197 protein-coding genes, 29 tRNA genes, 4 pseudogenes and 1 riboswitch are annotated in these 209,334 nt (G+C 36.6%); of the genes and pseudogenes, 194 read left to right on the forward strand and 36 right to left on the reverse strand.

Annotated features, from left to right (window positions below):
• Positions 1-4: 4 nt before the first annotated feature.
• From JF73_RS02160 to JF73_RS02335, 36 genes are all read left to right on the forward strand, one after another.
• Positions 5-77, forward strand: a tRNA-Val gene (locus JF73_RS02160).
• 4 nt (positions 78-81) lie between these two features.
• Positions 82-154: transfer RNA gene (locus JF73_RS02165), tRNA-Lys, on the forward strand.
• A gap of 12 nt (positions 155-166) precedes the next feature.
• Positions 167-248, forward strand: a tRNA-Leu gene (locus tag JF73_RS02170).
• A 32-nt stretch (positions 249-280) separates the two neighbouring features.
• Positions 281-353 (forward strand) — tRNA-Thr (locus JF73_RS02175).
• Between the two features lie 11 nt (positions 354-364).
• Positions 365-436, forward strand: a tRNA-Gly gene (locus JF73_RS02180).
• 10 nt (positions 437-446) lie between these two features.
• Positions 447-532: transfer RNA gene (locus tag JF73_RS02185), tRNA-Leu, on the forward strand.
• 9 nt (positions 533-541) lie between these two features.
• Positions 542-615: transfer RNA gene (locus tag JF73_RS02190), tRNA-Arg, on the forward strand.
• Positions 616-620: 5 nt separating this feature from the next.
• Positions 621-694: transfer RNA gene (locus JF73_RS02195), tRNA-Pro, on the forward strand.
• Between the two features lie 31 nt (positions 695-725).
• A tRNA-Met gene (locus JF73_RS02200) sits at positions 726-799 on the forward strand.
• Between the two features lie 13 nt (positions 800-812).
• Positions 813-886: transfer RNA gene (locus JF73_RS02205), tRNA-Ile, on the forward strand.
• Between the two features lie 40 nt (positions 887-926).
• Positions 927-1,000 (forward strand) — tRNA-Met (locus JF73_RS02210).
• Between the two features lie 3 nt (positions 1,001-1,003).
• Positions 1,004-1,077 (forward strand) — tRNA-Asp (locus JF73_RS02215).
• Positions 1,078-1,083: 6 nt separating this feature from the next.
• Positions 1,084-1,156 (forward strand) — tRNA-Phe (locus JF73_RS02220).
• Between the two features lie 11 nt (positions 1,157-1,167).
• Positions 1,168-1,238: transfer RNA gene (locus JF73_RS02225), tRNA-Gly, on the forward strand.
• Between the two features lie 5 nt (positions 1,239-1,243).
• Positions 1,244-1,317 (forward strand) — tRNA-Ile (locus tag JF73_RS02230).
• A gap of 4 nt (positions 1,318-1,321) precedes the next feature.
• Positions 1,322-1,411: transfer RNA gene (locus tag JF73_RS02235), tRNA-Ser, on the forward strand.
• Between the two features lie 439 nt (positions 1,412-1,850).
• Positions 1,851-1,922 (forward strand) — tRNA-Glu (locus JF73_RS02240).
• 27 nt (positions 1,923-1,949) lie between these two features.
• Positions 1,950-2,036 (forward strand) — tRNA-Ser (locus JF73_RS02245).
• 11 nt (positions 2,037-2,047) lie between these two features.
• Positions 2,048-2,121, forward strand: a tRNA-Met gene (locus tag JF73_RS02250).
• Between the two features lie 3 nt (positions 2,122-2,124).
• Positions 2,125-2,198, forward strand: a tRNA-Asp gene (locus JF73_RS02255).
• Between the two features lie 6 nt (positions 2,199-2,204).
• Positions 2,205-2,277 (forward strand) — tRNA-Phe (locus JF73_RS02260).
• 7 nt (positions 2,278-2,284) lie between these two features.
• A tRNA-Tyr gene (locus tag JF73_RS02265) sits at positions 2,285-2,366 on the forward strand.
• Between the two features lie 4 nt (positions 2,367-2,370).
• Positions 2,371-2,441: transfer RNA gene (locus JF73_RS02270), tRNA-Trp, on the forward strand.
• A gap of 12 nt (positions 2,442-2,453) precedes the next feature.
• Positions 2,454-2,526: transfer RNA gene (locus JF73_RS02275), tRNA-His, on the forward strand.
• 7 nt (positions 2,527-2,533) lie between these two features.
• Positions 2,534-2,605, forward strand: a tRNA-Gln gene (locus tag JF73_RS02280).
• Between the two features lie 22 nt (positions 2,606-2,627).
• Positions 2,628-2,698: transfer RNA gene (locus tag JF73_RS02285), tRNA-Cys, on the forward strand.
• Between the two features lie 44 nt (positions 2,699-2,742).
• Positions 2,743-2,827: transfer RNA gene (locus JF73_RS02290), tRNA-Leu, on the forward strand.
• 112 nt (positions 2,828-2,939) lie between these two features.
• Positions 2,940-4,112: a glycosyltransferase family 4 protein gene (locus JF73_RS02295; RefSeq protein WP_046326809.1), complete on the forward strand. Its 1,173-nt coding sequence runs from the start codon at positions 2,940-2,942 to the stop codon at positions 4,110-4,112.
• On the forward strand, positions 4,105-5,148 hold the full coding sequence (locus tag JF73_RS02300; RefSeq protein ID WP_046326810.1) for a glycosyltransferase family 4 protein: 1,044 nt from the start codon (positions 4,105-4,107) through the stop codon (positions 5,146-5,148). Before JF73_RS02295 ends, JF73_RS02300 begins: the two co-directional genes overlap by 8 nt.
• Complete coding sequence (locus JF73_RS02305; RefSeq protein ID WP_046326811.1) at positions 5,148-6,173, forward strand: lysylphosphatidylglycerol synthase transmembrane domain-containing protein; 1,026 nt, start codon at positions 5,148-5,150, stop codon at positions 6,171-6,173. Before JF73_RS02300 ends, JF73_RS02305 begins: the two co-directional genes overlap by 1 nt.
• Positions 6,174-6,242: 69 nt before the next feature.
• The gene (locus JF73_RS02310) at positions 6,243-8,303 is read left to right on the forward strand and encodes an LTA synthase family protein (protein WP_046326812.1); all 2,061 of its coding nucleotides are present in this window, start codon (positions 6,243-6,245) and stop codon (positions 8,301-8,303) included.
• A gap of 68 nt (positions 8,304-8,371) precedes the next feature.
• A complete protein-coding gene (gene secG, locus JF73_RS02315; protein ID WP_046326813.1) occupies positions 8,372-8,605 on the forward strand; it encodes a preprotein translocase subunit SecG in 234 nt (77 codons plus the stop codon).
• Positions 8,606-8,678: 73 nt separating this feature from the next.
• Positions 8,679-11,003 carry a ribonuclease R gene (gene rnr / locus JF73_RS02320; RefSeq protein WP_046326814.1) on the forward strand — a complete coding sequence of 775 codons (2,325 nt, stop codon included), beginning with the start codon at positions 8,679-8,681 and terminating at the stop codon, positions 11,001-11,003.
• A 9-nt stretch (positions 11,004-11,012) separates the two neighbouring features.
• Positions 11,013-11,471, forward strand: coding sequence for an SsrA-binding protein SmpB (gene smpB / locus JF73_RS02325; protein WP_046326815.1), 459 nt, complete (start codon positions 11,013-11,015; stop codon positions 11,469-11,471).
• Between the two features lie 459 nt (positions 11,472-11,930).
• Positions 11,931-12,587, forward strand: coding sequence for a nitroreductase (locus JF73_RS02330; RefSeq protein ID WP_046326816.1), 657 nt, complete (start codon positions 11,931-11,933; stop codon positions 12,585-12,587).
• A gap of 91 nt (positions 12,588-12,678) precedes the next feature.
• A complete protein-coding gene (locus JF73_RS02335) occupies positions 12,679-14,025 on the forward strand; it encodes a hemolysin family protein (protein WP_046326817.1) in 1,347 nt (448 codons plus the stop codon).
• Between the two features lie 40 nt (positions 14,026-14,065).
• Here JF73_RS02335 and hpt read toward each other — a convergent pair whose 3' ends face one another.
• Positions 14,066-14,635 carry a hypoxanthine phosphoribosyltransferase gene (gene hpt / locus JF73_RS02340; protein ID WP_046326818.1) on the reverse strand — a complete coding sequence of 190 codons (570 nt, stop codon included), beginning with the start codon at positions 14,633-14,635 and terminating at the stop codon, positions 14,066-14,068.
• A gap of 241 nt (positions 14,636-14,876) precedes the next feature.
• On the opposite strand from hpt, the gene JF73_RS02345 reads away from it, so the two are divergent.
• A complete protein-coding gene (locus JF73_RS02345; protein ID WP_038521577.1) occupies positions 14,877-15,959 on the forward strand; it encodes a M42 family metallopeptidase in 1,083 nt (360 codons plus the stop codon).
• A 72-nt stretch (positions 15,960-16,031) separates the two neighbouring features.
• Positions 16,032-16,121, forward strand: a riboswitch (TPP riboswitch).
• Positions 16,122-16,162: 41 nt separating this feature from the next.
• Entirely contained in the window at positions 16,163-16,741 is a 579-nt protein-coding gene (locus tag JF73_RS02350; RefSeq protein ID WP_046326819.1) for an ECF transporter S component, read from the forward strand.
• 93 nt (positions 16,742-16,834) lie between these two features.
• Here JF73_RS02350 and udk read toward each other — a convergent pair whose 3' ends face one another.
• Positions 16,835-17,476, reverse strand: coding sequence for a uridine kinase (gene udk / locus JF73_RS02355; RefSeq protein ID WP_046326820.1), 642 nt, complete (start codon positions 17,474-17,476; stop codon positions 16,835-16,837).
• 261 nt (positions 17,477-17,737) lie between these two features.
• Between udk and JF73_RS09690 the strand changes: the two genes are divergently transcribed.
• The 3 genes from JF73_RS09690 (at position 17,738) to JF73_RS02365 (ending at position 18,717) form a co-directional block, all read left to right on the forward strand.
• Positions 17,738-17,905 carry a hypothetical protein gene (locus JF73_RS09690; protein WP_179853370.1) on the forward strand — a complete coding sequence of 56 codons (168 nt, stop codon included), beginning with the start codon at positions 17,738-17,740 and terminating at the stop codon, positions 17,903-17,905.
• 93 nt (positions 17,906-17,998) lie between these two features.
• Positions 17,999-18,334 (forward strand): PTS sugar transporter subunit IIB, encoded by a 336-nt coding sequence (locus tag JF73_RS02360; RefSeq protein WP_046326821.1) that lies wholly within the window; start codon positions 17,999-18,001, stop codon positions 18,332-18,334.
• 11 nt (positions 18,335-18,345) lie between these two features.
• A complete protein-coding gene (locus JF73_RS02365) occupies positions 18,346-18,717 on the forward strand; it encodes a PTS sugar transporter subunit IIA (RefSeq protein ID WP_046326822.1) in 372 nt (123 codons plus the stop codon).
• A 51-nt stretch (positions 18,718-18,768) separates the two neighbouring features.
• On the opposite strand, the gene JF73_RS02370 is transcribed toward JF73_RS02365, so the two are convergent.
• Positions 18,769-20,214, reverse strand: coding sequence for a 6-phospho-beta-glucosidase (locus JF73_RS02370; RefSeq protein ID WP_046326823.1), 1,446 nt, complete (start codon positions 20,212-20,214; stop codon positions 18,769-18,771).
• 232 nt (positions 20,215-20,446) lie between these two features.
• Here JF73_RS02370 and JF73_RS02375 point away from each other — a divergent pair, with 232 nt between their 5' ends.
• The 5 genes from JF73_RS02375 to JF73_RS02395 all read left to right on the forward strand — a co-directional run bounded on the left by JF73_RS02375 (position 20,447) and on the right by JF73_RS02395 (position 24,185).
• Complete coding sequence (locus JF73_RS02375) at positions 20,447-21,028, forward strand: hypothetical protein (RefSeq protein WP_046326824.1); 582 nt, start codon at positions 20,447-20,449, stop codon at positions 21,026-21,028.
• A 110-nt stretch (positions 21,029-21,138) separates the two neighbouring features.
• A complete protein-coding gene (locus tag JF73_RS02380; protein WP_046326825.1) occupies positions 21,139-21,609 on the forward strand; it encodes a Dps family protein in 471 nt (156 codons plus the stop codon).
• 115 nt (positions 21,610-21,724) lie between these two features.
• Positions 21,725-22,417: a ribose-5-phosphate isomerase RpiA gene (rpiA, locus tag JF73_RS02385; protein WP_046326826.1), complete on the forward strand. Its 693-nt coding sequence runs from the start codon at positions 21,725-21,727 to the stop codon at positions 22,415-22,417.
• Positions 22,418-22,527: 110 nt separating this feature from the next.
• On the forward strand, positions 22,528-23,451 hold the full coding sequence (locus JF73_RS02390) for a nucleoside hydrolase (protein WP_046326827.1): 924 nt from the start codon (positions 22,528-22,530) through the stop codon (positions 23,449-23,451).
• Positions 23,452-23,459: 8 nt separating this feature from the next.
• Complete coding sequence (locus tag JF73_RS02395; protein ID WP_046326828.1) at positions 23,460-24,185, forward strand: GntR family transcriptional regulator; 726 nt, start codon at positions 23,460-23,462, stop codon at positions 24,183-24,185.
• A 52-nt stretch (positions 24,186-24,237) separates the two neighbouring features.
• Here JF73_RS02395 and JF73_RS02400 read toward each other — a convergent pair whose 3' ends face one another.
• The gene (locus JF73_RS02400; protein ID WP_046326829.1) at positions 24,238-24,606 is read right to left on the reverse strand and encodes a bacteriocin immunity protein; all 369 of its coding nucleotides are present in this window, start codon (positions 24,604-24,606) and stop codon (positions 24,238-24,240) included.
• 4 nt (positions 24,607-24,610) lie between these two features.
• Complete coding sequence (locus JF73_RS02405) at positions 24,611-25,375, reverse strand: DeoR/GlpR family DNA-binding transcription regulator (protein ID WP_046326830.1); 765 nt, start codon at positions 25,373-25,375, stop codon at positions 24,611-24,613.
• A 284-nt stretch (positions 25,376-25,659) separates the two neighbouring features.
• Between JF73_RS02405 and JF73_RS02410 the strand changes: the two genes are divergently transcribed.
• Both JF73_RS02410 and JF73_RS02415 read left to right on the forward strand, forming a co-directional pair.
• On the forward strand, positions 25,660-28,062 hold the full coding sequence (locus tag JF73_RS02410; protein ID WP_046326831.1) for a phosphoketolase family protein: 2,403 nt from the start codon (positions 25,660-25,662) through the stop codon (positions 28,060-28,062).
• A gap of 351 nt (positions 28,063-28,413) precedes the next feature.
• Positions 28,414-31,083, forward strand: coding sequence for a calcium-translocating P-type ATPase, PMCA-type (locus JF73_RS02415; protein WP_046326832.1), 2,670 nt, complete (start codon positions 28,414-28,416; stop codon positions 31,081-31,083).
• Positions 31,084-31,181: 98 nt separating this feature from the next.
• Here the strand turns inward: JF73_RS02415 and msrC are convergent, their stop codons facing one another.
• Positions 31,182-31,631 (reverse strand): free L-methionine (R)-S-oxide reductase MsrC, encoded by a 450-nt coding sequence (msrC, locus tag JF73_RS02420; RefSeq protein ID WP_046326833.1) that lies wholly within the window; start codon positions 31,629-31,631, stop codon positions 31,182-31,184.
• Between the two features lie 332 nt (positions 31,632-31,963).
• On the opposite strand from msrC, the gene JF73_RS02425 reads away from it, so the two are divergent.
• From JF73_RS02425 to JF73_RS02445, 5 genes are all read left to right on the forward strand, one after another.
• Positions 31,964-32,701, forward strand: a complete 738-nt coding sequence (locus tag JF73_RS02425) for an amino acid ABC transporter ATP-binding protein (protein ID WP_038521630.1) — start codon at positions 31,964-31,966, stop codon at positions 32,699-32,701.
• 11 nt (positions 32,702-32,712) lie between these two features.
• The gene (locus tag JF73_RS02430) at positions 32,713-33,528 is read left to right on the forward strand and encodes a glutamate ABC transporter substrate-binding protein (protein WP_046326834.1); all 816 of its coding nucleotides are present in this window, start codon (positions 32,713-32,715) and stop codon (positions 33,526-33,528) included.
• Positions 33,525-34,163, forward strand: coding sequence for an amino acid ABC transporter permease (locus JF73_RS02435; protein WP_046326835.1), 639 nt, complete (start codon positions 33,525-33,527; stop codon positions 34,161-34,163). Before JF73_RS02430 ends, JF73_RS02435 begins: the two co-directional genes overlap by 4 nt.
• A gap of 16 nt (positions 34,164-34,179) precedes the next feature.
• Positions 34,180-34,833, forward strand: a complete 654-nt coding sequence (locus tag JF73_RS02440; protein WP_046326836.1) for an amino acid ABC transporter permease — start codon at positions 34,180-34,182, stop codon at positions 34,831-34,833.
• Positions 34,834-35,002: 169 nt separating this feature from the next.
• Entirely contained in the window at positions 35,003-35,542 is a 540-nt protein-coding gene (locus JF73_RS02445) for a ClbS/DfsB family four-helix bundle protein (RefSeq protein WP_046327380.1), read from the forward strand.
• A 206-nt stretch (positions 35,543-35,748) separates the two neighbouring features.
• Here the strand turns inward: JF73_RS02445 and JF73_RS09300 are convergent, their stop codons facing one another.
• Positions 35,749-36,489, reverse strand: coding sequence for a CPBP family intramembrane glutamic endopeptidase (locus JF73_RS09300; RefSeq protein WP_052727762.1), 741 nt, complete (start codon positions 36,487-36,489; stop codon positions 35,749-35,751).
• Between the two features lie 293 nt (positions 36,490-36,782).
• On the opposite strand from JF73_RS09300, the gene JF73_RS02455 reads away from it, so the two are divergent.
• Positions 36,783-37,631 carry an aldo/keto reductase gene (locus tag JF73_RS02455; RefSeq protein WP_046326837.1) on the forward strand — a complete coding sequence of 283 codons (849 nt, stop codon included), beginning with the start codon at positions 36,783-36,785 and terminating at the stop codon, positions 37,629-37,631.
• Between the two features lie 36 nt (positions 37,632-37,667).
• On the opposite strand, the gene JF73_RS09305 is transcribed toward JF73_RS02455, so the two are convergent.
• The gene (locus tag JF73_RS09305) at positions 37,668-38,321 is read right to left on the reverse strand and encodes a CPBP family intramembrane glutamic endopeptidase (protein ID WP_052727763.1); all 654 of its coding nucleotides are present in this window, start codon (positions 38,319-38,321) and stop codon (positions 37,668-37,670) included.
• Between the two features lie 209 nt (positions 38,322-38,530).
• On the opposite strand from JF73_RS09305, the gene JF73_RS02465 reads away from it, so the two are divergent.
• The 21 genes from JF73_RS02465 to JF73_RS02565 all read left to right on the forward strand — a co-directional run bounded on the left by JF73_RS02465 (position 38,531) and on the right by JF73_RS02565 (position 60,879).
• Positions 38,531-39,673 (forward strand): CDP-glycerol--glycerophosphate glycerophosphotransferase, encoded by a 1,143-nt coding sequence (locus tag JF73_RS02465; RefSeq protein ID WP_046326838.1) that lies wholly within the window; start codon positions 38,531-38,533, stop codon positions 39,671-39,673.
• 10 nt (positions 39,674-39,683) lie between these two features.
• On the forward strand, positions 39,684-41,114 hold the full coding sequence (locus tag JF73_RS02470; RefSeq protein ID WP_046326839.1) for an oligosaccharide flippase family protein: 1,431 nt from the start codon (positions 39,684-39,686) through the stop codon (positions 41,112-41,114).
• Positions 41,115-41,116: 2 nt separating this feature from the next.
• The gene (locus tag JF73_RS02475; protein WP_046326840.1) at positions 41,117-41,815 is read left to right on the forward strand and encodes a glycosyltransferase family 32 protein; all 699 of its coding nucleotides are present in this window, start codon (positions 41,117-41,119) and stop codon (positions 41,813-41,815) included.
• 1 nt (position 41,816) lies between these two features.
• Entirely contained in the window at positions 41,817-42,290 is a 474-nt protein-coding gene (locus tag JF73_RS02480; RefSeq protein WP_046327383.1) for a SprT family protein, read from the forward strand.
• Positions 42,291-42,388: 98 nt separating this feature from the next.
• A complete protein-coding gene (locus JF73_RS02485; protein WP_046326841.1) occupies positions 42,389-43,072 on the forward strand; it encodes a MarR family winged helix-turn-helix transcriptional regulator in 684 nt (227 codons plus the stop codon).
• Positions 43,073-43,154: 82 nt separating this feature from the next.
• Positions 43,155-44,906 (forward strand): ABC transporter ATP-binding protein, encoded by a 1,752-nt coding sequence (locus tag JF73_RS02490; protein ID WP_046326842.1) that lies wholly within the window; start codon positions 43,155-43,157, stop codon positions 44,904-44,906.
• A gap of 73 nt (positions 44,907-44,979) precedes the next feature.
• A tRNA-Leu gene (locus JF73_RS02495) sits at positions 44,980-45,065 on the forward strand.
• Between the two features lie 165 nt (positions 45,066-45,230).
• Positions 45,231-45,878 (forward strand): glycoside hydrolase family 73 protein, encoded by a 648-nt coding sequence (locus tag JF73_RS02500; RefSeq protein ID WP_038521656.1) that lies wholly within the window; start codon positions 45,231-45,233, stop codon positions 45,876-45,878.
• 79 nt (positions 45,879-45,957) lie between these two features.
• On the forward strand, positions 45,958-48,201 hold the full coding sequence (gene pcrA / locus JF73_RS02505) for a DNA helicase PcrA (protein WP_046326843.1): 2,244 nt from the start codon (positions 45,958-45,960) through the stop codon (positions 48,199-48,201).
• Positions 48,202-48,245: 44 nt separating this feature from the next.
• Positions 48,246-50,261 (forward strand): NAD-dependent DNA ligase LigA, encoded by a 2,016-nt coding sequence (gene ligA / locus JF73_RS02510; protein ID WP_046326844.1) that lies wholly within the window; start codon positions 48,246-48,248, stop codon positions 50,259-50,261.
• A 13-nt stretch (positions 50,262-50,274) separates the two neighbouring features.
• A complete protein-coding gene (locus JF73_RS02515; protein ID WP_046327384.1) occupies positions 50,275-51,414 on the forward strand; it encodes a CamS family sex pheromone protein in 1,140 nt (379 codons plus the stop codon).
• A 14-nt stretch (positions 51,415-51,428) separates the two neighbouring features.
• Positions 51,429-51,731: an Asp-tRNA(Asn)/Glu-tRNA(Gln) amidotransferase subunit GatC gene (gene gatC / locus JF73_RS02520; protein ID WP_038521665.1), complete on the forward strand. Its 303-nt coding sequence runs from the start codon at positions 51,429-51,431 to the stop codon at positions 51,729-51,731.
• Entirely contained in the window at positions 51,731-53,170 is a 1,440-nt protein-coding gene (gene gatA, locus JF73_RS02525) for an Asp-tRNA(Asn)/Glu-tRNA(Gln) amidotransferase subunit GatA (protein WP_046326845.1), read from the forward strand. Before gatC ends, gatA begins: the two co-directional genes overlap by 1 nt.
• A gap of 3 nt (positions 53,171-53,173) precedes the next feature.
• Positions 53,174-54,604: an Asp-tRNA(Asn)/Glu-tRNA(Gln) amidotransferase subunit GatB gene (gatB, locus tag JF73_RS02530; RefSeq protein WP_046326846.1), complete on the forward strand. Its 1,431-nt coding sequence runs from the start codon at positions 53,174-53,176 to the stop codon at positions 54,602-54,604.
• Between the two features lie 32 nt (positions 54,605-54,636).
• Positions 54,637-55,557 carry a diacylglycerol kinase family lipid kinase gene (locus JF73_RS02535; protein ID WP_038521675.1) on the forward strand — a complete coding sequence of 307 codons (921 nt, stop codon included), beginning with the start codon at positions 54,637-54,639 and terminating at the stop codon, positions 55,555-55,557.
• A 216-nt stretch (positions 55,558-55,773) separates the two neighbouring features.
• Positions 55,774-56,574, forward strand: coding sequence for an SDR family oxidoreductase (locus tag JF73_RS02540; protein ID WP_046326847.1), 801 nt, complete (start codon positions 55,774-55,776; stop codon positions 56,572-56,574).
• 14 nt (positions 56,575-56,588) lie between these two features.
• Positions 56,589-58,424 carry a PTS sugar transporter subunit IIA gene (locus JF73_RS02545; RefSeq protein WP_046326848.1) on the forward strand — a complete coding sequence of 612 codons (1,836 nt, stop codon included), beginning with the start codon at positions 56,589-56,591 and terminating at the stop codon, positions 58,422-58,424.
• A gap of 1 nt (position 58,425) precedes the next feature.
• On the forward strand, positions 58,426-58,923 hold the full coding sequence (locus JF73_RS02550) for a transcriptional regulator GutM (protein WP_052059640.1): 498 nt from the start codon (positions 58,426-58,428) through the stop codon (positions 58,921-58,923).
• Positions 58,920-59,471: a PTS glucitol/sorbitol transporter subunit IIC gene (gene srlA, locus JF73_RS02555; protein ID WP_046326849.1), complete on the forward strand. Its 552-nt coding sequence runs from the start codon at positions 58,920-58,922 to the stop codon at positions 59,469-59,471. Before JF73_RS02550 ends, srlA begins: the two co-directional genes overlap by 4 nt.
• A 24-nt stretch (positions 59,472-59,495) precedes the next feature.
• The gene (gene srlE / locus JF73_RS02560) at positions 59,496-60,497 is read left to right on the forward strand and encodes a PTS glucitol/sorbitol transporter subunit IIB (RefSeq protein ID WP_046327385.1); all 1,002 of its coding nucleotides are present in this window, start codon (positions 59,496-59,498) and stop codon (positions 60,495-60,497) included.
• Positions 60,498-60,513: 16 nt separating this feature from the next.
• Complete coding sequence (locus tag JF73_RS02565) at positions 60,514-60,879, forward strand: PTS glucitol/sorbitol transporter subunit IIA (RefSeq protein ID WP_046326850.1); 366 nt, start codon at positions 60,514-60,516, stop codon at positions 60,877-60,879.
• A gap of 140 nt (positions 60,880-61,019) precedes the next feature.
• Here JF73_RS02565 and JF73_RS02570 read toward each other — a convergent pair whose 3' ends face one another.
• Complete coding sequence (locus tag JF73_RS02570; RefSeq protein WP_046326851.1) at positions 61,020-61,730, reverse strand: Bax inhibitor-1/YccA family protein; 711 nt, start codon at positions 61,728-61,730, stop codon at positions 61,020-61,022.
• A gap of 172 nt (positions 61,731-61,902) precedes the next feature.
• On the opposite strand from JF73_RS02570, the gene rlmD (JF73_RS02575) reads away from it, so the two are divergent.
• A complete protein-coding gene (gene rlmD / locus JF73_RS02575) occupies positions 61,903-63,255 on the forward strand; it encodes a 23S rRNA (uracil(1939)-C(5))-methyltransferase RlmD (protein WP_046326852.1) in 1,353 nt (450 codons plus the stop codon).
• Positions 63,256-64,096: 841 nt separating this feature from the next.
• On the opposite strand, the gene JF73_RS02580 is transcribed toward rlmD (JF73_RS02575), so the two are convergent.
• Positions 64,097-64,702 carry a hypothetical protein gene (locus tag JF73_RS02580; RefSeq protein ID WP_046326853.1) on the reverse strand — a complete coding sequence of 202 codons (606 nt, stop codon included), beginning with the start codon at positions 64,700-64,702 and terminating at the stop codon, positions 64,097-64,099.
• Positions 64,703-65,030: 328 nt separating this feature from the next.
• Positions 65,031-65,165 carry a hypothetical protein gene (locus tag JF73_RS09795; RefSeq protein WP_257011430.1) on the reverse strand — a complete coding sequence of 45 codons (135 nt, stop codon included), beginning with the start codon at positions 65,163-65,165 and terminating at the stop codon, positions 65,031-65,033.
• A gap of 626 nt (positions 65,166-65,791) precedes the next feature.
• Here JF73_RS09795 and JF73_RS02585 point away from each other — a divergent pair.
• Entirely contained in the window at positions 65,792-66,313 is a 522-nt protein-coding gene (locus tag JF73_RS02585; RefSeq protein ID WP_046326854.1) for a hypothetical protein, read from the forward strand.
• 400 nt (positions 66,314-66,713) lie between these two features.
• Positions 66,714-66,830, forward strand: a pseudogene (locus tag JF73_RS09950) (pyrimidine dimer DNA glycosylase/endonuclease V); the annotation flags it as partial.
• 222 nt (positions 66,831-67,052) lie between these two features.
• Here JF73_RS09950 and JF73_RS02595 read toward each other — a convergent pair.
• Positions 67,053-67,511, reverse strand: coding sequence for a DUF3021 domain-containing protein (locus JF73_RS02595; RefSeq protein WP_046326855.1), 459 nt, complete (start codon positions 67,509-67,511; stop codon positions 67,053-67,055).
• A complete protein-coding gene (locus JF73_RS02600) occupies positions 67,508-67,942 on the reverse strand; it encodes a LytTR family DNA-binding domain-containing protein (protein ID WP_046326856.1) in 435 nt (144 codons plus the stop codon). The genes JF73_RS02595 and JF73_RS02600 overlap by 4 nt, the downstream gene beginning before the upstream one ends.
• A 313-nt stretch (positions 67,943-68,255) precedes the next feature.
• On the opposite strand from JF73_RS02600, the gene JF73_RS09955 reads away from it, so the two are divergent.
• The 3 genes from JF73_RS09955 (at position 68,256) to JF73_RS09800 (ending at position 71,206) form a co-directional block, all read left to right on the forward strand.
• Positions 68,256-68,621: a DUF7010 family protein gene (locus JF73_RS09955; protein ID WP_371212567.1), complete on the forward strand. Its 366-nt coding sequence runs from the start codon at positions 68,256-68,258 to the stop codon at positions 68,619-68,621.
• 397 nt (positions 68,622-69,018) lie between these two features.
• Complete coding sequence (locus JF73_RS02610) at positions 69,019-70,551, forward strand: class I SAM-dependent DNA methyltransferase (protein WP_046326857.1); 1,533 nt, start codon at positions 69,019-69,021, stop codon at positions 70,549-70,551.
• Complete coding sequence (locus JF73_RS09800) at positions 70,541-71,206, forward strand: restriction endonuclease subunit S (protein ID WP_052727764.1); 666 nt, start codon at positions 70,541-70,543, stop codon at positions 71,204-71,206. The genes JF73_RS02610 and JF73_RS09800 overlap by 11 nt, the downstream gene beginning before the upstream one ends.
• Here the strand turns inward: JF73_RS09800 and JF73_RS09805 are convergent.
• A pseudogene (locus JF73_RS09805) lies at positions 71,149-71,559 on the reverse strand (restriction endonuclease subunit S); the annotation flags it as partial. The gene JF73_RS09800 and the pseudogene JF73_RS09805 sit on opposite strands and share 58 nt — an antisense overlap.
• Positions 71,560-71,738: 179 nt before the next feature.
• Between JF73_RS09805 and xerA the strand changes: the two are divergent.
• The 13 genes from xerA to JF73_RS02685 all read left to right on the forward strand — a co-directional run bounded on the left by xerA (position 71,739) and on the right by JF73_RS02685 (position 86,661).
• The gene (xerA, locus tag JF73_RS02625) at positions 71,739-72,710 is read left to right on the forward strand and encodes a site-specific tyrosine recombinase/integron integrase (RefSeq protein ID WP_046326858.1); all 972 of its coding nucleotides are present in this window, start codon (positions 71,739-71,741) and stop codon (positions 72,708-72,710) included.
• Positions 72,710-73,279: a restriction endonuclease subunit S gene (locus tag JF73_RS02630; protein WP_052727765.1), complete on the forward strand. Its 570-nt coding sequence runs from the start codon at positions 72,710-72,712 to the stop codon at positions 73,277-73,279. Before xerA ends, JF73_RS02630 begins: the two co-directional genes overlap by 1 nt.
• Before the next feature lie 20 nt (positions 73,280-73,299).
• Positions 73,300-74,382: a restriction endonuclease subunit S gene (locus JF73_RS09495; RefSeq protein WP_143435070.1), complete on the forward strand. Its 1,083-nt coding sequence runs from the start codon at positions 73,300-73,302 to the stop codon at positions 74,380-74,382.
• Positions 74,383-74,438: 56 nt separating this feature from the next.
• Entirely contained in the window at positions 74,439-77,555 is a 3,117-nt protein-coding gene (locus JF73_RS02640) for a type I restriction endonuclease subunit R (protein WP_046326859.1), read from the forward strand.
• Positions 77,556-77,680: 125 nt separating this feature from the next.
• Positions 77,681-78,565, forward strand: coding sequence for a restriction endonuclease (locus tag JF73_RS02645; protein WP_046326860.1), 885 nt, complete (start codon positions 77,681-77,683; stop codon positions 78,563-78,565).
• 29 nt (positions 78,566-78,594) lie between these two features.
• Positions 78,595-79,080 (forward strand): prolyl-tRNA synthetase associated domain-containing protein, encoded by a 486-nt coding sequence (locus tag JF73_RS02650; RefSeq protein ID WP_046326861.1) that lies wholly within the window; start codon positions 78,595-78,597, stop codon positions 79,078-79,080.
• Positions 79,081-80,337: 1,257 nt separating this feature from the next.
• Complete coding sequence (locus JF73_RS02655; protein WP_046326862.1) at positions 80,338-81,522, forward strand: metal-dependent hydrolase family protein; 1,185 nt, start codon at positions 80,338-80,340, stop codon at positions 81,520-81,522.
• Positions 81,523-81,615: 93 nt separating this feature from the next.
• Positions 81,616-81,987, forward strand: a complete 372-nt coding sequence (locus JF73_RS02660) for a hypothetical protein (protein WP_046326863.1) — start codon at positions 81,616-81,618, stop codon at positions 81,985-81,987.
• 153 nt (positions 81,988-82,140) lie between these two features.
• Entirely contained in the window at positions 82,141-83,142 is a 1,002-nt protein-coding gene (locus JF73_RS02665) for a D-2-hydroxyacid dehydrogenase (RefSeq protein ID WP_046326864.1), read from the forward strand.
• Between the two features lie 128 nt (positions 83,143-83,270).
• Positions 83,271-83,978, forward strand: a complete 708-nt coding sequence (locus tag JF73_RS02670; RefSeq protein ID WP_046326865.1) for a GH25 family lysozyme — start codon at positions 83,271-83,273, stop codon at positions 83,976-83,978.
• Positions 83,978-85,210, forward strand: a complete 1,233-nt coding sequence (locus JF73_RS02675; RefSeq protein ID WP_371212563.1) for a DEAD/DEAH box helicase — start codon at positions 83,978-83,980, stop codon at positions 85,208-85,210. Before JF73_RS02670 ends, JF73_RS02675 begins: the two co-directional genes overlap by 1 nt.
• Complete coding sequence (locus JF73_RS02680) at positions 85,207-86,535, forward strand: PTS sugar transporter subunit IIC (protein WP_046326867.1); 1,329 nt, start codon at positions 85,207-85,209, stop codon at positions 86,533-86,535. Before JF73_RS02675 ends, JF73_RS02680 begins: the two co-directional genes overlap by 4 nt.
• A 53-nt stretch (positions 86,536-86,588) precedes the next feature.
• Positions 86,589-86,661 (forward strand) — tRNA-Arg (locus JF73_RS02685).
• Positions 86,662-87,075: 414 nt separating this feature from the next.
• Here JF73_RS02685 and JF73_RS02690 read toward each other — a convergent pair.
• The gene (locus JF73_RS02690; protein ID WP_046326868.1) at positions 87,076-87,312 is read right to left on the reverse strand and encodes a DUF2188 domain-containing protein; all 237 of its coding nucleotides are present in this window, start codon (positions 87,310-87,312) and stop codon (positions 87,076-87,078) included.
• Between the two features lie 306 nt (positions 87,313-87,618).
• Here JF73_RS02690 and JF73_RS02695 point away from each other — a divergent pair, with 306 nt between their 5' ends.
• The 7 genes from JF73_RS02695 (at position 87,619) to wecB (ending at position 93,451) form a co-directional block, all read left to right on the forward strand.
• Positions 87,619-88,110, forward strand: a complete 492-nt coding sequence (locus JF73_RS02695) for a PTS sugar transporter subunit IIB (RefSeq protein WP_038521745.1) — start codon at positions 87,619-87,621, stop codon at positions 88,108-88,110.
• A gap of 1 nt (position 88,111) precedes the next feature.
• On the forward strand, positions 88,112-88,912 hold the full coding sequence (locus JF73_RS02700) for a PTS mannose/fructose/sorbose/N-acetylgalactosamine transporter subunit IIC (RefSeq protein WP_046326869.1): 801 nt from the start codon (positions 88,112-88,114) through the stop codon (positions 88,910-88,912).
• Positions 88,905-89,699 carry a PTS system mannose/fructose/sorbose family transporter subunit IID gene (locus JF73_RS02705; protein WP_046326870.1) on the forward strand — a complete coding sequence of 265 codons (795 nt, stop codon included), beginning with the start codon at positions 88,905-88,907 and terminating at the stop codon, positions 89,697-89,699. Before JF73_RS02700 ends, JF73_RS02705 begins: the two co-directional genes overlap by 8 nt.
• A gap of 28 nt (positions 89,700-89,727) precedes the next feature.
• Positions 89,728-90,144, forward strand: coding sequence for a PTS sugar transporter subunit IIA (locus JF73_RS02710; protein WP_046326871.1), 417 nt, complete (start codon positions 89,728-89,730; stop codon positions 90,142-90,144).
• Positions 90,145-90,172: 28 nt separating this feature from the next.
• Entirely contained in the window at positions 90,173-91,057 is an 885-nt protein-coding gene (locus tag JF73_RS02715; protein WP_046326872.1) for a PRD domain-containing protein, read from the forward strand.
• On the forward strand, positions 91,047-91,922 hold the full coding sequence (locus tag JF73_RS02720) for a Nif3-like dinuclear metal center hexameric protein (protein ID WP_046326873.1): 876 nt from the start codon (positions 91,047-91,049) through the stop codon (positions 91,920-91,922). Before JF73_RS02715 ends, JF73_RS02720 begins: the two co-directional genes overlap by 11 nt.
• A 386-nt stretch (positions 91,923-92,308) precedes the next feature.
• Positions 92,309-93,451, forward strand: a complete 1,143-nt coding sequence (wecB, locus tag JF73_RS02730; protein WP_046326875.1) for a non-hydrolyzing UDP-N-acetylglucosamine 2-epimerase — start codon at positions 92,309-92,311, stop codon at positions 93,449-93,451.
• A gap of 151 nt (positions 93,452-93,602) precedes the next feature.
• Here wecB and JF73_RS02735 read toward each other — a convergent pair whose 3' ends face one another.
• Together JF73_RS02735 and JF73_RS02740 are read right to left on the reverse strand one after the other, a co-directional pair.
• Positions 93,603-94,130, reverse strand: coding sequence for a GtrA family protein (locus tag JF73_RS02735; RefSeq protein WP_038521767.1), 528 nt, complete (start codon positions 94,128-94,130; stop codon positions 93,603-93,605).
• On the reverse strand, positions 94,123-94,569 hold the full coding sequence (locus JF73_RS02740; protein ID WP_046326876.1) for a flavodoxin: 447 nt from the start codon (positions 94,567-94,569) through the stop codon (positions 94,123-94,125). The genes JF73_RS02735 and JF73_RS02740 overlap by 8 nt, the downstream gene beginning before the upstream one ends.
• A gap of 136 nt (positions 94,570-94,705) precedes the next feature.
• Between JF73_RS02740 and map the strand changes: the two genes are divergently transcribed.
• The 6 genes from map (at position 94,706) to JF73_RS02770 (ending at position 101,088) form a co-directional block, all read left to right on the forward strand.
• Entirely contained in the window at positions 94,706-95,533 is an 828-nt protein-coding gene (gene map / locus JF73_RS02745; protein ID WP_046326877.1) for a type I methionyl aminopeptidase, read from the forward strand.
• A gap of 5 nt (positions 95,534-95,538) precedes the next feature.
• Entirely contained in the window at positions 95,539-96,456 is a 918-nt protein-coding gene (locus JF73_RS02750) for a YihY/virulence factor BrkB family protein (RefSeq protein ID WP_046326878.1), read from the forward strand.
• 64 nt (positions 96,457-96,520) lie between these two features.
• Complete coding sequence (gene galU / locus JF73_RS02755) at positions 96,521-97,414, forward strand: UTP--glucose-1-phosphate uridylyltransferase GalU (protein WP_038521775.1); 894 nt, start codon at positions 96,521-96,523, stop codon at positions 97,412-97,414.
• A 150-nt stretch (positions 97,415-97,564) separates the two neighbouring features.
• Entirely contained in the window at positions 97,565-98,713 is a 1,149-nt protein-coding gene (locus tag JF73_RS02760; RefSeq protein ID WP_046326879.1) for a thiolase family protein, read from the forward strand.
• Position 98,714: 1 nt separating this feature from the next.
• Complete coding sequence (locus tag JF73_RS02765; RefSeq protein WP_046326880.1) at positions 98,715-99,941, forward strand: hydroxymethylglutaryl-CoA reductase, degradative; 1,227 nt, start codon at positions 98,715-98,717, stop codon at positions 99,939-99,941.
• Positions 99,925-101,088, forward strand: a complete 1,164-nt coding sequence (locus JF73_RS02770) for a hydroxymethylglutaryl-CoA synthase (protein ID WP_046326881.1) — start codon at positions 99,925-99,927, stop codon at positions 101,086-101,088. The genes JF73_RS02765 and JF73_RS02770 overlap by 17 nt, the downstream gene beginning before the upstream one ends.
• A gap of 33 nt (positions 101,089-101,121) precedes the next feature.
• On the opposite strand, the gene JF73_RS02775 is transcribed toward JF73_RS02770, so the two are convergent.
• Positions 101,122-101,406, reverse strand: a complete 285-nt coding sequence (locus JF73_RS02775; RefSeq protein ID WP_046326882.1) for a hypothetical protein — start codon at positions 101,404-101,406, stop codon at positions 101,122-101,124.
• A 70-nt stretch (positions 101,407-101,476) separates the two neighbouring features.
• On the opposite strand from JF73_RS02775, the gene JF73_RS02780 reads away from it, so the two are divergent.
• On the forward strand, positions 101,477-102,433 hold the full coding sequence (locus JF73_RS02780; protein ID WP_046326883.1) for an alpha/beta hydrolase: 957 nt from the start codon (positions 101,477-101,479) through the stop codon (positions 102,431-102,433).
• A gap of 231 nt (positions 102,434-102,664) precedes the next feature.
• Here JF73_RS02780 and rlmD (JF73_RS02785) read toward each other — a convergent pair whose 3' ends face one another.
• The gene (gene rlmD / locus JF73_RS02785) at positions 102,665-104,041 is read right to left on the reverse strand and encodes a 23S rRNA (uracil(1939)-C(5))-methyltransferase RlmD (RefSeq protein ID WP_046326884.1); all 1,377 of its coding nucleotides are present in this window, start codon (positions 104,039-104,041) and stop codon (positions 102,665-102,667) included.
• Positions 104,042-104,180: 139 nt separating this feature from the next.
• On the opposite strand from rlmD (JF73_RS02785), the gene recX reads away from it, so the two are divergent.
• Together recX and JF73_RS02795 are read left to right on the forward strand one after the other, a co-directional pair.
• The gene (gene recX, locus JF73_RS02790; protein ID WP_046326885.1) at positions 104,181-104,996 is read left to right on the forward strand and encodes a recombination regulator RecX; all 816 of its coding nucleotides are present in this window, start codon (positions 104,181-104,183) and stop codon (positions 104,994-104,996) included.
• 8 nt (positions 104,997-105,004) lie between these two features.
• A complete protein-coding gene (locus JF73_RS02795; RefSeq protein WP_046326886.1) occupies positions 105,005-105,484 on the forward strand; it encodes a hypothetical protein in 480 nt (159 codons plus the stop codon).
• 3 nt (positions 105,485-105,487) lie between these two features.
• On the opposite strand, the gene JF73_RS02800 is transcribed toward JF73_RS02795, so the two are convergent.
• Positions 105,488-105,949, reverse strand: coding sequence for a hypothetical protein (locus JF73_RS02800; RefSeq protein ID WP_046326887.1), 462 nt, complete (start codon positions 105,947-105,949; stop codon positions 105,488-105,490).
• Positions 105,950-106,048: 99 nt separating this feature from the next.
• Between JF73_RS02800 and JF73_RS02805 the strand changes: the two genes are divergently transcribed.
• Together JF73_RS02805 and JF73_RS02810 are read left to right on the forward strand one after the other, a co-directional pair.
• Complete coding sequence (locus JF73_RS02805) at positions 106,049-106,921, forward strand: hemolysin family protein (protein ID WP_046326888.1); 873 nt, start codon at positions 106,049-106,051, stop codon at positions 106,919-106,921.
• Positions 106,921-108,492: a peptide chain release factor 3 gene (locus tag JF73_RS02810; RefSeq protein ID WP_046326889.1), complete on the forward strand. Its 1,572-nt coding sequence runs from the start codon at positions 106,921-106,923 to the stop codon at positions 108,490-108,492. The genes JF73_RS02805 and JF73_RS02810 overlap by 1 nt, the downstream gene beginning before the upstream one ends.
• Before the next feature lie 49 nt (positions 108,493-108,541).
• On the opposite strand, the pseudogene JF73_RS09310 reads toward JF73_RS02810, so the two are convergent.
• Positions 108,542-108,775: pseudogene (locus JF73_RS09310) on the reverse strand (IS3 family transposase); the annotation flags it as partial.
• A 379-nt stretch (positions 108,776-109,154) separates the two neighbouring features.
• On the opposite strand from JF73_RS09310, the gene JF73_RS02820 reads away from it, so the two are divergent.
• The 4 genes from JF73_RS02820 to JF73_RS09500 all read left to right on the forward strand — a co-directional run bounded on the left by JF73_RS02820 (position 109,155) and on the right by JF73_RS09500 (position 112,316).
• Positions 109,155-109,499, forward strand: coding sequence for a hypothetical protein (locus JF73_RS02820; RefSeq protein WP_046326891.1), 345 nt, complete (start codon positions 109,155-109,157; stop codon positions 109,497-109,499).
• Positions 109,500-109,621: 122 nt separating this feature from the next.
• A complete protein-coding gene (locus JF73_RS02825; RefSeq protein WP_143435072.1) occupies positions 109,622-109,972 on the forward strand; it encodes a hypothetical protein in 351 nt (116 codons plus the stop codon).
• A 168-nt stretch (positions 109,973-110,140) separates the two neighbouring features.
• Complete coding sequence (locus JF73_RS02830) at positions 110,141-110,986, forward strand: helix-turn-helix domain-containing protein (RefSeq protein WP_046326893.1); 846 nt, start codon at positions 110,141-110,143, stop codon at positions 110,984-110,986.
• A 103-nt stretch (positions 110,987-111,089) separates the two neighbouring features.
• Complete coding sequence (locus JF73_RS09500) at positions 111,090-112,316, forward strand: MFS transporter (protein ID WP_084608679.1); 1,227 nt, start codon at positions 111,090-111,092, stop codon at positions 112,314-112,316.
• A 213-nt stretch (positions 112,317-112,529) separates the two neighbouring features.
• Here the strand turns inward: JF73_RS09500 and JF73_RS02840 are convergent, their stop codons facing one another.
• The 3 genes from JF73_RS02840 to JF73_RS02850 all read right to left on the reverse strand — a co-directional run bounded on the left by JF73_RS02840 (position 112,530) and on the right by JF73_RS02850 (position 115,565).
• Entirely contained in the window at positions 112,530-112,889 is a 360-nt protein-coding gene (locus JF73_RS02840; RefSeq protein ID WP_052727767.1) for a transposase, read from the reverse strand.
• A 64-nt stretch (positions 112,890-112,953) separates the two neighbouring features.
• Entirely contained in the window at positions 112,954-113,235 is a 282-nt protein-coding gene (locus JF73_RS02845; protein ID WP_046326895.1) for a DUF1827 family protein, read from the reverse strand.
• 128 nt (positions 113,236-113,363) lie between these two features.
• Positions 113,364-115,565 carry an ATP-dependent Clp protease ATP-binding subunit gene (locus JF73_RS02850; protein ID WP_038521805.1) on the reverse strand — a complete coding sequence of 734 codons (2,202 nt, stop codon included), beginning with the start codon at positions 115,563-115,565 and terminating at the stop codon, positions 113,364-113,366.
• A gap of 174 nt (positions 115,566-115,739) precedes the next feature.
• Between JF73_RS02850 and ykzS the strand changes: the two genes are divergently transcribed.
• The 6 genes from ykzS (at position 115,740) to JF73_RS02880 (ending at position 120,367) form a co-directional block, all read left to right on the forward strand.
• Complete coding sequence (gene ykzS / locus JF73_RS02855; protein WP_038521808.1) at positions 115,740-115,922, forward strand: protein YkzS; 183 nt, start codon at positions 115,740-115,742, stop codon at positions 115,920-115,922.
• Between the two features lie 113 nt (positions 115,923-116,035).
• Entirely contained in the window at positions 116,036-116,302 is a 267-nt protein-coding gene (locus JF73_RS02860; protein ID WP_034977366.1) for a phosphocarrier protein HPr, read from the forward strand.
• The gene (gene ptsP / locus JF73_RS02865; protein ID WP_046326896.1) at positions 116,302-118,035 is read left to right on the forward strand and encodes a phosphoenolpyruvate--protein phosphotransferase; all 1,734 of its coding nucleotides are present in this window, start codon (positions 116,302-116,304) and stop codon (positions 118,033-118,035) included. The genes JF73_RS02860 and ptsP overlap by 1 nt, the downstream gene beginning before the upstream one ends.
• A gap of 204 nt (positions 118,036-118,239) precedes the next feature.
• Positions 118,240-118,638, forward strand: a complete 399-nt coding sequence (spxA, locus tag JF73_RS02870) for a transcriptional regulator SpxA (RefSeq protein ID WP_038521818.1) — start codon at positions 118,240-118,242, stop codon at positions 118,636-118,638.
• A 107-nt stretch (positions 118,639-118,745) separates the two neighbouring features.
• Positions 118,746-119,453: an adaptor protein MecA gene (locus tag JF73_RS02875; RefSeq protein ID WP_046326897.1), complete on the forward strand. Its 708-nt coding sequence runs from the start codon at positions 118,746-118,748 to the stop codon at positions 119,451-119,453.
• A gap of 74 nt (positions 119,454-119,527) precedes the next feature.
• Positions 119,528-120,367 (forward strand): competence protein CoiA, encoded by an 840-nt coding sequence (locus JF73_RS02880; protein WP_046326898.1) that lies wholly within the window; start codon positions 119,528-119,530, stop codon positions 120,365-120,367.
• On the opposite strand, the gene JF73_RS02885 is transcribed toward JF73_RS02880, so the two are convergent.
• Together JF73_RS02885 and JF73_RS02890 are read right to left on the reverse strand one after the other, a co-directional pair.
• On the reverse strand, positions 120,353-120,973 hold the full coding sequence (locus JF73_RS02885) for a DsbA family protein (RefSeq protein WP_046326899.1): 621 nt from the start codon (positions 120,971-120,973) through the stop codon (positions 120,353-120,355). The genes JF73_RS02880 and JF73_RS02885 overlap by 15 nt on opposite strands.
• 77 nt (positions 120,974-121,050) lie before the next feature.
• Positions 121,051-121,677, reverse strand: a complete 627-nt coding sequence (locus JF73_RS02890) for a CYTH domain-containing protein (RefSeq protein WP_046326900.1) — start codon at positions 121,675-121,677, stop codon at positions 121,051-121,053.
• A gap of 364 nt (positions 121,678-122,041) precedes the next feature.
• Between JF73_RS02890 and yjbM the strand changes: the two genes are divergently transcribed.
• Genes yjbM through JF73_RS02905 form a run of 3 tightly spaced genes read left to right on the forward strand, consistent with a single transcriptional unit; the run spans position 122,042 to position 124,357 of the window.
• Complete coding sequence (yjbM, locus tag JF73_RS02895) at positions 122,042-122,671, forward strand: GTP diphosphokinase (RefSeq protein ID WP_038521832.1); 630 nt, start codon at positions 122,042-122,044, stop codon at positions 122,669-122,671.
• The gene (locus tag JF73_RS02900; protein ID WP_046326901.1) at positions 122,671-123,477 is read left to right on the forward strand and encodes an NAD kinase; all 807 of its coding nucleotides are present in this window, start codon (positions 122,671-122,673) and stop codon (positions 123,475-123,477) included. The genes yjbM and JF73_RS02900 overlap by 1 nt, the downstream gene beginning before the upstream one ends.
• Positions 123,464-124,357: an RluA family pseudouridine synthase gene (locus JF73_RS02905; protein ID WP_046326902.1), complete on the forward strand. Its 894-nt coding sequence runs from the start codon at positions 123,464-123,466 to the stop codon at positions 124,355-124,357. The genes JF73_RS02900 and JF73_RS02905 overlap by 14 nt, the downstream gene beginning before the upstream one ends.
• A gap of 47 nt (positions 124,358-124,404) precedes the next feature.
• Here the strand turns inward: JF73_RS02905 and JF73_RS02910 are convergent, their stop codons facing one another.
• Positions 124,405-125,436, reverse strand: a complete 1,032-nt coding sequence (locus tag JF73_RS02910; protein ID WP_046326903.1) for a lactonase family protein — start codon at positions 125,434-125,436, stop codon at positions 124,405-124,407.
• Between the two features lie 170 nt (positions 125,437-125,606).
• Between JF73_RS02910 and JF73_RS02915 the strand changes: the two genes are divergently transcribed.
• The 16 genes from JF73_RS02915 (at position 125,607) to JF73_RS02990 (ending at position 144,072) form a co-directional block, all read left to right on the forward strand.
• Positions 125,607-128,363 carry a cation-translocating P-type ATPase gene (locus JF73_RS02915; protein WP_046326904.1) on the forward strand — a complete coding sequence of 919 codons (2,757 nt, stop codon included), beginning with the start codon at positions 125,607-125,609 and terminating at the stop codon, positions 128,361-128,363.
• Positions 128,364-128,443: 80 nt separating this feature from the next.
• Positions 128,444-128,824 (forward strand): PTS glucitol/sorbitol transporter subunit IIA, encoded by a 381-nt coding sequence (locus JF73_RS02920; protein WP_046326905.1) that lies wholly within the window; start codon positions 128,444-128,446, stop codon positions 128,822-128,824.
• Between the two features lie 13 nt (positions 128,825-128,837).
• On the forward strand, positions 128,838-130,064 hold the full coding sequence (locus tag JF73_RS02925; protein ID WP_046326906.1) for an AI-2E family transporter: 1,227 nt from the start codon (positions 128,838-128,840) through the stop codon (positions 130,062-130,064).
• 42 nt (positions 130,065-130,106) lie between these two features.
• Positions 130,107-130,664, forward strand: coding sequence for a tRNA (cytidine(34)-2'-O)-methyltransferase (locus tag JF73_RS02930; protein WP_038521850.1), 558 nt, complete (start codon positions 130,107-130,109; stop codon positions 130,662-130,664).
• A gap of 1 nt (position 130,665) precedes the next feature.
• Positions 130,666-131,058, forward strand: coding sequence for a DUF1149 family protein (locus JF73_RS02935; RefSeq protein WP_038521853.1), 393 nt, complete (start codon positions 130,666-130,668; stop codon positions 131,056-131,058).
• Positions 131,059-131,077: 19 nt separating this feature from the next.
• Entirely contained in the window at positions 131,078-133,537 is a 2,460-nt protein-coding gene (locus JF73_RS02940; RefSeq protein WP_046326907.1) for an FtsK/SpoIIIE family DNA translocase, read from the forward strand.
• A 177-nt stretch (positions 133,538-133,714) separates the two neighbouring features.
• Positions 133,715-134,443: an elongation factor P 5-aminopentanone reductase gene (gene ymfI, locus JF73_RS02945; RefSeq protein WP_046326908.1), complete on the forward strand. Its 729-nt coding sequence runs from the start codon at positions 133,715-133,717 to the stop codon at positions 134,441-134,443.
• A 65-nt stretch (positions 134,444-134,508) separates the two neighbouring features.
• Entirely contained in the window at positions 134,509-135,627 is a 1,119-nt protein-coding gene (locus JF73_RS02950) for a helix-turn-helix domain-containing protein (protein ID WP_046326909.1), read from the forward strand.
• 27 nt (positions 135,628-135,654) lie between these two features.
• A complete protein-coding gene (gene pgsA / locus JF73_RS02955) occupies positions 135,655-136,215 on the forward strand; it encodes a CDP-diacylglycerol--glycerol-3-phosphate 3-phosphatidyltransferase (RefSeq protein ID WP_038521864.1) in 561 nt (186 codons plus the stop codon).
• A 159-nt stretch (positions 136,216-136,374) separates the two neighbouring features.
• Positions 136,375-137,553 carry an ABC transporter ATP-binding protein gene (locus tag JF73_RS02960; protein WP_046326910.1) on the forward strand — a complete coding sequence of 393 codons (1,179 nt, stop codon included), beginning with the start codon at positions 136,375-136,377 and terminating at the stop codon, positions 137,551-137,553.
• A 1-nt stretch (position 137,554) separates the two neighbouring features.
• Positions 137,555-138,178 (forward strand): ABC transporter permease, encoded by a 624-nt coding sequence (locus tag JF73_RS02965; RefSeq protein WP_038521870.1) that lies wholly within the window; start codon positions 137,555-137,557, stop codon positions 138,176-138,178.
• A gap of 13 nt (positions 138,179-138,191) precedes the next feature.
• Positions 138,192-139,127, forward strand: coding sequence for an osmoprotectant ABC transporter substrate-binding protein (locus tag JF73_RS02970; RefSeq protein WP_038521872.1), 936 nt, complete (start codon positions 138,192-138,194; stop codon positions 139,125-139,127).
• Complete coding sequence (locus JF73_RS02975) at positions 139,127-139,792, forward strand: ABC transporter permease (RefSeq protein ID WP_038521875.1); 666 nt, start codon at positions 139,127-139,129, stop codon at positions 139,790-139,792. The genes JF73_RS02970 and JF73_RS02975 overlap by 1 nt, the downstream gene beginning before the upstream one ends.
• Before the next feature lie 143 nt (positions 139,793-139,935).
• On the forward strand, positions 139,936-141,048 hold the full coding sequence (gene recA, locus JF73_RS02980) for a recombinase RecA (protein ID WP_046326911.1): 1,113 nt from the start codon (positions 139,936-139,938) through the stop codon (positions 141,046-141,048).
• A 132-nt stretch (positions 141,049-141,180) separates the two neighbouring features.
• A complete protein-coding gene (gene rny / locus JF73_RS02985) occupies positions 141,181-142,812 on the forward strand; it encodes a ribonuclease Y (protein ID WP_038521880.1) in 1,632 nt (543 codons plus the stop codon).
• A gap of 105 nt (positions 142,813-142,917) precedes the next feature.
• Entirely contained in the window at positions 142,918-144,072 is a 1,155-nt protein-coding gene (locus JF73_RS02990) for a glycosyltransferase family 4 protein (protein ID WP_038521883.1), read from the forward strand.
• Positions 144,073-144,108: 36 nt separating this feature from the next.
• On the opposite strand, the gene JF73_RS02995 is transcribed toward JF73_RS02990, so the two are convergent.
• The gene (locus tag JF73_RS02995; RefSeq protein ID WP_046326912.1) at positions 144,109-144,771 is read right to left on the reverse strand and encodes a YigZ family protein; all 663 of its coding nucleotides are present in this window, start codon (positions 144,769-144,771) and stop codon (positions 144,109-144,111) included.
• 45 nt (positions 144,772-144,816) lie between these two features.
• Between JF73_RS02995 and JF73_RS03000 the strand changes: the two genes are divergently transcribed.
• From JF73_RS03000 to whiA, 17 genes are all read left to right on the forward strand, one after another.
• The gene (locus tag JF73_RS03000; RefSeq protein WP_046326913.1) at positions 144,817-146,100 is read left to right on the forward strand and encodes a helicase-related protein; all 1,284 of its coding nucleotides are present in this window, start codon (positions 144,817-144,819) and stop codon (positions 146,098-146,100) included.
• Positions 146,097-146,786, forward strand: coding sequence for a ComFC family protein (locus tag JF73_RS03005; RefSeq protein ID WP_046326914.1), 690 nt, complete (start codon positions 146,097-146,099; stop codon positions 146,784-146,786). Before JF73_RS03000 ends, JF73_RS03005 begins: the two co-directional genes overlap by 4 nt.
• A gap of 93 nt (positions 146,787-146,879) precedes the next feature.
• A complete protein-coding gene (gene hpf / locus JF73_RS03010; protein WP_038521893.1) occupies positions 146,880-147,428 on the forward strand; it encodes a ribosome hibernation-promoting factor, HPF/YfiA family in 549 nt (182 codons plus the stop codon).
• A 131-nt stretch (positions 147,429-147,559) separates the two neighbouring features.
• Positions 147,560-149,959 (forward strand): preprotein translocase subunit SecA, encoded by a 2,400-nt coding sequence (secA, locus tag JF73_RS03015; RefSeq protein WP_046326915.1) that lies wholly within the window; start codon positions 147,560-147,562, stop codon positions 149,957-149,959.
• Positions 149,960-150,036: 77 nt separating this feature from the next.
• Positions 150,037-151,153 (forward strand): peptide chain release factor 2 gene (prfB, locus tag JF73_RS03020; RefSeq protein ID WP_109918189.1). Its coding sequence is split into 2 segments (ribosomal slippage): positions 150,037-150,108 and positions 150,110-151,153, totalling 1,116 coding nucleotides; the frame shifts between segments, so codons are not numbered across the junction.
• Positions 151,154-151,161: 8 nt separating this feature from the next.
• Positions 151,162-151,434 (forward strand): hypothetical protein, encoded by a 273-nt coding sequence (locus JF73_RS03025; protein ID WP_038521901.1) that lies wholly within the window; start codon positions 151,162-151,164, stop codon positions 151,432-151,434.
• Between the two features lie 18 nt (positions 151,435-151,452).
• Positions 151,453-152,415 carry an HPr(Ser) kinase/phosphatase gene (gene hprK / locus JF73_RS03030; protein ID WP_046326916.1) on the forward strand — a complete coding sequence of 321 codons (963 nt, stop codon included), beginning with the start codon at positions 151,453-151,455 and terminating at the stop codon, positions 152,413-152,415.
• Positions 152,412-153,248: a prolipoprotein diacylglyceryl transferase gene (lgt, locus tag JF73_RS03035; RefSeq protein WP_046326917.1), complete on the forward strand. Its 837-nt coding sequence runs from the start codon at positions 152,412-152,414 to the stop codon at positions 153,246-153,248. Before hprK ends, lgt begins: the two co-directional genes overlap by 4 nt.
• A 31-nt stretch (positions 153,249-153,279) precedes the next feature.
• A complete protein-coding gene (locus JF73_RS03040; protein WP_046326918.1) occupies positions 153,280-154,299 on the forward strand; it encodes an NAD(P)H-dependent glycerol-3-phosphate dehydrogenase in 1,020 nt (339 codons plus the stop codon).
• 57 nt (positions 154,300-154,356) lie between these two features.
• On the forward strand, positions 154,357-155,292 hold the full coding sequence (trxB, locus tag JF73_RS03045) for a thioredoxin-disulfide reductase (RefSeq protein WP_046326919.1): 936 nt from the start codon (positions 154,357-154,359) through the stop codon (positions 155,290-155,292).
• A gap of 127 nt (positions 155,293-155,419) precedes the next feature.
• A complete protein-coding gene (locus tag JF73_RS03050) occupies positions 155,420-157,144 on the forward strand; it encodes a phospho-sugar mutase (protein WP_046326920.1) in 1,725 nt (574 codons plus the stop codon).
• Between the two features lie 100 nt (positions 157,145-157,244).
• On the forward strand, positions 157,245-159,287 hold the full coding sequence (gene uvrB, locus JF73_RS03055) for an excinuclease ABC subunit UvrB (protein WP_046326921.1): 2,043 nt from the start codon (positions 157,245-157,247) through the stop codon (positions 159,285-159,287).
• Complete coding sequence (gene uvrA / locus JF73_RS03060) at positions 159,277-162,129, forward strand: excinuclease ABC subunit UvrA (protein ID WP_046326922.1); 2,853 nt, start codon at positions 159,277-159,279, stop codon at positions 162,127-162,129. Before uvrB ends, uvrA begins: the two co-directional genes overlap by 11 nt.
• A gap of 50 nt (positions 162,130-162,179) precedes the next feature.
• Positions 162,180-162,722, forward strand: coding sequence for an HdeD family acid-resistance protein (locus JF73_RS03065; protein WP_038521922.1), 543 nt, complete (start codon positions 162,180-162,182; stop codon positions 162,720-162,722).
• A 91-nt stretch (positions 162,723-162,813) separates the two neighbouring features.
• The gene (rapZ, locus tag JF73_RS03070) at positions 162,814-163,692 is read left to right on the forward strand and encodes an RNase adapter RapZ (RefSeq protein WP_046326923.1); all 879 of its coding nucleotides are present in this window, start codon (positions 162,814-162,816) and stop codon (positions 163,690-163,692) included.
• 7 nt (positions 163,693-163,699) lie between these two features.
• Positions 163,700-164,725 (forward strand): gluconeogenesis factor YvcK family protein, encoded by a 1,026-nt coding sequence (locus tag JF73_RS03075; RefSeq protein ID WP_046326924.1) that lies wholly within the window; start codon positions 163,700-163,702, stop codon positions 164,723-164,725.
• Positions 164,726-164,730: 5 nt separating this feature from the next.
• Complete coding sequence (gene whiA / locus JF73_RS03080) at positions 164,731-165,666, forward strand: DNA-binding protein WhiA (RefSeq protein ID WP_038521929.1); 936 nt, start codon at positions 164,731-164,733, stop codon at positions 165,664-165,666.
• A 54-nt stretch (positions 165,667-165,720) separates the two neighbouring features.
• Here the strand turns inward: whiA and clpP are convergent, their stop codons facing one another.
• Positions 165,721-166,305, reverse strand: a complete 585-nt coding sequence (gene clpP, locus JF73_RS03085) for an ATP-dependent Clp endopeptidase proteolytic subunit ClpP (RefSeq protein ID WP_038521932.1) — start codon at positions 166,303-166,305, stop codon at positions 165,721-165,723.
• A gap of 160 nt (positions 166,306-166,465) precedes the next feature.
• Here clpP and JF73_RS03090 point away from each other — a divergent pair, with 160 nt between their 5' ends.
• Positions 166,466-168,181 (forward strand): SH3-like domain-containing protein, encoded by a 1,716-nt coding sequence (locus JF73_RS03090; RefSeq protein WP_071196426.1) that lies wholly within the window; start codon positions 166,466-166,468, stop codon positions 168,179-168,181.
• Positions 168,182-168,610: 429 nt separating this feature from the next.
• Positions 168,611-169,576 carry a hypothetical protein gene (locus JF73_RS03095; RefSeq protein ID WP_046326925.1) on the forward strand — a complete coding sequence of 322 codons (966 nt, stop codon included), beginning with the start codon at positions 168,611-168,613 and terminating at the stop codon, positions 169,574-169,576.
• A gap of 12 nt (positions 169,577-169,588) precedes the next feature.
• Here the strand turns inward: JF73_RS03095 and JF73_RS03100 are convergent, their stop codons facing one another.
• Positions 169,589-170,035, reverse strand: coding sequence for a Fur family transcriptional regulator (locus tag JF73_RS03100; RefSeq protein WP_223895503.1), 447 nt, complete (start codon positions 170,033-170,035; stop codon positions 169,589-169,591).
• Between the two features lie 98 nt (positions 170,036-170,133).
• The gene (locus JF73_RS03105; RefSeq protein ID WP_038521937.1) at positions 170,134-171,576 is read right to left on the reverse strand and encodes an APC family permease; all 1,443 of its coding nucleotides are present in this window, start codon (positions 171,574-171,576) and stop codon (positions 170,134-170,136) included.
• A gap of 170 nt (positions 171,577-171,746) precedes the next feature.
• Between JF73_RS03105 and JF73_RS03110 the strand changes: the two genes are divergently transcribed.
• From JF73_RS03110 to argF, 5 genes are all read left to right on the forward strand, one after another.
• On the forward strand, positions 171,747-173,273 hold the full coding sequence (locus JF73_RS03110; protein ID WP_046326927.1) for an LBA0864 family S-layer associated protein: 1,527 nt from the start codon (positions 171,747-171,749) through the stop codon (positions 173,271-173,273).
• A 169-nt stretch (positions 173,274-173,442) separates the two neighbouring features.
• A complete protein-coding gene (locus JF73_RS03115) occupies positions 173,443-174,147 on the forward strand; it encodes a lantibiotic protection ABC transporter ATP-binding subunit (RefSeq protein WP_046326928.1) in 705 nt (234 codons plus the stop codon).
• Positions 174,140-174,868 (forward strand): lantibiotic immunity ABC transporter MutE/EpiE family permease subunit, encoded by a 729-nt coding sequence (locus JF73_RS03120; RefSeq protein ID WP_046326929.1) that lies wholly within the window; start codon positions 174,140-174,142, stop codon positions 174,866-174,868. Before JF73_RS03115 ends, JF73_RS03120 begins: the two co-directional genes overlap by 8 nt.
• Positions 174,861-175,592, forward strand: coding sequence for an ABC transporter permease (locus JF73_RS03125; RefSeq protein WP_046326930.1), 732 nt, complete (start codon positions 174,861-174,863; stop codon positions 175,590-175,592). Before JF73_RS03120 ends, JF73_RS03125 begins: the two co-directional genes overlap by 8 nt.
• 191 nt (positions 175,593-175,783) lie before the next feature.
• Positions 175,784-176,818 (forward strand): ornithine carbamoyltransferase, encoded by a 1,035-nt coding sequence (argF, locus tag JF73_RS03130; protein ID WP_046326931.1) that lies wholly within the window; start codon positions 175,784-175,786, stop codon positions 176,816-176,818.
• A 48-nt stretch (positions 176,819-176,866) separates the two neighbouring features.
• Here the strand turns inward: argF and JF73_RS03135 are convergent, their stop codons facing one another.
• Positions 176,867-177,187 (reverse strand): helix-turn-helix domain-containing protein, encoded by a 321-nt coding sequence (locus JF73_RS03135; protein ID WP_052727768.1) that lies wholly within the window; start codon positions 177,185-177,187, stop codon positions 176,867-176,869.
• A gap of 475 nt (positions 177,188-177,662) precedes the next feature.
• Between JF73_RS03135 and JF73_RS03140 the strand changes: the two genes are divergently transcribed.
• The 6 genes and pseudogenes from JF73_RS03140 to dagF all read left to right on the forward strand — a co-directional run bounded on the left by JF73_RS03140 (position 177,663) and on the right by dagF (position 181,999).
• Positions 177,663-178,070 carry a PTS sugar transporter subunit IIA gene (locus JF73_RS03140; protein ID WP_046326932.1) on the forward strand — a complete coding sequence of 136 codons (408 nt, stop codon included), beginning with the start codon at positions 177,663-177,665 and terminating at the stop codon, positions 178,068-178,070.
• 4 nt (positions 178,071-178,074) lie between these two features.
• On the forward strand, positions 178,075-178,566 hold the full coding sequence (locus JF73_RS03145) for a PTS sugar transporter subunit IIB (RefSeq protein ID WP_046326933.1): 492 nt from the start codon (positions 178,075-178,077) through the stop codon (positions 178,564-178,566).
• A gap of 5 nt (positions 178,567-178,571) precedes the next feature.
• Complete coding sequence (locus tag JF73_RS03150) at positions 178,572-179,321, forward strand: PTS mannose/fructose/sorbose/N-acetylgalactosamine transporter subunit IIC (protein WP_046326934.1); 750 nt, start codon at positions 178,572-178,574, stop codon at positions 179,319-179,321.
• Entirely contained in the window at positions 179,321-180,142 is an 822-nt protein-coding gene (locus JF73_RS03155; protein WP_046326935.1) for a PTS system mannose/fructose/sorbose family transporter subunit IID, read from the forward strand. Before JF73_RS03150 ends, JF73_RS03155 begins: the two co-directional genes overlap by 1 nt.
• A 17-nt stretch (positions 180,143-180,159) precedes the next feature.
• A complete protein-coding gene (locus tag JF73_RS03160) occupies positions 180,160-181,257 on the forward strand; it encodes a DgaE family pyridoxal phosphate-dependent ammonia lyase (RefSeq protein ID WP_046326936.1) in 1,098 nt (365 codons plus the stop codon).
• A pseudogene (gene dagF, locus JF73_RS03165) lies at positions 181,257-181,999 on the forward strand (2-dehydro-3-deoxy-phosphogluconate aldolase). The gene JF73_RS03160 and the pseudogene dagF overlap by 1 nt, the downstream one beginning before the upstream one ends.
• Before the next feature lie 45 nt (positions 182,000-182,044).
• Here the strand turns inward: dagF and JF73_RS03170 are convergent.
• The gene (locus JF73_RS03170; RefSeq protein WP_046326937.1) at positions 182,045-182,800 is read right to left on the reverse strand and encodes an IclR family transcriptional regulator; all 756 of its coding nucleotides are present in this window, start codon (positions 182,798-182,800) and stop codon (positions 182,045-182,047) included.
• Between the two features lie 134 nt (positions 182,801-182,934).
• On the opposite strand from JF73_RS03170, the gene kduD reads away from it, so the two are divergent.
• The 11 genes from kduD (at position 182,935) to JF73_RS03225 (ending at position 194,859) form a co-directional block, all read left to right on the forward strand.
• Complete coding sequence (gene kduD, locus JF73_RS03175; RefSeq protein WP_038521956.1) at positions 182,935-183,762, forward strand: 2-dehydro-3-deoxy-D-gluconate 5-dehydrogenase KduD; 828 nt, start codon at positions 182,935-182,937, stop codon at positions 183,760-183,762.
• A 29-nt stretch (positions 183,763-183,791) separates the two neighbouring features.
• Positions 183,792-185,129: a PTS galactitol transporter subunit IIC gene (locus JF73_RS03180; RefSeq protein WP_046326938.1), complete on the forward strand. Its 1,338-nt coding sequence runs from the start codon at positions 183,792-183,794 to the stop codon at positions 185,127-185,129.
• A 503-nt stretch (positions 185,130-185,632) separates the two neighbouring features.
• The gene (locus JF73_RS03185; protein ID WP_038521962.1) at positions 185,633-186,664 is read left to right on the forward strand and encodes a sugar-binding domain-containing protein; all 1,032 of its coding nucleotides are present in this window, start codon (positions 185,633-185,635) and stop codon (positions 186,662-186,664) included.
• A 63-nt stretch (positions 186,665-186,727) separates the two neighbouring features.
• Positions 186,728-187,744: a type I glyceraldehyde-3-phosphate dehydrogenase gene (gap, locus tag JF73_RS03190; RefSeq protein WP_038521966.1), complete on the forward strand. Its 1,017-nt coding sequence runs from the start codon at positions 186,728-186,730 to the stop codon at positions 187,742-187,744.
• Positions 187,745-187,850: 106 nt separating this feature from the next.
• Entirely contained in the window at positions 187,851-189,062 is a 1,212-nt protein-coding gene (locus tag JF73_RS03195; RefSeq protein WP_038521970.1) for a phosphoglycerate kinase, read from the forward strand.
• A gap of 24 nt (positions 189,063-189,086) precedes the next feature.
• Complete coding sequence (tpiA, locus tag JF73_RS03200) at positions 189,087-189,842, forward strand: triose-phosphate isomerase (protein WP_046326939.1); 756 nt, start codon at positions 189,087-189,089, stop codon at positions 189,840-189,842.
• 606 nt (positions 189,843-190,448) lie between these two features.
• Positions 190,449-191,027: a hypothetical protein gene (locus JF73_RS03205; protein WP_046326940.1), complete on the forward strand. Its 579-nt coding sequence runs from the start codon at positions 190,449-190,451 to the stop codon at positions 191,025-191,027.
• 151 nt (positions 191,028-191,178) lie between these two features.
• On the forward strand, positions 191,179-191,817 hold the full coding sequence (locus tag JF73_RS03210; RefSeq protein WP_046326941.1) for a hypothetical protein: 639 nt from the start codon (positions 191,179-191,181) through the stop codon (positions 191,815-191,817).
• A gap of 137 nt (positions 191,818-191,954) precedes the next feature.
• A complete protein-coding gene (locus JF73_RS03215) occupies positions 191,955-192,560 on the forward strand; it encodes a hypothetical protein (protein ID WP_046326942.1) in 606 nt (201 codons plus the stop codon).
• 178 nt (positions 192,561-192,738) lie between these two features.
• Complete coding sequence (locus JF73_RS09810; protein ID WP_257011434.1) at positions 192,739-193,083, forward strand: SGNH/GDSL hydrolase family protein; 345 nt, start codon at positions 192,739-192,741, stop codon at positions 193,081-193,083.
• Between the two features lie 207 nt (positions 193,084-193,290).
• A complete protein-coding gene (locus JF73_RS03225; RefSeq protein ID WP_046326943.1) occupies positions 193,291-194,859 on the forward strand; it encodes an ATP-binding cassette domain-containing protein in 1,569 nt (522 codons plus the stop codon).
• 45 nt (positions 194,860-194,904) lie between these two features.
• Here JF73_RS03225 and JF73_RS09695 read toward each other — a convergent pair whose 3' ends face one another.
• Together JF73_RS09695 and JF73_RS03235 are read right to left on the reverse strand one after the other, a co-directional pair.
• Positions 194,905-195,426: an LURP-one-related/scramblase family protein gene (locus JF73_RS09695; RefSeq protein WP_046326944.1), complete on the reverse strand. Its 522-nt coding sequence runs from the start codon at positions 195,424-195,426 to the stop codon at positions 194,905-194,907.
• A gap of 10 nt (positions 195,427-195,436) precedes the next feature.
• Positions 195,437-196,312 (reverse strand): Cof-type HAD-IIB family hydrolase, encoded by an 876-nt coding sequence (locus JF73_RS03235; RefSeq protein WP_046326945.1) that lies wholly within the window; start codon positions 196,310-196,312, stop codon positions 195,437-195,439.
• A gap of 178 nt (positions 196,313-196,490) precedes the next feature.
• Between JF73_RS03235 and JF73_RS03240 the strand changes: the two genes are divergently transcribed.
• Genes JF73_RS03240 through tsaE form a run of 3 tightly spaced genes read left to right on the forward strand, consistent with a single transcriptional unit; the run spans position 196,491 to position 198,673 of the window.
• A complete protein-coding gene (locus JF73_RS03240) occupies positions 196,491-197,186 on the forward strand; it encodes a uracil-DNA glycosylase (RefSeq protein WP_046326946.1) in 696 nt (231 codons plus the stop codon).
• A gap of 16 nt (positions 197,187-197,202) precedes the next feature.
• The gene (pta, locus tag JF73_RS03245; protein WP_046326947.1) at positions 197,203-198,201 is read left to right on the forward strand and encodes a phosphate acetyltransferase; all 999 of its coding nucleotides are present in this window, start codon (positions 197,203-197,205) and stop codon (positions 198,199-198,201) included.
• Complete coding sequence (tsaE, locus tag JF73_RS03250; RefSeq protein WP_046326948.1) at positions 198,191-198,673, forward strand: tRNA (adenosine(37)-N6)-threonylcarbamoyltransferase complex ATPase subunit type 1 TsaE; 483 nt, start codon at positions 198,191-198,193, stop codon at positions 198,671-198,673. Before pta ends, tsaE begins: the two co-directional genes overlap by 11 nt.
• 25 nt (positions 198,674-198,698) lie before the next feature.
• Here the strand turns inward: tsaE and JF73_RS03255 are convergent, their stop codons facing one another.
• Complete coding sequence (locus tag JF73_RS03255) at positions 198,699-199,232, reverse strand: 3'-5' exonuclease (protein WP_046326949.1); 534 nt, start codon at positions 199,230-199,232, stop codon at positions 198,699-198,701.
• 98 nt (positions 199,233-199,330) lie between these two features.
• Here JF73_RS03255 and murB point away from each other — a divergent pair, with 98 nt between their 5' ends.
• From murB to JF73_RS03300, 9 genes are all read left to right on the forward strand, one after another.
• Entirely contained in the window at positions 199,331-200,230 is a 900-nt protein-coding gene (murB, locus tag JF73_RS03260) for a UDP-N-acetylmuramate dehydrogenase (RefSeq protein WP_046326950.1), read from the forward strand.
• 44 nt (positions 200,231-200,274) lie between these two features.
• Positions 200,275-201,120: a diadenylate cyclase CdaA gene (gene cdaA, locus JF73_RS03265; RefSeq protein WP_046326951.1), complete on the forward strand. Its 846-nt coding sequence runs from the start codon at positions 200,275-200,277 to the stop codon at positions 201,118-201,120.
• Positions 201,117-202,094, forward strand: coding sequence for a CdaR family protein (locus JF73_RS03270; RefSeq protein WP_038522007.1), 978 nt, complete (start codon positions 201,117-201,119; stop codon positions 202,092-202,094). Before cdaA ends, JF73_RS03270 begins: the two co-directional genes overlap by 4 nt.
• 19 nt (positions 202,095-202,113) lie before the next feature.
• Positions 202,114-203,466: a phosphoglucosamine mutase gene (gene glmM, locus JF73_RS03275; protein WP_046326952.1), complete on the forward strand. Its 1,353-nt coding sequence runs from the start codon at positions 202,114-202,116 to the stop codon at positions 203,464-203,466.
• Positions 203,467-203,671: 205 nt separating this feature from the next.
• On the forward strand, positions 203,672-205,483 hold the full coding sequence (gene glmS / locus JF73_RS03280) for a glutamine--fructose-6-phosphate transaminase (isomerizing) (protein ID WP_046326953.1): 1,812 nt from the start codon (positions 203,672-203,674) through the stop codon (positions 205,481-205,483).
• A 132-nt stretch (positions 205,484-205,615) separates the two neighbouring features.
• Complete coding sequence (locus tag JF73_RS03285) at positions 205,616-206,431, forward strand: Cof-type HAD-IIB family hydrolase (RefSeq protein ID WP_046327393.1); 816 nt, start codon at positions 205,616-205,618, stop codon at positions 206,429-206,431.
• Positions 206,432-206,455: 24 nt separating this feature from the next.
• Entirely contained in the window at positions 206,456-206,893 is a 438-nt protein-coding gene (locus JF73_RS03290) for a CopY/TcrY family copper transport repressor (protein WP_046326954.1), read from the forward strand.
• A gap of 33 nt (positions 206,894-206,926) precedes the next feature.
• A complete protein-coding gene (locus tag JF73_RS03295; RefSeq protein WP_046326955.1) occupies positions 206,927-207,637 on the forward strand; it encodes a hypothetical protein in 711 nt (236 codons plus the stop codon).
• Between the two features lie 155 nt (positions 207,638-207,792).
• Positions 207,793-209,316 carry a glycosyltransferase gene (locus tag JF73_RS03300; RefSeq protein ID WP_046326956.1) on the forward strand — a complete coding sequence of 508 codons (1,524 nt, stop codon included), beginning with the start codon at positions 207,793-207,795 and terminating at the stop codon, positions 209,314-209,316.
• The last annotated feature ends 18 nt before the right edge of the window (positions 209,317-209,334 follow it).

Here is a 209,334-nt window from a genome sequence, read left to right on the forward strand (position 1 = left end):
TTATGGAGGATTAGCTCAGCTGGGAGAGCATCTGCCTTACAAGCAGGAGGTCACAGGTTCGAGCCCTGTATCCTCCATTCCGAGTCGTTAGCTCAGTTGGTAGAGCATCTGACTTTTAATCAGAGGGTCGACGGTTCAAGCCCGTCACGACTCATGGCCCCATTTTGCGGGTGTGGCGGAATTGGCAGACGCGCTAGATTTAGGTTCTAGTGTTTTCGGACGTGTGGGTTCAAGTCCCACCACCCGTATTCGCCAATAATATATACCATATTTACATCTTGCCGATTTAGCTCAGTTGGTAGAGCATCTGTCTTGTAAACAGGGGGTCGTACGTTCAAATCGTATAATCGGCATTTCATATCTTGCGGAAGTAGTTCAGTGGTAGAACATCACCTTGCCATGGTGGGGGTCGCGGGTTCGAATCCCGTCTTCCGCTTTCATTACTTGCCGGGGTGGCGGAATTGGCAGACGCACGGGACTTAAAATCCCGCGGTTGGTTTCAACCGTACCGGTTCGACTCCGGTCCTCGGCATTTAGTGATGCGCCCTTAGCGCAACTGGATAGAGTGTCTGACTACGAATCAGAAGGTTGAAGGTTCAAATCCTTCAGGGCGCATATCCCGGGAAGTGGCTCAGTTTGGTAGAGCACCTGGTTTGGGACCAGGGGGTCGCAGGTTCGAATCCTGTCTTCCCGATTGTAATCATTACACAACGGTTACATTTGTTGGCGGTGTAGCTCAGCTGGCTAGAGCGTCCGGTTCATACCCGGGAGGTCGAGGGTTCGATCCCCCCCGCCGCTATTCGCTAGAGCTTGGACCTTTAGCTCAGTTGGTTAGAGCAGACGGCTCATAACCGTCCTGTCGTAGGTTCGAGTCCTACAAGGTCCATAAAGTATGGAACTAATTTGTACTTTTATTTATTAATAATCGCGGGATGGAGCAGTCTGGTAGCTCGTCGGGCTCATAACCCGAAGGCCGGTGGTTCAAATCCACCTCCCGCAATATGGTCCATTGGAGCAGTGGTTTATCTCGTCTCCCTGTCACGGAGAAGATCATCAGTTCAAATCTGATATGGACCGTAGGATGGCTCGGTAGCTCAGTCGGTAGAGCAAAGGATTGAAGCTCCTTGTGTCGGCGGTTCGATTCCGTCCCGCGCCATTTTTATTCGTGCGGGTATGGTTTAGTGGTAAAACGAAAGCCTTCCAAGCTTTAGTCGCGAGTCCGATTCTCGTTACCCGCTTTTTGGGGCCTATAGCTCAGCTGGTTAGAGCGCACGCCTGATAAGCGTGAGGTCGATGGTTCAAGTCCATTTAGGCCCATTGTGGAGACTTACTCAAGTGGCTGAAGAGGCGCCCTTGCTAAGGGTGTAGATCGGGTTATTCTGGTGCGAGAGTTCGAATCTCTCAGTCTCCGCTTAAAAAGACTCATAACAGTTGATGTTATGAGTTTTTTAATTGCTTTATGTTCGCTAAAAGTTCGAGAGCTGTTTTTTTGCAATTTTATGGGTATGGGGTGCATTTCACTTAACTAAATTCCACCTATGGCAGTTTAGTGGTATAACGCATTCTAAGGCCTATAAACTGGATTGCAGATACTTTTCTGAAACAGTCATGTGAGAGTTCTTATCTTGTATTTCTAGAGGCAATAAAAGGGATAAGCGGCTTAAAGCAAAAATATTCAACTTTTTGCACAAAAGTCTTGCATGATTAACCATAATCCTGTATTATAAATAACGTTGTGAATCAGGAACTTAAAAGGATTTGCAAAATCAACGAAGTAAAAAAATAGTTGACTTTTGCTAATAAGTTCGGTATTATAATTAAGCGTCTTATGACGTAAGAACGATAATGACGACCCGTTGGTCAAGTGGTTAAGACATCGCCCTTTCACGGCGGTAACATGGGTTCAAATCCCGTACGGGTCATTACCATTCTTTGGTATATTTACAATTGGAGGATTACCCAAGTGGCTTAAGGGGACGGTTTTGAAAACCGTTAGACGGTCTTGCCGTGCGTGGGTTCAAATCCCACATCCTCCTTTATTAATAATCGCGGGATGGAGCAGTCTGGTAGCTCGTCGGGCTCATAACCCGAAGGCCGGTGGTTCAAATCCACCTCCCGCAATATGGTCCATTGGAGCAGTGGTTTATCTCGTCTCCCTGTCACGGAGAAGATCATCAGTTCAAATCTGATATGGACCGTAGGATGGCTCGGTAGCTCAGTCGGTAGAGCAAAGGATTGAAGCTCCTTGTGTCGGCGGTTCGATTCCGTCCCGCGCCATCAGCCTGGAGGAGTAGCGAAGTGGCTAAACGCGGCGGTCTGTAAAACCGCTCTCTCTGAGTTCGGCGGTTCGAATCCACCCTCCTCCATAATAGGGATATAGTATAAAGGTAGTACATCGGTCTCCAAAACCGCTAGTGTGGGTTCAATTCCTACTATCCCTGTTTAACTTCATGGCGGAATTGGTGAAGGGGTTAACACACCGGTTTGTGGATCCGGCATACATGGGTTCGAATCCCATATTCCGCCCTAGCATTGGGATATAGCCAAGCGGTAAGGCACTAGACTTTGACTCTATTATGCGCTGGTTCGAATCCAGCTATCCCAATCTATTATTAATAAAATTCGATGGCGGTGTAGCCAAGTGGTAAGGCAGAGGTCTGCAAAACCTTAATCGTCGGTTCAAATCCGATCCCCGCCTTTATCGGTTCACTCATTGAACTGTTAATTTTAAAATATTGCCATGGCGGTGTGGCGGAATTGGCAGACGCGCCAGACTCAAAATCTGGTGTCCGTTGAGGACGTATCGGTTCGACCCCGATCACCGCTATTATCAAAGCAGCTCTTTTTAAGGGCTGCTTTTGTTTTGGCCGTTATTTTTATATATAAAAATTGCACAAGATTGGTGTAATCTTTATAATACCTTTTATGGAGGTATTCAGATGAATATAGGTATTTTTACCGATTCATATTTTCCACAAATTAGTGGTGTTGCAACTTCGATTAAGACGTTGAAGGATGCTTTAGAAAAGCAAGGACATAATGTGTTTATCTTTACTACTACCGACCCTCATGTCAAAAAGGGGACAGTAGAAGCCAATGTTTTTCGGTTTAGCAGTGTCCCTTTTATTTCATTTACAGATAGACGTGTGGCCTATAGGGGGTTCTTTGAAGCGACGAAAGTGGCGAAGGAAGTTAAACTGGATATTGTACACACACAAACTGAATTTGCTTTGGGAATGATTGGTAAATATGTGGCTCACCAACTAAAAATTCCAGCAGTTCATACATATCACACTATGTATGAAGATTATCTGCATTACGTCTTAAATGGGCATTTGCTTAGACCATATCATGTTAAGCAGTTTACTAATGTTTACTTAAAAAACATGGATGGCGTTATTGCCCCGAGTAAGCGCGTAGAAGCTCTTTTAAAGCGTTATAAGGTAAATATACCTATGAGGGTCATACCGACCGGTGTGGACGTAAATAGCATTAATAAACCAGCTACATTTGATGTAAGAGAAGAACTAGGAATACCAACTGATGTTCCAGTTTTATTAACATTAAGCAGAATAGCTGAAGAAAAGAAAATCGATCGTATTCTAAATGTGATGCCAGAAATTATAGACGAATTTCCTAAGGTACAGTTGGTGATATCTGGAGACGGTCCAGATCTTGAAGTATTGCAGGAGCAAGTAGAACGATTAACGCTCGAAGATAATGTCATATTTACCGGTGATATACCTCATGAAGATGTGGGTTCATACTACAAAATGGCAGATCTTTTTGTTTCCGCAAGCGATACCGAAACACAAGGATTAACTTATATTGAAGCCTTAGCTTCTGGTACCAGGTGTGTTGTTTATGATACTGATTACACTGAGCAGGTATTTGACAATGATGACTTTGGCAAAGTCTTTAATGGCTCCAGTGAAATGCGTGGAGAAATACTTTCATATCTGAGACAAGGACGCAAGCCAATACCGACGGATAAGCTAGCTGCTAAACTAGATCAAATATCTGCAAAAAGGTTTGCCAGTTCTGTTTACCAATTTTATCAAGATGCAATTGCAAATTACCAAAAGGATCTCAAAGAAAAAATAAATGATTAGAATAAATATGTTTTCACAAGCAGCTTCTGTTAAAGGTCAAGGTGTTGGTTCAGCATATACAGAACTTATTCGCCTGCTTAGGACGCACCTAGTGGACAAATTTTATGTGACTAATAATAAATATGGTAAAAGTGATTTAACGCACTACCATACTGTTAATCCAACTTATTTTGCTAACAGCTTTTCTCCAGCAAGAGGGCGAAAAATTGGCTATGTTCATTTTTTACCTGAGACACTTGAGGGTTCAGTAAAATTGCCCTCTCTAGCTAAAAATGTCTTTTACAAATATGTAATAGATTTTTACAAAAGAATGGATGAAATAGTCGTTGTTAACCCAATTTTTATTGATAAGTTAGTCAAATACGGTATCAAACGCGAAAACGTTAAGTATATTCCTAATTTTGTAGCTAAAAACGAATTTTATCCGGAAAGTCAGGAAAAAAAGAATTCGTTTCGCCATCAATTAGGTATTCCGCTTGATAAATTTGTTGTTTTTGGAGACGGTCAAGTACAGGCGCGTAAGGGTGTCGATGATTTTGCCAAAATGGCGAAAGCTAACCCTAATATTCAATTTATCTGGGCTGGCGGTTTTTCTTTTGGCAAAATAACTGACGGTTATGACCACTTTAAGAAGTTAGTGGCAGAACCTCCGCAAAACCTAAAATTTACAGGAATTATTGATCGGCAAAAGCTAGTAGATTATCTGAATATTGCAGATTTATTTCTCTTGCCTTCTTATGATGAATTATTCCCAATGTCCGTATTGGAAGCATTTAGCTGCAACACTCCCGTTTTATTGCGTGACCTTGATTTATATGAGGCAATAATTAGCGGCTACTACATGAAAGGCTCAGATTTTGCGGAAATGAATAGGCAGTTGCAATTAGCAGCACAGGATCATGCAATTTTAAATAAATACAGCAAGCTGTCTCAAGAGGCAAGTGCAAAATATTCTGAAGATAATCTCGCTCAAATATGGGATGATTTTTATCACGAACAATATGAAATTGGTAGAAAATTAGGACAAATTCACTGATGAATAAAAAACACTTATGGGGCGTAGCCATAGTACTCATAATTAGTGGGATTGTTTTATACGTTGACTTAAAGGGCACTCCGGTTGCGCAGCTAGAGCAGGCAGCTCGTAATATCAATGTTATCGCATTAATCGCCGTATTTGGGTTAATGCTGCTGTCTTATATTTTTGAAGCCAGCATTTTAGCTGTTCTCAGTAAACGTAAAAATGAGCCGCAGCGCTCAAAATGGTCTTTTTTCAGAATTCCGTTAATACAGGCTCTTTTTAATGCTATCACGCCAATGTCAACTGGTGGGCAGCCCTCACAACTAGCTGCTATGATCCAAATGGGTATTGAAGGCGGTCGAGCAACTTCACTGCTACTCATGAAATTTATTATTTACCAGATAGTAGTTTTTTTGGCTTATGTAACGACAATTATTACTGGCTTTCACATGGTGGCAACTAAATTTTCCGGGTTAGCTTTTTTTATTGCTATCGGGTTTTTAATTCATGTGACTTCTATTTTGTTTTTACTGGCAATTCTATTTGCTTACAATTGGACCAAAAATGCTGCTAACTGGCTAATGGACCTACTTGCTAAATTTCTAAATCCAGATCGGGTTAACGTTTGGCGTAAAAATACACTTGAAAAGATTGATACGTTTTATCATGAGAGTCAAAAGTTAAAAAAAGAGCAGGGAAAATTAATAGTTTGTGCTGTTCTCACTGTCTTGCAGCTTTTGTGCTTCTATTCTATTCCCTACATGATTCTAGTAACACTAAATGTTCCGGCAGACTGGGCAAGTGTGACCCAGATGAATATTATGATTATTATGTTCATGGCGATTATACCGATTCCAGGTGCTTCAGGTGGTGCCGAATATAGTTTTCAGACTCTTTTTGCCACCTTTATTTCTACAAACGGAACTTTAATTGTCGGGATGTTTTTGTGGCGTTTTGTGACCTACTTTTTTGGGATGATTTTAGGGATTTTCGGCTGGATATTTAAGCCCCAAAAAGTCGTGAGCCCAATAAATGATTAATTTTTATTAAAATATCTGCACTTATTCGCAGTTAAGGGTAAGATATAAGCTTAGTGAGAGGAGAATAGGATGACACGTATCAGGTCTTTTCTGCAATGGCTGACCGAAACCAAACTAGGCTTTTTTACTATCGTTTTAGGAACTTTTTGGTTAAAGACATACGTAATTTATCTAACAAAGTTTAACTTAGGTGCAGAGGGTGCAATGCAGAATTTTCTGCTGTTTTTAAATCCTTTGCCAAGCGGACTACTTTTGCTAGGAATCGGTCTTTTCTTTAAGGGTAGAAAGTCATATTGGATTATGATTATGATTGATTTCATACTCAGTTTGTGGTTATTTGCCAATATTCTTTATTACCGCGAATTTTCCAACTTTTTATCGTTATCAATTATAAAAACTTCCGGTTCAACTGCTGATAATCTTGGCAAAAGTATTGTTGGAATAACTCGAGTAACAGATTTTTTAACTTTTATTGACATTGCGGCGATCATTGCTCTGATGTGCTTTAAAGTAACTAAATACGATTTGCGTCCATTAAAGCTGAAGTTTAATCTTTTGCTTGAAGGAATTGCCATCCTTCTAATTGGGATTAACCTGCTGATGGCACAAAAAGACCGTTCAGGCTTGTTAACTAGAACATTTGATAATAGTTACATTGTTAAATACTTGGGTATGAATGAATACGCAGTATATGATGCGTTTAAAACTGCTCAAACTAGCGAACAAATGGCCAAAGCAAATGTTTCTGACTTACAATCTGTGAAAAAGTATCTGAAAGTCAATTATGTTAAGCCTAATAAAGCATATAGCGGTGTTGCCAAAGGCAAAAATGTGATGGTCATTCACCTTGAAAGCTTTCAACAGTTTTTAATAGACTATAAGTGGAAGGGCAAGGAAGTAACGCCTAATCTGAATAAGTTATATCATGCTAAAAACACGCTTAGTTTTGCTAATTTTTATAATCAAGTAGGACAAGGCAAGACTTCTGATGCTGAAATGATGCTTGAAAATTCCCTTTTTGGGTTGCAATCAGGTTCAGCGATGTCTAGTTATGGTACTTCTAATACCTTTGAAAGTGCCCCCGCTATCTTGAAGCAGCAACAAGGATATACAACTGCGGTTATGCACGGTGGGGCTGGCTCTTTTTGGAACCGCAACAATGCATACAAACAGTTTGGCTATGACTATTTCATGCCACTGTCATATTATGAAAACAAGCCCAAATATTATATAGGATACGGCTTAAAAGATAAGATTTTCTTTTCTCAATCCATTAAGTATATTGAGCGTTTGCCACAACCTTTTTATCTTAAGTTAATTACAGTGACCAATCACTATCCCTATGATTTGGATAAGAAGAACCAGTCAATTGCTAAAACCGAAACTGGTGATGAAACTGTAGATGGCTACGTACAGACAGCCCGCTACTTGGATCAGGCAATAGGTCAATTAATGCGGTGGCTGAAAAAAACGGGTCTAGATAAAAATACCATGCTCGTTTTGTATGGCGACCATTATGGCATTTCAGGCAATCACCATAAGGCGAGTGCAGAATTACTTAAGCAGGATGAATTTAATAATTTTGATAATTTAAAATTTCAGCGGGTGCCGTTAATGATACATCTGAAGGGTTTAAGAGGCGGGGTCAAGAAAACCTACGGGGGCGAAATTGACGTCTTGCCAACCCTGCTTAACTTGCTGGGGATAAGCAACAAGGGGACCATTCAATTTGGGCATGATTTGTTAAGTAAAGATGCACCACAAATAGTGGCACAACGTAACGGTGATTTTATAACGCCAAAATATGCTAAAGTGGGAAGCACTTATTATGATACTAAGACTGGGCAAGAAATAATTAAGCCTGACAAGAAACTAAAAACAGAGTTGATTGCGTTGTCAAATAAGGTTACTACTCAGCTTTCTTTGTCTGATCGTGTTATTGCCGGCAATCTTTTACGATTTTATAAGCCTAAATGGTTTAAAAAAGTTAAACCACAAGATTATGACTATAATGAACAGAAGGCATTAAAGCGGTTATATGCAAAAAATAAAACTTCTTTGTGGTATAAAAATCATCAAAAAACAACACAAAATAAATTTAAAACAGATGCTCCTGAGCTCAGAAAATAATACTCGAAATTAAATCTATTTTGTGCTAAAATTTATCAGTAACGTATCTGTATATTGGAGGCAGCGCATTGTACAATTTATTTATGACGCTACTAATTATTGTTTCAATCTTAATCGTTATTGCGACAATGATGCAGCCGCAAAAGCAGCAAGATGCATTGAATGCACTCTCTGCCGGTGCAGTTTTTAGTGGTCAAACGAAGAAACGTGGTTTTGAAGCATTTATGGAAAAGGTTACCGCGGTTTTACTGGTTCTCTTTTTCGCTTTTGCTATAGTATTAGCTTATTTGTCTTCAAAATAACTATTGATTCCTCCCGCTCTCAAACGATGGGAGGACTTTTTTTATCTTTTATTAAGGAAATGGAGTTAAGTGCATGGCACAAAACGAGAATATCTTAGCCAATGTTTTAGAGATTTTTCGTCATAATCCTAAAAAACAATATCAAGTAGAGCAAATTGACCGTATGTTGCGCCGAGACAGGCTTGGCAGTTTTTCAGATATGGTTAAAGCCTTATCCTACCTTGAGCAAAAAAAGAAAATAATTACTGATGGCAACGGTCATTACCAATTGGCTGAAGAAAATACTGAAGTTGAGGGTGACTTTAAAGCCAACAGTAAGGGTTTTGGCTTTGTCAAACTGGATGATGAAGAAGCAGACGATATCTTCATTGCCCGAGATTATACCGCATACGCTGTAGATGGTGACCGCGTTAAAGTTAAAATAACTGCTGGTGGCAATCCTTGGAATGGTAAAGGACCTGAAGGACAAATTATAGAAATTCTTGAGCGTGGCACTAAAACACTTGTAGGTGAATTCCATCCTTTAACAGATGCTCAAGTAAAAATCAGTCACTTTATCGGTTATGTCTTAAGTGCAAATAAAAAACTTGCCAATTACCGGGTTTATGTCAAACAGGATAGTTTACATCCGCAAAAAAGCGATATTGTCAAAGTTTCCATTTCAAGTTATCCCGATAAAGATAATCCGGACTCAATGACTGGTGTTGTTACTAATATCATTGGTAATAAAAACTTACCTGGTGTTGATATTATGGCAATTGTTTCAGAACATGATGTTCGTACGGAATGGTCTGAAGACGCACTTACACAATCTAATGCCATTCCAGATCGGGTTACTGAAGCCGAAATGGCAGACCGCGAAGACATTCGGGATCAGCCTGCAGTTACGATTGATGGTGATGATTCCAAAGACTTTGACGATGCAGTTGTTTTATGGAAATTGCCGAATGGTAATTTCCATTTGGGTGTTCATATCGCTGATGTTGCTCATTATGTTCAGGAAAATTCCCCATTGGATAAAGAAGCTTTTACCAGGGGTAACAGTACCTATTTAGTTGATCGGGTGATTCCCATGTTGCCATTCAGATTGTCTAATGGGATTTGTTCTTTAAACGAAGGTCAAGATCGACTGGTATTATCTTGTGAGATGGAAATTTCACCTGCAGGCGAAAGAGTTAATTACCGCATTCATCCTTCTGTTATGCGGTCACATGGTCGTATGACCTATAACAATGTTAATAAGGTTTTGGATCCTGAAAACCATGAGCAACTGGAGGGAAAATACGTTAAACTTGCTCCAATGCTGCAAGAAATGGCAGAATTGCATAACGTGTTATACCAAAAAAGACATCAGCGTGGTGCAATTGACTTTGAAGAACCTGAGGCAAAAATTATAGTTGATGACCAAGGCAAGCCAACTGATATTGTATTGCACGATCGCGGTATTGCCGAAAAAATGATTGAATCTTTCATGTTGCTGGCAAATGAAACTGTTGCTGAAGATTTTTATCGTAAACACGTACCATTTTTATATCGTGTACATGAAACACCTGATGGTGAACGCATCAAGAGCTTTTTTGAATTTTGCAGTGCTTTTGGTCTACATATTACAGCTGATCCTAATCATGTTAAGCCAATTGACTTGCAAAAAGTAGTAGCCAAAACCACGGATACACCTGAAGAAGCAGTTGTGCAGATGATGATGCTACGTAGCTTAAAGCAGGCGCATTATTCAGAAGAACCGTTAGGACACTTTGGCCTTGCCGCCAAGTACTACACTCACTTTACTTCACCGATTAGGCGGTATTCTGATTTAATGGTGCACAGAATGATTCATGCTTATAGTGAAAAAGGGACAAATCAGAAGGTGCAGGATCATTTTGCCAATTATTTACCAGAAGTGGCAGATCAAACTTCAACTCAAGAAAGAGTATCTGTTGATACTGAAAGAGAAGTAAATGATTTAAAGATGACTGAATTTATGGCAGATAAGGTGGGAGACCACTTTGATGCTGTTGTATCTTCGGTAACTAGTTTTGGAATGTTTATTCAATTACCAAATACAGTTGAAGGATTAATTCATATTTCAAATTTGACTGATGATTTTTACAGTTATAATGAAAAAAGTATGACTTTAACTGGTCGGGGTACTCATAAACAATATCATGTGGGGATGCCGCTAAAAGTGACCCTCACTAATGCTAATGTTGAACAGCACCAGCTTGATTTTGAAATTTATGATCCCAACGCACCTAAGAAGCGGCATAATAGTGGCGGTTTTAAAAATGAAAGACGTGGTAATCGCGGATTTCGCAACGATCATGCCCATAAGGGTCACTATCGCAACAATTTTCAAAAAAATGGCAATCATCCACACTTAAGTAGATATAAACATTAGGTTGAAAAATTGAAAAAAGAACAAAATGATAATTTAATTGCTCAAAACAAGAAAGCACACCATGATTATTTTATAAAAGATACCTATGAAGCGGGAATTGCTTTAACGGGAACTGAAATTAAATCTGTGCGAGCACGACGTATTAATTTACGCGACGGCTATGTGCAAGTTATTAATGGTTCAGCCTTCTTAGAGAATGTTCATATTAGTGAATATAAGCAAGGTAATCGTTATAATCATGAGCCTCTGCGCAGTAGAAGATTACTTTTGCATAAAAAAGAAATTGCCCGTCTAGCTAAAGATCAGTCTGCCCGCGGAATCGCGATTATACCTTTAAAAGTGTATTTAAAACATGGTTTTGCCAAGGTTCTGATTGGTGTTGGTCAGGGAAAGAAAAAATATGACAAACGAGAAACCATTAAGAGGCGAGATCAAGATCGTGAATTGCGACGACGTTATAAAATATAAATAAACGGTTTAATTAGATTCTAGTTGAACTGTTTTTTAATTTTCTAAATGATCAATACTTAACAACATGCTGAATTTTAAGGCCAAAATAGTAAATGCAGCTTGCTTAATAGCGGTTTCATCATGCGATATTAAAGGTAATTATTGTGATTTATTTATTAAAGTTGGCAGATAAAAAAGCAAAAAGTTAAAAAATTTATGTTATCTTTACTAAATACCTTTGCAATATTGCCTATAATTTATTAATATTATTAATGTGTATATGACTGATTTTATTAGATTGTAATGCTTAAATGTAATGCTTAAATTTGTAACTTTAGGTGAAGCGTAAACAAGTGAGTATTTGAAAATAGAGTTTTTTTTGATTATTTCTACCTGTATTTGAAATTCTAGAGAAATTTTGTTTGAAAAGTAGGGTATTTTGTAATGCTCTTTTTATATGTAAGGATTTGAATCGGAATGGAATTTAATAATGTATATAACCATGAAAGGGTTACTCGCAAGTTTACTAGTAGAAAAGTTAATGAAAAGTTACTTGCCAAAATTATCAAAAAAGCACAGCTTTCCCCGTCACTACTTAATTCACAGCCCTGGAAGGTCTATATGATAACGGGTGATGCCCTAGATGCTTTAAAAAAGGAAGTAAAGGCTCAGATTGATAATAATGTTGAGCCTCATGAAGATTTCGTTAAAATGTTATCGCTAGATTGGGATTCTTATCCTAGTCAAAATATGGCTGCAGTCGGTGCATCACAACCTTATTTTTTTAATAATAAGATGGAACTCTTTTCCGAAGCTAATGATAACATGTTTAACGCTCAGGACATTGCCTTTCTTACTATTCCCAGAACATCTCCGGTTTGGTCTGTTTATGATTTAGGTATTTTTTCTCAAAGTATAATGTTGCTGGCGCTTGATGAAGGTTTATCTATTATGCCGGCACACTCAATGGTTTCATATCCTGAATTAGTCCGCAAATACGGCAAAATTCCAGAAGATGAATTGGTAGGCATGGCAATTGGACTGGGCTATCAGGACAATGTCGCTGAAGTGAATGACCCCAAGTTTTATCCGGACCGTTTGCCTTTTGAAAAAATATACAAATTAGTTAAATAGAGAAGTAATTTATTAAAATAAAGCGCTATTAATGATAAAATGTTAAATAAGAAATTTAAAAGGTGATAATTAATTAAAGGTGATATAAATTTTGAGTACGTCCCAAATAGTTACTAATCTAATAGCAACTTTAGTGATCTTTGTTTTTGCGGCTTTCTTTGTAGCTGCAGAATTTGCTTTGGTTCAAACAAGACCAAGCCAACTTGAGGATATGTTGTCGAATAAGATCGGCAGCCAGCGCAAAGTAAAGCGCGCTTTGCATATGACCCATAATTTAAATGAATATCTCTCTACCACCCAAGTAGGTACAACCTTGGTCGGAGTTGTTTTAGGTTGGTTTTCAGCTGATACTTTGGCTGCTTTGTTTGAACGGGCGTTTAATATGATGGAGCTTAATCATTCAGTTATCCGTTCAATCAGTGCAATATTAGGGGTAATCTTACTGACTTATTTAGAAGTTGTAGTTACGGAAATTGTTCCCAAGAATATTGCAATTGATATGCCAGTGAAAATATTGCTTAAGATTGTTACTCCACTGCAATTGTTCCATACTTTAGTTTATCCTTTTGTTTGGTTGCTCAATACCAGCTCAAACGGCTTACTGAAAATGTTAGGTTTTGATCCAGCTGATGAGGAAAATCAAGTATATTCCCAGTCAGAAATAATTAAATTATCTCGTAAGGCTGTCCACGGCGGCTCTCTTGATAAAAACGATTTAACCTACATGAAGCGTGCCTTCGAGCTGAACGATAAGATTGCCAAAGACATCATGACTGATAGAACCCGTTTAGTTGTCATTAATTCAACGGATACTATTAAACAGGCGTTAAAGTTGTATCTTGATGAGGGACAAAGCAGGATTCCCGTTGTTCGAGATAACAATAAGGATGATATTGTAGGATACGTTTATGCGTTCGATGTTGTTCAGCAGAGTAAGATTGATGAGCAAGTCCCTGTCACTCGTATTATTCGCACGATGATCACGGTACCAGAGTCAATGCCTATTCAGGATATTCTGCAGTTAATGATTAAGAAACATACGCCCATTGTATTGGTTGTAGATGAATACGGTGGTACCAGCGGTATTGTCACAGATAAAGATATCTACGAAGAATTATTTGGAACTGTAAAAGACGAAATTGATGATGTTTCTGATGACTATATAATCAAGGACAAGCAAAATAATATCCATGTTTCTGGTAAAACTACTCTTTATGATTTTGCCCGTTATTTTAGAACGGACATCAAGAGTTTTCAGGATAGCGATATTATAACTATTGGTGGTTATATGATGGAGCATTATCCTAATCTCAAAAAAGGCGATAAAGTTGAGTTGGAGAACTTTGAGTTTAAACTTGACGATATTGAGCAGGGCTTTATGCGTTGGTTTATTGTTAAAGACTTAGGCAAAAAAGCAGATGTCCCTAAAGAAGAATAAAATATTAAAAAGGAGTTGACTTAACGACAACTCCTTTTATTTATTTATTATTAACTAATTTAATAATTTCAGGTTTCAGTACACCAATGTAACGCAAGTTACGGTAATAATTCATAAAGTCCAATCCATAACCTACAACAAACTCATTGCCAACTTTTGAACCATAATATTCGACTTCAACGTCACTTGTCCTATTGGCTTCTTTATTAAGCAAAACGCAACACTTGACACTTTTAGCTCCGCGTTTTTTGAGCAAATTCTTCATGTATTCCAATGTAAGACCGGTGTCAACAATATCTTCAACAATTAAAACGTCACGATCTTTAACATCAGTAGCCAAATCTGAAATAAGTTTAACTTCTCCAGATGATTCCATTTCATCACCATAGCTGGAAACATCAAGAAAATCAATTTCCGCTTTGACATCCATTTCCCTAACCAAATCGGTTAAAAAGAAAATAGCTCCTTTAAGTGCACCTACAATTAAAGGCTTCTTACCAGCATAGTCAGCAGTAAGCTGTTTGCCCAGCTTAACACACATATTATGGATGTCTTCTTCAGTAAACAATTTATGATCAATAATACTATTAATGTTGTCGGTTTTTGGCATTTATCTACCCTTCATTTAAAACAATCTAAATTCCTAATAAATTTGATTATATCATTTTTTGGTCAAAAAAACAGATTATTTTTGTCAATTTACGTAATTTATGGAGCTAATTACGTACAAAAAGTATATATATTGTTAAAAGCAGTTGGATTATTTGCAAATCAGTTTAAAGCACTAGTTTAATTGACTGTGACTTTGGTACAATGAAAGATAAGATATTTTAAGTGAAAGGCCGAATAAAATGGATAAAAAACAAGAAATAAAGATGCTTAAAGCTTTTTCAAACGCTAATTCAACATCGGGATTTGAAGAAGAATTTGTTAAGCTTTTTACTGAAACTGTACATGACTTCGCTAATGTCAAGGTTGACGGCATGCTCAATGTGTATGCCAGTAAAAAAGAGAATAAGCCGGATCGACCAGTTATCCAGCTTGATGCGCACTCTGACGCTGTCGGCTTTATTACGCAAGCAGTTCGTCCCAACGGAATGATTAAGTTTGTTCCACTTGGCGGCTGGGTAAAGTATAATATTCCAGCTTTACGCGTTAAGATTAAGAACCGTGCTGGTGAATATGTGCCGGGAGTTGTTGCTACTAAACCACCGCATTTTATGACAGAAGAAGAAAGAAATAATGTCCCTGATGTAGCTGATATGTCAATAGATGTTGGCTCTAGTTCTCGTGCTGAAACTATTAATGATTATCAAATTGATACTGGCTGTCCTATTTTTGTTGATGTGAAGTGCGAATACAATGAAAAAACCGGCTTATTTTTCGGAAAAGACTTTGACGATCGCTTTGGTGCTGCTGCCATGGCAGATGTCCTTGATAATTTAAACGGTGAAGAAACTGATTTTAATGTCGTAGCGGCACTTTCAAGTCAGGAAGAAGTTGGTTTGCGCGGAGCTTATGTGACTGCCAGAGCTATCAAGCCAGATTTAGCAATTGTCCTTGAATCATGCCCAGCAGATGATACATTTACACCAGATTGGCTGTCACAAACAGGATTAAAACGTGGTCCGATGCTGCGTGATATGGATACGTCGTTTTTACCAAACCCTAAGTTTCAACAGTATGCTTGTGCTATGGCTGATCAAAATCATATTCCGTATACTCGTTCTGTTAGAACTGGTGGCGGTCAAGATGGTGCTGCGATTTACTATGAAAATGGCGCCCCGACAATTGTTATCGGCATTCCAGTGCGTTATGAACATTCGCCATATTGCTTTAGCGCCTATAGCGATTTTAAAGCTGCTGTTGATCTGACAGTAGCCATTATCCGTGATTTGACTAAGGAAAAATTAGCTAGTTTTAGTCAATTTTAATCAGTCTAAAAAAACTATCTTCAAAATTGACCAGAAAAATTATTTAACTTGTGTTATACTAATAAAAATTAAATAAGTCACTAGGGGTGCCAAAAAGCTGAGAAATACCCTCTGAACCTGAACGGGATAATACCTGCGCTAGGGAAGTGTTCAATTAGTTAATGATGATACTCCTAATGACATGTTAAGTTAGGAGTATTTTTATGTTTACAAGATCATCAAAGTGGAATGTAAAGTCAATCATCTTAATTGCACTGATTGGAATTATTATGGGTGTCATTTATACCTATGGCTTTAATTGGGCATTTAATTTAGTTAAAATGTTACTGGTTCCAACTGGCTTTGCCCCGGTCACAGACACTGTCTTTTCAGGTTTATGGCTTATGGCAGGACCTTTAGCAATGTATTTTGTCCCTACAGTGGGTTCTGGTACAGTTGGCGAATTATTGGCTGCCGTTGTGGAAATGGCAATCGGGGGCCAATGGGGAGCCACAACCATTTTATCAGGAGTTATCCAAGGTGCTACCAATGAAATTGGCTTCTTTCCTAAAAAGGAACGTTACCAAAAATTCACTTGGAAAAGTGTTCTGACTGGTGCATTTTTTGCTTCATTTGGTTGTTTTATACCTTCATATATTTTATACGGCTGGAGCAAGTTCAGCATGCAAGTCCAAATTGTAATGTTTATTACCAATATCATTTCAGCCCTAGTTTTTGACGGTGTTTTGGTTAAATTGATTACTAATTTATTTGACAACGCTTTAAAACCAAAAATTGATTAATTAATTTGTTAATAAAAAAAGAGTATTGCGAGTAAAGTAACCCCCAAATTTAGGACAAATTTGGGATCACTTCAAAAAAGCAATTACTCTTTTTTATTTTTCCTTTTGACTTAAAATTGAATGCACCTTTGTAGTTAACATGTCAATTGCCACATCGTTTTTGCCACCTTCAGGGACAATGATATCAGCATAACGCTTAGTGGGTTCTATGAACTGATGATACATAGGCTTGACCGTATTTAAATATTGTTCAATCACTGAATCAATAGAACGACCACGTTCACTTAAGTCCCGCTCTAGTCTTCTAATAAAACGAATATCATCATCTGTATCGACATAGACTTTGATATCCATTAAATCACGTATTTCTTTATTAGCTAAGACTATAATTCCTTCAAGAATAATAATATCAGCAGGTTCGGTGTGGACAGTTTCTTTGCTGCGAGTATGTTCTTTAAAATCATAAACAGGCATTTCAATGGGTTGATAATTTAAGAGGTCACTTAGCTGTTTCCTAAGTAAAGGAACATCAAAGGCGTCAGGATGATCATAGTTAATATTCATCCTTTTACTCATGGGGATGCCGGTGTTATCCTTATAATAAGAATCCTGCGTCATAATTAAAACGTGTTCATCTTCCTGCATTTGAGCAACGATTTTTTGTGCAATGGTAGTTTTTCCGCTGCCTGAGCCACCAGTAATACCAATCACAACAGGCTTTTCAAGTCTAGACATTATGCCACTCCCTTTTTAATCCTTAAACATTTTACTTTACTTTGTCTTTAATTACCAACAGTTAACGTGAATTTACTTATTCTCGCCAATTTTTTAAAATATGGTTTAAAATGCGACTTAATTTTTATATTATAAAATGTGAAAAAGGTAATATGAGCTAATTAATAGTAGGTGCAAAATGAATGATTTGGCATCATCCGGCTCCTCATTTTAAAAAATTGTTGTGCATTCATTTTTGCAGGGTTTGAAAGAGACGCTGCCATGCTTACTGCTATTTGCCAGACTAATTTTGATGAGGAAAATTGTGATACATGTATTAAAAGGTTAATTGAAGGCAATGATGACTTATTAGTGGGATTTGACTTAGCCTTTGGCGGTAATAATAAAATGGACTCTTCACATCAATTAAAGCTATTATCTTTTTTATGAAAAAATAATATTCGTATTAGTAAGCGCTATTTTAATAGTGCTATAATGGAGAAGACCAATCATAAGATACATTTTAGGAGGAATAGGATTATTATGGCTGAACAAACAATTATGCTCAACTGCAGTGCAGGAATGAGTACTTCGTTATTAGTAACTAAAATGCAAAAAGCAGCTGAAGAAGAAGGCATTAATGCAAAGATTTTTGCCTGTCCAGCTGCAGAAGCTGATCAGCATATTGAACAAGACGAACTTGATTGTGTATTGCTTGGGCCACAAGTTCGTTATATGGAAGATGACTTTAAAAACAAAGTTAAAGGTAAGGGCAAAGATGGCAAAGATATTCCTCTGGGAGTAATCGAAATGCGTGCGTATGGCATGATGGACGGCAAAACAGTTTTGCAACAGGCTGAAGATTTAATTAATGGTTAAAGGTGATTGAAATGGCTGAACAAGAAACTTCTGCTCAAAAAGAACAAGAAACATTAGAAGCTGCTATGGGTCTGATTGCAAATGGCGGTAATGCTAAGAGTCTTGCTTTTGAAGCAATTCGGCTAGCTAAAAAAGGTGATATTACTGGAGCCCGTGCCAAGTTAAAGGAATCAGACGAATCTTTGAATGATGCGCATAACTCTCAAACCGGGATGCTTACTAAGGAAGCCCAAGGCGAACATACCAAAGTTACTCTTTTAGTTGTTCATTCACAGGATCACTTGATGAATGCTATCACTTTTAGAGACCTGGCAGGAGAGATAGTTGACCTTTATGAGAAACTTTATCAGGCAGATGCACTGCAAAAAGAATCTCAAAATTAACAAGAACTAATTAAAAAAGTGAAGCTGCATTTGCAGCTTCACTTTTTTTTGTTAATTTAAATCTAGACCATTAGTTTTGATTACCTTTTTATACCAGTAAAAAGAATCCTTGCGTGAGCGTTTTAAGGTACCTTGACCAGCATCATTTTTGTCAACATAAATAAAGCCATACCGTTTATCCATTTGTCCTGTTCCTGCAGACACTAAATCAATTGGTCCCCAAGGTAGATAACCCATTAAATCCACGCCGTCCATTGCAACTGCCTTTTCCATTTCTGAAATATGTTTTCTTAAATAATCAATTCGATAATCGTCGTGAATGGAACCATCTTTTTCTACTTTATCGTAAGCCCCCAAGCCGTTTTCAACAATAAATAAAGGTTTATGATACCGATCGGTTAAGTGATTTAAGGCGATTCTTAAGCCTGTAGGATCAATTTCCCAGCCCCAATCGCTTCTTACTAAGGTGGGATTCACGGCTATCGCTTGAGCTAAATCGTTTAATTTATCAGGTTTAACATTCTGGGCTGAAACAGTTGTTGTTTGGTAGTAACTAAATGCAACATAGTCAACCGTACCTTCTTTTAAAACAATTCTGTCTTCATCACTAATGTCAGGACGATAGCCCTTTCGTTCAATATAGGCTTCAACTTCTTGGGGATATTCACCAAAGACATGAACGTCAGAGAACCAGTCACGGCGCTGTTCGAACTTGTCGGCTAGCAGCATATCATCTGAAGAAGGTGTCAGTGGTCTAACTGGCGAATAATTAATCATACAACCGATTTGAAAATCAGGATTGATCTTATGACCAATTTTAACAGCTAAAGCCGAAGCAACTAACTCATAGTGAGCTGCTTGGTACATCGCCGCTTCTTTTTCCTTGTCGCTCATACCATCGAGAATAATTCCAGAATTGGTAGCCATCAAAAAATCTTCGTTATAAGCTGACTGGTTATCAATTTCGTTAAAAGTCATCCAGTACTTAACCTTATTCCGATAACGTTTAAAACAAACTGTCGCGAAGCGCACAAAGTAATCAATTAATTTACGATTAGTAAAGCCATTGTATTTTTTCACTAAATGAAAAGGAATTTCAAAGTGAGATAAGGTAATTACCGGCTCAATACCATAGTGGTGGCAAGTATCAAACAAGTCGTCATAAAACTTTAGACCTGCTTCATTGGGCTTTTCATCATCGCCATTAGGAAAAATCCTTGTCCACGCAATAGAAGTTCTGAAGGCTTTAAAACCCATTTCTGCCATCAATTTAATATCTTCTTGATAGTGATGATAAAAGTCTATGGCACTGTGATTAGGGTAATTTTTGCCGGGAATGACACCGTCTGTAATTTCACGTGGTTGAGTGGCAGAGCCAACTGTCATCACGTCAGCTATTGACATGCCCTTACCGTCTTCGTTCCATGCACCTTCTAACTGATGAGCAGCAACGGCACCACCCCATAAAAATCCATCTGGCATTTTGGCTGAAAACATTTTTATCTCCCCTTATCCAATGTGATAGCGTTAACAAAAATATTTTATAACAAATTTTCTTTTTGCACCAGTTATTCTGAGGGTACATAGCACCAGTTATTTTAAGTATGATAATTTTATTTATTAATTCTTGCAGAAAATGCAAAAAAGTAATGTTAAAGCTTTCAAAAAAATTAAAAAGGGATTAAAATAATAGTGAATTGAAATTTAGTTTTTAGGAGGGATGGTAATTATGTTTACTTTTGGTAAAAAGATGAACTTTTGGCCTTTATCTTTATCTTTAGGCTTATCTGTATTTATTGGTTTAGCCTTCTGCCTTCTTTTTAATTTTGTTGCACCTAATTTGATTTTATGGTCATTATTACCTGCAGTCCTATTTTTTATATTAATGGTGGCAGTATATTACCCGTTAATTTTACAGTACGGCTATAATTATTGTGAGATTTCACAAGACCAGATTAAATATTATGATTTTAGTAATTACTGGCAAAAGGTGATGATGGTCTTTAAAGGACCTGCTAGCCCTATGAAGGCTGTCCCAATGAGCAGTGTTAAGAGCGCTAAGCCGTATGGAAAAGAAGATCTCACACAACTTCCTGCTCTAGCAGCTGATTTTGTTTTTATTGGTCTTTTTGCCGGGAAAATGGCTACAATTAAAAATGCTTATGGCATTGAACTAGAACTTGATAATGGTGACAAACTGCATGTTTCTACAGCTAGAGAAAAAGCCGATCATCATGATCAGGGAATTGAAAAAACTCATGAGGCTTTACACCTAATTAAGCACAATATTGCTATGGGTCAGTTTGCCTAAATCAGAGTGATTGAATAATAAAAATTATAAAACAATATTTTAGTATTAATAGCGCTTACTCGCTATAATAAAAGTGTAACAATATTAAGTAATTTTGGAGGCACTTTTATATGAAATATCCAAAGACTAAAGAAGTTTTAAACCAACTGGTTGCTGATTTGACACAATTACATATGGTTGTGCATCAACATCACTGGTATATGCGTGGCAACCGCTTTTTGAAGTTGCACCCATATTTAGACAAAGTAATGGACGAATTAGCCGATCAGTTGGATGAAGTTTCTGAACGTTTGATTACTCTAGATGGCTCTCCAGTTTCAACATTAAGTGAAATCGCCGCAAAGACTAAAATTCCTGATGAAAAAGGGAATTGGAATGAAACCATTGATGAACGCTACCAAAAGATTATTGACGGCTATCATTATCTTGACCAGCTTTATGAAGAAGGCATAAAGGTTAGTGATGAAGAAGGAGATTACTCCACTAATGATTTGTTAACCGGCTTCCATTCAGACGTTGAAAAGCGGATCTGGATGATGTCAGGTGAAATTAATAAAGCTCCAGAACTTGATCCAGAATAATTTTGATGAGAAAGCAGTTATAATAACTGCTTTTTTTGTGTCTTCATTTAGTTGTCTTTTTGCTATAATGAATTTAATTTAACATTCGTTTAATTATTTAGAGAAAGCAAGGATCATGGATAAAGAAGAACAAGATAAATTAAAAAAGCAGGCAGCAGTTAGAGCAGCAGGTTTGGTTAAGTCTGGTATGAAGTTAGGCGTGGGAACCGGTTCAACTGTAGCCTTTCTAATTGATGAGTTGGGTAGGCGCAGAAAAGAAGAGGGACTTAAGTTAAAGGCGGTCGTCACCACTTCAAGTAGAAGCAAAAAGCAAATGGAAGAATGGGGTTTTAAGGTAGACGAATTATCATCTGTTACTCAACTTGACCTGACCATTGACGGTGCTGATAGGTTAGCTGCCAACTTTGATGGTATTAAAGGTGGTGGCGGAGCTTTGACTATGGAAAAGAATGTAGCTGTTAATTCGCAAAAAGTAGTCTGGATTGTTGACGAATCAAAAGTAGTAGACCGCCTCGGTGGTTTTCCGTTGCCAGTTGAAGTATTGCCAATTTCTTGTGAACAAAATTTTCAGCGTTTTAAAAACGCAGGCTTAAACCCGCAATGGCGTATGTCGGGGAAAGAACGCTTGGTAACGCATTATGGTAACTATATTGTAGATTTAAATGTTGATCCGGTGCCTGTTCCGGAAGGGTTAGCCGCTTATCTTGATCACACGGTAGGTGTTGTGGAACATGGACTTTTCTTAGACATGTGCGAGGAAGCAATTATTGCACATTCTGATGGCACAATAGAAGATCGTCAAAAATAAAATTTAGGGACTAACTTGAACTGCTTTAATGAGTTAGTCTTTTTTTTGCCAGCAAGTAATGCTTAAATTTGGTATCATTATTCTATAACTATTTTAAAAGAAGGATACTTATGTTAAAAAAACCATTGATAATTAGTACTGATCCGGGAATTGATGACGTAGTGGCAATAACTATTGCCTTATTTTCGCAAAAGCTTGACGTAAAATTAATAGCTGCTACTTGGGGCAATGTTCCTCTTGTAAAAACCTTGGCAAATTCATTAAAATTAGAAGCATTTTTAGGTACAAAAGTACCAGTGGTAAGTGGTGCGGTAAGACCGTTATTGCGTAACCAGATAGATGCTTCCGATGTTCATGGAAAAAGTGGTCTGGCTGGTTTTGATTTCCCTGAACCAGACAAGACCTTATTAAAACCGGGAATAGCTGCAGAAGCTATTCATGATGTAGTCAAAAAGAGCGCTGAAAAGGTAACCTTAATGCAGATAGGGCCAGCAACTGATTTTGCACTCTATTTCAGGCAGTTTCCAGAAGATCTGCCTAAAATTGAACAATTGGTGATAATGGGTGGTGCTATTGGCCGCGGTAATTGGGGTCCTTATGCAGAGTATAATGTTGCAGGCGACCCAGAAGCAGCTCAGATAGTTTTCTCAAGTGGTGTCAAAATTTTACTTGCACCTCTTGAATTAGGACATCAGGCATATATCACGCAGGCCACTCTGGAAAGAATTAAAAATACGGGTAAAATTGGTGATATGTTGTATCATATTATGACCAATTTACATGATCATACGGATAGTAATGGTCGTGAAGTGTATGATGCTCTGGCGGCAGGGATGTTAATCAAACCTGAAATGTATGCTTTTAAGCCAGCCTATGTTGTAGTAGATACGAAGAGCCCTAATGCTTATGGCGCATCGATGATTGATTTTGACGGCTTTTTTAATCAGCCTGCTAATGTCCAAGTGGGGGTTAAGGTCAATCAAGAAGAATTCGCTGAGTGGCTTGTTGCTGAAATTGAAAAAGCTGATAACTGAGGTAAAAAATGGCAGATTTTGTTTATCGCACAGTGATGCGTGATATTAAACAAAAAATTTTAGATAATAAATATGATGGCATGCGTCTTCCAGATGAACGGAGTCTTGCTGAGCATTATCAAGTTAGCCGCTCATCGATGAAAAGAGCAATGGAACTTTTGTCTCAACAGGGAATTGTTTTTAAAAAACGTGGTAGTGGCACTTTCATCAACCCTTTGTATTTAAAAAATCAATCTCTGTTTCGTTATGAAGGCTCAAACTTAGGTTTGACTGATAGTCTTAAGGTTCCGGGCAAAAAGCAGGGTATCAAGCTGCTTGATTTTAATGTCATTAAAGCGCCATCAAGTATCGCGCAAGATTTATTTCTTAAAGAAAATGATTTTGTTTATGAATTCAAAAGACTGCGTTTTTTAGATCAACAACCTTTTTTAATTGAAACAGGTTATTTGCCTATTAAAATTGTTCCCGAACTAAAACCGGAGCACTTGCAAAAGTCGCTCTTTAATTACTTAGAGGATTCGCAAAATAAGGTTGTAACCAAAGCTTTTCTCAATATTACGGTGGAACCGTCAAATGATGAAGACCAGAGTCGACTCAAATTAAGAGCAAACGAACCAGTGGGAGTAATGGAAGGCATTTTCTTTTTGGATGATGGTACGCCTTTTGAGGTATCGACAATGCGTATTCATTACCAATACATGCGTTTTAATACCTTTGTTAATTTAAATAAATAAAAAAGCAGGCTTTTGCCTGCTTTTTTGGATACATTCTATAAAAAGAAAAAATTTAATATGTGCGAAATTGCTGCATGTCTGTGATAGGTCCAGAATAGACGAAATTCAGATCGATGTGCTTAGTCTTGTCACTGATATTATTCAATAGTTTTTGTTGAAAGGAAGTTAGATGTAAATGCTGCAATACAACTCGTGACTGAATATACATGACTAATTTACCAGCATATGCCAGTGGATGATCGTGACTATCAAATTTACGCATCACGAGTCCTACGGCATCACGAATTTGCTTATATTTGGCAATATTTAATTCATTATAAATATTATCAAAGAAACTATTATAAAACAGATCTAAGTCCTGATACACATCTGCAATCAATTTGTCATTCTTATTTGAGCAATTGTTAAAAAATTTAAGCATAGCCTCACTTCCTTAAGACCGAAATAAACTGAGTATTCGGCGCAAAATGTTCTTTTATCTTCTGAGCCAAAGGTTCATCAGTAATAACTACATCAACCTGACTTAAAGGAATTGACATAAAAGGAGAAGTATTTTGACTATTGAATTTGTATTTTTCAGCTACAACCACAACTTGTTTTGCTCTAGATGCTGCAACCCTGATTAACTCTGAATCGCTCATTCTAGTGAGATAGATGCCATCACTTTTAACATTTGAAGTACCTATAAAAGCCGTGTTGAATGTCATACGTCTTAAAGTATCAAGCGAAGTGACAGAGTAGTTAAACCTATGTTCTTTATCAACTTTGCCCCCTAGAAGTCGAACGTTTGGTAATTTAGATTGCATTAATGCCAAAGAATTATCTATGGAATTAGTAACTATTTGTAAGTCCATGCCGTTAATTAACTCACATAGCTTTTTCAAAATGGTAGATGGGCCAATGAAATCGAACTGATTGGGGTGAACAAATTTTTGAGCCTTCTGAGCCATTTTGGTTTTAACTGGTGAATCAATAGAGCTTCTAGTTAAAAAATTGGGTACATCATCTTGGTCGACCGCTATTAAGCCACCATGAACGCGAATGGCTTGTCCAGTTGAAGTTAACCGCAAAACATCTCGTCGTGCCGTATCAAATGATACATTAAAATAATCCGCTAATTCTCGTGTAATCAAATGATGTTTTTTGTTAAGCAATCGTTTGATTTGTTGAATTCTAGCTTCTTGTGTCATCTTTCTTCTCCCGCTAACAATTTACCATTATTTTTTCTTTTATTTAACGATAATTCAGTATTTCAAATATAATTATCAGTATTTATCAGTATTTGAACATAAAAATGCTGAATAGTAAACCCAAAATGCCTTTTTATAGGGTATAAATTTTTACTTTGAATAAGCATTCACTGATTTTTAAAATTGGAACGAACCAATTTGTAAAATGGTTGAACTAAGATGAAAACTTGCTATAATATGTTTATCAAGTGAATTTTAGCAAACAGTAAAAAGGGAGAATTAAAATGGCAGTTGATTATGATTCAAAAGAATTTTTAAAAAGTGTTGATGCTCACTGGCGTGCCGCAAACTACTTATCTGTTGGTCAGCTCTTTTTGATGAGCAACCCATTATTAAAACATGATTTGCAGGCAAGTGAAGTTAAGCCTAAGCCAATTGGACACTGGGGCACCATCTCACCACAAAACTTTATTTATGCCCATTTAAACAGAGTTATCAAAAAATATGGTCTAAACATGTTCTATATTGAAGGTTCAGGTCACGGCGGCCAAGTGATGGTTTCTAATTCCTACCTTGACGGCTCATATAGTGAACTTTATCCTGAAATTCAACAAGATGAAAAGGGCATGGCTAAACTCTTTAAACGTTTTAGTTTTCCAGGTGGGTCAGCTTCACATGCTGCACCAGAAACTCCTGGTTCCATGCACGAAGGTGGAGAATTAGGCTACTCTCTTTCTCATGGTACAGGTGCAATTTTGGATAATCCTGATGTGATCGCCGCAGTTGAAATTGGTGATGGTGAGGCTGAAACTGGTCCACTTGCAGCCAGCTGGTTTAGTGACAAGTTTATTAATCCGATCAAAGATGGGGCAGTTTTGCCAATCTTGCAAATTAATGGTTTCAAGATTTCAAATCCGACAATTGTTTCCAGAATGTCAGATGAAGAATTGACCAAGTATTTTGAAGGCATGGGCTGGCATCCTTATATTATTTCCGCTTATAACGGTGGCGAGTTTGACGGCTATAAAGATCACATGCAAATTCATGAAGAAATGGCCAAACTAATGGACACCGTAATTGAAGAAATTAAGGCTATTCAAAAGAATGCTCGTGAAAATAATGATGAAACTTTGCTACACTGGCCGATGATCATTTTCCGTGTACCAAAGGGCTGGACAGGTCCAAAGAAGGATCTTGATGGTAACCCAATTGAAAACTCATTTAGAGCTCATCAAATTCCGATTCCAGTTGCTCAAGATGATATGGAACATAAAGACATGCTGATTGATTGGCTTAAGAGTTACAAGCCAGAAGAATTGTTTGATGAAAATGGTGTTCCGACTGAATTAGTAACAGCAGATAACGTTACTGGTGACAGTAGAATGGCTATGAATCCAATCACTAACGCAGGTGGAGAGAAAGCTAAGCGTCTTAGTTTGCCCGATTACCGTAAGTATGCCTTAAAATTTGATCAACCAGGTTCAATTGAGGCTGAAGACATGACGGAATGGGCTAAATATTTAAACGAAATTGCTGAACTTAATCCCAATACTTTCCGGGGTTTTGGACCAGATGAATCTAAGTCTAACCGCTTATTTAAGTTTATTGATGAACAAAAACGGCAATGGGAAAGCTCTGTTCATACACCTAATGATGAAAACTTGGCACCAAGCGGCCGTTTAATTGATTCTCAATTATCAGAACACCAAGCTGAAGGTTGGCTTGAGGGTTACGTTTTATCAGGTCGTCATGGTTTCTTTGCTACTTACGAATCATTTGGTCGGGTGGTCGACTCGATGCTAACTCAGCACATGAAGTGGTTAAGAAAAGCTAAGGAACAGTATTGGCGCAAAGATTACCCATCACTTAACTTTATTGCAACTTCAACTGTGTTCCAACAAGACCATAACGGTTACACTCACCAAGACCCAGGTGTATTGACTCACATGTATGAAAAGAACCGTCCTGATTTAGTTCATGAGTATTTGCCTGCTGATACCAACTCTTTACTGGCAGTTTCGCAAAAAGCTTTCACAGATCGCGAATGTATCAACATTCTGGTTACATCTAAACAAGAAAGACCTCAATGGTTCTCAATTGATGAAGCAACTCGTATTGCAAATCACGGCTTATCATATATTGATTGGGCATCAACTGATCAAAATGCCAAACCGGATGTAGTGTTTGCTTCAACTGAAACTGAACCAACAATGGAATCTCTTGCCGCAATTGACATTCTGCACAAGAGTTTCCCTGATCTCAAACTTCGTTACATCAATGTCATTGATGTGATGAAGTTGATGAATACCAAAGACAATCCGGAAGCAATTTCAGATGCTGAATTTGAGCAATTATTCCCAAGTGATGTGCCAGTGATTTTTGCATGGCATGGCTATAAAGCGATGATGCAGTCAATCTGGTTTGGCCGCAAACGCAGCAATGTTCATATTCATTGTTATGAAGAAGAAGGAGATATTACTACTCCGTTTGATATGCGGGTGGTTAACGAACTTGACAGATTCCACTTGGCAAAAGATGCTATTTTAAGCGTTTCTCGGTATGCAGATAAAAGTGCAGGCTTTGTAGCAGAAATGGATAGATTACTTGCAAAACACCACCAATACATCCGCGACAATGGTAAAGATATGCCTGAAGTTACTGAATGGAAATGGACAGGCTTAAAATAATAATAATTCAAACAAGTAAAACAGAGTCTGGAAAAAAGCTCTAACCTAACTAAAAAGGCTGATAAATCACGTCAATAAAATGTTGATTTGTCGGTCTTTTTAAATTGTGAAATTTTTTATTTAACTTCAAAGAGCACTTTTTCCCAGATTCTTTTTTGTTTAAATAATTTTAACGGTCTAATTCTTGTTAAAAATAAAAAAGTTATTTATAATAGATATGATCATAAGGGAGTAACAGCAATTACTTGCGATAAGCCCAACACCCGAAGAAATACTTCTGGACTTATCTTAAATAGTGAGACTTGTGTGTGTTGTACATATAAGTCTCTTTTTTGTTATTAGGAGGTAAAAATGCCCCAGAATTTTTATAATCAAAAAATTGATGATGTAGCTCAAGAGTTAGCTACATCAAAAAGTCAGGGTTTAAAAACAAGCCAAATTAGTGAATTGCGCGCAAAATACGGCGCTAATAGTTTGGCCAGTAAAAAGAAAACCAGTATTTGGCAACGATTTTTAGCGCAATTTAAAGATTTCATGATTATTGTCTTGATTGTGGCTGCACTGCTGTCAGGCTTTGTGGCACAAGAATGGACAGATGCTGCTATTATCATGATCGTGGTCATTTTAAATGCCGTTTTAGGTGTTTTTCAAGAAACCCGTTCAGAAGAAGCTATTAATGCTTTAAAGAAAATGGCAACACCTAATGCTCATGTCCGCCGTGACGGTCAAATTATGGAGATCCCAAGTACTGAATTACTGCCCGGCGACGTTGTTTTGCTTGAAGCAGGAGATGTAGTACCGGCTGATTTAAGGTTAACGGTAACTAAGAGCCTTAAAATCGAAGAATCAGCTTTAACTGGTGAATCTGTTCCAGTTGACAAAGTTTCAACCACTATTGACGAAGAAAAAGTAGCGTTAGCTGATCAAGATAATATGGCTTTTGCCAATACTAATGTCACTTATGGGCGCGGTGAAGGTATCGTTACTGAGATTGGGATGAACACCGAAGTCGGTAAAATTGCTACTATGCTTAATAACACTGACGAAACGGATACACCATTAAAGCGTAACCTCAACCAATTGGGTAAGACACTGACTATTATGATTTTACTCATTTGCGCTGTGGTGTTTGTGGTGGGCTTTTTTACTAAAAAGGGAACGGAGCCTACTAACAAGCTCGCAATTGATATGTTCTTAGTAGCAGTTTCGCTTGCTGTTGCGGCAATTCCTGAAGGCTTGCCTGCCATTGTAACCATTATTTTAGCTTTAGGTACGCAGGTAATGGCTAAGCACAATTCGATTGTACGTAAGCTGCCTGCCGTTGAAACCTTGGGAGCTACTGATATTATTTGTTCCGACAAAACCGGGACTTTAACTCAAAATAAAATGACAGTGGAGCAGGTATATTACGACAATGAAGTCCATAAATCAGCTGCTGGTATCAGTCAGGATAATCATGCGCTAATGGCGATGGTTTTGGCTAATGATTCCAAGTTGGATGATAATAATAAACTTTTGGGTGATCCAACTGAAACTGCTCTAGTTCAGTATGCACTTGATCAAAAAATTGATGTGCATAATTTAATTGCCAAGCATAAAAGGGTGCAAGAGGTACCGTTTGATTCTGGGCGCAAGTTGATGAGTACTGTGAACGAAAATAATGGTCAATATTTCGTAGCTGTCAAAGGTGCTCCTGATCAACTGCTTAAGCGGGTTACACGCATTGATCTTGACGGTAACGTCACTGCAATCACCGACAAACAAAAAGAAGAAATTATGCTTTCAAATCAAAACATGGCGCAAAATGCCTTACGTGTTCTAGGTTTGGCTTATAAACCTGTTAAGCAGTTATATGATGATCCTACAACTGATAACGTCGAGCAGGATTTAATTTTTGCTGGTTTGGTAGGGATGATTGATCCTGAACGTCCAGAAGCCAAAAAGGCAATTGTGGAAGCTCATAATGCCGGTATTAGAACTGTTATGATTACAGGTGACTTTCAGGTAACTGCACAGGCAATTGCGGAAAGACTGGGAATTTTAAAGCCGGGACAAGATGAACGAGTAGTCACGGGTGCTCAGCTTGATGAATTTAGCGATGAGTATTTAGAAAAACATGTGACTGACTTTGATGTTTACGCCAGAGTTTCACCCGAGCATAAAGTTCGCATTGTCAAGGCTTGGCAGTCTCAAGGCAAAATTGTAGCTATGACAGGCGACGGAGTTAATGACGCACCTAGTTTAAAGCAAGCTGATATTGGAATTGGCATGGGTATTACCGGTACTGAAGTATCAAAGGGCGCTAGTGACATGGTTTTAGCAGATGACAACTTTGCTACTATTGTTGAAGCCGTCAAGCAAGGACGTAAAGTCTTTAGCAATATTCAAAAAGCTATTCTTTACCTAATGAGCTGTAACGTCGGTGAAGTTTTAACAGTATTTATGATGACTATGTTAGGCTGGGATATTTTAGCTCCAGTACAGTTATTATGGATTAATTTAGTAACTGATACTTTGCCTGCTATTGCCTTAGGTCTTGAGCCTGTTGAAAAAGGCATCATGAAACGAGCACCGCGTGGTAAAAAATCCAACTTCTTTAGCGGTGGTGTTGCGAGTTCAATTATTTATCAAGGAATTTTAGAAGGGGTCATTGTTTTAACTACTTACCAGTTGGGCTTGAATTTTGGTCCTCACATGGGTAATGCCAATTTACAACATGCTGATGCTTTGACAATGGCCTTTCTCACCTTAGGGTTAATACAACTGTTTCACGCCTTTAATTCTAAATACATTCACCAATCAATCTTTTCCCAGAGAACTTTTGCTAATAAATGGTTTAACTGGGCAATACTGATTTCTGCTATTGTCATGGCAGCTGTTGAATTGCCTTTCATGACCAAGTTCTTTGATGTGACTGAATTAAATTCAACTCAATGGTTGATAGTTTTAGGGGCTGGAATTTGCATGATTTTGATTGTTGAAATCGTTAAGTTATGTCAGCGTTTAGCTGGTAAAAAATAGCACAACTAAAATTTAATATCTTATAAAAAAAGATGATAAATTTGGGTTTAATTAACCAAATTTGTCATCTTTTTGTGTATATTTTGAAAGTGAGTCGCTTAGTTTAAAATAAGAGCGGCAATTTGCGACAAGTAATCTGCATCCACCTGATCAAATCTGCTAAAGCTATTGCTGTCAAGATCAAGCACAGCAATAAGATTATTATTTTTTAAAATAGGAAGCACAATTTCAGAATTTGTATTGGCATCACATGCGATATGACCAGAGAATTGGTGGACATCAGGCACAATTTGAGTTTTGCGCGTTTTTGCTGCTACCCCGCAAACCCCTTTTCCAAGTGCAATATGCATGCAAGCGACAGGGCCTTGAAAAGGTCCTAAAATTAACTCTTGTTTTTGATAACGATAAAACCCGGCGTAGCTGACATCTTTTAAGCCGTTATAAAGCAAAGCACTGATGTTACTCATATTGGCAATTAAGTCGTGTTCATCTTGCAGCAGACTTTGAGCTTGTTTATAAAGTAGTTGATAATTTTCACTTTTTTTCATAAAAATCTCCTTTCTAAAAAGTGTAATCCAGCGCGTTTGAATTTAAAAGTGGTAATATGCAAATAGAACTAGTTTATTTACCAGATAATTTTAATTATTGCCGGTGATTTTTACCCGGTAAATATTATTATTGAACATAAAAAGTTTTACTAGTTCTTTAAATCCGTTGATATATCAGTAAAAAACACTTTTTGAGATAATGTGAATTAAACATGTGCTTCTATAAATTTTTATTAAAAAACGTGTATAACTTTTAAAATTCTTAACTGGTATAGTAAAATGGTTTCTATAACTTATTATTTCATGCATTGATTATGAAAGGGGCGATGACAATGTCGATGATTGAATTCCATAATGTGCAAAAATTTTATGGCCATTTTCATGCATTGCACGACATTAATTTAGAGATTGATCAAGGTGAGACGGTGGTTTTAATTGGACCATCTGGTTCCGGTAAGAGTACTCTGGTACGTACCGTAAACGGCCTTGAAACAATCCAGAAAGGTAAGTTAATAGTTAACGGTCACGATCTGTCAGATCCTAAGACCAATCTTAATATTTTACGTAGTGATGTTGGCATGGTTTTCCAGCACTTTAATTTATATAAAAATAAAGATGTGCTTGAAAATATCATGTTGGCGCCTAGAATAGTAAGTCATATTCCTGAAGATGAAAATAAAAAACAGGCTTTAGACTTGCTTGATATGGTTGGACTGCGGAAATGGGCACATAATATGCCGTCACAGATTTCCGGTGGTCAAAAGCAGCGTGTCGCGATAGCGCGGACCTTGGCAATGAAGCCAAAGCTTATTTTATATGATGAACCAACCTCTGCTCTTGACCCGGAAATGATTGATGACGTTTTACAAGTTATGAAACGAGTTACTAATGAAAGTGGAATGACTTCACTAATTGTTACTCACGAAATGGGCTTTGCCAAAGAGGTAGCTAACAGAGTTATCTTTATGGATCAAGGTCGGATTGTTGAGGATGACGATAGCGAGAGCTTCTTTAAACAGCCTAAGACGGAGCGGGCACAACAATTTTTGAGTAAAATCATTTCTCACTAAGGAGGCCAATCATGAAAAAGAAATTTTGGCTACTTCCTTTATTAGCATGTATTTTAATGTTAACCGGCTGTGGTAAAAGCCTTAATGATCAATCCGTTTTAAAAAACGCTAAGCAATCTAATACTATTGTTTGGGGTGTTAAAGGTGACGTTAAGCTTTTTGGCTTAATTGATGTTAAAGACGGACAGCAAAAGGGCTTTGATGTTGATATGGCTAAACATATTACCAAACATATTTTGGGACCTAGTGGCAAGGCAGAGTTTGTCACTACTACCTCTCAATCCAGAATCCCACTGTTAAAGAATGGTAATGTCGACGCCGTAATTGCCACTATGTCAATTACGCCAGAACGTAAAAAGATTATTTCTTTTTCAAAATCATACTTTGATGCCGGTCAATCTCTGTTAGTTCCTAAAAACTCTCCAATTAAGAGTACCAAGGATCTAAATGGTAAGACAGTTATCGGTGTTGTGGGTGCCAACTCGGTTGCAAACATTAAAAAGGTAGCTCCTAAAGCAAAAGTGATCGAATTGCAGGATTACGCTCAAGCAATGAATGCATTGAAGTCACATCAAGGAGATGCTCTAACTACTGATAACGGAATTTTATTTGGTTTAGCGGTGCAAAATCCGGGCTACGAAGTTCGTGGCGGTACCTTTACTGTTGAACCTTACGGTGTTGCGGTTAATAAGGGACAAACCTCATTTACTGAAGCTGTAGACAAGGCAGTTCTTGAAATGCAGCATAACGGTGAATACAATCGCTTAATTAAAAAGTGGTTTGGCGATGTTCCAGGATTTAAGTATAAGGAGCTGTATCGCCGATGATTAATATTTTTTCAAAATTCAGCACCCAGCTGTTTATCGGCTTGGGTTGGACAGTATTATCCAGTGTAATTGCTCTATTTTTCAGTTTAATAATTGGAACAATTTTTGCAATTATGGAAGTTGTTCCAAGTAAAGTAATGCGTGTAATTGGGCATGCTTATGTGGAAATTATGCGTAACATTCCTTTGCTTGTAATTACTATGTTTTTCTATTTAGTAATTCCTATGTATGTCGTCAAAATAAATGGTTTTACTGCGGGAACTATTGGCTTAACACTTTACACTTCCGCTTTTATTGCAGAAACAATTCGTTCAGGTATTCAATCTGTTTCTGGCGGACAAATGGAGGGTGCGCGGTCAACTGGCATGACTTATTGGCAGGCAATGCGTTACATTATTTTGCCTCAGGCATTTAAAATAGTCATTCCACCATTAGGTAACCAGTTTGTTAACTTGGTTAAAAATTCATCGGTTTTAGCTTTTGTGGCTGGATTCGATTTAATGTATCAGGCAAACTCAATTGCATCTACTACCTTTGATACTATTAACAGTTATTTGGTTGTAGGGGTTTTATACCTAATAGTGACATTGCCACTCAGCTATTATATGCGACACTTAGAAAAGAAATTAGGTTAAAAGGAGGTACTAGAAAATGCAAAATTGGATTAATGCCTTTTCATGGCTTAATGTGCGCTTTTTGTTAATGGGCCTCTGGGTAACTATTTACATATCTGTAATTTCAGTTGTTTTAAGTTTTATTATTGGTTCAATTTTAGGAATAATCAGATACTCTAAAATTAAGTATCTTTCGGCTTTTGTAGGTTTTATTATTGATATTATTCGAAATATTCCTTTGCTGTTGATTATCTTCTTTACTTATTTTGGCTTACCGAACTTTGGTTTAAGACCAGAGACAATCCCTGCGGCAATAATTGCGATGACGGTATTTGAATCTTGTATGATTGCTGAAATTGTGCGTTCAGGTATTCAATCAGTTTCTATCGGGCAAATGGAAGGTGCACGGTCAACTGGCATGTCTTTTGTTCAAGCGCTCTGGCATGTGGTTCTACCTCAAGCTTATAAAAACATGATTCCGACAATTATCAGTCAGTTTGTTTCTCTGATTAAGGATACTTCACTTGCGACGATCATTGTTGTGCCGGAAATGATGCAACATGCGCAGGTGATTTATGGGCAAAACGCAAATTACATCTTACCGATGTTTGCTGCTTTGGCAGTCCTGTATTTTGCTGTGTGCTTTACATTATCAATTATTGGTAGTGCGATTGGTAAGCATTTATCGTAAATTAATAAAAATAAAATGTGTAATACTATGATTTAGTATTATGCTTTTTTTATTACCAAGTTGTCTGCGCAAAATTAGTGTTAATTAATAAAATCTTTTCAAGAAACAAATACTCTATGCTAAAATGATAAAAGTTGAAAAAATTGGGATTTTAATAAAGGGTAAAAATATGCCACGACCAAAAACAAAAACAGAATTGATTGAAGCTAGTAATTCTTCATATCAAAAGATTGTTGATTTGATTGCTAATCTTCCTGAAGAAACAAGGTCTGAAGACTTTAACTTCGACACGAGCAAACTAAAAGAAGCTCACTGGAAGCGAGATCATAATGTGCGCGACGTATTGGTCCATTTATATGAATGGCAAAGGTTGCTGTTAGACTGGATTAAAAATAATCAATCTGGTAAAGAGCAGGATTTCTTGCCGGCAGGGTATAATTGGCGCAATTATGGTGAAATGAACCAGCAATTTTGGCAAAAACACCAAACTACTTCTTTGCCAGAGGCAGAAAAGTTATTAGCTCAAAGCCATAAAGAAACAATGAAATTGCTAGATACTTTTTCTGAAGAGCAGCTTTTTCAAAAGAAAGTTTTTCCGTGGACTGGAAATAATGCTTTAGCTACATACTTTATTGCGAACACTTCTAGTCATTATGACTGGGCGTTAAAGAAATTGCGTAAATTTCAGCGTTCATTAAAGAAAAAATAAGATCAAGCCGTTAGCACCACGTGCTAATGGCTTTTTTTGATATGGTGGAAAATTCATTAATAGTAAGACTTTGACACTTTATTTCTTAATGGAAAATGTTGCTTTTAAAATACCAAGTTTGCTATTTAAATTTCCGAATAAATAAAAAATCATAACTACCACGTTAAATAGCAGTTATGATATAAACTAAAAGCAAGTTTTAGTAATTATTTTGTTACCAGTAACAACATTAAAAAAGCTAAAGTGTCAAATAGAAAGTGAACTAAAAAGCTGACCCACATGTTGTCTGTTTTAATAAAAGCCCAATTTAACACTAAACGTGTGAATGCTAACCCCAAGATAACATAGCCTAAATTATAATCATAAGTAGATAAGTGTAATAATGAAAAAATTAAAGCTGAAGCGATATTGCCCCAGAATAACGGATGAGGCAAATGTATTGCACTAACTAATTGGGTGACTGCTAAAAGCGGCATGATTGCTAAGAATTCTTCACCCATAATTTGAATTGCGCTGCTAAAGCGCTGATAAATAAAGATTAGCCAAACATTGGGCGTGTTCATTGTCAGTCCGGCAGCAGCATTTCCTGACACCGAGCCGAATAGTTTTTGAGAAATCATTCCTGATAAAACAGAAACTATGTAAGCAAAAATAAAGAAAACTAATACCCACAGCCATTCTTTAGCGTGAGGAACATGGAAAAGTTCATGCCATTTTCGTCCAGTAGCAATTTGTACACCGATAATTTGAATTAGTAAAAAGACAGTTACTACCAAAATTTGAAAACCGGCGGCTACTAAAGTAGGATGATTTTCATCAAAAACTAAAAACTCCGGTACTTGTATACCAGGCATGATCAAGCAACAATAGGCTATTACATTTGTCAGTAGTATTATCAACCATTTTTGTCCAGATAATTTATCTGAATTTTTGAAATTATTTACCATTATAATTTACCTCTTTAAGTTTGATTTTATACTGATAATAAATAAAAAACAATTACTCCGCTTTCACATAAAAAGACATTATCAAGTAAGTAAAGTGGTGTCACATTAAAAGAGAGATGTATAGGCATTATACGGGACATATTCGCGCATAGCGCAGGCAAGTGGTGTTACAATTGGTTCTAGCAGGTATAAATGTTTAGAATATGTTTTATTATAATGTAAATCATGTACCTACATATCATCAGTTATATATACACAAATAAAGTTGGGTGTTGTTCATAAGGAGGTTTCTTATGAAAAGTGTCACAATTAACGACCAAGTTCTGCCAGCACTAGGTATTGGCACTTGGGAAATGGGAGATGATCCAGAAGTACAAGATGAGGAGATAAAAGCTATTCGTGCTGGTCTTGATGCTGGATTAAAGGTAATTGATACCGCCGAAATGTATGGCAATGGGCGTTCTGAATTACTGGTAGGCAAGGCTATAAAAAACTATCAGCGCTCTGATATCTTCTTAATTTCCAAAGTGCTGCCACAGAATGCTTCTGCAAAGAGAATGCGTCAAAGTTTGACTGCAAGTTTGCAGAGACTTCAAACCGATTATCTGGATTTATATCTTTATCATTGGCGGGGCATGGTCCCTTTAACAGAAACCGTGGCAGAACTGCAGTCTTTACAAGATGAAGGTCTTATTCGCTCTTGGGGCGTATCAAACTTTGATATTGCTGATATGCAAGAATTATGGCAACTGCCACATGGTAAAAACTGCGCGGTTAATGAGGATCTTTATAATTTAGAAACCAGAGGAATTGAGTTTAGTTTGCTTCCGTGGCAAAAAAAGCATCGTGTTCCTCTCATAGCTTATAGTCCGCTAGGTCGTGGACCCAAGATGGGTAGCACCATGATGCAAAATCAGGCTGTCTTAGAAGTAGCGGCTGAGCATCATGCCAGTGCATACCAGATTTTGTTAGCTTGGGTAATGCAACAGGACGAAACATTAGCCATTCCAAAAAGCAGTAGTTCAACTCACCTGTTATCAAATATGAAAGCTTTGGATATTGAATTGTCTGCTGCAGATTTACAGGAGTTAGAACATGCTTATCCTAAGCCGGATCATAAGGAACCATTAGCTATTTATTAAGAAAAAGACAGTGAATATTCACTGTCTTTTTTGTTTTTAAAAAATCGTCACGATTATGTCCCAAAGCATATGATAAACTATCGGAACCCAGATGTTTTTGCTTCTGATAAATAGCAGCTCGAATATCAAGCCCAAAATAAAAACACTGATAAAACCACCCGAGGTAAAATTAGCTACCAAAGTATGGGTCTGATACCAAATTGGCAAATGAATACACAAAAAGAGTAAATTGTTAACGATGAGAGCCAGCCAAGTTGACATTTTCTTAAGCAGAGCATTTAAAAGCCAACCGCGAAACACTAATTCTTCAGTAATTCCAACCACTAAAAATTTATCAATAAAATCACTGGCTCTAAAATTAGGATTAATTTTAAAACCGCCGTTTTCAAAGTAAAGTATAATAGCCAAATAGGTTACCATAATAAAGATACCAACTAAATATGGCCATAGCTTAAAACGATTTTTGAATAGTTGGGGATACCCGATTTTGAGTTGATGAGAATATTTTTTAATTAAAATAAATGCCGGGATACTCCAAGTAAGTAATTTGACTGATGAACTTAGTAAAACCTGTGCTAAAGTGTTGCTGGTATAACTCCAATATGCGAGTTCTTCAATCGTCCACCAAATGTAAAAGATGACGAGATATATTACTATAACTTTGTTAGAAACGGAATTTTTGGTGTTCATTTTTTTCCTTTGTTTAATCACTATTTAACATTTCATATTCTAATAGTAAATAATAGATTTGCAAACTGCTTTTTGTTACCAAAATGAACATTTTTGAAGTTTTACTGAGTGATAATCATTAAAAAACAGAAAAATAAAGCAAAAAAGCTTGAGTTCTCTCAGGCTTTTTCTGTACTCTTATAATGAATAAGAATTTGGGAAGTTAAATAATGAAAAATATTTTATTTCGGCTATATCTCAATTTAATGAGAAGCGGAGCTAAACTTACAAGGATCAAGGAAAATAAGGTAGTAATTTTGAATGGTGCCGGACGTTCCGGCTCTAACGGCTATCTGTTTGCCAAATATTTAAGACAGCACCATCCGGAATATGATGTTGCTTTGGTGGAACCTTGGCCATCCTCGCATTTACCGCTTAAAACTTGGAGACAAATTGGTGCAGCAAAATACATTTTTACGACACACCAACCGTTTAAAATTCACCGTAAGCAAATTAGCATCCAGTTTTGGCATGGTATTCCACTCAAGAGAATGGGCATCATGGCTAATAATACTGATTATAAAACTGATGCGCGCAATGCCAGATTATGGCGGCGAAATGCCGATATGGTTTGTTCCAGTTCGGATTTTTATGAAACTCTGATGAGTGCGTGCACTGGTATTGAGACCAGTAAGTATCGCCAAGTTGGCTTTCCCCGTCTTGACGCCTTAACCAGACCGGCAGTGACGAAAAAAGAACTTTTACAGCAATTATTTGGCCAAGATGATGTTCAGGCACAAATTGGAATTTTCATGCCCACATTTCGCTATGAAATGGCGGATGAAGAAATTATGAATCGCATTAAGGACGGTAATTTTTTGGCATTACCCGATTTTGATGTGGAAAAGCTGAATGCCAGTTTAAAGGCCAAAAACCAATTTTTAATTGTTAAATTGCATCCCTACGAAATGCGGTTATTCAAAAAGCAGCACAGTCATTTTTCAAATATCAGTTTTCTCAACAACGATTTTTTGTACGAACAGGACTTTGATTTGTACGAATTGCTGGGCAGCACTGATTTTCTGATCACTGACTTTTCTTCAATTTATTTTGACTATCTCAATTTGAATAAGCCTATTATTTTTATAACCGCGTATCTTGAGCAATATGAAAAAACTCGAGGGCTGCTATTTGGACCATTTAAAGAGGTAGTTCCCGGTAAATGTGTTAATACGCAAACGCAATTATTAGAAGCAGTTGCTGCTCCAGACCATTACCAAGCTAAAAGACAATATTGGCGCAATTTAACCAATGAGGTGCAGTCTGCTTCATATTGTGAGCAGGTTTTCACTTTAATGACAAAAAAATACTAGAGGGAGAATTGTGAAAAGAACTTTTTTAAATATTCTATATAATGCGGTTTACCAAATATTTCTAGTATTAGTACCTTTAATAACGGTTCCTTATCTTTCTAGAATTCTGGGTCCTAAAACTTACGGTATTTACAGCAATGTTAACAACATTGTGCAGTTTTTGATGATTTTTTGTACGCTTTCTGTTTCCTATATTGGTATGCGGACAATTTCTCAAATCAGAGCCTTTGGTAATCAGCAAGATTTGACTAAGGCATTCTGGGGCTTATGGTATTTTCAAGCAATTGCCGGAATTGTAACTATTGGTATTTTAATTGCTGTGACCAGCTTTTTTAAGATTAAGTACGGTCAATATTTATTGTTAATGGTGCCGTACCTGATTTCAGCTCAAGTAGATATTTCCTGGTTTTTTCAGGGATTGGCAGATTTTGGTCGGGTAGTTTTGAAAAATACTGCTGTTAAGTTGGTATCAGTGGTCCTAATCTTACTATTAGTAAAAAATCCGGGTGACTTGTGGAAGTACATGTTGATTATGTCAGTTTCTACAATGCTAGGATCGTTTGTTTTTTGGTTTGACATTCACCGCTATGTTGGTGGACCCGTCAAGCATTTTTATCAATACCGCGCAACTGTTAAAGCAATCATTACCCTTTTAATTCCGCAAATTGCCACCCAAATTTATACCTCGCTTGATAAACCGATATTAGGGCTGTTTCAAAATTCGACCCAAGTTGCTTATTACGATAATTCGCAACGAATTTCCAATATGGTTTTAGGAATTGTTACCAGTATCTCTTTAGTCATCATGCCTAAAATGGCGGGTGAAGGTAAAAAAGAACAAAGGGTCATTTTAAAAAAGTCTTTGGAAGCAACCGTGATGCTGGGGACATTATTTGCAGTCATCATAATGGCTAATACTAAAGAATTTGTGCCCTTCTTTTTTGGTCATAAATTTATTCCCATGACGCCGTTGATGTTTTTCTTTGCGTTGACAATCATTATGATTCCTACAGGCGGGGTATTTGCCAATCAATTTGCACTTGCTAATCACCGAGATCGTGACTATGCTATTCCAGTGATAGTCGGCGCTGTGTTAGAAGTGTTATTGAGCTACTTTCTAGATCAGCTTTACGGTGCCACGGGGGCAATGATCGCGATCTTAATCACCGAGTTCATTGTGTTAATCTTGCGTTTGTGGATAGTTCGCGACGGCTATGATTTTAAATACTCTTTTCGTGAAATTCCCAAATATTTTATAATTGCCATTATTGTTTTAGCAGTCGGGCTCTTTTTACCACAAATGTTTGCTTCTGCTTTTCTTAATATGTTATTCAAGTCAATTATTATGTTTGTTTTGTACATTGCCTTGATGTTTTTGTTTAAACTTGATTTTAACCAAGACATAATATTGTTATTGAAAAAATTTTTTACTCGAGGTTAGTTATGATTCCGAAAATAATTCATTATGTATGGGTAGGGGGCAATCCCAAACCCAAGAATATTCAGCGCTGTATGAAAACTTGGTCAAAACATTTGCAAGACTATCAGATTATTGAGTGGAATGAGCATAATTTTGACATTCACGAAAATAAATATGTTGAGCAGGCTTATCAAGCAAAAAAATGGGCGTTTGTTTCCGACTATATCAGGGCTAAGGCCGTTTACGAAATGGGCGGCATTTATATGGATACTGACGTCTTGGTGCTGGATGATTTGCATGATTTATTAAATAATAAGGCATTTGTTGGTTTTGAAAATAAAGATAATCCGTTTACGGCAGTCTTTGGAGCTGAAAAGGGACATCCTCTCATTCAGGACATGCTTTCTTATTATGATGACCGCAACTTTAACTTTGATAAGCAAGACCAACTGGCAGGCGTTAATACGGTTTCTGTGTCTGATATTTTAAAAAATAAGTATGGTGCCCAACCAAATAACCAAGAGCAGGAGTTGCAAGCAGGAATCCATGTTTATCCTGATGGCGTTTTGTGCAATCCATCAGACCAGTCAAAAACTATTCACGTATTCACCGGCACGTGGATGGAAGGTGCTAAGCCTTTAAAAAGAAAATTAGTTACGGCTTTAAAAGTAAGGATTAAGACTAAAAAAGAGGCAGCTCTTTATGCCAAACTTTTCAGATAATATGACTGCAGCAGAATTGCAAAATTTAGTGGAGCAAGTGTCTCTCAAGTATTTTGGCAGGCAATTTAACCACCAAGTAAAAATTAATTACCGGATGACCACAACCGGTGGCCGCTATCATTTAGACGATCATCATATTGAGATTAACGCCCATTTTTTAGCACCACAATATTTCCGGGAATTAATTGGCATTATTAAACACGAATTAACCCATTATCACTTGCATTTAAGTCATCAAGGCTACCGTCATCAAGATCAAGATTTTAAAACTTTGCTTAGTGCAGTAGGAGGCTCGCGCTATGCACCGGATATTGGCTTAAAAAGGACTAGGAAAGCAAAATATTTATATGTTTGCACCAAATGCGGCCAAGAGTTTTTACGTGTCCGGCGGCTCAACTTGCGGCGCTTTGCCTGTGGCAGATGTGGCGGAAAATTAAAATTGTTGAAGCAGAATTTAGCTATTAATTTACACTAAAAATCTTTTGCTATAATTTGACATTTTGTTAGGTACCAAACTATAATGAAATTATAACTATTAGGTACCTAACTTTTTTAATTTAAAGGAGATTAATTATGAGTGAATTAAGTGATGATTTAATGAGACAGCTTCATTACATAATGCGTGCCAGTCGTTATTATTTATATCAGAACAAGGTACCAATATCAGGGCAAAAACGGGTTTTAGCAGTCTTAAAACTTGAAGATGGCTTATCGCAAAATTACTTAGCGGAGATTCTGGCTCTTAAACCGGGTTCTCTTGCTGAATTATTGAAAAAAATGGAACTAAAAGGCGATATTACCCGTAAAACTGATGAGCAAGATAAACGGATAAAACGGGTTTATTTAACTGATTCTGGAAGAGAAAAGGCTAATAAATTAAAGCTGTGGGTAGATAAGCGGGATACTGAACCATTTTTTGCTGGTCTAACAGAGAAAGAACAGGAGCAACTAAGACAATTATTGGAAAAAATAAGCAATAATTGGGATGATGACTTCAAAGAAAAGATGGGGGAAATGATTGATCCGGCAGACCGCATGGCAAAGTTTAAGAAATGGTGTAAATATGCGGCAGATCATGATTGTTCTAAAGAGGAGCTACATAAAATGTGTAAACATATGCCAAAACACCATCATTGTCGCCCTGATTTTGATATGGATGATGAGTGTGTGCGGAATTATTGTAAATTTCGTAAAATGCACAAATACAACCGCGACTTTTACCCTAAATGCTGGCATAATGAAAATGAAGATTTATAATTAGGAAATAAAATAAAAAGTTTTTCAATAGATAATTGAAAGACTTTTTATTTAGTCTAAATTCAGAAAGCCGGTATCCTAGATGGCATTCAAGTCACGTCAAGATAAAACGCAAATGGTTAAACTTAGTGATTTTTTAGAACTCTTAAAAAGCTTAAACGTTAAGAAATCATTATTTGCACTCGGGTTAATACTTAGTTTAATTACCAGTGTTGCTAATTTGGCTTTGCCTTTGCTGACTAAGGTGTTGGTCGATACAAGCAAATGGAATAATTTTAATTATTCAAGTTTAGTAATTATTATTGTTGTTTTTGTTTTGCAGTTAATTCTGGGAACTTTGGGCGGCTATGTTTTGCGTTATTTTGGCGAGAGCGTAGTCAAGTGTTTGCGTGAACGCCTTTGGGAGCATTTGCTTAAACTGCCAGTGACTTATTTTGATGAAAACAAAGTCGGCGAAAGCAGCTCTCGGCTAGTGAATGATACGGGAATTATTAAAGACTTACTGGCCTCACAATTTCCCAATTTTATTACCGGTGCTATTCAGCTTTTATTTTCACTAATTATCTTGGTAGTCATGGATTGGCAAATGGCAACACTCATGTTTACGGTCGTGCCCGTTGTGGTAATTATTTTACTGCCAGTGGGGCGCATAATGGTGCGTTTAGGACGCAAGCTGCAATCAGCAACTGCCGAGTTTAATGGCGCTGTCAGTGAAAAACTATCCGAAGTCCGTTTGATAAAATCCAGTAATGGTGAAGCGTGCGAACAAAAAGCGGGCAATAAGATGATCCAAAGAATCTTTGGCATCGGGGTGCTCGACGCGCGGGTCGAAGCTGTATTGCAGCCAATTATCATGACCTTGATGATGGCTGCCTTCGCTGGTATTTTAGCTTTTGGCATTATCAGAGTGGGTCAAGGATCATTAACAAGTGGTTCATTAGTGGCTTTTCTGCTTTATTTATTTAATGTAATTGCACCGGTTGCCAATTTTGCGACTTTCTTTTCTCAAATTCAAAAAGCTTTGGGATCAACCGAACGTATTCAGGCAATTTTAAAGATTAAGCCTGAACAAAATTTGTCGCACCAAACTTGCGATTTAACTAATAAAACTCTCACCGCTCAAAAAGTTAGTTTTAGTTACAAAAAAGGCGAACCGGTTTTACAGTCAATTTCCTTTACTGCTAAACCTAACTCGGTAATCGCTTTTGTAGGACCAAGTGGCGGCGGCAAATCTACCATTTTTTCTTTATTAGAGCGTTTCTACCATCCGGATAGCGGTCAATTTACTATTGCAGGCCAAAATATTCAGGATATTGATTTGGTTAACTGGCGTAGCCAAATAGGGTATGTTTCACAAAACAGTGCAATATTTTCTGGAACAATCCGTGATAATTTGGTTTATGGGTTAAATCAAAAATTAACTGACAATGAGCTGTGGCATGGACTTGCTTTGGCCTATGCTGATCATTTTGTGCGAGCATTTCCTGACCAAATGGAAACTGAAATTGGCGAGAGAGGAATTAAACTATCAGGCGGACAAAAGCAGCGCTTAGCCATTGCCCGTGCCTTTTTAAGAAATCCTAAAATATTGATGCTGGATGAAGCTACTGCCAGCCTTGATTCAGAATCAGAGGGCAAAGTACAGCAGGCTCTTGACAAATTGATGGTCAACCGTACCACGTTGGTCATTGCTCACAGGCTCGCTACAATTGTTAATGCCGACCAAATTTATTTTGTTGAGCATGGTAGAATAACAGGTCACGGTACTCACCATGAATTGATGCAAAATCACAGCTTGTATGCCCGGTATGTCAATGAGCAAATGGTAAATTAAACCATTTTTAGCTAAAATGAGTAAGAAAAGTCTTGTGTTAAAGTTAATTTTGGGTTATAGTATTGAATGTGTTGCGGGCATGGCGGAATGGTAGACGCGCAAGACTAAGGATCTTGTGATCGTTTTTAGATCGTGGAAGTTCGAGTCTTCTTGCCCGCATAAAACTTATTGGAGCTGAAGCTCCTTTTTTTGTGCCCTAATTTAAAGAACCAAAGAAAGTATAATTTTTACTATTTTTATTTTAAAAATTAATTACATTGCATAATTTACAGCCAATAGAGGTTATACTTAATTAAGAGAATTTTTTAAAGCAAGGGAAAATCTATGGCGAGAAAACGAAAAAGCAGAAAATTATCTAACACAGCGATCATTATCCGCACGTTTATTATTTTATTTGCACTTATTGTTGCGTTTGCAGCTTTTCGCTATTATCGTCGTCAGGCAATTCAGTCAGAGCAAATTAGACAAGAGCAGCTTGCTCGCGAAGAAGCCAGACAAAAAATAATTAGACAGCATAAAGCTTTTATTAGGGAGATTGGACCAATAGCCAAGGAAGTTGATAAGTCCTTTGATTTATTACCCAGCATTACAATAGCTCAAGCCTGTCTTGAAAGCGATTATGGCAAGAGTGACCTTTCGCAAAAATATAATAATTTATTTGGTGTCAAGGGCAATAATCCCAATACTTCGGCTGTTTTAAAAACTAAAGAATTTGAAAAGGGTAAGTGGATTATCGTTAAAGCCCGCTTTCAAATTTATGACTCTTATGAGGCTTCTATCAGGGCCCATGCGCGGCTGTTTCAAAAAGGAACCAGCTGGGATGCTAACCAATACAGCCATGTTTTAGCTGCCAAAAATTATCGGGCACAGGCACGCGCCTTGGTTAAAGATGGCTATGCCACTGACCCTAATTATGCTGATAAATTAATCAAATTAATTGAAGAATACAATCTTGACCGTTTTGACAAATAGAGTGCAATCAACTCCAAATATGGTCATGATTTTTGGTACAATAGAATAGTTATAAATTTTCGGGGTGAAAGGATTCAGAATGAACGCAGAATCAATTTTGACAGGATTAAATCCACAACAAAAAAAGGCAGTTAAGATTACGGAAGGACCATTATTGGTTGTTGCGGGAGCCGGTTCTGGCAAAACATCTGTGTTAACTCGCCGAATTGCTTATTTGGTTGCTGAAAAAGAGGTTGCGCCCTGGAATATTTTAGCCATTACTTTCACTAATAAAGCAGCTAGTGAAATGAGACAAAGAGAACAAAAATTACTGGGTGCCCGTGCCGATAGCATTTGGATGTCTACTTTTCATGCTCTTTGTGTACGTATTTTAAGGCGAGATGCTGAAAAAATCGGCTATACTGGTAATTTTTCAATTGCTGATTCTGCAGAGCAGCTTACGTTGATTAAGCACATTGAAAAAGAGCAAAATATTAACCCGAAGATGTATGAACCTAGAAGAGTCTTAGCGGCAATTTCTAACGGTAAGAATGATTTGCTCACGCCAGATGCCTATGCAGCTAGTGCAGCTTCACCTTTTGAAAAGATAACTGCAAGGGTATATCAGGAATACCAGAGACGCTTAAAGCACGATCAAATTATGGATTTTGATGATTTGATTATGCAGACTTTGGTTTTATTCAAGAGCGATAGTACGGTTTTACATTATTATCAAAACAAGTTTCGCTATATCTTGGTAGATGAGTACCAGGATACTAATCAAGCCCAATACGAATTATGTCACGCACTGGCAGCCCAATACAAAAATATTTGTGTTGTGGGCGATGCCGATCAGTCAATCTATGGTTGGCGCGGCGCTAATATGGAAAATATTATGAATTTTGAGCAAGACTATCGTGATGCCGGTGTTCAAACAGTTAAGCTTGAACAAAATTATCGCTCAACAGGTCATATTTTAGCTGCTGCAAATGCGGTTATTAAGAATAATAGTCACCGTAAGGCTAAGAATTTGTGGACTGATCAGGGTGAGGGTGCCAAAGTAACATATTATCGTGCTCAAAGCGGCGATGATGAAGCCCATTTTATTATTGCTAAAATTCAGGAAGAAGTTAAAACTAAAAAGCGGTCTTACAATGATTTTGCGGTTTTATACCGTACAAATGCGCAATCCAGAACTGTAGAAGAGTCTTTTGTAAAGTCAAATGTGCCTTACCAAATAGTTGGTGGTCATAAATTCTATGATAGAAAAGAAATTATGGACATTATGGCTTATTTGAAGCTGGTAGCTAATCCGAGTGACACAATGAGTTTTAACCGGATTATTAATACACCCAAAAGAGGTATTGGACCAGTGAGCGTACGCCGCTTTTTAGATTTTGCCCAAGAAAATAATTTGATGCTTCTCGAAACGTTTAATCATCTAAATATGTCGGGCGTTTCACCTCGCGCCGCCGCCAAATTGAGCGACTTCGGAGCTAAATTGCGTGATGCAATTAGTTATGCTGCAGGTCATAGCGTTACCGGTCTAACTGAAAAAGTCCTGCAGGATTTTGGCTATACAGCTGCGCTTAAGTCTGAGCATACTATTGAGGCTGAAACCAGACTGGAAAACCTTGATGAATTTCTATCGGTAACAAAGCGTTTTGATGATGAATATGAGGATAGTGCTGCAGGTGACAACGCACTTAGCGATTTTTTAGCGGAAGTGTCCCTTTTAAGTGATCAAGATGATTTAGCCAATAATGATGATCAAGTAGCATTGATGACCTTGCATGCGGCAAAAGGCTTGGAATTTCCAGTGGTCTTTTTAGTCGGAATGGAAGACGGACTCTTTCCTTTGTCAAGGTCTTTAATGGAAGACGACCAGCTGGAAGAAGAAAGACGACTGGCCTATGTTGGCATTACCAGGGCTAAACAAGAGTTGTTTTTAACTAACGCATATTCTCGGATGATGTACGGGCGGATGCAAAATAACCTGCCTTCAAGATTTTTGGCAGAAATTGATCAAGAAGATTTGAACACCGAAAATTCTGTGCCAATTGACTTAACTAGTACCAATTTTCAAACTACAACAGCACCATTTGCTAATAGTGATGAGCGTGCTCGGGCACAGGTATATACACCCAAAGTCAAACCATCTGGAGCCGTTGGCGCCGAGAAGAAGGGCTGGAACATTGGAGACCAAGTTGAACATAAAGCTTGGGGTAAAGGCGTTGTCACCAAAGTTAACGGTAAAGGTGAAGATATGGAGCTCGATATTGCATTTAGTGGTAAAGGAATCAAACGGCTTCTTGCAGCATTTGCACCAATTAAAAAGGTATAATAAAAATAGAAGTTTAAATATATTTTTTAATCGGGAGGAAGAAAATGGCTGATTTAACTCTTGATGAAGCCAGAAAAGAAGTTGCTGCGCTGAGAGATAAGTTGGACGAATGGGCCAACGCATATTACACGAAGGATACCCCAGAGGTAGAAGATAATGTGTATGACAAAAATTATAATCGCTTAGTTCAATTAGAGCAGGAATTCCCTCAGCTGGTGTCTCAAGATTCCATAACGCAAAAAGTTGGTGGACAAATTGACAACCAGTTCACTAAAGTGACCCATGAGATTCCAATGCTTTCAATGGGCGACGTCTTTTCTAAAGAAGAACTCCAAGAATTTGATGATCGTGTTCGAAAACAAATTGGTCATGAAGTTGCTTATAATGTGGAATTAAAAATCGATGGCTTATCGATTGCGTTAGAATACACTGATGGCAAATTAACTAGGGCATCTACTAGAGGTAACGGTCAAGTCGGTGAAGATGTTACTCCCAATGCCAAATTTATTTCAGATATTCCGCAAACTCTACCAGAAAAATTGACCACAGAAGTTCGTGGTGAGTGCTACATGGGTAAAGAGCCTTTTGCCAAGCTTAATGCTGAACGCGACGAAAAAGGTGAGTCGGTTTTTGCCAACCCCCGTAACGCTGCTGCTGGTTCTTTACGGCAACTGGATGCAAGTATCACTAAGCACCGGCATTTAAGTACATTTATTTACACTTGGGTTAATCCACCGCAAGAAATCACAAGCCAGCATCAGGCAATTGAGAAAATGACCCAGCTGGGTTTTCATACTAATCAAACTGGTCGAAGAATTGCTAAAATGTCTGAAATCTTCGCTTTTATTGATGAATATACGGCAAAAAGAAATTCTCTGGATTATGGTATTGATGGGATCGTCTTAAAGGTTGATGATTTGAATTTACAACAAGATTTGGGTAATACGGTCAAAGTACCACGTTGGGAAATAGCTTATAAATTTCCGCCGGAGGAGCAGCAAACAGTGGTTTATGAAATTAAGTGGACAGTTGGTCGTACAGGTGTCGTAACGCCAACCGCAATCATGGATCCGGTGCAACTTGCTGGTACAACTGTTTCTCATGCTGTTTTGCATAACGCCGATTTATTACGGCAAAAAGATGTGCGCATTGGGGACACCGTTATGTTGCACAAAGCGGGCGATATTATTCCTGAAATTTCAGAAGTAGTTCTGGCTAAAAGACCTAAGGATGCACAACCATATCCTATTCCTACTTCTTGTCCATCATGTGGTGAAAAATTAATTCACTTAAAAGACGAAGTGGCGCTGCGGTGTGTTAATCCTTCTTGCCCAGCACAAATTGAGGAGGGTATTACTCACTTTGCCTCCAGACCCGCAATGAATATTGATGGTTTGGGACCAAAAATTGTCAGACAGTTAATTAAAAATGATCTGGTCCATAATGTAGCTGATTTGTACCATTTACAAGCTGCAGACTTGGAAAAATTAGATCATTTCAAAGACAAAGCGATTAGCAACTTATTGAATGCGATTAATAACTCAAAGAGTAATTCTGTTGAATTGCTGCTGACGGGATTAGGCATTGATCATGTTGGCGCCAAAGCTGCTCGTTTGATAGCACAAAAGTTTAAAAATATGGCAAAGATTATGTCAGCGGACGTGCAAGAAGTAGCTTCAATCGCTACAATAGGCATGACAATTGCAGAATCTTTGACTACTTATTTTGCCCAAAGTGAAGTGGTGGAATTAGTTAACGAACTTAAGACCAGTGGAGTTAATATGGATTATTTGGGTAAAAGCCCTGAAGCTGTAGCGGCAGATATTCCTGATAACGATTTTAAAGGTAAAACCGTTGTTTTGACAGGTACTCTGGCACACTATACCAGAAGTCAATTTACTCAGAAGTTACAATCCCTTGGCGCAAAAGTAACTGGTTCTGTTTCTGGTAAAACTGATTATGTTATCTATGGTCAAGATGCTGGTTCCAAGTTTACAAAAGCACAGAAGCTAGGCGTGCAATTATTGACTGAAGAAGAAGCGATTGCCAAAGTTAAATAAAGGAACGTTTAAAGTGAAAAAATACTTGCAAATATTAGCACTTCTGGGAACATCGCTCTGTTTGACGGCATGTGGAAATTTAAAAAATTCCGACTTGGCCAACAACGCGAAAACTTCTTCAAATTCTAATGCGAAAAGTTATCAAACTACTGACACAGGTAATAATGGTTATACTGTTTTACTCAAAAATGGGCATTATGTTACAAGTCCGATAGCTGGTCTGACTGCAACTAATAATAATAATTCAGTTGATTCACGCGAACTGGAGCGCGGTTTAGTAGATATTTCTAAAGGCGTCTATTCAACTAATTCTTATGTTTTCCAAGAAGGACAGTACATCACTGCCAATATGGCAAATGAGTGGCTTGGTCGAAAATCTAAAAACAATCCAAGTGGACTTAATCCTGAAGCAGGGACTAAGAAAAATTATCGGCCCTATTATCTAGAAGAAATTTTTGAACAGGATTATTTAACAGGTTCTGGTTCGAATTATCATATCGGTGGCATTAGTATTGGCTTGGCAATTAACTCAATTGACTACTACCAAAAGGTAAAGGATGGCCCCGAATATCAAGCTGAAATTTCCCGTTCTCAGCAAAAGCAATTTGGTCAACAAGCAGCCGAAAAAATTGTTTCCCGCCTGCGCAAGAAAAAGGCTTTAAAAAAAGTTCCAATTACTGTAGGTCTTTTTGCTAAAGAAAGTAAAGACTCATTAGTAGCAGGAACTTACTTTTTAAGCGGGACAGCGGCTGCCAATAGTAGTAAAATAACTAAATGGAAAACTATTGATACCCAAGCAGAAGTATTGCCTACAGTTGGCAATAAAAAAGCAATCAACAGCAGTGATGCCTCAAGCTTCAATAGTTTCAAGGAATCTATTCAAAATTATTTCCCTAACGTTAGCGGAGTAACGGCAACATTACGCTACGAGAATGGTAAATTAGCCCAGGAAAACATTTCAATTACTACTCAATTTTATGGGTATGAACAAATTCAAAGTTTTACTAGGTTAGTGTTATCAACTGCGAAAAAATATCTGGCAAATAATGTACCGATTGAAATCAAAATTGGCTCTGTTAATGATATTCAAGCACTAGTTGCCAAGGAAACGGGAGATAGTGGTTATCAAGTTCATATTTATGGTGGCGAATAAGGAGGTATATTTGCGTGAAAATCACAGAAGATACAATTAAGCACGTTGCGGTTTTGTCGCGACTTGAAATTGATGAAAAAGATATTGCGAAAGTAACTGAACAGATGAGTTCGATTATCAATATGGCTGATCAATTATCTGAAGTTAATACTGATGGAGTTAAAGAAACTGTTCAAGTTGTTGATCGCGATACTGTTTTCAGAGAAGACAAGCCGGAACACTGGCAAGACAGAGATGAATTAATGAAAAATGTTCCTGACCAAGCCAATGGCTTCATTAAGGTGCCTGTAATTATTAATAAGGATGAGGACGAGTAATGAATTATTTAAATGAAGATATAGACTCTTTGAATAAAAAACTTGCCCAAAACACTTTGTCAGCTGACAAATTAGCGCAAGATACAGTTGAAAATATTAAAAAAACTGATGACAAGTTAAATGCTTGGATCACAATCCAAGATGATGCTAAACCAGCAAGTGACTTGGATTTTGAGCATAATAAATTAGCAGGTATTCCAATCGCCATTAAAGATAATATTATTACTAAAGGCGTTAAGACTACTGCCGCTAGTCATATTTTGGATAATTACATTCCAGTTTATGACGCAACAGTAATTGAAAGATTGAAAAAAGCGCAAGTGACTTTTGTGGGTAAAACCAACATGGATGAATTTGCGATGGGTTCATCTACGGAACACTCTTATTTTGGTATAACTCACAATCCCTGGAATTTAGATAAAGTGCCAGGTGGTTCCTCTGGTGGTTCAGCAGTTGCAGTTGCTTCAGGTCAAGTAGTTGCCGCCTTAGGTTCTGACACTGGTGGTTCAATTAGACAACCTTCTGCATTTAATGGTATTTTCGGTATTAAGCCAACCTATGGTCGGGTTTCACGTTGGGGTCTAATAGCATTTGGCTCGTCTTTAGATGAGATTGGCGTCATGAGTAAGCGTGCTAAAACTTCTGCTCAAGTCTTAAATGTTATTGCCGGTAGTGATGGTCATGATTCGACCTTGTCAACTAGGGCAGTTCCTGACTTTACCAAATACATTGGTCAAGATGTCAAGGGATTACGCGTAGCAGTAGTAAAAGAATATATGGCTGCCGTTGATGGTGATATGCGTGCAGCTATCCAAGAACAAATCGATGCTTTGGAAAAAGCAGGCGCAACTATCAGTGAAGTATCTTTACCTTTAACTAAGTACGTTGTTCCAGATTATTACATCATTGCTTCAAGTGAGGCTTCATCGAATTTGCAAAGATTTGATGGTATTCGTTACGGTTATCGTGCTCAAGATACTAAGAATTTATTAGATGTTTACGTTAAGTCACGTTCAGAGGGCTTTGGTGAAGAAGTAAAAAGACGAATTATGCTCGGCTCTTTTGCGCTTTCAGCTGGTTCTTATGATCGTTTCTTTAGACAAGCTTCTAAGGTCAGAACGCTGATTTGTGAAGAATTCGATAAAATCTTTGCTGAAAATGACGTTATTGTAGGACCAACTACTACCACACCTGCTTTTGGTATTGGCAGCGAAATATCTGATCCAATTAAAATGTATAACAACGATATCTTGACAATTTCCGCAAACTTAGCTGGAATTCCTGCTGCTAGTGTTCCTGCTGGATTAGTAGACGGTATGCCTGTTGGTCTGCAAATTATGGCTAAAAGATTTGATGAAGGCAGTATCTTCCAAGTGGCTGACTTTATTGAACGTACTAACAAGTTTTATGAAAAAACACCAACTGGAATGGAGGATTAACTGATGAATTTTAAATCAACAATTGGGTTCGAGGTTCACTTTGAATTAAAAACTAAAAGTAAGATTTTTTCACCTTCGCCAGTAAGTTATGGTGCCAAGCCCAACACAGAAACTAACGTCATTGATTGGGCAATGCCGGGTGTTTTGCCATACGTTAACAAAGATGTTTATCGTTTAGGCATCATGGTTGCTTTGGCAACCCATTCACATATTTTACCGACTACACATTTTGATAGGAAAAATTATTACTATCCTGACAGCCCTAAGGCTTATCAAATTACCCAATTTTTCCAACCACTAGCTCGTGATGGCTATGTTGAAATAGAAGCTCACGGTAAGAAAAAGCGTATTGGTATTCATGAAATGCACATCGAGGAAGATGCCGGTAAAAATACTCACGGTACAAACGGCTTTTCCTACGTTGACTTAAACCGTCAGGGTGTGCCTCTGCTTGAAGTTGTTTCAGAACCGGAAATTGCCGATCCTGATGAAGGATACGCTTACCTCGAAAAATTACGTAAGATAGTTCAGTTTACCGGTGCTTCTGACGTTAAGATGGAAGAAGGATCAATGCGTGTTGATACCAATATTTCCATTAGACCTGCCGGCCAAAAAGAATTGGGTACTAAGGTCGAAATGAAAAACCTGAACTCATTTGAGCATGTGCGCAAATCACTAGCTTACGAGGAAAAACGGCAGGCGCAAGTTTTGCTTTCCGGTGGCCGCGTGCAACTTTCTACTCGTCGTTTCGATGAGGCAACTGGTAAAACTGTTTTGGAGCGGGTTAAGGAAGGCGATGCGGACTACCGTTACTTCCCGGAACCAGATATTGCTCCCGATCATATTAGCCAAGAGTGGATTGATGAAATTAAAGCCTCCTTGCCACGCTCTGCGGAAGAACGCTATAACCAGTATGTTAATGAGTTTGGCTTAAAAGAATACGATGCCAATATCCTTTTGCAAACTAAAGAAAGCTCAGACTTTTATGACCAAGCCGTTGCAGCTGGTGCTGATCCGCAACTTGCTGCCAACTGGATGAATACGCAAGTTAACGGTTACTTAAATGATAATCGTGTTTCTTTAGCTGATATTAAGTTGACCCCTGAACACTTGGCAGCTATGATTAAGTTAATCAAGGATGGCACAATTTCTTCTAAGATTGCGAAAAAAGTTTTTGCGGAAACTATTGCTAATGGTACTGACCCTAAGAAGTATGTGGAAGACAAAGGCATGGTGCAGTTGTCCGATACCAGTGTTTTAGCGCCAATGGTAAAGGAAGTTGTTGATAACAACCCGCAATCAGTTGAAGACTTTAAGAACGGTAAAGATCGTGCAATCGGCTACCTTGTTGGTCAATTGATGAAGCAAACTCGCGGAAAAGCCAATCCAAAAATAATTAATAAATTATTGAACGAAGAATTGCAAAAGCGCTAAGTAAGTTATTGTAGTGATAAAGGGTAGAAATTATGACTAAAAAAGCAAGACTGATTTATAACCCTGTTTCCGGCCACGAACAGATGCCAAAAAATGTCGCAGATATATTGGACGTTTTAGAACGTGCCGGTTATGAGGCGAGTGCTTTTCGAACCACCCCTGAAAAACAAAGCGCGCAAAAAGAAGCAACCCGTGCTGCCAATGAAGGTTTTGACTTAATTGTCGCTGCCGGTGGTGATGGCACAATTAATGAGGTTGTGAATGGCATTGCCTATCTGGAACAAAGACCGAAGATGGCAATAATTCCAGCAGGTACTACCAATGATTATGCCCGTGCTCTGCATATTCCTCGTAATGACGTTGCCGAAGCTACCAAAGTCATTCTTAAAAATAAAACGCGCAAAATGGATATAGGTCAAGCTACTTTTGCTAAAGATATCCAATATTTTGTTAATATCGCAGCTTGTGGCTCATTAACTGAACTGACTTATGGCGTTCCTTCAGAGGTTAAATCAGCCCTTGGCTACACAGCGTATCTGATCAAGGGTGCTGAGATGTTGCCACATTTAACTGAAAATGAAATGCGTTTAACTTATGATGAAGGTGTATATGAAGGTAAGCTATCAATGCTGCTCTTAGGCATGACCAATTCTATTGGTGGCTTTGAGCAAATAATGCCAGATGCGGAATTAAGCGATGGCTTATTTCAGTTAATTATTGTTAAGCCAGCTGATCCGGTGAAGCTGCTTAAATTAATGGCACTGGCACTGAATGGGCGTCATGTTGATGATCCTGATATTATTTATACCAAGACTACCAGTCTCAAAATTGAATTAACCGGTAAAAGTGCACACGCAAAATTGCCGGTTAACCTTGACGGTGAAATCGGTGATTATTGTCCTGTTACCTTTAAAAATTTGCAGCAGCGCATTGAATTCTTTATTGGGGAATAAAATAATCAGTGATTCTGACATAAAACAACAAAAAGGGAAATTAAGCATTAAGTTACTATTTTCTAGTAACTTAATGCTTTTTTATTGGCTTTTACTAACCCCAATCTTTAACTTAATACCCAAAATTTCTGCCAATGCTGAAAATAAGGTTATTAATATCTGCAAGCGATTTCATTAAACTGGATAATGTAATCGAATACAGAAAGGAATATTAACATGGAAGATTGGTTAAATATTGAAGATAGAGTTTACATTGTGACAGGAGGTTCATCTGGTATTGGAGCAGCTATTGTCAAGGAGCTGGCCGATAGGGGAGCAAAAGTTGTTGATGCAGACTTAAACGAATCTAAAAATGCTAATAAGAATGTGGAATTTTGCCACACAGATGTGACAAATAAAAAGGAAGTGGAGCAAACAGTCAAACATACAGTTGAAAAATATGGTCGAATTGATGGTGTTGTAAATAATGCTGGTATTAACTTGCCCCGGCTTTTAGTAGATGATAAAGAGCCTGAAAGTCAATATGAAATGACCGAAGATGACTGGGCAAAAATGTTTACGGTAAACGTTAAAAGTGTAATGCTTATGTCTCAAGCAGTCGGTCGCTTTTTAGTAAAACAAAAACACGGTGTAATTATTAACATGTCTTCTGAGGCTGGATTAGAAGGCTCGCAAGGTCAGAGCATTTATTCGGCTACTAAGGGTGCTATTAATGGCTTTACCAGATCTTGGGCTAAGGAACTGGGCAAATTTAATGTCAGAGTTGACGGTGTGGCGCCAGGAATCATGGAAGCAACAGGTTTAAGAACACCAACTTATGAAAATGCGCTGGCTTATACCAGAAACATTACCGTAGATGATTTGCGTGCGGGCTATAAGAGTACTTCAACCACTCCAATGGGTAGAAGCGGTCACTTATATGAAGTTGCAGATTTAGTAGCTTATCTTCTCTCCGATAGAGCAAGCTACATCACCGGTGTCACCATCAATGTAGCCGGAGGAAAATCGAGAGGCTAGATGAAAGGAAACTAATGGATAGCTATTTATTTGGACTCTTAAAACTCTTCATTGAAAATGGCTCAATGACGATGCAAGAAATTGAAGCTTACAGTAATATTTCTGCTAAAACAGCTAATAAACGTATTGCTGAAATAAATTCTATTTTAGGAAAATCAGCACATATTTCGGCTGGCATTGAAAGATTTCAGTTAATAATAAATGACTATTCAAAATTTCTGGATATTGAAACTCAATTTTTAAAAGGGGAGCTGGATTTAAATGATCCGGTTAAGAGAAAGGCATTAATTATTGATATTCTTATTAAAAATAAGAATTTTATTTCAATTGATGATATAGCAGATAAAGTAACTATTAGTAGAAAAGTAATTAATAAGGACTTAAAGCAGATTAGAGCTAGTCTTAGTTCTTATAAGGGTGAAATTGAGTCTAAAACGGGAAAGGGAATCAAAGTTAGCTTTGCCAGCAATTTTGATGAGATTTGTGCACTAAGAAATTTTGTCATTAATCACACTTCCAAATCAAGCTGGTTAAGTTTCACTACCACCTTTTCTGAGACTGTTAAAAGCTTAGAAGTTTCAAAAGAAGCTCACCACCAAATATTAAACAATATCTTAGCGGTCAAAGTATTCAAAAATTACGGCTATACTCTGCAGCAGTTGCCCGAACACTATTATCCTTTATGGGATGAAACTAGCGCTATCTGCAACTTAATTGCCGAGTTAAAAGAGACAATCAAGGATATTACTAAGGCAGAAATAAAATTTATTCTTTCGCCATTAGATTTGTCTAAAAATAATTATTTAAATTTAGCTAGTGTTGAACAGGCTTTTCACCAAAATTATGAGTTGTTATTTGTTCCGTTTAAAAGTACCTTGCTGCAATATGGATTAAATGCTCAAACAGTTTATGAAAGAATTAAGTGGCATTTATTATTTTCAATTAACCGGACACTTTTATATACGAAAATTATTGAGGTTTTACCCAGAAATATTTCTGACAACTATCCGATAGCCTTGGAATTTAGTTTAAAACTAGCTGATAGGATAAATACTCAATTTGCAGTTTGCCTTTCAAAAAACGAATTAAATTATTACGTGGTCTATTTTGAAATGTTTCTGGAAGAAATTTCTGAAGACACCAAAGAACAGGTAAGAGTGGCATTTGTCGGCTCAATTCGCAGTTCCGTTAAAGGGTTCATCGAAAATAAGTTGCTGAATGTTTTTGAGAATTTAAGAACTTATTCTTTCGCTAATGTGACAGAGTTCAAGAAAGCGAATGACAAATTCCTCTTAGTTTTTGTTGATAAGCCTTTAAAAATAAAAGATGTGCAAGTAGTAAATGTGGGCACGGCCTTCAGACCGGAAGCATTGTCGATAATTATGCAAATTTCTGTGATTGAGCAATTAATAAAGCAAGGGAAGATTATTTTATCCGTAGAACACCTTGAAGCCGAAGATTACTATGACGCCGTTGACAAGATGATTGACCATCAAGTACAAAAAGGGCAATTAACTCCTGATTTTAAGCGCACTTGGATTGAAAGAGAAAAAGATACTAATAACATTTTTACGAATGGAATTGCAATTCCTCATGCGATTGATTATTCAAATAAAGAACGAATACTGGTTAGTGTTGGCATTATTGACAATAAAATTTCATTCAAAAAGAATGAACTAAAATTGATTTTTTTAATTGGCATTCCGAACAGCTTAAATAAGGAACTTATCGATGCAACATCAAGACTTTACGATTTTATTGGCTTAATTTCTAGAAACGAAATTTTATACGACAACATTGCTCAATATGATGACTCAAAACAATTAATTCAAATAGCAGAAGGTGTGTAAATTGAATATTTTATTTATTTCACTGTTATTAGGGGCAGTTTTTCTACTTCAAAGTTTTTTCGGCTTTTTACAAGTTAAGAATTTTGTCAAAGTTTTTCGCAAGATGTGTAAAAACGGAAAAGTTTTAATCGGAAAGAATCCTAAAAAACTTAGGGCGGGAACACTGCTATTACTTAATATTGATAAGCAGGGCAACATTAGTCACGCTCAGATAATGAAGGGCGTAAGCATTTTTGCCAGATTTAAACAATTAAAATCATTAGAAGGTAACTGCTTACCTTTATTAGCTAGCAGTTATGAAGAATTAAATAATTACGATTCTCTCACACAAGAATGTATTTTGAATGCTTACCGCAATTTGATTAATTATCAAACCGGCAAGATGAGTCGAGAGGATATAGACACGAGTACTAATTTTCTTTCTCTGCCTGTATTTTCAATGTGGAAGAATGAGTTAGTTGGAAAATTTAAAGAAATAAGGAGAAGGCGAGAATTATGAAATATATTATTAATTTTGCCACTTGGTTTATGGGATTATTTCAAGCCGGTGGTAAGCAATTTGCAAATTGGGTAAGCACAATTATTCCGTTAGTTTTGATTATGCTCGTATTCATGAATGCCTTAATTGCAATGATTGGGCAAAAGAAAATGAACAAATTTGCTGAGGCATCTTCTAAGAATCCGTTCATGAGGTATATGATTTTACCTTTTATTGCGGCTTTTATGCTAGGTAACCCTTTAGCACATACTATGGGCAAGTTTCTACCGGAATATTACAAACCTAGTTACTATGCTTCATGTGCCCAATTTTGTCACACGAGTAATGGTGTGTTTCCGCATATCAACCCAGCAGAGTACTTCATCTGGATGGGAATTGCGGCTGGTGTCCAGAAGTTAGGCTTGAATACCATGGATTTAGCCGTGAGATACTTACTTGTCGGCTTAGTTATGAACTTTATTGGCGGTTGGATTACCGATTTTACTACTGAATATGTATGTAAGACAACGGGGATCAAATTGTCTAAAGAAGCTAATGTTGCGGAATAGCTTAAGATGGGAGATGACAAAATTATGACCAAATGGAAAAGCGTGAAAATAGTTCACGGTTCTGGTGGCTGGGGCGGGCCCCTAGTAATTACACCAACTGAACAAAAACACACAATTTTGTATGTCACTGGTGGCAACAAACCGGCAATAGTTGACAAGCTGGTTAAGTTAACGGGTATGAAAGCGGTAGATGGTTTTAAAACCTCTATTCCTGATGCAGAAATCGCTGTCGCAGTTGTGGACTGTGGGGGTACGTTAAGGTGTGGTATTTATCCTAAAAAGAAAATAAAAACAATTAATGTATTGTCGACAGGAAAATCAGGACCGCTAGCAGAATTCATTACACCAGAACTTTACGTATCTGCTGTTAATGTAGATGAAATTACCAGTACGGAAGAAAACGCTTCAGCAGATAGCACCCAGAACGCAGCGGAAACTGAGTCAACTGAAAGCAGTATTGATACTGATAAAACCTTAACGCAACAAAATGATGGTAGTTGGGTAGCTAAAATTGGTGTTGGTGTTGGTAAGGTCGTGGCGATTTTTAACCAAGCAGCTAAAAAATCTGTTGATACGGTGATTAAAACTATTTTGCCTTTCATGGCGTTTGTATCGCTGCTGATTGGTATTATCAATGCCTCTGGTATTGGTAAGTGGTTTGCCAAATTGATGACTCCGCTGGCAGGTAATGTATGGGGCTTAATGCTTCTAGGCTTTATTTGTTCCTTACCATTTTTATCACCATTATTAGGACCCGGCGGAGTTATTGGTCAAATTATTGGTACTTTGATCGGTGTAGAAATTGGCAAGGGTAATATTCCACCACAATACGCTCTGCCAGCATTATTTGCCATTAACACCCAAAATGGTTGTGATTTTATTCCAGTTGGCTTAGGTCTAATGGACGCAGATGCAAAAACCGTTGAAGTCGGAGTTACTTCAGTATTATATTCAAGATTTATAAATGGTGTGCCACGTGTATTTGTAGCATGGCTTGCAAGTTTCGGCCTTTACAGTGGAAAATAGAAAGGATTTCTAAAAATTGGGAAAAGAGCCTATATTTAAAACAGTAGTTAGAGAAATTGGCAAAGAAGCACAAGATTTCAAAGCCGTTGACATGTTGATTTTCTTCGGTGATGAAGCACCAAGTGCGTTACGTGACTCTTGCTTCATTATTGACGTTAACAAAGTAGATGCCCAAATAATAAAAGGCATGACACTTAAAATTGGTGAAACTGATTATCAAATTACCGCAGTGGGTAGTGAAGTTAATACCAACTTAAGTAATTTGGGTCATATTGCCGTTAAGTTCACGGGCGATGAAGAAGCCGATTTACCAGGTTCCTTATATGTTGAAAAGAAAGCTTTTCCAACAATTGAAGTAGGTACTGAAGTAGAAATCTTTTAAAGGCTTTAGTATATTAGTTAAATTTCGGGAATTTAAAAACACTCCTTTTTAACTTGATTAGTTATCAGGAGTGTTTTTTGATATAAAAAATAAGTAGTTCTATCTTAAGAACTACTTATTATTATTTTGATAGTTTGGCGCTAATTGCGACTATTGCTGCTGCCACCAAAGATTTCTAGTAAGAACATAAAAATATTAATGAAATCAAGGTAGAGTTGCAATGCACCAAGTACTGCCAAGCCATTAGTTGAAACTTGATTACCGTAATTAATGTATATTGCTTTCATCTTGTTAGCATCACTGGCGACTAAGCCTGTAAAAAGAATGACACCAATAAATGAGAAGACATAGTTAACGGCAGGGTTGCGTAAGAACATGTTAACTATCAGAGCAACTACAAAACCAAGTAAAGCAGCACTCAGGTAGGCATTCCAGTTGCTAAGATCCCTTTTAGTGAAAGTACCAAACAAAGCCATGGCAATGAACACCGCTGCCGCTGAAACGAAAGCAGAAGTGATTTGCGTACCGGTATAAAAGCCTGCAATCAAGGCAAACTCAAAGCCGTAAATTCCGGCTAAAATTGTTAACATTACTAGACTGGCTACCGGATTACGATCTGCTTTAAAGCTAATTCCTATTGATAAGCCAAAAGGGACAAATAAGATGAGCCACATCATTGCTACTGGCATGTTCATTACAGCGCTTCTGAATACGGTCATTGTTAAATAGGCAGCTAATGCAGAAACAAGCACTGCACCACCCATCAGCGCATACATTTTAGTTAAAAAAGTATTAGTTTCGGAGATGGTGTGGATTTGGCGCCTATCTGAATTAGTATCATAATTATTCATGAAAAACGTCCTTTCTTTAATTTATTAATAATAAAAGTAACACAGACTAAAGTAAGTGTGAAGGGAAAAAGCTGAAATTAATCCAATATTAAGAATACAGCATGTACATTACTTTTAACGGGATTTTTAGTAAAATAGAGATATTAATTATGTTTGTAAAAAAGGACAAGATATGGAAAAAAATCAAATTATTAAGTTAGAAATTACCGATTTATCTTATGAGGCAATGGGTGTAGCTCATTATGAAGGGATGACGGTATTTGTCAACAATGCTTTACCGGGAGAAACGGTGGAAGCCAAGATTTTAAAAGTAAAGAAACACTTTGCTTTTGCTAAAATTGAACAAATTATCAAGGAAAGCCCTGACCGGGTTAATATTAAGCTCAATCAGTGGGTTCAAACTGGCTTGGCATCTTTAGCACACGTTAAATACGATAAGCAGTTGGAATTTAAACGTAATCAAGTAGTAAATTTACTGCAAAAAGCACATTTAGATGATGTCAAAGTGGGCGAGACCTTGCCTAGTCCTGAAGAAACAGGTTACCGTAATAAGGCACAAGTGCCTGTTCGTGAAGTTAAAGGTCAGCTTGAAATTGGCTTTTTTAGAAAACATTCACACGACTTAGTGCCTCTGACCAATTTCTTTACTACTGATCCTGAAATTGACCGCGTTTTAGTTGCTGTGCGTGACATTTTAAGACAGTATCATGTTCCAGCATACGATGAAATTCATAATCAGGGTGAAGTCAGGTACTTGGACATTCGCCGGAGTAAAGCGACTGGTGAAATTATGGTCATCTTAGTTTGTCTGCACAAGGATTTTCCGCAACTACCTAAAGTAGCAGAGACAATTAAGCAAATTGCTGGTGTCACTAGCTTAGTATTGAATTATAACCCGAAGAAGACCAATGTTATTTTGGGCAAAGTTGATTATTTGATCTTTGGTAAACCACAAATTACGGATCAAATAGGTGATGTTAAGTTTAAGATTTCCCCTGAAAGTTTCTTTCAAATCAATTCACTGCAGACTCCTCGCTTATATGATTTAGCTATTAAAAAAGCTGATTTGCAACCTGATGATATTGTGATTGATGCCTATTCAGGTATTGGAACTATTGGTTTAAGTGTTGCCAAGCACGTTAAATCTGTCCGTGGAATTGAAAGCGTGTCTGACGCGGTGAAAGATGCCAATAATAATGCTAAGTTGAATAGTATCAGTAATGCTAAATATGTGACTGGTAAGGCAGAAGAAGTGATGCCAAGATGGGCAGCTAAGGGGATAAAAGCTGATGTCATCTTTGTCGACCCACCACGCAAAGGGTTAACACCAGAATTTATTGAAGCAGCAGTAAAAACTAGTCCGAAGAAGATTGTCTATATTTCATGTAATCCCGCAACCATGATTCGTGATTTGCAGGAATTTATGAATGAAGGCTACACCTTTAATCAAATCGATCCTGTTGACATGTTTCCACAAACACCGCATGTTGAGGCGGTAACGGTATTGGAACGGGCTAGGAAATGAATACTATACCTGTGTGGTGGGATTGATTAAATAAAATTGTTTAACTATTTAGATATGTCTCACACTATTTATACCAATAACTTTAATGAACTTACACTTAGGTAACTCATTGATAGGAATAAACCACCTTGCCAATTAGTATGTAATTTAAGCTCAAAAATTGATGATAGATTTTATAATTAATTACGATAAAATTATAAAATAATAATAATAACATTACTTTTAAAAGCAGACAGCTAATAAAGCAAGAAAATGAGTGTTTATTTTAGATGAATTTAAAGCTAATTATCAAAAACAAATTTGTTAAAGAAATAAGTGTCTTAGTTACTCAGCGGATCAAGAACTGCAAAAAAAAATAATCTGCTTTAGCTACATAGCTAAGACAAATCTTAGCAACTAATAATACTAGCCACACAATATCACATATTGATAGTTTACATTATATAGGCTAATTGAAGGCTTCTTTAACAAACACAGATGGAATTTTTATGGCTTTGAGAAAAGTTTAAATAAAGGAGTCGAAGAATGTAATCATAGCCTACATCAGAAAAGAATCAAGATTAAACTGAAAGGACTAGCTCCCAATGAATATTGTGAGTTAGTCCTCAGTTAGCAACTAAGAATTATTATAATTTTAGAGTTGATAGCAGATCGGAATTGATACTCCTTTGGCTTTTAGTCCTTACGGAGCATTGCTATAGTTTGAATGAGTTGTGAAAGTGCGACTCAGTTCCTGATATTAATTCAATCGGGATAAAATAAAAGATTGTAAATCTAATATCATAATTCATGAGATAAAAGTAAACAGAGCCAAGTATTGCATTTGGTATAGAATGTAATTTCAAATTGGATCAAGTGAAATACTTTTTTCTTTAGGTATTTTTATATCTAGTAATGAATTTAGTATAGTAATTGATTCGTTTACTTTTGAATCATCACTAAAAATTTGGTAGTCCATATCAGGGTTATTTTCTGTTACTGAAAGATGAATTTTGTTTCGATATTTTCTATTATTGTCAATTTTTTCAATTAGTGAACGTTTAAGTAATTTCTTTTCTTTTATTATTTTATCTCTCTCATTTGCTGACTTGTTATACATATCGGGAAACATTAAACATAGTAAAGCTTGTTCAATTTCAAAAGAAATGATTAATAATTGTTTGTTAATCATGCAATTCAAAGGAAATGAAAGATAAAGTTCTTTCTTTGCGTGTATGTAAAACTCAAGTAACTGATAAGAATATGAAATATTTCTTATTGTATTTAAATCTTTCTCGGGGATATCAGAAGTATCATTAGAACAAAAATAAGTTTTTAGAGTATCAGTTATTGTATCTATTGGCTTACCATAACTAGCATATTTAGATGGTGAATCCTCATTATTTTCACGAGCCGCCTGAGCCTCCAGCAGGTGATAAAAATATGAATCGCTATTAATTTCTGGCATTATTATATCTCCTATCCTAATTTAAAATGTTATATGTTTATATATTTTTATAATAACTAATAATCTTAAAAAGTCAAATTGATTAAAAAAGTGGTGATTATATCCATTATAAAAGTATTTTATATATGGTAATCATAAGAATATATATAGATATATAGGGCAATAAATTATATTTAATATTAAAAAAGGAGAAACATATGTAGGAACTTTGAAAAAGCTACCGCAATCTCCTTATATTTTATTAAAGAATATTTCTTATTAATGCTGCTGATAGAATTTTATTCTTAAACGGTTTGATTGAGCATCAGTATAAAAAATAGTTTAATTTTTATTGTTCAGTAACTTGGCTTCTTAACATGAATTGAGCTATTAAAATTGAGCTAAACATTTGTTCAATATAACTTAGTTTGTGGTGCTTTTGATCTCTTCGTGACATTTCATGATCATTAATAATATATTCCATATAGACTTTTAAATATTCTTGTACAAATGGCAAAATAATGTTATTATTCTAAACTTTAATTAAAAGTTAAGTTGAAAGGTGACATTATTTATCTGTGTTAATCACTTTTTTAATATCAATTTACTTAAATACGACATTGTTTAAATGATTGAAGAAGATCGAAATAATACTTTAAGAATATTGAGGTAAGTGATATCCAAGATTTCTGTTTCTTAAATTTAAGGTTGCAGACATCTGATGACCTTGACCTTATAAAGTCACTGAATATTATATTAAAGGAACTAGTCATGTTCGTTAAATCATGATAGTAATCTAAAAGCAAAAAAATATTTAACAAAATAACATTTTCAACAATTTAAATAATAGAATGATATTGCATAAGTAAATTTCTTAATTTTTTAAATAACTCTTTTTTTCTAAGTGTTTAAAAGCTGTGATGCGTTACAGAAATTGAAATTACTAAGAAATTTGCATTTGTTCACTTATATTTTTAACTACGTAATGATATGAGTTAATTGGTTATAGTGGATGCAAAAGTATAAGCCATTTATATCTTACTAAAAAAATAATTTGCTATGTTTGTTATTTGAACATATAATATAACTATATATATAAGGAGGATTAAAATGAGTATACCTGTTTTTTTAAGTCATCCAAGACCAATTAATAATATTCAATCAGATTTTATCGAAAAATTATCTAACAAGTTATCAGGTTCAGGGTTTGAACCTCTAACATTAGGGGTAAATAGGTATGATATGAAAGCACCCCTGGAAGGTATAATAACTCTTATGAATAACACATATGGTTTGATAACTGTAGCTTTAAAAAGGGCTCATATCAAAAAAGGAATGGACAGTCCACAAACCAAACATCCTAAAATTATTTCTGATAAGTGGCTAACTAGTCCATATTGTCAAATTGAAACGGCAATGGGTTATCAGTCGGGATTACCTGTTTTAATATTAAAGGAGAAAGGTGTTCTAGAAGAAGGTGTTTTAGAAAAAGGTGTCACAGGTGGATATATTTCAGAAATTGATTTGAGTGAATCTTGTGATAAATATCTTAATTCTAATGAGTTCAAAGGTTTACTAGCACAATGGAAAATTGCAGTTATGAAACAATACGGGAAGGATTTGAATAGTTAATTTTGACGCCTTATTTATAACCTATAAAATTAAAGAGATAATTAATAACTTTTTTGAGCATACAATTTTTTAAAGAGTAATAAATGAAATTACGGAAAAGGATAAAATATTTGATAAAGAAGCTGAATTTGTTAATTTTAACAAAAGTATAAATGACATAAGTGCAATGTTAGTGGATGTATCTGTTGAAGATAATTCTAGTATTTTCAAGTTACCGTGTTCTGAAATAAACAGATTTTTTAAAACATTTAATAAGTATTTAAGCCCATTGATAGTAAGAGTATTCAAAATTATCATCAAAAGATGATAATTTGGGTCCATTTTTAAGTCTTTGAGTTAAAAAGTATCAAATTACTTATTTATTGTATTCATGTTTAATTCAGGAGTGCAAAGAAAAGTTATGAGATTATGGTATCAAGACATAATTTTGCGACTGCCTAGGCAACAGTTATTAGGACAACACCGCGAAATTGCCGCTTTGCGCGGATGTGGCTTGGGCAAACAGCATGCTACCGTTATTATGTTTTTCAATATACCCAGAACATGATGATGCATATTTACAAAGTTGTTTGGATAATTTGCACCAAAAAGGAATTGATTTGTATTAAGTTCGGTTTGTTAAAAAGCAGAAGATTGACATTGAATGAAGACATTTTCCTAAATTTCTTTTTAAGAAACGTAAGAAAAAAAGTTGAGCACTTTGATATGAATGCTCAACTTTTTTGACATTGTAATTAGATTACTCTTTTTTGATTTTATGATTAATATTTGCAATTTCCTTTGCAATTTTATGGTAATTATAATACCAGCAAATCAAGTAGATGATGACAAAAATCACAGTAAATTTTGTGAAGTTAATCAAGTCTAACGAAACCCAACCAGCTAAAAGGGCCAAAAAAGCAAACCCAAAATAGTAGGTGAAGAAATTTATAACTGTTTTCTTTAATAATGACCAATGGTTAATAGTGAAGATAAAACTGCCAAAACCGAAAAATATTCCAGTGACCGCCCAAAGAATAATTGAAGCGGTAAAAGCATTAAGCAAATTGCTAAAGTTTGTCGTAAAAGATGGACTGGATGGAACATAAACTGCGCTATGTGATGCATAACTGCAAAAGATAGAAATCATTAAACCAATGAAGATGCCTTCAGTAGCAAAAGTAAACAAATAATTGATAAATCTCTTGGTGTTTTTCATATTCCTAACCTCTCTTTCAGGTTCTTAATATTTCTTCTTGATATTTGTACGCGATGCTTATTGGTCAGAACAACATCGATTAACCCATTATTAAGTAATTCAAGGTGATCGATGTGTTGATAATTAAATATAGCGCTGCGTGAAGCTTCAATAAAATAGTTCGGTAGATCTACTTTCAAATTTGATAAACGATCATTATATGTAAGTTGCTGCTTTTCTGTATAAACATTAATATCTCTATTAGCAACTTCAAGTGAATAAATGTCTTCAAATTGAATTGGATAAATTTGAGATTGATAATGGCACCATAATGAATTTTCGGACTGTGCTAATTTTTGCAAAAGTTCATTAATTGCTGGTGTCATTTTTTTGATCCATAATTCACCGTGCTCTTCACTAATATTAGGGTCGACGTGACAATTAATTTTCATTTTTGGTTTCTCCTTCCTGTTAATAAGTATAGTAGATGACTTTCATTTTTATCCCAGATTACTGCAAATGGTGAAATAAATGTCATCAATGGTTACTAAATTTGTGTTTCTGGTTGAAATTTAGCTTTTATAATTAAAAGAGGGTTTGAGTGCATGAATATACTAAAGTATAATTTAAAAGAAAAAGTTTTTTACTTAAAAGGATGAAGATGATGCAAGAAATTAATGAATTAAGGTTAGATTGTGCATTTAAACAAAAAGAGGACTACATATAATACTAGCTTCAATTTTTATTTGGCTAGTCATTGCAATTATTCACTTTTCATCTATGCCAATATTAACGAAAAATCTCTTTACTTTTGTTTGTGCTGCAGTTTTATTGCCTTTATCTTATTTTGTTTCTAAGCTAATTAATGTTGATTTTCAAAACAAAAGTAATCCATTAACTGAGTTGGGAATACTGTTTTCTGTTAACCAAGCACTGTATTTGCTAATTGCGATGTGGATTTATCCAACTATACCAGAAAAAATGCTTATGATTTTAGCAATTATTTTTGGCGCACATTTATTACCATATAGTTGGCTTTATAGGTCTCGGGTTTATTTTACTTTGTCGATTTCAATAACCTTTTTGGCTTTGATCATTGGACTAAACTTTGAGCCAGCAATTTTGGCTTGACAATGATGGGAATTGAAATAGTCTTTTCTTTAGCTTTAATATGGGAAAATAGGCAATTAAAGTCTTAGTTTGATAAAAACTATATTTAGAGCAGTGATATTAATCATCTGCTATTTTTTTATGACTTAATAAATACGAAATAATATTTAGTTGTATTTAGAAAAGCAAATTTGAATATTTTAAAACTAAAATGTTTAGTTTTAAAAAGCTTAATACTATAAATAATTAAGCGGATACAAATAATAAAAATATAAATTAGATCAATAAAACTATTATAGTATACCTACTAATTTATAAAATTAAAATAATCATCACACACATATATATTCAAAGTGTATAATTTAATTAAGGTTTTTAACATAATGATTAAAGTTGAAGACAAAAGGAAATTTATTATATGGCAACAAATACAAAAGAATTAAATATAGAAAACAAACTGTGGGAAACTGCAAACGCACTAAGAGGAAGTATGGATGCCTCTGAATATCGTAATGTAGTTTTAGGATTGATTTTTTTAAAATATGTTTCCGATGCTTTCGAAGCTAGACGAAATGAATTATTAAAAACAGAATTTCCAGAAGATGCAGAAGATCCTGATATGTATCTTTCTGAAAATATTTTTTGGGTACCGAAAAAAGCACGTTGGGAATTGATTAAAGATTCTGCTAAATCACCTAAAATAGGTGAAATTATTGATAATGCCATGGATGCTTTAGAAAAAAATAATGATTCTTTGCGCGGTGTATTGAGTAAGAATTACGCCTCGCCTGACTTAGATAAAACCCGGTTGGGCGAAGTCGTTGATTTAATCTCTGATATCAGTTTAGGAAACGAAAAAGCTAAGCAATCTGATGTGCTGGGACGTGTCTATGAGTATTTTTTAAATGAGTTTGCTTCGCAGGAAGGAAAAAAGGGAGGGGAGTTTTATACTCCTCGGTCTATTGTACGAATACTAGTAGAAATGATTGAACCTTATAAAGGCAGAATTTATGATCCTTGCTGCGGTTCTGGTGGGATGTTTGTTCAATCAGATAAATTTGTGCAGGAACATCAAGGAAAGATTAATGATCTTTCGGTATATGGAGAAGAATCAAACCCGACCACTTGGAAATTAGCTAAGATGAATTTAGCTATTCGTGGTATTGATAATAATCTTGGACCTCATCAGGGCGATACTTTTCTCAACGATTTACATAAAGGTGAAAGATTTGATTTTATCCTGGCTAATCCGCCATTCAATGTTAAAAACTGGAATGGAGAAAAGCTGAGAGAAGATGCACGTTGGAAATATGGAGTACCCCCAACCGGTAATGCTAATTATGCATGGATAGAGCACATAATTAGTAAATTAGCGCCTAATGGCAAGGCTGGCTTTGTTTTGGCAAACGGAGCGTTATCGACTTCTACAAAGGACGAATATGCTATTCGTAAAGCAATTTTAGAAGACGATAAAATTGATGCTATTGTAGCTTTGCCTGATAAGATGTTCTATTCTACAGGAATTCCAGTTTCATTATGGTTTATCGACATGGATAAAGCTTCTCAAGGAGAACGGGTTCGTAAAGGGGAAACTTTATTTATCGATGCACGTAATCTTGGTGAAATGGTGGACCGAACTCACCGAGAATTTTCTAAAGAGGATATTGCTAAGGTAGCTGACACTTATCATGCCTATCGTGGAACTAACAAGCAGAAGTATGAAGATGTTGCAGGCTTTTGCAAAATAGCTTCTTTAGATGAGATTGCAAAAAACGATTATGTTTTGACTCCGGGGCGTTATGTTGGTTTAGCCAAACAAGAAGATGATGGTGAACCTTATGAAGTTAAAATGGCACGCCTTACTGGCGAATTAAAAAAGGAATTTGCTGAAAGCGATAAACTTCAATCTCAAATAAAAGACGTTTTAAAGGAGCTTGGATATGAAATTTAGTGATTTTATTGATGTAAGAGATGGCACTCATGAATCTCCTAAAGCAACTGATAAAGGGAAAAAATTAATAACAACAAAAAATTTATCTACAAACCAAATTGACTTTTCAAATGCAAAAAATATTTCTGTTAATGATTTTAACCATATTAATGAAAGAAGCAATGTTGAAAAATATGATATTTTACTATCTATGATAGGAACTGTAGGAAATGTTTATCAAGAAAAAAATGACAATCCTGAATATGCAATAAAAAATTTGGCACTGTTAAAATTTCATGGTGATGAATTATTATCTAATTGGATGAACTATTATCTTCAGAGTGAAGATGGACAAAATAAAATAAAGCAAAAATTAAATGGAAGTACCCAACAGTTTATTTCATTAAAAGAATTAAGAAACCTAGAAATTGAATTACCTACTAAAAAAGAAATGGAAACAAAAAGTCGACCATTAAATCTTATAGATGGATTAATTCAAAAAAATAACCAGCTAAATGATAATTTAATGTTTCAAAATATTTTATTAAGTAATTCTTTTTTTAGATTCTTAAGTATTTTGTTCTCATTTTCGTTCTTACTAATCAGTTTGAATATTGATAGTGCGGAATTATCAAAGTATTTAGCTTTTTCTTTTGAAGGTATATTAACTATGTGAGCTTTAAGTCTTGTGCCAGATATTTCTTTAAATGTTGATCCATTAGCTTCTCTAACAATTAAGGGTGTCTCCTTTTTTAATAACTCATATATAAATTCTGGAGAATATCCTTTGTTAGGTATGATTGATTTAAATCCTTGACTGGTTGAAATATTATTTTTAGCTATTGAAATATAACCTATTGGAGCTCTTGAACTGAACAGAACTGTTCCTGCGGGGAACAATCTTGCACTACTCTCTTTTAAACCATATTCTGTAATAAATCTAGTTCCTTTTGAAGTAAAGATTGAGTGACTTTTTGAAAGATCTTTAGGTGTTAGCCAAGGTATTTTCCCATTCCAATATACATTCACTTTTTTTGATGGAGTACCACCTCCAGCAATGGTTCCTATATCATTGAGTGTGGCTTTGTATAATATTGAGCATTTAATTATGTTATCAAATAATGTATCGACTAAATCAAGTAAATTATCATTTATTTCTGTAAATACGGTTTTTATTGTATGATTTTCTAAAAAACGGAGATTTTACAATGAGAAAAGATGAATCAGAAACAATAATTCGCGAAATGTTGCCGTACCTTAACAATCTAAACTTAATGAGACTAAAAACTATTTTAAATAATTTAGTTACGACAAAAACCGAATTTAAATCAAAATATGACAATAAAAACTTGCTTAAGAAGTATTTTGCGGCTAAAAGAGCCGAAGGTTGTTCGGAAAAATCTCTTAAATATTACAAAGTAACAATTACAAAGGCGTTAATTGAAATTGATAAAAATGCTAGAGAAGTAAGTACCGATGAATTGCGGAACTATTTAATGACATATCAGGAAGTTCACTGCTCTAGTAAAGTGACAATTGATAATATTCGTAGAATTTTATCTAGTTTTTTTAATTGGCTTGAAGATGAAGATTACATTATTAAAAGTCCTATAAGGCGAATACATAAGGTGAAAGTCGCAACTACAGTAAAAGAGACCTATTCGGATGAGGAACTTGAAAAATTACGTGATAGTTGTACAAATGTCAGAGACTTAGCAATGATAGACTTCTTGGCCTCAACTGGTATGCGTGTTGGGGAACTGGTTTTACTTAACCGCAGTGATATCAACTTTCAAGAACGTGAGTGTATTGTTTTTGGTAAGGGTAATAAAGAACGGATCGCTTATTTTGACGCTAGAGCGAAGTTACATTTAAGAAAATATTTGAATGAACGACACGATAACCATGAAGCCTTATTCGTTTCTTTAAGAGCAGAACATGAACGATTAACTATAAGTGGTGTCGAATCAAGGCTAAAAAAATTAGGTCAAAAGATTGGAATTGCAAAAGTTTATCCACATAAGTTTAGAAGGACACTAGCTACAAAAGCGATTGATAAAGGTATGCCAATTGAGCAATTACAACAACTCTTGGGGCATAAGAGAATAGATACTACATTACATTATGCAATGGTAAAACAGCAAAATGTGAAGATAGCACATAGGAAGTATATAGGTTGATGAGGTATAAAATAGAAGAAATAGTTCAACTCATTATGGATTATCGAGGGAAAACACCCAAAAAATTAGGAATGAATTGGACAGAAAGTCAAAAAGATATTATTGCATTAAGTGCTAAAAATATAAAAGATAATAAAATTGTTAATACTGATAAAAGTCACTATGGTAGCGAACTTTTGTATAAGCATTGGATGAAAGATGGAGACATTGAACCTGGTGATATTTTAATGACATCAGAGGCTCCTTTGGGCGAAGTATATTTGGTTTCTAAGCCAATTAAAGCTATTTTAAGTCAAAGATTGTTTCTATTACGATTCAATAAAAAGATAGTTAATCCTTGGTATATGTATGCTTTTATGAATTCGCAAAGCTTTAAAAATCAATTACTTTTAAGAGCCACAGGGACTACAGTTGTTGGTATCAAGCAAAAAGATCTTAGAAAGATTGAAGTTGAACTACCTAATATAGAGTTGCAAAACAAAATAGGAAGCATTTTTCAATTTTTAGATAAGAAAATCCATATTAATGGAAGAATAAATGATGAGATAACTCTTAGTGAAATATATTGAATGAGAAGGGTAATTTTATTGTGAAAGCAAAACTGAAGGATGTAGTTTGCATAATTACGGACAAAAAGAGTAGCTCACTCATAGATGTAAATAATTATGTAAGTACAGAAAATATTTTGCCAAATAGAGAAGGCATAAGGTTTCCTGCAAAAAGTCTCCCACGAATTTCCAAAATCCTTTCATATCAAAAGAATGACGTATTGGTTTCAAATATTAGACCTTATTTTAAGAAAATATGGTTCAGTGATAGAGATGGTGTTCGTTCAAATGATGTATTGGCATTTAGAACTAAAAATAGCAATATTTTGTTGCAAAAGTATTTATATTTATTACTTCAAAGTGATAAATTTTTTGATTATGTTACTCTAACTGCAAAAGGTACGAAAATGCCGAGAGGTGATAAAAAAGCTATTTTGAATTTTACTTTTGAGCTTCCCTCTATTAGTACTCAAAAGAAATTGACTAACTATTTTTTTGTTATTGAAAGTCTAATTAAACTAAATAATTTGATAAATGATAATTTATTAGATATAGCTAAAAACATTTATCATAGAATATTATTTTCATCTCAAATTACAAAAACTAATCTAAGAAGTTTTGCAACAGTAGTAATGGGACAATCCCCTAGTAGTAAAACATACAATGAAAATAAAATTGGTATACCCTTGTTAAACGGGGCAGCTGATTTTAGAAATGGCATTCAACCTTCAAAATGGACCACAGATCCAAAAATAATTGTGAACAAAGGAGCTTATATTTTTGGTGTCAGAGCAACAATAGGCTTAACTGCAAAAGTGTCTAAGCCTTATGCAATCGGTCGAGGTACGGGTTCAGCAATACCAAAAGATGTGAACAATGAAGAAATACTCTATTTTATTTTAAATGATATGTTTAAAAAATTTGAACAAACTGAATCTGGTAGTGTGTACATCAATATCTCAAAGAACGACTTTGAAAATTATAGGTTTAATATACCTGATAGAAATGGTCTTTTGTTTTTTCATGAAAAAGTTAAGCCGATTATGGACCAAATATACATAAATAAGAAACAAAATAAAATACTGCAAACAATAAAAGCAACTCTACTTAGTAAAATATTTTGAAGCATTAAATTATCATTTAGCTAACCAATATCTGTATAGAAAGGAGTGAAATTAATATGTCAAAAGGATATCTTTTAGAATCAGATGTTGAAAATTTAGCCTTAAATACCTTACAGACTGTAGGATATAAGGTGTTTAAAAGTCCCACTTCAAGTGGTCCTAATCCAATTATTGATGCTGCGCGTGACAATGATCATACTTCAGCAATATTATTTGATAACTTAAATAAAGCTCTCAGGAGACTTAATCCTGACTACGAAGAAGAAATATATAAAGACGCATTTAGACAAATAATTCGATTAGCTGATAATCCGGATATGATGATAAACAACCATTACTTTCATAAGTTATTGATTGAAGGTATCAAAGTAAGAACTACTTTAAACGGAGAAAATCATACAGATACACTATATCCGATAGATTTTGAAAAATTTGATGCTAATGAATTTATAGCTACCAATCAATTTACTTTTGCAGGTAAGAGAGAACGTAGACCTGATGCAACACTGTTTATCAATGGTATTCCTGTAGTTACTTTTGAGTTTAAGGACGCCGGCAATATACATGTTGGTATAGAAAGCGGTTACCAGCAATTACAAACTTATAAATCAGATATATCTGACTATATGAAATATAACGAAATCCTGATTACTTCTGATGGTATTAATGCAAGAGCTGGTTCATTAAATGCCGGATTTGATCGTTTTATGAGATGGAGAGCTCCAAAGAATAGTGAATCTGAAGATGAACTGGAATTAGTAACAATGATAAAGTTCATGCTCAGGCCAAAAGATTTACTTAATATCATTGAAAACTTCATAATTTTTGAAACAGACGGCGACAAAACAATCAAAATTCTTGCAGCCTATCACCAATACTATATGGTAAATAAAGCAATTAAAGCTGCTAACAAGGCAATTAAAAGTCCCGATGATAAGAGAATTGGGGTCGTTTGGCATACAACTGGTTCAGGTAAGAGCTTATCAATGGTCTTTTTTACTAGTATAGCTGCTCGTAAATTAAACAATCCTACGTTTGTGGTAATTAATGATCGTAATGATCTTGATGATCAACTATTTGATACCTTTGCTGCAGCACATGAATATTTGCGTCAAAATCCTGAGCATGTTGAATCTGGCGATGAATTACGTTCAACGCTGAAAAAACAAGCGGGTGGGATAGTTTTCTCTACTATTCAAAAATTTTCGCCTGATTTTAATAGTGGTGAAACTAAGATGCCTGTGCTGTCAAAAAGAAACGACATTATTGTTATTGCTGATGAGGCCCATAGGAGTCAATATGGTTTAAAGCCCAAGTTTACTAGTAATGGCTTGAGATATGGCTTTGCTGAGTATTTAAGAGATGCACTGCCTAATGCGTCATTTTTAGGCTTTACTGGCACCCCTTTGTCTACAGCAGATAAGTCAACAGTGGCTGTTTTTGGGAACTACATCGATGTATATGACATTACGCAAGCTGTTAATGATCATGCAACCGTAAAAATTTATTATGAAAGTCATGTATTTCCCCTTAAGCTAAAAAGTGATGCGGATGAAAAATATCAGAGGCTTATACAACAAGTTGACTTAGATGACGACCCTACTAATGAAGATAATGCCAGACGAAATCGTGAATTTTCGCGTTTAGAAGCTTTGGCAGGAGCACAACCACGTTTAAAAAGTATTGCAAAGCATTTTGTGAATCATTTTGAAACTCGTCAAGAAGAAACGTTTGGCAAATCAATGATTGTTGAGATGTCACGTCGTAACGCGGTTAGATTGTATGACGAAATAATAAAATTGCGTCCAGATTGGGAGAGTAGGGACTTAAAAAAAGGCAAAATTAAAGTTGTAATGACGTCTTCAGCTGCAGATGGTCCAGAGATGTCTAAGTTTCAAACAAATAAATCCGAAAGACGAATTTTGCAGCAACGAATGAAAGACGATAACGATGAATTACAAATAGTGATAGTCGTTGACATGTGGCTGACTGGTTTTGATGTGCCTTCATTGAATACTATGTACATTGATAAACCGATGAAAGGTCATAATTTAATTCAAGCAATCGCACGGGTTAATCGCGTATTCAAAGATAAAGATAGTGGCTTAATTGTTGATTATATTGGTATTGCTGAAAATCTAAAGGATGCTTTAAAGGTTTATTCTACAGATGATCAGGGTCAAGTTGCTATTAATATGGATAAAGCGCTTGCCGTACTGAAAGAAAAATATGACATTATTACCAATGATTATCTTTATGGAATTGACTATTCAGACTTTAATTCTCCTGATGGTGCAGTTAGACTGAAAGTTACGCAAAAAGTTGCAAATGAGATTTTGCATGAGAATGAACAACGTCAGAAAAAATTCTTAGACGTGGTTACCGAGTTAGAAAAAGCCTATGCTTTAACTGCAACGCAGCCTCAAGCACAAGCTTATGGTAAAGAAATTGCTTTTTTTAAAACTGTTAAAGTTTTTATTATGAAATTAAAAGCACCTGATAATTCAACAAACTATAATAACCATAAGGATATTAAATATCAAATGCAGCAGTTGCTTGATCAATCGATTATTTCTGAACCAGATATCGATATTTACAATGAATTGGGTATTAAAAGACAAAGTGTTGATCTTATTTCTGATGAATTTTTGCAGAAAGTCAAAAGTATGCCTGAAAAAGATATTGCGATCACTTTATTAGAAAAGTTACTTAAAGGTAAAGTAAAAGCGATGATGAAAACTAATAAGGTAATGTCAGCAAGATTTCAGGAAATGCTTCAAAAAGCCATTGATGAATACAATAAGCGGGGTATTACTAGCGAACTGGTAATCCGAAAGCTTATTGAAATGGCCAAGAAAATTAATGCTGAACAAGAAAGAGGAAAAGATCTTGGACTTAGCCAAGAAGAAATTGCATTTTATGATGCTTTAGCTGATCATAAGAAGGCAGTTGAAGTTTTAGGAGAAGAAAAATTACATTTAATTGCTCAAGAACTTGTTAAACTAGTTAAAAAAGAGGCTGGTGTTGATTGGGAAAAACGTAGAAATATCCAAGCAAAAATGAGGGTTGCAGTCAAACATTTATTAAGAAAATACGGTTACCCACCGGATATAGCTCCAGCAGCAGTTGATACCGTTGTTGAGCAGGCAGAGTTGATGGCAGCAGATGATTAATACAGCTCTTATGGAACCAAGATAGCAATTAATTTTATCTGCTATGTTTTCTTGAATCAAAAAATTTTGCTAAAATTAATTATAGTGTAAGAGACAATAATAATTAAAAACAGGTGAGTATTTAAATGGCTAATCGACAAATTAATCTTCAGAATATAACTATGAAAGAAATTCTGATTGCAATGCGTCGTTTGGGTGGTCAAGTTACAAGGCGAGAAATTAGTTCAGATATTCGTGACAATTCCACTGCAATCTCAGAACAAGAAGTAGATAAAATTAAAGTGTCTAAGAAAACGGGTAATAAATATAAACCTTTTGACTATACGCTGAATTATGCGGTTATCTATTTGGTGAGAACAGGCTATTTAGCTGAAGACGGTCATCAAGTAGAGTTAACTAAAAAAGGGCGTAAAGTTGATCTTGATACTTTTGATCCGGAAAAGGATGTACGGCCATTCTTAGAAGATAATGATTCTCAGGAATTAAAGAAAAAGAACTTGGCTGAAATTGATTCTGCTAAGGAAACTACGGATGAAGATACAGAAGAAGATCAGTGGAGACAAGATTTGCTAGATGCCCTGATGAAAATGAGTCCGAAAAAGTTTGAACTTTTTTGCCGTGGTTTACTTACCAAAATGGGAATTGACGTCGATAAGACGATTGGCGTTAACTATGTTGCTGACGGTGGTCTTGATGGTTTTGGCTATGTTCGTTCAAACGATTACCGTACTACCAGAGTGGCTCTGCAAGCAAAACGCTGGCAATCTAATGTGCCCGCTCCTGAAATAGATAAGTTTCGCGGAGCAATGGATAAATACAACGCGGAATTTGGTATTTTTATTACGAATTCTGATTTTACTCGCGGCGCAATTAAGACAGCACGTCAGGGAACCAGAATTATCACTTTGATTGATGGTGAGGAAATCTGTGACCTGGTGGCAAAATATAATTATTACGTGGAGCCTGTGACTACGTATCGATTGAAATCATTTTATACAGAAAAAGATTAAACTATTTAACACGAATTTAGTAAAACTGAATGAACAAAAACGAAACATTACATTACCTTGATCAACACGGAATTAAATATGAAATAGTAGAGCACCAGGCTGTTTATAATATGGCAGAAATGGAAAAAATTGCTCTGCCGCATCCTGAAGCAGATGCTAAAAATTTGTTTGTGAGGGATGACAAGAAACGTAACTACTACCTTTTAACTATTAAGGGCGATAAAAGAGTCAACTTACAGCAATTTCGTGAGGAAAATGGCACTCGCAGACTTAGTTTTGCCTCACCGCAAGATTTAAAAGAAAAATTGGGCTTAGAACCGGGCTCAGTCACACCTTTAGGTCTGATAAACGATCCTAGGCATGAAATACCGTTTTACCTTGACTCATATTTTAGTCAACAACCGAGAATTGCTGTTCATCCCAACGACAACACAGCTACTATTTGGTTAAAGCCGCAAGCTCTAATTCATCTCATAAAGGATTTGGGCAATCCAGTCAAAGTAGTGAAAATGTAGCCAAAACAATAACTCCTGAATATTAAGACACAAGATTAACGACTTGTGCCTTTTTATTTTTAAAACATACAGTATTTATGTTTGTATACAATTATTAAATATGTAATATTAAATTGTTACGAAATGGTAAACTTTTATATTTATGATTTTAATTAGTTAAAAAAATACTACTTTCATTGTAGAATTTAAAATCGTTACTGCTAATATCTGGTCAGAACTAGTAATTTACTAAGGCAGGCACCAAGAATCTACAGCCTATTGTTAGGCAAGAGCAGTAACGCTGCTAGTATTAAGTTTGTAGTTTGAAAATTAAGCGTGACAGTAATTTCCGTAACTTATGTAAACTTACTTTCTCATAAATAAAACATCTTTCTTGTGTATAATCCAATTCTTAAAAACCATTTTAGTTAAAGTTACTCAGAAACAAATTTAGTCATTTGAAAATAAATCCTCTATCAGTTTAAGTAAAATATCTAATATCTCATCAACGTTTAAATATCAGAGATTGAATGGTAAAAAGCTAGTTGTTTTGATTTTTCGGCAAAAGGTCAGTTGGTAGCCAAAATTACTATTTTGTAAAAGAAAAGCGCATGTGAGTCAGGGATAGATTAATTATTAGTATTTTTTATTAAGCTGTCAGTTCAACTGGTAAGAGAAGCTAATTTTACAGTCATCAATGGAGGTGCACCGTTTAGTTCAGTTTTACCATTATCAGTTGACAGAAATATTACCTAGCATCAAAGTGACTAAATTAAATTGGAAAAGATTGTTGCATTAATTTCAACTGCTATGAACTTAGTCATTCAGCATTTAAAAGATTGAAACTATAAACTAGTTGGCAAGCGCAAAAGTTTGTGGTTTTAATCAAGTAGTTTATGCTATACCCCTAAATTTAAACTGCCTTTTTGTTTTTTACTTCGTAGAGTTGACATGATTAAGAAATAATGATAAATTAAAAGTCAATTAAATATTAAGCATCTTGCAAAGCAGAGTAACTATCGTATTGCTAATAAAGAGAGCTATCATTTTGGTGAAAGTTAGCTAGTGGTAGGTAGTGAACATGGGCTTCTAATTGATGTCTACTGGTGATAATCAGCCTGTAGCGGAGTTGCATCCGTTAATTTTGCAAGCTATTGTTTGATAGTTAATGAGGTTTATTACGTGAGTAATAAATGAACAAAAGGTGGTAACGCGAGCACTCGTCCTTAAGAAGAAAAGGATGAGTGCTTTTTTAATACAAAAATTGGAGGTTTGTTGATGACTAAAACTGCATATACTAACGTTAATTTATTTAATGGGGTTGATAATAAAATTCAACCCAATACGACTTTAGTAGTTGATGATGATAGCGGTAAAATTACCGCAATAACGGAGAACACTGCACCGCAAGCAGACAAGACAGTTGATTTAAATAATAAATACGTGATTCCCGGTTTAATCAATTGCCACACGCATATCATTATGGATCCGTTAACTCCAGATGGCGGCAGTGAAACTGATGTAGTTTCTTCAACTGTTCGTGCAGTAAGTAATTTGCATGATTTGCTTAGGTCCGGAGTAACTTATATCCGTGAGTGCGGTAGTACCTATAACATTGACATCGCTCTTAATAACTTAATTAAGCAAAATAAAATGACCAAGGTCCCGGAAATTGTCCCCTCTGGTCACCCATTTTCTATGACTGGCGGTCATGGTGATATGCCTAATTTTGGTGTTTTGGTTGATTCACCTGATGAAATGCGTAAAGCTGTCCGCCAAGGAATTAAAGCAGGTGCCAAAGCAATTAAGGTCATGGCGACAGGTGGGGTAATGACAGAAAATGACTTTATGGATGACCCGCAATTAAGCGAGGCAGAGATGCACGTTGCCGTGGAAGAAGCTCATCACAAAGGTTTAACTGTAGCAGCACATGCAGAAGGCAATCCTGGTATTCTGAATGCAATTAAAGCCGGCGTTGATAGTATTGAGCATGGCTTTTACGTTAATGATGAAGAAATTAAGTTGATGCTGGAAAAAGGAACGTACTTAACCCCAACGATTGTTGGTGCTTGGGCATTCATCGAATATGCACCGGGTAAAATTCCTGACTGGGAAATGAACAAGATTGCGGCTGCTTGGAAAGACTTGCGCGGTAATATTACTAAGGCCAAAAATGCGGGAGTCAAAATTACTCTTGGTACTGACGCTGGAACTCCGTTTAACGACTTCACGATGACACCTGAAGAACTGCCTTTACTGGTTGAACAAGGCTTTACTAATTTCGAGGCTTTGGAAACCAGCTATAATTCGGCCAAACTCCTCAAAATCGCTGATGAATATGGTTCATTAGAGGAGGGTAAATACGCAGACTTTTTGGTACTTGATGAAAATCCTCTCGAAAAAATTAGCGCGGTTGTGCAAAAGGATAAGGCAGTTTATAAAAAGGGTAAAAGAGCTTACTAATTATAAGCAAATGATTTTGCAATTTCGAACAAATGTTCCATAATAAAAGAAGCTACTGAAAAAGTAGCTTTTTTATTATGGGGAGGAGAAAAAATGAATCAAAAATTTTTAGACGTCATGAGTGATGAAGGCCCAGTCACAATTGTTACTATTAACGCCAATCCTGCCAGTGTAGTAAACACTTGGATGTCCTATGTTAAAATCGATGAAAAGAATGATTTGCTATATATTCCTGCTGCGGGGATGCACAGCATTGAGAACGATTTTGCCAAAGATAATCATGTCCTGTTAACTATGGGTTCTAAAAAAGTTGAGGGCACAGCTGGACCTGGAGCCGGTTTTCATGTTAGGGGAACTGGTCAGTTTTTGGCAGAAGGGCCAGAATTTGACGAAATGAAAAAGCGCTTTCCGTGGATGCGTGAAGTTTTGCAAGTCAAAATTGCTCAGATTGAACAAAAGATATAAGACAAGTCACTTAGTTAAAACAAAAATAGATTCCCAATTTAGTTTTTAAGCAAAAATTATTAATAACTCTTTTTTAAATTTATCTTTAATTTTATCTTAATTTTAGATACAATAATAGATATAAATTTTTTATCCAAAAAAGGAGGATTAATAATGAAAGCTTTACTTTACAATATGACCCCGGAGCAAAAGGTCTATGTAGATAAGTGGAACGAAAATCATCCAGAAGATGATTTGGTCACAACTGATGACAAGCTCGATGCTAAGACTGTGGAGATGGCAAAAGGTTATGATGTTGTTAGTGTTTTGCAGGTCTTTGATATAGATGAGGAAGAGGTCTATCGTAAATTAAGCTCTTATGGTATCAAACAGATTGCCTTAAGGTCTGTTGGCTACAATATCGTCAATTTTGACTTTATTCACAAGTATCACATGATCGTTACTAATACCCCTGCTTATTCTCCCCGTGCAGTTGCGGAAAATACTCTCACTTCTGCAATGTACTTGTTAAGAAAATGGGGTCCAATTTTAAATAATGAAAAAGAACACCTGAATTTTGTCCGTGAAGAAAATTTGATGAGCGATGAAATTTATAACCAAACAGTTGGTATTATTGGCGTTGGTCGTATTGGTTCTTGTGTAGCTGAAATGTTTCATGCTTTAGGAGCAAAAGTTATTGGCTATGACTTGGTTGAGAATCCTGCTAATGAGGCGTTTTTGGAATATACTGATTTCGACACAGTAATTAAAAATTCTGATATTTTAACTCTGCATACACCGCTTGAACCTTCAATGGAGGACATGATCAGTGCTAAGCAATTTAAAGAAATGAAGAATACTGCATATTTGATTAATGCAGCTAGAGGACCCTTAGTTAATAATCATGATTTGATTGCAGCGCTGAAGAACAAAGAAATTGCCGGTGCTTCTCTTGATGTAATGACTGGTGAAGAAGCAATTGTCATGAAAAAGTTCAATGATATTTCGGAACTACCTGTTGATTATCAGGAATTAGCCCAGATGCCTAATGTAGTATTCACGCCGCATTCGGCATACTACACCAAGACATCTGTTAAAAACATGATTGAGCAAAGTATGACGGACGTCAAAAGAGTTTTAAATGGTCAAAAACCAATATATTTAGTAGAAGAATAGTTTTAACACAAAAGGTGCCTGACTTTTTTTAGTCAGTCGCCTTTTTTAATATGACAAATTGTAGTTACCAATTATAATTAAAATGTTGGTATAATGGACAAGTGTAGAAAAAACAAACGGAGAAAAAGTTGAAAAGGTTTCATCACAAATTCACATTACCAGCAATTTTAATACTACTGGCAGCTGCAATAGGTCTCCTTTTTGCTGGCATCAGCAACATGCGTAATCAAACAACTTTACCACCCAATGGGACTGCCAGTGCTATTGGCGTTGAGCTAAATCAGAGCTTTGGCTTTATTGATTTGCATGAACTGCAAGCAAACGGTGTTTCCTTTGTCTATTTGCGCGGGACTCAAGGAAGATCATATTTTGATGATGATTACTTAACTTACCGCGATCAAATTTTAGGAACTAAAATGGCTTTTGGCACCATTGTTGCCTATAGTAACGAATCAACCCCTTTGCAACACTATCAATTTTTTATGAAAAAGGTGGGCACAAATACAGGTAGCCTCCCAATCTGGATTGAACCTGCAATAGATGACTATGATTTGAACTACATTAAACAAATGGCCCAATTTGCCAGGATGTTGCAACAACAAAATAAGCGGGTAATGGTGGATGTTGATATTAAATATAAAAAGTACTTTGCCCAGGATGTTCAATTTATTACAGGTGGCAGGAAAGCGCCCAACAAACTTCAGTACTCTTTTTGGCGTTATACCAATAATGGGCGTGTAAAATCAGTGAGGAATTTTGAAAATGGGGTCACTATGCTTACTTATAACGGTACAGTGACGCAATATAAGGAAAAATACGGACAACTAACACAATAATGAAAAAAGAAATCCAAGCAGTTTTAACAAATTTAAAAATGACTGAACCAACTTTAATTCAGGAGAAAACGCGTACCCCAATCTTAAATGGTGCAAGCTGTATTGCGCTAGCTAAAACTGGAACGGGAAAGACGCTGGCTTATGCTCTGCCGTCACTTGAAAAAGTTGCGCAGGGTAAACCAAATAGTTTAGTCATTATTGCTCCTACCACTGAATTAGCTGTGCAAATTCGTCACGCCATTAATCCATTTATCCATGCCTTGAAGTTGACGGGAATCACACTTGTGGGTGCTGGCAATCGTCAACGTCAGGAAGATAATTTAAAAAAGAAGCACCCAGAAGTTGTGGTTGCAACTCCTGGCAGGTTTTTTGATTTCTTTTCGGCTGGTCGAATTAAGGTAGACCAGATCAGGACTTTGGTAATTGATGAAGCGGATGATGTTTTAGAGTTTAATAAAATGGAACTACTAAGTTCTTTAGGACAAAACATGACGCCCGATTCCCAAATTTTGCTTTTTGGTGCCACTGAGTCTGAAATAACCCAACAAGCACCAGAAATTTTTGCTCGGCAGTTTGAAAAAATTGATGTCAGACCGGATCAGGAAACAACTGTTAAAAATTATTTCTTACAAATAGATAATGCGCATAAAATTGACTTTATTCAGCGCTTACTTAGACTTGATGGTTTCAAAGGAATTTTATTTTTTGATTCCAATCAAACTATGATGCGGTTTGCCGGTATTTTGGCTCACACAAAAACCAAATTCGGCATACTAGCTAATGATTTTGGCAAGCAAAAAAGAGCAGCAGCTCTCAATGACTTTAAAGTTGGCAAAATCAAACTGCTTTTAGCAACAGATTTAGCTGCTCGGGGTTTGGATATTGCGGGTGTCACTTACGTGGTAAACTATGATATCCCAAGTGAAGAAAACACCTATTTGCATCGTGCTGGTCGGACTGGCAGAATGGGGGCCACGGGTTATGTTGTGACTCTTGGTGACGACCATGATTTGCGCGATTTAAGAAAATTGCTGGGTACCAAAATAAAAATTGCACGCGTTTATTTTGCCGGTTTTCGGCTAACAGAAAAATTACCGCAGAAAAAAGCTCAAAAGAATGAGTCGGTGAATAAAAAAGCAGCTTTAACAACTAAAAAGAAAAAGCATAAAAAACACAAAAACAAGAATAAGGGTTATCATCCCCATTTTTTAAAGAAAAAGGAGCAAAAATGAGTCGATTAGTTACTTGGCTGGAAGACTATATTTTGCCTTTAGCAAATAAATTAGGACAAACCCACTGGCTCGTGGCTTTACGGGATGCGTTTATTTCTGTAATGCCAATAACTATCGCCGGTTCAGTTGCGGTACTCTTAAGAAGCCTGATTGCAGCTGCCAAAAGCGAATTGGGCTGGCATACTTTTGCCTGGGCCATGCAGCCGCTGGTTTTGGTTTGTAACGTAGTTTGGCGGGGAACTTTTGCTTTATTTGCGCTTTTCTTAGCCATGTCTTTGGGATACCATTTAGCCAAAAGTATGGAGGTGGATCCGATAGCGGGGGCAATTGTTTCATTGTCATCTTTGGCAATGAGCATTGCTAATTTTACTAAATTAAAAGTTAACGGCAAACTTGTCCCGATACATAAAGTATTTAATATTTCGCAGTTTTCAACTACAGGAATTTTTACGGCAATTGTGTTCGGCACGATTGGTGTTGCTATTTTTGCAATTTGCTTTAGAGCCCGCATTAGGCTGCATCTTTCCGCTAATTTGCCCTATGCCGAACAAATGGCTTTTGATTCTCTTGTCCCCGCGGTTATTGCAATCTTTTTTGTAGGTATGATCAATTTCGTGTTTCAAACCATCACTGGTACCTTTTTTGGTAATTGGCTGCTTAATTCAATCCAAAAACCGCTGGTAAAACTAGGACAGGGCTTCGGCATGGTAATGCTAGTAACACTGCTGGTACAAATATTCAGCTTCTTTGGCTTTAATGGTCTGAGCGTGTGGGCACCATTACTGGATTCAATTTGGCTTACCGCCCAGAATGTTAATGTAACTGCTGCTCGCGAAGGTACGGTAATGCCATTTATTTGGGTTCGCGGCTCTTTTGATGCTTTCGCTTGGTTCGGCGGAGCGGGTGGCACATTAATGCTGATTGTTGCTATCCTGCTTTTTTCAAAAAGAAGCGATTATCGGACAATTGCTAAAGTTGCTTTGGCACCAGGAATTTTTAACATTAATGAACCAATCGTGTTTGGTCTGCCCGTAGTATTAAATCCCGTTTACTTCATACCTTTTGTACTTGCTCCAATGGTCAATGTCGCATTTTCTTATGGCGTAAGTATGATGAATTTGGTTAATCCGGTGCAAGTAGCAGTGCCGGCAATTGTGCCACCAATTATTGGTCCTTTTTTGGCATGTAATTACGATTGGCGCGCAATTGTATTGGCGGTAATCAATATGCTAATAGCTTTAGCGATATGGACTCCCTTTGTTTTCGCTGCAGATAAAATTGCTGAGTCGAATAATCCGCAACCATATTTTACCCGTCAATATTAATTACTAAAAAAGTTGGCTTTTACCAGCTAAATTTGGTAAAGTTAATCTGTTGCGACCCTGTAGTTTATCTGGATAGAACAATGGTCTCCTAAACCGTAGAGGTGAGTTCGAATCTCACCGGGGTCATATAATATACGTTCTAAATTGTTAATGCCACAGTATTCAGTGTGATATTAACAATTTTTTTGATTAATCTAACTTTAATTGTTTTTCCTTGCAGCCTTTTAAGTGCCTGGTTAGCACCAAATACTAATGATCGTGATTTAAATGATTTATATGATCCGGTGATAACCAAACATGGTAAAAAGCGTCATTTTAATGAAATAGAAGAAGCTAATTCATAAAGTTAAGCTTTAATTAATGCTAATCAAAAAGTCCGATTATTAAATTAATAATCAGACTTTTATAAGAAAATTTTGTAAAAAATAAAATATGAATAAAATTTGTGTTTTAAAATTAGAAAGATAAAAAATAATTATAATGCCAGTTTTTAGTAATGATACCTACAAAATAGTTTAATACCAAATGTATTAATACATTCTATCCTTTAGTTTTGGGACTATCGTGACCGTATGAATTTTTTAAATTAATACGGCCATTTCTTTTTTGACTGATTAATTCTGTCTTTTCTTTTTTGGCTAAATTTTTAGCGTATTCAAGAGCATCTTCTTTGCGATCAAAAAGTTTAGAAATTTTATCACTACCCGCAATTTTCACTGCCCATTGGTCACCGTGTGTTGTAACCCACACGTTTTTGGTAACTTCTTCTTTACTCATTATTTATTCACCTCTTTTCATGCTAATTATACAGCTAGTTGTACTATAAAGTGAAAGGATACACATTTAATAAATAATAATATATCAAAAAGCGAGTTATAATTCCGCAGACTGCAGAACTGTTTACTAATTAAAACGCTTACTTGACAGTGAGCGAAAATAAGGTTATGATGCACTTAAATCAGGATTGTAATCGCATACTTTTATAGTAATGTGAGCAAAACCAAAATAATTGCAACTTTGTTGCGCTTATTTTGGTTTTTTTTATGCCCTAATTTAATTATTAGTTTTAGGAGGAATAAATGAATGGTAGTTGTAGGTACAAGAATAGACAATAGATTATTGCACGGAATTGTAGCGACTTCATGGGCCCCACAATCTGGCGCAACAAGAGTAATGGTAATTGACGACGAAACTGCATCAAGTCCAGTTTTAAAAGACGCGATGAAACTTGGTCGTCCAGCAGGAATGGCGGTTTCTGTAATTACTGCAGCAACTGCTTTGGCAAATTTCAAGCGTAATAAATATGACCATCAAAAAGTATTTATTTTAGCTAAAACGCCAAATATTTTTCTCGAACTGAGAAAAAATGGGGTTTTGTTTAATGAATTAATCTTAGGAGGAACTCTGACTTATGAAAATTCTGTCCGCATAACTAACAGAGCATACGTTAAGAAAGAAGACATTCCTGTTTATAGTGAACTGGCTCAATTAGGAGTGACGATTAAATCTATGTATACCACGAAAGATAATCCTATTGATGTCATGGCTGTTTTAAAGGAAAAAGGGGAAATATAAAATGGGACTAACAATTAAAGAAGTTATCTTAATATCATTACTCGCCTATGTTTATTCTTTAGATAGGCACAGCACGCAAATTGCCGGGAAAATCACGATATTATACGGTGCATTGGCTGGCTTAATTCTAGGTGATTTTAAGCAGGGACTTGAGATTGGTGCCACCTTGCAATTAATGTCACTGGGAGTGGCAAATTTAGGTGGTGCATCAATGCCTGATTATCCTACTGCTGCGATTATTTCAGCTACAATCGCTATCACTTCAGGCAAAGGGATGGCAGCAGGAATGGCAATTGGCTTGCCCGTGGGCATGTTAGGTATGAACTTTGATGTTTTAATCAAACTGATTAATTCAGCAATCGCTAAAAGAGCTCAAAATTTTGCCCATAAAAAACAGTTTGGCAAGATGACGAGAACTATTCCACTTGCTACCATAATCTATCCGCTAGAATCAACAATACCAGTTTTCATTGCGATTGTTTTTGGTAAATCAGTAGTTCAAGCGATTTTAAATTTCATGCCTCAATGGTTTACCGTTGGGCTAAATGTAGCAGGAGGGATGCTGCCAGCAGTTGGTTTTGCTATGCTGCTGGTTTACATGCCATTAAAAAAATATGGTTATTGGCTAATCGTGGGCTTTGTCGCTACAGCTTATTTAAAAATGCCAGTTTTAGGAGTCGCACTATTAGGTGCAGCTGCAGCTATACATCTTTACTTAAGTCTTTCAAGTAAGAATAAAGTAATGGCTAATACTAGTAATAATGTAGGTAATTTATCAGAGGAGGATATGGAAGATGAGTGATCATAAGCTGACCAAAAAGGATATTTTAAGAACCGCTTTAAGGCATTATTTAGGAGTTACAACTTTCAATTATGACACAGGAATTGCTCCGACAATTGTTTGGGAATTGTTTCCGGCTTTAAGAAAAATATACGCCAATGATGATGATTTAGTTTTATCTTTAGATAATCATTTCAGATACTACAATTGTAATCCATGGCTATCTCCTTTAATCACCGGTGCAACTTTAGCAATGGAAGAAAAAGATGGCGTCAAGTCTATTGAAGCAGTTCAGAACCTGAAAACAGGATTAATGGGTCCGTTATCCGGCATTGGTGACACTATTATTTGGGTGATGATGCCGACCATATTTGGTGCTATTGCAGGCTCAATGGGTAAAAAAGGCAACCCCCTGGGTATGTGGCTATTCCTAGCTGTTTTTCTCATTTGCTTTTTCTTAAGACCCTACCTTTATTTTGTGGGTTACCAAACGGGAACAAATCTTATTGCGAAATTAGGTCAGAAGCTTGATGCTTTTACAGACGCGGTTTCGGTATTGGGTATCATGGTTATAGGATCGATAGTATCGTCAACTGTTAACGTACAAACGGGCTGGGCTTTTCAGACTGGTGGGGTCAAAATTACATTGCAGAGCATTCTTGACCAAATCTGTCCGTCTCTTTTACCCGCAATCTTAGTGGCTGTTCTCTATTATATGTTGAAAAAGAAGGTTAAAATGGCAACCTTAATTTTAGCAGTGATTGTAATAGCCATGTTGGGAGCTGCCATCGGGCTTTTTAAAGCCTAAATAAAGTATAAAAGTGGAGAAATTGATTTTGGTAAAAATAATTATTGTCACTCACAAAACTTTGGCTCAGGGATTTAAAGATTCCCTCAACTTTTTTACAGGACTTGATAAGCAAATTGTCGCCATCTGTGCTTATGAAAATAGTAACCAATTTCCGGAAAAAGAATTGGCTGCAGAAATAAGCAAAGTGAAGTCAAACGAAAAGTGTCTTATTTTAACTGATTTATTGGGCGGTAGCGTTAACCAGAATGCCGCTAAATACATCAAGGAAAATATTTTTTTAATCACAGGAATTAATTTAATTGTTGCTATTCAATTGGCACTGCTACCTGCAGACAAACTAACATCTGACAGCATTATGCAGGTTGTACAAGATGCCAGGAAACAAATAGTTTTTGTAAATGATTACTTAAAAAATAAAAAAAGTGACTTCGAAGATGAATAGCAAATCAGGCCTTTTGTGGAGTAATTAAATGATCATTGTGAAAGTTTTTAATAATAATATTGTTTTAGTTAAAAACAAAAAAACCGCTAAAGAAAGTATTCTTTGGGGCAAAGGAGTTGGTTTTCAGAAAAAAGCTGGGCAAAAAATTGTCATGAACAAAAACGATGCAATTTTCGTTAAAGAAGCAGAATCAGATTGGTCCAGATCATTTCTCTCACTAAGTGAAGAAATACCCCTCAAGTATTTCGAAGTGGCCAAAAAAATAGTTCAAGATGCTAGTGCAAATATGCAAGCCACTTTTAATCCGTTTCTACTGATTTCTTTAGCAGATCACATCTTCTTTACCATTAAACGGGCAAAAGAAAAAAATGGGGAAACTGAATTACCAATTAGTGAAATAAAAGAAGACTACTATAAAGAATTTAAGCAAGCGCAACTAGCCAAAAATTACATTGAGCAGGAATTTGATGTTGCTCTGCCTGAAAGCGAAGCTGGTTTTTTAGCCATCCATTTTGTAGAGAATGAAAAAGAATCAGTAAAAAATTACGATGATAGTAAGCAAATTAAAAATCGTGCTACTAATGACATTTTAGAGATTATTGCAGAAAATTTGCACCTTGATATGACTGATGAAAAAGTCAATTTTCGGCGTTTAAAAACTCATTTAAAGTTTTTACTAACCAGAATTCAGAATAAGGAATTTTTTAGAGATAGTAAGGAAGATAAAAAACTTTACCAGCAAATAATAAAGAATTATCCGGAACTATTAGACTGCGAACAGGCAATTAGTGACTATTTAGCAGAAACCTTTAATTATCACCTTAGTAAATCGGAACAAATATATTTGATTATGCATCTCAGGCAAATAGTGAAACAAAAAGATACTCAGAAAGAAGCAGAAAATGAAGATTAAAGAAGTTATCGATAAAATGATAAATTATCATTCCGGTCAAAAACTCAGTTCGGATATGAAACGTGATCGGATTTTGTTTGGCAATGAATTTAGCAATAAAGAATGCACCGGTATTGTGACTACTACATGGGCTAATATTGACGTGATTAAAGCAGCAATTAAACGGGGCGCAAATTTGATTATCTCTCATGAGGCCTTGTTTTGGAACCACGGCGATCATACTGATTGGCTGACGGCTAATAAAAATAAAACTTTTGCTCTGAAAAAGCAGCTGCTGGAAGACAATCAGATTGTAGTTTGGCGTGATCATGACCACATTCATTTTGGTGGCATTCCCGTTAAAGACCAATACTTCGATGGTATTTTTTATGGCTTTGCCCAAGAAATGGGCTGGGCTGAATATGCGACAGGAGGTGTAAAGGGAACGGCTGGATATTTAAGAGCTAAGTATCGTGAATATCAAATTCCGCAAACGACAGTCGCTAGTGTAGCCCAGAAATTAATGGCAAAAGGAGATTTGAATGGCTGCAAGATTTTTGGTGACCCTATGACGCCGGTAAGTAAAGTGCTGATACCGACACATAATTTAGGGGATGCTAAAGAATTAATCACCAAAATTGATCAGGAAAATTTTGACTTAGTTTTAGGACTTGAAGTCATAGACTTCACGTTAAGTGAGTACATTAGGGATAGTAATATGTTAGGACTTAATAAAGCATTGTTGACTGTCGGTCATTTTAATTTGGAGGAGTTTGGGGTTAAGTATATGATGAATTATTTGCCGCAGATTTTTGCTAATCAAATACCATGCAGTTTTGTTAAAGCTGGAGATAGTTATAACTATATATTAAATAAAAATAAATAGGATCATACTTACTGTTTTATTTAATAAATCGTAACACTTGTTAGTGTTACGATTTTTGTTTAATTACCAAACTTTTAGACGAAATGCTAACTTAGAAATATTATCCTAATGGTGAATGCCAAATTTTCATTACTAAAAGGGCAATGATAAGAAAAAAAATTGAGGCAATTGCTAACAAAACTTTTCTTTGCTTTGGCGTTTTTTTGGAGTCGCAACTAAAGACTAGGCAAAAACTGGCTACAACAATCAATAAACCAGTGATTAACAATAAGGTAAAACTATAATTCATTTTTTCACCAACTTTTGCTTAAGAATAAAAATTAAGGAAATAATAACTTGTCTTTTTGTGAATATTTTATTAATATGGTAATGATGTGGAGGACTTTATGAGTAGAATTAAAGTAATGACGGTTTTTGGAACTAGACCAGAAGCAATTAAGATGGCTCCTTTAGTGCAAAAACTAAAAAAAGATGAACGTTTTACAGAAGTCACAGTAGTAACTGCCCAGCATCGAGAGATGTTGGACCAGGTACTTAACATTTTTAAAATTAAACCTGATTATGACTTTAACATTATGAAGAAAAATCAAACCTTGGAAGGTATCACAACTAAGGTATTGCTTGATATGGTTAAGGTATTAAAGGAAGTTATGCCTGACATTGTCTTGGTTCATGGGGATACTACTACCAGTTTTGCGGCAGGGTTAGCCAGCTTTTATCTTCAGTGCCCACTCGGCCATGTTGAGGCAGGACTTAGAACATGGCATAAATACTCACCATTTCCTGAGGAAATGAACCGGCAAATGACCGATGATTTGGCTGATCTTTATTTTGCACCTACTAAAGTAAGTAAGCAAAACTTATTAACAGAAAATCATAACGCAGAGAATATTTTTGTGACTGGCAATACAGCTATTGATGCTCTATCAGAAACTGTCCAAGCAAATTATCATCATGAAGTTTTGGATCTAATTAAACCAGGGAGTAAAATTATTTTGGTGACAATGCACCGTCGGGAAAATCAAGGCGAACCAATGAGACGGGTATTTAAAGTTATGAAACAAGTTGTTGATAGCCACGATAATGTTGAAATGATTTATCCCGTCCATCTTTCTCCACGAGTACAAAAGGTCGCCCATGAAATTTTTGGGGATGATCCCAGAATTCATTTAATTGCGCCACTAGATGTAGTAGATTTTCATAATTTGGCTAAGCTCAGCTACTTTATTATGACTGATTCCGGCGGCGTTCAAGAAGAAGCTCCGGCTTTAAACAAACCTGTCTTGGTTTTACGTGATACCACGGAAAGACCAGAAGGCGTTAAAGCAGGGACGCTTAAGTTGGTAGGAACCCAGGTTGATGCTGTCAAAGCAGCAATGGTTGAACTACTTGATAATAAAGAGATTTATGATCAGATGGCCAGTGCTAAAAATCCTTATGGTGATGGGCATGCGTCTGACAGAATCATGGCTGATATTGCGTATTATTTTGCTAAAAATAAAGGACAACGTCCACAAGACTTTGAATAAACCACTTAGTTTTGCTATTAAAGCTGCTAGTTTTGAGCTTTTTTGTTTCTTTGGGCGTTAATCAAGCAATTATCAAAAGAATATGATTGCTCACCAAGTGAATGCTTAAAATAAAAAAAGATAATTTAAAAAGGTGATAACTTGTACGCTATCACCTTTTGTTTTTACGAGCTTTAATTTTTTCTTTTGCCCTCTTAATCATCGTTGTTTCCTGTGCTTGAAACACGGATCTAGTAGTCAGGTAATTGAAAATACCTACTAAAACTTGATCAACAATTTTCACGAATAGGGCGTCTAAGTGCAGCCAAGACAAACCAACCAGCATGATTAAACTGTCAGGAATAAGACTAATAATTCTGTAAGTAAAGAATACAATTAATTTTTGCCAAGTTGAATGTTCCTCATCTACGTTGTTAATAAAAACGGCTTTTTGATTAAATACGAACGAAGCCAAGTTTGAAATAATAAATGCAATAGTATTAGAAACTAGCACCACACTATGCCACCACTTATGCAGTACCATAAACACTACTGTATTGATTAGAGCTGCAATAAAGCCAAAAACCATGTAAACAAATAGATTACGGTGTCTTTTAACCAGATTGTTGGCTAGGCGATGGATTTTAGGATCTGATACCGAGTTAAATTTTCTAGAATCCATTTTTTTATTCTTAACCATTTAGTTGCTCAGCCATTTCCTTAGCTGCGTTGTCAATAAGGTCGAGGTCGTCATCGCCAGGGGCATTTTCAATTGTTACAGGTTTTGTAACTTCTTTGGCACCTACTTCTTTGAACATTTTTTCAAAATCAAAAACATTTTCGCAAAAATGATCGTTGTATACTCTGTCGCCACTGCCCATAACAGCAAAGAACTTGCCGCTCAAATCTAATTCTTTTAATTGATCATAAAAATCGGCAATTTCATCAGTCATTTGTCCTTCACCATAAGTATAGGTGACGAAAATGCACAGATCAGTTGTTAAATAATCACTAGCATCGGTAAATTCAGCTTCACTGGTTTCAACATCAAAACCATAATCTTGTAAATCTTCATCTAATATATCTGCTATATCAGCATCATTACCGGTCATACTTGCGTAGACAATTCTAGCCTTCATTTTGTTCATACCTTTCACAAAAACTGATTCACCAAAACATTATACCCAATTTTGCTGCTTTTATGAAATTCTTTAGTAAACTTTTAAAAAACGCTATAATGTAATCAAACATCATTTTACAGAGGGGAAATTAAATTTGATTACAATTAAATCCGTTAGAGAACTCAAGGGTATGCAGGCGTCAGGTCGATTATTAGCTTCAATGTTTGAAGGCTTGCGCGATGTAATTAAACCGGGAATTACAACTTGGACGATTGAAGAATTTTGTCAAGATTTTGTTAAAAGTCGGGGAGGTCGACTGTCAGAACAAGGTTTTGAAGGCTATAAATACGGCACCTGTATTTCTGTTAATGATCAGATTGCCCATGCAACACCGCGAAAAGACTTTGTTTTAAAAGAGGGCGATCTGGTAAAAGTTGACGTTACTTGCAACCTTAATGGTTTTGAAACAGATTCATGTACGACTTATCCAGTAGGCAAAATTTCTAAGGCAGATCAGGATTTAATGGATACCACAAAAAAGGCTATGTATTTAGGAATTGATCAGGCAGTTTTAGGAAACCGCATTGGTGACATTGGGGCTGCTATTCAGCATTTTGTAGAAGATGAACACCATTATGGTGATGTGAAAGAGCTGGTAGGTCACGGTATTCAACCAAGCATTCACGAAGATCCTGAAGTGCCTCACTGGGGCAAAGCCGGACATGGCCTACGCCTGCGTGAAGGAATGACTATCACTTGTGAACCAATGGTTGAAGCTGGTGGCGACTGGCGAATTGTAGAAAAAAGCGTACCAGATCCTAAAGATGACTGGGTGTTTTATGCTACACCTGATGGCTCAAAATCTGCTCAATTTGAACATACTTTTGCCATTACTAAAGACGGACCTAAGATTTTAACTTTGCAAAAACCCTACGATGGTTACGAAAAATATCTACCTCATTTTGACGAAATGGATGACTAAGGTGCATGGGAAGAAAAGCTGAGGCAATCAAAAAACGTTCATTTTTATTTTATAAAACTGTCTCCTTAAAATTTACTCAAGGTGAAGTTTTAACCAGTGCAATTGCGATTGCTTATTATGTCTTGTTTTCGATTTTTCCATTAATCATTATAATCGGGAACGTTTTACCGTTATTTCATATTGATACTGACCCAATTGCCAGTTATTTAAAATTAATTTTTCCAGATAAGATTGCCAAATTTATCATGCCAATAATAAATTCTTTACTTAAGAGTAAGTCTACTGGCTATATTTCTTTTGGTATTGTTTTGGCATTGTGGTCCGTATCTTCTTTGGTTAACGCAATTCGAATTGGTATGAACCGTGTATATGGCGTACGTGCAGTTGAATTAAAACAAAAATGGCAAATTACTGTTTGGACAAGATCAATCACTATTATGCTGACTAATTTAATGATTATCGTTTTTGCTTTGCTTAGTTTGACGCTCATCTTTGGTCAGCAGGTACTGGAATTTTTAAAACCTATTTTTTCTTTTTCAGTTGGGGAAATTGAAAAAATATTTAGTTATCGCTATCCCGTCATCATAATTACGATGATTGGTGCGCTATATTATTTAAATTACTTTTTGCCTAATATTAGGCTGAAAAAGAAAGTTATTTGGCCGGGTGTATTTACCACGTTATTCGGCTGGATTATTTTGTCTTGGCTTTTTGGGTTCTACCTGCATCATTTTCGAATTAGCTGGGAAAACTATGGCATTATTGGTACATTTATCATATTTATGCTTTGGCTCAATATTTCGTCGATTGTATTCCTGTTAGGTACTTGCGTTAATTCAGCTATTGTGACGCTTAATTATGGTGGCGTCCATTATTCTGTAGGCCGACTTGCTGAATATATTCAAAGAAAGCGCCACCGGTAAAAATTGGCACAATGGAAAATATTTTGGTATATTAGGTTTGTGATTTATAGAAAGTGTACAGGTAATGAAAGTAAGGAAAGCAATTATTCCGGCAGCAGGACTGGGTACAAGGTTTATGCCGGTAACCAAGTCAATGCCTAAGGAAATGTTGCCAATTGTTGACAAACCTACAATTCAATTTATTGTCGAAGAAGCCAAGAAATCTGGTATTGAAGACATTTTAATTGTCACCGGTAAAAATAAACGGTCAATTGAAGATCATTTTGATTCAAATCCAGAACTTGAACAAAATTTACAAGAAAAGGGCAAAACGGGACTGCTAAAAATGTCTCAAGACATTACGCACTTGGGCATTAATATTTACTATACCCGCCAACCTTATCCGGCAGGTTTAGGAGATGCAATTGCGCGCGGACGCAGTTTTGTCGGAGATGAGCCATTTGTCGTCATGCTCGGCGATGATTTGATGATGGATAAAGTGCCGTTAACTAAGCAGCTAATTGATCGCTATAATGAAACTCATGCTTCTACAATTGCTGTCATGCCGGTGCCTCACAAAGAAGTTTCTAAATATGGCATTATTAAGCCTGAAAATGAAATTATGCCCGGTTTGATTAACGTTAAGTCTTTTGTTGAAAAGCCGGCTGTTGATAAGGCACCAAGTGATTTTGCCATTATCGGACGCTATCTTTTAACACCAGAGATTTTCCCGATTTTAGCTGAACAAAAACCTGATAAGGGTGGAGAAATTCAGTTGACAGATGCAATTGATACTATGAACAAAACTCAGCGTGTTTTTGCTCACGTCTTCAATGGCGTACGCCATGATGTTGGTAATAAGGAAAACTATTTGGAAACCTCAATTGAATACGGCTTAAAGCATCCTGAAACAAAAGATGCTTTGCGCAAATATATTATCAATTTGGGTAAAAAATTGGAAAAGCAAGGTAAAGAATAATAAATAGTAGAATTTTGCAACTTTGGAAACCATTAATTAATGGTTTCTTTTTTTGTGTAAAATTTTTCTTAATGTGGCGCTTTTTGCTGTCTTTGAGCAATAAATTTTTGTATCATGCACGTTGAAACTTTTTGCTAGGGGATAGGTAAAATGAAAGATATTTATATTGTTGCAGCTAAAAGGACACCTTTTGGTCGGTATCGCGGCCTGTGGGCAGAGAAAAGCGCTGTCGATTTGGGCGAATTAGCACTATCAGCAACTTTAACAAGCATTGATTTAGCAGCTGAAAAACTTGATGCGCTATTTATGGGCAATGTTTTAGGAGCTGGTTTAGGTCAAAATATGGCTCGGCAAATTGCTTTAAATGTTGGGATGAGTGAAAAGAGCAGTAGCGTTACCATCAATGAAGTTTGCGGTTCAAGTCTGAAAGCACTTCGCGTGGCTCAAGGACAAATGGAGTTAGGTGACTTTGACTTAGTGGCTGTGGGCGGCGCAGAAAGTATGACTAATGCGGCTTATTTGGCAAAAGATAAAGCAAAGCCCCAGTTTCAGAGCGAAATGCTTCAAAATGGTTTAACTGATGCTTTTTCCGGTTCACACATGGGATTAACTGCCGAAAATGTGGCTGCAAAATATGGTATTAGTCGCTTAGAAATGGATCAATATAGTGCAAAGTCGCATCACAAGGCGGCAGAAATTGTTCAACAGGATTTTTTTAAAGACGAAATAATTGCTGTAAAAACTAACGGAAAATTTGTCCAGCAGGATGAAACAATCCGTCCAGATACTAATTTAGATGCGCTAAGCAAACTAAAGCCTGTTTTTAAAGAAAATGGTTTAATCACTGCCGGTAATTCTTCACCTTTAAGTGACGGCGCCAGTATGATTATTTTGGCGACTGGCGAGAAAGTCCAAGAATTAAACTTAAAACCACTTGCACGACTAGGCTCATTTGCTGAATCAGGTACTGATCCCGCATATATGGGCATGGCGCCTTATTTTGCAGTCAAAAAGTTATTGCAAAAAACAAATAACACGCTAGATGATTACGATGCAATTGAAGTTAATGAAGCTTTTGCTGCTCCAAGTGTTGCTCTAGCTAAGCAGCTGGAAATTCCAGAGGCCAAGCTAAATATTTTTGGTGGCGCTATTGCTTTAGGGCACCCACTGGCTGCCACAGGTACTCGCTTGGTGGGGACAGCAATCAATATCATGAATCACATCAATGGTCGCAAAGCTCTAGTTACCCTTTGTATCGGTGGCGGACAGGCAATCGCATGTGAAGTTGAGAGATGTTAAAATGAAATTTTATGAATTACCACCTGCTAAAAGACGGGAATTGCTTAAGCAGCAGGGAATTGAACTGGATGTGATTGATACCGAAGTGCTGGACGAACTTAATTTGTTAAGTGAAAACGTGGTAGGACAATTGCGTTTGCCAGTTGGCATTGTGCAAAATCTCCGTGTTAATGGTCAAAACTATCAAGTTCCTATGGCCACTGAAGAACCATCAGTAGTGGCTGCGGCCAATCATGGTGCCAGTATTGCAGCAAAAGCTGGAGGTTTTATAGCGGAAAGTCACCGTGACGGTATTTGGGGTCAAATCATACTGCAAGTTAGTGAAAATTTTCAGGCGGCTAAATTGCAGGCTTTTTTCCCAGAACTTATTAAGCTGACTAATAATAAATTTGCCAGTTTAGTCAACCACGGTGGCGGTGTGAAAACTATTACTGCAAAACAAGAAGCAGAACTGCTTTTTTTAAAAATCCTAGTCGATCCAGCTGAAGCTATGGGAGCAAACAAGGTAAATTCTATTTTAGAGTACATGGCTGCTAAACTTGCTGCTTGTCCTGGTATTGAGCAAAAATTATTTGCTATTTTATCTAATTATCCCAGCCAAATAACTAAAGTTAAAGTTGAGGTGCCTGTTGCAATAATTGGCGGCAGAAAAACAGCTCAAAAAATCGCTTTGCTAAGTAAAATTGGTCAAACTGACCCCATGAGAGCCGTCACCAATAACAAGGGGATTATGAATGGCATTGATGCTGTCTTGCTAGCAACCGGTAATGATACCCGGGCTGTAGCAGCAGCTTGTGGAGTCTGGTCAAGTAGCAGCGGCTCATATACCAGCCTGAGTGAATGGATTGTGCAAGAAGACAAATTGATAGGTCAGCTCAGCGTTCCTTTACTAATTGGCACCGTTGGCGGTTCAATCAATTCCAGAAAAGATATCAAGCAAAGTTATCGCATTTTGGGTAGAAATATTACCAGCAATCAACTAGCGGATATTATCGCTGCGATTGGTTTGGCTAACAATTTGGCTGCTTTATTGGCAATCGCCACTCAAGGTATTCAAAAAGGACACATGAAATTGCAAGCCAGGAATATTGTTGCCAGCCTTAAAGCCACCTCCCAAGAGCAAATAGCAGTTTTGCAAAAGCTGGTCAGCTCTAAAAAATACAGTCAGGCAGCTGCGCGAGAATTTTTACAAGAAGTTAGAAAGGAAAACAATGCAAGTCGGAATTGATCAAATTGGTTTTTATACTCCAAATAAATATGTTGATATGGTGGATTTGGCGCATGCGCGCAATGAGGATCCCAATAAATTTTTGATCGGGATTGGACAAAGAAAAATGAGTGTGGCTGATCAAACTCAAGATGCCGTGTCAATGGGAATAAACGCAACTTTGAGGTATTTAGATCAGGTTGAACTCGCAAAAGTCGGGCTATTGATAGTGGGAACAGAAAGCGGGGTTGATCAATCTAAATCAGCTTCACTTTTTATTAAATCAGCTTTAAACTTGCCTGTAAATGTGAGAACTTTCGAAGTAAAAGAAGCATGTTTTGGTATGACCGCTGGCATAATGATTGCTCGTGATTATGTGCGCTTGCACCCAAACCACAGCGCAATTGTTATTGGAGCAGATATTGCACGGTATGGTGTTAACACCGGTGGCGAGGTCACTCAGGGTGCAGGTAGTATAAGCATCCTGATCAAGGCTGATCCCCAAATTATGACCTTGAATGATGGTCATAGTGCTTATAGCGCAGATATTAACGATTTTTGGCGTCCCAATGATTCCCCAGTGGCACTGGTTGATGGTAAATATTCCAAAAACGTCTATTTGGACTTCTTTAAACATACTTACACTGCATATCAAACTCAAACAGGTAGCAAAACCAGTGATTTTACAGCGCTACTTTATCATTTGCCTTTTGTGAAAATGGGTTTCAAGGCAAACCAGTTGGCAATTGAGAAAGAAGATGAGGAAACTAAAAAGCGTCTAGCGGATAATTTTACTGCAAGTGCTTGTTATAGTAAGGAAATTGGTAATATCTATACTGCATCTTTATACCTAAGTCTTCTGAGTTTATTGGAAAATGCACAGTTGCCAGAAAACGCCAAAATTGGTTTGTTTTCTTATGGTTCCGGTGCAATGGGAGAGTTTTATTCTGGGCAAATTGTTAACAATTATGAACAAGCTTTGCATAAGACTGCAGATCAAACAATGATTGCGCGAAGACAAAAATTAAGTATTCCAGAATATGAACAAATTTTTAATCGAGCTTTGCAAGTCCCAGAAGATGGTTTGGAACTTGCAAGTGATGAACAGAGCGGCATGTGGTATTTTGCCGGTACTGAAAATCACGTCCGGCAATATCGGCAAAAATAGATCAAGCAAAAAATGCTGCTTTTAGCAGCTTTTTTAAGTTAGTCTAATGGCATTTTGACTGGTCATAATTTGTATCCCATAAACTGAAATTTTTTGGTCATTCTGACTTATGTATATGGGAATACTACGACCATGAATATTTTGTACCAATTTAATAAATTTGTCTTTGGTTAGTGGCTTTTTGCCCGGAATAAATAGGCAAGCTGTACTGGTAATCTTTACTTTTGCCAGCGGAATTGCCTTTTGGTCAATAGTTAGGTACAAGTTAGTTTGGTTATTTAAATCGTTGGTTAATTGTAAAAAGTCAGTTAATCGCATTTTATTATTCCTATACAAATTAAAAATGTTATACTATAAGATATTATTTTAGTAAGGACGGCTTAACTAATTGAAAAAATTAAAACATAAAAAGTTGTGGGTGTCATTAATTGTTATTATCTTACTAGTATGTTTGCTGTTTACGGGAGCTGGCTACTACTTTTTCACAGTAGCATGTGTTCCGGGTGAAAAAAGCTTTCTATCATCGTCCAGCAAGGTGATCAAGAAATCAGACCCACTTTACCGTGAAAAAATCTGGTTTAAGAAAACCGCAAAAGAAAAGTGGTACATGACTTCGGCTGACGGTAAATATAAGTTAGATGCTAATTATATTCCTCATAAAAATTCTAGTAAAACAGCTATTGTTTTGCCGGGTTATATGGATACCAAAGAAGATATGGGTGAATATGATGCCTTGTTTCACGAATTGGGTTACAATACTTTAACACCTGATCCACGGGCACAAGGCAAGAGTGAAGGAAATTATATCGGTTATGGTTGGCCTGAAAAAGATGATGTCAAGAAGTGGATTAATTATTTGTTGCAAAAGACTGGTAAGCAGCAACAAATTGTAGTTTATGGCTTGAGTATGGGCGCGGCAACTGCCATGATGACCAGTGGTCTGAAACTGCCTCAGCAAGTTAAAGTATTTATTGAAGACTGCGGCTATACTAGTGTTAAAGACGAAATTGAACATGAGGCAGGAGTTTTATACAATATGCCTGCCTTCCCGCGTTTTCCTTTAGTTGAGATTTTAAGCGGCATTAATAGGCTGAAAGTTGGCTACTTTATGGGTAATGCCTCCAGTGTAAACCAATTACATAAAAATCATCGGCCAATGCTCTTTATTCATGGTAGTCGTGACAATTTTGTACCTACTAGAATGGTCTATCCTAATTATAAGGCTACTAAGGGGCCAAAGGAAATATGGGTTGCACTCAAAGCTAAACACGCCAAGTCATTTTCAAAGCATCCCAAAGAATACAAAAAACGGGTTGCAACATTTTTAGCTAAATATATCAAATAGATTACGCTTTATGCTTGCTAGCGCTTACATGTATCTGTTAAGATAAATGTGTGGTTAAGGTTATCATATTTTCTATCTCCATAATTTGTTTGTTGTCTAATCTTAAATGGCAAGCTCAAAAAAGTTTATTTAGTTTTATACAAATGATTATTTGCTTAAAATCGCGAATTTTAAACATTTAAACCTAATCCACTAAAAAATAGTTGTCGCAATTTGCGGCAACTATTTCATTTATCTTAAAGTTAATTTAACAACACATTCACAGCGCGGTGTTTGCGGCAACATGTCTACATTTTCTATTAGCCTGACATTATAGGCCTCGCTTAATAAAACTAAATCCTGCGCCAAAGTGGAAGGGTTACAAGAGATGTAAACAAAGGTTTTAGGCTTAACCTTCAATAAGGTTTTGATTAAGCTTTTAGCTAAGCCGGTACGTGGGGGATCGACAATTAATGCGTCAATTGGCACGCCATTGTTGGCTAATTCAGGTAAAATCTTTTCTACACTGCCCTGAATGTAATTAGCATTTTTAATATGGTTGAGTTCCACATTATGGTTTGCATCAGCAACTGCCTCAGGGATGGTTTCAATACCAATAACCTGCTTGACCTGATCAGCTGCTAAAATTCCCAGTGTGCCGACACCACTGTAAGCATCAATCAGAGTTTCTTCAGGCGTTAGATCTAAGAATTTAAGCGCTCTTGAATAAAGGGTAATGGTTTGTACTGGATTTAATTGGAAGAAAGCTCGTGGTGACAATGCAAATTTTTTGCCGAGAATTTCATCAGTAATCTGATTTTTGCCGGCCAATTTAGTGGTCTTGTTGCCCCAGACTTGCGGATTACGCCAGTCAGTTTCATTTTGATAAACACTGACTACGTTAGGAAGCTGCATAATTTCTTGGGCCATTTGCTCTAGGTTTTTAATACTGTGACCGACAGTAATTAGTGTTACCTGAATTTCACGGGTAGCATGTGCTTGACGCACCACGATTGTTTTAAGACCATCAAAATGCCGGTAAGGATCAGCTATTTTAATGTGCATCTTCTCTACCAGATTTTTGATTTTGCGCTCAGTTTCTTGAGTGTCTTTATTTTGAGTGGGCATTTCCGGCAAATCAAACAGTTGGTGTGAATTGGGGGCAAAAAGACCTAAGCTTATTTGACCGTGATTTTGTTCAATTTGATATTGCGCTTTGTTGCGATAATGCCATTCTTCAGGTGAAGGAATAGTCTTTTTAACTTTATATTTGTTATAACCGCGGGGATGGTATTTTTCAAGAGCTTCCAAAACATTATCTCTTTTAAATTCAAGTTGTTTTGGATAAGCTAAATGAGCAAGTTCCAGTCCGCCAATTGCGGGGTCAACATTATTAGGGAAAGCAACTCTATCCGGGCTTTTCTCCTTAATACGTACCAGTTCAGCATCAATGTAGCGTGGATATTCTTTAATAATCTTGGCTACTACCACTTCGCTTGGTAAAGCACCTGGTATAAAAATGATTTTCTTGCGGTAATAACCAATTCCTTCACCATTAATACCAAGTCTTTTGACGGTAATAATAATATCTTTATCTTTTTGTTTCTTTTGATTAAAATTCTTGTACATAGTTTTCTTTCTACAATAAAATAGTAAATGTTAAAAAATAGTAAATGTTAACAATTCATTGTACTCCTAGAAAAAAGTATTTAGCAAGAATGAGCAAAATTTGCTAGCATGGAGTTGATGAGTAGAAAGGTAAATTATTATGCCAATTATTACTAAAGTTAGCAGTCAAAAAAGACCTGGACGCTACAACATCTTTTTAGATGGCACATACTCTTTTTCTGCCAGTGAACAAACAGTGGCTGAGTTTATGCTCTTGAAGGGTCAGGAATTAACTGAAGAACAAATTGTGGCAATTAAACAGTTTGATGCCGGGGCAAAGGCAACTAATATTGCGACCAATTATTTAAGTTATGAACCCAGAACGGTTTTTGAGGTTTTACAATACCTTAATAAACACGACATTGACAATGAATCGGCGCAAGCAGCAGTCAGTCAGCTAACAGAAATGGGCTTTTTGGACGACGCCAAGTACGCCCAATTATTGGTTAGACAAAATTTGCGCATTGGTACTGATGGACCAATTAGTATCAGTAATAAGTTGAGGCAGAAGGGCATTGCTCCGGAAATAATTGACAATACTTTAGCTGAAATAGCTGATGATGACTGGTTTAAGCCGGGTGAGAAGGTCCTTAAATCTATGAAAAGTAAAGTGGGGAAATTTTCCAGGCGCGAGCTTGAACGTAAAATGACAGCCAAGTTATTAAGTCATGGCTTTTCTAGTGCTCTTGCCAGTGAAATAATTGCTCAAATTAATTTATCGCAAAATGACGAAGATCAAATAGAAGCATTAAAAAAGCAGGGGATAAAGGCGTATAAACGGTTTTGTCGTTTGCCTGAAGGCCAGAAACAAAACAAAATACGCAACTATTTATTTACTCACGGCTTTACCACTAGCGAAATTGATGCTTTTCTAGCTGGTGAGATTGTTCCCTTAGCTGAATTAGATGAATATTAGGAGATTTTATGAAAAAACTGCAAAAAAAAGTAACTTTTGTTGGACGCCCTTTTCCGGACCAATTAATGGATGAACAGAAAACTTTCACCGAATCAAATATGGCAATGGAACAAGACCAGACTTTTCTGAATTTTATTGCCCAGAATAATTTAAATAATACTCGCAGTAGTTTGGTGGTTTTTGGTCCTGAAAATTTTATGTACTGGTACGGGGTAATTGCGCCAAACGAGATTGGGGTTCCGCGAGGATTAATGAAATTTGTGCTGCCTGAAACCCAAGTAGCAGTTGAGGAAAAGGATAATCAGAATATTTCTTTTTTTAGTCAACCCTTAAATATAGTAATTTCACAATTTTTAGCTACTGTGGCAGATACAGGAATTAAAATTTATCAAAATCCCGGCGATAGTTTAACCCCTTATGTTTTGCAAAATTTAGATTTAAAGACAAAAAAACTGACCCAAGAACTATATCTTGAAGACGATCTTTAACAGTTAGTGTTGTTTAGGATCAATTGACAGGTTGTCATACTCAACATAAGCGCCCAGACAAGTTGATAAAAGCATTACCAGCATCACAATTCCCACAGATTTACCCACTATTTGATCTAGGGTTAAAAATTCACGCACGACAAAAGTGGCTGCAAAACAAAGAATAAAATCTAAGATTACATTGGCAACTTGTAGAAAATAGCGCCGTCTAATACTGAAAAAGCGTAATAATTGTTTTAACAAGCCATCATCTATTTCAACGGCTAACAAGTCAACTGGTCTTTGAATTGTAGCTTTGATGGCAAACATTATTAAAGCTCCGACTATAGCGCCAATGGTAGTGCGGAAAAGATCGGCTGAATGCAAAACAAGAGCATCGTAGCCAATGCCAATAATAGTTAAACTACATAAATAAGGAATTAAAAGTAGGAACGTAAAAACAAGTATGACATGACTTTTTTTCATGGTAAAACCTCATTTCTTACGTGCTATTCTAACATATTGTTTGTGTACATGATATAATGTTGATATTTAATACGTTATTTTAAGAAAGAGAGCAAAAAAATGACTAGCGACCCTGAGAAGGGGAATTTATTTGAGCGTTTCAGAAATAAATTTTCCCCTACAAATGATGAAGAAACAAGAGAACATTTAATTTCAGAAATTGAAGATTTACATCAGCAGAAAAAAATCAATGATAACGAATTTTCAATGTTAAATGCAGTTTTGGATTTTCAGGGACGGATGGTACGTGAAGTAATGGTTCCGCGAATTGATGCTTTTATGGTTGATTGCCAGGAGAGTTTGCAGGATCATCTTAAGGAAATACTGCGTGAACCATATTCCAGAATACCGGTTTATCAACACGATAAGGATAAAATAGTAGGCATCATTCATATTCGGACGGTTTTGCGTAAAGCTTGGGAGAAGGGCTTTGACAAAATTACTTATGATGACGTTATGAATCCACCCCTCTTTGCTCCAGAGACAACTGAACTTAGTGATTTGTTGTTTGAAATGCAGCAGACGCAGCAACAATTGGCTATTTTGACGGATGAGTATGGTGGTGTGGTTGGTATTGCTACAATAGAAGATATTATTGAAGAAATAGTCGGTAATATTGATGACGAAGTAGACCAAACCGAAGTTTTGGTACACCAGATTGCCCCAAATAAGTATGTCATTTATGGTAAAATGCCTCTTGATGAATTTAATGAAGAATTTGGTACTGATCTGGAAATGGAAAATGTAGATACCATTGCAGGTTATATGATTACCAAATTAGGCATAATTCCAGCCAAAGGAGAAAAATTAGCGGTTAAATTGGATAACGGCATGGTTTTGACAACTAGAAGGATGATGCGTTCAAGACTAATGACTGTTTTATTAACTATACCTGAGGAAAAACCGAAGAAGAAAGAAGAACAAAATACTTAATGAGTAATGAACTATTAGATAAGGTTAAAAAAAGAAGAACATTTGCTATTATATCGCACCCGGATGCAGGGAAAACTACGATAACGGAGCAAATGCTTCTTTTTGGTGGCGTAATTCGTAGTGCAGGAACTGTTAAAGCTCGTAAAACTGGTCACTATGCGACTAGTGATTGGATGGAAATCGAAAAGCAACGTGGTATTTCCGTTACCAGTTCAGTTATGCAGTTTGAGTATCAGGGAAAAAGAATTAATATTCTCGATACTCCCGGGCACGAAGATTTTTCCGAAGATACTTATCGAACCTTAATGGCGGTCGATTCCGCGGTTATGGTCATTGATTCGGCTAAAGGTATTGAACCGCAAACCAAAAAATTATTTAAGGTGGTTAAGCAAAGAGGAATTCCGATCTTTACTTTCATGAATAAGCTAGATCGTGACGGCAGACCGCCACTTGATTTGATTGCGGAACTTGAGGACCTGTTAGGTATCGAAGGCGTAGCCATGAATTGGCCGATTGGTTCTGGCCAAACGTTGGAAGGCTTGTATGATATTGCCAACAACCAAATTGAAATGTACCACAAAGATGGACCTGACCGCTTTTTAGCACTTAATAAAGAGGGTAAGTTACCTGCTAGTGAACCATTTAGTCAAAATCCGCAGTTTCAGGATACTCTGGGAGAAATCGAATTAATTAAAGAAGCTGGTAACCAGTTTGATCTTGCTAAAATTGTTAAAGGAGATCAAACTCCAGTATTTTTTGGATCTGCCTTAACTAATTTTGGAGTTGAAACATTTTTAAAGAGCTTTGTCAAGCTTGCACCTTCACCTGCCAGCCATGAAGTTAATGATAACGAAAATTTAGCGCCAGATGATCAAGATTTCTCCGGTTTTGTCTTTAAAATTCAAGCTAATATGAACCCTCATCACCGTGACCGTATTGCATTTGTCCGTATTGGCAGCGGTGAATTTAAAAAGGGACTAGATGTTACTTTGGCTCGTACGGGTAAACCGATTCGCTTGAACAATGCAACTGAATTCATGTCAAGTGAAAGAATGCAGGTTTCGGATGCCGTGGCAGGTGATATTGTCGGATTATATGATACGGGTAATTTTCAAATTGGTGATAGTATTTATGCCGGTAAGCGCAAGATTGTTTACCCACCGCTACCGGAATTTACACCGGAGTTATTCGTCAGAGTCACTGCCAAAAATGTGATGAAGCAGAAGTCGTTTCATAAGGGAATGGTGCAACTGGTTCAAGAAGGAGCCATTCAGTTATACCAAAATTATCAGACTGATGAATATATCTTAGGTGCTGTAGGACAACTGCAATTTGAAGTTTTTAAATTTAGGATGAAGAATGAATATAATTCCGATGTGGAGATGACAAATATTGGTCACAGAGTTGCACGTTGGATTGATCCTGATCAGCTTGATCCCGCTATGGCTAATAGCCGTAACCTTTTGGTCAAAGACCGCTACGGTCAACCATTATTCTTATTTGAAAACCAATTTGCTGAGCGCTTCTTCCGGGATAAGTATCCTGACGTGAAATTAACAGAAAAGCTCTAAATAAAAAACTTGATGTGAACCCTAAAATTAGGACACTTTATATTAGCTGCTAACCGAGGACTAACTTCCGATATTCAATCGGAGTTAGTCCTTTTAGTTTAATCTTGATTCTTTTCTGATTGTAATACTCAATGTAGTCTCTAATCGCATCTTCCAGTTCAGTGAGATTCTTAAACTGCTTTTCGAAACCATAAAACATTTCTCGTTTAAGTATCCCGCAGAAGCCTTCCATTAACCCATCATCAAGCGAGTTGCCCTTGCGTGACATTGATTGGCTAATGCCATGATTTTTGAGCCATGCTTGAAACTGGCCCTTTTGGTGACTAGATATGGTAGATTAAGGGAGTTCATTGGTAACTTCTTTCTAGAATTTTGTGGTTAATTACATTCTATCAAAGAAGTCCAATGGACTTTTTTGTTTTCTAATCAGGGCAAGTGTTCAACTTCATCTTACAATTTACCATTTTATTATTTTGTTAGCGCGTATTATCTGAACATGGAAGGAGTTAAGCGCAGATGCCCAGACGCCCCCACGGTATCTGCGCATGGACCGATGTCAGGACAAAAATTTTAGTTTCCTATAGGAAAAATAGGCAAGCTTAATATGAGTTTATGCTAAAATTTAAATTAAAGAATAACGCTAAATAGATAAAGGCAAAGCTATGAAAATTAACGATATAATAATAAAAGGTATAAAAAATAGTGAAAAAATTGATACACCGTCAGTTATTTATTTAAAAGATGCTATTAGATTTAATATAGATGAAGCGTTAAAACAATTATCGGAAGTAAAAACTAATGAGACAAAATTACTTTATTCTATAAAAGCTTGTTATAACTCAAAAGTAATTTCGCTTTTATCAAGATTTGTGGCCGGCTTTAGTGTTTCCTCTGTACAAGAATATAAAAAAATAGCTCGGTTTAATAATAAAATTGTTTCGGCTACCGGATTTGAATATGATAAATTCGATTTAAATAAAAATTCTGTTTTTATTTTAATTCATTAGTACAATTACAAGATTTCTTAGAAAGTAATAATTTCCGACTAAACTTGAAGATAGGTATACGAGTTCGTGCGCCTGAGAATTTATATTTAAAAGAACAATATTTTTCTCACTTTGGATTTTCATTGGATCAACTTAAAGTTTTAGAAAAGATAGCCACAAAATACAATTTTTGTGTAACTAGCATTCTTATTCATCAAGAAAATAAAGTATATGGTGATTGTTCTACACTAGGCGCATTTATAAATACTTTGTTAAAATTTGATTTTTTAGAAAATCATTGCGTTAGCAAGATTGATAAAAATGAAGATGGATTGTTTTATGTAAATTGTGGTAACAAAACTATTATTTGTAAGTATTTAATAGTTGCTACGGGTATTTTAACCTTTCCAAACATATTAGATAAACCAGAAGAAGTAAGTATAGGCCTGCATACGCCAAATGAAATGATAAAAGAAACAGTAAAGAAGCATTAGTGGCATAAGCTATTAATTGTAGGAAACGATAAGGACTCTATTAGAAAAGACAACTATTGCTGATCCTAGTAGTAGATTTCCTTTCTTTCCTAGAGAAAGGAACTGGTTAAATAGCTATCAACATAAAATAGAGCTTGATGAAGAATAACCATAAAAGGTAGATTAGTTATGACAATTGGTGAAGCCTTGAAAGAAATGCAGAAAGAGCTTGGACTAACTGGAAAAGAAATGGCTGCTGGCATTATTACAACTGGTACATATTCACGTGTGATCCATGGTACTAGAAGAATAAGCAGTGATTTATTAATAAAATTACTACTAAAACACAATATAGACTTATCTTATTTCTTTGATAAAGTATCTGATACTTACATGCCTCCCTCCAATAGGTTAGAACAAAAATTATCCTCTCAATTTGGACTTGCATTTAATAATCATGATATTGTAGCAGCAGTTACAACATTCGAGCAGATTAAAAAGGCTAATGTTAGTATTCATTTTAAAAAAAGAGTACAGATAGCTGTTGCTTTTTTGACAAAAACTACAGATGATTTAGATAATAAGTTTAAGAAATCCATTATAGATGATTTAAATAAAGATAGTAACTGGATTTTTAATATTCAAGCTTTACTTTTATTTGCTACATCTTTTGAAATTTTACCAATTGAATTTGTTGAAAAAAAGATGGTCTTTTTCTTTAATAAAATATCACGATCTAAAAACATCTCAGAAATTATGAAAGAAAGATTTGCCATCATTTGTGTTAACTATTTACATTGGAAATATTCTCAAACAATAGGATTGAATGGAAAAATAGGGATAATTGGAGCTAATGTAGTGAATGCTATAAATTATCTTCAAAGCTTAGAGTCAACCACTCATTTTATCATTTATATAATATCAGCTAAATATTATTCGGCATTGTTTTCTGGTAATTTAACTCGTGCTAAGCAGATTAAAGAGAATCTGCTTGATATGGGGTGTACATTAATGGTTAAAAATTGGCCACTGTGAAATTTTTGTTTATTTAAAAATGGATGTTTATTATTGATTTATGGCCAACCGGTTATGAGTATTATTAAAAATAAGAAAAGGATTATAATTAAAAAAGTGTATTATGTTATGTAAAAAATATGCAAACGTTTATAAGCTGCTAGTTGGCCGAGTCACGACCAACATCGCCGACAGCCTGTTCTACATGGCGGTGCTCTGGTACTTCAAGGAGACCGGGCACTCACCTTTCATGGTAGCGGTCCTGTTGACCGTTACTTCCGGGATTGACATGATCTCGTTCGGCCTGGGCCCCCTGATTGACCGCATCTCAATGAAGAAGCTGCTGAACTATTCCACCATCATCCAGGCCGCAATCAGCGCCGCGGTGGTGGGGGTGTTGCAGCTGGGCCAAAGTGGCATCGGGGTTGACGCCGTGGTCTTAATTCTTTACACGGCCTCCACGGTTCTTTCAACCATTATTTACCCGGCCGAAACCAAACTGCTGCCGCTGTTTGTCGCGGAAAAGGACATGCTCCACTTCAACGGTCTGTTCCAGGTGACCTACGGCGTTTTGGACTTAGTTCTGGACGGTTTTGCCACCTTTCTGATTGCGACAACGTCAATCAGCATGACCGTGGTCATCTCCGGCGTGGTTTTTGCGCTGGCCCTGCTGACCTACGGGCGCCTGCAGATTAACGCCCTGGCCAAGGACGTCTTGGAGAGCGAGGAGTACTTCACCGGCTCCTACTGGAAGGACCTGCACGTCGGTTGGCAGACGCTGAAGGATGAAAAGAACATCCTGGAGCTGATCCTGCCACTGTGCGTCGTCAACTTCTTCTACGGCATTTTCGACGTGGGCCTGCCGTATTTTGGGCAGAGCTATGTTCATGACTCGGCAATCGGCTACGGCGGCCTGCTGCTGGCCTCGTCTCTGGGCGGCATCGCCGGTGCCTTCCTGGTGCAGCACTTCAAGCTGGGGAAGAAGAGCATGGAATTGTTCATCGCAATTTGCTTTGTGGGTGCTGGTGTCTTCCGCCTCCTGGTTCCGCTGACGGCGGGCCTGAGCGTCCTGCTCATCCTGTTGAACTCGGCCATCTCCTCTTTGTGGCTCACCATGATGAACACGGACTTTGAGGCCTTGGTGCAGGTCAGCTTCTCGTCTGCGGTGCTGGGGCGCATCGAGACCATCAACGACAGCATCCTGTCCGTCATGATCCCGCTCGGGACGATGGCAGGCGGACTGGTAGTTGACCGGCTGGGCGCAATCAGCACGCAGTACATTTACGGCGTTACGCTGCTGCTCGCGGCGGTCTACTACCTCGGCGTGGTCAGGCACAAGGCCAATAAGTAAAAAGAATCCGCATGGCATTAACATGATTATTCATCAGATTATGTTGCTATAGTTTGGCGATGTTTTGATTGAGCATTCAGACTAAAAATAGATATGCCCCTTGAAATTAAAGTAGTTTAATAATTTCTGGTTAAGGACTAACTTCCGATATTAAATCGGGGTTAGTCCTTTTAGCTTGCTTGTTCCGGTGAAGGTAAGTTCTTGAAGGGCTGTTCAAAGCCGTAGAACATATTCCACTTTAAGGTGCCAAAGAAAGCCTACTATCAGTCCGTTGCCTTTGCGCGGTATGGACTGGTGGATGCCACGGCTTTTTAAACCTAAATCTAGTGCTACGTGATAAAGGGACTCATGGTTAACTATGATTCGCTTGACAGCCTGCTTTTTAAAATTACTTGTATAAGCAGTGAAAGGTTGATCTAAAACGGCTAGACCGTGACGGTCAATTAAAGCCAACAAGTAACCAATATTAGACCTGCCAACATGATAACGCTGACTTAGCACCGCGGGGCCGATTTGATAATCATGCCAAAGATGATAGATTTGAATTTTATCTTGTTTAGATAATTTAGTCATAAAAATAACCCCCAAATTTGTCCTAAATTGGAGGGTCATATCAACTGGCATCATGCCAGTTTTTTTATTTATCAATATGAATTTCAATCACATGTTGACTTTTGTCAAAAGTTAAAACATAGGAAGGATTTTTTTGTTTAACTAATCGCTCAATTACAAATTCTGTTTCATCTTTACGGACGCGTCGATTGTGGTTTTCCAAGACAATCCCGATAGCTTTATCACTTTCGGTGTATATAACAGAAGTATTGCCTAGAGAATATACTTTAACATAATTTACATTAGTAGTATTTAGTTGACTATGAACAAGGTCCCGATAACTATTGGTTACATCTATCAAATGCATGGATTTCACCCGTTTCTTCTAGTAGCTCTTTTTTATTTTAGTATACAACTAATCATAACTTTTTTCTTTTAAAAAAAGCATGATTATCATAATTTGCAATAATCATGCTTAGTGAAAAATTAATTTAACTAATTATTTTCGGTGTTAACCTCGGTATCACCGATATTTTCATCATTACTAATCACAATTTTGCCATCAGCTACGCTAGCTAATAAGCGCTTAGCTGCAGGATGATCCAGTTTATAGTCTGCCACTTTGTCTTCAATTTCTTCTTGAATAGTTCTCCTAAGAGGTCTTGCACCCATAGCAGGGTTATAGCCTTCTTCGACTAACTTGTTCTTTGCTTCATCACTAACAGTAATCTGTAAACCTTGGTTTTTAACCATATCGTTGACTTCTGTTAACATCAAATTGACAATTTTTACTAAGTCTTCCTTAGTTAATTCATTAAATTCGATTACATCATCCAGACGGTTGAGAAATTCCGGCTTAAAGAACTGGCTCATTGAACTTCTTGCTGAATCAGGCTTATCATTAGCATTTTCAGCAGTAAAGCCGACACTGGTATTTTTAATACCCTGACCCGCGTTAGAAGTCATGATGATAATAGTATCCTTAAATGAAACCGTTCTTCCCTGTGAATCAGTTAAACGACCGTCATCAAGTATTTGTAAGAACAAATTCATAACAGCAGGATCAGCTTTTTCGATTTCGTCAAGCAGTATTAGGCTGTATGGGTGACGACGTACTCGTTCAGTAAGTTGTCCAGCTTCTTCATAACCAACATAACCCGGAGCAGAACCGATCAATTTAGAAACAGAGTATGACTCCATGTATTCAGACATATCAAACCGAATTAAAGCATTTTCTGAACCAAACATTTGTTTAGCCAGTTGTTTGGCAAGTTCGGTTTTACCAACTCCCGTTGGTCCTACAAAGAGGAAGGAGCCGATTGGTCTACCAGATTTGTTAAAACCGATCCGATTCCGGCGAATTGCCCGCGCCAACTTGTCAACGGCTTTGTCTTGACCGATAACATGCGCTTTAAGATTTGGTGCCAAGTTTTGTAACTGATTTTCTTCCTGCTTTTGCAAATCGCCAACAGGGATACCAGTCTTTTCTTCGACAATCTTGTTCATAATCTTACTGGTGATTACCGGAGATTTATCTGGATCAACTTTTTGATCCTTCATTTTATTATATTTTTCAATTTGGTCGCGGTAATATGCGGCCTTTTCGTAGTCTTCATTCTTTAATGATTCCTGCTTTAATTTTTGCGCTGCTTCAATCCGTTCCTTCATTTTTTCTTTATCAACATAAGGAATGGTTAAATTCATTCGTGAACCAGCTTCATCGAGTAAGTCAATGGCTTTATCAGGTAAAAACCGGTCTTGAATGTAACGCTCAGACAATTCTGCAGCAGCTTTGATCGCATCATCGGTATAGTGAACGTGATGATAATCTTCGTAACGCTTTTGAATACCCTTTAAAATACGGATGGTTTCAGCTACTGACGGTTCTTTGACATCAACAGGTTGGAAACGTCTGGCTAAAGCAGAATCTTTTTCAATTTCGCGATATTCTTTTAAAGTGGTAGCGCCAACAAGTTGTAAGTCACCACGAGCGAGGGCAGGTTTAATGATGTTGCCGGCATCCATTCCGCCTTCGGCATTGCCTGCACCAACGATTTCATGAATCTCATCAATAAAGAGAATAATATCATCATGGCCTTGTACTTCTTTAAGTAGTTGCTGCATACGCTGTTCAAATTGACCACGAATACCTGTACCTTGAACTAAAGAAACTACATTTAGTGATATGATTCTTTTATCTTGCAGCTTGGCAGGTACCGAGCCATCGACAATTTGTTGGGCCAAGCCTTCGACTACAGCTGTTTTACCGACACCGGCTTCACCAATTAAGACTGGGTTGTTTTTAGTTCTGCGGTTCAGAATTTCTATCACGCGCGCAATTTCTTTATCACGGCCAATTACTGGATCGATTTTGCCTTTTCTTGCTAGAGCGGTTAGATCTGTTCCGTACTGATCAAGCAGTGACCGACCACCGCCAGCACCATTATTGCCGTTAGCGTTGCCCGGACCACCAGTACTCATTCTAGGATCCCCCGGGTTACCAGCGTTGCCATTATAGTTGAAGAAATCGCTGAGATCGCCGAAGAAGCCGTTATTGTCATTGTTCATATTAATATTTCCTTGTTGTTTAAGTTGTTGATAACATTGTCCACATAAATTAATTTCTCGACGCTGTCCATTAACTTCTGCAAAAAGGTGAATGGAGGCTGGTCGTTTTTGACAGTTTTGACAAAGCAATTATATTACCGCCTTTCATATCAATTTACTAAATTATATAATTAGCACTCGCAATAATCAAGTGCTAAAACTTATTTCTTATTATTTGTAAGTAGCTTAAATATGATAAAATAATTCTAGGCAAAATCAAAAAAATTGCTGTAATGATATCGGTTTAAAAAAAGCGGTGGTAAAATGGATTATCAAAAAATTTTAGAGCAGTTGGCAAATGGGGAACTTGATCATTATGAAGTTGACCCGCAAAATGCTTTTGAATTTCAAGCTGCATTAAGGTCTTTTGGCAAAAGGCAAAATATAACCGGAAAGGCTTTGAGGGGCGGTAAAATAATTTATTCGCAAACCAAGACTGAAGTTTAATGATGTAAACTGTTACATTTATGTTGTCTAATTCACAAAAAAATGATAGTCTAAGTAGGCGAATAGGTATTTACTACCGGTTTGATTTTTTGAATTCAAAGGAGATATATATAATGGAAAAACGCGATTTTCATGTTGTTGCAGAAACAGGTATTCATGCTCGTCCAGCTACATTGCTAGTACAAGCTGCTTCTAAGTTTGGTTCAGATATCAACTTGGAATACAATGGTAAATCAGTTAACTTAAAGTCAATCATGGGTGTTATGTCACTTGGTGTTGGTAAGAATGCTGATGTTACTATCAGTGCTGATGGTGATGATGAAAAAGATGCAATCAATGCTATTTCTGAAACAATGAAAAAAGAGGGTTTGGCTGAATAATGACCAAGACATTAAAAGGAATTGCTGCAAGTGATGGCATTGCTGTAGCACCAGCTTATCTCTTGGTTGAACCAGATCTTTCATTCACCAAAGCCACAGTTAGTGATGTTGATAGTGAATTAGCTCGTTATAAAGAAGCAATTTCAGTTTCTACTGCTGAAGTTGAAAAAATTCGCGATAGTGCGAAGAAGAGTTTAGGTGAAGATGAAGCTCAAGTCTTTGAAGCTCACTTAATGATTCTAAATGATCCTGAGTTTACGGGTGCAATTGAAAATGAAATTAAGGAGCAGAAGGTTAATAGTGAAGCTGCTCTTGATGAAACTGCGCAAAAATTCATTACAATTTTTGAAGGCATGACTGATAACGAATACATGCAGCAGCGTGCAGCTGATGTGCGCGATGTTTCTAAGAGAATCATGGCTCACTTACTGGGTAAAGAATTACCAAATCCAGCTTCTATTGACCATGAAGTTGTAGTGGTTGCTCACGACTTAACCCCTAGTGATACGGCTCAATTAAATAAGAAATACGTTAAGGGCTTTGTTACAGACATTGGTGGTAGAACTGCGCACTCAGCAATTATGGCACGTTCTTTGGAATTGCCAGCAGTTGTCGGTACAGATTCTATTACCAAAGATGTTCAAAATGGTGAGACTGTTGCAGTTAACGGTCTTAATGGTGACGTGATTGTAGATCCAACTGATAGTCAAATCGCTGATTATAAGCAAAAGAGTGCTGATTTCTTAAAGCAAAAGGCTGAATGGGAAAAATTAAAGAATGAACCTTCTGTCACAGCTGATGGCAAGAAGTTCACAATTGCTGCTAATATTGGTACACCAAATGATATGCAGGGTGTAAACGATAATGGTGCTGAAGCCGTTGGATTATACAGAACTGAGTTCTTGTATATGGATTCAAAAGACTTCCCGACCGAAGACGAACAATTTGAAGCCTACAAGGAAGTTATTGAAGGAATGCACGGTAAACAAGTTATTATCAGAACCATGGATATTGGTGGCGATAAGCATCTTGACTACTGGGATTTGCCAGATGAAATGAACCCATTCTTGGGTGTGCGTGCTATTAGACTTTCACTTCAAAATGAAGAAATCTTCCGTACACAACTAAGAGCTCTTTTGCGCGCATCAGCTTATGGTAAGTTGGGAATTATGTTCCCAATGATTGGTACTTTAGGCGAATTACGCAAGGCTAAAGCAATTTTGGCAGAGGAGCAAGAAAAATTAGCAGCTAAAGGCGTTAAAATGAGTTCTGACTTAGAAGTTGGAATGATGATTGAAGTTCCTGCCGCTGCTGTTTTAGCTGATCAACTTGCTAAAGAAGTTGATTTCTTCTCAATCGGTACTAATGACTTGATCCAATACACAATGGCTGCCGACCGTGGCAATGATAATGTTTCTTATCTTTACCAACCAGCCAACCCATCAGTTTTACGCTTAATTAAGCACACAATTGATGCAGCTCATGAAAATGGCATTTGGTGTGGCATGTGTGGTGAAGCAGCTGGAGACAGCACAATGTTCCCAATCCTGCTTTCAATGGGATTAGACGAATATTCAATGAGTGCTACTTCAATTTTGCGCATTAGAAGTTTAATGAAGAAGTTGAACACTAATGATATTAAGGAATTAGCTAATAAAGCTTGTTACGTTTCAGAAACTGCTGAAGAAAATGAGCAGTTAGTTAGTGACTTAATGAAAAAAGTGGACAGATAAATATTGATTAAAAAAAGGATACATTCATAAAAATTTAATGTGTCCTTTTTTAATTTCTTTAATCTTTCTTGGTAAAAAAGTCATAGAATATTCACTTTTAAAAATTACCATAAAATTATAGTTAGTTATGGAAAATCTACTTACAAAAAAGAAGTAGTATGCTATAATAATTTAGAAGACTAATTCTGAAGGAGCGTGAAATATATGGTCAATTTATATATATCTCCGAGCTGTACATCATGCCGTAAAGCAAAGGCTTGGCTAAAAAAACATGACATTCCTTTTAAGGAAAGAAATATTTTTTCTGAGCCTTTAACTAAAGAAGAGCTTTTACAAATTTTACGTATGACCGAAAATGGTACTGAAGAAATTATTTCTACGCGTTCAAGAGCATTTCAACAATTAAAAGTAAATCTTGATGACTTGTCAATCGATCAACTACTTGACTTGGTTGAAAAGAATCCAAGTCTTTTAAGACGTCCAATAATTATGGATGACCGTCGACTACAAGTTGGCTATAACGAAGACGAGATCAGACGCTTTTTACCTAGAAAAGTCCGTCGTCTTGAACTTGAAGAAATGCAAAAAATTGCAGATCTATAAAATTCATGAAAGTTTAAAATAAAAGCGTTAGTTTTTAAACTAACGCTTTTATTTTATTGGGAAAGTACGCTACAATAGAACAAAGAACCTGATGGAGGTGAGAACTCATGCAAGTAGATCATATTAACGACAACACAATTCGCGTGAGAATAGGTAAAAAAGAACTGGCTAATCGTGGACTTAAAGTTTTAGATTTACTGGGCGATAAAAATAAAATTCAACATTTCTTTTATTCGATTTTGGACGAAATAGATACTGATCACTCATTTAGTCAGGATGCGCCGGTTACTTTTCAAGTAATGCCTAATAACGGTGGACTTGATTTACTTATCACCAAAGTAACAGATAAAGATCGGAATAATTTAGCCCAATTATTTGATAATGATACCGCTAATAATGGGAAGAACAATCAAGATTCACGGAGATCTTTTCTTGATCTGGAAAATGAAGACGAAGGAAATAGTGAAGAAGATACTTCTTCTACTCCTAAGGGTAAGAAGGAATTTTGGAAGTTACAGAAGAAACAGGGATATTGTTTCAACGATCTTAATCAAGTAGTGGAACTGGCTGATAGTCTGTTAGCTGCTGATTTAGAATCCAGTCTTTACTTTGAACGAGGAAAATTTTACCTTGAACTGACCTTTACTGATACTGATTATGCAGAAATCAAACCTGCAGACGCATGGGCGATTGCAAATGAATATGGTATTAAGGTTAAAGCAAATGAAATGGCTCGCGTACGTATCAATGGTAAACAGATAGTTGCACATGATGCTTTAGGTTGCTTGCGCCATTATTTTAGCAAAATTAAATAGCAAATATTTTTAATTAGATAGAAGGGCAAGAATTAATTCTTGCCTTTTTGCGTACTTATTTTTAGGTGATAAAAATGTACGCAGCTCTGTTGAATAATGTCTTAGTATTAGCTGTTGATGAAGCGCAAAAGCAGCAAAATAAAAATTTAAGTCAAAAATATTTTTGCCCGCATTGTCAAAGAGAAGTGCAGTTGATAATCAAAAAAGAGCGGTCTTATTTTAAGCATCTTGCTCAAGTGACTAATATGTCTGGGGAAAATAAAGAACATGCTCTAAGTAAAGAACTGCTTTATACAGCTCTTAGAAAAACGCATTTTGATGCACAAATGGAAACTAGTTTAGCAAATGGTCAATTGCGTGCTGATATTTTGGCCAGCCCAAAACTCGCTTTTGAAATTCAATGTGCTCCTCTTAATAAATCAGAATTTCGTCACCGCCACTCACTTTACTGGAATTTAGGCATAAAAGATATTTGGATTGTAGGTAAGAGGCACTATTTGGAACAAAATTTAAAAAAGTCGCAACTTATTTTTTTTCGCAATAATCAAGCATGGCGAGATTATTATTTGGAAATTAATCCGCAGCAAGAAATATTGCGCCTTAAATATAACGTGTTACTAGAACCCGTTACGAATAAACTTCATTATCAAATACAGGTTTTTAATTTAAATCCAGTTGGATTAAGAAATTTATGGCACTTTCAGCCAAATTTACAAAAATATCAGGTGAATGCTCAAAAGCAAAAAGAGTACCTGCAATTACAACTTGCGCAAAAAAGTTTAAAAGGCATGCAAATAGCAGAAAAATTATACAAAAAGCGGCAAACCATTGAAGATTTGCCGTCCTGGGTTTTTCAAAATTTTCGCGCTGTTAACACTTGTGATAATGTCACTAAGTATTTAAATCAAACGTAAGTGTCTAATAGGATAGTAATTTTTTTCTTCTTCATTGATACAGCCGTTGCTTTTAAAAAGCTTAACTAGTTTATCATGAGCTAATATTCCTTCCAGCATGATCCCACTGTAATTACCACTTTCATTGAAAATAATTGTAGTCGGAATATTTCTCACATTAAATTTACGAACTAATTTTTTGTCTTGGAAAATTGAATCGTCAATATAGTGAGCAATCCTGCGATCATTTATGCGATTAAAATTTAAGTTAAGATCACTAGCAACTTGTCTGGGCAAATCTGCAGAGTATTTATTAAAGTCTTCGCTCATTGCTCTTTGCAAAGCAACTAAATAAGCGCGTGCCTTTTTGTTACCGTATTCAAGTTTAATTGCATGATAATGACGTAGTGCCTGAAAAGACGCAATGGTATATTGCGGTATATCAGTAATTCTTTGACCAGCTTTTTTTCTTCTAATGATGTCTTCTTTAATAACTTTAGCATTTATTACGGGAACAAAATGGTAAGAAGAATTAATATTGAGTTCATCAATTGCATCTTTAATTAATGTCTCTGTGTTGTAGCAATAAATGCCAACAGGATTCACAAAGAGAAAAATCTCAAACATGATCAGGCTCCTCCAAAACTGATTATTATGTACAACTCTATCAAATACCTATCCTTTGAACAAAAAACATACCTTCTCTATCCTATTTTAACACGATGAATGTAAGCGCGTGCAATTTTTGCTCGATTGGTATTGCTTTTGGTTTGAGTAAAACCATATTTTTTCTTTAGCTTATCCAAAACTACGCTAATTGTTTGAGGGTTAGTATTTTCTATTTCAAGTTCAAAATCTTCATAGCCATCGGGATAGGTACTGTCATCAAAGGTCAGTTCACAATTTTCAGGACCATTTGCAAGTATGCGGTGCGTTTTACTATAGGTTTGCAAGTCTAGTTGCAGATTATGGTCAAAGTGCTGGTTTAGATATTTACCAGCGCTGTATTTAAAGGTAATGTGCTGATTGTTAAGACCATTTTGAACATAATCTTGGGCTTCTTTTAGCGAAAGCTTATCATTTATTTCAATCGCTTCATGAAATTTGTTTTGCAACGGATTTTGATGAGGCACTTTGAGCGTTTGTTCAGCCCGATCAGAGAAAATACGAATACGACAACTGATTCTACTTTTTTTGAGTAATCTATTGTTGGTATCAAAGTAATAATTTTCTTGGTTAAAACTTTCTTTTACTGTAAAATCACTACACAGCTTTTGGAAAATTTCTTGTGGTAAAAGTATTTTTGCTTCTATCTCGGTATTTTCTGCCATTAGTACTTACTCCATTCTTTTTATAAATATAAAAAGTGTCTATAAAGTATTTTGTACACTTCACTACAAAAATTCAAAATTTAACTCTGAAAAAAATAAATAAATCGAGTAGGTATTCAGCAAATTATTATTCTAATAAGATTTCTGATAGAAATGCTATAAGAGTACATATTTGCTAAAATTAATAAATTTATCATAATCTTAAAAGGTTGATTGTGCAAGGAATAAATCCTATGGCTAAAGAAGTTTGAGGGTTGTGTATAGCTCAAAAAGGGCAAGAATGCTTAAACAAGGTAATCCTATGAAATTGCTATCATATATTTTATGTTAAAATGGATATGCTGTTGAGAAAGGAATTATTTCTATGAATTTTGATTGGGATAATTTTTTATGGCCTTATGATGAGGCCGTGCGAGAATTAAAGGTGAAGTTTCGTTCTTTGAGACAAAGTTTTTTGACTCAAGGGGAACATTCACCGATCGAATTTGTGGTCGGCAGAGTTAAAACTGTTGATTCAATTAAAGAAAAAATGCAAAGGCGTGTTATCAGTCCGGATGTGATTGAGACTGACATGCAGGATATAGCAGGGATACGAATAGTTTGTCAATTTGTAGATGATATATATAAAGTAGTAGACTTAATCCATGAGCGGGATGATATGGAAGTGATTGAAGAACGAGATTATGTTCAAAATGCTAAGCCTTCTGGTTATCGTTCTTACCATATGGTGATTTCATATACTGTCTATTTACCTACTGGATCAAAAAAATTGTTGGCAGAAATACAAATTAGAACTTTGGCAATGAATTTTTGGGCAACTGTCGAGCATACTTTAAATTATAAGTACCAAGGCTCTTACCCCAAAGATATTTCCCAAAGGCTAAAATCCACTGCAGAAACAGCCTATAAACTTGATGAAGAAATGTCTTTAATTAAAGATGAAGTGCAAGAGGCTCAGAAGGTTTTTACCAAAAACAAGGGTAAGGAAAAATAATGAGAATTACAATTGCCCATAACACTAATCAAGAAACTTTAAAAGTGGTAGCGCATTTGCGGAAATTATTAGAAACGAAAAAAGGGGTAGTTTTTGATGCCAAATACCCTGATGTGGTTATTACTGTTGGCGGTGATGGGACCCTAATTAATGCTTTTCATCGTTATGAAAATCAAATAAGCTCAATTCGTTTTATTGGCATTCATACTGGTCATCTCGGTTTTTATACTGACTGGCAAGGCCCTGATGTTGATAAGATGGTGGATGCACTGTTTTTACGAGAACCAGAATCGGCCGCTTATCCTTTGCTTGATGTAAATTTACTGACTGAAGCTGGCGAAAAAAAGCACTTTTTGGCATTAAATGAATCTGCAGTCAAACGGATATCCCATACACTTGAAGCCAAGGTTTATATAGATAACCAGCTGTTCGAAAATTTTCGGGGTGATGGTCTATGTATTTCCACGCCGACTGGGTCAACCGGCTATAACAAGTCAATTGGCGGGGCGGTGATCCATCCTCGGTTAAAAGCGCTGCAAATGGCTGAAATAGCTTCTATCAATAATCGTATTTTTAGAACGCTATCTTCACCCATTGTACTTGCGCCAGAGCAGTGGATTACAGTAGTGCCCAAGGCTGATCATTTTGTCATGACTATAGATGGGCGCCGCATCAATGTCCGTAATGCTAAGAGAATTGATTATCGTATTTCTAGCAAAGAAATACATTTTGATCGTTTTGGACATACTCATTTTTGGTCACGGGTTCAGAGTGCCTTTATTGGAGATGAAGATGACAGTATTTAAAGTTTTGGTACAAGATAAAGCCCCCAAAAAATTAGGGGCTTTTTTATTGAAAAATGGTTTTTCAAAAAGAGCTGTCAATAATGCCAAAAACGCTGGCGGTTTATTGCTGGTCAATCACAAAAGAAGATATACAAATTATCTTTTACATACAGGTGATGAAGTTATTTTCGTGCCGGGCAAAGAAAAGGATAATCCCTGGCTGGTCCCTTCACAAAAACCAGTGGATATTGTTAAAGAAACTGATAATTATTTAGTGGTTAATAAACCGGCTGGTATTTTATCCATACCCTCACGCTATGATGATAATGCAGTTGTTAATCAGGTTTTAGGCTATTTTGCTCAAAAAAATGAGCGTGGTGTCAAACCGCATGTTGTTACTCGCCTTGATCGCGATACGTCAGGTTTAGTTCTAATTGGTAAAAATGCTATTGCCCATTCACGTTTTAGTCAAATTCCTAAAACAGACTTTGTCAAAAAATATCATGCAATAGTTCACGGTAATTTTACTCAAAATGAACTTGCTGGCATAATTGATCAGCCAATTGGGCGGAAGGGAACTGCAATAGTGCGCTGTATTGACCCTGAAGGTAAGAGAGCCAAAACCGCTTATCAGGTTATTGCACAACGACCTGGTGCCAGTTTAGTTGAATTACGGTTATTTACCGGGCGGACGCATCAGATTCGTCTACACATGCAATATATTGGTCATCCTCTTTTTGGCGACCCCTTTTACGGTATAGAAGATGATTTTAGCCGCCAGGCACTAAGCTGCTTTTATTTAGAATTTCCTGATCCTTTTAATCCTGCCAAAAAAGTACAAATTGCGATCGCAGATGCATCGGATATGATGAAATTGTGGCAGAGTTTTAAAAAATGTTAGTAAAAAAAAGTTGCCTCTATATAGAGACAACTTTTTGTTTTATCAAATTATTCACTGAAAAGTACGCGTGTACCCTCAGGGACAAAAATATCTTTTTGGATAGGGGTGAGACAGCCGTTTTCTGCGTCACGAGTATATAAAGTAGCATTATCTGTATTTTGATTAGTAGCTACCACGTATTTCTCGCCCTCATCCCAGTTAAAGTCACGCGGAAATTCTCCAAAGGTTGAAATCCTTTGCCGTAATTGTAAGGTGTGATCAGCATTAACGGCGAAAACCGTAATAGTATCGTGACCCCGATTCGAAGTATAAATAAATTTGCCATCTCGGCTAATTTTAATTGCTGCTGAACCGTTATGATCAGAAAAATCATCGGGGATTGTTGAATAGGTGGCAATATTTTTAAAATGCCAGTTAGTTTCATCAATTGCTACCAAATTGATCTTGCTTGAAAGCTCTCCCACAACGTAAAAGTAACCACCATCAGGGCTAAAAACGATATGACGGGTCCCAAATCCCGGCTCATTTTGATATTTAGCCAAGTGTTTTAGTTTGTTGTTATTGAAACTATAAAAATCAACACAGTCATTGCCTAAATCACAACTCACTAAGTTGCCTTGAGGGGTTTCGTCAAAAAAGTGCGGGTGAGGGCCATCTGCTTGTTCTGGACAAGGACCAAGTGTGTCAGCTGTGTGTGTTACTGAATCTAAAAAGGTCAAACTACCATCCTGATCGTAAGAAAAGACGGCCAGGACAGCAGTGTGATAATTTGCTGTATAAAGCAGCTTTTTGTTTCTGTTGATCCCGATATAAGCTGGTGATGAACCAGGGGTCAAGTATGAATCTTTTTGCGTATATTGACCATTGACTAATTCAAATGAACTAATACCGCCTTTATCCCCAGCATTGTTAATAGTAAAGATGAATTTGTCATCTTGTACGAAATAAGTTGGTCCACCAACCTTAATTACTTCTTTAGCAGGCCCTATTTGCATTTCCAGGCCATCTGCTTTTTTAAGCGGCAATTCATAGATTCCTGTGGCCTTTTTTTTGGTATACCCGCCAATTAATAATTTCATGTTTGAAAAGCCTCCAATTTAATTTATAATTGTTCCAATAATTAGTATAGCATGACATGCAATTGTAAAAATTTTGAACAGCTCAACATATATAAAAAGTGTTAAAGTATGTTGTCAGTTATATTAGTTACTATCAACAAAAAAATATGAATTTAAGAGGTATGTCGAAAATGGATGAAAATAAAATTCGGGAGCTTTATGCCAAGAATGATATTTCTGAAGTTTATACTAATCTTCACTCATCTTCTGCAGGTCTGACCTCTGCAGAAGCAACCGCAAGATTAGAAAAATACGGTCGTAACGAAATTAAAAAGTCGCAAGAAGAATCAGAATGGAAAGCATTTTTTAAAAATTTCATCAGTATGATGGCAATTTTATTATGGATTTCTGGTTTAGTTGCTATGTTTAGCGGAACAATAGAGCTGGGAATTGCAATCTGGCTGGTTAATATTATTAACGGTCTCTTTAGTTTCTGGCAGGAGAGAGCAGCTAAGAGAGCCACAGATGCTTTGAATAATATGTTACCGACCTATGTTCAGGCCATACGTGACGGCAAAAAAATACAGATTGATGCTAAGGAATTAGTTCCGGGTGATGTTTTCATTCTACAAGCTGGTAATGCTATTCCAGCTGATGCCAGACTAATCACTGCTAATTCCATGCAGGTAGATCAAAGTGCTTTAAATGGTGAATCTGTTCCAGAATCTAAGACAACGGATTATGCTCCTGGAGAAGGCAGCTATGCGGAGACCGACTTGGTCTACTCCGGTACAACTGTTGGGTCTGGGACAGCACGTGCAATTGCTTTTGCCACGGGAATGAATACTGAATTTGGTAAAATTGCTCAGTTAACACAAAAGCAGAATAAGGTAGATAGTCCTTTGACTCAGGAACTCAACCGCTTAACTAAACAGTTATCCTTGATTGCTGTTTCGATTGGTATCGTCTTTTTGATCGCTGCCATTTTCTTTGTTAAATATCCGTTTGCTAAAGCATTTATTTTTGCTTTAGGGATGATTGTTGCGTTTATCCCAGAAGGATTATTGCCAACTGTTACTTTAAGTTTGGCTCAAGGGGTTAAGCGCATGGCTAAAAAGCATGCCATAGTTAAGGAATTAAACTCTGTTGAAACTCTGGGAGAAACTACGGTTATTTGTTCTGATAAAACTGGAACTTTAACTCAAAACCAAATGACTATCCACTATTTGTGGACTCTTAAAAATGAGTATAGAGTTACTGGTAATGGTTATGTGAATAACGGGCAAATTGAACTAAACGATAAACAGCTTTGGTACGAAGAAAACCCAGATTTACATAAACTGGTACAAATTGCATCTTTAGATAATGATACTGCTGTTCAGCCAAGTAAAGTAAGGGGTGGAAAGCCCAAGATCTTGGGAACGCCTACCGAGGCCTCTTTAATTATCATGGCTGAAAAAGCCGGCTTTGATCGGCAAAAGGTTTTGGTCAAATACCCCCGCTTACGTGAGTTACCGTTTGATTCTAACAGAAAGCGGATGTCTACTATTCATCGCTGGAATGATCACCAATATATTATTTTTACTAAAGGCTCATTCAGTGATGTGATCAAACAATGTGATCAAGTTCAGGTTGACGGTAAAATTCGGGAAATGACCCGTGATGATAAGAAACGTGCTCAACAATATAATGCTGAATATGCTGCTAAAGGATTAAGAAGTATGGCGATGGCTTATAGAATTGTTGACAAAGTAGATACCGATGTCACTAAGTTAACCATCGAGTCAGCTGAACAGCACCTAGTGTTTGTTGGACTTACCACTATGAGCGACCCACCACGTCCAGAGATATACAATGCAGTCAAACGTTGCCATGAAGCAAAAATCAAAATCATTATGGTTACGGGTGATTCGAAATTAACTGCAAAATCTGTTGCGGTGCAGATTGGTCTAACTTCTGATAAAGCTCGGGTTATTTCTGGTGACGAACTAGAGTCTATGAGCGATGCTGATTTACGTGAGGCCTTAAAAGGCGAAGTTATTTTTGCCAGAGTTGCACCTGAACAAAAATACAAAGTTGTTAAAACATTGCAGGAGAATGGCGAAATCGTCGCGTCTACCGGTGACGGAGTTAATGATGCTCCTGCATTAAAACAAGCGGATATTGGTATTGCAATGGGTTTGTCGGGTACTGATGTTGCTAAAGATGCGGCCAATATTATCCTAACAGATGATAACTTTGCTTCGATTGTAGCCGCAATCGAAGAAGGTAGAGCCGTTTATAGTAATATTCGCAAATTTTTGACCTATATTTTAACTTCAAATGTACCTGAGGCCTTTCCTTCAATCTTGTTCCTGTTTTCAGGAGGTGCAATACCACTGCCAATGACTGTTATGCAGATTCTAACAGTCGATTTAGGAACGGATATGCTTCCAGCATTGGGATTAGGAGAAGAAGCAGTTGATCCCGATGTTATGAAACAAGCACCGCGGCAGCGCAACGAACACTTGCTTAATAGAAGCGTCATTATCAAGGCATTTTTATGGTATGGTTTGATTTCCAGCGCGATTTCAGTCGGAGCTTATTTCTTCGTCAATTTTCAAAATGGATGGCCACAAAATCCGTTAGCCGCTAGCGGCCAAGTTTACATGCGTGCTACTACTATGGTATTAGGGGCAATCATTTTTACGCAAATCGCTAACGTATTGAACTGTAGAACAAACAAGGTTTCACTTTTCAAAAAAGGCTTGTTTAGTAATAAGAGTATTTGGTTTGGGATCCTTTTCGAAATTCTTTTATTCTTTTTATTAACGGTTACTCCAGGGCTGCAACAGTTATTTAATACCACTAGATTATTACCTGTTGACTGGATATTCCTATTTTGTTTACCAGTACCGCTGGTCATAATTGATGAAATAAAGAAATGGCTTTTATATCATCAAAAATAAAGAAGTCACAAAGAAAACCGCTTATATATTAGTTAAGCGGTTTTTGTTATGCTAAAATTAGAGCTTAAGGAGAGCAAAAAATGAAGTGGACAGCAACTATTACAAAAATTGGTAAACAAGCTATTGAACCTAAGGGTAATATGGTGATTTTATTTGGCGAAAATGTTACTCCAGAACTGGTAGACGTTTCCGTTATTCAAAAATTTGATCCTCAAACCCCTTTAGCTAGTTTTATTATGAAAAAAGGCGACACAATTACAATTGATGGTCAAACCTATGTGGCCGATTTTGTCGGTGCCATGGTTACCAGTGATATGCGCGCTTTGGGTCATGTCACATTATTTTTTAATCAGAAAAAGTCTAAAAATCCTTTAGCAAATGCCGTATATTTCACAATAGAGGATAAGCAGACAATGCCTGAATTTAAAATTGGCGATGATATTGTATATGAACACATTTGATTAGGATGATTTGATGGACTACGAGAAAAAACATAAAAAGAGAACCATCTTTCAAAAATGGTTTTTAAATAACAGATTTAGTATTGCTTTACTAAATATTTTGTTGTTCTTCCTTGTAATTTGGTTATTCAACAAAATTTCATTTGTTCTGAACCCGGCAAAAGTTTTCGTGAGTGCAATTTTACCACCATTGATGCTGGCTTTAATTCAATTTTATATTATGAACCCGCTGGTAGACATTTTAGAGCGGAAATTTAAGGTGCCGAGACTGATTACAATCTTGGGACTATTTATTCTAGTGGCAATTTTATTGGTTTGGATTGTGAATACTTTACTACCAATAGTTCAAAGTCAAATTAATTCTTTAATTGTACATTGGCCGCATATTTGGAAAGATGCGACCAACGCTGTGCAGGATGCACTAAGTAATCCACAGCTTCATAGTGTGAAGGGCAACATTAACGATGCTATTAATCGTGCACAAGATATGCTCTTTAAGTCAGGTCATGAGGCAGTCAATGCGGCGTTAAGCAACATTTCGTCAGCAATTAGTGTAGTGACTATTATCGTTATGACTTTACTTACAGCACCCTTTATTCTGTTTTTTATGTTAAAAGATGCTCATAACTTGCGCCCATACTTAATGCAATTTGCTCCAAAGCGCTGGCAAAAAAGTTTCGGTGAACTTCTTTACGATATTAATACTGCACTGGCATCTTATATTAGGGGACAGCTTACTGTTGCCTTTTGGGTCGGAGTCATGTTTGCCATTGGTTACAGTATTATTGGCCTGCCGTACGGCATTGCCCTTGCAGTTTTAAGCGGTATTCTTAACCTTATTCCATATTTTGGTACTTTTATTTCCTTTATACCTGTAATCGTGATTGCTATCATGCTTTCTGTACCAATGGTAATTAAAGTTTTGGTTGTTTTTGCAATCGAACAGACCATTGAATCAAGGGTTATTAGTCCTTTGGTAATGGGAAACAAGATGGAGATGCACCCGGTAACCACTATTTTATTATTAATAGGTTCAAGTTCTGTTTGGGGACTTTGGGGCGTCATCTTTGGTATCCCAATTTATGCTATTTTAAAAATCATTATTTTACGTGTGTATAATTACTATCGTAAAGTTTCACAAGTTTTTAGAGAAGATGAGGTCGAAGAAACTGTACCAGTGATTTCTGATAACGACAAAAGTGTCAACGGAGATCAAGCTGAAAAAAAGTCTAAAAAATAAATTCGGTTTTTAGTGAATTTTTGGTTAAGGAGAAGAAAGAGATTGACAAATCACGTAGTTTTATATGAACCACTAATGCCTGCAAATACAGGTAATATTGCCCGAACATGTGCTGGAACTAATACTGTTCTTGACCTGATTGAGCCCCTTGGGTTTCAAATTGATAATAAAAAGATGAAACGGGCCGGACTAGACTACTGGGATAAAGTAGATGTTCGGCTACATGATGATCTTAACGCTTTTTTAAATCAACTTGGCCCCAATGATGAAATGTACCTTATTTCCAAGTTTTCATCTAAAAATTACGCGCAAGTTGATTATACTGATCCCGCAAAAAATTATTATTTTGTATTTGGCAAAGAAACTACTGGTTTACCAGAAACGTTTATGCGAGAATATTATGAACGCAATTTGCGCATCCCGATGTCCAATAATATTCGTTGCTATAATCTAGCTAATTCAGTGGCAATTGTTTTACTTGAAGCTTTGCGGCAGCAAGGTTTTCCTAATTTGGAAACTTCTCATCATTATGAAAATGATAAGTTGAAGGACAGCTATAATCGCCCTGAACGCTATGAACGCAATTTAGGAGGAAAATAAGATGGATTTTGAAAAAGAAACTCCTGTTTTGGTTAAAAATTTCCATTATGACATTAATGAAGAACCTGAAGTCAAGGATCAGGTGAACTTTGGTCTTAAAAAAGTCGAAAAGCAAAATGAAGATGGTACAACTGACGCTGGTGTAGATGGCAGTTATTTTGACGTTACCGTTGTTTTCGATGTTGCACCAGCACCAGGAGAATTTGCAGTTAGTGGCATGATTAGTCAGATTGTCAAAATAAAAGATTATTTTGGCGATGGGAGCGATCTCGGCAAGGCTGATTACCAGCTTCTTAGCCGTCCCCTAGTTGAATACATTGAAACTTTAACTTATGAAGTTACTCAGATTACTCTTGATAAACCAGTTAATTTGAACTTCAAAGCTAATTTTTAAGTTGTGAACTGGTAAGATCATGCCTAGAAAGAAAAGGAGAAAAAATACCAAAGTCGCCAACAAGAAACAGACCAATGGGCTCATGTGGGCAATTATTGGACTTGCTCAAATTATTATTGCTGTCTTAGCTTTTGCTAAATTTGGAATGTTAGGAAAGCAAATTGCCAATGTGTTTCGGCTCTTTTTTGGCGATTCTTATTTACTTGCCGCTGGAATTTGCATTATTTTTGGTTTGGTGATGCTTATTTATAACAAGCCAATGCATTTTAAATTTAAGCGCAGCTGTGGCCTATTTTTAGCTATTTTAGGTTTTTTGCTGATTCAAAGTAGCCTCTTTTTTGAACATGAATTGGTAAATAATGCTTTTATGAATGCTTTTTGGCATGAAATGGCAGCAGAGTTTAGCAGAATAGCAGTGACTAAATCTGTGGGCGGCGGCATAATTGGAGCATTGTGCTATCAAATATTTTATCCGCTGCTGGGGCATATTGGTTTAAGAATTATCGCCATTTTGCTAATTCCTAGTGGCATCTTGATGTTTTTTGACGTTAAATTTGCTACGCTGATCAAGAAATTTCAATCCTTCAGCCAACTTTTTATAAACAAGAATAAAGCAGCTGGTTCTAAGATAAAAGACAAGTACAGTTTATTAAAGGAAAAACAGGAACAAAAAAAAGAGCAGGAAAATGCACGCAATTTGCGTGATCCGCTTTCTGATAATTCAACAATTTTTCCCGACGTAGAAGACTTTTCAGTTGATGATGTTCCAACTGAAAATAGTACTGCTGCAACTGGCGTAAATGATTTTGATTCCGGCAGTGCTGAATTTGATGATGTCCCTGAACATGAGCCAGTAGAGCCGCAGATACAAGTTGCCAGCCAAAATAATATTGCTAAGAAGCAAACTCATCAGGAACCGTTAAAAAATGCTACTAAATTACCACGCTCTCATTCATTTATTGCAGAAGATCAAAAACTTAAGCAGGATTTAGAAGCTGTTGATCATGGCGAATTTAATAAAGAGCAAGAAGTAAGTGCAGATTACCAAAAGCCACCGCTAAACTTGCTCGACAATGTGAGAAATATTGATCAAAGTACTGATAAAGCTCTTATTCGTCAAAATACGCAAACTTTACAATCAACATTTAAGAGTTTTGGCGTCAAGGTAATTATCAAAAGGGCAATTTTAGGTCCAACAATTACGCGTTATGAGGTTCAGCCTGCGGTTGGTGTCAAGGTTAGTCGTATAGTCAATTTAGCTGACGATTTGGCACTGGCCTTGGCCGCCAAAGATATTAGAATAGAAGCACCTATACCAGGTAAGCCCTATATTGGTATAGAAGTGCCAAACAAAAATACTTCAGTGGTGGCATTTAAAGATGTTATGCAAAGTCAAGACAGGAAGGCTAAAAAGGATCCAATGCAGGTGCCTTTAGGTAAAGACGTAAGTGGTCAGACCATTTCTGCTGATTTGACTAAAATGCCCCATCTTTTAATTGCCGGCTCGACCGGATCAGGAAAATCCGTAGCCATAAATACCATTTTAACCAGCATTTTGATGAAGGCATTACCAGATCAGGTCAAACTGATTTTAATTGACCCTAAAATGGTTGAACTTTCTGTTTACAATGGGGTGCCCCATTTATTAATTCCGGTTGTGACGGATGCCAAACTTGCGGCAAATGCACTAAGTAAAGCTGTCAAAGAAATGGAACGCCGTTATAAGCTTTTTGCAGCTGGTGGCGCCCGTAATATGAGCGAATATAATGAAAAAGTGCAGCTTAATAATCAAGATAAGTCAAAGCCGGCTATGAAACCTCTACCTTATATTTTGGTTGTAGTTGACGAACTTAGTGACTTAATGATGGTTGGTGGTCGTGATGTTGAAGGTGCTATTGTACGTTTAGGGCAAATGGCTCGTGCTGCCGGTATTCACATGATTTTGGCAACGCAAAGGCCAAGTGTGGACGTCATTACCGGATTGATTAAAGCAAATGTCCCTTCACGTATCTCTTTTGCAGTTTCAAGTGGAATTGATTCACGAACTATTTTGGATCAAACTGGTGCTGAAAAATTGCTGGGCAGAGGAGATATGCTCTATATGCCTGTTGGTGCTTCAAAGCCTGAACGTATTCAAGGGGCGTTTGTTTCTTCTCATGAAGTTGAAAATGTAATTTCATGGGTCAAAAAGCAGCAAAAGCCGGAGTATGACAAAGGAATGATTCCGCAAAAGGGTCAAGAAACCTCTGAAAATAAAGAAGAAGAACCTGAAGATGAATTTTATGATCAAGCCGTTGACCTGGTCAGACGGCAGCAAACTGCCAGTGTCTCTCTTTTACAAAGGAGATTCCGTATTGGCTATAACCGTGCTGCCAGAATAGTCGATGCTATGGAAGAAAAGGGCGTAGTAGGTCCATCTGAAGGCTCTAAACCACGTCAAGTATTGTTACCACCTAAAAAAGAAGGCGAACAGGACTAATTTTTAAGAAAGTTTATTGACTCGTTTTAATAGTTCAAATTTACAAAAAAATAATGGTAAAATAAAATCGAATATGAATGCATAACTGATTTTGTTCTATAATGACAGACATTTACTGCTGTGCGGTCATCTTCAAAATCTGAATTCATAAAAATAAGTTTAAAAGGAATGTTGTAATTGCAACGAGCGATAGTATTTGGTGCAACTGGTGGGATCGGTCAGGCAATATGCACAGACTTGGCCAGTGCTGGTTGGTCACTTTATGTCCATTGCAGTCAAAATTGGCAAAAAGCCTGCACAATAGCTCAAAAATTAAGTCGTAAATATCCCCAGCAGGATTTTATTCCTGTCAAACTTAATTTTCTGGCTAAAAATGACGAATTAAAAGAATTTGTTAACGGGCTTTTACCAGTTAATGCCGCTGTTTTTGCTCAGGGTATTACAGATTATAACTTTGTCAGCAGTCAATCTTTGACGAGAGTTGATGAAATTTTACAAGTCAATTTGACTGTGCCGGTTAAATTAATTGGGCTGCTTGAGCCAGCTTTGATTAAAAATGATTATAGTCGAATTGTATTTCTGGGCTCTGTTTATGGTGGCTCTGGAAGTGCTATGGAGGCAGTTTATAGTACTTCCAAAGCTGGGCTTGCTCGTTTTGCACAAGCTTATGCCCGTGAAGTCGCTTCAGCTAATTTAACTGTTAATGTCGTTGCCCCGGGAGCTGTGAATACTGCAATGAATTCAATGCTCGCTCCTGAAGCAATGGAAGAAGTTAAAGGCGAAATACCAGCTGGCAGGTTAGCTGAAGGCAAAGATATTTCTTATTGGGTTAAAACGCTACTTGATGCCCAATCCAGCTATTTAACTGGGCAGACAATTTACGTCAGCGGCGGCTGGCTTATTTAAATATAAAAATAATATTGAGTATATGTTATACTCAAAGAGTAAATTATAGATTTAAAGAGGTAACTATGGCAGATATCGGAGATAAATTACGCAGTGCCAGAGAGGCAAAGGGACTTTCAATTGAAGATATTGAAAAAGCAACCAAGATTCAAGGCAGATATCTGACGGCAATTGAGCAAAATGATTTTGATAAACTTCCTGGTGATTTTTACGTAAGAGCTTTTATCAGGCAATATGCTCAAATAGTTGGATTAGACGGCAAAAAGCTTTTAAGTGAATATCATGATGATATTCCTAAATCTGAGCCAGATGAGTTTGTTGAAGATTCAATTGATAATAAAAGCGAAGAAGTTAGCAAGACAACCAATAGTAAGAAAAAGATCTGGCAAGATTACCTTCCGCGGATTATCGTTGGGTTAGGAATTGTTGTCGTTATTCTAGTCTGCTATGTTGTCTATGCCCATTTTTCATCCAGTCGCAATGACAATAATAATGCTGCTAACGATGTAACAGTTTCTTCTGATAATGGCAAACGTCATCATAAGACTAAAAAAGTTAAAAAGAAGACTGTTAAAATTAAAGAATTAGCTACAAATCAATATCAGATTACTGGTTTAAAAAATAATCGTAATTTAGTTGTGCGTGCTGGTAATCAGGCAACTACTGTTTCAATAGCAATGAACGGAGTTAACCAAAGTAGTCAAACTTTGACTGCGGGTCAAAAGCACACGTTGAGAATTCCTGAAACAGCACAAACAGTGGTTGTGACTTTTAGTAACGCGCTAAGTACGTCTATTACAATTTGTGGCAGAAAAGTACCATATAACGCTCAAAGTTCAAATCTTGCTTTAACTTTCTATATTGGTAAGAGAACTAATAGTCAAACTAACCAAACTCAGCAGAATCAAAATAATTCTGGTACCACAAATCATAATTCTGAACATAATAGTTCAACTAACCAAAATCAAGAACATAATCAGTCTACTACCAACCATAATAACGGCAGCAGCACTAATAATTCTGGTTCAACAAGTGGTCAACAAAACAATCAAACTAACCAAAATAACCAGAATAATAATCAATCAAATCACGAAAATAATCAGACGAATAACAACCAAAATACCAATACTCATAGCGGTCATTCTGGAAATAATTCATCTGATGGAAATGATCGTAATGAATAGTTATTATAGTGGGAGGAAAAGTTAAGAATGAATTTGCCTAATAAGTTGACGGTTTTTAGAATTTTGCTAATACCAGTCTTTATGTTAATTGTTATTTTCGGTGGTAATGCCAGTTTTCAATTTGCTGGGAAAACTATCTACTGGAAATTAATTATTGCTGCTATTGTTTTTGCAGTTGCTTCAGCAACTGATTGGTTTGATGGTCACATTGCCAGATCACGCAATTTGGTTACTAATTTCGGTAAATTTGCTGATCCGCTGGCAGACAAAATGCTTACCATGACAGCTTTTATCATGTTAATTTCCTTGAAATTAGCTCCAGCATGGGTAATAGCTATTATTGTTTGTCGCGAATTGGCTGTTACTGGCTTACGACTGATATTGGCAGAAAACAAAGGGCAAGTTATGGCAGCTGCTATGCCCGGTAAAATAAAAACTACTTGCCAAATGTTATCCATCATTTTTCTATTAATTGGTGATATCTATAATATTGGTACAATCTTGCTTTACATAGCTTTGATCTTTACTATTTACTCTGGTTGGGATTATTTCCACAGCTCATGGGATGTTTTTGAAGGCTCCATGTAAATTAAGTAAAAATTAAATATTAAAAAAACACTAACCATGTTAGTGTTTTTTTGCATGAATTCAGGATCATACTCTGCTGTTAAGATGAAAGGTGATTGCTTAAGCGTAATTTAATTGTTAGGATTAAATTAAAAGAATATTGAAGAAGGGGGAAATTTTATGGTAGAAAAAATACCAGTGGTTGAATTTAAGGATGTGTCCAAAATATATCCTAAGATGAAGAATCCAGCTGTTAATCATATTAGTTTTGAAATTGATCAGGGTGATTTTTGCTGCCTGATTGGCACCTCTGGTTCAGGAAAGACTACTTTGATGCGAATGATCAATCGCATGAACAGTGTAACTAAAGGTGAAGTACTTGTTAACGGAAAAAATGTCAAAAGTTTTAATCCCGTCAATTTAAGACGTCACATTGGTTATGTGATTCAAAATAATGGCCTAATGCCACATATGACGATCAAAGAAAACATCGTTCTAGTTCCTAAATTGTTGAAGTGGCCTAAAGAAAAGTTGAATGACGAGGCTAAAAAATTAATTAAAATGGCTGAATTACCAGAATCATATTTGGATCGTTATCCAACTGAACTTTCTGGTGGGCAGCAACAAAGAATTGGTGTAGTTCGTGCACTAGCAGCTAATCAAAATTTAATCTTAATGGATGAGCCTTTTGGAGCTTTGGATCCTATAACGCGGGAAAGTTTGCAAAATTTGGTGCAAAGCTTGCAAATGCAATTAGGCAAAACAATTGTTTTTGTAACTCATGATATGGATGAAGCTTTAAAGTTAGCTACTAAGGTAGTTGTATTACACGATGGAGAGCTGGTACAAGTAGGAACACCAGATCAAATATTGCATCATCCGGCAAATGAATATGTCAAAAGCTTAATTGGTAAAGAACGTTTATCAGAAGCAAAATACGAAACTGTTAAAGTCAAAAACGTGATGTTAACTAATCCGACAAAAATTGATTTGGGTGCTTCACTGTCTGATGCTTTGACAATGATGAAAGAAAATCGTGTGGACACTCTTTTAGTAGTAGATCATGATGATCATTTAAAGGGCTATATTTCAATTGATGATCTTCAACGTAACTATTCCCCAACAAATAGTGTTAGTGATATTTTAATAACCAAACTAAGTACAGTAGGACCTGAAGAATATTTGCGTGATAACTTCAGTCGCATTATGAGTCGGAACAAGAGTTATATACCTGTCATTAATTCAGATAAAAAATTAGTTGGTATTGTGACCCGCTCAAGTTTAGTTAACGTAGTTTATGAAAAGATATGGGGAGATAAAAGCCCATTAAAACAGCAATCAGAAAAAGAGGCGAAATAATATGTCTGCCTTTTTTGTACAACATGGTTCGGAACTATTAGTCAAAACGTGGCAGCAAATATACATTTCTGCCATTTCTTTAGCTTTGGGAATAATTGTTGCTATTCCCTTAAGTATTATTTTAATGAAATTTCCGCGAGTAGCTAAAATAGTAATTGCTATTGCTAGTATGTTACAAACCATTCCGGCTTTGGCACTTCTGGCAATGATGATTCCTTTCTTTGGCGTAGGGCGCTTGCCAGCAATAATAGCACTTTTTTTGTATAGTCTAATGCCTATTTTACGTAATACTTATGTTGGTCTCACCGGGGTAAATCAAGATACGATAGATTCTGCCCGAGGTTTAGGTATGACTAATATGCAATTAATTTTAAAAGTTGATATTCCTTTAGCAATGCCTGTCATTATGGCGGGAATCAGACTCTCTGCTATTTATGTTATTGCATGGGCTACTCTTGCTTCATATATTGGAGCAGGTGGTTTGGGCGACTTTATTTTTAACGGACTTAGTCTATATCAAACTGACCTAATTTTTGGGGGTACTATTCCTGTAATTATTTTAGCCCTGTTAACAGATTATCTATTAGGTAAACTTGAACGTAAACTAACGCCAAAGGGAATATAGGGAGGTGCTAATCATGAAAAGATATTTGCAAAAAATATTAGTGATGATTACTGCCTTTTTAATAATGATAACCACGAGTGCATGTGGATTACCCGGTCTTTCCGATAGTGAAGGCAGTCAAGAAAATATCAGAATAACGGCACTTACTACTACTGAATCTCAAGTTATGGCCAATATCATTGCGCAACTTATTGAACACGAAACATCATATAAAACCTCAATAGTTAATAATTTGGGCTCTGCACCAATGCAGCATCAAGCTTTATATCGTCATGATGCTGATATACAAGCTGCCGCTTACGATGGTGGCGAACTAACTGCCAATCTATTGTTACCGGCAATTAAAGATTCTCAAAAAGCAAATAACACTGTCAGACGGGAAGTAAAGAAAAGATGGGATCAAACTTATTTACACACCTATGGCTTTGCAAATAATTATGCTTTTATGGTGAGAGCCAAAGACCAAAAGAAATATCACCTTTACAAAATTTCTGATTTAAAAAAGGTCAAAGATAAGTTTTCTGTTGGTATAGCTTCTGAGTGGATCAATGCTCCCGGTGTGGGTTATCCTGCATTTCAAACGGCCTATGGCATTACTTTTACTAAAGCTCATCCTATGAATATTGGCTTGGTATATTCTGCTTTAAAGAGCGGCAAAATGGATGTCATCTTGGGTTATTCTACGGATGGCCGCATCGACAGTTATCACCTGCACTTATTAAAAGATGATAAACATTTCTTTCCCCCATATAATTGTGGCATGTTAATTAATAATTATATATTAAGGCAGCACCCTGAATTAAAACCAATACTGAAACGCTTGGTTGGAAATGTAAGTGTGCATGATATTCGTAAAATGAATTACCAAGTAGATGATAAACTGCTTGAACCAGCTACTGTAGCTCACCAGTTCTTGGTAAAGCATAATTACTTTAGGGGGGAGAAATAATGTCTCATTTATCTTTATGGCAACAATTTATTTATTATTACGCCCATAATGGCAGTTACGTATTAACACAATTTAATCGCACTTTTTTAATTTCAATTTACGGTGTTCTATTTGCTGCGGTGATCGGTATTCCTGTGGGAATTTTTATCTCTCGTAATGGTCATTTAGGTGATTTTGTGGTTGGAATTGCCAACTTTATCCAAACCATTCCTTCCCTTGCTCTCTTATCTATTGTCATGATTGGTTTAGGGTTAGGCGTTATGACTGTTATTGTCACTGTAACGCTTTATTCACTTTTGCCCATAATTAAAAACACTTATACTGGCATGAGTAACGTCAACAAAAACGTCATTGATTCAGGAAAAGGAATGGGCATGACTAAGTTTCAGTTACTTTATATGGTGCGCTTGCCTTTATCGATGTCTGTGATAATAGCCGGTTTAAAAAATGCGCTGGTAATTGCTATTGGTATTACATCAATTGGCTCATTTGTCGGTGCTGGCGGATTAGGTGACATCATTATTCGTGGTACTAATGCCACTAATGGTAGTGCAATTATATTAGCTGGTGCTCTCCCTACAGCCTTGATGGCGATTTTAGCTGACATTATTTTGAATTTTCTCCAAAAACTGTTACAACCAAAAGGGTTAAAGAAAATAAATTAAAAAAAGGCCGAAAATTTTGCGTAATTATTATTGTGAATAAAAATATTAAACATTTGTTCGCTTTTTCCTTGCAAATATACACTAAAGCAAAGTATAATTATTAGGTACTAAAATAATGAAACTAATTAGAGGAGGACAAAGTCTTGGCCAAAGATGAAAAACAGGCCGCATTGGAAAATGCGCTTAAGAAAATTGAGAAAAATTTTGGTAAAGGCGCCGTTATGCGAATGGGCGATAAGGCCGATACTAAGATTTCGACTATTCCCTCAGGCTCGCTTGCTCTTGATGCAGCCTTGGGTGTTGGCGGCTATCCCCGGGGTAGAATTGTAGAAATATATGGACCAGAGTCTTCTGGTAAAACTACTGTTGCGCTACATGCAGTAGCTGAAGTGCAAAAAAGAGGCGGAACTGCTGCCTATATTGATGCTGAAAATGCCATGGATCCGGCATATGCCGAAGCTTTAGGCGTTGATGTTGACTCACTAATCTTATCTCAACCCAATACTGGTGAAGAAGGATTGCAAATTGCTGATACTTTAATTACAAGTGGCGCAATTGATATTTTAGTTGTTGATTCGGTTGCAGCACTTGTACCTCAAGCCGAAATTGACGGAGAAATGGGCGATAGCCATGTTGGTCTGCAAGCTCGTTTGATGAGCCAAGCCCTCCGTAAACTTTCTGGTAATATCAATAAGACTAAAACTATTGCAATCTTCATTAACCAAATTCGTGAAAAAGTCGGCATTATGTTTGGTAATCCTGAAACTACCCCTGGTGGTCGTGCGCTTAAGTTCTACGCAACTATTCGCTTGGAGATTAGAAGAGCCGAAAAGATTAAGCAAACTGGTGGAGAAATCACCGGTAACCGTGTGAAAATTAAAGTTGTCAAAAATAAGGTTGCTCCACCTTTTAAAGTTGCTGAAGTTGATATGATGTACGGCAAAGGTATCTCTCAAAGTGGTGAACTTCTTGATATGGCAGCCGACAAAGACATTATCGCAAAGGCTGGTTCATGGTATTCATATAACGATGAACGAATTGGACAAGGGCGCGAAAACGCTAAAAAGTATCTGGAAGATAATCCGGAAGTTTATGATGAAGTGCAGAAACAGGTTCGTCAGGCCTACGGTATTGACGAGGAATCAGTTGCTGAGCGCGAAGACCCAGAAAAAATAAAAGAGAAGAAAGCTAAAAACGCTGCAAATACAGAAAGGGAAGCTTCTGCTAAAAAAGAAGCCGACAGCAAAAGCAATTAGTTTTGAAGAAATAGACCTTGACTTGTGAAAACAAGTTAAGGTTTTTTCTTGTCGTTTGACATAATCCCCGTGGTTCTTTATCATTAATATTGTGTGAATAATCTAAAAAAATAAAAAAAGGCGATAGAAATCATGACAAGTAAATTTTTGATTCCCGTCGCGATTGCTATTATTTCAATTATATTAGGCATAGTTATTGGGTATGTTATCCGTAAAAGTGCTTGGGAGAAAAAAGCTCGGAACGCCCAAAACGATGCCGATCATATTTTAAGCGAAGCTAAAGCACGAGTTGATGCTGCAAAAGCTGAAGTCAATGCACAGAAGCAAGCGGCTGATGCTATAAAACAAAGTGCACAAAACACAAAGAAAGAAAAAATTCTTGAAGCTCAAGAGCAAATTCAGGATTACCGACAAAAAGTTGAAGATGAATTAAACGATAAGCGTGATACGATTGCGCGTGATCAAAATCGTTTAACACAAAGAGAGGATACTCTCGATCATAAGAACTCTTTGCTAAAAGAAAAAGAGGACGATTTAGCTAAAAAAGACGAACAGCTAGAAAAAAAGCAAACTGAATTAACCACTAAATTACAAAAAGCTGATGAATTAGTTGAACAGACTACGCAAAAGCTTTATGAAGTAGCCCATTTAGACAAGGAACAGGCTAAAAAGCTGGTTCTAAATCAATTAGCAGATGAGCTAGTTAAAGAGCGGGCTGAAATGATTAGCAACAGCAATGAAGAAGTAAAAGCGAAGGCTGATCATTATGCTCGTAAAATAATTATTGATGCTATTCAAAGCAGCTCAGCTGATACAGTAGCTGAAACCACAGTATCAGTGGTAGATTTACCTAATGAAGAAATGAAGGGTCGAATTATTGGTCGTGAAGGACGCAATATTAGATCATTTGAAGCACTCACAGGAGTAGATTTAATAATTGATGATACTCCTAAAGTTGTAACTCTAAGCGGTTTTGATGCGATTAGGCGTGAAATTGCTAAAAGGGCAATGGAACGCCTGATTAAAGACGGGCGAATTCATCCGGCTAGAATTGAAGAGACAGTTGATAAGGCTCGTAAAGAAGTTAATGATGACATTTACGAAGCGGGCGAAAGCGCTCTAATGGAGTTAGGGATTCATAAAATGAATCCTGAGTTGGTTAAAATATTGGGTAGGCTCAAATACCGGACATCTTATGGTCAAAATGTATTGGGACACTCAATTGAAGTTGCAAAGTTAGCTGGAACAATGGCTGCGGAGCTTGGATTAAATGAAAAATTAGCGGTTCGCGCGGGATTATTACACGATATTGGAAAAGCAGTCGACCATGATATTGAAGGTTCACACGTAGAAATAGGTGTGGAATTGACAAGAAAATATCATGAGCCGGATGTGGTTGTTAATGCAATTGCGGCGCATCACGGGGATGTGCCTAAGTTATCATTTATTGCTGAATTGGTAGTGGCAGCAGATACGATTTCTTCTGCAAGACCCGGTGCCAGAAGTGAAAGTTTGGAGAATTACATTAGAAGACTGACTGACCTTGAGCAAATAGCAAATAGGTATGATGGAGTTAAACAGGCATACGCTATTCAAGCTGGGCGAGAAGTGCGGGTGATGGTTGAACCCGATAAGATTTCAGACGATCGCATTACAGTTTTAGCACGTGATATTCGTAATCAGATTGAAAAAGAACTTGATTACCCAGGTAATATTAAAATAACAGTTATTCGTGAAAAACGTGCTGTATCAATTGCAAAATAAAGAAAGAGGATTGAACCTAAAGAATTCAATCCTTTTTAGTTGTAATTTGTGCATTTTTATTCCACCCTGTATAATTAAGACAACTATAAATGAAAGTAGCCGACCATGTTTAAAATTATTGTTGAATTATTCTTTTTGGTGATTATCCAAGCAGCGATTACGCCTTTTATTAGAAGATTAGCTTTTGTATTAGGTGCAGTTGACATTCCCAACAAAAGAAGGGTAAACAAAAAACCAATGCCGACTTTAGGCGGATTGGGTATTTTTGTGACTTTTAATATTGGTGCTTTTATTCTCTTACGTGATCAATTTCCCACACACGAGGCGTTCAGTATCCTTCTAGGTTCTAGCGTAATCGTTCTAACTGGTATAATCGACGATATCATGGAATTGAAGCCAAGACAAAAAATGCTGGGCATCTTTATTGGCGCCTTAGTCATTTATTTTCTTGCCGGCATCAAAATGAATGTTCTCAATCTGCCATTTTTAAATAAACAAATAAATTTAGGTTGGTGGAGTTTACCAATTACTATTTTTTGGATATTGGCCCTAACTAATGCAGTTGACCTCATTGACGGTCTTGATGGCCTGGCAGACGGCGTTTCAATGATTTCACTGATAACGATGGGAATTGTCGGCTATTTCTTCTTGCATACGGGGCAGCTCTATATTCCAATCGGTTGTTTTATGCTGGCAGCCTGTTTACTTGGGTTTTTACCATATAACTTTCATCCGGCAAAAATATTTTTAGGTGACACTGGTGCACTATATATTGGGTTTATGATTGCGGTTTTTTCGCTTAAAGGTTTGAAAAACGTCACCTTTATCTCGTTATTAGTACCTGTCACTATTTTAGGCGTGCCGATCACAGATACTATTTACGCCATGATACGCCGCAAATTAAATAATCGGCCCGTCTCCCAAGCAGATAAGCACCATTTACACCACCAATTAATGAAAATGGGTTTGACACACAGGCAAACTGTTTTAACCATTTACGCGTTGTCACTTATTTTTTCATTTATTTCCCTCTTATTCTTGCTGTCACCAATGTGGGGGATGTGGGTCCTAATTGCTGGTCTGGCTGTTGCTCTAGAATTTTTCGTGGAGTCAATTGGACTGCTGGGGGAAAAATATAAACCGCTGATGAATTTGACGCAAAAATTAATCAATTCCCGGAGTAAGAAAGACCCCACTGTGGAAGTTTGGCACCTTGGGCAAGATAAGCCTGAACAGTTAAAAAAGAAAAAGAAAGATTAAGTTTAAACGGATTCACAAATACTTGTGGGTCTTTTTTTATTGGTCGTGATAATTGAAATTAGCAATGTCAATTTCGTTATACCTTTTGGGCACCAGTTCAAAATTTACTTTGCCAGCTAGCAGATTGTTTAAGTCATTTTTAAGCTGCTCTAATTTATTTTCATCAATAAAGAGCGTAATGGCTACCTTGACGCCATATTCTATTTGATCAATAAAAATTTGATTTTGATTTAAATAGTACTGGATCTCATCAAAATTTTTATAATCCACCTTAAATTTAAGGCCTTGTTGCTGAACACGTTTAATCACGCCTATAGCTTCCGCAGCTTTTGTCACACTGTTGGAATAAGCGCGAATTAACCCTCCGGCTCCTAATTTAATTCCGCCAAAATACCGGGTAACAACAACGGTAACATTTTTAAGTTTCATCAATTGCAATGCTTTTAATTCTGGTACGCCAGCTGTTCCTGAGGGCTCACCGTTGTCACTAGCTTTGACTTGATCATCATTAAGCCCGATTGTATAAGCAAAGGTATTATGAGTGGCATCACGGTATTTTTGCGAAATAGTAGCAATTGCCTGATCTGCTTCTTCAACCGTTTGCGTTCGAACTAGAGTGGCAATAAAGCGACTTTTCTTGATGATTATTTCATGTGTGCCGTTTTGTTTGATAGTTAAGTAATTTTGCTGTTCTTTCAAAAGATTTTTCTCCTTTTTTGCGTATTTAATAATTGGAGGACAGAAATGGAAAATATCTCTCACCTTGCTGGTCGTCAATGGCTTAGCAGTCAAATGGATTGTAGCATAAAGGAAGGCTTAACTAAAACTAGGGCAATCAAGCACGGTCACTGCTTACGTTGCGGGGCAAGGGTTTATGCCAAATTACCCAATGGCAAAAAGTATTGCAGGGCTTGTATTGGTTTAGGAAGAATAGTCGCAGATGATTTCTTAATACGCAATGAACAAACAATTAAGTTTCCTGCAAAAGAAAATGGGGGGTTGACTTGGAAAGGTAAGCTGACTAATTCACAGACAAGAATAGCACGCAATTTAATTCGTAATTATATTGCTAAAAAAGATTCACTTGTTCATGCTGTAACTGGTGCCGGTAAGACAGAAATGTTATTTCCACTAGTAGCTTATAGTTTAAAAAACGGTGAAAGGTGCTGTATTGCCACTCCCCGCATTGACGTTGTTAGTGAACTCTATCCTCGTTTTAAAGCTGCTTTTGGTGAGATAAAAATTGGTAAGTATCACGGGCGGGAATATCAAGAGCCTGAAGCAGACCAATTAACACTTTGTACAACACACCAATTACTAAAATACTTTCATGCCTTTGATTTATTAATAATTGATGAGTCAGATTCTTTTCCTTACGTTAACAACTCTATGCTTCATTTTGCCGCCCAAAATGCCATTAAGCTTACTGGTAAAAGGGTATTTCTCACTGCTACGCCTACCGGTGATTTATTATCTTCTGTTAAAGCAGGAAAGATCCACCTTTTAAAATTAAAAAGACGCTTTCATGGTCAGCCCTTACCCGTACCAAGGGAAAAATTGTTTTTACGTCCTTTTTTGCGTGACCAAAAAATTAACTCCCGCCTGACAGCTGAGATTATTAAAGTCATTCAAGCGGGTCACCCATTACTCCTTTTTGTTCCGAGAATTAATCAGATTGGGCCTTATATTGCCGCACTCAAAAAAATACCCGAGCTTGCTGAAATTAAAATTGCCGGTGTACATGCAAATGACGCTGAAAGAATTGCCAAAGTCGACCAATTTAGAAGTGGGCAAATACAATTATTAGTTACTACTACAATTTTAGAACGCGGGGTAACTTTTAATCATGTGTGGGTTATTGTTGTGCAGGCAGATGATAAAATTTATACTTCTTCAAGTTTAGTACAAATTGCGGGTAGAGTAGGACGCGCTAAAAATGATCCCGAGGGTCTAGTGCTGTTTTGTTATCAAAAATACACCTCTTGTATTCGCACTGCCATGAAGCAAATTCGCGGGATGAATCAATGACCAAGTGCTTATTATGCGGGCGATATTATACTGCAAAATTATCATTTACCAGCCTGTTTTCTATTAGCAAATGTCAGGAGGGCGGCATTTGTCCGAACTGCCTGTCAAAGTTCGATCCAGTGCCTGCTCAGCATTGCCCTATTTGTTATGGCAAAGCAGAAAATAATGAATTGTGTCTAGATTGCAGAAACTGGCGCCAGCTTTATGGGAATGATTTGTTAAGCAATCAGTCTTTATATTTATATAACGCGGCTTTTCATGACCTAATGGTGAATTATAAACGATATGGTGACTATTATTTGTCTTATGTTTTGCAAACTCTCTGTTCAAATCAACTGAATAAAATAAAAGCTGACCTTTATATTCCTATTCCTACTTCTTCTGAACATATTGCTAAAAGACAATTTGATACCATCAGTGCTATTTACGATAATCTGGTTCCGCTGACGCATATGCTGAGTAAGATCTCCGGATTTGGAGCTCAAGGAGAAAAAAATCGTCTGGAAAGATTAGCAAGTAAACAAACTTTTTTTGTTAAGGAAAACTTTAAAGTTGATAGGAAAAGTTACCGGGTTCTTTTATTAGATGATATCTATACTACAGGCAGAACACTTTACCACGCGCGTGACGCTTTGAAAAAAGTTCTGCCCAATGCAAAAATTAGTAGTTTTACCTTATGCAGATAGAATAAAATTGTTCAGCGCTTTCATGTTTTGTTATAATTTTGCTATAATAAAGGTAACATAAGACTGCATAAGCAGTTGAAAGGAGAATCTCAAATGTTAAAGTATAATGTTCGTGGTGAAAATATTGAGGTAACTGATGCTTTAAGAAGTTATGTTGAAAAGCGCCTTAAGAAATTGGAAAAATATTTCGATTTAAATCAGGATATGATTGCCCATGTAAATTTGAAGGTTTATCGTGATCATAAGGCTAAAGTTGAGGTTACCATACCACTACCATACTTAGTATTGAGAGCTGAAGAAACAACTGACGATATGTACCGGAGCATTGACTTTGTTTCTGAAAAATTAGAAAGACAAATCAGAAAGTACAAGACCCGTGTAAATCGTAAGAGTCGTGAAAAAGGTTTTAATGATTTCTTCGTTGAGAGCGCTGAAGAAAGTTCAAAAGATAAAGAGAATAACGAATTTACAATTGTACGTAATAAGCAAATAGGTTTAAAACCTATGAGCCCAGAAGAAGCTATTTTACAAATGAACATGCTTGAGCATGATTTCTTTGTTTTCCAAGATGGTGAAACTAACGGCACCAGTGTGGTTTATCGCAGAAATGATGGTCGTTACGGTTTGATTGAAACAAAATAAAAATAATATAATTCAAGCAAGGGCCCCGCATTTAGTGTGAGGTCTTTGTTTTGTTTATTTTTAATTTAGCGCTAATCATGGTAAAATTATCTTGTGTTTTTATACTTTAACTACATATAAGGATCGATTAAATGGTAAACATTTTAAAGAAACTATACAATAACGATAAAAGAGAACTGAAAAAATTTGAAAAAATTGCTAGTAAAGTGGAAAGTCATGCTGAAGAGTATGGCAAACTTTCAGATGAGGAATTACAGGCAAAAACACCTGAATTTCGTGACCGTTTGCAAAACGGTGAAAGCCTAGATTCACTTTTGCCAGAGGCTTTTGCAGTTGCTCGAGAAGGTGCTAAACGAGTATTAGGGTTATATCCTTTTCACGTTCAAGTGCTAGGTGGTATTGCCTTACACTATGGTAACATTGCCGAAATGATGACCGGTGAAGGTAAGACGTTAACTGCGACTATGCCTGTGTATTTAAATGCCTTAACTGGCAAGGGCGTTCATGTTGTTACCGTCAACGAATACTTGTCGAGTCGTGATGCTGAGGAAATGGGTCAACTATATAAGTGGCTCGGTTTAACTGTTGGTCTTAACTTGAATGCCATGTCACCTGATGAAAAAAGAGAAGCCTACAGCTGTGATGTAACTTATTCCACCAACTCTGAACTCGGCTTTGATTATTTGCGTGACAATATGGTTGTTTACAAAGAGCAAATGGTTCAACGTGAACTTAACTATGCTATCATCGATGAGGTTGACTCAATTTTGATTGATGAAGCCAGAACGCCATTAATTATTTCAGGTGAAGCTGAACAGGCAAACGGTGATTACATCCGTGCTGATCGTTTTGTTAAAACTCTTAAAGAAGATAAGAGTGACGATGATGCAGATGATGATAAAGATTATGGTGACTATAAAATTGACTGGCCGACTAAAACCATTTCTTTAACTAGGACAGGTATTCAAAAAGCCTGTGACCATTTCGGCCTTAAAAATCTTTACGATGTTGAAAATCAAAAATTGGTTCACCATATTGATCAAGCTTTGCGCGCAAATTATATTATGCTCAAAGATATTGATTATGTGGTCCAAGATGGCGAAGTCTTAATCGTTGATTCTTTCACTGGGCGTGTTATGCAGGGTCGGCGTTATTCTGACGGATTGCACCAGGCTATTGAAGCTAAAGAAGGCGTAAAAATTCAGGAAGAATCTAAGACGCAAGCCACAATTACTTACCAGAATTTCTTTAGAATGTACAAAAAGCTGGCGGGAATGACCGGTACTGCTAAAACTGAAGAAGAAGAATTTCGTGAAATTTACAATATGCAGGTAATTACTATCCCAACTAACCGTCCACTAATTAGAAAGGATAATCCTGATATTCTTTACCCGACTTTGTCATCGAAATTTGCGGCAGTCGTTAATGAAATTAAGGAACGTCATAGTAATGGTCAACCAGTTCTAGTTGGTACCGTTGCGGTTGAAAGCTCTGAAAGACTAAGTAAATTGCTGGACAAAGAAGGAATTCCACACGCTGTTTTAAATGCTAAAAATCACGCTAAAGAAGCTCAAATTATTATGAATGCGGGACAACGTGGTGCGGTTACTATTGCCACCAACATGGCTGGTCGTGGTACTGACATCAAATTGGGGCCTGGTGTCAAAGAATTAGGCGGACTTTCAGTTATTGGTACTGAGCGTCATGAATCACGTAGAATTGATAATCAATTGCGTGGTCGATCTGGTCGTCAGGGTGATCCCGGTGTTACACGTTTTTACCTTTCACTTGAAGATGATCTGATGAAACGTTTCGGTGGCGACAGAGTTAAAGACTTCCTTGACCGTTTGTCTGATAACGATGATGATAAGGTAATCGAGAGCCGCTTAATTACAAGGCAAGTTGAATCAGCGCAAAAACGGGTTGAAGGAAATAACTATGATACTCGTAAACAAACACTGCAATACGATGATGTTATGCGTATTCAACGTGAAATTATTTACGGTGAACGGATGCAGGTTATTGGAGAAGAGAAGTCTCTTAAAGATGTACTAATTCCGATGATCCGCCGCACTATCAATAGCCAAGTGGATATGTTTACACAGGGCGATCGCAGTAAATGGCGACTTGATTCCTTACGGGACTTCATCTCATCCAGTTTGACCAATGAAGAAGAAACTGATGCAATTGACTTCAAGACAATAACGGTTCCTGATTTGAAGCAGAAACTGTATGATATCGTTGAAGCAAATTATGAAGAAAAAGAAGAAATTTTAGCTGATCCTTCAGACATGCTTGAGTTTGAAAAAGTAGTTATTTTACGAGTCGTAGACGACCGCTGGACTGATCATATAGATGCTATGGATCAATTGCGCCAATCAATTAGTTTACGGGGATATGGTCAGTTGAATCCACTGGTTGAATATCAAGATTCAGGCTACAACATGTTTGAAGAAATGATTTCAAATATTGAGTTTGACGTAACTCGCTTATTTATGAAAGCTGAAATTAGACAAAATCTTAGTCGTTAATAATTAAGATGGAAGAGAAAGCAGCTGCTTTCTCTTTTTTACTGAAAATTTATGGGATAAAGGAGTTCATGCAACTAATGGAATTAAGCGAAATTCAAAATGATTTAGATAATTTAAAAAAGCGATTAGATCGCTTTAGGGGGTCTCTTTGACTTAGATTCTATTAATGAAAATATCATTGTAAATGAAAATAAAATGCAGGAACCATCGTTTTGGGATGATCAAGAAAAAGCGCAAAGTTTAATTAGCGCAACCAATTTATTAAAGGAAAAACGCGATTCTTTTATTAAATTGCAGACTGACTATCAAAATGAAATAACAGCAGTTGAATTACTGCGAGAAGAACCAGATAAAGATTTGCAAGATGAAGTAGAAACTGATTTGCAAAAATTACAATCTGAATTTCACAATTACGAATTAGATTTGCTCTTGTCGGGCAAGTATGATAGTCATAATGCCTTGATCGAAATTCACCCAGGTGCTGGTGGCACTGAAGCGATGGACTGGGGACAAATGCTGTTAAGAATGTATCAGCGCTATGCGGATATTTGCGGTTTTAAGTTTGAAATAAATAATTATGAACCTGGCGAAGAAGCAGGCCTTAAAAGCGTCAGCGCTAAAGTTAGTGGTAAGAATGCGTATGGCTTAATGAAGTCTGAAAACGGTGTTCACCGCTTAGTAAGAATTTCACCATTTGATTCTGCTAAAAGAAGGCACACATCCTTTGCATCGGTAGAAGTTATTCCAGAAATTGATGATAGTATTAAAGTTGATATTAATCCCAAGGATTTACGGATTGATGTTTACCGTTCTAGTGGTGCTGGTGGCCAGCACATTAACAAGACTTCAAGTGCTGTAAGAATTACCCACTTGCCCACAGGCTTTGTGACCACATCACAAGCTCAGCGCTCACAACTGCAGAACCGTGAAACTGCCATGAATGAACTGAGAGCAAAGCTGTTTCACTTGGAAGAAGAAAAAAAGCGTCAGCATAAGCAGGCGCTTAAAGGTGATCAAAAAGAAATTGGTTGGGGCTCCCAAATTCGTTCTTATGTTTTTCATCCTTACAATTTGGTTAAAGATTTACGTACAGGCTATGAAACCTCAGATACAAGTGGTGTAATGGATGGCAAGCTGCAACCATTTGTTTATTCATATTTGCAATGGCTTCTGAGCCAGGAGAATCCAGAGTAGGTGATTAAATGAGTTTTTGGGGAATTGTTGGTTTAGTTTTTCTAGCTGTGGTGATTTTAAGTTTTATTTTCGCACTATTTCACATGTTCTTTATGATATTGCCGGCAGCTTTAGTAATTATCGGTATCATTTGGTTGATCAATCATTTTACTAAAAAAGATGATGACAATATGAGTGCTAATTCTAATTTTGATCAATGGCATAATTGGGGTGAAAATAAAGAACCCCGACCAAAACGTAAAAAAGTACGGGATGCTAAAACTAAAGATGTCGACAAGTAAAAAAAGGGGCATTTTAAGATGACAAACGCAGTTAAACTAAAAAATCTAATTCGTGATAATAAAATTGTCCACGTTGTGCAAGGAAAACAATATATTCAAGATAAAGAAATTGTAGTATCTGATATTTATAGACCCGGATTAGAGTTGACAGGCTACTTTGATTTTTATCCGCGCCAGCGTATTCAGTTACTTGGAAGAACTGAAATTTCTTATGCCGCCAGATTAGATCATGATAGTTTGGTCCAAGTGTTTAATAAACTTTGCACACCCGAGACACCGTGTTTCTTTGTTTCCCGTTCATTGCGAGTACCACCAGAATTGGCGCAAGCTGCTGAAGAAGCTAAAATTCCTATCTTGTCTTCACCTGAGTCAACTACTTATGTTTCCAGTATTTTGACTGAATATTTAAGAGAAAGACTGGCTGTGCGCGATACAATTCATGGGGTTTTAATTGAAGTTAAAGGCATGGGCGTCCTGTTAACAGGTGATTCCGGTGTGGGTAAGTCTGAAACGGCATTGGGCTTGATACATCGTGGTCACCGCTTAATTGCCGATGACCGCGTTGATGTCTACCAAAAAGACGTTGAAACAGTCATGGGTGAAGCGCCGGCAATATTAAAGCATTTAATGGAAATTCGCGGTATTGGGATCATTGATGTTATGGATTTGTTCGGAGTTGGTGCGGTTAAAAACCGTGAAAGTATCCAGCTGGTGATCAAACTAGTTAATTGGGACAATCAAGCAAATTATGACCGTTTAGGTTTTGAGGAAAGTAAACGTGATATTTGCAACGTTGAAGTACCTCAAATTACAATCCCTGTAAAAGTCGGTCGCAACATGGAAGATATTATTGAAATCGCCACAATGAATTTTCGGGCAAAAAGAAGTGGTTACAACGCGACTAGGACATTTGACAACAATTTAACCAAATTAATTAAGAAAAATTCTAAAAACGATTCAAAAAAGGAAAGTAATAAATGACATTGACAATCAATCCCGTAGCTTTTAACCTAGGAAATTTAAGTGTCAAATGGTATGGCGTCATTATGGCGCTGGCTATTATTTTAGCCGTGTCAATGGCAATTATTGAAGGACGAAAAAGGCAGATCGAAAGTGACGATTTTGTCGATTTGCTCTTGTGGGCTGTCCCCTTGGGCTATGTTGGTGCACGAATTTATTATGTTATTTTTGAATGGCAATATTATGCGCAGCATCCAGACCAAATAATTGCTATTTGGAATGGGGGCATTGCGATCTATGGCGGTTTACTTGCCGGCTTAGTAGTTCTATTAATTTTTTGCTACAAAAAGATGCTGCCGCCATTTTTGATGCTTGATATTCTTACTCCGGGAGTAATGGCTGCCCAAATTTTGGGTCGTTGGGGTAATTTTATCAATCAGGAAGCCCACGGCGGTCCTACAACTTTGGGTTTTCTCCAAAGTTTACATTTACCGAATTTTATTATTAGTCAAATGAAAATTAATGGGATCTATTACCAGCCAACCTTTTTATATGAATCATTTTTTAACTTAATTGGTTTAATATTAATTTTGGTTCTGAGGCATAAAAAGCATTTGTTTAAACAAGGTGAAATTTTTATGCTTTATCTAGCTTGGTATTCCGTTGTTCGTTTCTTTGTAGAAGGTATGAGAACGGATAGTTTGTATCTTTGGGGATCAATCAGAGTTTCACAGCTCCTTAGCTTGATACTGCTGGTGATTGTCATCGGATTGTTTATTTATCGCAGAAAAGTTGTTAAACCCAAATGGTATCTTGATGGCAGTGGCCTAAAATATCCCTATAATCGAGATTAAATATTAGTATTAGTTGAAAGAGAGTTAACGAATGACAAAAATTGCAGTTTTAGGAGCAGGTTCTTGGGGCACAGTGTTGGGCTCTATGCTGGCTGATAAAGGCTATGACATTGTACTGTATGGTAACAATGAAAAAGTTAATCAGGAAATTAATGAAAGTCATACAAATGAACATTACATGAAAAATTGGCATGTAAATGAGACCGCCACAGCAACGGGTGATTTGAATGAAGCTTTAAGTGGAGCAGAAATTATTTTATTTGTTCTTCCTACTCAAGCAATTCGTAGCGTTGCCCAAAATGTAAGTAAAATCCTAGCACAAAGGAAAGATAAACCACTTATAGTAACTGCTACCAAAGGAATTGAACCGGGTTCTAAAAAGTTAATTTCTGAAATTTTGACTGAGGAAATTTATCCCAATGATGAAGACAAGATTGTAGCGATTTCCGGACCAAGCCATGCCGAGAGTGTGGCGCAAAAAGATTTAACCGCAATCTCTTGTGCTTCAACGAGTATGAAAAACGCTCAAAAAGTTCAGGGATTATTTTCAAATGACTATTTCCGTTTATATACTAATAATGATCTGATAGGCGTTGAAGTTGCGGGAGCTGTTAAGAACGTAATTGCAATTGCAGCCGGTATTCTGGTAGGTAAGCACTATGGAGATGATGCTAAAGCTGCGCTCATGACAAGAGGTTTAGCTGAAATTACCCGTTTGGGTGTGAATTATTTCGGAGCTGATCCTATGACGTTTAGTGGTCTTTCAGGTATAGGTGATTTGATTGTTACTTGTACTTCGGTTAATTCACGTAATTGGCGCTGTGGTAAGCAACTGGGTGAGGGCAAGAGTTTAGACTATGTTTTACAAAATATGGGTCAAGTAGTTGAAGGCGCAACTACTGTCAAAGCAGTGCACGAGCTATGCCAAGAAAAACAGATTGATATGCCGATTAGTGAAGCAATATACCGCGTTTTATACCAAAATGCTGATGTTGATTCTGAAATAGCTCAGATGATGGGTAGAAGTCCTAAACAGGAAATTAGACTTTGAGAGCGATATCGTTGTAATATTACTTACGAAAAATAAGAAAGTGCTGAAGGTGAAATTATGACTAAAAAATACGATGTAATCATTATTGGAGCGGGCCCCGGTGGACTTACAGCCGCTTTGTACGCTTCTCGGGCTAATTTATCCGTTTTGATATTGGATCGAGGTTTGTATGGCGGACAAATGAATAATACGGATGCAATTGATAATTATCCAGGCTTCAGTGAGATTAAGGGTCCTGAACTGGGCGAAAAAATGTATAATTCAATCATGAAATTTGGCGCAAAGTTTGAATATGGTGATGTTCAAACAGTTACGCTAGATGGGGACCAAAAAATAGTCAAAACTGACACTGCCGAATACAGTACACCTGCTCTTATTATCGCTACTGGAGCAGATCATCGTCACTTAAATGTGCCAGGCGAAGATGAATATTCAGGTAAAGGCGTTTCTTACTGTGCTGTTTGTGATGCTGCATTCTTCAGAGACGAAGATATTGCGGTTATTGGCGGTGGCGATTCAGCTATTGAAGAAGGTATTTATTTGGCTCAGAGTGCTAAAACTGTCACGGTTATTCATCGGCGGGACCAATTACGTGCGCAGCCCACATTACAAAAACGGGCTTTTGCCAACTCTAAGATGAATTTTATTTGGAACGGATTAACGCAATCCATTGACGGCGATGGCGACAAAGTTACCGGCGTAACTTATAAAGACAAGGAAACCGGTGCTGAGAAGCATATTAAAGTTCGGGGCGTCTTTATTTATGTTGGTGTCATTCCGCAGACAGCGCCATTTAAGGACTTAGGTATAACAGATGAAAATGGCTGGATTCCTACTGATGAGCACATGAGAACTAAAGTTGACGGTATCTTTGCTTTAGGTGATGTTCGTGCGAAGGATTTACGGCAAATTGCCAATGCTGTGGGTGACGGCAGTATTGCTGGTCAACAAGCATATAATTATTTACAGGATCTGAATGATCGTAAAATTTAAAGATTAAAAAAAGAATTTAGTTAAAACTAAATTCTTTTTTTATTTTTACAGATAGCAATAATGATAAATGCTAGAATAGAGTTTATGTAAACGAATTTATTGCTAGAAAAAGGGGTACATTGCTGAAATGAAGGCAGAAGAAACTTTTCAAGAATGGCAGCAGGCGCACAATCTGCCAGATTATTTACAAGATCAATTGCAAGAACTTGGTAAAAATCCCAAATGGATTAATGATGCATTTGGTCAAGACATTAATTTTGGTACAGCTGGAATGCGCGGCAGGCTCGAGCCGGGAATTAATCGTATTAATATCTATACCATTGGGCGAGTAACAGAAGGCTTGGCACGTTTAATTAATGAAAAAGGCGCAAAAGCGCAAAAAGATGGTGTAGTCATTGCTTATGACTCTCGCTATCATTCACGCGATTTTGCGGAACATGCCGCACGAATATTAGGTGCGCATAATATTCATGTTTACCTATTTGATGATTTACGACCGACGCCTGAATTATCTTTTGCTGTGAGATACCTTCATGCTTCTGCCGGAATTAATATTACTGCTTCTCACAATGCCAAAGAATACAATGGCTACAAAGTCTATGGCCCTGATGGTGCCCAGATGGGACCTGAAGATGCCAGTCGCGTTTTTGCTTATGCTCAAAAAGTAACCGATATTTTTACCGTTAAAACTGCTCCGATTGCACGATTGCGCTCGCAAGGAGTTTTGCAATTGATTGGTGAAGATATTGATGAGGTTTATTTAGCGAAACTAAAAACTGTAAATGTTAATAGTGAACTAATACAAAAAAATGCTCATAATTTAACGATTATTTACTCACCCCTACATGGGACAGGTAAAATGTTATATGATCGGGCTTTTAGACAAAATGGTTTTACAAATGTGTTCCCAGTTCCCAGCCAAGCAATTATTGATCCGGAATTTCCCACGACCATCAAACCCAATCCAGAATACCGTGATGTGTTTGATCCTGGCATCAAACTGGCAAATGAAAAAAATGCTGATCTAATCATTGCTACTGATCCTGATGCAGATCGTATGGGTGCCTGTGTGCGCACAAAAAATGGCGACTTTCAAGTTTTAACAGGGAACCAGATTGCTACGCTCATGATCTATTATCTGCTGGTTAATTTAAAAGATAAGGGGCAATTATCTGCCGATTATGAGCTGATTACTTCGATTGTTTCCAGTAGTATGCCACTTAAAATTGCAAAAGATTTTGGTATCAGAACAAAGTCGGTGTTAACTGGTTTTAAATTTATTGGTGAAGAAATTGACCGTATGAGTAAGATGCACGACGGTAAGTTTTTAATGGGCTTTGAAGAAAGCTATGGTTATCTTTTCAAACCTTTTGCACGTGATAAAGATGCAATGCAAGGCGCTTTAATGTTTGCGGAAGTGGCATCTTATTATGCTGCTAAAAACATGACTGTATTAGACGGCCTTAATGAAATCTGGCAAAAATACGGCACTTCTTATGAAATTACCAAGGCGATTGAAATGCCGGGAATTGACGGGCAAAAGAAAATGACACAATTGATGACTAAATTGCGCTCAGAGAATTTGCAAGAGCTAAATGGGGTCAAAGTCAATAAAATTCAAGACTTTTTAAAACAGCAGGAAATTGTTGGTGATACGGTTAAGCCACTCACAGGTTTACCAAAATCTAATGTATTGAAATACTTTTTGGCTGATGAAACTTGGTTAGCCTTAAGACCATCAGGCACAGAACCAGTAATTAAAGCTTATGTTGGTGTCAATAAACCTAATATTGAGCTTGCACATCAAGCAGCTGAGAATTATCAAAATGCTTTGGCAGAACTGTTAAAATAAAACAAAAAGAGTGCGAAAATATGTTCGAGAGTGTAAAATAGAATACGTCAAATAAGAGTTGGACTTTGTTTGTCCAACTTTTTCTACGAGGAGTCTTTCGATGATTAAACGACAAGAAGAACGTAAATTTGAACTAGTTTCTAAATTCAGTCCAGCGGGTGATCAGCAACAGGCTATTGATAAATTGGCTGCTGGCTTTAAAAAAGGCTATAAGGAGCAAATTCTGGAAGGTGCAACCGGTACGGGCAAAACTTTCACAATGGCGAACATTATTGCTAAATTGAATAAACCTACTTTAGTTATTTCTCACAATAAAACTTTGGTTGGTCAGCTTTATGGCGAATTTAAAGAATTCTTTCCGCATAATGCTGTCGATTATTTTGTTTCCTATTATGATTACTACCAGCCGGAAGCGTATGTGCCCCAATCGGATACATATATTGAAAAGGACTCATCTATCAACGATGAAATTGATCAATTACGTCACCAAGCTACCAGCGATTTGATGGAACGTAATGACGTGATTGTTGTGGCATCTGTTTCGTGTATCTATGGTTTAGGTGATCCTAAGGAATATGCTGCCAGTGTAATCACGGTTCACGAGGGTGAGGAATATAACAGAAATACCTTGCTGCGCGATTTAGTCAATATTCAATACGATCGCAATGATATTGACTTTCAACGTGGTCGTTTTCGCGTTCGCGGAGACGTCGTAGAAGTTTTTCCTGCTGGTAATTCTAATCATGCTTATCGTATTGAATTTTTCGGGGATGAAATTGATAGAATTGTTGAAGTGGACTCACTAACAGGAGAAGTAATTGGTGAAAGAGAAAGTATATCATTATTTCCTGCTACCCACTTTATGACCAATGAAGAACAGATGAGGCGTGCTCTTAAAGCTATTTCACAGGAAATGAAAATTCAAGTGAAAAATTTTGAAGGTCAAGGTAAATTGCTTGAGGCAGAACGTATTAAACAGCGCACTACTTTTGACATGGAAATGATGGGTGAAGTTGGTTACACCAATGGCATCGAGAACTATTCGCGTCATATGGAAGGAAGAAAAGAAGGAGAGCCGCCTTATACCTTATTAGACTTCTTTCCTGATGACTTTTTGATTTTAATTGATGAGTCTCATGCCACTATGCCTGAAATCCGAGCAATGTATAACGGCGACCGCAATCGGAAAAAAACTTTAATTGACTATGGTTTCCGTTTACCTTCTGCGCTTGATAACAGACCATTGAAACTGGCTGAATTTGAAAAGCACGTTAACCAGATTCTATATGTTTCAGCAACCCCAGGAGATTATGAATTAGCACGGACAAATCACAAAGTTGAGCAAATCATCAGACCGACCGGTCTGCTTGACCCTAAAATTGAGGTCAAACCTGTTGAGGGGCAAATTGATGATTTAGTGGCTGAAATCAACAAGCGCATTGAAAGAAATGAACGTGTCTTTGTCACCACTTTAACCAAAAAAATGGCTGAAGACCTAACAGATTATTTGAAAGATCTGGGCATTAAAGTGCAATATTTGCACTCTGACGTGAAGACGCTGGAACGGATGCAAATATTGCGTGATTTGCGTATGGGCAAATACGATGTGCTAATTGGTATTAACCTATTACGTGAAGGTATTGATGTCCCGGAAGTTTCTTTGGTCGCAATTCTTGATGCTGATAAGGAGGGTTTTTTGCGTGCTTACAGACCTTTAGTGCAGACTATGGGTCGCGCTTCCAGAAACGCTGATGGTGCTGTGATCATGTATGCTGACACGATTACTGATTCGATGCGGCAAGCGATTGAAGCAACACAGAGAAGACGTCAATTACAGATCAAGTTTAATAAAGAACATGGTATGAAACCTAAGACCATCGTTAAGCCAATCAGAGATGTCATTTCTGCTACTAAAGTGGCAGATGAAGATGTTCAAAGCGATAGCTTCGCTGATTTGAACTTTGATGAATTAACTGTCAAACAAAAGAGAACCATGATTAAAGACTTACGTAAGCAAATGCAAGAAGCTGCCAAGAAACTGGACTTTGAGGGCGCTGCAACTTTGCGGGATGCAATCATGGAATTGGAGAGTTCAACTAGAAGCCCAATTAAGAAAAAAGGAAAAGCATTAAATGGTAAATGATAAGATTGTTATTCGGGGTGCACGTGAACATAATTTAAAAGATATTAATCTTTCTATCCCTAAGGATAAATTGGTCGTGATTACGGGTTTATCTGGTTCTGGTAAAAGTTCGTTAGCCTTTGACACATTATATGCTGAAGGGCGCAGAAGATACGTTCAGTCCTTATCAAGTTATGCCCGCCAATTTTTAGGACAAATGGATAAACCAGATGTTGATTCGATTGATGGCCTTAATCCTGCAATTTCAATTGATCAAAAAACTACTTCCCATAACCCGCGTTCAACTGTTGGTACTGTTACTGAAATAAACGATTATCTCAGACTTTTGTGGGCGAGAGTAGGTCATCCTGTGTGTCCTAATGATGGTACTCTAATTGAACGTCAATCTGTAGAACAAATGGTTAACCGCATTTTGGCATTGCCTGAAAGAAGCCGTATTCAAATTTTAGCACCGGTAATCAGGTCTAAACGTGGTGCGCACAAAGAAGTATTTAAACGCGTACAACGTGCTGGCTACGTGCGCGTCATCGTTGATGGTGAAATGCACGAGATTGGTGAAAAATTTGATTTAGAAAAAAATAAGCGCCATTCAATCGACATTGTGGTTGATCGTTTGATCGTCAAAGATGGTATCCGCTCGCGACTTTTTGATTCAGTAGAAGCTGCTCTGCGTCTATCAGATGGCTACATGAATGTTGATGTTATTGGCGGCGATTTAATCAGCTTTTCAGAGTATTATGCTTGTCCTAAATGTGGTTTTACCGTGGGAGAGATGGAGCCCAGGCTATTTTCCTTTAATGCACCATTTGGTGCTTGCCCTGACTGTGATGGTTTAGGTGTTAAATTAGCTGTTGATGAAGATTTAGTAGTGCCCGATAAAAGCAAAACTTTAGCTGAAGGAGCAATTGCACCCTGGAAGAATTCCAAGTATTACGGGGAAATGCTAGAGCAGGCATGTAGTGCTTTAAAAATACCACTTGATAAGCCATTTAGTAAACTGACTAAAAAGCAAAGAGAAACAATTTTGCATGGTTCTACTAAGAAAATTAAGTTTCACGTTACTGGTGATTTTGGAGTCAATGATACTACTGCACCCTTTGAAGGTGCTATGGAAAATGTAGAAAGACGTTATTATCATCCCATGTCAAAATTTATGCGGGATGTAATGGGCAAGTACATGACCGAACTCACTTGTTCAACATGTCATGGCAAAAGGTTAAATCGTAAAGCGTTAGCAGTTAAAGTAAACGGTAAGGATATCGCTGAAGCGTCAGAATTGGCAATTAGTCACGCACTGGAATTTTTCACCGATATTAAGTTAGATGAGCAAGAGACTATAATTGCTAAGCCGATTTTAAAAGAAGTACGTGATAGATTAACTTTCTTAAATAGTGTGGGGTTAGACTACCTGACATTGTCACGTTCAGCTAATACCTTATCTGGTGGTGAAGCACAAAGAATAAGGCTTGCGACCCAAATTGGTTCTAATCTTTCAGGAGTAATGTACGTTTTAGATGAGCCTTCAATTGGTTTGCATCAACGCGATAATGACAGGTTGATTGCTGCTTTAAAACGAATGCGTGATTTAGGCAACTCGTTAATTGTCGTTGAACACGATGATGAAACAATGAGACAAGCTGATTATTTAATTGACATGGGACCGGGCGCTGGAACTTATGGCGGAGAAATTATGGCTGCCGGCACTCCAGCAGAAGTTGAGCAGAATGACAAGTCACTGACTGGACAATACATGGCCGGTAAAAAATTTGTCCCCGTACCTTTAAAAAGACGCAAGGGTAATGGTAAAAAGATCATTGTTACAGGTGCAGCCGAGAATAATCTTAAAAATCTTAAGGTTGAATTTCCTTTAGGGAAGTTAATTGTGGTTACAGGAGTTTCCGGTTCTGGTAAATCAACTTTGGTTAACATGATTTTAAAACGGGCTCTAGCCCAAAAAATAAACCGCAACCAAACTAAACCGGGTAAATATAAGACGATCAGCGGTTATCAAAATATCGAAAAAATTATTGATATTGATCAAAGCCCGATCGGGCGTACGCCTCGTAGTAACCCTGCTACTTATACCAGCGTTTTCGATGACATCAGAGCTTTATTTGCTCAAACTAACGAAGCTAAGCTCCGTGGCTACACTAAGGCGCGTTTTTCATTTAACGTTAAGGGTGGACGTTGTGAAGCTTGTCATGGAGATGGCATTATCAAAATTGAAATGAACTTCTTACCGGACGTATATGTTCCTTGTGAAGTTTGTCATGGCAGCCGCTACAACTCTGAAACTTTAGAAGTTTCCTATCGTAAGAAAAATATTGCGCAAGTGCTGGATATGACGATCAGTGAGGCCTGCTCATTTTTTAAGAATATTCCTAAAATTGCGCGCAAATTGCAAACAATTGTTGATGTGGGGCTTGGCTATGTCAAGCTCGGACAGTCAGCTACTACCTTGTCTGGTGGTGAAGCGCAAAGAATGAAACTGGCCGCTGAACTGCAAAAATTGTCAACTGGCAAGAATTTCTATATTCTGGATGAACCAACGACCGGACTACATACTGATGACATCAAGCGACTGCTAGAAGTTCTACAAAGACTAGTTGATCAAGGTAATACGGTTTTAATAATTGAACACAATCTTGACGTGATTAAAAATGCTGATTGGTTAATTGATTTGGGTCCTGAAGGCGGCGAAGGCGGCGGTCAGATTGTTGCTACAGGCACACCCGAACAGGTAGTACAAGTTAAAGAAAGCTATACTGGGCAATACTTGAAGCCAGTGCTTAAGCGGGACACAGCTTTAACAAAAAAGGCCAGCCAAAAAACAGGCAAATAGTATTAATTAATTCTGATAAAGTGTAAAATAAAGCCCAAGGAGGAATAAAAATGGATAATTTTTCTAGTTACAGAGGAAATCGCGGATTTAACTGGGCTGCATTTATCTCTGGTGTGTTAATGATAATTGCAGGGCTCTTTTTATTGCGGCATCCCGGTAAGGCATTACATGCTTTTGTATTGCTCTTTGCCATAGTGTCAATAGTTCAGGGCTTTGTCTGGTTAGTTTTCTACAGTCGTTTTCGGTATTTTATCCCTTCAAGCTGGTTGTCGATTGTGTCAGGAGTTTTAGACATTATTGTTGGTATTTTGTTCCTATATTCCTATGATGCTGGTGGCTTAACCATTGCTTACTTATTTGCATTTTGGTTCTTATTCGACTCAATCTCTGGCATCGTTTTCTCTTGGCACATGCGGGCTGTTTCAACCTTTTTCTTCTGGGTTAATATAATCCTGAATATCCTAGGCTTGTTTATCGCCATTAGTTTGATGTTTAACCCAGCTTTATCAGCATTAACTTTAATTTGGTTAGTTTCTTTCTGGTTACTAATTTTTGGTATTAATGAAATTATTGCTGCATTTGTTAACAGGTAAAAAATAAAAAGTTCTGTTGAACTTTTTTTTTGCCCAAAAAGTAATGGCACACCTGGTATGTTATAATTTTAGTAATAGGAGGTCAGCAAAAATGGCTAAGCATAAAAAGCAATTACTGATTGTGACAGGCATGAGCGGTGCGGGAAAAACGGTCGCTTCTCATGCTTTAGAAGACATGGGCTATTTTGTAGTTGACAATTTGCCTCCATCTCTTTTATCCAGTTTTTGGGATTTAATCGTTAACTCAGATGATTTCACTAAAGTTGCAGTAGTAATTGATCTGCGGGTGAGACGGTTTTATAAAGATTTAGATAATGAAATTAATTCTCTAGAAGATAATGGAACGGTGCAGACCCGGATTGTCTTTTTAGACGCTGCGGATGACACTTTAGTTGCTCGTTATAAAGAGACTAGACGTGTTCCGCCTTTAGCCCAAAATGAGCGTTTATTAGACGGTATTTTAGCAGAAAGACGTATTTTAACCGGAATAAAAAACCGCGCCAATGATATTATTGATACTTCTAATTTAAGTCCAAAAGAATTAAAACAAGAACTGGCTAATAAGTTTAGTGCCAAACACAGGCAGCCGTTTTCAATTGAGGTTCTATCTTTTGGGTTTAAATACGGAATGCCCATTGATGCGGATATTGTAATGGATGTGCGCTTTTTGCCCAATCCCTTTTATATTCCTGAATTGCGACCTTTTACCGGTTTGGATAAAAGGGTATTTAACTATGTGATGGACAAGAAAGAAACGCGTATTTTTTATCAGAAATTTTTAGATCTGATAAAAAGCGCATTACCCGGGTATATCAAAGAGGGTAAGACTAAATTAACTATTGCAATTGGGTGTACCGGTGGGCAACATAGAAGCGTCGCAATTGCACAGCAGCTGGCTAAAGATTTAGCTGAAGACTATACAGTTGATATAACCCATCGTGAAATTAGTCGCTACACTAGAAATAGGTGATAATTAGATGACATATAATGATAAAGTGATTCATGTTACCAGAAGCAGACGACCACAGGTTGTCGTTATTGGTGGAGGTACTGGATTGCCTGTAGTTTTAAACGCGTTAAAAGAACAAAATGCTGAAATATCAGCTATTGTGACTGTTTCTGATGATGGCGGCTCTTCCGGTTCAATTCGCAATTTTATCAACGTAGTTCCCCCTGGTGATATTCGCAATGTTCTGGTTTCTTTAAGTGAAATTTCTCAGGAAGAAAAGGATGTTTTCCAATATCGCTTTGATTCTTCCGACTCATTTTTTTCAGGTCATGCTATCGGCAATTTGATAATTGCTGCTTTAAACGAAATGCACGGTAATATTTTTGACGCTGTTCAAGCACTTTCAAAAATGATGCGGGTTGACGGTCATGTTTACCCTGCCTCCAATGAACCATTGACACTGAATGCGGAATTTGTGGATGGCTCTATTCAAGCTGGTGAAAAGGAAATTACTGACAAGGATAAAAGAATTAAACGAGTTTGGGTTACCAACACTAAGTCAAAGAGTGAACCTGAAGCGGTGCCACCAGTTTTAGCCGCTATAAATAATGCTGATGCGGTAGTTTTAGGGCCTGGTAGTCTATTTACCTCCATCTTGCCTAATCTCATGATCCCCAATTTAGGCGAAGCAGTAAGAAAAACAAGCGCAGAAGTCATTTATATTTGTAATATTATGACGCAAAAAGGTGAAACCGATCATTTTTCAGACTGTGAACATGTTAAGGTAATTAATGAGCATTTGGGCGGACATTATATTAATACCACTTTAGTCAATGGCGCTAAAATTGATATGTCTAAGTTTAACCCTAACGATTATGATGCTTATCTTGAACCTGTTAAGAACGATTATCAGGGCTTGCGGGAGCAGGGGAGCAGAGTCATCACTGCTGACTTCATCGATCAGCGAAGTGGGCTAGTCTTTCACGATGGTAAAAAAGTAGCCAAAGAAATTATTAATCTGGCTTTTGCTGCGATGGCTCGCAGGAAGGACTAAAAATAATGGCAAGCTATGCAAGTAACGTGAAGAAGGAATTAACTTCTTTAAAAATTCATCCTGAACATGCCAAAGCTGAACTGGCAGCTTTTTTGCGTATGAACGGCGTTTTGAATTTTCACGAGCACCAGTTTAGCCTTGACATTACTACTGAAAATCCTGCAATCGCTAGACGAATTTTTTCGTTAATAAAAATCGCTTACAAGGTAGAACCGCAATTAATTGTTTCGCGCAAAATGAAGTTGAAGAAAAATAATCAATATTTAGTGCGATTGCAAAATCATGTCAAAGAAATATTGCAAAATCTGGAAATTCTTACTCCTTCCCTTCACTTAATTACTAGAATACCAAAAAGGATCATAGAGTCACGTGAGGGTGCAATGTCCTATTTACGTGGCGCTTTCTTAGCAAGTGGCAGTGTTAATAATCCTACTACCAGCCGTTATCATTTAGAGATATATTCAGTTTATCAGGATCATAATAATGACTTGTTAACTATTATGAATGAACGATTTCATCTTAATGCCAAGAGCACTCAAAGACGGCGGGGCTATATTGTCTATTTGAAAGAAGCTGAAAAAATCGGTGACTTTTTGCATATTGTTGGCGCTCTAAATGCGATGTTGGCATTTGAGGACTTGCGCATTATGAGAGATATGCGTAATTCAGTCAATCGGCTAGTAAATTGCGACACAGCTAATTTGAAAAAAACAGCCAATGCGGCAGCCAAACAAGTTGAAGACATTGAACTAATAGCACAAAAAATCGGTTTAGAGAATATCCCAGAGAAATTGCAGGGTATAGCCAGATTGCGCTTAGATGAACCTGAACTCTCGCTCAAAGAAATAGCGCAGCAAACTCCGGACGGTCCTATTTCGAAGTCTGGAGCCAATCATCGTTTTAAGAAAATACACGAAATGGCACAAAATTTGAGAAAATAAAAAAGCAACCCATCATTTGGTGGGTTGCTTTTTAAAACACAAATTTTTAAATAATTATTTCTTTTGGTTAACCATTATTTCATCGATTAAACCATAGTCTTTAGCTTGTTCAGCTGTCATGTAGTTGTCCCGTTCAGTATCCTTTTGGATTTTTTCCAAAGGCTGACCAGTAGTTTCATGTAAAATACGGTTAATCTTTTCACGGCTCTTTAAGATTTCATTAGCTGCGATCTGAATATCAGTTTGTTGACCTTGAGCACCACCTAAAGGTTGGTGAATTAAAACAGTGGAGTTAGGTAAAGCAAAGCGTTTACCTTTTGCACCACTGGTTAACAAAATGGAAGCCATTGAGGCTGCCATACCAATGGCAATGGTTGAAACATCTGATTTAATAAAGTTCATGGTATCCATGATTGCCAAACCAGAAGTAATTACTCCACCAGGTGAGTTTATATAAAGTGAAATATCCTTGGTGTTATCTTGAGCATCAAGAAATAATAATTGTGCAATAATCGAGTTAGCCATATCATCGTTAATTTCACCACTAAGCATGATGATACGGTCTTTTAACAAACGTGAATAAATATCGTATGCGCGTTCGCCACGTGCAGTTTGTTCAATAACTGTAGGTACAAGCATCTTTCTACCTCCTAAATATAATTAGCACTCTATCAAGTACAGTGCTAATTAAATCACTTACATTACTTGCTGTCAATGAAAGTGTATTAATTTTGTATTCTTTTTAGTGAAGGTTTTATTATATAATTTAAGTATAAATTTAATTTTTGGAGGATTTATTTTGAAGCTTTATAAGAAGATAGCAACAATTTCACTGACATTAGTTGCCGGTTTATTAGTTTACACCGGTCTATCAACTACATCAGTTGCGGCAGATTCAGATAGCCCTCAGCCGCCAGTTCAAGATGATAATAAGTCATCAAATAACTCAACTGATGCAAATACAGACACGAATACCGATAATGGTAGTACTGATAATACCAACAACTCTGACCAGACGGGTGACGATAATCAGAATACTAAAAAGCCTAAACCAAAGCAAGTGGTTACTGGTTATTCAATGATGACCAAGGTCGCTGGTAACAAAAACTATAAGGTTTGGAAGGAAGTTACTAATGGTAAAGTTAAAACCAAGGTAGCTGACGGCATTAACTTTCGTTACAGCCATATTCAATCAGACCAACTGATTGAAACGAAAAAGTACCGTTATTGGCGCATTTATGTTAACGGGCGAGAAGTAGGTTATGTTAACGAAAATTACTTTGCTAGAAATCAAATAGCAGTGCCTAAGACTATTTCTTTGGTGCGTAATGATTTTTACAGCTTTTCGACTAGAGACGCTATTTCTTATGTAACCAATTATATGGGAACAGTAATTGATAATAGCATGGTCACCGTTTCACGCGAGAGCATTGATTGCTGGACTCCTAAGACATATAAAGTGAAATACACTTATGGCGATGCAACTGCAACTGTTAAGATTACAGTCAGAAAGAGCACCAAGGAAGGTATGGTTGACGCTGATGCAGTAAATGCAGTAACTGCTCAACCCGGTACGAATGACTATCAAGCGTGGAAGACTCACTATGGTTCATCAATAAATTACATTAGCCCTACAGAATATACACCGGAAACCAGCAAACACACTTTGACTAGTGGGGATATGACTTTAAAAACTAAATTCTATCAACCAGTTTTACTGAGTGTTGCTGACCCAACAGACGATAATATAAACCGGGTTGGTCATATACCAGAAGGCGTGACAGTTTCTAATGGCTGGGCTTACACTAGTCTTTTAAGTCATACAAACTTAATGTCTGGTCATATTGTTGGCTACGACTTGAACAAGTTAACTAATCCATACAATGCGCAACATTTGCTAGATATGTCGCAAAAGAAATTCAACAATTATGTTAAACATATCAAAGTAAGTCCGTATATCCCAATTGGTCACGGTCAGGCAATGGGTGCAAGTGATAAATATATTTATGTTTTGAATAATGATAATACTTTGAAAAACACCACTGATTCAGAGGAGTTGTTACAAATCCGTAAAAGTGATTTACAAATTAACAAGATTTGGACAATTAAAGCTTGGGTTGGGGATGAAAAGAATCCCCGCTACTTCCATAATGGTGTGATTGTTTCAGATTATGACATGTACACTGTCTATCACGATACTGAAAACAATTGTTTTGAATATTGGGAATTTACCCGTAAGGGAGATAATTGGTATCCACAATTAGTAGGCAAGACAGATGGCAATTTTGTGAACAATAACGCTCCGATTCAAGGTTTCACATACGATACTAAGAATAAAAACTTTTACCTGGCATTTAACGACTTGATCTTTAAGATTGGTCGTAATGGTAAGTTGAAAGATACTTATTCATTTGATACAGGTCGCGAAATAGAAGGAATGTCAGTTAGCGATAATAAACTATACGTCAATTTGGCTCAAAGAGCTGAGTTGTTAGTAAGCGCGAAAGTCAACTAGATTGATAATTTAACAAGAGCCGTATGGCTCTTGTTTTTACTTTAAAATTTCTAAAAAGCTTCGTGTAAACAAAAGTAAAAGAATATTATTTTGAATATTATTTTATAGATAAATTAAAATGAATTAAACAACATTTATAGGAGTAAAAAACACTTTATTTGGTTGATACCAAGTTTGTAAATAAATTATAAACTACTAATAAAATTCTTCTTTTCTATTTTATTTATATAATGTTCAAAAACCGTTAATTCATTCTTATGATTACTTGTAGCGCTTTTACATCTAATTATATTTAACAAATAAGTCATGACTTATATTTTGTTAAGTTAATAGGGATATAAACTGAATTAGCTACAAATATATTCAATCAATAGGTCATGAAGGCAGTTAATAATCATTTGACTAAAATCGTTTTGGTAGTAAAACATTATGACAAATGTTGAATTATTAAATAGACAAGAATTAATTATTTTCTTAGAGCAATCGTTAAAAGTTGCTCTTTTTCAAGAGCATAAAAGTAAAGATTATGTAAGTTTACTAGGAAAAATCTCATGTAGAGCATACAAAATTCTTATGAGTGACAATGACGAATTGGAACAGATTTATCCGAAAATTGCCGCGAATATTAATCAGGATCATCAGATTTTTGAATATCAAGCGCAATTAAAAGATTTGATTTTAACAAAGCCACCGGAAACTAATATTATACTGGCTTTAGCTATTTCTACCTTGATACTATTTGCTATCGGAATAATGCTGAAGATGTTAGACCGGCTAAATATTCCTTTAATTAAAGGCGTCTGTGCAACTCTAAGTATTTTAATCTTGATTTCTGCTACTGTTGCCTTAATCTTCTTAGTATATAAAATTGTCGTGTTGCTATGGAATTACTTTAAGCGGGCACAAGGGAAACCTAATAATTTAAGAAACAGTATTGAAAAGCCTAGGCAAGCTGCCCTAAAAAAGAAAAAATTGCTTAATGAACTAGATCAAAGAATCAAAAAAGATATCTTTCAATTTGATAACCAAACTCCTGAAGCTAAATCATATCTTTTAGAATGGAGTAAGGAAATGAATGAATTGAGTTTTTTGAGTTTAGCTTGCTATAGTAACTTGTGCAGTATGAATCAGGCCTATCACAAAGCACAAGTAATTGACAGGACGCTTGATAATTGCGTACATAATAAAAATTTCAGTCTGAATTCTACAAGTCAAATTAGCAGCAAAAATGATTCAAAAGATAATAACTTGTCTAAAATTACCTCTCCTGCTTGTCATGATATCTGTCATATGAACCAGAAACTGGCTGACTTAGGCAAAAACGCTAGTAGAAAAATTGATTTGGCAGCTGAATTAGAGCAGAAAAAAGCAAAAGATAGTTTTCCAACCACATAAAAAAAGAGCTTGTCAGCTCTTTTTTTCTTTATCTTGGCATTCTGGACACAGCCCATATATCTCAACATGACTGGAAGATGTGGTGTAACCTGTTTGCTTTTCTGCTTCAATTCTCATATGATTTTCAATCGTGTCAAAGTCAGGGTAGTAAACGTCAGCAATTTTGCCGCAATTTTTACAAATGATGTGAAAGTGCGGTTTGACAAAATAGTCATAATGCAGAGAATCATCGCCATTTTTAATTTCGATTACAATTCCAGCCTCAACCAGCTTATTGAGTGTGTTATAAACCGTTGCCCTGTAAGTTGGTTCAGCACCACTAATAGCATTATAAATGGTTGCAGCAGTTGGATGATTGTGATGCGCCATTAGGTATTCCAAAATCTTTAATCGCGGCTTAGTAGCTTTTAAATGGTGACTTCTAAGCAGTTTTTCAGCATCATCTACAAAATTAGGCAAAATTCTCATCTCCTTCTTGATAAATACAGTTTAACATTTTTGCTAAATAAAAAACCGCCAATTGCTAGGCGGTTTTACGAATATTTAACTGTTACAGCTTATTTAGCTTTGGCTTCTTCACGACGTCTAATTGTTGGCATGATCAAGCCGAGCAGTAATAAAACTACTGGAGTGGCAATATTCAAGCAAAGTGTAAACGGATCGTTAGAATACATCCCCATTAAACAACAAGCAATAGTTACTGCCAAACCCCACACACCAGCTGTGTATGCCAGCCATTGGTGCTTAGTCATCTGATAGTTTTCAAGTCCGGTGTGGAATTTTTCGTGTTGCTTACGTAAAGCTAAGTAAGCAATGAAAACCCAAAGGTAACGCATTGGCATGACAATTGAATTAAGCTTAACTAATTGAGCCATTACAGCTTGAGCGTCAGGCATAATTGCTTGCAGCGCGATAATACCACCAGAAAGAATAACGATCATCCAGATACCATTAATGTAGGCACCATGCTTGTTGACCTTTAATAATTTCTTAGGGATAAAGTCTTTAGCTTCTTTACCACCTAATAACATTCTTAAAGGTGCATCAATACTGATTACCAGAGCAGAAAATTGCCCAATTACGTTACACCAAGCATAGATGTAAAGGAACAATCCGCCTACACCGTAATATTCTCCCAATTTTTGGAAAGCAATGTACGGACCGTTTGAAATGTATTCGTTTAAATTACCATTTACAGTTTTAGGATCGAACATTAATGCTAAAGCAATTGTTCCTAGAATTGCGGAAATCATAACCATTCCGGCTAAGCCCAACATAGCTTTAGGAAAGTTCTTAGACGGATTCTTCAACTTATTAACATACGGCGAAATTTTTTCAGCGCCACCAACAGCGAATACCAGAATTGAAAGGGAAGTGAAATACTTCGTATTGAAATCTGGCATAAAGTTTTGCCAATTCCAGTTAATAGTATAGAAATTAGCGTGTGGGTTGATCATTGGAGCCGCAAACATCATGATAATAAACAAAATTGACATGATGAACATAGAAGTTCCAGCAATAGTTGACAAAGTTTTAATAACTGGAATTCCGCGACTAGCTACCCAGCAAAAGAAGAGAAATACCACTAACGTAGCTAATTGTGTCCAGGCAGTTGGTAAACTGTCGTACCAATTAGTATTGCCAAAAATCCCCCAGGCCATTCCTCTTAAACCGCCTGTGCCTTTACTGGAAATGTAAACCACATGAACTGCCCAGAATGTCCAGCCGGCGTAATAAGCCCATTTGGGCCCAATAGTGGCATTAACCCATGAGGCCACGCCACCTTCAGAATCTTTAAAAACAGATCCTAACTCACCGACCATCAGAGCATAAGGAATAAAGAAAAGCAGGAAAATAATAATCCAACTGAAAATTACCTTGGTGCCGTCAAAATATATGAATCCGTTAACAACATTACCAAAGCTCCACACAATGGAAAAAGCCATGGTAGCAAGAGTTGTCCACATCATCTTTTTAGAATTATTTGGTGTTTCACCCATGAAACTACTCCCTTATTTAAAGATAACAAGTCTATATTTTAGCTTAAATGATTTTAAAAATCTAATGATAAGGTATCTTTTATTTTATAACACAAGTAACTATTGATTTATGCCATAAAAAGTGCAAAACTATTATTATATTATATTTATAGGAAGGTTGAGAGAGTTTAATGGAAAAAAGTTTTAAAAATAAGTTGCTGGTTGCTGGCACGATAGCTGCAGTCGGCTTATTTGTTGGGAGTAATAATTCTTATATTTCTGCTAAAACCTACCACAAGGCTGTCACTAAAATAGCTGGTAATGGTACTTATGCAGTCTATCATAATGCTTCGAAAAAGGGCCCGTCAGGCAAGTTTACTTCAACTAAGTATTTCAAACATGCTCAAATTCAGTCCAAGCAATCAATTGCCACTAAAAAAGGCAAGTTTTGGAAGATAATTGTTGACGGCAAGACTGTCGGCTGGGTTAGTCAAAACTTCTTTGCCAGAAACCAGATTTCTGTCGCAAAGAACGTCAGTCTGGTTCAAAATGATAAATATTCGTTCAACACTAAAGATGCCATTAATTATGTGACTGATAGTGCAGGTACAGCAGTTGATGCAAGCAAGGTCACAGTTTCCAAGTCAAAGATTAGTTCAAATACTCCTGGTAAGACTACAGTTGATTATAGTTACGGCAAGGCTAAAGCTAGCGTAGACGTTACTGTCCGTTCAGATAAAAAAGAAGGTATAGCAAGAGCTGACAAGACACCTAAGAATGGTCCCAAGGAAGTTTCTACTTGGAAGGGCAGTTCAAAATCTTCTTCAAGAAACTGGAACGCGGCACATCACTATACTCCGGAAACCAGATCCAATACTTTTAAAGCAAACGGCTTAACTTTAAAGACTAAACTGTTCCAACCGCGTTTTGTAAGTCTTGATTATCACAAGGCAGGAGACAAGATGGGCCAAGTAGGTGTAATACCAGAAGGAATTACAGTCTATGGTTCTAACTTTACTGTGGCACTCTTTAACTCCAGTAAAGCGCAAAATGGTCACCTAGTTTCTTATGACTTAAAGCATATTAACAAATATAAAGCCCAAAACCTGTCCACTTTAAACTGGTCAACCTTCAAGAAATATGCTTCACATATTAAAGTTAGTCCTTATATTAAATTAGGTCATGGTCAGGCTATCGGTTCATCAGCTAATTACATTTATGTAATTGCCAATAACAATACCTCGAGCAACTCTGACGCTTCAGAAGAAATTTTGCAAATCCGTAAATCAGACATGAAGATCAATCAAATTTGGACTTTCAGAATTTCCAACTATGGTAATCCAAGATATATTCATAATGCTACCTTTGCTGGTGACAACACGATGTATTGCCTGTTCCATAATGGTGGTAACGGCTACTATGAATACTGGAAAGTAACCAGAAATGGTGATACTTGGACTCCTGTAGAAGTAGGAGCTACAAAGGGCAACTTTGTAAGCAACCATTCCCCAGTTCAAGGATTTACCTACGACCAAAAGCACGACCAATTCTACATCGGCTTTAATGATTATATCTTTAAAGTTGATAAAGATGGTACTTACAAGAAGACTCATCGTTTGCATGTTAAACGTGAAATTGAGGGTCTGTCAGCATACGGTAATAAACTTTATGTTGAATTTGCTCAACGGGGAGAGTTGACCGCTGGTAAAACTAACTAATAAAAATTTAAGCAGTTTGAATAATCAAACTGCTTTTTTGCTTATTATATAATCATCATAATTATTTTTTAGCAGTTGAACTGCACTAATAAAACGATAGCAATAATAGCTTTGAAATATTATGTTTGAGTATACTTTAATAAAATACAGCAGTATAAAAGGAGAAAACATGACAGATTTACTAGTAACAAATAAACTTACAAAGAAGTTTAAAGACCAAACTGTACTTGATCGAATAAACATGCATGTCCCAGAAAATAAGGTTTACTGCTTGCTCGGACCTAATGGAGCTGGAAAAACTACGTTGATGAAAATTTTAACGGGAATTGTTTCTGCTACTAGCGGTACTGTCACGTTTGCAGGTCACGAATGGTCCAGGCATGATTTAACTGCTATTGGTTCCTTAATTGAAACTGCGCCACTTTATGGTAATTTAACTGCTTATGAAAACTTGCAGGTGGTTTGTCGCTTAAGAGGAGTAGCAGAAACTGAAATCCAATCAATTTTAACTACTGTGGGTATTGGTAATACAGGAAAAAAGTTAACTAAAAACTTTTCTCTGGGTATGAAAGAAAGGTTGGGTATTGGCTTAGCCCTTGTGGGTAAACCAAAACTGTTAATTTTAGATGAACCTACAAATGGACTTGACCCACTGGGAATTCAGCAATTGCGCAATTTAATTGCCAGTTTAAAAGACAGTGGTATTACAATCATTATTTCCAGCCATATGCTCTCGGAAGTAGAACGATTAGCTGATAATATCGGCATCATTGGCAACGGTCATTTATTATTGGAAAAGCCGCTAGATCACGCAGAAAATCTGGAACAATTATTTAATGATACTTTGACAAAGGCTGGTGCTATTAATGCTTAATACTTTGGCAATTGAAAAAATCAAAACTAAAAGGACATTTATCAGGCAACTGTTGTGGCTTTATCCGTTTTTCATAACAGTGATAGTTTTAGTGCTTTTTGCTCCTACTGGTTACGTTATTCAAAGCGTCATTAATCAATGGAGCATTATTTGGTTGCCATTATTTCTTGCTTTAATTGCTGGGTTGCTTGACCGGCATGAGAAAAATAGCACAGATTATAAGTTGATTTTAAGTTCACCTTGCAATTTGTTTGATTATGAATTAGGCAGAATACTGCATGTCGCTGTTTTAACTTTCATTTCCTCTTTGTTTCTGATTATTTTCATCGCTTTAATGTTTTTGCTATCTGATAGTCAGATCAGCCCAATTTCATGTGTACTTGCTATTTTAGGCATTTGGCTAGTTAATCTGTGGGAAATACCACTTTATATTTGGTTTAGCCGCATTACTAACATGTACGTCACAATTATATTAGCTTTTGCCGGAATCTTTAGCGGTTTAGCCGTCAATAATTATGTCCTTGGTAAAATTTGGCCATTTACCTGGACTGAACTTTTTCCGGTATCGTTAATCAAAATAAACATTAATGGGCTGCCTCTGAAGGCAGGCACCACTGCCCCTAATAATTATTGGACGTTAATAGTGGCTATTTTGTTGTTTGTGTTAGTTAGTTATTTAGCCGCTAATTCATTCAGAAGGCAGGTAGTAAAAAATGCTTAAAAATGTTTTCAGATCGGAAACCATTAAGCTCAAGCGCAGCTTTTTGCTCTATTTTCATTTAGTGGCTTTAATTATTTTTCCGGTATTACTAGGGCTTTATTACGGCAGTAGAAAAAGCGCGGTCACCACGACCACTATGGTAACCATTTTTTATGAATTGTTGGCAATTAGTTCTCCGATAGTTATCAGTATAGTCATTAGCTTAGTTTTCGACCGTGAGGAAAAAGCTGGTCATTGTAAAAATTGGTTAACAATTCCAGGTGCAAGGGGCAAAATTATTCAATTGCAGTTATTTTACTATTGGGTGCTCTATTTTATTGAAATTATTGGTATGAGCCTGCTTTATTTTTTGATTTTGCGTTTTGCTTTTCGGGTAAATGACCTATCATTTATCAAAATTTTCCTCACTAGTTTTATTTTTGCAGTTTTTGGTTTTCTTCAATATGAGATAACACAATGGCTGGTTTTAAAATTTAACGTTGGCGGAGCCATGATTTTAGGGTTCTTTGGTTTAGTTTTTGCGTGTCTGAGCATTACTAATCTTTTTGACTTTATTTGGCCTGTAGTTCCTTGGGCTTGGCAAATGAGACTAATGAGCTTTTGGCTGGCTGGAGTTACTAGCCAAGTACAAAGCTGGACAGCCATGGCAATGGCTGTGCCCATTATTTTAACTTTAGGGTTACCTTTTTTAATTATAAAAAGTTTCAATAATTGGCAAAATTAGATTGGTTTTATAAGAATAAGTAAAATAAGCTACTGCAAATGTTTCTGCAGTGGCTTTTTAGGTGCCAAAAAGTTAATATATACTTAAATAGTAAAACTTTTCTTTAGTTAGCAGTTATTAATTTCGTATTACTAGTGATTTCTGTATTATGATATGCGGCAAAAGAAAGAATTTTTATAAAGGAGAACTTTGTGGTAAAAAAAGATTTTATTGATACTTGTACCTTTTCAAAAAATGAAATGCAATACCTGGCTGATTTAGGTCTAAAAATTAAGGAGGCTATCAACCATGGCTATTACCCTCAGCTTTTAAAAGGCAAAAGCTTAGGTATGATCTTTGATCAAACTTCGACTAGGACTCGTTGTTCTGCTGAAACAGCAATGACGGAACTTGGGGGTCATGCGCTCTATCTGGCTCCCGGACAAATTCAGTTAGGAAAAAATGGTCATGAGGGTTTGGCTGATACTAGTCACGCTTTAGGTGACTTAGTTGATATCATTGGAGTTCGAACTGCTAGTCAAGAAGATATTGTGGAGATTGCCCAAAATTCGCATGCACCTGTAGTTAACTTTATGAGTGATGATGACCATCCTACTCAGGCTTTAGGTGATTTGATTACAATTAAAGAATTTTTACCAGAAGGTAAGAGATTATCTGACATTAAACTGGTTTTTGTGGGGGATGCAACGCAGATTACTATTTCAGCATTATTTTTGTGTGCCAAAATGGGCATGCACTTTGTTCAATATGGTCCAAAATCCAAGTGGATCCCACGAGATATTTATAACAAAGCCAATAAGATTGCTGAAAAAAACGGTGGCTCAATTACATTAAGTGAAGATGAAAGTTCACTTCAAAACGCTGATTTTATTTATACCGATGTTTGGTATGGTTTATATGATCATGAACTTGAAAAAGATGAATACATGAAGACCTTTTATCCTAAATATCAAGTCAATGATGAATTATTGGCAAAAACGGGCAATCCTAATGTCAAATTTATGCATTGCTTGCCGGCGAATAGGGGAGAAGAAGTTTCCGCTGCTGTTCTTGATGGCGAACAATCAATAGCTTGGCAGCAGGCAGCAAATAAAAAGACTGCTATGCGAGCAGTTTTTGTTTATTTGCTTAATTCAAAATTCACTGATATGAGTGATTCAAGTCAAAAGGCCATCAAATATAAATATAAAGAAGAATTAGCTTATTTGCTTGCACAAAGACCATAAAGAAAAGACTAAAAGCTTTTGGCTTTTAGTCTTTTTGTATGCAAAATATTAATTTTTTTCCATTAATCTGATTAACCTAACATAATTTATAACTTGGGTCTTCTCTTTTTTGGTTAACGGTTTTTTATCAATATAAAGATTTTGAATTTCTTCAAAGTTAACCTTTTTTATATTACCGCCGGCAAGCCACATTGGGTCGACTTCTAAAGCTGCTGCGAGAAGCTCAATGCGATTTTGCTTAGGTTTATATTTGCCTTCTAAGTAGTCGTGAATGTTGGACCGCGGTATCCTTGTTCTTCTTGAAAGTTCAGCCTGTGTAATTCCAGATTTTGCAAAAGTGGATTTGAAATTTTCTAAAAATGTTGCCATAAGCGTAAATCACTCAATTCTATACAAAAAATTTTTCTTTCTCTAACTTATTACAAATCAGCCTTCATTTTGTAAAAACGCTTACTTCTAAGTGCGGTAATGAAATCAGAACGATATGCAAAATAAGTCTTTTGTATGCATTATTGCTGTAATGATTTAATAATTATTTTACCAAAATAGGCATTTTTGTTCAAAATTATTTGTAATGAAAACATAACGAGAACCAAAACAGTAAAAAAGGAATTTTGTCAATGTTATTAAAACATTACAATTAAAAATAAATTGTATAAAAATTAAAAATGATTATTACTAAATAAACTTTTATTGACAAGTAAAAAAATGGTTCTTATTTCACCTTTACTTTCAGCGCCTTATTGACAGCGTTTGCATAAATATGGAATTATTGGTTTGCAAGTAATTAATTATTTGTTAGATTCTTAAATTACGTTTTTGAAAATATCTGGGAGGTAGCAATTTGAGAGAAAAAAATAAAATTATTTTACTAACTCACGGTGGTTGGGGAGCCGCACTTAATAAAAGTATGGGTTTACTGGTTGGAAAAACAGAAAATATTATGGATATTGGTTTAACAGCAAATATGACGTTAGATCAATACATGTTAAAAATTGAAAATAGTGTAATGCCAGTCAATAAAAATACTATTGTTTTAACTGATATACCTGGGGGTACGACTAGCAATGTTGCTTTGAGATTAACACAAAAATATCCGTGGACAATTTTGTCTGGCGTTAATGCGCTCATGCTGGTGGAAACAATAATGCACCAAAATGAAGATATTACCGCAGAAATAGTTAAAAAAATTCTTGAAGCTGGGCAGCAAAGTCAGAAAAATTTGAATTTATTATTTAGAAGTGAAGGATAAAAATATGAATGTTGTTTTGTGTAGAGTAGATAGTCGGCTTATTCATGGACAAGTGGTAACGAAATGGGTCGGTCAGTATAACGTTAATAGAATTATCGTAGTCAGTGATCAACTTGAAAAAGATCAATTTATGAGGAGCATATATTTAATGGCTGCTCCGCCAGACGTCAAAGTAGAATGTTTGGGAATTGCTTCATTAAAAAAGGCTCAAGAGGAGGACAAATTAGCAACTGGCAGAATTTTGCTTATTCTTCCCGACATTGCAACCCTTAAAACAATTGTAGATGAAAAAATATATCAAGGAAAAGTACAAATCGGGGGTTTAGGTGGTGGTCCTGATCGTAAAGTTGTTTTTCAAAATATTACTCTAAATGATAGTGACGCCCAAATATTGGAGGAACTGAAAAACCAAGATTGTGAGATTTATTTTCAAACTATCCCGGAGGATGCGCCACAGAGTTTAGAAAAAATCATAGAAAAATATAGGAAGGTGTGATTAAAATGAACAATACGGCTTTGGCTGTTGTAATGGGACTTTATTTTTGGTTTGCCAATTTGAGATTTGGGTACACCTTTTCCGGCATGCTCAAGCAACCTGTTTGTGTTGCTTTAGTTGTTGGACTGATAACAGGACAAATGGCGCAGGCAATGACAATTGGAGCTGGAATACAATTGATGTTTTTAGGGGTTACATCAACTCCTGGTGGTAATGTGCCAAACGATCCTGCTCTAGCAGCTACTATTGCTATTCCAATTGCAGTTACACTTAATATGAATGCACCAGCAGCAGTGGCACTGGCAGTACCTTTTGGTATTTTAGGTGTCTTTCTAGATCAATTGAGAAGAACTATCAATGCTATTTGGATACATATGGCAGATAAAGATGCAGAAAAATTAAATTATAAAGGTATTTATGCAGCAGCCTTCATCTACCCAGCACTTGTTGGTTTTCTCATTAGGTTTCCTGTAGTTTTTGCCGCTAATTACTTTGGTCGCGGAGCTGTTCAGGCTTTAATAACTGCTATTCCCCAATGGCTAATGCATGGTTTTGAAGTGATGGGCTCACTGTTACCAGCATTAGGATTTGCTTTAACTATCAGTGTAATTGGTAAGAAAAAACTTTTGCCATATTTCTTTATAGGGTTTGTAGCTGTTGTATATTTCAAAGCTGAAATAATGGCGGTCGCTATCATCGGTGTATGTATTGCTTATCTTGTAAGAAAGAATGCCAATAAGGAGGAAGCATCATAATGACTCAAACAAAAAAATTATCAAAGAGAGAAGTTAATAAAGCTTTTTGGATTTACCAGTTGGGATGTGAAGAATCAAATTCCTATGAAAGACTCCAAAGCTTAATCTTTTGCGCTTCAATGATACCAGCAATTAAAAAACTATATGCTGACGATAAAGAAGAACAAAAAAAGGCATTAAAACGTCATCTTACCTTTTTTAATACCGAAGGGTCGATAGGTTCTTCGATTCAAGGAATTACTCTGGCGATGGAAGAAGAAAAAGCTAATGGTGCTGATATCTCAGGTTCAGCTATTACTTCTATCAAAACTGGTCTAATGGGACCATTAGCTGGCATTGGAGATTCGGTAATTTGGTCTGCTTTAATGCCAATCATTATTTCGATTTTTATTCCAATGGCAAAATCCGGCAATCCGCTTGGCGGACTTTTACCGCTAATTATTTATACAGCGATCACAATGTATATTAGTTATTTTCTTATTCATAGGTGTTACACTGTTGGCCGTTCTTCGATCATTGATCTGCTTCAAAATGGTTTGATTAAAGAAGTGATCTATGGTGCAAATGTTTTGGGAATGATGATGATGGGTGCTCTTTCTGCTTCTTATGTGACTGTGACCACACCTTTGAAAATTCACGTTCCCGGCGGATCTACTATTGTTCTTCAAACTATTTTGGATAGTATGCTTAAAGGCTTGCTACCGTTAGCAGCTGTTTTATTAATTTATTGGTATATGCAAAAGAAGGGACCACGCTATGGTGTAATTATCGGTACTATCATTGTCATTAGTTTGCTTGGTTCATTTTGCGGAATTCTGTAATCTAAATGGAGGTAGAAATGGATTTTTATCAGAAATTAAATCTTAAAAAAGTAATTAATGCTAGCGGTAAAATGACAATTTTGGGTGTTTCCAAGGTCACAAATGAAAGTATTGCAGCGCAACAATTTGGCGATCAGCATTTTTTTGAAATGACTGATTTAATTGAAAAAAGCGGGAAATATATTGCCGAAATGATTGGAGCAGAAGATGCTCTCATTGTTAATTCAGCTTCGGCGGGAATTGCCCAAGCGGTAGCAGGCATAATTGGCCAAGGGAGTGAATATCATCTTTATCATCCATATACCGAACGGATTATAAAAAGAAATATTATTTTACCTAAGGGACAAAATATTGATTATGGGGCACCTGAAGAAGAAATGATTACACTTGGTGGTGGCCATCCTGTCGAAGCGGGCTATGCTAATACCTGTTCTGATCATAATTTGGAGATCATGATTGATGATAATACAGCTGCCATATTATATGTTAAAAGCCATCATTGTGTGCAAAAGAGTATGTTAACTATCAAAGAAGCACTTAAGGTTGCCCATGAACATAATCTGCCTTTAATTTTGGATGCTGCTGCTGAAGAAGACATTAAAACATACGTTGATTTAGGCGTTGATGTAATTATTTTTAGTGGTGCAAAGGCAATTGCTGGACCGGCATCTGGTTTAATTTTGGGTAAAAAGAAGTATATTAACTGGGCGCGCATGCAAGCTAAAGGTATAGGCCGCGCAATGAAAATAGGAAAAGAGAACATTTTAGGTTTAACCGCTGCTTTTGAAAACTATGTCAAATGCGGCCCGGAAAACGGCGAAAATATGAAAAAAAGACTAAGCCCTTTTATTTCTGCTTTGTCTAAATTGCCCCATGTTTCTGTTACGCAACAAAAAGATCAGGCCGGAAGGGATATTTATCGAGCTGATATGAAAATAGATCCAAGTTTTTCTAAAAATGCGATAACGGTTATTAAGGAATTAAAAGAGCAAGCACCAGTTATCTATACAAGAGAATACCGAGCAAATGAAAATATCATTGAATTTGATATTCGAGCTATAGATAATGCAGAAATGAAAACTATTGTTAAACGCTTGCAGGAGATTTTGAAATGATGAAATTAGAACCAGATTATTATAAAGGAAGAGTGGCATTAAACTGCTTTTAGCAGGTTCAGTGCAAAATGCCAAAGAGATATATGAAGCGGCTCAAGGACACCTAGTTTGTGGTCTTCTAACCAAAAATTACGCCAATACTGAAAGTTGTATTACTGCCATGAAAAAATATCAAAATGCGGTTAATAATGCAATTTCAATTGGATTAGGAGAAGGAGATCCTAATCAAAGCAAAATGGTATGCGAGGTATCTGAGACTGTTCAACCACAGCATGTAAACCAAGTTTTTACTGGTGTTGGTTTTACTAGAGCCTTAATTGGTCAAGATGAAACGGTAATTAATGGGCTTGTCTCACCAACTGGTAAAGTAGGTTATGTCAACGTAGCTACGGGACCATTAAGTTCAAAGGAGAAAGTAGCGACTATTCCAGTAGTAACAGCTATTGCTATGTTAAAAGATATGGGTGGCAGTTCTCTAAAATTTTTCCCTATGCAGGGGTTAAAGCATTTAGAAGAATATGAGTATGTTGTCCGAGCTTGTGCCGATAATAATTTTAGTATTGAACCTACAGGTGGGATCAATTTAGATAACTTTGAGAATATCTTGCAAATAGCGCTTAAAGCGGGTGTAAAAAAGGTTTTGCCTCATGTTTATTCATCGATCATAGATAAGGATTCTGGCTTAACAAGACCAGAAGATGTTAAAAAACTATTTGAAATTGTGAAAAGTAACTTAGACTAAGGAAACTAGCAAATAAAAAAGAGAAATTTTTGAAATTTCTCTTTTTTATATTGCATTCTCTATATCTGCTTTTGTTTTTAAGCCTTCTTGACCCCATAATTCTTTCTTAGAATTATTAATTCTGAAATGGGGGGCGCTAATACTAAAAGCGCCTAATATTTTGTCGTTTTTTAATATTGCAAATCCTAAGCAATATATTCCGTCCTGATTTTCTCCATCATCAATCGCATAGCCTCTTGTTCGCGTTCTTTTTATTTCTGCTAACAGCTCTTTGCGATTGGTAATCGTATTTGCCGTTAAACTTTTTAACGCGGTTTCGTCAAGATATTTTTCAATCTCACTATTTGACATACAAGCCAAAATTGCTTTCCCCATACCTGATGAGTACATGTTCATATGGCCGCCTAATTGCAAATTTAAACGAATGGTGTTTGTACTTTGGGCCCGATCCAATAACGTAATCACATTTTTGTCTTTAATACCTAAGTTAACGGCTTCAGTTGTTCTATCTCTGAGTTCATTAATATAAGGCATTGCTATTTTGTCTAAGCTGAAACTATTTCTAGCCTTTTGTGCGTACTTTAAAAACGTTAATCCCAAATAGTATCTTTTTGGATTACCAAAACAACGCACAAACTCACAATATTCCAATGTATTTAATATTTTGAGAATAGTCGGTTTAGTGATAGTTATATTGTCACTTATTTCTTTTAAAGTTGGTGCCGTTTCGCATTTAGAAATATAATCTAATATTTTCTTTGCTTTAAGCAGAACCGTACCATATAGATGATTTTCGGTCATTAGCTCTCCTTGTTTTTCAAAAAATGTTTGAAAGCCCTTGCATTATTTTTAAAACATCCTACAATATTATTGTAAATAAGAAATGATATTTCTAAATAAGAAATTTGCTGATTTAATATAGGAGGAGTTATAAAATGGTTGAAATTCATGAATCAGAAGAGGAAATTCGTCAACATGAAGAGGAGTTGAAGAATAACTTCGATATGAATAAGTTTAGCCTTAAAAATAAAGTCGCAATTATTACTGGAGGCAACACAGGATTAGGACAAGGCTATGCAATAGCTATGGCTAAAGCTGGGGCCAATATTTTTATCCCGACCTTTAATGAGTTGGAATGGGATAATACACGTTCAATTATTGAAAGTGTGGGACAAAAAGTTGAATTCATGAAGTGTGACCTTACAGTTAAGGGTGAACCTCATAAAGTTATTGAAGAAGCTTTAAACAAAATGGGTCACATTGATATTTTAGTAAATAATGCTGGAATGATCAAACGTAATCCTTTACTAGAATCGAAGGATGAAGACTGGGACAAAGTTATTGCAATCAATTTAAGTGCAGTTTATCACATGTCTTTGGAAGCATGCAAAGTGTTTGCTAAACAGAAGTCGGGTAGGATTATCAATATTGGTTCAATGCTCTCATATCAGGGTGGTAAATTTATTCCTTCCTATACTGCTTCAAAGCATGGTGTAGCAGGTTTAACAAAGTCTTTTGCTTCTGAAATGGGTGCATACAACGTTACAGTTAACGCAATAGCGCCTGGATATATTAAGACTGAAAATACTGCACCAATACGTGCACAAAAAGACAGAAATGATGAAATTTTAGGAAGAATACCAATGGGTCATTGGGCAGAACCATACGAATTAATGGGTCCCGCTGTCTTTCTAGCAAGTGATGCTGCGGCATATGTCAATGGAGCAATTCTACCTGTTGATGGTGGTTATTTGGTTCGTTAATTAGTACTTGCTAAAAATAGGAGACAATTATGACGTTTATAAATTACATAATGTCTCTGGGAGCAAGTGTGATGATGCCAATCATTTTTCTGATACTTGGCTTGTGTATTGGGATGGGTTTTGGCAAATCACTTGTTTCTGGACTTAAAGTCGGAGTTGGTTTTGTCGGGTTAAGTGTGGTTACACAACTTCTTTCTGATAATATTGGTCCTGCTGTAAATGCAATGGTAAAAACTTATCATTTACATCTTTATACGTTGGATATCGGCTGGCCTGCAGCTTCGCAAGTTGCTTTTGCAACTTCTGTCGGCGCGATTATTATTCCTTTAGGCTTGTTAGTGAATATAATTTGTTTACTAATAGGTGCTACTAAGACTTTAAACATTGACCTGTGGAACTATTGGCACTTTGCCTTTATTGGTTCAATAGTCTATTTTGCAACCAACAATTTTTGGTGGGGAATGTTTGCAGCTTGTGTAACTATTATTGTCACGTTAATAGGTGCTGACAGATCGCAAAAAAAAGCAGAAGATTTTTATGGGAAAGATTTAATTGGTATATCCATCCCGCAAGCTTTCTGTGTAAGTTTTATTCCTTATGCTGTCATTGTAAATTGGATAATTGATCGTATTCCCGGTCTCAATAAAATAGATATTGATGCTAATAAAATGAAAGAAAAATTTGGCGTTTTGGGAGATCCAATCGTTTTAGGCATCATTGTGGGTGTTTTAATTGGCATTTTAGCAAGATATTCTCTTGCTAAAATTTTACAACTAGGAGTTATCTTAGCTGCTGTAATGGTTTTGATACCAAGAATAACAAGTCTTTTTATCGAAGGTTTGTCACCAATTGCAAAACGGACCCAAAGCCTAGTTAAAAGTCACTTCAAAGGCAAGGACTTTAATATTGGAATGACGCCTGCTTTAGTCATTGGTCATCCAGTAACACTGGTAACGAGTTTACTTTTAATTCCAATAATTTTATTCTTGTCGGTGATTATTCCTGGTAATCAATTTTTACCGCTTGCCAGTTTATCAGGCTTAATTTACATTTTCCCTTTAGTTCTACCGTATACAAAAGGAAATGTCTTTAAGACTTTGTTAGTTGGTATAGTCAGCTTAGTATTAGGAGTTCTTTCAGCTACAACCTTAGCGGGCATTTTTACTAAAGCAGTTAAAATTGTCCAAGCAAGCTTAATACCAGCAGGAACATCTTCAGTTGCAAGCATTGATTTTGCTTCGAGTCCTCTTGCTTGGTTAGTATACGAAGGGACAGTCAATCTTCCAATCATTGGCGCAATAGCTATTGCAGCTATTGTCATTGGGTTAATGGTATGGAACAGAAATCAAATTAAAAAGGGTTTATAATCACTTAAAAGAAACTAATTGTAGATTTTTAATAGTAAAAGCTACTGATTTTTAGGGCAAATTTGAGCAGTTTATTAATAATCAACAAAAGGAGATTAGTCTAAGATTAGACTATCTCCTTTTTGGTTTTATTATTTAAATATGGGTCCCCTGAGAGTCGAACTCAGATTTTAAGAACCGGAATCTTACGTGCGATCCATTACACTAAGGACCCAAATTGACACAACAACAAGTATAACAGAAAAGAAGTAAAAATTGAATTCTTTTTTCTTACATTAGGAAAACAGGTTAGTTTTTGCATCATCAAGCAAAATTGTTAAGACTTTTTAATGGGCACAATTTTTCTTGAATTATTTTATGGGGGTTGCTATACTATAGGTGTCGATTGAGAAATGGGTAACTTATTTAGCATGAGTTCATGTTTCTCTTATATTTTTAGACAATCTGGGACAGTTAATGACAACAATTGGGTCAAAAAAGTCCCAGAAGAAGGAGAGATATTAATGTACTCGGAATTTCCCGTGCTTGAAGCTCTCGTTCCAGACATCTTAAAAGTTTTTCGGCAAAGATATCTTGTCCTTGAGCAAATTTCTTTTAATGCACCAGTAGGTCGTAGAAGTGTTGCTCAGTGTTTAGGACTTTCTGAAAGAAATGTGCGTACGGAAACAGAATATTTGCGAGATCACGGTTTGATCGAGATCAAAAGTTTCGGCATGTTTATGACAGAGAAGGGCAAAAAAATTTTGCAGGAAGCTGCTCCTCTTATTGATCGCTTGTTTAATGCAGGTAAGACTGAAATTGAGTTGGCCCGCAAGCTTGGTATAGAGCGCACGATTATAGTACCAGGAGATAGTGATTTACAAGAATTAGTTTATGAGAGAATGGGCGAAGAGCTTAATGCGGCTCTTGATTTGCTTTTACCATTAGGGCATTCAATCATTACAGTTTTAGGCGGCGAAGCCCTTGCAAAGTCAACTAGGAACTTGTCTAAAAGTTTAAGCAAAAATCGACAATTGGAATTTGTGCCTGGTCGTGGTGCTTTAGGTGAAAATGTTGCTATTCAAAGTAACACCATTGTGCAAGAAATGGCAGCTGAAACTGGTGGTAGCTATAAAACGTTGTATTTACCAGAGCAGATTTCTTCGGCAGCTTATAAATCTTTAATTCGTGAATCGGCATTTACAGATGTACTTGAAGATATTTCACAGACAGATGTGGTAATTCATGGAATAGGGTTAGCTCACGATATGGCAAGACGCAGAGGATACGATTCGATTCGCTTATCCGAATTGCGTGAAAAAAAAGTAGTCACCGAATGTTTTGGGTGTTTTTTCGATGGCGAAGGGAAGATTGTTGACCGCGTGCCTCAGGTTGGCTTGCAGTTTGAGAATCTTAATAAAATACCCCACATATTTGCCTTTGCTTGTGGCGGCCGCAAGGCTAAAGCAATCAAAGCTTATATGCCTAATGCTCCGCATCAAACCTGGTTAATTACTGATGAGGGAGCCTCAGAGAAGATTTTAAAGGAGAAGTAATTCTCATTTAAAATAAATTGATGTAAACATATCTTACATAGTTCTTAAGGAGGACTTTAGAATATGACAGTTAAAATTGGTATTAACGGCTTTGGCCGTATTGGTCGTTTGGCATTCCGTCGGATCATGGACTTAGGCGAAAAGTCAAAGGATATTGAAGTTGTTGCTATTAACGACTTGACTACTCCAGCACTTTTGGCACATTTGCTAAAATATGACTCAACTCATGGTACTTTTGACCACGAAGTTTCAGCTACAGAAGATTCAATTGTTGTTGATGGTAAGAAATACCGTGTATACGCAGAACCTCAAGCTCAAAACATTCCTTGGGTTAAGAATGACGGTGTTGACTTTGTTCTTGAATGTACTGGTTTCTACACCAGCAAGGCTAAGTCACAAGCTCACCTTGACGCAGGTGCCAAGAGAGTCTTGATTTCAGCTCCTGCTGGCAATGACTTAAAGACTATTGTTTACTCAGTAAACGATGATACTTTAGATGCAGACGACAAGATCGTTTCAGCTGGTTCATGTACTACTAACTCATTAGCACCAATGGTTGATGCTTTGCAAAAAGAATTTGGTATTAAAGTAGCTACTATGACTACTATCCACGCTTACACTTCAACCCAAATGCTTTTGGACGGTCCTGTTCGTGGTGGTAACAAGCGTGCCGCTCGTGCTGCTGCTGTTAACATTATTCCTCACTCAACTGGTGCTGCTAAGGCTATTGGTCTTGTTGTTCCAGAATTGAACGGTAAAGTTAATGGTCACGCACAACGTGTTCCAGTTACTGATGGTTCATTAACTGAATTAGTTTCAATCCTTGACAAGAAAGTTACTGCTGACGAAGTTAACTCAGCATTGAAGAAGTACGAAAGCCCATCATTTGCTTACAACGATGACGAAATCGTTTCAAGTGATGTAGTTGGTATGACTGCTGGTTCAATCTTTGACCCAACTCAAACCATGGTAACTACTGCCGGTGACAATCAATTAGTTAAGACTGTTGCTTGGTACGACAATGAATACTCATTCACTTGCCAAATGGTTCGTACTTTGTTGAAATTTGCTACTCTTTAATCTGTAATATTTGATTACTGTTACGTGGCAAAAGAGAAGGCGGAGGGAAATTCTTCCTTCCGCCTTTTTTTCAAAATTAAAATAATTAAGTTATCGGAGGATATAGATGGCTAAATTAATTGTTTCTGACCTTGATGTAAAAGACAAAAAGGTTTTAGTCCGTGTTGATTTTAACGTGCCAATTAAAGATGGTGTGATAGGCGACGACAACAGAATTGTTGCTGCTCTTCCTACTATTAAATACATCATTGAAAATGGCGGTAAAGCAATTTTGCTTAGTCACTTGGGACGTGTTAAGTCAGATGACGATAAGAAAGAATTGTCTTTAAAACCAGTTGCTGAACGCTTAAGCGAACTCTTAAAGAAACCTGTAACTTTTGTTCCTGCTAATGAAGGCAAAGAAGTTGAAGACGCTGTTGCCAACATGCAAGACGGAGATGTTGCTGTTTTAGAAAATACTCGTTTCCAAGATATTGACAATGATTTTGGCAAACGTGAAAGCAAGAATGATCCTAAGTTAGGCGAATACTGGGCTTCATTAGGTGACATGTATGTTAACGATGCCTTTGGTACTGCTCACAGAAGTCACGCTTCTAACGTTGGTATTGCTGAAGCCATGAAGAAAGATGGTAAGCCTGTTGCTGCTGGTTTCTTAATGGAAAAGGAAATCAAGTTCTTAGGTGATGCTGTTGCTAACCCTGTACACCCATTTGTTACCATCTTAGGTGGTGCTAAGGTTTCAGACAAGATCGATGTTATTACTAACCTCATTCCAAAATCTGACCACATTTTAATTGGTGGTGGTATGGCTTATACTTTCTTAGCTGCTCAAGGCCATGAAATTGGTAAATCTTTATTTGAACCAGATAAAGTTGATCTTGCTAAAAAATTGTTGCAAGACGCTGATGGCAAGATTGTATTACCTGTTGACAACGTTGCAGCAACTGAATTTTCAAACGATGCTGCCCGTAAAGTTGTCGGTGATGATATCCCAGAAAACATGATGGGTCTTGATATCGGTCCTAAGACTGTTGCCAAGTTCAAAGATGTTTTAAAAGATGCCAAGACAGTTGTTTGGAATGGACCAATGGGTGCCTTTGAAATGTCAAACTTTGCTGAAGGTACTCTAGAAGTTGGTAAGGCTCTTGCTGATTTAACTGATGCTACTACTATTATCGGTGGTGGTGACTCAACTGCAGCCGCTAAACAACTTGGTATCGCTCCAAAGATCACCCACATTTCAACTGGTGGTGGTGCTTCTTTGCAATATCTTGAAGGTAAAGAATTACCAGGAATTGCCTGCATTTCAGACAAGTAAACTTTAAGAAAGGACATTATTTACATGCGTACACCAATTATTGCTGGTAACTGGAAATTACATATGAATCCAGAGCAAACAAAGGAATTTGTTGCTGCTGTAAAGGACAAGTTGCCAGAAGCAAGTAAAGTTGAAGCTCTGATTTGTGCCCCAGCCGTTGACCTTGAAAGTTTAGCTCAAGCTGCCGCTGGTTCAAACTTGCGTGTTGGTGCAGAAAATGCTTATTTCGAAGATGAAGGTGCCTTTACTGGCGAAACTTCACCTAAAGTTTTAAAAGAAATGGGCATGAATTACTGCATTATTGGTCACTCTGAACGTCGCGGTTACTTCCACGAAACAGACGAAGACATTAATAAGAAAGCTAAAGCTTTATTTGCTAATGACGTTACTCCAATTATTTGCTGTGGTGAATCACTTGAAACTCGTGAAGCCAACAAACAAGAAGATTGGGTTGTTAGTCAAATCAAGGCTGCACTTGCTGGCTTATCAGCCGATCAAGTTGCTAGTTTAGTTATTGCCTATGAACCAATCTGGGCTATTGGAACCGGTAAGACTGCCAGTTCTGATCAAGCTGAAGAAATGTGCAAGACTATTCGTGATACTGTCAAGGATTTGTATAATGAAGAAGCTGCAGAGAATGTTAGAATTCAATACGGTGGTTCTGTAAATCCAGGCAATGTTAAAGAATTAATGGCTAAACCTGATATTGATGGTGGTTTAGTCGGCGGTGCTTCACTTAAACCTGATTCATTCTTAGAATTAGTAAATTACCAAGATTAATTTTTAACTGTATATAACCAAAAAGTCTCTGATTTTTCAGAGGCTTTTTTGTTTATATATGTTTAATACCGATAACATTACTAAAAATAAACAAGTTACAAGTTGTTAATTATATAGTCATGTATTAAAATTTAATATATTAATTAAACTATTTCATTTAATTAATGATAATCTCGAAAAGAATAATAAAAAATAAGTCAAATTTAAGTTTGTTGTTAAGCACCTTACTTTTATTCTGTATAAATCTTGGATCAACAACTAGAATTTCTCGTTAGAAAATAATAATACATCTGTTGTTGCAAAAAGTTCACGGTATACGATACGTGCCAAATAAAAAGTTAGCTGCACATGTGCCTACTTATGAAATAGTAGCAAAGGGAACGAGAATAAGTCTGCTTTTTTACAATTTCAAATGATTGTAGTTTTGATGGAATATCAAGTAGTAAGTTTATTTTGGCTACTAACCTAAAAGGGAAAAAGCGCATGAGAGTATTGACATATGCACTACCGGTCTCAGATTACATAGGTAAAAAGTACTATACTGTAAAATATGAGAAGGTTTGCTAAAAAATCAGCTTTTATTAACTCAGAAGGGGGAAAAGAAAATTGAATAAACGTGTAAAAAATAGCAAAATAAAGATGCTTATTGCTATAACTATGTCTTTAGCACTTGGATTGTTGGTAGGAAAAGCCAGTGATAGTAGCTTCTTTAATACAAATATGGTTGTTCAGGCAGCTCATGTAAAAGGCAATTTAGGGATACTGACCACACCGAAAAAGATGCGTGGCACCTGGTATGGCAAAGCTTTTGATTTAAACTATAAATCTAAAGTACTTAATAAATTAAGGGTAAAAGCTCATAAAATCGATTCTAATGAATTACATAGACAAGACACTAATGCCAAGGGGATCAAAAATACTAGGCAAACTAGAAATTGGGTAAAGGCTTTTTACCCTGTAACTTTTAAAAAAGACAAAAATATAAAGTATATCTTAATGTTTCCTTGGTTTAGTCCTGCTGCATCAGGTTGGAGCTTGGGTATATATCATTACAAAGGACACCGCGTTTTAATTGAAAGAACCACTTCTTCTTATAGAATAACTAACGTTTATTGGCGCTCAGCTCAGCTAGCTAGAATGCATGGTGGTAAAAAACCAAAGGAGTTAAAAACATACGCTCAATGATAAAAACATTTTAACGAATTTTGATATAGTCGATGCAAATGTCTCTGATTTTTCAGAGGCTTTTTTGTTTAATATTTTTACTATCACTTGCTTTTATCATAGTGCGTGTCCATAATAGAATGAAATAATTCCAATAGGGGAGGCAAATACTATGAAATTACGTAAAACACTTACTTGGTCAGTTGTTGTAGCTGCTTTAGCTGCAGCAAGCGGAATTAGTGTTAATCAAACAAATTTGGTTCAAGCGGCTACTTCAAAAAAAGCCCAAAATACTGTCAACAAAACCAAATATGGCTTTAAGAGAGACTTTATTTTTCCTAAATCTTGGCAAGTCAAATGGTATAGTAATACTCATGATAAGTTAAGTAAAATGACCATTAAAAAGAATGGTTTCATAACACCTTGGACCGGCGAGTATGTTGAATTGGTTTCAGCAGGTAAAGTAAAGGGCACAAATAAGTACTTGTGGCAAATGCCTCAAAGTTGGTTTACCAAGCATGATAAAATCTTCAAACATTTGGGTCGAGTAACAACTAATAAGATTAACAACAAAAAATGGACTGTCTATAGTCCAATAGATGAAAACAATATTGAAATTGGTTTCGCTTTTAGATTAAAGAACGAAAAAAATGCTGGTAAAACCCAAAAAGTATTATTTGAGGCTAATCCCAAAACTGGTGAAGTTATTGACCAGTTCTTCCCTTCAGCGAAATTAGCTAAGAAATATCAACACTACAATTTTAAAGGTGAAACATACGCACCTTCATTTAATCAATATCAAGAAAAGTAAATACATCTGATTTAGAATAGAACTAATTCTCAGCTTGAGAATTAGTTTTTTTATACTAAATTGAATTACTTTGAAGGACTGGCTAGTTTATAATTATTCCTATAATGAATAAAATATTTTTTTACAGGAGAGAAAAAATGGCCAAAAAATTTATTACCATGTTTGCACTAGCAAGTTTGGCAATGTCTATGACAGTGCCAGTTGGAAGTATTCAACCAAAAACTGTGCAAGCTGCGCAAATAACCAAAAGCAAATATGGGTTTGATAAACAATTTAAATTTCCTAAAATTTGGCGAGGAAAATGGTATAGCAACAACAATTTCACTCCCAATCCCATGAATATTCATACATCTGCAATCAATCTACCGTTAACCAATGAATATATTAAAGTAATTAAAGTCGGGATGGTCAAGGGTACAAAGAAATATCCTTGGGAAATGTCTTCGGCCTGGCAAGAGAAAAATCAGAACGTTTTAGCAAAATATTTACGAGCATCGAGTAAAAAATTGCGTGGGAGTAAATGGATTGTACTAAGTCCAGTACAGGAAAAAACAACTAAAAATGGGAATGCTTTCACAGTTAAGACTGAAAAAATAGCCGGTAAAAAGTATAAAGTGTTATTTCAAAGTAATCCAGAAGACGGGTTAGTAACCAATCAATTTTTTAAAACAAAATCTTTAACTGATAAATATAGTGCTTATGAATTTAAAAATATGAAATATAGTAAAGTTAACCCACGTTAATTATCAAGCTGCAATCTTAAATATTATGATTGCAGCTTTTAATTTTTAAAAAGGAGAAAAAGTGAAACTATTAGTAACAGGAGATAGCATTATTGCGCGTAACGAAGGCTTATCAAAGCCACGCATCAATGTTGAACTGTAGCAAAAAGTACTGGAATTAAAATTAATCAATACTGCTGTGCCTGGTATCAATTCTGGAGCCCTTTATTCATTATTACCCCAGTTAGTACTTAAGATTGACCGTTGTGACAAGTTGCTTTTGCTTCTAGGTACTAACGATATTGCACAGCATAAACAAGCTCCCCGAAGCCAATTTAAAATTAATATGGGTTTGATCATTTCTAGTGTGATTTGTTCATATTATCCGCAAAATATAATTTTGGTTTCACCACCGGCTGTAGGTAAAAATAAGCAAAAAAAGAGAACTAACCAAGAAATCGCATTTTATACTTCTGACTTAATAAAATTGGTAACTACATATAAATTGCAATTTATCAGTCTTTTTCAGGCCATGATTGCTTAAGGCAATTTAACAACTCTTTGTAAAGGGCAATTAGATGACGGCTCACATTTTGGTGCAAAGGGATACCTACTGTTAGCCAACCTGATTGTAGAAAGGTTGGCAATTAACAGTCGGTAAAACTAGAGCAGCTGTTGACATATTTTCTCTTTTTGCTATGATAAAAATTAAAATTTAATTAAATGTATATTGTTGTTAAGGAGGGCCAAAATGTCTCAATATCTGAAAAAACATGCACTTGCAGTTATAGCAGCTTGTCTACTATTATTAGTAAATTCAGTATTGCAAGTTTTGGCTGCTACTAAAATGGCTGTCTTGGCAAATTACTTAATTGCCGGAAAAATTAGTCCCTTTGTTGACATGCTTATATTTATTTTCTTACTTTGGTTTCTGACCTTTATCATTTCTTTTCTCGAAAAATATATTCAAGAAACTGTGACACAAGACATTCTCAGTGATATTCGCAATGATATAGTCACTAGTCTAATTGAACTTCCGCAAAATAAATTTAAACAAAATCCGGTTGACTATTATGAATCATATCTGCAAAATGACGTCAATCTAATCCATAAAGAAGGACTGGATACTTTTTTTCTCATCGTCCGTTTTAGCGGTAATGCTATTTTTGCTTTAGTAGCACTATATCTTTATAGTTACATTTTATTTATTGTAGCAATCATGCTCGTGATTTTAATCGTCTTAGTGCCACGTTTATGTAAAAAATTTTTGACTACTGGTGTAACCGCGATTTCGCAAGCTAATGAGCAGTTCTTAAAATACACGAGTAGTGGTTTACACGGCTACGATACCCTTTATGCCTTTAATGTTTTACCTGAAATTAAAAAGCTGGTAGCAGCGGGGTCACAAGCATTAAAGCAGGCAAATGTTCATAACACTGTCAGAAGATCTACTGTTGATATTGTCACCGGAGTAATTAATATCGGCAGTCAACTACTGATTTTAGGCGTTACTGGTTGGCTGCATTTTAAAGGCGTACTCACTGCAGGCGCAATTTTAGCAACCGCCGAATTAGGGACTAAAGTTTTTGATTCCGCTGGCATAATTAACCGCTACTTTGCCCAATTACTCTCTACTTCAAGCATTTTTGCCAAGTTTAATAATTTAAAGCAAGCGCTAAAAACTACTAGTCCTAAATTTCTTGCAGCTGCTTTTCCGTTAGAGTTTAAAACGCTTGAATTTAAAAATGTTTCTTTTTCTTATCCGAATGCCAAAGAACAAGTACTGCATGACTTTTCTTTTGTTTTTGAAAAGGGCGCTTTTTACAAATTAAACGGGATTTCTGGACGGGGAAAATCCACATTACTGAAATTGGCTACAGGGCAACTCATTCCTACCAAGGGGGAAATTCTTTTAAATGGTGTCAATATTGCCACTATCCCTCGTAACGTAATAAATTCAATAATTATCTATATGCCGCAGACAGTTACAATGTTTCCGCGCTCCATTGATTATAATATTTTGCTGGGGCGTAATTATGATAAGGCAAGTCTGAATAAGGTAAAACAAGATTTTGAAATTGATGAAAATTGGCAATATGATTCTTTATCAGGTGGGCAAACTCAACGTGTTGCTTTAGCTAGGCTGATAGATACAAAAGGCAAGTTAATTTTACTTGATGAAAGTTTTTCCAGTATTGATCTGAAAACGGCACAAGATTTATTGCAAAAATTACTTAAGCGAATAGAAACTGTAATAGTAGTTTCTCATCGTGATGAAGAAGTAGCCAATTTTCCTTTTAAAGATTTGTCATTGAATTAAAAAACGTTAGGAGCTAGATGAAATTTCATCTGGCTGCTAACGTTTTTAGTTGAAATTAACATTATACTTTCTGCCGATTGGAGGAAAAGTAGGTAATCTTAAAGGTGTCGTATGCCATTGAGTGAAAAGTGTGGCACATAATAGAATAAAGGGCACATCTTCTGGACGCTCAATATCACAAATTAGCACAACACCTTCATTGCGAATGACGGTTTCAACAGTGGCAACTTTTTTGATGCCAAACAAAAACTTATAACTTCCTTTTTTGATACTACCCGAAACAATATAGTTTAATCTGGTGATATAGAAAAGGTTGGCTATTTTATTATTAAGTCTTTTGACTTTAACTAATGAGTGGTTTACAACATCAATTGTATATGACGAAATGATGCCACCGCCATCTGTATATAGACGACCTATTTCTTCATTGTTAATTTTTTTCAAATAAAGGGTATGATTAGGATTATCTAAATTGCCTTGAATGATATATTGAATTTTTCCATTGTCATTTGCGACAGGAATTTGACCATATTCCTGCTTTTGAGTTAATTCCAATAAGTAGCGCATTTAAGCACCTCTATTCTTCAGCGTTATTTTTGATAAATTTCTTTAAAATATAAGCAACTCCATTATCATCATTAGATTTTGTTTTGACTTGGGCTAATTTTTTGATAGCGGGTACCGCATTTGCCATTGCAACACCGACTCCGGCATCTCTAATCATACTAGCATCATTGAGGTTATCGCCAATTGCAGCTACTTCTTCTTTTTTAAAACCTTTTTTCCTGGCATAATCTAAAAGTGCAGGTCCTTTTTGCGCTTTAATATCATTGATCTCAATGTTAGCCGCCGCGCTCGAAGTTACCGCAACTCCCCCTAATGACATAATTTCCTTTTTGGCACTGGAAAAAGCGGCAGGTCCGTGAGCATCAAACGAGATGATTTTCATAATCTCCGTTTTGGGATCAGCGAGTAGCTGGTCAAAATCATCCACCAAAGTCATACTTAACATGGCGTTGCTGCCAGCTGCTGTTGCTACCGCCTTTTTGAAAGTCACTCCCGGATTAAGCGACATTAAAGAACGCGCTAAATTAACTACACGTTTACTAATATCATTTGAATATATTTTATCAGCTGTAACCAATTCAAAATACAGCTGATTTTTAAGTAAAATATGTGCAACTAATTTTGCTTTTTCATTTGGTAATTGATGCTTAACTTGTAATTGCTCATTTGCATCATAGACCAAAGCACCATTAATATTAATGAAACCAGTTTTGAGGCCGTATTCACGCATATTTTTGCGTGACTGTTGCGGTGAGCGGCCTGTTGCCACTAAGAATTCGATTCCATTTTTTTGGGCCAATTTAATTGCAGCAGCATTTTCTTCTGAAATAGTCATGTTGCTGTTAAAAAGGGTACCGTCTAAATCGCAAGCTACTAATTTAATCACAGCTTACTTACTCCTCCTATATAGGTCATTTTCTTATCTACCATATTATCATATATGAAGAAGTTATTACTTTTATATTTTGAGATAATAAAAAGAATTAAAAAGTAGCAAAATCTCCCACATTGATAATTAATTTCATGATACCATAAAAGTTAGTGAAAGAGAGGATGTTGTGGTAATGAAAAAGTTTATTGGTAATGACTGGGATGAAATTCTGGCTCCTGTTTTTGCAAGTGATCAATATCAGCAGCTGCATGAATTTTTAAAAAAAGAATATGCGACTAAAAGAATTTTCCCTGACATGTACCATATTTTTACTGCTTTTAAGTTAACTTCGTTTGCAGATACCAAAGTTGTTATATTAGGACAGGATCCTTACCATAACCCTGGGCAGGCTACAGGTATGAGTTTTTCGGTTATGCCGGGTGTCAAGTTGCCGCCATCTTTGCAAAATATTTATAAGGAACTGTATGATGACGTCGGCTGCCGACCGGTTAATCACGGTTATTTAAAAAAATGGGCTGATCAGGGTGTCTTACTTTTAAATGCGGTTCTCACAGTTCCTTACGGACATGCTAATGGTCATCAAGGAAAAGGCTGGGAAGAAGTAACGGATGCCGCAATTAAGGCTTTAAGTGATCGGGGTAAAGTAGTTTTCATACTTTGGGGACGTTACGCCCAAAATAAAATCGTTTTAATTGACCAAGACAAAAATTTTGTGATTAAATCAGCTCATCCAAGTCCTTATTCAGCTGATAGAGGATTTTTTGGCTCAAGACCTTTTTCCCGTTGTAATGCGGCTTTGAAAGAATTTGGTGAAGTTCCAATTGATTGGCAGTTACCAGCCAAAGTTACGCAGACAGATTTAGCATAGAAAAGAACTAGATTATATGAGTGTTTTTGATTTATTAAAAAATAAAGTCCAAAATTCTAATAAAACTTATCAAATTGTTTTCCCTGAAGGAAATGATTTGCGTGTTTTAAAGGCAGCCAGTAAATTGTCGCTGGCTGATATCGTTAAACCAATTTTATTAGGTGAGCCTGAAGAAATTAAGGCTTTAATCACAAAAGAAAATCTTGAATTTTCGCAGTTAGAAATCATTGATCCACTTCACTACGAAAAGCAAAAAAATATGGTGCAGAAATTCATTGACGCACGCAGAAAAGACATTGCAAAAAGTGAAGCAGAAAAGGCACTGGAAGACCATAATTATTTTGGGACGATGCTGGTCAAAATAGGTCAAGCTGACGGCATGGTTTCTGGTGCTACTCATTCAACTGCTGCCACTGTCCGCCCAGCCTTGCAGTTGATTCATACTGCAGCTGGTATGAACAGGGTATCTGGCAGTTTTATCATGGAACGTGCAAAAGAAAAATATATTTTTGCTGATTGTGCAATTAATATTGATCCTGATAGTGAAACATTAGCGGAAATTGCTTACCAGTCTGTTCAAACAGCACGAATGATTGATATTGACCCTAAAGTAGCATTTTTAAGTTTTTCAACTAACGGTTCTGCTAAAGGTGAAATGGTCACCAAAGTCAGAGAAGCTGCAACAATTTTTCATCAGCAACATCCAGAAATTGTTTCTGATGGTGAACTGCAATTCGATGCCGCGTTTGTCCCAGATGTAGCAGCCAGCAAAGCTCCTGCATCTGCATTAAAGGGTCAAGCTAATATTTTTATATTTCCTGAATTGCAATCTGGCAATATTTCTTATAAGATTACCCAACGCTTGGCAAACTTTACTGCCATTGGCCCCATCTTGCAGGGGCTGCAAAAACCAGTGAATGATCTTTCTCGCGGAGCAAATACTCAAGATATATATCATATTGCAATTTTGACTGCTGCACAGGCATTACTAAGGGATGAACAAAATGAAGGTTAATGTTAATTCCGCACGTGAAATGCAGAATATTGGTGCTGCAATTGCTGATACAGCACAGGTGCATGACTTGTTGCTGCTAAACGGTGATCTGGGAGCGGGAAAAACCACTCTAACTCAAGGTATTGGTTCCGCTTTAGGAATTAAGCGGCCTGTTAAAAGTCCCACTTTTACGATAGTCAGAGAATATCCTGAGGCCAGATTGCCTTTATTTCATATGGATTTTTATAGACTTGAAAATGATGATTTATCTTCAATTGATTTAAATGGCTATTTAACAGAGCCGGGTTTAGTGGTAATCGAATGGCCAGAAGTAGTTCAGGCACAATTACCCCAGGAATTCTTACAAATTACTATTAAACGTGTTGACGATAGCTGGGATTCTACTAAACGGATAATTGAATTTGAGCCGCAAGGACAGAGAAATAAAGCTTGGGCTGAACAAATTTTAACTTTAATTGAAAAGAAAAAGTAGAGCTTTATGCTCTACTTTTTTTAGATTAAATTTGGTAAACCAGGTTTTTAAGTGTTTCATCGCCAAATTGTTTATTTTGTGCTATTAAAATACCCGCACAGGCCTCACTATCACTTAAAGCATTGTGGTGGTGCCATAATTCAACGTTTAATGCTTTTGCAACGGTATCGAGTTTATGATTAGGTAGATTTGGTTCAAGTAACTTACTCGATTGTAGAGTATCAAGTACAAAGTAATGTGGTTCTGCAATATCATAACGGGCTAAACTTTGATGCATGACGTTGGTGTCAAAGCGGGCGTTATGAGCTGTCACTAACATTCCGGGTTGAAACAAAGCTTTAATTCTGGGCCAAACTTCTGACATTGTCGGTGCATCTTGTACGTCTTCGGCAGTAATATCATGAATTTGAATATTCCTTGCGTCAAAAGGCATCTGCGGATTGATTACAGTGTAGAAACGGTCAACAATGACATTATTTCGTACCATTACTAACGCCAAAGAACAAGCGCTTTCTGGATGACGATTGGCAGTTTCAAAATCCATCGCTATAAAATTCATTTTTTCTCCTTTAAAACTTAATTTTAGTATAACATATGATGAAGCTGGTTTCGTAATGCGGTAAAATAGTAAAAGATTATATAAAGGGGATTTTTGTTTTGAAATTAACAGATTTAGCAAAAGAAGGTATTGAAATAAGAAGGCAAGTTCCACTAAGTAAGTACACCTTCACCAAAACAGGTGGACCAGCGGAATTTTTGGCTTTTCCCCAAAACGAAACTGAACTTAAAAAGTTGGTTGTGACTACCTATAATAATAAAATTCCCTTAACGATAATAGGTAATGCTTCTAACTTAATAATCCGGGATGGTGGCATTTCTGGCTTGGTAATAATTTTAACAAACATGAATCAAATTAAGGTTCAAAAAACCAAAGTTATTGCTCAAGCGGGTGCCACAATTGTTGATACTGCATTTACTGCAGCTGGAAGCTGTCTTAGTGGTTTGGAATTTGCGGCGGGTATACCAGGAAGCGTTGGCGGAGCTGTATTTATGAATGCTGGTGCTTATGGGGGTGAAACATGTAACACAATTGAGAATGTCAAAGTCTTGACGCGTTCAGGGGAAATTAAAAACTATAGTAGAAAAGACATGAAATTCTCTTATCGTCATTCGTTAGTCCAGGAAACTGGCGATATTGTTCTTGAAGCTACTTTTGCCTTAAAAAATGATGTTAAAAGTCGCATTTTAGCAGACATGAATTACCTCAATGCCTTGCGTAAGTACAAACAGCCTTTGGAATATCCTTCATGCGGTAGTGTTTTTAAACGACCAGCAGGTCACTATGTGGGGCCAATGATTATTCAGGCTGGCTTGCAAGGCAAACAAATTGGGGGTGCCCAGGATTCAACTAAACACGCCGGCTTTATTGTTAATAAAGGCAATGCAACTGCGACTGATTATCTTGACTTAATTCATTTAATTCAAAAAAGAATCAAGTCACAATTTGGTCTTGATTTGCACACAGAGGTTAGAATTATTGGTAAGCCGAAAGATTGAATTGATACTGAAATTTTGTTTATTTAATAGGGAAAGGAGTATTTATGCAGACTAGCGGTATACACATTTTTACTTGGGCAAACTTATCAACAATTCTTGATGTGCTGATAATCTGGTTTGTAGTCTATCACTTGGTTATCTTAATTAGAGGAACCAAAGCAGTTCAACTAGCTAAGGGCATTGTTTTAATTTTTATTGTGAGAATTATTGCTGGAATACTGCAATTGCATACAACCACTTGGCTGATTGACCAAATTGTTTCTTGGTCTGTGGTTGGCATTATAGTGATTTTTCAGCCGGAAATTAGACGCGGGCTTGAACATTTAGGTCGTCTGCCTATTTTTGGTGGTCGTGAAGAGAGTGCTCGTGATGAATCAATCAAATTTATTAATGAACTGGACAAAGCTATTCAGTACATGTCAAAGAGACGAATTGGTGCGCTAATCACTGTGCAACAGGAAACGGGTTTGGAAGATTACATTGAAACTGGAATTAAACTTAATGCTGATGTCACAGGAGAATTGCTTATCAACATTTTTATTCCTAATACTCCGTTACATGACGGTGCTGTAATTATTAACAAGGATCACAAAATTGCGGTAGCTGCAGCTTACTTGCCTTTGTCTGATAACAGCATGATTCCTAAACGGTTAGGAACACGTCATAGAGCTGCAGTTGGAATTTCAGAAGTAACTGATGCGATCACGATTGTAGTTTCAGAAGAAACGGGTGGTGTGACAATAACTCGTAATGGGCGCTTTTTAGTGGACATGACACGTGATGAATATCTGAAATATCTTAAAGCAGAATTGGTACCTAAGAAAAATAGCAATGATAAATGGTATCAAAAAATCCTGCGGAAACTGTGGAAATGGGGTGCTGACCGATGAAAGAATTTTGGAAAAAATCTTGGTTTATCAGACTCGTTTCACTCTTAATAGCCGTTTTACTGGTTATTTATGTTAATTCCACTCAAGAAGGCTTTTTATCTCAAGGGCAAACTGAAAAAACTAAGCAAACTGCTAATAAAACTCAAACCATTAAAGTACCTTTGCAGGTTTCTGTTGATACGGATAAATATTATGTAGTTGGTTATCCAGAAAAGGTAAGTGTGACATTAGAAGGATCCGCTGCTCTGGTAACTTCGACTATAAATACGCAAAATTTTCGTGCTTATATTGATTTAACCAAAAAAAGTATTGGTATGCACAATGTCAAAATTCACGTTAATGGCATTAATAAACAAATTTCTTATTCTATTAACCCGCGGAGTGTAGAAGTTGATATTCAGCGTAGAAAGTCTACGACAATGCCTGTACAGGTAGAGTATAATAAAGGTGCTGTTGCTCAAGGTTATCAACTAGGTCATGCGAGTGTTTACCCACAACAGGTTGAGGTAACAGGAGCGCGGTCTGAAGTCGATCAAATTGATCAAATAATAGCCAAAGTAGTTTTGCCAAATAATATTGATCATACCTTTGAAAGACAAGTCAACCTGGTTGCTGAAGACCATAAGGGTAGGCAGTTAAATGTCATTATTGATCCAGCAACAGCTAAAGTTTCAATACCGATTACAATATCTAAAAAGTCAGTTAAAATGAAACTTGAACCTGAACATGAAAAATTGGATAGAATCTATTCTCTTTCATTAAAACATAATTACGTTACGCTATATGGTAACAAGGATGCTCTGGCTAAGATCAAACACCTCAAGGTTCCAGTTGATTTAGCTTCTGTTACAAGTTCGACTACCAAAACTGTAACTCTTAATCTACCAGATGGAGTAGTTAAAGCTAATCCTAACCAGGTTGAAGTTGAAATAAAAGTGGAAAAAGCAAACAATTCTAGAAATAAAAATAATTAATTAGAAAGGTTGTTTAGTAATGTTGAAATATTTTGGCACAGATGGTGTACGCGGGGTGGCTAATCAAGAACTGTCACCTGAAATGGCTTTTAAGTTAGGTCGTGATGGTGGTTATGTCCTAACCAAAAACAAAACTAAAGAAGAACAGGCAAAAGTATTGGTCTCACGTGATACCAGAATATCTGGTCAAATGTTGGAGTATGCCTTAATATCTGGACTGTTGTCAGTCGGAATTGAGGTTTTAGAGGTGGGAGTGATAACTACACCTGGTTTATCATATTTAGTTCGCGCTCAAGGTGCCGACGCAGGTGTACAAATTTCAGCTTCACATAATCCAGTTGAAGATAATGGTATCAAGTTCTTTGGTAGTGACGGTTTGAAATTATCCGATGAGATGGAAGAAGAAATTGAAAAACTAATAGATGCATCAGAGGATAAATTACCTCGACCGTCTGCTAAAGGGCTTGGGTCCGTTACAGATTTTCATGAAGGCAGTGCTAAATATTTACAATTTATCGAAAATACTATTCCAGAAGAACTTGATGGTATTAAAGTGGTCATTGATGGTGCAAACGGCGCAGCTAGCCGCCTTATTTCTCGTTTATTTGCTGATTGCGGGGTAGATTTTACCACCATTGCTACTCACCCTAACGGCTTGAATATCAATGATCACGTTGGCGCAACCCATACTAAAAGATTACAGGAAGAAGTAGTTAAACAGCAGGCTCAACTTGGCTTGGCTTTTGACGGTGATGCCGATCGCTGTATTGCTGTGGATGAGAATGGCAATGAAGTCGATGGTGATCATATCATGTATATTTTGGGCAGCTACATGGAAGATGGCGGCCGCTTGAAAAAGGATACAATTGTTACCACAGTAATGAGTAATCTTGGCTTTACTAAAGCTTTATCAAGACGCGGCATCAAAAATGTACGTACTCAGGTAGGAGACCGTTACGTATCAGAAGAAATGCGGGCAAACGGCTTTAACCTGGGCGGTGAACAATCTGGTCACGTAATTATGAGCGATTATCATAATACTGGTGATGGGATGCTGACCGGACTGCATTTAATGTTGGTAATGAAGAGAACTGGTAAAACTTTGTCGGAATTGTTAACCGATTTTAAGGAATATCCGCAATGCTTGGTTAACGTACCAGTTAAGGATAAAAAGAACTGGAAAGAACACCAACCAATTTTAGACGTGATAAAAGAAGTTGAAAAAGAGATGGGTGATGAAGGGCGCATTTTAGTTCGTCCATCCGGTACCCAGTCCTTATTGCGAGTCATGGCTGAAGGACCAACTCAAGAAGAAACGGATGCCTATGTCAAGAGAATTACTGATGTAGTGGAAAAAGAAATGGGCGTTTAAAGGTTAAAAATTCAAATTTAAAAAGCAGGCAAATTAATTTTGCCTGCTTTTTGTGTTAATGATAGTTGTTTCACAATATAGTATAGACCAATTATGAAAAATATTACTTGACCAATTACAATATAAAGGCTAATATTCCATACGTGACTTAAATATATAAATTAGCCCAAAAATATAAAATTTAACTAGACCAAAGGAGATACACATGTGTGGAATTGTCGGAATAATTGGAAAATCAGCTAGAGAAATAGTTTTAAATGGCTTGTCTAAATTGGAGTATCGAGGATATGACTCAGCAGGAATATACCTTAATGATTTGGCAGGAAAAGAATTTTTAACTAAAACCACTGGTCGTATTCAGGATTTAAAAAATAAAATGAAACCTGATGAACAGGGCCAAGTCGGTATCGGACATACACGCTGGGCTACTCATGGTAAACCAACTGAGGCAAACGCCCATCCCCAATTTGATGAAACTAAGCGTTTCTATTTGGTTCACAATGGTGTTATTGAAAATTACCAAGATTTAAGAAAAAAATATCTCAATAATGCGTCATTCAAGTCTGATACGGATACGGAAGTGATTGTTCAATTAATTAGTAAAATTGCACGAGAAAAAAACGTCGATGCTTTGACTGCTCTCAAAGAAGTTTTGACTATGATCAAGGGGTCCTATGCTCTTTTGTTAGTTGATAACCAGCATCCAGATCATATTTATATTGCCAAAAACAAGTCACCACTACTATTGGGACTGGGTGCAGACTTTAACGTTATTGCTTCTGATGCTCTTTCCGTATTAGACCAAACAAAAACTTTTGTTGACTTACATGACGGCGAAGTGGGTGATATTACCAAAAATGGTTACCAAATTGAAACTATTAGTGGCGCGCAAGTTACAAGGGAACCTTATCAATTAAATGTTGCTGAAGACGCTGCTTCTAAGGGTACTTATGATTTTTACATGTTGAAAGAGATATGTGAACAGCCAGGTGTTTTAAGGCATTTAGATCAATTTTATCTTGATCAAAATGGCAAGCCAAAAGTTAGTGCGGCAATAATTGATGCTTTGGCAAAGGCTGATAAATTATATATTTTTGCTGCCGGCACGAGCTATCATGCCGGTTTAGTGGGAAAACTACTTTTTGAAAAATTAACCAAAATTCCCACTGAAGTCGGATTTGCATCAGAGGCTGGCTATCATTTTCCAATGATGTCACAACATCCCTTCTTTATCTTTTTGTCGCAATCTGGTGAAACCGCCGATTCGAGAGTGGTGCTTCAAGAGGCAATTAAGCGCAATATTCCGAGTTTGACTTTAACTAACGTCCCAGAATCTACTTTAGCTCGTGAAGCTAATTATTCAATGGCGCTTGAAGCCGGTCCAGAAATCGCTGTTGCTTCAACTAAAGCATATACCGCGCAAGTAGCTGTTCAAGCGGTAATTGCCAAAGCTTTAGGTGAAAAAATGGGCGATGATGCTGCTGCGGCATTCAAACTCAAGCAGAATTTAGCCTTGGCTGCAGAAGGAATCGAACAGGTAGTTTCCAATCAGGAAAAGATAGAGCAGCTGGCACAAAAAGATTTAATACCATCCCGCAATGCATTTTATATTGGTCGTGGCATTGATTATCCGGTAGCGTTAGAAGCAGCACTTAAGCTCAAAGAAGTTTCATACATTCAAACTGAAGGCTTTGCAGCAGCTGAATTGAAGCATGGCACCATTTCTTTAATTGAAAAAGGAACTCCTGTTATTGCCTTGATTAATGACCCACTAACTGCTGATCTGATGCGGGGTAATATTCAGGAAGTAGTTGCACGAGGAGCAAACGTTATTACTATTGTCAATAAATCATTAGCGCAAACAGGTGACGATATTATTTTGCCTGAAGTAGACTACTTCTTATCACCATTAGTTACGGTTGTAGTGACACAGCTTTTGGCTTATTTTGCGGCTAAAGACAAGGGTCTGGATGTTGATAAGCCACGTAATTTGGCAAAAAGTGTGACTGTTGAGTAAAATAAACTGCCAATTTCATTTGTGATCTAGATAAAACCCTATTTAAACAGAATATTTCTTGAAAAAGTCGTAAGTAATTACGACTTTTTGTATAATAAAGAAGATAATGAAGAAATGTGGGAGGAAATTATTTTGTCAATTAAGTTAATTGCGGTTGACCTAGATGGTACTTTACTGACGAGTACCAAACAAATCTTACCTGAAACAGAAAAACTTCTTAAACAAGCTGATAGTCAGGGAATAAAAGTAGTTTTAGCAAGCGGCAGACCATTATCCGGAGTTATGCCTTTTAACCAACAATTAGGCTTGATGGGTAAAAAGCAATACGACATCGTGTTTAATGGTGCAGTTATACAGGATCTTGCAGGTAACGTCTTGATGAATGAAGAAATGAATTACCGGGATTTCACTAATATGCGCCGCCTGCAGCGTTTGGCCCATGTGAATCTTCATTTTGAAACGCCTGAATGTTATTGGACTTGTGATCGTGATATAGGTGTTAATTTAGCCGACAGTGCCACCAATACTAATAATGTAATCAAGGTCCGCAAAGCTGAGGAAATTCCTCAGGATTTTGCTTTTAATAAAGTAGGCCTTAGTGTTCTAAGTGATGTTAAAGAAGTAGATAAACTGTGGGAAAATATTCCCCAATGGGCATTTGCCAAATATGACGTGGTCCGCAGCTTTTCAACGATAGTTGAAATTAATATTAAAGATGCTTCAAAAGGCAATGCTTTGATGGAACTGGCGGACAGGTTAAAGATCAGGCCGGATCAAGTAATGGTTTTTGGCGATCAGGGCAATGACATCTCAATGTTTAGTAATCCAGATTTTAAAAAGATTGCTATGGGCAATGCGATTGAAATGATTAAAGAAAACGCCGATTTTGTGACCGACGATAATGATCATGACGGAATTGCCAAAGCACTAAAAAAATTTGTTCTGTAGTAAAATAAAGTTGAGTTGATTATTATGGTAGAAAAAAATAGAGAACATAATATTTCCGAAGCTGAATGGGAAGTTATGAGAATAGTGTGGACGTTGGGCGAAATACACACTGGCGAGATCATTAAACAGCTCCAAGCCAAAAAGAATTGGTCTGAATCGACTATTAAGACTCTAATGGGTCGCTTAGTCAAAAAAGGACTGCTAAAAACGCGTAAAGATGGCCGCCGTTTTGTTTATTCGGCCACGGTTACTCAGATTGAAATGATGATCGAAGTAACTAAAGAGATGATGAACCACATGTGTGATATGCACAAAGGTCAAGTCTTGATCGCTATTCTCAATGATATGCCTCTTTCTGAAGGTGATATTAACAAGATCGAAGGAGAACTTGCTCATAAAAAGGAGCATGCTCCCAAGATGATTAAGTGTAACTGCTTAGCTTCGGGACAACACGACTGTTAGATTGATGTTAATTTGACTGTGGAGGCTAGGTTAATGAAAAAAATTGCTAATATATTGCTACGTCTGATTTTTACTGCGGCAGTTTGTATTTCAGGCTTTTTAGTTATGGAAGCACCGATAACTCTGAATGTCAAAAATGTACGGACAATGGCGCAAACGGTGATTAAGAAAAGTGTTAATAACACGGGTGACTCCAGACTGATTGGCACATTAAAGTTGGCAAAAGACTTTGGTGTAGAAGACAAGATTTTAGAACAGCTACCTAAAAAATATCATTATGACTTGTCTTATGTCAGTTTGTATGACTTAAGCGCAAGTTACCAAGCAAATGGCGAAGTAACAGCGAAAAATCTTTCCTTCCCAGAAAATAATGACGTTCAAAAAACTGTCAGTAAATTAATGTTAAATAGAATTAATGATGGACTTGATAAAAATAGCAACAAAGTAAATCGCGCAATTAATATTTTTCATTATTTCTTCTTTGCAGCAATACTATTATTCATTTTAGCAGCACTACTGATACTTTTCGGTAAATATTGGGCTGCCATCATTTTACTGATTTCTACTGTAGGTTCTTTTGGTGCATTACAGTTTTTTGCTAATCAAGTGGTTCAATGGCTTGAAAGTAATACTGCCCGTGGTTTTACCATAATTACGTCACCGATTTTATGGACTGGGTTAGCTATTGGAATAATAACTGCTATAATTTGGCCTTTAGTTTTGAGACTTACCAAAAAAGAATGACAAATATATGAAGCACAAATCAAGCATTGATTCAAGGTCAGTTTGAATCAATGCTTTTTATGGTGGTATTTATGCTTTTAAAAACCATTTTAAATAATAAAATATATGCTAAAATTGGTAAGGATAGTTAAAATGTGAGAATAAAAGGTAAAATAATGTATTATTTTTTAGATAGTAAATTAGATGCAAATAGTTCAGGAATAGAACACGCAGAAGTTAAAAGGCTAAAGTTGTTTAAACGTAATCATGTCAAAGCGAAAATAACGACGAGTGAATTTAACCGTTTTGGTCATCGTAATTTGGCTTTTTATGGGTTGGACGATGATGATTACGTTAATATGTTTGACTTTTTTGCCGGAACCGTTAATTATGCTAGTCGTATTGTCACACTAAAAGACTTGCCCATTCCAGGCTTTAACCAGGTGAAGAAAATTACTAATGGTTATGAAGTATATGAAGACAATCGTAAAACCATGACCATTAATATGTTCCCTAATGGCAGCGTAGATACGATTATATATTATAATGGCGATGTTCACCGTATCAAAGAGGATTTTTATGATACACGTGGTTTTAAGAGTCTGACCCAGATTTTTGATACAGCTGATGACCATTTGGTCTACGAATTATTTTTCCGTCCGAACAATACTATTTATTATGAGATTTCTTACGAAAAAAGGCCAACTTATTACCCAGCAACTAACATTCAGTTAACAGATGTTCATGGAGTTGTTCATTCGCTAATGAATAGCGGTCAGGCATTCACCATTATGCTTGACCAATTAAATGAGCAGGATGGGGCTGAAAAATCCACGTTTATTTCTGACCGCAGCAATATCACTAACGTACCCATGATTAACATGAAAACACCGGCTAGAAAAATTGAGCATTTTCATAATATTCATTTTAGGGATTACTGGGATCCAAGTTCTCCACTGACTTACAATTCTATTTCCAACAATGAATTATTAAGCAAGACTGATTTAGTTATTACGCCAGGAAAACATCAGGCAGATGACATGCGTAAAAGGTTGAGAACGCAGGTGCCGATAGTTTCAATACCAGTTGGAATAGTTCCTGATGAGCAGCTACAGGCAGAACATATTCCAATGAGTGAACGGACTAAAGGAAAAATAATAATCATAGCCAGATTATTTTATGAAAAGCGTATCGACGATGCGATCAAAGCCTTTAATCAGGCTTATCAAAAAAATGATTCTTTAACATTGGATATTTATGGTTATGGCGACGGTAACGATAATTTTAAAGAAGAAAAAATGCTAAAGAAATTGGTGCAGGATCTTGGATTAGAAAATGTTATTCATTTTATGGGTTATACGCAAGATATGGATTCTGTGTATGATAATGCGCAGCTTTCAGTTCTTTCTTCACGGTATGAAGGAGCACCACTTTCAATAGTTGAAGCCCAATCACACGGTGTGCCCGTAATCGCTTATGATATTAACTATGGTCCTGCAGATCTGATTGCAGATGGGCAAAGCGGCTTTATTGTTCCTAGTGGTCATATTGATGAATTAGCAGCCAAAATTACTGAATTTTTTACTAGTCCTAAATTACGCAGAAAATTGAATGAGGGAGCGTATGAAAATGCCAAACGCTCGTCCAGTGAGAATGTTTGGCGTTACTGGCAAAAATATGTGATTGATACAGATAAGTAAGTATTTTAAAAAATTGGC

Origin of the sequence: Lactobacillus helsingborgensis, assembly GCF_000970855.1 — a bacterium.
Lineage (GTDB): Bacteria > Bacillota > Bacilli > Lactobacillales > Lactobacillaceae > Lactobacillus > Lactobacillus helsingborgensis.

Bases quoted from the DNA above. Each gene is read 5' to 3' on its own strand.
- JF73_RS02295 (WP_046326809.1), top strand. From the start codon at position 2,940: ATGAATATAGGTATTTTTACCGATTCATATTTTCCACAAATTAGTGGT.
- JF73_RS02300 (WP_046326810.1), top strand. From the start codon at position 4,105: ATGATTAGAATAAATATGTTTTCACAAGCAGCTTCTGTTAAAGGTCAA.
- JF73_RS02305 (WP_046326811.1), top strand. From the start codon at position 5,148: ATGAATAAAAAACACTTATGGGGCGTAGCCATAGTACTCATAATTAGT.
- JF73_RS02310 (WP_046326812.1), top strand. From the start codon at position 6,243: ATGACACGTATCAGGTCTTTTCTGCAATGGCTGACCGAAACCAAACTA.
- rnr (WP_046326814.1), top strand. From the start codon at position 8,679: ATGGCACAAAACGAGAATATCTTAGCCAATGTTTTAGAGATTTTTCGT.
- JF73_RS02330 (WP_046326816.1), top strand. From the start codon at position 11,931: ATGGAATTTAATAATGTATATAACCATGAAAGGGTTACTCGCAAGTTT.
- hpt (WP_046326818.1), bottom strand. From the start codon at position 14,635: ATGCCAAAAACCGACAACATTAATAGTATTATTGATCATAAATTGTTT.
- JF73_RS02345 (WP_038521577.1), top strand. From the start codon at position 14,877: ATGGATAAAAAACAAGAAATAAAGATGCTTAAAGCTTTTTCAAACGCT.
- JF73_RS02350 (WP_046326819.1), top strand. From the start codon at position 16,163: ATGTTTACAAGATCATCAAAGTGGAATGTAAAGTCAATCATCTTAATT.
- udk (WP_046326820.1), bottom strand. From the start codon at position 17,476: ATGTCTAGACTTGAAAAGCCTGTTGTGATTGGTATTACTGGTGGCTCA.
- JF73_RS09690 (WP_179853370.1), top strand. From the start codon at position 17,738: ATGCTTACTGCTATTTGCCAGACTAATTTTGATGAGGAAAATTGTGAT.
- JF73_RS02360 (WP_046326821.1), top strand. From the start codon at position 17,999: ATGGCTGAACAAACAATTATGCTCAACTGCAGTGCAGGAATGAGTACT.
- JF73_RS02365 (WP_046326822.1), top strand. From the start codon at position 18,346: ATGGCTGAACAAGAAACTTCTGCTCAAAAAGAACAAGAAACATTAGAA.
- JF73_RS02370 (WP_046326823.1), bottom strand. From the start codon at position 20,214: ATGTTTTCAGCCAAAATGCCAGATGGATTTTTATGGGGTGGTGCCGTT.
- JF73_RS02375 (WP_046326824.1), top strand. From the start codon at position 20,447: ATGTTTACTTTTGGTAAAAAGATGAACTTTTGGCCTTTATCTTTATCT.
- JF73_RS02380 (WP_046326825.1), top strand. From the start codon at position 21,139: ATGAAATATCCAAAGACTAAAGAAGTTTTAAACCAACTGGTTGCTGAT.
- rpiA (WP_046326826.1), top strand. From the start codon at position 21,725: ATGGATAAAGAAGAACAAGATAAATTAAAAAAGCAGGCAGCAGTTAGA.
- JF73_RS02390 (WP_046326827.1), top strand. From the start codon at position 22,528: ATGTTAAAAAAACCATTGATAATTAGTACTGATCCGGGAATTGATGAC.
- JF73_RS02395 (WP_046326828.1), top strand. From the start codon at position 23,460: ATGGCAGATTTTGTTTATCGCACAGTGATGCGTGATATTAAACAAAAA.
- JF73_RS02400 (WP_046326829.1), bottom strand. From the start codon at position 24,606: ATGCTTAAATTTTTTAACAATTGCTCAAATAAGAATGACAAATTGATT.
- JF73_RS02405 (WP_046326830.1), bottom strand. From the start codon at position 25,375: ATGACACAAGAAGCTAGAATTCAACAAATCAAACGATTGCTTAACAAA.
- JF73_RS02410 (WP_046326831.1), top strand. From the start codon at position 25,660: ATGGCAGTTGATTATGATTCAAAAGAATTTTTAAAAAGTGTTGATGCT.
- JF73_RS02415 (WP_046326832.1), top strand. From the start codon at position 28,414: ATGCCCCAGAATTTTTATAATCAAAAAATTGATGATGTAGCTCAAGAG.
- msrC (WP_046326833.1), bottom strand. From the start codon at position 31,631: ATGAAAAAAAGTGAAAATTATCAACTACTTTATAAACAAGCTCAAAGT.
- JF73_RS02425 (WP_038521630.1), top strand. From the start codon at position 31,964: ATGTCGATGATTGAATTCCATAATGTGCAAAAATTTTATGGCCATTTT.
- JF73_RS02430 (WP_046326834.1), top strand. From the start codon at position 32,713: ATGAAAAAGAAATTTTGGCTACTTCCTTTATTAGCATGTATTTTAATG.
- JF73_RS02435 (WP_046326835.1), top strand. From the start codon at position 33,525: ATGATTAATATTTTTTCAAAATTCAGCACCCAGCTGTTTATCGGCTTG.
- JF73_RS02440 (WP_046326836.1), top strand. From the start codon at position 34,180: ATGCAAAATTGGATTAATGCCTTTTCATGGCTTAATGTGCGCTTTTTG.
- JF73_RS02445 (WP_046327380.1), top strand. From the start codon at position 35,003: ATGCCACGACCAAAAACAAAAACAGAATTGATTGAAGCTAGTAATTCT.
- JF73_RS09300 (WP_052727762.1), bottom strand. From the start codon at position 36,489: ATGGTAAATAATTTCAAAAATTCAGATAAATTATCTGGACAAAAATGG.
- JF73_RS02455 (WP_046326837.1), top strand. From the start codon at position 36,783: ATGAAAAGTGTCACAATTAACGACCAAGTTCTGCCAGCACTAGGTATT.
- JF73_RS09305 (WP_052727763.1), bottom strand. From the start codon at position 38,321: ATGAACACCAAAAATTCCGTTTCTAACAAAGTTATAGTAATATATCTC.
- JF73_RS02465 (WP_046326838.1), top strand. From the start codon at position 38,531: ATGAAAAATATTTTATTTCGGCTATATCTCAATTTAATGAGAAGCGGA.
- JF73_RS02475 (WP_046326840.1), top strand. From the start codon at position 41,117: ATGATTCCGAAAATAATTCATTATGTATGGGTAGGGGGCAATCCCAAA.
- JF73_RS02480 (WP_046327383.1), top strand. From the start codon at position 41,817: ATGACTGCAGCAGAATTGCAAAATTTAGTGGAGCAAGTGTCTCTCAAG.
- JF73_RS02485 (WP_046326841.1), top strand. From the start codon at position 42,389: ATGAGTGAATTAAGTGATGATTTAATGAGACAGCTTCATTACATAATG.
- JF73_RS02490 (WP_046326842.1), top strand. From the start codon at position 43,155: ATGGCATTCAAGTCACGTCAAGATAAAACGCAAATGGTTAAACTTAGT.
- JF73_RS02500 (WP_038521656.1), top strand. From the start codon at position 45,231: ATGGCGAGAAAACGAAAAAGCAGAAAATTATCTAACACAGCGATCATT.
- pcrA (WP_046326843.1), top strand. From the start codon at position 45,958: ATGAACGCAGAATCAATTTTGACAGGATTAAATCCACAACAAAAAAAG.
- ligA (WP_046326844.1), top strand. From the start codon at position 48,246: ATGGCTGATTTAACTCTTGATGAAGCCAGAAAAGAAGTTGCTGCGCTG.
- gatA (WP_046326845.1), top strand. From the start codon at position 51,731: ATGAATTATTTAAATGAAGATATAGACTCTTTGAATAAAAAACTTGCC.
- gatB (WP_046326846.1), top strand. From the start codon at position 53,174: ATGAATTTTAAATCAACAATTGGGTTCGAGGTTCACTTTGAATTAAAA.
- JF73_RS02535 (WP_038521675.1), top strand. From the start codon at position 54,637: ATGACTAAAAAAGCAAGACTGATTTATAACCCTGTTTCCGGCCACGAA.
- JF73_RS02540 (WP_046326847.1), top strand. From the start codon at position 55,774: ATGGAAGATTGGTTAAATATTGAAGATAGAGTTTACATTGTGACAGGA.
- JF73_RS02545 (WP_046326848.1), top strand. From the start codon at position 56,589: ATGGATAGCTATTTATTTGGACTCTTAAAACTCTTCATTGAAAATGGC.
- srlA (WP_046326849.1), top strand. From the start codon at position 58,920: ATGAAATATATTATTAATTTTGCCACTTGGTTTATGGGATTATTTCAA.
- srlE (WP_046327385.1), top strand. From the start codon at position 59,496: ATGACCAAATGGAAAAGCGTGAAAATAGTTCACGGTTCTGGTGGCTGG.
- JF73_RS02570 (WP_046326851.1), bottom strand. From the start codon at position 61,730: ATGAATAATTATGATACTAATTCAGATAGGCGCCAAATCCACACCATC.
- rlmD (WP_046326852.1), top strand. From the start codon at position 61,903: ATGGAAAAAAATCAAATTATTAAGTTAGAAATTACCGATTTATCTTAT.
- JF73_RS02580 (WP_046326853.1), bottom strand. From the start codon at position 64,702: ATGCCAGAAATTAATAGCGATTCATATTTTTATCACCTGCTGGAGGCT.
- JF73_RS09795 (WP_257011430.1), bottom strand. From the start codon at position 65,165: ATGGAATATATTATTAATGATCATGAAATGTCACGAAGAGATCAAAAG.
- JF73_RS02585 (WP_046326854.1), top strand. From the start codon at position 65,792: ATGAGTATACCTGTTTTTTTAAGTCATCCAAGACCAATTAATAATATT.
- JF73_RS02595 (WP_046326855.1), bottom strand. From the start codon at position 67,511: ATGAAAAACACCAAGAGATTTATCAATTATTTGTTTACTTTTGCTACT.
- JF73_RS02600 (WP_046326856.1), bottom strand. From the start codon at position 67,942: ATGAAAATTAATTGTCACGTCGACCCTAATATTAGTGAAGAGCACGGT.
- JF73_RS02610 (WP_046326857.1), top strand. From the start codon at position 69,019: ATGGCAACAAATACAAAAGAATTAAATATAGAAAACAAACTGTGGGAA.
- JF73_RS09800 (WP_052727764.1), top strand. From the start codon at position 70,541: ATGAAATTTAGTGATTTTATTGATGTAAGAGATGGCACTCATGAATCT.
- xerA (WP_046326858.1), top strand. From the start codon at position 71,739: ATGAGAAAAGATGAATCAGAAACAATAATTCGCGAAATGTTGCCGTAC.
- JF73_RS02630 (WP_052727765.1), top strand. From the start codon at position 72,710: ATGAGGTATAAAATAGAAGAAATAGTTCAACTCATTATGGATTATCGA.
- JF73_RS02640 (WP_046326859.1), top strand. From the start codon at position 74,439: ATGTCAAAAGGATATCTTTTAGAATCAGATGTTGAAAATTTAGCCTTA.
- JF73_RS02645 (WP_046326860.1), top strand. From the start codon at position 77,681: ATGGCTAATCGACAAATTAATCTTCAGAATATAACTATGAAAGAAATT.
- JF73_RS02650 (WP_046326861.1), top strand. From the start codon at position 78,595: ATGAACAAAAACGAAACATTACATTACCTTGATCAACACGGAATTAAA.
- JF73_RS02655 (WP_046326862.1), top strand. From the start codon at position 80,338: ATGACTAAAACTGCATATACTAACGTTAATTTATTTAATGGGGTTGAT.
- JF73_RS02660 (WP_046326863.1), top strand. From the start codon at position 81,616: ATGAATCAAAAATTTTTAGACGTCATGAGTGATGAAGGCCCAGTCACA.
- JF73_RS02665 (WP_046326864.1), top strand. From the start codon at position 82,141: ATGAAAGCTTTACTTTACAATATGACCCCGGAGCAAAAGGTCTATGTA.
- JF73_RS02675 (WP_371212563.1), top strand. From the start codon at position 83,978: ATGAAAAAAGAAATCCAAGCAGTTTTAACAAATTTAAAAATGACTGAA.
- JF73_RS02680 (WP_046326867.1), top strand. From the start codon at position 85,207: ATGAGTCGATTAGTTACTTGGCTGGAAGACTATATTTTGCCTTTAGCA.
- JF73_RS02690 (WP_046326868.1), bottom strand. From the start codon at position 87,312: ATGAGTAAAGAAGAAGTTACCAAAAACGTGTGGGTTACAACACACGGT.
- JF73_RS02695 (WP_038521745.1), top strand. From the start codon at position 87,619: ATGGTAGTTGTAGGTACAAGAATAGACAATAGATTATTGCACGGAATT.
- JF73_RS02700 (WP_046326869.1), top strand. From the start codon at position 88,112: ATGGGACTAACAATTAAAGAAGTTATCTTAATATCATTACTCGCCTAT.
- JF73_RS02705 (WP_046326870.1), top strand. From the start codon at position 88,905: ATGAGTGATCATAAGCTGACCAAAAAGGATATTTTAAGAACCGCTTTA.
- JF73_RS02715 (WP_046326872.1), top strand. From the start codon at position 90,173: ATGATCATTGTGAAAGTTTTTAATAATAATATTGTTTTAGTTAAAAAC.
- JF73_RS02720 (WP_046326873.1), top strand. From the start codon at position 91,047: ATGAAGATTAAAGAAGTTATCGATAAAATGATAAATTATCATTCCGGT.
- wecB (WP_046326875.1), top strand. From the start codon at position 92,309: ATGAGTAGAATTAAAGTAATGACGGTTTTTGGAACTAGACCAGAAGCA.
- JF73_RS02735 (WP_038521767.1), bottom strand. From the start codon at position 94,130: ATGGTTAAGAATAAAAAAATGGATTCTAGAAAATTTAACTCGGTATCA.
- JF73_RS02740 (WP_046326876.1), bottom strand. From the start codon at position 94,569: ATGAAGGCTAGAATTGTCTACGCAAGTATGACCGGTAATGATGCTGAT.
- JF73_RS02750 (WP_046326878.1), top strand. From the start codon at position 95,539: ATGGGAAGAAAAGCTGAGGCAATCAAAAAACGTTCATTTTTATTTTAT.
- galU (WP_038521775.1), top strand. From the start codon at position 96,521: ATGAAAGTAAGGAAAGCAATTATTCCGGCAGCAGGACTGGGTACAAGG.
- JF73_RS02760 (WP_046326879.1), top strand. From the start codon at position 97,565: ATGAAAGATATTTATATTGTTGCAGCTAAAAGGACACCTTTTGGTCGG.
- JF73_RS02765 (WP_046326880.1), top strand. From the start codon at position 98,715: ATGAAATTTTATGAATTACCACCTGCTAAAAGACGGGAATTGCTTAAG.
- JF73_RS02770 (WP_046326881.1), top strand. From the start codon at position 99,925: ATGCAAGTCGGAATTGATCAAATTGGTTTTTATACTCCAAATAAATAT.
- JF73_RS02775 (WP_046326882.1), bottom strand. From the start codon at position 101,406: ATGCGATTAACTGACTTTTTACAATTAACCAACGATTTAAATAACCAA.
- rlmD (WP_046326884.1), bottom strand. From the start codon at position 104,041: ATGTACAAGAATTTTAATCAAAAGAAACAAAAAGATAAAGATATTATT.
- recX (WP_046326885.1), top strand. From the start codon at position 104,181: ATGCCAATTATTACTAAAGTTAGCAGTCAAAAAAGACCTGGACGCTAC.
- JF73_RS02795 (WP_046326886.1), top strand. From the start codon at position 105,005: ATGAAAAAACTGCAAAAAAAAGTAACTTTTGTTGGACGCCCTTTTCCG.
- JF73_RS02800 (WP_046326887.1), bottom strand. From the start codon at position 105,949: ATGAAAAAAAGTCATGTCATACTTGTTTTTACGTTCCTACTTTTAATT.
- JF73_RS02805 (WP_046326888.1), top strand. From the start codon at position 106,049: ATGACTAGCGACCCTGAGAAGGGGAATTTATTTGAGCGTTTCAGAAAT.
- JF73_RS02810 (WP_046326889.1), top strand. From the start codon at position 106,921: ATGAGTAATGAACTATTAGATAAGGTTAAAAAAAGAAGAACATTTGCT.
- JF73_RS02820 (WP_046326891.1), top strand. From the start codon at position 109,155: ATGAAAATTAACGATATAATAATAAAAGGTATAAAAAATAGTGAAAAA.
- JF73_RS02830 (WP_046326893.1), top strand. From the start codon at position 110,141: ATGACAATTGGTGAAGCCTTGAAAGAAATGCAGAAAGAGCTTGGACTA.
- JF73_RS09500 (WP_084608679.1), top strand. From the start codon at position 111,090: ATGTTATGTAAAAAATATGCAAACGTTTATAAGCTGCTAGTTGGCCGA.
- JF73_RS02840 (WP_052727767.1), bottom strand. From the start codon at position 112,889: ATGACTAAATTATCTAAACAAGATAAAATTCAAATCTATCATCTTTGG.
- JF73_RS02845 (WP_046326895.1), bottom strand. From the start codon at position 113,235: ATGCATTTGATAGATGTAACCAATAGTTATCGGGACCTTGTTCATAGT.
- ykzS (WP_038521808.1), top strand. From the start codon at position 115,740: ATGGATTATCAAAAAATTTTAGAGCAGTTGGCAAATGGGGAACTTGAT.
- JF73_RS02860 (WP_034977366.1), top strand. From the start codon at position 116,036: ATGGAAAAACGCGATTTTCATGTTGTTGCAGAAACAGGTATTCATGCT.
- ptsP (WP_046326896.1), top strand. From the start codon at position 116,302: ATGACCAAGACATTAAAAGGAATTGCTGCAAGTGATGGCATTGCTGTA.
- spxA (WP_038521818.1), top strand. From the start codon at position 118,240: ATGGTCAATTTATATATATCTCCGAGCTGTACATCATGCCGTAAAGCA.
- JF73_RS02875 (WP_046326897.1), top strand. From the start codon at position 118,746: ATGCAAGTAGATCATATTAACGACAACACAATTCGCGTGAGAATAGGT.
- JF73_RS02880 (WP_046326898.1), top strand. From the start codon at position 119,528: ATGTACGCAGCTCTGTTGAATAATGTCTTAGTATTAGCTGTTGATGAA.
- JF73_RS02885 (WP_046326899.1), bottom strand. From the start codon at position 120,973: ATGTTTGAGATTTTTCTCTTTGTGAATCCTGTTGGCATTTATTGCTAC.
- JF73_RS02890 (WP_046326900.1), bottom strand. From the start codon at position 121,677: ATGGCAGAAAATACCGAGATAGAAGCAAAAATACTTTTACCACAAGAA.
- yjbM (WP_038521832.1), top strand. From the start codon at position 122,042: ATGAATTTTGATTGGGATAATTTTTTATGGCCTTATGATGAGGCCGTG.
- JF73_RS02900 (WP_046326901.1), top strand. From the start codon at position 122,671: ATGAGAATTACAATTGCCCATAACACTAATCAAGAAACTTTAAAAGTG.
- JF73_RS02905 (WP_046326902.1), top strand. From the start codon at position 123,464: ATGACAGTATTTAAAGTTTTGGTACAAGATAAAGCCCCCAAAAAATTA.
- JF73_RS02910 (WP_046326903.1), bottom strand. From the start codon at position 125,436: ATGAAATTATTAATTGGCGGGTATACCAAAAAAAAGGCCACAGGAATC.
- JF73_RS02915 (WP_046326904.1), top strand. From the start codon at position 125,607: ATGGATGAAAATAAAATTCGGGAGCTTTATGCCAAGAATGATATTTCT.
- JF73_RS02920 (WP_046326905.1), top strand. From the start codon at position 128,444: ATGAAGTGGACAGCAACTATTACAAAAATTGGTAAACAAGCTATTGAA.
- JF73_RS02925 (WP_046326906.1), top strand. From the start codon at position 128,838: ATGGACTACGAGAAAAAACATAAAAAGAGAACCATCTTTCAAAAATGG.
- JF73_RS02935 (WP_038521853.1), top strand. From the start codon at position 130,666: ATGGATTTTGAAAAAGAAACTCCTGTTTTGGTTAAAAATTTCCATTAT.
- JF73_RS02940 (WP_046326907.1), top strand. From the start codon at position 131,078: ATGCCTAGAAAGAAAAGGAGAAAAAATACCAAAGTCGCCAACAAGAAA.
- JF73_RS02950 (WP_046326909.1), top strand. From the start codon at position 134,509: ATGGCAGATATCGGAGATAAATTACGCAGTGCCAGAGAGGCAAAGGGA.
- pgsA (WP_038521864.1), top strand. From the start codon at position 135,655: ATGAATTTGCCTAATAAGTTGACGGTTTTTAGAATTTTGCTAATACCA.
- JF73_RS02960 (WP_046326910.1), top strand. From the start codon at position 136,375: ATGGTAGAAAAAATACCAGTGGTTGAATTTAAGGATGTGTCCAAAATA.
- JF73_RS02965 (WP_038521870.1), top strand. From the start codon at position 137,555: ATGTCTGCCTTTTTTGTACAACATGGTTCGGAACTATTAGTCAAAACG.
- JF73_RS02970 (WP_038521872.1), top strand. From the start codon at position 138,192: ATGAAAAGATATTTGCAAAAAATATTAGTGATGATTACTGCCTTTTTA.
- JF73_RS02975 (WP_038521875.1), top strand. From the start codon at position 139,127: ATGTCTCATTTATCTTTATGGCAACAATTTATTTATTATTACGCCCAT.
- rny (WP_038521880.1), top strand. From the start codon at position 141,181: ATGACAAGTAAATTTTTGATTCCCGTCGCGATTGCTATTATTTCAATT.
- JF73_RS02990 (WP_038521883.1), top strand. From the start codon at position 142,918: ATGTTTAAAATTATTGTTGAATTATTCTTTTTGGTGATTATCCAAGCA.
- JF73_RS03000 (WP_046326913.1), top strand. From the start codon at position 144,817: ATGGAAAATATCTCTCACCTTGCTGGTCGTCAATGGCTTAGCAGTCAA.
- JF73_RS03005 (WP_046326914.1), top strand. From the start codon at position 146,097: ATGACCAAGTGCTTATTATGCGGGCGATATTATACTGCAAAATTATCA.
- hpf (WP_038521893.1), top strand. From the start codon at position 146,880: ATGTTAAAGTATAATGTTCGTGGTGAAAATATTGAGGTAACTGATGCT.
- secA (WP_046326915.1), top strand. From the start codon at position 147,560: ATGGTAAACATTTTAAAGAAACTATACAATAACGATAAAAGAGAACTG.
- JF73_RS03025 (WP_038521901.1), top strand. From the start codon at position 151,162: ATGAGTTTTTGGGGAATTGTTGGTTTAGTTTTTCTAGCTGTGGTGATT.
- hprK (WP_046326916.1), top strand. From the start codon at position 151,453: ATGACAAACGCAGTTAAACTAAAAAATCTAATTCGTGATAATAAAATT.
- lgt (WP_046326917.1), top strand. From the start codon at position 152,412: ATGACATTGACAATCAATCCCGTAGCTTTTAACCTAGGAAATTTAAGT.
- JF73_RS03040 (WP_046326918.1), top strand. From the start codon at position 153,280: ATGACAAAAATTGCAGTTTTAGGAGCAGGTTCTTGGGGCACAGTGTTG.
- trxB (WP_046326919.1), top strand. From the start codon at position 154,357: ATGACTAAAAAATACGATGTAATCATTATTGGAGCGGGCCCCGGTGGA.
- JF73_RS03050 (WP_046326920.1), top strand. From the start codon at position 155,420: ATGAAGGCAGAAGAAACTTTTCAAGAATGGCAGCAGGCGCACAATCTG.
- uvrB (WP_046326921.1), top strand. From the start codon at position 157,245: ATGATTAAACGACAAGAAGAACGTAAATTTGAACTAGTTTCTAAATTC.
- uvrA (WP_046326922.1), top strand. From the start codon at position 159,277: ATGGTAAATGATAAGATTGTTATTCGGGGTGCACGTGAACATAATTTA.
- JF73_RS03065 (WP_038521922.1), top strand. From the start codon at position 162,180: ATGGATAATTTTTCTAGTTACAGAGGAAATCGCGGATTTAACTGGGCT.
- rapZ (WP_046326923.1), top strand. From the start codon at position 162,814: ATGGCTAAGCATAAAAAGCAATTACTGATTGTGACAGGCATGAGCGGT.
- JF73_RS03075 (WP_046326924.1), top strand. From the start codon at position 163,700: ATGACATATAATGATAAAGTGATTCATGTTACCAGAAGCAGACGACCA.
- whiA (WP_038521929.1), top strand. From the start codon at position 164,731: ATGGCAAGCTATGCAAGTAACGTGAAGAAGGAATTAACTTCTTTAAAA.
- clpP (WP_038521932.1), bottom strand. From the start codon at position 166,305: ATGCTTGTACCTACAGTTATTGAACAAACTGCACGTGGCGAACGCGCA.
- JF73_RS03095 (WP_046326925.1), top strand. From the start codon at position 168,611: ATGACAAATGTTGAATTATTAAATAGACAAGAATTAATTATTTTCTTA.
- JF73_RS03105 (WP_038521937.1), bottom strand. From the start codon at position 171,576: ATGGGTGAAACACCAAATAATTCTAAAAAGATGATGTGGACAACTCTT.
- JF73_RS03110 (WP_046326927.1), top strand. From the start codon at position 171,747: ATGGAAAAAAGTTTTAAAAATAAGTTGCTGGTTGCTGGCACGATAGCT.
- JF73_RS03115 (WP_046326928.1), top strand. From the start codon at position 173,443: ATGACAGATTTACTAGTAACAAATAAACTTACAAAGAAGTTTAAAGAC.
- JF73_RS03120 (WP_046326929.1), top strand. From the start codon at position 174,140: ATGCTTAATACTTTGGCAATTGAAAAAATCAAAACTAAAAGGACATTT.
- JF73_RS03125 (WP_046326930.1), top strand. From the start codon at position 174,861: ATGCTTAAAAATGTTTTCAGATCGGAAACCATTAAGCTCAAGCGCAGC.
- JF73_RS03135 (WP_052727768.1), bottom strand. From the start codon at position 177,187: ATGGCAACATTTTTAGAAAATTTCAAATCCACTTTTGCAAAATCTGGA.
- JF73_RS03145 (WP_046326933.1), top strand. From the start codon at position 178,075: ATGAATGTTGTTTTGTGTAGAGTAGATAGTCGGCTTATTCATGGACAA.
- JF73_RS03150 (WP_046326934.1), top strand. From the start codon at position 178,572: ATGAACAATACGGCTTTGGCTGTTGTAATGGGACTTTATTTTTGGTTT.
- JF73_RS03155 (WP_046326935.1), top strand. From the start codon at position 179,321: ATGACTCAAACAAAAAAATTATCAAAGAGAGAAGTTAATAAAGCTTTT.
- JF73_RS03160 (WP_046326936.1), top strand. From the start codon at position 180,160: ATGGATTTTTATCAGAAATTAAATCTTAAAAAAGTAATTAATGCTAGC.
- JF73_RS03170 (WP_046326937.1), bottom strand. From the start codon at position 182,800: ATGACCGAAAATCATCTATATGGTACGGTTCTGCTTAAAGCAAAGAAA.
- kduD (WP_038521956.1), top strand. From the start codon at position 182,935: ATGGTTGAAATTCATGAATCAGAAGAGGAAATTCGTCAACATGAAGAG.
- JF73_RS03180 (WP_046326938.1), top strand. From the start codon at position 183,792: ATGACGTTTATAAATTACATAATGTCTCTGGGAGCAAGTGTGATGATG.
- JF73_RS03185 (WP_038521962.1), top strand. From the start codon at position 185,633: ATGTACTCGGAATTTCCCGTGCTTGAAGCTCTCGTTCCAGACATCTTA.
- gap (WP_038521966.1), top strand. From the start codon at position 186,728: ATGACAGTTAAAATTGGTATTAACGGCTTTGGCCGTATTGGTCGTTTG.
- JF73_RS03195 (WP_038521970.1), top strand. From the start codon at position 187,851: ATGGCTAAATTAATTGTTTCTGACCTTGATGTAAAAGACAAAAAGGTT.
- tpiA (WP_046326939.1), top strand. From the start codon at position 189,087: ATGCGTACACCAATTATTGCTGGTAACTGGAAATTACATATGAATCCA.
- JF73_RS03210 (WP_046326941.1), top strand. From the start codon at position 191,179: ATGAAATTACGTAAAACACTTACTTGGTCAGTTGTTGTAGCTGCTTTA.
- JF73_RS03215 (WP_046326942.1), top strand. From the start codon at position 191,955: ATGGCCAAAAAATTTATTACCATGTTTGCACTAGCAAGTTTGGCAATG.
- JF73_RS03225 (WP_046326943.1), top strand. From the start codon at position 193,291: ATGTCTCAATATCTGAAAAAACATGCACTTGCAGTTATAGCAGCTTGT.
- JF73_RS09695 (WP_046326944.1), bottom strand. From the start codon at position 195,426: ATGCGCTACTTATTGGAATTAACTCAAAAGCAGGAATATGGTCAAATT.
- JF73_RS03240 (WP_046326946.1), top strand. From the start codon at position 196,491: ATGAAAAAGTTTATTGGTAATGACTGGGATGAAATTCTGGCTCCTGTT.
- pta (WP_046326947.1), top strand. From the start codon at position 197,203: ATGAGTGTTTTTGATTTATTAAAAAATAAAGTCCAAAATTCTAATAAA.
- tsaE (WP_046326948.1), top strand. From the start codon at position 198,191: ATGAAGGTTAATGTTAATTCCGCACGTGAAATGCAGAATATTGGTGCT.
- JF73_RS03255 (WP_046326949.1), bottom strand. From the start codon at position 199,232: ATGAATTTTATAGCGATGGATTTTGAAACTGCCAATCGTCATCCAGAA.
- cdaA (WP_046326951.1), top strand. From the start codon at position 200,275: ATGCAGACTAGCGGTATACACATTTTTACTTGGGCAAACTTATCAACA.
- JF73_RS03270 (WP_038522007.1), top strand. From the start codon at position 201,117: ATGAAAGAATTTTGGAAAAAATCTTGGTTTATCAGACTCGTTTCACTC.
- glmM (WP_046326952.1), top strand. From the start codon at position 202,114: ATGTTGAAATATTTTGGCACAGATGGTGTACGCGGGGTGGCTAATCAA.
- glmS (WP_046326953.1), top strand. From the start codon at position 203,672: ATGTGTGGAATTGTCGGAATAATTGGAAAATCAGCTAGAGAAATAGTT.
- JF73_RS03290 (WP_046326954.1), top strand. From the start codon at position 206,456: ATGGTAGAAAAAAATAGAGAACATAATATTTCCGAAGCTGAATGGGAA.
- JF73_RS03295 (WP_046326955.1), top strand. From the start codon at position 206,927: ATGAAAAAAATTGCTAATATATTGCTACGTCTGATTTTTACTGCGGCA.
- JF73_RS03300 (WP_046326956.1), top strand. From the start codon at position 207,793: ATGTATTATTTTTTAGATAGTAAATTAGATGCAAATAGTTCAGGAATA.